The organism is Pseudomonas sp. PB105 (assembly GCF_009764655.1).
Taxonomy (GTDB): Bacteria; Pseudomonadota; Gammaproteobacteria; order Pseudomonadales; family Pseudomonadaceae; genus Aquipseudomonas; species Aquipseudomonas cyclaminis.
Genome location: NZ_RWIO01000092.1, coordinates 1 through 230,686 on the forward strand (window position 1 = coordinate 1; position 230,686 = coordinate 230,686).

The following is a 230,686-nucleotide window of genomic DNA, read 5'->3' on the forward strand; positions in this document are numbered from 1 at the left end:
CCTTCACCGCGACCGACGAAGAAACCCCACGTTCGGGCCTGACGATCACCTTCACCGGCACCAGCAACGCGGATGGCTACTACAGCATCTCCGGCAACAACGTTGTGCTGACCCAAAAGGGCGCTGACTTCGTTAACGCCGGCAACCAGTTGCCGAAGATCGATCTGACCGTTACCGATCCATCAGGCGCGAACTCCAGCAACAGCGGCCAACCGACCGTCAATCTACATAACGACGTGCCGGTCATCACGGTTGCTGCTAACACCCTGGAAGAGAACTCTGCGACTGCGGGCACCGTCGCCGGTACCTTCGTTGCTAAAGACGAAGAAACCCCACGTTCGGGCCTGACGGTCACCTTCACCGGCACCAGCAACGCGGATGGCTACTACAGCATCTCCGGCAACAACGTTGTGCTGACCCAGAAAGGTGCTGATTTCGTTAACGCGGGCAATCAACTGCCGAAGATCGACCTGACCGTCACCGATCCTGATGGCGCGCACTCCAACAACAGTGGCCAACCGACCGTCAACTTGCATAACGACGTGCCAGTGATTGCAATCACGCCTGCCACAATTGTTGAGGACACCGCCAAAGTCGGCACCGTGGCCGGTACCTTCACGGCAAGCGACGAAGAAACCCCGGCCGCCCAACTGAAGATCACCTTCACCACCGGCACCAATGCGGATGGCTACTACAGCTTGTCCGGCAATAGCGTTGTGCTGACGCAGAAGGGCGCGGACTACGTCAACTCCGGTCATCAATTGCCGAAGATTGACCTGACCGTCACCGACGCTGACGGCGCCTACTCACACAGCATTGGCCAGCCGACCGTGACGTTGGTCGACGACACCCCTATCGCCAACAATGGCTACATCCAAGGCAACGAAGACACTTCGATCGAATTGATCTGGGCGAACTTCGGCGTCAGCGATGAAGACTCCGCAAACCCTAAAGTGGTGTTCACCAACCTGCCGGCCGGTTCGATCGAGTACAACGTCAACGGCGTGTGGGTTGCGCTGACCGCGTCTGACCTGAAAACCGCCACCTCGGCCGGCAAGTCGTTCAGCCAGGCTGATTTCGACAGTCACAACGTGCGTTACACCCCGGCGGCCAACGAGTCGGGCGATAACAGCTTCAGCGGCACAGGCGTGGGCAACAAGCAGAGCGATTACACCCAGCTGAAATTCCAGGCTACCGACGGTAATTCCTACAGCGACACCAAGATCATCACCGTGGATATCCACCCGGTGGCGGACGTGCCTGTCGTGGCGGTTGGCGCGTTCGGCGCTGTGCCGACAGGCCTGGTGATCCAGACCTGGACCGGCGGCACCCTGCGCAATGATTTGGGGACCAACGGTAACGGTGTGGCCAATTCCAGCGATCTGATCCGTGTGATCGACGCCAAGACAGCCGCCAGTGCGGCTTCCACCGGTGTGACCAACAACGTCAGCAACAGCAATGTGGTCGATGGCACCGCGACCAAGGTCTCCGGCCTGATCTACCTGGAAGCCGGCAAGAGCTACACCTTCACCGGTACGGCCGACGACAGCCTGGCCATTACCGTGGGCGGCAAGTTGGTTGCCACTGAGACCTGGAGCAAGGGCAGCGCGATTAGCGGGTCGAGCTACACGCCGACCGAGTCGGGTTACTACACCCTCGACATCTACCACTACAACCAGGCCGGCGCGGGCAACTACGACGTCAATGTGTCGATCAACAACGGCGTGTCGATGTCCCTGGGCAACAGCGGCCTGCAGACCTACACCAGCGTGGAAGCGTTGAAAGCCGCAGGTGCAGTGCTCGGCGATAGCCACGTGGTCAATGGCGAAGGCTATTACACCGGCTACGTCTACAACCGTGGCCTGGAAGACACCGCGATCAAGGTCAGCCCGATTACCACCACGTTTGTCGACAACGATGGCTCGGAGTCGCACAAGGTGCAAATCAGCGGCTTGCCAGCCGGTACCGTGATCACCGATGGCACCACGAGCATCACTTCCAATGGCAGCGGCACGCTCTACGATGTCAGCACCTGGAACCTGAAGACCCTGACGGTTACGCCGGCCAAGGATTCGACCGCCAGCTTCGACATCATCGTGAAAGCCACGGCCACCGAGTTGAGCACCGGCGCTTCGGCGGTGACGACCGGCAAAGTGAGCATCGTGATCACGGCGGTCAACGACGCCCCAACCCTGGACCTGAGCACTGCCGACGGTTCGGTCGCTACTGGCTTCAGCACCTCGTACACCGAACGTAGCACCAGCGGTGTTGCGATTACCGGCAGCGTGGCCATCGCTGATGTCGACAGCACCCAGATGCAAAGCGCCACCATCACCCTGAAAAACGCCAGTTCGGGCGATGTACTGAGCTCCAACCTGGTAGCCGTCGGGGGTACGTACAAAGGCATCACCGTGACCAGCGTCGGGACTGACGTCAGCGGCAAGATCGTGCTGACCCTGTCGGGCACGGCGGACGCGGCGACTTACAAGACGCTGCTTGAGTCGTTCCAGTACTCCAGCACCAGCAAGTACCCGACGCTGGGCGATCGCACCATTGATGTCTCGGTGACTGACAATGAGGGTGGCAACAGCCTGAGTTCGTTGGCGGCAACGACCACCATCACGGTCAAGCCTCAGGTCTACAACCCCGTCACGGAAGGCGGCGCTGCGGTGGACACCATCGACCTGGGTAACACCTCGGCGAACAACGTCGTGGTGGGTGACAAAGGGGGGATCACCACGCCGGGCACCAACTACAACATCGCGTTCCTCGTCGACACCTCGGGCAGTATCGGTAGTACCGCCATGAAGTCGATCAAGGCTCAACTGGCAAGCGTGTTCGATACGTTGATCGCCAATGCTGGCAGTAAAGATGCGGGCGTAGTGAAAGTGTTGCTGGTCGATTTCGACACTCGGGTCGAGGCGCAGGTCTCGGTCAACCTGGCTGACAAAACTGCCGCCAAAGCAGCCTTGCAGGCGGTATTGACCCAGATGACGTCCAACTCCAGCGACATGACCAACTATCAGGATGGGTTCAAAGCGGCGACTGACTGGTTCAAGAGCAGCGAAGCCACGAGCAACAAGGGCGCAACCAACCTGACGTACTTCATTACTGACGGCGCGCCAAACGTGTACACCGATGTGCGGGGCAACCCTACCCTGGGGACGAAAGACTATTACGGATGGGGGGCGAACGTTAACTTTGACAGTGTCGTCACCAACGCTACCTACGTCTTGGGTCAGAGCAACCCGCTCTATACGAGGGTCAATGGCTCGACGCAACTCATTGTCGATGGCGATGGCAAAGTCTATTCCTACGATGGCTACGGGAACCGGATGTACGAAGGCAACGTGGTGGCCAACAGCAGCGGCGGCTTTGACGTTGCGTCGGTCTACAACAACTCCAACACCGCATTGGCAAACGGCAAAACGGCCTACAACGATCTGGTCAACGCGGTTCCAGGCAAGGTTGTCGTCGAGGCCATCGGTCTGGGCAGCGACATTGATAGCACCGTGCTCAAACAGTTTGATACCGACAAGACGGTCTCCACCATCGACACCGCGAAGCTGGCGGATACCATCACCGGCCACACTGCCGATACCGGTGCCGACAACGTTTCCGGCGGTTCGGGCAACGACATCATCTTCGGCGACCTGATCAGCTACAAAGGCCAGGAAGGCAGCGCGGCGCTCAAGGCATTCGCTGCCGAGAAGCTGGCGACCACCGTCGATCAGATCGACGACCGCACCTTGCATCAGTACATCACTGAGCATGTGCAGGACGTCGGTGCCCTGGCCAACGCGTCGAACATCTACGGCACCAGCGATGGTGGCGACAACCTGATCGGCAACGCCGGCGATGACATCCTGTTCGGCCAGGGCGGTAACGACACGCTCTCCGGCGGTGCAGGCAATGACATCCTGGTGGGTGGCAAGGGTAACGACATCCTCACCGGCGGCGCGGGTGCCGATACCTTTGTGTGGCTCAAAGGCGACACCAACACCAGCGGTGGCTTTGATCGCATCACTGACTTCAAGCACGGCGAAGGCGACAAGCTGGACCTGTCCGACTTGCTGCAAGGCAATAACGACACCAACCTGTCGAGCTACCTGAGGTTGACCACCGACTCGGCGGGCAACTCGACGCTGAGCGTGAGCAGCACCGGGTCGTTCACCGGCACCAACGGCGGCACGGCAGATGTGACGATCAAGGTGGACGGCGCGAGCTGGGGCAGTGGCGCCGCTGCGATCAATAGCCTGATCGCCGGTGGCGACTTGACCGTCAAGCACCACGACTGATCACCAGCGGGGCGTCAATCTTTCGGGATTGGCGCCCCTTTGGCATGCGCTTTGGGGAAATGTGTGTAATCTCTGTGGGAGCCGTGTGCGGCGCCTGCAGGGATTTTTTATTGGGAGAGGGCTGATGTTCTACGTGCAACGCGATCAATACAACGCTTTGGTGCGTGTCGAGGCGCAGGCCTTCGCAGAAGCCACTGAGACGCTACCGGCTGACCATCATGAGATCCAGGCGTGGTTTGCCGACGATGAGATTGAGAACAGCCTAAAGCAGCTCAAGAGCAGTGACCTTGAGATGATCCGCGTACTGGACGACTTGATCCAGGTGCTGATCACCAAGAACGTGATGAGCATCACCGACTTGCCCCCGGCGGCGCAGACCAAGTTCCTGGAGCGTACCCATGCCCGGGCGGCGCTGGGTGGCTTGAGCGAGCTGATCAATGACGAAGAAACCGGCCTGATCTGACGCGCACCTCCTTCACGGCGTGAGCGTCAAGGAGGCGTGATTATTCTGAGCTTCACTTCCAGGGCGCCGGTTCACCGACCAATTGGCCTTGCACCCCTTCAATCCCCATCTCGCGGATCACCCGCAACTCTCCCTCGGTTTCCACGCGCTCGGCAATCAACGGCAGGTCAATGCTGTGGGCTGCACGCTGGATGGCTTCGATAAAGAAGCGTTTGTGGCTTTCCTGATCAATATCGCGGATGTAACTGCCGTCGATCTTGAGGTAGGCCAGGCCCAGGTGCGCGAGGTTGCCGATCATGCTGAAGCGCCCGCCGAAGCGTTGCAGGCCAAGGCTGTAGCCGAGGCCGCGCATGCGCCGGATCAAACGCTCCAGCTGCGTCTGTTCGGGCACTTGTTCTTCACCGATTTCCAGGGTCAGGCGTTCGCCCAACAGCGGGTGTTGGGCCAGGCGTTCGAACATGTGCTCCAGGGCTTGCGGGTCGTTCAGGGTGGCTGCCGACAGGTTCAGCGCGACCGATTGGTTGTGCTGGCCCAAGTGGGCGATCACCAGATCGAGCATTACCTGGTCGAGGCGCGCGGTCCAGCCGAAGCGCTCCAGCCATGGCAGGAAATGCCCGGCGGCAATGGTCTGGTCCTGGCTGTCGAGCAGGCGCGACAGCACTTTGTAATGCAGGACCTGGCGGATATCGTTGCTGCTCACCACCGGCTGGAAGAACAGGCGGAAGCGACCCTGGCTCAGGGCGGTGTCGAGCAGGGTGTGCCAGCTGTGCGGGTCGTCACTGACGGTGTCGAGGGTTTGATGGGTCAGGCACACCCAGCTTTGCAGGCTGTTGGCTTCGGCCTGCGTGAGCGCCTGGTCAGCCAGCATCAGCAGGTCTGCCGAGGCGTCGCCGGGGTTGTAAGGGGCCAGGCCGATGTAGGCCACGGTGGGCATGTCGGTGGCGCCGGTTTCATGCAGGCTCTGCAAGGTGGCTTCCAGTTCCTGGGCCAACTGCACGGCCTCGTCACGCACCAGGCCCGGCGCGAGCACGGCAAACTCGCCACCTCGGCTGCGCGTGATCAGGTTGTGGGTTTCCGGGTATTTGGCGCAGGTGCGCACCAGTTGCTGGCTGACGGCTTGCAGCAACTGGTCGGTGCGCTGCCCGCCCAGACGCTGATTGAGGCCACCCAGGTCGTTGACCCGCAGCATCAGCAGGTAGCCTGAGCTGGACTCTTCCAGGTTGCTGACCCGCGATTGCAGCTGCATCTCGAAATAGCGACGGTTGGCCAGCCCGGTCAGGCTGTCCTGGTAGGACTCCACCCGTAGCTTCTCGCTGCGCTCGGTCTGCTCGTGGAATAGCGCCTTGAGCTTCTCCACCATCTGGTTCATGGCCTGCACCACGCGGCGCAGTTCCGGGGTGCGGGGCAGGTCGGGCAAGCTGAGGAACTCTCGACGCGCGATAGCGTGGGACTGCTCCACCATATAGTCCAAAGGCCTGAGCTGACGACGCAGCAACAGCGCGCCCAGTACCGCACTCACCGCGCCACAGACCAGCAGCCAAACCAGACTGCCCAGCGCGCTTTGCCAGAGTTTGGCCAGGGCAAACATCGGGTGACTGACCACTTCGACCCGCGCTGCCTGCTGCCAGCCACGGCTGACGATGGCATCGCCGCCGGCCGGCGCGAGGCCGATCATCTTGACGAACCAGGCCGGCACGCTGCTGGCATCCGGCTCGGCGGCACGCTCCACCAGCACCTGGTCATTGCTCAGGTCCACCACGCGAATGCTCGCGTAGTAGCCGCTGTCGAAGATCGAACTGACCATCAGTTCGGTCATTGCCGGGTCATCGATGTTCGGCGTCAACGACAGGGCCAGCGCTGTGGCCGCGTCCTGCGCGTGGGAGCGCAACTGGTTGACGTACTGGGTACGCGAACTTTCCAGGCTGACGAAGAAGCTACCGCTGAACGCGACCACCAGGAACACGCAGATAGCGATCAGCAATTGTTTGAACAGTGACATCGTAGCTCCTGTTAATTATCCGAACTGGCCGGAAACCCTTCAGCGGTCATTTTTTTCAAGACGTCCAACCAGCGTGAGAGACGCTTGGTGTCACCGACTTTTTTGTTCCCGCCTGCGCCGGTCAGCCACAGCCCTTCACCGTTGAACGCGTAGACCGGCAGCAGGTCTGCGCGCTGGCTGGCGGGCAAAATGGCGTCCATCAGGCTGTCCAGCACCAGGGGCATGGCTTCGGGGCTGGCATAGTACGTCAGCACCATGTGCGCGCGATTCTGGCGTAAGGCTTTAACGTAGGTAATCCGCAGTTTTTCGGCGGGCACCCCCAAGTGACGCAGGCTGAAGTACTTGGCGATGGCGTAGTCTTCGCAATCGCCAGCGCCTTTCCACAGGGATTGAATTGGGGTCGCCCAATAATCAATTTCGTGCCACAGGTCGATGTCTTCTTCGTAGCGCAACTGGCGGTTGAAGAACAGATTCACCACGTTGAGCTGCTCTGCCTCACTCACCTGCTTCTGCGTCGCCAGCAATTGTTGCCAGGCATCAATGCGCTGGCGCCCCGGCCCCAGCGGCCCATAAAGCGACTCGGCGCGGCGGCTGATCTGGCTGAAATCCCAATCGGCGAGCAAATCGCCCAGCAGGCCGCCACCCAGCAACAGCGTGATGGCGAGGCCGTACAGAATCCGAGGGAGTTTAAAGCGTATCGCCACTGCGATTACCCAAGCTTGCAGCATTGAAGGTGCGGCAATGGTGCGGTGATATAGGGTAAAAAACAATGGCACGATGAAATCACCGCCATTGAATTGTAGTAATAGTCCGTCAGTAAATTGGCTAATTTCCGCTCGTCTGAAAGGCTGGCTCGACTTTCATCAAAATAATGACACTTCCCTAGCGCTGTCACAGAATGAAGCAATGAAAACGCCTACAAAAAGACCTGCGGTGAAGCCGTACCTTGCTGATCTTTCCACGTCTTTATATGGCGCCGTGAAGGAGCTCCGGCCATGAGCCGCACTGATGATCTATTTGCCCTGTTCGGCAAGAGCGTTTCCCGCGACCCCACGGGAAAAAACGCCCGCCTGCATTTTTTTGGCAGCATTCCTTTCGACGATGGCACACGGGTGAATCAGAAAGAGGGTTCGCGCTTTGGGGCCCATGCCTCCCACGCCAATGAACATCACCACCATGAGTCATTGACCGCGCTGCGCCCGACGGTAGTCGCGCTGGTGTCCGTCAATGGCGGCGTTGGCCGCAGTACGCTGGCCACGGCGCTGAGCAGCGGTCTGCAGCGTCTGGGTGAGTCGGTCGTGGCGCTGGACCTGGATCCTCAGAACGCTTTGCGCCAGCACTTCGGTGTGGACCATGAGCTTCCCGGCCTGGCCCGCAGCAGCCTGCTCAACACACCATGGAACACCATCCTGCAATCGGGTTTTGCCGGTTGCCAGGTGATTCCCTTCGGCGACGCGGACACCCAGCAGCAGGAAAACCTGCAACGCTGGTTGACGCGGGAGCCGAAGTGGCTGGCCCAGCGCCTGGCGGCATTGGACCTGAGCGAACGGCACACCGTGATCGTCGATACTCCCGCCGGCAACAACGTCTACCTCCATCAAGCGTTGAGCGTGGCCGATATCGTGCTGGTCGTCGCCCAACCGAACGCCGCCTGTCTCGGCACGCTGGATCAACTGGATGCGCTGCTGGCACCCCACCTTGAGCGTGCACGTCCACCGCGTTGCCACTTGGTGATCAACCAACTGGATGAAAACTCGGCGTTCAACCTGGACATGCTTGATGCGTTCAAGCTGCGTCGCAGTGATTACCCTTTGGAAGTCATACACCGCGATCCGGCGATCAGCGAAGGCCTGGCCTTTTCTACCGACCCTCTGGACAACGCGGTTACAAGCCTGGCGGGTGATGACATCAACGACCTTTGCCGGTTACTGATCGCTCGCAAAAAACGCCTGTAAAGCACGGGTTTTACGCTTGACGCCAGATGCTTATGCACAATCGGTCGGATGCAGTTGTCATGAAATAGCCGTTTTGTGGAGCGGTTCTCAACACACTGCAACTGCCTGTTTTACGTGCGTTTTATGGTGTGAGTAAAAAATGAACATCGTGGCTTTTGGCCTGTAGCGTAGACGGCTACAGGCTCTGTAAAGAATTCATCAACAGAGTTATCCACAGGCTGGGGTGCGACAATTTCGCCCTTTAATCGCGCTCGGCAAGCACCAACAAGTTGCGCGGTGTCAACGCCGCGTCGCAGAAGCTGCCTACTTCAACCCTGTAGCCACGCTCGCTGAGAAACAGTGCCCGATCCAGCACCAGCCACACTTCCAGCGGGCGCCGAAACAGACCGCGCACCAATTCCAGATTCCTGACCTCAGCCAAACGCTGCCAACCGTGCGTCTCCAGTGCCGCCCAATCCTGTTTGCCTGTGGATAACCCTTTGAGGCGGGCCAGCTCGTGGCAGTAGTCGGCGAAGGGTTTGTCCAGCCAGTGGGCGGGCAGGGACGGCGTGGGCAGGTAGTCGTCGCAGCCGCGTAACTGGCGTTGCAACTGATCGAAACCGAGGCGCCGGGCCATGGACGTGTCCCGTTGCAGGCGCACGCGTTTGCCGGCGGTGACGGTTTCGCTGAGGGGCAGGCCGAGGTCGTCGACCGACAACTGCAAGGTGGAAGCGCGGGCGGCTACGGACAGTGGCTGGTAAGTGTGTGCATGGGTTCGGTTATAGCAGCACGGCGCCAATGCCAGTTGCTTGCAGCCGGCGGCGCTGGCCACTTGCAGCAGGCGTACGTGCAAATCGCCGCAGGCATGCAGGGCGACGGGGGTATGTTCGGCGCTGATGGCGACATCGGCCATCACGTCTTGCAAACGATGGGTGACGGGCAGGCCGTGGTGCTCGCTCAAGGCTTGGCCGGACGCGACCAGGGCCGGGTCGTATTCCAGGCAGGTCAGCTGTTGGTCTGTGTGCAGCAGGCGGCGACCAAGGTGGCCTTTGCCGGCGCACCAGTCCAGCCAATGCTGGGGTGTTTGCGCAAAGTGCAGCGCCGCGCCGAAGGCTTCGATCTGTTGCCATTTGCGGCCGGGGACATCGACATTCAGGCGATGCGCGGCGGGATGCAGGGGCTGCGTCGGTAACTTATCCACAGTGCCGAGTTGCAGCGCTTGCAAGGCAATCTGTGGAAACGGCGCGGGAGCGGGCAGCTCATGGGGCTGGTTGTGGCTGGCTTCAGCCTCGGCCAACGAGCGTTGGCGCAGCCACTGGGCCAGCTCGGGGTGTTCGCGTTCCCAGGGCAGTTGGCGATGCGTAAAGGGCCGTGGTCGCCACAGCCCTTGATGCTCGATCAGAAACGCATCCAGCGCCCGGAAGCGCGCTTCAACGTCCCTGGCAGGCATCGACGCGCAGCCAGCGTTCCAGCAGTTTGAAGCCGCGTACCAGCAGGAACGAGATCAACAGGTAGAACACGCCGGCGGTGAAGAACATTTCCACCGTCAGGTAGTTGCGCGCAATGATCGTGCGGGCCATACCGGTCAGTTCCAGCAGGGTCACGGTGCTCGCCAGTGAACTGGCCTTGAGCATCAGGATCACTTCGTTGCTATAGGCCGGCAAGCCGATGCGCGCCGCACGCGGCAAGATGATGTAGAACAGCGTTTTGGGCCTGGACATGCCCAGCGCACGGGCTGCTTCAATTTCTCCAGGCGGAATGGCCTGGATGGCGCCACGCAGGATCTCGGCGATATAGGCCGCGGTGTGCAGCGTCATGGTGGCGGTGGCACACCAGAACGGGTCGCGCAGGTATTTCCACATGAAGCTTGAGCGGATGCTGTCGAATTGAGCCAGGCCGTAATAGACCAGGAACAACTGCACCAGCAGCGGCGTGCCCCGGAAGAAGAAAATGTAGGCGTAGGGCAGCGAGCGCACATACCAGCGCTTGGAAGAACGTGCGATACCCAGCGGGATGGCGAGGATCAAACCCAGGATCACGGCGATGCTGACGAGTTCCAGGGTCAGGATGGCGCCCTGGATAAACTTCGGCAGCCACTTGATGATGACTTCCCATTCCATTACGTCGTCCTCACGAAGCCGCGGGCGGCGCGTTTTTCCAGGTAGTGCATGGCCACCATCGACAGTGAGGTCAGGCCCAGGTAGATGAGCGCGGCGACCATGTAGAAAGTGAACGGCTGTTTGGTGACGGTGACGGCGATCTGCGCGTGGCGCATGATTTCTTCGAGGCCGATGACCGTGACCAGCGCGGTGTCTTTCATCAGGATCAGGAACAGGTTACCCAGCCCCGGCAGGGCGATGCGCCACATCTGCGGCATGATCAAGCGGGTAAAGATGCGGAACTTCGACAGGCCCAGCGCCACACCGGCTTCGCGGTGGCCCTTGGGAATGGAGATAATTGCGCCGCGCAGCACTTCGGTGGCGTAGGCGCCGAAACACAGCCCCAGCGCAATGACGCCGGCGGCGAAGGCGCTCAGGGACAGGTCGGGGATGTTGAACAGCTCACCCAGTTCGCGCATGGCGTTGATGGTGCCGAAGTAAATCAGCAACACCCACAACAGTTCCGGCACGCCGCGAACGATGGTCGAGTAAGTCCCGCCCAGCCATTGCAGAGGCTTGTACGCAGAAGTCTTGGCCAAGGCCCCGGCCAGGCCGAGGACCAGCCCCAGGCATAAGGCCGTGAGCGCCAGTTTGACGGTCATCAGCGCGCCGGCAGCGAGCGCGGGGCCGAATCCGTAGAGATCGAAATTCATGGTGTTTTCATATCGCGGCAGGCATTGCTGGAAGCCGACGCGCTCAGGTGAGCGCGCCGGTCAGGCCGTTCAGGTCATTCGATGCTGAACGGGAAGTACTTGTCGTTGATCTTCTTGTAGGTGCCGTCTGCCTTGATCTCTGCCAGGGCTTTGTTCAGGCGATCGCGCAGTGGGTCGCCCTTGCGTACGGCGATACCGATCTTGTCGCTTTCTACAACTGGGTCACCCTTGAACTCGTAGGCCGAACCGTCTTTGCTCTTGAGCCATTCGTACTGCACGTACTTGTCGGCGAGAATCCCGTCCAGGCGACCAGAAGTCAGGTCGAGGTAGGCGTTTTCCTGGGTGTCGTAGAGCTTGGCTTCGGTATCCGGCAGCTTGTCTTCCAGGTAGGTACCGGCCAGCGTTGCGCGCTGGGCGCCGATGACCTTGCCCTTCAGGTAAGCGGCGTCGGTCTTGAAGTCTGCAGTGGCTTTAGGGGCGATGAACTGCAGTTTGTTGGAGTAGTACGGGTCGGTGAAGTCGACGGCTTGCTTGCGTTCATCGGTGATGGACAGCGAGGACACCAGGAAGTCGAACTTCTTGGCATTCAGGGCCGGGATGATGCCGTCCCAGTCGGACACGTACACTTCGCACTTTTCGACTTTCATCTTGGCGCACAGGGCGTCGCCGATGTCCTTGTCGAAGCCGACGACGTTGCCGCTGGCGTCTTTATTGTTGAAGGGCGGGTAGGCCGCTTCGATCCCCATTTTCAAGGTTTCTGCCATGGCCGTGGCGCTGAACGCCATCGAGACGGCCGCGGCCAGAAGGAATTTTTTATAGTTCTGCATGCATGTTGCTCCGTTAGCGGTTGCTGGACATGAATTGTTTGCAGCGCGCCGAAAGCGGGTTTTCAAACACCTGCTGTGGCGATCCTTGCTCTTCGATCAGGCCTTGGTGCAGAAACACCACTTCACTGGATACCTGACGGGCGAAGCCCATTTCATGGGTGACCAGCAGCATGGTGCGACCTTCCTCGGCCAGCGCGCGGATCACATTAAGTACTTCCTGGACCATTTCCGGGTCAAGGGCAGAAGTGGGCTCGTCAAACAGGATGACTTTAGGCTGCATCGCCAGGGTGCGCGCGATGGCGGCCCGTTGTTGCTGGCCGCCGGACAATTGCGCGGGGTAGGCGTGGCGCTTGTCGGCGATGCCGACCTTGTCCAGCAGGGCTTCGGCCACTTCTATGGCTTCGGCCTTGCTCTGGCCGAGCACACGGCGGGGCGCCTCGATGATGTTGTCGAGGATGCTCATGTGCGGCCACAGGTTAAAGTTTTGAAACACAAAACCGATTTCGCTGCGCAGGCGGTTGATCTGCTTGCCGTCGGCGGCCATCAACTCACCGTTTTTCGCGGCCTTTAGCTTGAGTTCTTCGCCGGCCACCAGGATCTGGCCCTGATGTGGGTTTTCCAGCAGGTTGATGCAACGCAGGAACGTGGACTTGCCGGAACCGGAGGAACCCAGGATCGAGATCACATCGCCGTCGCGAGCGGTCAGCGAGATACCTTTGAGTACCTCCAGCTCACCATAGCGTTTATGCAAGTTGCGGATTTCAAGCGCGGGCGTGGCCTCGGCCATGTGCGGTCCTCATTGTGTTCGTTGCGATCCTGCTGTTGGGACGCCTTCCTGGCGAGGCGCCAAGCTAGCATAGCGCCCGGACGACACCAACAGCCCCGCGGAGGGTAAACAGACGGTGTGCGGCAGGGTGTCGCATCGGCACAGCAGCGTGTCGCGCCATCAACAACCGAACAACCGTTTGATCCCGGTAAACCGCAGGCTTCGCGTAAAAAAGGGCGCGATGGTGCCAGCTTTGGCCGGGTGTTGGAAGGGTTAAACGGGCAAACGGTAGCTATCAGCCCCTTTATGGCGCGCCACGTACTTTTTGTGTGTGTTTTTGGTGCGCTGGTTCGTCTTGAATGTGAGTCGCGCGGTAACGCTATAGCGGAATGCCATTATTATCAATGAGTTGCAATGGCTGACGAATCGTCCTACAGCCCGCGTCAATCGCGACTTCGTAACATTTTGGCGCAGATCTTGCGTAAAAAATAAAGAACGCCCTGTTGGTTTCTTTTCACGAGGAAGATCCCAGGCCGGGCGAACCGTTTTCGCAATTCCTCGCAAAGGTGTGTCAATGAGTAGTACGCAAAGCTCCAATGACCTCGAACAGGGGCTCAAACCGCGTCACGTCACCATGCTGTCGATTGCCGGCGTTATTGGTGCCGGTCTGTTTGTTGGCTCCGGTCACGCGATTGCTGCCGCCGGCCCCGCTGTCCTGTTGGCGTATGCCGCTGCGGGTACGCTGGTGGTATTGGTGATGCGTATGTTGGCCGAGATGGCCGTGGCGTCGCCGGATACCGGTTCGTTTTCCACCTACGCCGACCGTGCGATCGGTCACTGGGCCGGTTTCACCATTGGCTGGCTGTATTGGTGGTTCTGGGTGCTGGTGATTCCGTTGGAAGCCAACGCCGCTGCGACCATCCTCCACGCTTGGTTCCCGGATGTGGCCATCTGGGCCTTTACCCTGATCATCACTTTGTTGCTCACGGCGACCAACCTCTTCAGCGTGAAGAACTACGGCGAGTTCGAGTTCTGGTTTGCGCTGATCAAGGTCGTGGCGATTGTGGGCTTTGTGATCCTCGGCCTGGCCGCGATTTTCGGCTTCCTGCCGACCAGCCAGGTCAGTGGCGTTTCACACCTGTTCGACACCCAAGGCTTTATGCCGAACGGCATGGGCGCCGTATTGGCTGCGATCCTGACCACCATGTTCTCGTTCATGGGCACCGAGATCGTCACCATTGCAGCGGCCGAATCGAAGAACCCAGGGCAGCAAATCACCAAGGCCACCAATTCGGTGATCTGGCGGATTGGCTTGTTCTACCTGTTGTCGATCTTCATCGTCGTGTCCCTGGTGCCGTGGAACGATCCGACCCTGGCGGCGGTAGGTTCCTACCAGACTGTGCTGGAACGCATGGGTATTCCGAATGCCAAGCTGATCGTCGACCTGGTGGTATTGGTTGCCGTGACCAGCTGCCTGAACTCGGCGCTGTACACCGCTTCGCGCATGCTGTTCTCCTTGGGCCGTCGCGGTGATGCACCGGCCGTGGCCAAGCGCACCAACAAGAGCGGCACGCCTTACTGGGCGGTGTTGCTGTCCACCGGTGCTGCGTTCCTGGCGGTGTTTGCCAACTATGTGGCGCCGGCGGCGGTGTTCGAATTCCTGCTGGCCAGCTCCGGCGCCATCGCATTGCTGGTGTACCTGGTGATCGCGGTGTCGCAACTGCGCATGCGTCAGAAGCGTACGGCGGCGGGCGAGAAAATCGTCTTCAAGATGTGGCTGTTCCCTGGCCTGACCTATGCGGTGATGGTGTTTATCGTGGGTACGCTGACCATCATGCTGTTCCAGGAAGCGCACCGGGTCGAGATTATCGCGACGGGGGTTTTGAGCTTGCTGGTCGTGGTCGCGGGGTTGGTTGTGGCGAGCCGTCGCAAGGCGCAGAGAGCCGGCGCTGCGGTGCTTAACTGACGAAATGCGGTAAAAAATGTGGGAGGGGCGGTGCGACGATTCGACTTGGCCCCTCCCACATTGGGTTCTGCGTCAGTCTTGCGAGTTGGTCAGCGCTTGGGACGCCGCCAGGTAATCCGCCTGGAACTCTGGCGACTCGATCCACGCCAGTGCCGCCGCTTCATCGTCACTGTCCGTGGCCCACTGCCGATACTCGATCAGCGCCGCCAGGATAAAGTCCGTGGCTTCTTCTTCGCCTTCCTGTTCCAGCACCAGCGCCAGCAGCGGGTGTGCCAGGAATGCTGCGCACAATGCCTGTTGGCTGGTCTCGCCAGCGGTGCGCATCTCCACAAACAGCTCGGTCAAGTCCACCGACTCAAGGTCAATGCGGCTGTCATCACCTGCAAACGCATCCGGCTTGGTCGCCACGGCGCGTTGAGTACGGTTTTGCTTGGCCTTGGTCTTTGCCCGCTGGGCACGTTTTTGCTGCTTGTTCGGCGAGGCCATGGGCTCAACGTCCTAAGGTTCTGGATCTGGGTGGGTATTGAAGCGCAGGTTGGGGCAAATCCCAAGGGTTGCGGGTGTGTTTCGTCACGCGCAGCCCTGTGCTCCAGTTTTATTTTTTAGTAACCGTTAACCGATTTGCCAGCACTTGTCTGAGCTTTTGCTGGGTCATTAACCTCCGACGCTCGCGCCACTCGTTGGACGGACCGTGGATCGTTTCGGCGTGCGGCTTTGGAAAAACCACACATCTGAGAGAGACGACAGCGAACCATGCGCAGATTAGACTGGCAGGCATCCATTACGGAGGTCTCTATGAGCATCCCACTTTCTCCTATCGTTTCGGAGTTTGAAACAGAAGAGCAGGCCGCGAGCTACGAACGTTGGTTTAGGGCCAAGGTGCAGGCTTCAATTGATGATCCTCGTCCGAGTATTCCGCATGATCAGGTTATGGCTGAGATGCGCGCGCTGATCGAGTCCAAGCGTAAAGAGCGTGATGCAAGTGGATTGGCGGCCCGAGGCGCGAGCTGAACTCAGGGAGATTCTTGAATACATCGTCGGTCGCAATCTTGTAGCGGCCAGCGATTTGAATGAAGCAGCTGAGGCCGCAACTACCGCGCTTCCCCAGCACCCTTATCTGTATCGGTTGGGTCGAATTCCGGGTATTCGTGAAATTGTTGTGCGCCGAGTTACCGACCGCATCGAGATACTGACTGTGCTTCATGCTCGCCAAGAATATCCTTCTGGCTCGATCGACTATTTCGCTCGACCTTAAGTCAGTAGGCACATAGCCTCGCACTTTTGCGATACGCCAGAGCCTATTCCATGACCCGCGACACCCTCGAACACCACCAGATCCCCCTCTATTTCCTCACCGTTCTCCTGGCTGCAGTCGTTGGCCTGCTCGCGCCTTTATCGGCTCACACTCTCAGCGTATGGATCACGCCCGTCATCGCGATACTGATGTACGCAATGTTCCTGCAAATCCCCTTTCTGGACCTGCGTACAGGCTTGGGCAACAAGCGCTTCCTATCGGCGTTGTTGCTGGCCAATTTCATTCTGGTGCCGGTGCTGGTGTGGGTATTGACCCGTGGCCTGGTGGAGCGCCCGGCGTTGCTGGTGGGAGCGTTGCTGGTGTTGCTGACACCGTGCATCGATTACGTGGTGGTGTTCACTCACATCGGTAAGGGCGACTCGCGATTAATGCTGGCGGCCACGCCGCTGCTGCTGTTACTGCAGTTGGCGCTGTTGCCGGTGTACCTGGGTTTGATGTTGGGCACGCAGTCGCAGTTAGTGGTGCAGGCGGGGCCGTTTATCGAGGCGTTCGTGTTGCTGATTGTGCTGCCGATGGTGCTTGCGGTGCTGACGACTGCGCTCGCGCGGCGCTCGACGGTTATCAGCGTTTGGAATGACGCATGGGCTTGGTTGCCCGTGCCTGCGATGGCGATGGTGCTGTTTGTGGTGATCGGCTCGCAAATCACCTCGGTGGTGCGTGATATAGGCCTGCTGATGCCGGTGATCCCGATTTATGTGGCCTTTGTGTTGCTGGCGCCGCTGATGGGGATGCTGGCGGCGCGGCTTTTCGCGCTACCTGCGGTCACGGCGCGGGCGGTGACGTTCAGCGCCTCCACGCGCAATTCGTTGGTGGTTTTGCCGCTGGCCCTGGCCCTGCCCGAAGACGTGCGTGGGTTGGCCGCCACGGCGGTGATCCTGCAGACCTTGGTCGAGTTGGTGGCCGAGTTGATCTATGTGCGCCTTATTCCTCGGTTGGTGTGGCCCGCAGGTCGGTAACCGGGTGAATGTTCAGGTCTGTTCAGGCGCTATTCAGGGGTGTGCTCGGCAACATAAGTCGGCGCTCCCCACCTGACAGGTCTACCGATGGATCACCGCAACCGTTTTCGCCTGGAATCCCTGGGCATTTTCCTGTTTGCCCTAGTGCTGTTCACCTTTGGAATCTGGGATCAGCAGCCCCAGGGATTTGACGGGCGCTGGGCGCTATTCCTGCAGGAAATGTTTCGCCATGGCGCGAGCCTTTTCCCTACCACCTACGGCCAGCCCTACGCGGACTACCCTGGCACCGCGACTTTCTTCAGCTTTGTGTTTGCCCGGTTATTCGGTGCGCCCAATCACTTGGCGAATGTACTGCCCACCGCAATGGCGTCCGCCGGGGTGGTTGCGCTGCTGTATCGCTTGCTGGTCCCTGCGAGTCGACAGTGGGCGCTGCTCGCCGTTTTGTTGACCTTGCTCACCACTCAACTGCTGGAGAAGTCCCGTTCAGTGTGCCTGGACCAGATGATCGCGCTGCTCTGCGTGGGCAGCTTCTACCTGCTGCACAGCGGCGAGCGCGTGGGTTCGCGACTGAGGCGGTTGGCGGTGTTTCCGTTGTTCGTCCTCGGCTTTGCCGTGCGTGGGCCATTGGGCTTGATTGAGGTCTGCGGCGTGGTCTGTGTGTATTGGGCGCTTGGCAATCCTGGGGCGCGGGTCAGGCAGGTACTGGTTCACGGCCTGGTTGGTCTGGTGTTGTTGGCGGCCTGTTGGTGGTTGCTGATAAAGCTGGCGCGCATCAGTGGGGGCGATGCATTTGCCGATGCGGTGTTCAAGATGCAAGTGGGCGGGCGCCTGGATGAAAGTGGCGAGCCGTTCTATTTCTATCTTCAATTGAGTTTGTATCGCTACTTCCCTGTGGTGCCGCTGGCGCTGGCCACGTTGGTTGCGTTGCGTCATCGCTGGCACGAACGGTTTGATGGGCACGTGCAATTGGTTGTGCGGCTCGGTGCCTGCGGGTTGATGATTCTGCTCGGGTTGTCGCTGCCGCACTTCAAGCGCGCCTATTACATCTTGCCGATGGTGCCGATGTTTGCCGCTGTCGCTGCCTATGGGCTCCTTCAGGCGCAAGGGTGGCTTGCGGGCGTGCGCCGATGCTACGAAGGGCTTGTCGCAGCGCTACCGGCGTTGTGTGTGGTTGTAGTCTTTGTCTGCCGGCATGGGTGGCAGAAGCACGGTTACTGGCCAGACGTTTCGCTGCCGTTACTGGTCGGCGTGCTGGTGGTGCTGCAAGTCGCTGCGTTGATTGCCTGGCGGCGTTTGGGGCGGCTGGTGTCGCTCAGCTTGATTGCACTGGCGGCGCAGTGGTTACTGCTGGTGGCTGTGGTGGAGCCGGCCAAGGACTTGCAGTTCGATACCCGGCAGTTTGTCAGCCAGGTTGAAGCGCTGCGTGCAACGCAGCCGGGCCCTCTGGTGTTTATCGACCTCGGCCGGGATACCTGGGCGGTGCGCTACATGATGAACCTGGATCACGACGAGCAGCCGGTGTTCATCGGCGGTCATGAGCTTGGGCAACTAGCCGATGTACCTCGGCCAGCCTGGGTGGTCGTGGCGCGCAAGGAAACCGCGTTGCTGGCGGGGACGCCGTTGGAGCACCAGGGCCCGGATTTTGAAGGTCGGTTAAACGACAATCCATTGATGGTGTTTTTGTTGAGGTGAGTCAGCCGGTCAGCAAAAAGCCTGCGTTCAGCAGGCTTTTTGTCGAATACGGTTTATGCGGTTTCCAGCTGAGGGATCTGCATGCCGATCTTGGCCGAGGCAAAGTTCATGTCGCCGCTGGCGATGGACTGAGCCTTGAAGCCTTGGCCGATCAGATCCTTGATGTAGAGCTTGTTGTAGATGAACGCAAAGACGATGTTGCTGACGCCCATGGTGATCATCGCAATGACGAACTGGATCAAGCCATATTTCACGTCGCCGCGAAACAGTGCCGGGAAGCAACCGAAAAAGAAGGTTGTCCACGAAAAGCCGACTGGAGCTTCCTTCATCGCGCCCGTATTCGGGTTTTTGAAAATGATCGATGTGTATGCCATTTATTTCTCCATGTGCCCGTATGAGTAAGCGATACGCCGGGCTGCGCGTCGCCGGATGATGTGTCCTTGTTCCGCTGCTCTTGCGCGCACGCTCTCACCGTTTGGGCATGACCCAAGGTGGTGTTGAAGCGGGGGTGTGGAGTTGCAGCGTTTTGGGCGAGGAGCGCGGGGATACTGGATCCGCCGTCGTTGCCTGTTCCGATGCTACGTGGCAATGGCTGACGGGTTACAGGAGGGATGCATCCGCATACTGTTAATCGCCTACCTTGGCACATTTTGAATCATATCATAGCGCTACTAGTGCGCGGGGTAACGGGACAGGGCATTGGGGGTTAAATCCCAGGCAACAAAAAACCCGCACTTGGCGGGTTTCTTGTGTGTTTCAGATGACGTTTGCACCACCTGAAACTAATTAGTGGTGCCCAGAGACGGAATCGAACCGCCGACACGGGGATTTTCAATCCCCTGCTCTACCGACTGAGCTATCTGGGCAACGGGGCGCATTAAACGGGTTTTTCAGGGGGTCGTCAAGCAAGTTTTCAAAAAATATTTAATTATTACCGTCGCTTACGAGTCGACCCCGGTTTTTGATCAATTATTGAGCAGGTGGAACGTAGCCGTCGGCCTTGGCGTATTCCTCGCCGGAAAAGAACTTGTCCATCTCGCCCGCCAGGTATTTGCGGTCTTCGGCGTTCATCATGTTCAGGCGTTTCTCGTTGATCAGCAGGGTCTGGTGTTTGAGCCAGTCGCCCCAGGCTTTGGCGGAGACGTGGTCGTAGATGTCCTGGCCCTTGACGCCTGGGTACGGAGGGCGTTCCAGGGCTGGCAGTTCTTCTTTGTACTTGCGGCACATTACGGTGCGGGTCATGACGACACTCCTGCGTTCAATACTTCAGCCGCGCGCTTCAGCAGTTTCTTCACCGGGGCGGCAAGGCCCAGGCGCGGCGGGGTGGCGAGGTTATACCAGAGCCAGTCGGCCTCGGCCACGTGATGGGCGGATTCCTCGACCTGGACCAGCCAGGGTTCGATGGCCAGCTGGAAGTGGCTGAAGGTATGGATCAGTCCTGGCAGCTCCTGATGCTTGCCCAGTTCGAGCGCATGCTGGATGGCCAAGTGATCGAGGTCTTCCAGGTTGTCCAGCTCCGGCAGGCTCCACAGGCCGCCCCACAAGCCGGTGGAGGGGCGACGGTAAAGCAGGATCGCGCCCTCGGCGTTGGCCAGCATCGGCATCAGCGTGCGCTTCTGCGGGATGGTCTTGCGCGGCTTGGGGATCGGGTAGCGTGTCTCCAGGCCGAGCATGTGGGCTTCGCAGCCTTTTTCCAGCGGGCACAGCAGGCAGCTGGGTTTACTGCGCGTGCACAGGGTGGCGCCCATGTCCATCATCGCCTGGGTGTAGGCATTGACGCGATCATGGGGCGTGAAGCGTTCTGCGGTGGCCCACAGCTGCTTGGCTACCTTGGGTTCGCCTGGGTAACCCTCTTGTGCGGTAAAGCGCGCCAGTACGCGCTTGACGTTGCCGTCGAGGATCGGCGCGCGCAGGCCCATGCTCAGGCTGGCGATGGCGCCGGCGGTGGACAGGCCGATGCCGGGCAGTTCGGTGAGCTTTTCGACATCCCTGGGAAACTCGCCACCGTATTCGGCCACGACGATCTTCGCGGTCTTTTGCAGGTTGCGCGCCCGGGTGTAGTAGCCAAGGCCGGTCCACAGGTGCAGCACTTCGTCCTCCGGCGCAGCGGCCAGGGCTTCGACCGTTGGCAAAGACGCCATGAACCGGTCGAAGTAATTGAGCACGGTGCTCACCTGAGTCTGTTGCAGCATGATCTCCGAGACCCACACCCGGTAAGGCGTGATGCCCTGCTGCCAGGGCAGGTCATGGCGACCGTGGCGGTCGTACCAGTCGAGCACCGCCTGTGAAAACTGCTCGTTTCTCATCGCTTGAACAGGCCCTTCAATGCATCTTTCAATTGCGGGTTTACCTTGTCGAGCTTCTCTTCCAGCTTCTCGCTGAGCTTGTTACCCGCCGCCTTGATCGCGACCTGGCTCAAGCCGTCCTTGTCCAGGCGGCAGGCCTTGGCGCCCAGTTCCAGCGGGCCACGGCAGCGCAGCGGCACTTCGATGTTGCGGAAGTTGGAGCCCACTTCGCAGGCCGGGTCCGGCACTTCGCGCTGGTCGCCTTCGACGATGATGCCGACGCGGTAGTCCATGCCCAGTACGCGCAGGTCGATATCACCGTTGCCGTTGACCGCCAGGCCGGGGATGCGCACTTTCAGGTCGGGGTTATTGGCCACGCCGTTACGGAAGCTCAGGTTGCCCTTCAACTCCTGGAAAGGCGTGTCTTTGCCGCGCTGTTCGCCGCTCAGGGTTTTGCGATTGAGCATGGCGATACCAGTGCACAGTTGCTGTTCAAGGTTGGCATTGAGCAGCACACCGTTGTTGATCACAAAGCTGGCGGTACCGTTGAGGCTGTCGATCAGCGCCTTTTGGCTATTGCCACGGCCGCTCAGGTTGCTGTCGAGAGTGACCTGGCCTTTCACGGGCGGCGTTTGCCCCTGGGCTTGCAGGATGCGTTCGACCGGGACCTGCTTGATCCGGCTTTGCAGTGCCAGCACTGGAATGTCCTGGCGCACATCGAGCGTGCCGTTGGCCTGGAAGCTGCCGTTGTAGAGGCCACCGCTCAGGGTGTCGAGCTTGAGTTGGCCGTCGATGCCGGACGCTTTGAGCACGGCATCCTGGATCGGCAATTTGCTCAGGATCAGTTGGCCGAACGCAAGGTCGGCATTCACGTCCAGCTTGCGCAGATGGGCCAGGGGCAGCAGTTTGTCAGTGCTCCAGGCGCCTTTTGTCGGTGCATCCGGCAGCGGTGTGGTCCCGCCGGCCGCCATGGCGCCGGCTTCGCTGTTCTGTACTTCAGCCTGGCGGGCGGCGGTCGCGCCCTTGGCGGATTCGGACTTGGCCGGCAGATAGTTGTCGGCGTTGAAGGTATCGCCCTTGAGTTGCACGCGCAGCGACTGCTTGGCGAAATCATCCACGGCGACGCGGCCGGTGAAGGTGCTGCCGTCGAGCTTCAGGTTCAGGTCTTCCAGGGCCAGGCTGGTCGGCGTGCCCTGGAGGCGGCTGACCAGTTCGACCTTGCTCAGGCTGCCTTCGGCCATGGGTGGCAGGGGGTTGCCGACGCTGTCGAGGAACTTGGCCAGGTCGAACTGGGCGATGGACAGGGCGCCACTGAGCTGCGGGGTTTTGTCCAGATCATTGACCTTCAGCTCACCCAGTGCGCGCAATTGGTTGGCCGAGAGTTTCAGGTTGGTCCATTCGGCGATGTTAGCCGCCTGGTCCACCAGCAACTGGCCCTGGGTGGAAAAGGTCACGGTCTTGCCTTGCAGCGGTTCGCCGGTGGCTTCGCCGCTGATGCGCATGTCTTCAAACTGGTAGCGCTTGAGGGCGCGCTGGATGCGCAGATTGCCGTTGAGCTCGGTCTTGACGCGCATCACCGGCTGGTTGCTGCCGAAGAATGCGGTGAGCTTCACCGGAATGCTGGCGCCTTCGTGCACGGCGCCGGCGCTCAACTGGATGCTTTCGGCACTGAATTGCTTGCCGGTCTGCTCATCGTTGTATTCAACGCGGGCGTTGTTGATTGTCAGGCTGTCGATGTCCAGGCGGATCGGCTGTGCAGGCTTCTCCGGCTTGGCTTCGGGTGCCGGCTCTGCTGGAGCTGGCGCAGTGCTGGCGGTGGCATCGGGCACATTCTTGCCGATGTCTTCCCAGTTGCCATGGCCCTGCTTGTCGCGGTTGAGGCGCAGGTTGAGGCCTTCGACACGTACATCGCTCATCTGCACTTCGCGGCGCAGCAGCGGCAGTACGCGCACCGACAGGCCGAGCATCTGCAGGTCGGCGAAGGGCTGGGTTGGCGCGGTCAGGGTCGCCACGCTGGCTTCGTGCAGTTCAAGGCCGAGCCAGGGGAACAGGCTCCAGCCGATATCGCCATTGAGCGTCAGCTCGATGTGGGCCTTGTCGCGGGCAATCTGGCGAATCTCTTCTTTGTAGTCGTTGGGATCGAAAAGATGGGTCAGGGCAAAGCCCAGAGCCACGATGATCAGCAACAGCCCGAGAAGTACCAGACCCAGGATTTTGCCGAACGCTTTCATGGGCGAGTCCTTGTATGTCGATTTCAAAATTTAGCCGAAGAGTATAACGCCCGATGGCCGGCGTCAGGTCACCGATCGTTACATTGTATCTACGGGCGCGGAGGGCGGGATTCTGGCGTCAATAAAAGAGAATTTCCTGAAAAAGTGATATCAGTTTGGTTTTTCTCGCGTCCGCAGGTGCTAATCTCTGCGCGTTCGTCCGCCTTCTGCGACGTATCGTCGCGCCAAAATGGAGCTTCACTCAACAAAAACGGCCACGCTCTGCGTGCTAGGCCGAGGGGGAGAGCGCCTGACGGACGCATACCAATAACTGGGGGAAACACCAATGAGCACTAGCACTGTGGCCGGTTCTGCCGCCGCACAGCCGGCGTTCCTGTCCAAGGAACGCATCATCGCCAAGCCCGGGTTCAACCGCTGGCTGGTTCCACCGGCCGCCCTGGCCATCCACCTCTGCATCGGCATGGCCTACGGTTTTTCGGTGTTCTGGCTGCCGCTGTCCAAGGCGCTGGGTATCACCAAGCCGGTTGCCTGCGCGCCGGACATGAGCTTTATCGCCCAAGTCTTCTCGTCCCAGTGTGACTGGCCTATCTCCATGCTGGGCTGGATCTACACTCTGTTCTTCATCTTCCTGGGCTGCTCGGCAGCGATCTGGGGCGGCTGGCTGGAACATGCCGGGCCACGCAAGGCCGGCGTTGTATCGGCGCTGTGCTGGTGCGGTGGCCTGTTGATCTCGGCGTTGGGCATCTATACCCACCAGATCTGGTTGATGTGGATCGGCTCCGGCGTGATTGGCGGTATCGGCCTGGGCCTGGGCTATATCTCGCCCGTGTCGACCCTGATCAAGTGGTTCCCGGACAAGCGTGGCATGGCCACCGGCATGGCGATCATGGGTTTCGGTGGCGGCGCGATGGTCGGTGCACCGTTGGCCGCAGCGCTGATGGGGCACTTCGCTTCGCCGACCAGCGTGGGCGTATGGCAGAGCTTCCTGGTGATGGCGGCGATCTACTTCGTGTTCATGATCGGCGGCGCACTGTCCTACCGCGTGCCACCAACCGGCTGGAAGCCTGAGGGCTGGACCGCGCCGGCGAAAAAAGCCAGCAATGCGATGATCACCCACCGTCACGTGCACGTGAACGTGGCCTGGAAAACCCCGCAATTCCGCCTGGTATGGCTGGTGTTGTGCCTGAACGTATCGGCCGGTATCGGCATCCTCGGCATGGCTTCGCCGCTGCTGCAGGAAGTGTTTGGCGGCAAGTTGCTGGGTGTGGACGTGCCCTTCGGTCAACTGGACGCCGGGCAGCTGGCGTCGATCGCGGCAATCGCGGCGGGTTTCACCGGTCTGCTGAGCCTGTTCAACATCGGTGGCCGGTTCTTCTGGGCGTCGTTCTCCGACTACCTGGGCCGTAAAAACACCTACTTCGTGTTCTTCGCCCTGGGCTTTGCCCTGTACGCGCTGATCCCGAACCTGGGTCACCTGGGCAACGTGGCGCTGTTCGTAGCGGCGTTCTGCGTCATCCTGTCGATGTACGGCGGCGGTTTTGCGACCGTCCCGGCTTACCTGGCCGATCTGTTCGGCACCCAGATGGTCGGCGCGATCCACGGTCGCCTTTTGACCGCCTGGGCTGCGGCGGGCGTATTGGGCCCGGTGTTGGTGAACTACTTGCGTGAGTATCAACTGAGCATCGGCGTTGAACGTGCTGCGGCCTATGACATCACCTTGTACATCCTCGCCGGCTTGCTGGTGCTGGGCTTTATCTGCAACCTGCTGGTGCGTCCAGTGGCCGACAAGTACTTCATGACCGACGCGGAACTTGCCGCCGAACAGGCGCTGGGCCATGACAAAGGTGCTGATGCCAGCACATCCCTGGAGTGGAAAGCAGCTCCCGGCACGGTGCCAATGGCGATAGCCGCCTGGCTGGTGGTGGGTATTCCGCTGGCGTGGGGTGTGTGGGTGACCCTGCAGAAGACGGCTGTACTGTTCCACTAACACTGCAAAACCCTTGTGGGAGGGGGCTTGCCCCCGATAGCGGTGGATCAGTCACTGCATCACTGACTGAGACTCCGTCATCGGGGGCAAGCCCCCTCCCACATGTATACACATGTCTATCCCCCGACATTCCTCGCTCAACTCGTCAGTCTTATCCCCTCCGATGTTTCTGTTTAGCGCCCGCGCCCCTATAATGGCTGCCTTTTTCGCCCAATGATTTTGCGGAGCTGGTGATGGCCGAACGTAAGGCGTCCGTCGAGCGCGACACTCTGGAAACCCAGATCAAAGCCTCGATCAACCTGGATGGCACCGGAAAGGCCCGATTTGATATCGGTGTACCTTTTCTTGAGCACATGCTGGACCAGATCGCCCGTCACGGGCTGATCGACCTGGATATCGTCAGCAAGGGCGACCTGCATATCGACGACCACCACACGGTGGAAGACGTAGGCATCACCCTCGGCCAGGCCTTTGCCAAGGCCATCGGCGACAAAAAAGGCATCCGTCGCTACGGCCATGCCTATGTCCCGCTGGACGAAGCGCTGTCGCGCGTAGTCATCGACTTCTCTGGCCGCCCAGGCCTGCAGATGCACGTGCCCTACACCCGCGCCACCGTGGGCGGCTTCGACGTCGACCTGTTCCAGGAATTCTTCCAGGGCTTCGTCAACCATGCACTGGTCAGCCTGCACATCGACAACCTGCGCGGCACCAACACCCACCACCAGATCGAAACCGTGTTCAAGGCCTTCGGCCGTGCGCTGCGCATGGCTGTAGAGCTGGACGACCGCATGGCCGGGCAAATGCCCTCGACCAAGGGCGTTCTGTAATGCAGACGGTCGCGGTTATCGATTACGGCATGGGTAACCTGCACTCGGTGGCCAAGGCCCTCGAACACGTGGGCGCCGGCAAGGTGCTGATCACCAGCGACGCCAACGTGATTCGCGAAGCCGACCGCGTGGTGTTCCCCGGCGTTGGTGCGATTCGCGATTGCATGGCCGAGATCCGTCGCCTGGGCTTTGACAGCCTGGTGCGCGAAGTCAGCCAGGATCGTCCGTTTCTCGGGATCTGCGTGGGCATGCAAGCCTTGCTCGACAGCAGTGAAGAGAACGACGGCGTTGACTGCATCGGCCTGTTTCCCGGCCAGGTGAAGTTCTTCGGCAAGGACCTGCATGAAGACGGCGAACACCTGAAAGTCCCGCACATGGGCTGGAACGAAGTCCGCCAGACGGTGGATCACCCGCTGTGGCACGAAGTGCCCGACATGGCGCGTTTCTACTTTGTGCACAGCTACTACATTGCCGCCGGTAAACCGGACCAGGTAGTGGGTGGCGGGCACTACGGCGTGGATTTTGCCGCAGCGCTGGCCGAAGGGTCGCGTTTTGCCGTGCAGTTCCACCCTGAGAAGAGCCATACCCATGGCCTGCAATTGCTGCAGAACTTCGCCGCCTGGGACGGGCGCTGGTAAATGGCCAGGAAGCCGAAGCCGCCGATCTTGAATCTCACGCCCGAGCAGGAGAGTGAGGCTACCCTCAAGATCAAGCGCTTCATGGAAGATCGCTTCGAGCTCAAGCTGGGTTCGTTCGAGGTCGCCGAGATTCTTGAGCTGTTTACCACCGAAGTGGCTCCGCACTATTACAACAGGGCGATTTTCGACACGCAGACGCTCCTTAAAGAAAGGTTCGAAAGCATCGAAAGCGACCTGTGGTCGCTTGAGAAACCCTGATTTCCCAAGCATTGCTGAATATCGAATAAGGTTTGCCAGATGCTGATTATCCCCGCTATCGATCTCAAGGACGGCGCTTGCGTCCGTCTGCGCCAAGGCCGCATGGAAGACTCCACAGTGTTCTCCGATGACCCGGTGAGCATGGCTGCCAAATGGGTGGAAGGGGGCTGCCGTCGTCTGCATCTGGTGGACTTGAACGGCGCCTTCGAAGGCCAGCCGGTCAATGGCGAAGTGGTTACCGCCATCGCCAAGCGCTACCCGAACCTGCCGATCCAGATCGGTGGCGGTATCCGCTCCCTGGAAACCATCGAGCACTACGTCAAGGCAGGCGTGAGCTACGTGATCATCGGCACCAAGGCTGTGAAAGATCCGGCCTTCGTTGCTGAAGCCTGCCGCGCGTTCCCAGGCAAAGTCATCGTGGGCCTGGACGCCAAGGATGGTTTCGTCGCCACCGACGGCTGGGCTGAAATCAGCACCATCCAAGTGATCGACCTGGCCAAGCAGTTCGAAGCCGACGGCGTGTCCGCCATCGTTTATACCGACATCGCCAAAGACGGCATGATGCAGGGCTGCAACGTACCGTTCACCGCCGCGCTGGCTGCGGCCACCAGGATTCCGGTGATCGCTTCCGGCGGTATTCACAACCTGGGCGACATCAAGTCGCTGCTCGACGCGAAGGCGCCGGGAATCATCGGTGCCATCACCGGCCGGGCGATCTACGAAGGTACCCTGGACGTCGCCGAAGCCCAGGCTTACTGCGATGCCTACAACGGCTGAGGACTGACCATGGCGCTGGCCAAACGCATCATCCCTTGCCTGGACGTCGACAATGGTCGCGTGGTCAAGGGCGTCAAGTTCGAGAACATCCGTGACGCCGGCGACCCGGTGGAAATCGCCCGTCGCTACGACGAGCAGGGTGCCGACGAAATTACCTTTCTCGACATCACCGCCAGCGTCGATGGCCGCGACACCACGCTGCATACCGTTGAGCGCATGGCCAGCCAGGTGTTCATCCCGCTGACCGTGGGCGGCGGCGTGCGCACCGTGCAAGACATCCGCAACCTGCTCAACGCCGGTGCGGACAAGGTCTCGATCAACACCGCCGCCGTGTTCAACCCCGAGTTTGTCGGCGAAGCCGCGCAGCACTTTGGCTCGCAGTGCATCGTCGTCGCCATCGACGCCAAGAAAGTTTCCGGGCCGGGCGAAACCCCGCGCTGGGAGATCTTCACCCACGGCGGTCGCAAGCCCACCGGGCTGGACGCGGTGGAGTGGGCGATGAAGATGGAAGGCCTGGGCGCAGGGGAAATCCTGCTGACCAGCATGGACCAGGACGGCATGAAAAACGGCTTCGACCTGGGCGTAACCCGTGCTATCAGCGATGCGCTGGGCATTCCGGTAATCGCTTCCGGCGGCGTCGGCAACCTGCAGCACCTGGCCGACGGCGTGATCGAAGGCCATGCCAGCGCAGTGCTGGCGGCGAGCATTTTTCACTTTGGCGAATACACCGTGCCTGAGGCCAAGGCCTACATGGCGGCGCGCGGTATCGTCGTTCGCTAAACGTTGCTGGACAGCATGGCAGGCGCGCGGCACTCTCTGCGCTTGCCATGGATTCCGGTAACTTTCATGTTCAAACACCTGCTGCTCGCCCTCGCCACTACCTGCGTGTTAATGGTCGGTAACGCCCAAGCCAACGAACCGTCTGACGCCTCCCTGGTGTTGCTGACGGAAAACTTCCCGCCGTACAACATGGCGAAAAATGGCAAGAACTTCGCCAAGGAAGAGAATATCGAAGGCATCGCCGTGGACATCGTGCGCGAAACCTTCAAGCGTGCCGGCATTTCCTACAACCTCACCCTGCGTTTTCCCTGGGAGCGAATCTACAAACTCGCCCTGGAGAAACCCGGCTATGGCGTCTTCGTGATGGCGCGCCTGCCGGATCGTGAGGCGCTGTTCAAGTGGGTCGGCCCCATCGGCCCGGATGATTGGGTGCTGCTGGCCAAGGCCGACAGCAAGATCCAGCTGGATGACCTGGAACACGCGCGCCGCTACAAGATCGGCGCCTACAAGGGCGATGCCATCGCTGAGACTCTGGAGAAACAGGGGCTCAACCCGGTGGTGGTGTTACGCGACCAGGACAACGCGCAAAAGCTGCTGGATGGGCAGATCGACCTGTGGGCCACGGGTGATCCTGCCGGGCGTTACCTGGCGCGTCAGGTCGGCGTGACCGGGCTCAAGACGGTGTTACGGTTCAACAGTGCCCAGCTCTATCTGGCATTGAACAAGGACGTACCGGACGAGCTGGTGACCAAGCTGCAGGCGGCGTTGGATCAGTTGCGTCAGGACGGTGTCGTCGATCAGATCATGGCGCGCTACCTCTAGTGCTTGCTGTTGGCTCAGGCAATGCGGTGCAGGTGACCTGGCATTCTCTGGTGGGCGGGTATTCACTCCAATAGACGCTGTCGCCGTCGGTGTAGCTGACATCGGTTGCTACCTGGGTGCCGTTTTCACGTAGCAGCCGGTAGTCACTCTGGATCAGGTAGACCGCCACTGCCTTGTTGGCCGGCACAGCCGCAGCAATTTCAAACGCAGTCGAGGTGACCCAGCCGCTGGATGAGGTTTCGGTGTGGGTAAGGCCTTTGCTTAACTTGGCTGAAAACTTGATCGACGTGCCCCAAAGATTGAACTGCCACTCACCGCCAACTTCGATGGATGTTGTTTCGGTAAGTGTCTTGGATTTTCCACCATTCTCTCCACGGGTAGCAGTCCATTTGAAGGTCTGGTTGATTGACGTCTTGTTGTGTCCGAAGCCGACCAGCACATAGCGATCCGTTCGTTCCAGGCGATAGGTGGGTGACGTGAACAACTGTTCGGCCGGGCGCAGGTTGGGGTCCTTCACCGTAAACCACGGGATCTCACAGGTATGGGTGATGTGCGCCGCTTCGAACGGCGAGGGCTGCCGGTAATCGGGTAGCGCCGGCGCTGGTGGAGCGGAGCTGACGGTCTGCCGGATTTGCATGCGCAGAGAGTAGGCGGCGACATGGGTTGACGGTTTGGTGTAGCTGTCGGCGCCGACAAAGGTACCTGCCGAAAAGTACGCCTCCCCGGAGGCGGCGCCAGGCGGTGAAATGCTCCAGGCGCTGAAATCCTTCTGGGCTCCGCTGCCCCTATCGTTCCAGATCAGGTCGCTGATGTAGGAGGCGATGACCAAGTCTGCTCGTACGCAACGAATGGCGTTGCGCGATGGTTTGTCGTGGCCGGTGCCGCACACCAGCCCCAGCGCCACATAGCCCTCGGGTGGAATCGGTCGCCAGATGGCACCATCGGTATGAGCGCGGGAGCCGGAATCATTCCAGACCAATTCATACTCCACGGGCGCGCTCAGAGCCTTTTCCAGGCGAGGCGCCCCGGGGATTAGCGGCGCTTCACTGGCCACTGCGACGATGCGTTTTCGGTTGATGTTGTCGTAGTTGCCAACCGCCAAGTCCCCGAGGGGGTAGAAACCATTCAAAAAGTCCGACGACGCTACGGGTCGCCAGAAGCTGACAGGCTTTGTGCTGCCGGCGCCTTTATCGTTCCAGAGTGGCGTGAATTCGCTGGTGAAGTTGATCAGCAGGTTTGAGTAGCAGATAGAGTCCATGGCGTGTCGCGTCCTGAAAGTGTAGGCCGTAAAGGTCTACTATTCAGGAGCGACTACGTCCTATGTGGTACTTACTTGCGCACCGGTTGGTAGGTACCGTTTTTTCCGTGTCCGCTCATGGCCTGATTACTGCGCACACTGATCATCAACTTGATATCAATCCACTCCACGCCTTGGGCCTTGAGCTTGGGCAATTCGCGCTCCAGCACCGCCAGGGTCTGTGGGTAAGGGTGCCCGATCATCACCGCCGAACCCTGCTTGTGCGCCAGCTTGATTGCGGTTTGCAGTTGCGCGGTGATCGCTGCCTCGGTGCGTTCGTCATCAAGGAACACATCCCGCGAAACATGCGCCAGCCCGATCTTCTGCGCCTCGGCGGCGGCCACGGTCTGCGCGCTGGTGCGGCTGTCGACGAAGAACTTGTTGCGCCGTTGCAGCTCCGCCATCAGCCAGGTCATGGCGGCCGGTTGCGCGGTCATGCGGCTGCCCATGTGGTTGTTGATGCCGGCGGTGTAGGGCACGGCGTTGAATGCGGCGTCCAGACGCTTGCCGAGTTCTTCGATGGGCAGCTCAGGGTGCCAGGCGAACGGGCCGGTGGCTGGGTCCATGGGCATGTGCAGGATTACGATTTTGCCGGCCTTGTGCGCTTCGCGGGCGAATTCGGCGGCGTGGGGTGTGTCGGGCATGATCGCCGTGGTGACCGGGCCCGGCAGGGCCAGCACGCGCCGATCCCGGGGCAGGTTTTGCCCGAGGTCGTCGATGATGAGGGTCAGGTAGGCTTTGTGGGATTCGCTGGCAGGGGCCGCTTGGGCGACCCCTGCCAGGCTGCACAGCACAGCGATGATCAGGGCAAAACGCATATCAACGGCTGCGCGTAATGCTCAGGCCTTTGAGCAGGCTCAGCGCCTGGGCCAGCTGGTAATCGTCGTCCTGCGGCATCGGCTTGGCTTTCTTGCTGCTGCCGGTCGGCTGGTCGGCGCCGCCGTTGCCATTGCCCAGGTGACCTTGCAGGTCGGCTTCCTTGTAGTACTCGCTGTCGATCTCGTTAGTGATCTTGGCCTTGCGCACTTCGATGTCCGGCACGATGCCCTGGGCCTGGATCGAACGGCCATTCGGCGTGTAGTACAGCGCGGTGGTGATCTTCAGTGCGCGGTCATTGTTCAACGGAAGCACAGTCTGCACCGAGCCTTTGCCGAAGCTGGTAGTGCCCATCAGCACGCCGCGTTTCTGGTCTTGCAGGGCGCCGGCGACGATTTCCGAAGCCGAGGCGCTGCCGCCGTTGATCAGGACGGCCAATGGCACGTTCTCGCTGAGGTCGTTGCCGGTGGCCGAGAAACGCAGCTCGGAATTGGCGATACGGCCCTTGGTGTAGACGATCAGGCCTTTGGTGATGAAGTGGTCGACCACTTCCACCGCCGACTGCAGCACGCCGCCTGGGTTGTTGCGCAGGTCGAGGACGATGCCGTTGAGTTTTTTGCCATTGTCCTTGCGCAGCTTGGCCAGGGCCTTGGCTACTTCGTCGCCGGTCTTGACCTGGAATTGGGTGATGCGGATGTAACCGTAGCCCGACTCCAGCAGCTGGCTCTTCACGCTCTTGACCACGATGGTCGCGCGGGTGAGTGTCACGTCGAACGGGTTGCCGCCATCGCGTACCAGGGTCAGGGTGATTTTCTGGCCGATCTTGCCGCGCATCTTGTCGACGGCTTCGGTCATGGTCTGGCCACGTGTCGGCTGGCCGTTGATCTTGACGATAAAGTCGCCAGCCTGGATGCCGGCCTTGGACGCCGGGGTGTCGTCGATGGGGGATACCACTTTGACGTTGCCGTCCTCGGCGCCGACTTCAATGCCCAGGCCGCCGAATTCACCGCTGGTGCTTTCCTGCAGCTCGGCGAAATCTTCAGGGCCCAGGTAGGCGGAGTGCGGGTCGAGGTTGCTGAGCATGCCCTTGATGGCATTCTCCAGCAGGGTCTTGTCGTCTACGGGTTCGACATAGGCTGCCTTGATCCGGTCCATGACCTCCGCGAAGGTACGCAGCTCGTCCAGCGGCAACGGTGCCTTGGTGGTCGCGGCAGAGCTGGCGGCCGTGGCGGCAGGTGCAGCCGGAGCGGCCTGGTCGGCGAAAGCCAGAGGCGCGCCGATCACCAGGGCGATCGTCAGGGCCAGCGAAGTGAGGCGGGACAAATGCAGCATGTCGAACGAACTCCTAATGTAGATGCGGCCCTATCCTTGGGAACGGCACCATTGTGCGGGATCGCTCGGGCGACCCTGCTGACGAATAGCGAAGTACAGCGCCGGGGTGTCCTGGCCACCACTGTTACCGACAGTGGAGATGGATTCACCGGCTTTTACAACATCACCTGCCGACTTGAGTAAAGTCTGATTGTGGCCGTAAAGGCTCAAATAGCCATTACCGTGGTCGAGAATCACCAACAAACCGGCGCCCCGCAGCCAATCGGCAAACACCACGCGCCCACCGTGGACAGCGTGGACCTGGCTGCCGGCGGAGGCGCTGATCATCACGCCATCCCACTTGGCGCGGGTGTCATCACCACGGGTTTCACCGAAGCGTGCCAGTAATCGACCATCAACTGGCCATGGAAGTTTGCCCCGCGCTGAAGCAAAAGGGCCGCCGAAGGATTCGCCGGCGCTGGAAACCAGCGGGCCAGGCGCTGCATGCGCCGGTTTACGGGGTGCCGGAGCGTCTGTGGTGGCTGCCAGTTCGGCCTCACGCTGGCGCTTTTTTTCGGCTTCCTGCTGGGCGATCAGCGCTTTTTGCCGCGCCTCTTCAGCCTCGCGTGCCTGGCGTGCCAGGGTTTCCTCGATGGTCTTGAGGACTTTGCCCAGGTCGGCCTGGTCCTGCTCGCGGGCCTGTAGCTTGGCGTCACGGGCTTTCACGTCGTCGTTGAGCTTGGCCAGTGCCAGCTGACGCTCCTTGCGGACCTTGTCGAGTTCGTCGCGCTGAGTGTCCAGGGCGAGTTTCTGATCTTGCAACTGCGACTGCTGGTTGGCAATTTCCTGTTCCACGTTGACCAACTGGCGCAGCGTCTCGTTGAAGCTTTTAAGTTGCTCCAGGCGGGCCTTGCTCAAGTAGTCGTAGTAGGTCAGGGTGCGCGCGAATTTCTCGGGGTTCTGCTGGTTGAGCAGCAGCTTGAGGTATTCCTGGCGGCCGCTCTGGTAGGCGGCGCGGGCCTGGATCGCGATCAGGCGTTGCTGTTCAACGCGTGCGCTCTGGAGTTTTTTTTTCTCAGCGTCGAGTCGCTCCAGTTCCGACTCGCTCTTCTTTAGTTCCTTTTGCAGCTCCTGGACCTGCTTCTCCAGCTTGCCCATTTCGGTTTCAGTACCGCGCAGGTCTTTCTGCACCCCGGATTTTTCTTCCTGGAGCTTGCCGAGCAGTTTTTTCAGCTCGGTAATGTCCTGACGCGTAGCGTCCAACTGTTGTTGGGTTTGTGCGCGCTCGTCGGCAAACGCCGGTTGGAGCAGGCAGACAAGAGCAAGGGTAATCAAGGCGCGAAGCATAGAGGCGGGCGACACCAGGGAAAGGGACGGCCTAGTATGCCCGCCAAGCGCGGCAAAAAAAACGCCCAATTCGGGCTGGCGGGCAAGATAGGTGCCGAGTGGCGGTGGTATGGCAAAAAGACATCTACCAAACCCACAGGATCAAAATGTGGGAGGGGGCTTGCCCCCGATGGCGGTGTACCAGTCGACATAGCTGCAAACTGATACTCCGCTCTCGGGGGCAAGCCCCCTCCCACACTGATTTTCAGTGAGGCTGACGTCAGACCAGGATCGAAGTGCCCGTCATCTCAACCGGCTTATCGAGCCCCATCAGCATCAACATGGTCGGCGCCACATCCGCCAGCACGCCGCCGTCACGCACTTTGAAATCGCGCTTGCCGACATAGATGAACGGCACCGGCTCGGTGGTGTGGGCCGTGTGTGCCTGGCCGGTGGATTCGTCGGACATCTGTTCACAGTTGCCGTGGTCGGCGGTGATCAGCGCTTCGCCGCCGACCTTGTCCAGCGCGTCGACGATGCGACCGACGCACAGGTCCAGGCATTCCACGGCCTTGGTGGCGGCTTCCAGGTTACCGCTGTGGCCGACCATGTCGCCGTTGGCGTAGTTGACCACTATTACGTCGTAGCGCTGGTGCTCAATGGCGTCGACGATCTTGTCGGTGACTTCCGGCGCGCTCATTTCCGGTTGCAGGTCGTAGGTGGCGACTTTTGGCGACGGGATCAGGATGCGCTCTTCGCCGGGGAACGGTTCTTCACGCCCGCCCGAGAAGAAGAAGGTCACGTGGGCGTATTTTTCGGTTTCGGCGATGCGCAGTTGGGTCTTGCCGTTTTTCGCCAGGTAATCACCCAGTACGTTGTCCAGGCTGCCCGGAGCAAACGCGGCGGGGGCCGGGATGCTGGCCGCGTATTGGGTCAGGCCGACGTAGTGCACTTTTGGCTGGCGGGCGCGTTCGAACTCGCTGAAGCCGTCTTCGACAAACACGCGGCTCAGCTCGCGGGCGCGGTCGGCGCGGAAGTTCATGAACACTACGGCGTCGCCGTCTTCAACTTTCACCGGCTCGCCGATGGTGGTGGCTTTGACGAATTCATCGCTCTCACCACGGGCGTAGGCGGCTTCCAGGCCTTCCTGGGCGGTGGCGGCGTTGAATTCGGCCTGGCCGTCGACGATCAGGTTGTACGCCTGGGACACGCGGTCCCAGCGGTTGTCGCGGTCCATGGCGAAGTAACGGCCGACGATGCTCGCGATACGGCCCTTGCCCAGGGCGGCGAAGGTGGTGTCCAGCAGTTCGATGGAGGATTGCGCGCTTTTTGGCGGCGTGTCGCGACCGTCTAGGAAGGCGTGCAGATAGATCTTGTCGGCGCCGCGCTTGAAGGCCAGCTCGGCCATGGCCACCAGGTGGTCCTGATGGCTGTGTACGCCGCCGTCCGACAGCAGGCCCATGAAATGCACGGCCTTGCCGGCGGCCACTGCTTTATCTACCGCGGCGCAGATGGTCGGGTTCTCGAAGAACTCGCCGTCGCGGATCGCTTTGGTCACACGGGTGAAGTCCTGATATACCACTCGTCCGGCGCCGAGGTTCATGTGGCCGACTTCCGAGTTGCCCATCTGGCCGTCCGGCAGGCCAACGTCCATGCCCGAGCCGGAGATCAGGCCGTTGGGGACGTTCGCGGTCAGGCGGTCCAGTACAGGCTTCTCGGCCGCGTACACCGCGTTGTCGTGGTGGCTTTCACTGTGTCCAAAGCCATCGAGAATTATCAGGACCAAAGGTTTAGGCGTGGTAGTCATAGATCCTCTCGCGGCGGTAATAAAGGAAGGCAATTGAAAAGTGAGTGGCAGTTTAAAGCGAAGTTCCGACCACGTCACCGCTTTACGGGGGTTGGCCCCCCCTGACGGCTGTGTATACTTACCGCCATTTTAACGCCCTGGAACCTCCTTGATGGTTGATCACCTGATTGCATTTGCCACTGCCCACTATCTGCTCGTGGGTGCCTTCGTCATCCTGCTGGCGCTGCTGATCGCTCACGAATTGAGCCGTGGTGGCCGCAGCCTGAGCACATCGGAGCTGACCGCACTGGTCAACAAGGATGAGGCCATCGTGGTGGATATCCGCCCCGCCAAGGAATTCGCTGCCGGCCATATCGTCGGTGCCCTGAACATTCCACAGGACAAGCTGATTGCGCGCCTGGCCGAGCTGGAAAAGCACAAGGCCAAGACCATCATCCTGGTCGACGCCCAGGGCCAGCACGCCGGCACCCACGCCCGCGAAATGCTCAAGACCGGTTTCACCGCCGCCAAGCTGTCCGGTGGCATCAGCAGCTGGCGCGCCGATAACCTGCCGCTGGTGAAGTGATATGAGCCAGGTTGTCGTGTATTCCAGCGATTGGTGCCCTTACTGCATGCGGGCCAAGGCCTTGCTGGAGAAGAAGGGCGTTGCCTTCGAAGAGATCAAGGTCGACGGCAAGCCCCAGGTGCGCGCCGAAATGGCCCAGAAGGCGGGGCGCACGTCCGTGCCGCAGATCTGGATCGGCGCCAGGCACATCGGTGGTTGCGACGACCTGTTTGCCCTGGAGCGCGCCGGTAAACTCGATGCGCTGCTGCTCGTCTGACTCCTAAACCCTAAAAGACCCCAAGATCAAGAAGGATCTGCGATGACTGACCAACAGAACACCGAAGCAGCAGAAGCTCAAGGCCCACAGTTCTCGCTGCAGCGTATCTACGTGCGTGACCTGTCCTTCGAAGCGCCGAAAAGCCCGGCCATCTTCCGCCAGGAATGGACCCCAAGCGTTGCGTTGGACCTGAACACCCGTCAAAAAGCATTGGAAGGCGACTTCCACGAAGTCGTGCTGACCCTGTCGGTCACGGTCAAGAACGGCGAAGAAGTGGCCTTCATCGCTGAAGTGCAACAGGCCGGTATCTTCCTGATCCAGGGCCTGGACGAAGCGTCCATGAGCCACACCCTGGGTGCGTTCTGCCCGAACATCCTGTTCCCGTATGCCCGTGAGACCCTGGACAGCCTGGTCACCCGTGGCTCGTTCCCGGCGCTGATGCTGGCACCGGTGAACTTTGATGCCTTGTACGCTCAAGAGCTGCAGCGCATGCAACAGGAAGGCGCGCCGACGGTTCAGTAATCTCGAACCCGACGCAGAACCCAATGTGGGAGGGGGTTTGCCCCCGATGACGGTGGATCAGTCACATAGATGTCGACTGACGCTCCGCCATCGGGGGCAAGCCCCCTCCCACATTTGTTATGTGTGTTACTTGAAGCCGAGCTGGCGCCAGCCTTCGTAAACAGCGACGGCCACGGTGTTGGACAGGTTCAGGCTGCGGCAGCCCTCGCGCATCGGCAGGCGCAGGCGATGGCCGTCGGGCAGGGCATCGAGTACCTCGGCGGGCAGGCCACGGCTTTCCGGGCCGAACAGGAAGGCATCGCCCTCGGCAAAACTGGCATCATGGAATGGCCGCGAACCTTTGGTGGTGAACGCGAACAACCGTGGATGCCCCAGGCTTTCCAGGCAGCTGGCCAAGTCGGCGTGACGCTGGAGCGTAGCGTACTCGTGGTAGTCCAGCCCGGCACGACGCAGGCGCTTGTCGTCCATGTCGAAGCCCAGGGGCTCGATCAAATGCAGGTGGCAGCCACTGTTGGCGCACAGCCTGATAACGTTGCCGGTATTCGGCGGAATTTCTGGTTGAAAAAGGATGACGTGAAACATGCACGGCTCCGAAGGCAAAGATGCGCTGCATTCTACCCCTGAAGAAGACCCAAGACCGAAGCTATTGCCAAGAGTCATGGGCTCGCTGGCGATTGTCGGCCTGATGGTGGGCCTGATGATCGGCCGCCTGACCACGGCGGACCCGGTCGAACTGCTGCAGGTGGAAACGACCGCGGACGGCGTCGTGGTGTGGTTCAACAGCGAGCCCAAGCTGCACGGCGAGCATATCGATGGCACCGTGGCGTTGCTGTTTGACGCCCAAGGCAAGGCCGGTACCGGGCAACTCAAGGTCAACGACAAAGACGTGAACTGGCGCGTGCGCAAGACCGATGGCGGCCTGCTGCTGAACCTGGTGGCGGCTCGGCCATTGCGCGGAGAGTGGAAGGGGGAGGAGGTCGATGACCGCTGGCGGTTGGAGATCCATCTCCAGGAGCAATAAAAGAGGGAGTTCCCGGCCTGCCTGTACCAGGGCTCCCAAAACGGTTGAAGCCAAAGGCTTCGGTGTTAAAGAGGGGATTCTCGGCCTGCCTGTACCAAGGTCCCCGAAACTGGGTTGTACTGGGGTTGTTGCAGGGCGCGTGCCAGACTCGTCAAGTTTTGCCAAATAATTTCACCACAAAGCGCAAAGCCCCGGAATACGGGGCTTTGGTGGTTTCGGCTGGCGAGAGTTTTTCAGCGATAGCGGTGTTTCAGGTATCTGACCCGTGCCCAATGCCGGTTCATGGTGCATTGAAGCGGTGCACAGCCCCCTCCCACATTGGATAGTGGTGAGGTCCAGAATCAGGCGTCGTCGCCCTCATCATCATCCCCGCCATCAACCTTCATCCCCAACTCCTTGATCTTGCGTGTCAGGGTATTACGGCCCCAACCGAGCAACACAGCAGCGTCGCGGCGGCGGCCGGCAGTGTGCTTCAACGCAGTCTCAATCATGATCCGCTCAAACGCCGGCACGGCGCTGTCCAGCAGGTTCGACTGGCCGCGCGCCAACGCCTGGTCGGCCCATTGGCGCAGCGCTTGTTCCCAGTTGGTCACGGGGGCAGAGTCTTGCGGCAGGCTCAACAGCTCCGGTGGCAGGTCGCTGATATGCACTTCGCGCCCGGACGCCATCACGGTGATCCAGCGGCAGGTGTTCTCCAACTGGCGCACGTTGCCTGGCCACGGCAGGTTTTTCAGGTATTCCTCGGTTTCGCTTTTGAGCAGCTTCGGCTCGACGGCCAGCTCCTGGGCGGCGCGGCTGAGGAAGTGGCGGGCGAGGGTCGGGATGTCCTCGCGGCGGTCCGACATGCGTGGAATGTGGATACGGATCACGTTGAGGCGGTGGAACAAGTCCTCACGGAACTTGCCCGCATGCACCAGGGTTTCGAGGTTCTGGTGGGTCGCCGCGATGATGCGTACATCAACCTTGACCGGCGTGTGGCCGCCGACGCGGTAGAACTCGCCGTCCGCCAGTACGCGCAGCAGCCGGGTCTGGGTATCGGCCGGCATGTCGCCGATCTCATCGAGGAACAAGGTGCCGCCGTCGGCCTGTTCGAAGCGGCCGCGACGCAGGTTGGCCGCGCCGGTGAACGCGCCTTTTTCGTGGCCGAACAGCTCGGATTCCATCAAGTCCTTGGGAATCGCCGCCATGTTCAATGCGATAAACGGCGACGCCGCCCGTGGGCTGTGACGGTGCAGGGCATGGGCCACCAGCTCTTTACCGGTACCCGACTCGCCGTTGATCAGCACGGTGATGTTGGAGTGGCTCAAGCGCCCGATGGCGCGAAACACCTCCTGCATCGCCGGTGCTTCACCGATGATTTCCGGGGTGCGGGTCAGGGCCGGTGGGGCTTCCTGGTTCTGCTGTTCCTGGGCGTGCTGGTTGGCGCGCTTGACCAGCGCGACGGCCTCGTCCACGTCAAACGGCTTGGGCAGGTATTCAAACGCACCGCCCTGGTAGGACGCGACAGCGCTGTCCAGGTCCGAGTGCGCGGTCATGATGATTACCGGCAGGCGCGGGTGCTGCTCGCGAATCCGCGCCAGCAGGTCCAGGCCGCTGGCGCCGGGCATACGGATGTCGGAGATGATCACGTCGGGTTGCTGGCGCGCCAGGCGGCTCATCACGCCATCGGCGCTATCGAAGCTCTGGGTGGTCATGCCTTCCTGTTGCAAGGCTTTCTCGAGGACCCAGCGGATGGAACGGTCGTCATCGACGATCCAGACGGTTTCACTACGGCTCATGTCGAAGGGGCTCCTTGTTCCAGTGGCAGAAAGATCGAGAACGTGGTGTGACCCGGATGGCTCTCACACTCGATCAAGCCCTGATGCTGGCTGATGATGTTCTGGGTAATGGCCAGGCCCAGCCCGGTACCGTCCGGGCGGCCGCTGACCATGGGAAAGAAAATGGTTTCCTGCAGTTCCACAGGAATGCCCGGGCCGTTGTCGATGATCTCGACCTTGGTCACCAGACGATGGCGCACGTGGCCGATGGTGAACTGGCGCAGGGCGCGGGTACGCAGGCTGATGCGGCCCAGGCGCAGTTCGTTCTGGCTGCTGATGGCCTGCATCGCGTTGCGCACGATATTGAGCACCGCCTGGATCATCTGCTCGCGGTCGATCAACACGTCAGGAATGCTTGGGTCGTAGTCGCGCACCAGGGTGATGCAGCCCTGGCTCTCGGCGTCGACCAGTTGGCAGACGCGCTCCAGCACCTCGTGCACGTTGGTCATCGCCAGGGACGGCAGCTTGTTGGAACCGAGCATGCGGTCCACCAGGTTACGCAGGCGGTCGGCTTCTTCGATGATGACGTTGGTGTAGTCCTTGAGGTGCTCCTCCGGCAGCTCGCGGGCCAGCAACTGCGCTGCGCCACGGATGCCGCCCAACGGGTTCTTGATCTCGTGGGCGAGGCCGCGCACCAGCATCTTGCTGGTTTCCTGCTTGGACAACTGTGCTTCCTCTTTGGTGATGCGCAGCAGGCGATCACGCGGATGCACTTCGAGCAGCAGCAAGGTAGTGCCGTTGCTCAGGATCGGGGTCACGGCGTAGTCGACAGTCAATGTCTGGCCGGTAAGGGCAGTGAGCATCGCTTCGCGCTTGGTGAACGGGTGTGCCTGCTCCACGGCCTGGCGCAACGAGCTCAAGGCTTCGGCTGACTCGGTGAACAGCTCGCTGATGAACTGCCCATGGCTGCGCTGGCCGCTGATGGCCAGGAGCATCTCCGCCGCCGGGTTCATGTACTCAAGACGCAAATCGTCATTGAGCAGGATGGTCGCGGTGGTCAGGTTGTCGAGTAGCAAACGGTGCAGTGCATCGCTGATGGTCATCAGGACCTCTTTTGGAGCAAGGCGCGGGCTTGAGGCACACGCTGATACAAGGAAAATGCAAAAACCAAACCAAGGCTCCGAAAAGAAGCGTTAAAGCCTTGAAATAGGGGTTTGAGGCGCGAAACTGTGGCGTTCTGCCAGCCTGCGCGGGAAGTTTCGAACCAAAATGGGCTGGACAGGTGGGAAGGGTGCAGCTCATCGCACCAATATAGTGCGATTTGCTGCAGTCTGTTCAGGTCGCCGAAAAAAGCTTTAGCCGGGGTAGATGCACAGCTCGGCCGTAGCGCGGATCATGGCCAGTTGGCGAAGCGGGTCATTCAGTGGTTCGTGTACGGCTGCCGCCAGCCATTGCGGGCATTGTGGGTCTTTGCGCTGGGGCGTGAAGTCCGCGAGTTGTTGCAGCAGGCGTTTTTGCAATTGGTCCAGTTGCGGACGAATCTGCTTTACCAGGTCCGGGCGCGGATCGTCGGGTGCCTTGTCCTGGAACTGCCAGTCGGACAGGTGGGTGTATTGCACCAGCTTGTTCGCCTCGATCTGCGCCGAGAAAAACTGTTCGGCGGCGGCTGGGTCGAGTTTGTAGCTCGGGGCCTGGGCGACGACGCTGGCGATCACCTCTTGTTCGCGTTTCTTATCTTCCACCGGTTTGTGGCTGTCCCATTTGCTCAGGGCCACTTGGTCGGCGATTTCCAGGCGCTCGGCGATGCTGTTGAGCAACGGCTCAAGCGTGGGCGGCGCGGCACTCGCACTGGCGCTGACAAATAACAGAGCGAATACAAATCGACGTTTCAATGGATATCTCCTTATGGGAGGGGGGGCGCTGATGGTTAGCCGTATGCTCGACCGCCAAGCGGCCATCTGACAATCCCCAGGCAAAAAAAGACCTCCCGAAGGAGGCCCTTTTCATCACGCTACGTCAAGCAGCGCTACCGGATCAGCAGCTGTAGTACAGCTCGTATTCCAGTGGGTGTACGAAGGTGCGAACCTTGATTTCTTCTTCGCTTTTCAGGCCGATGTAAGCGTCGATGAAGTCGTCGCTGAACACGCCGCCTTTGGTCAGGAACGCACGGCCCTTGTCCAGCTCTTCCAGGGCTTCTTTCAGGCTGCCGCACACTTGTGGGATCTCTTTGGCCTCTTCAGGCGGCAGGTCGTACAAGTTTTTGTCGGCGGCGTCGCCTGGGTGGATCTTGTTCTGGATACCGTCCAGGCCGGCCATTACCAGGGCAGCGAAGGCCAGGTACGGGTTGGCTGCTGGATCCGGGAAGCGGGCTTCGATACGGCGAGCGCGAGGGCTGGACACGTAAGGAATACGAATCGAAGCGGAACGGTTGCGCGCCGAGTAGGCCAGCATTACTGGCGCTTCGAAACCTGGGACCAGACGCTTGTAGGAGTTGGTCGACGGGTTGGTGAAGCCGTTCAGGGCCTTACCGTGCTTGATGATACCGCCGATGAAGTACAGGGCAGTGTCGGACAGGCCGGCATAACCTTCGCCAGCGAAGGTGTTCTTGCCATCTTTGGCAATGGACAGGTGAACGTGCATACCCGAACCGTTATCGCCGTACAGCGGCTTAGGCATGAAGGTAGCGGTACGGCCGTAGGCAACGGCAGTGTTGTGTACGCAGTACTTCAGGGTCTGAACTTCGTCAGCCTTGGCTACCAGGGTGTTGAACTTCACACCGATTTCGTTCTGGCCGGCAGTCGCCACTTCGTGGTGATGCACTTCGATGACCAGGCCCATGTCTTCCATGGCGTTGCACATGGAGGTACGGATTTCGTGGTCGTGGTCGAACGGTGGAACCGGGAAGTAACCGCCTTTGATACCTGGACGGTGGCCATGGTTGCCGCCTTCCACGTCCTGGTCGGACATCCAGGAGCCTTGTTCGGAGTAGATCTTGAACATGGAACCGGAGATGTCGGACTTGAACTTCACTTGGTCAAAGATGAAGAACTCTGGCTCCGGGCCTACGAATACAGTGTCACCGATACCGGTCGACTTCAGGTATTCCTCGGCGCGCTTGGCGATCGCACGAGGGTCGCGGTCGTAGCCTTGCATGGTCGAAGGCTCGATCACGTCGCACACCAGGATCAGGGTGGCTTCTTCGGTGAACGGGTCGAGCACGGCAGTGCTGTCGTCCGGCATCAGGATCATGTCGGAGGCTTCGATGCCTTTCCAGCCAGCGATGGAGGAACCGTCGAACATTTTGCCTTCTTCGAAGAAAGCATCATCCAGCGCATCGCGAGCCGGCATGGTCACGTGGTGCTGTGTGCCTTTGGTGTCCGTGAAGCGCAGATCAATCCATTTAACGTCATGATCTTTGATGAGTTGAACCGACTTCGACATAGTGTCCTCCGGGTGGCTTCGGGCTGGGGTAGTGGAGTTAGCCCTTAGAATGTGGGTGATGCCGGCGCGGATAGTCCGCCATGGCAACCTGCCTCACAAGAGAGCAAATTGCATGCCAGTGCGCCAACATGGGTTTTCTGCTCCAAAAACGCCCCTATAAAGGTGCATTGCGACAAAAGCCCGAAATTAGCGCACCGCAATGTTGCGCATGCGCTCGCAAATGCACCGCTTTAGTGCGAGTTGAGTGCTGTGCATATTAACTGGTTAAACCTTGAGCGATTTCCGCTATAATCCGCGCCCCCCTTTTTCAGCAGGCCCGGCGCGCGCTGTTTCCATGAAATTAATCGTTAAAGTCTTCCCCGAGATCACTATTAAAAGCCGACCGGTACGGACGCGTTTCATCCGTCAGTTGGCCAAGAACATCCGTGCCGTGCTCCGCGATCTGGACCCGGCTGTGGTGGTGAACGGTGTGTGGGACAACCTCGAACTGGAAACCCGTGTCACCGACGCCAAAGCCTTGAAGGACATGACCGAGCGCCTGAGCTGCATGCCGGGCATCGCGCATTTCCTGCAGGTGGACGAGTACCCGCTGGGCGACTTCGACGACATCACCGAGAAGTGCAAGCAGCACTTCGGCAATGAGATCGAGGGCAAGATTTTTTCGGTGCGCTGCAAGCGCGCCGGCAAGCACCCATTCAGCTCCATGGATGTAGAGAAATACGTCGGCAGCAAGCTGCGTCGTGAGTGTGGCGCCGCTGGAATTTCCTTGAAAGCGCCAGAAATTGAAGTGCGCATGGAAATTCGCGACCAACGGTTGTTTGTGATCCACAGCCAGCACAACAGCATCGGCGGCTACCCGCTGGGCGCCTTGGAACAGACCCTGGTATTGATGTCCGGCGGTTTCGATTCCACGGTGGCGGCTTACCAGATCATGCGCCGCGGCCTGATGAGCCACTTCTGCTTCTTTAACCTGGGCGGGCGTGCACACGAATTGGGCGTGATGGAAGTCGCGCACTTTATCTGGAAGAAGTACGGCAGCTCCCAGCGCGTGCTATTTGTGAGCGTACCGTTCGAGGAAGTGCTGGGCGAAATTCTCGGTAAAGTCGATAACAGTCATATGGGCGTAGTATTGAAGCGTATGATGTTGCGCGCTGCGTCCCGGATTGCCGATCAGTTGCAGATCGACGCCCTGGTGACCGGCGAAGCGATTTCCCAGGTTTCCAGCCAGACGCTGCCGAACCTGTCGCTGATCGACTGCGTCACCGAGAAGCTGGTATTGCGCCCGCTGATCGCCAGCCACAAGCAGGACATCATCGATTTGGCAGAAGAAATCGGCACCGCCGACTTCGCCAAGCATATGCCTGAATACTGCGGGGTCATCTCGGTGAACCCCAAGACCCACGCCAAGCGCAACCGCGTGGAGTATGAAGAACAACAGTTTGATATGGCCGTTCTGGAGCGTGCGCTCCAGAACGCCAAGCTGGTCCCGATCGATCGAGTGATCGACGAATTGGGCCAGGATGTGCAGATCGAAGAAGTCAGTGAAGCCCTGGCCGGTCAGATCGTTGTCGACATCCGTCACCCGGATGCCGCTGAAGATGAGCCGCTGGAGATTCCTGGCATCGACGTACAAACGCTGCCGTTCTATGCATTGAACGCGCGTTTCAAGGAACTGGATGACAGCCGTCAGTACCTGCTGTATTGCGACAAAGGCGTGATGAGTCGCCTGCATGCCCACCATTTGCTCAGTGAGGGGCATGCCAATGTGCGCGTTTATCGACCGAGCTAAGAGCCCGGGGCTGTTTGCCTGTGGCCTGCGTCACCGGCCCCCCGACTCTGCCGTCAAGCTGTAACGGCAAGGCCTGACTCTACTGTTAATCGCTGCCACGACCTGTCAGCACACCGAATCCTCTGATCGAGATACACAAGTGATCGAAAATCTACGTAACATCGCCATCATTGCTCACGTTGACCATGGTAAAACCACCCTGGTAGACAAACTCCTGCGTCAATCCGGCACCCTGGAGCGCAACGAGCTCAACGACGAGCGCGTGATGGACTCCAACGACCAGGAAAAAGAGCGCGGTATTACCATCCTGGCAAAAAACACCGCTATCAACTGGAACGGCTACCACATCAACATCGTGGATACCCCGGGCCACGCCGACTTCGGCGGCGAAGTAGAACGCGTAATGTCGATGGTTGACTCCGTTCTGCTGCTGGTTGATGCCCAGGACGGCCCTATGCCGCAAACCCGTTTCGTGACCAAGAAGGCTTTCGAAGCCGGCCTGCGTCCGATCGTGTGCATCAACAAGGTTGACCGTCCAGGCGCGCGTCCGGACTGGGTTCTGGACCAGATCTTCGACCTGTTCGACAACCTGGGTGCTACCGAAGAACAGCTGGACTTCAAAGTCGTCTACGCCTCGGCCCTGAACGGCATTGCCGGTCTGGAACACACCGACATGGCTGAAGACATGACCCCGCTGTACCAGTCGATCGTCGACAACGTACCGGCTCCAAAAGTTGACCGTGATGGCCCGTTCCAGATGCAAATCTCGGCGCTGGACTACAACAGCTTCCTGGGTGTTATCGGCGTTGGCCGTATCGCTCGTGGTAGCGTCAAGCCGAACACCCCGGTTGTTGCTATCGGCGCCGACGGCAAGAAGCGTAACGGTCGTATCCTGAAGCTGATGGGTCACCACGGTCTGCACCGTATCGACGTTGAAGAAGCTTTCGCCGGCGACATCGTCTGCGTCAGCGGCATGGACTCCCTGTTCATCTCCGACACCCTGTGCCAGCCGGACAACGTTGAGGCGATGAAGCCTCTGACCGTTGACGAGCCAACCGTTTCCATGACCTTCCAGGTAAACGACTCGCCTTTCTGCGGTAAAGAAGGCAAGTTCGTGACTTCCCGTAACATCAAGGAACGTCTGGACAAAGAGCTGCTGTACAACGTTGCACTGCGCGTTGAAGAAGGCGACTCGGCTGACAAGTTCAAGGTTTCCGGCCGTGGTGAGCTGCACCTCTCGGTACTGATCGAAACCATGCGTCGCGAAGGCTTCGAAATGGGCGTTGGTCGTCCAGAAGTGATCATCCGTCAGGTTGACGGCGTGAAGCAGGAACCGTTCGAAAACGTCACCATCGACACCCCGGAAGAATCCCAGGGCAAGGTGATGGAAGAGATGGGTCTGCGTAAAGGCGACCTGACCAACATGGTGCCGGATGGCAAAGGCCGTGTGCGTCTGGAATACAACATCCCTGCTCGTGGTCTGATCGGTTTCCGTAACCAGTTCCTGACCCTGACCAACGGTGCTGGCATCCTGACCTCGATCTTCGATCGCTACGACACCATGAAGTCCGGCGACATGTCCGGCCGTCAGAACGGTGTTCTGGTATCGGTAGAAACCGGCAAGGCACTGACCTACTCCCTGGAAACCCTCCAGGCGCGTGGCAAGCTGTTTGTTGAACACGGTCAAGAGATCTACAACGGTCAGATCGTTGGTCTGAACAGCCGTGACAACGACATGGGCGTCAACCCAACCAAAGGCAAGAAGCTCGACAACATGCGTGCTTCGGGCAAAGACGAAACCATCGCTCTGGTTCCACCTGTTCGCTTCACCCTGGAACAGGCCCTGGAATTCATCCAGGACGACGAGCTGTGCGAAGTTACGCCTAAGTCGATCCGCCTGCGTAAGAAGATCCTGGACGAAGGCGAGCGTACCCGCGCTGCCAAGAAAGCCAAGAACTGAGTTAACTCAGGCTGAATGAAAAACGCCCCCGGTCGAAAGGCCGGGGGCGTTTTTTTATGTCTGCAGTTTCTGTGGTGGCTGTACTGGCCCCATCGGGGGCAAGCCCCCTCCCACATTTTGATCTGTGAATACATTCAAAGGTGGGAGGGGGCTTGCCCCCCGATGAGGCCCTAGGAAGCTCCACAAATCTTGGATCAGAACTTGTCGAGGGTCTTGAACTTGGTCTCGCGCACCACTTCTTTCGGCTTATACGCGCAATACCCCGGACGCGGCCCGATCTTCGGGTGATTGCGGCAGGTATCCGGGCGCTTGTCATAAATAGTGCAGAAGCGCGTCTTACGATCCAGATACAGGCAGTCGTTGTTGCTCATGCGCTGCAGGGTAAAAATCTCGGATTTGTTGTTGTAGCGTTCGACGATGCCTTCCTTTTGCAACCGCTTGGCGATGTTCTTCGGCGGATCGCCGCGTTCGAACTCATCGACGATGCCAATGCGGATCAGGTCCTTGATCTTCACTTCGACCGGCAGCGTGCAGCAGCTGGACACGCAACCGCCGCACATGTGGGCGGAATATTTCTGCCAGGTCTCAAGACGGTCTAGTTCCGCGGCGGCGATCAGTTGAGGCTTCATCAAGGTTCCAAAAGGTGGGGCTGTATCCGGGCGCGGGATCATACCGGGATTGGTGGTTTTTTGAACAATATTTTGCGTATTTCATCCCCAACGGTGCGTTGGGCGAAAGCAGGCACGGCCAATGCATCAAAACCCTGCAAAGGTAAATGCGTTAAAAAAGTGCCGAACCAGAGCAGTCACCGTCTGTCAGACCGTCTAGGCTCTAGCAACTCCTTCTATCTCGCCCGAGGTCGCATTTGATGTCTCAGGAACCACTTGCACGAGAAGCAGAGGTAGCCGCATTTCGCGATGCCGTCTTGACCAAACTCACCTACGCGGTGGGCAAGGACCCGGATCACGCCTTCGATCACGATTGGTTCGAAGCCATTGCCCTGGCCGCACGCGACCAGATGGTCGACCACTGGATGGACCACACGCGGCGTATCTACCGCAAAGGTCAGAAACGGGTGTATTACCTGTCCCTTGAATTCCTCATCGGCCGTTTGCTCTACGACAGCCTGAGCAACCTCGGTGTGCTGGAGATTGCCCGCGAGGCGCTCAGCGAACTGGGTGTCGACCTTGAGCGCATCCGCCTGCTGGAGCCCGACGCGGCGCTTGGCAACGGTGGCCTGGGCCGCCTGGCCGCCTGCTTTATGGAAAGCATGTCGACCCTGGGCATTGCCGGCCACGGTTATGGCATTCGGTATGAACACGGCCTGTTCCGCCAGGCGATTGTCGATGGCTGGCAGCAGGAGCAGACCGAACGTTGGCTGGATTTCGGCAACCCGTGGGAGTTCGAGCGCGCCGAGGTGATCTACCCGATCGGCTTTGGCGGCAGCGTGGAAACCCTGCCGGACGCCGCCGGCAAGCTGATCCAGGTGTGGACGCCCAACGAAACCGTGCGCGCCGTGGCCTACGACACGCCGGTGGTCGGTTGGCGCGGTGCCAGCGTCAACACCCTGCGCCTGTGGCGTGCGCGGGCGGTGGAAGACCTGCACCTGGAGCGCTTCAACGCCGGTGACCACCTGGGCGCCGTCGCCGAAGTGGCCCGTGCCGAAAGCATCTCCCGGGTGCTTTACCCGGCTGACAGCACCGAAGCAGGGCAGGAACTGCGCCTGCGCCAGGAATACTTCTTCGTCTCCGCTTCCCTGCAAGACCTGCTGCGCCGCCACAAGAACATGCACGGCTCGGTGCTGAGCCTGGGCGAACACGCCGCCATCCAGCTCAACGACACCCACCCGTCCATTGCCGTGGCCGAGTTGATGCGTCAACTGGTGGACTTGCACGACATCGCCTGGGACGCCGCTTGGCAGGTCACGGTCGAAACCTTGTCCTACACCAACCACACCTTGTTGCCCGAGGCTTTGGAAACCTGGCCTGTAGGGCTGATGGAACGCATGCTGCCCCGGCACATGCAGATCATCTACCTGATCAACGCCCAGCACATCGACTCGCTGCGCGCCAAAGGCATCCACGACTTTGACGTGCTGCGCGCCGTGTCGCTGATCGAAGAAGACAACGGCCGTCGCGTGCGCATGGGTAACCTGGCGTTCCTCGGCTCCCACAGCGTCAATGGCGTGTCGGGTTTGCACACCCAACTGATGCGCAGCACGGTGTTCTCCGAACTGCACAAGCTCTACCCGGACCGTATCAACAACAAAACCAACGGCATTACCTTCCGCCGCTGGCTGTACCAGGCCAACCCCAAGCTCACCCAGATGCTGGTGGAAGCCCTGGGGCCGGACATTCTCGACACCATGGAAACCCGTCTGGGCGAGTTGGAAACCTTCGCCGAGAAACAGACCTTCCGCAAAGCCTTCGCCGACCAGCGCTTGCACAGTAAGCGTGCACTGGCCGAGATCATCCACGAGCGCCTGGGCATCTCGGTGAATCCGGCTGCGATGTTCGACGTGCAGGTCAAACGGATCCACGAATACAAACGCCAACTGCTCAACCTGCTGCACACCGTGGCGCTGTACCAGGCGATCCGTGCCGAGCCGGGCACCGACTGGGTGCCGCGCGTGAAGATCTTCTCGGGCAAGGCGGCGGCCAGTTATCACCAGGCCAAGTTGATCATCAAGTTGACCAACGACATCGCCCGCACCGTCAACAATGACCCGACTGTGCGCGGTTTGCTCAAAGTGGTGTTCCTGCCCAACTACAACGTCAGCTTGGCCGAAAGCATCATTCCGGCGGCGGACTTGTCGGAGCAGATCTCCACGGCCGGCTTTGAAGCGTCGGGCACCAGCAACATGAAGTTCGGCCTCAACGGCGCGCTGACCATCGGCACCATGGACGGCGCCAACGTGGAAATGCACGAGCGCGTGGGCGCCGACCACATGTTTATCTTCGGCCTCAGCGCGCAGCAGGTGGAAGCGCGCAAGCAGGCGGGTGAGTTCAACGCCGGGCTGGACATCGCCGCGTCCCATCGCCTCAACGATGTGCTGCAAGCGATCCGTGGCGGGGTGTTCTCGCCGGATGATCCGGGCCGCTATGTGGGCTTGATCGACGGGCTGATCGACTACGACCGCTTCCTGGTGTGTGCCGACTTCGATTCCTACTGGGACGCTCAGGCACGAGTCGAAGCGCATTGGCATGATTCCAAGGCGTGGTGGCGTTCGGCGGTGCTCAATACGGCGCGGATGGGTTGGTTCTCTTCGGACCGTACCATCAGGGAGTACGCGACCGAAATCTGGAAAGCACTCGACTAAGCCCCGTTGTTCTAAATGTGGGAGGGGCGGTGCGACGATTCGACTTGCCCCCGATGGCGCACCATCAGTTGCTAAATATGTCGACTGGCACACCGCTATCGGGGGCAAGCCCCCCTCCCACATTAGGTCCGCGTCGATATACTGAGCGCCGGTTTGCTTAGGGAATATCGACCATGCAATGGATTTTCATGCTGATTGGCCTGGTGCTCGGCTGGACGCTCGATGAGTCGTTCTATGACGCAGGCATCGGCGCACTGCTGGGGTTGGGCATTGGCCAGGCGATTCGTCTGTCGAAGCTTGCGACTCAAGCGGATCAGCAAGCGCGTCAGCTGGAAACCACGCAGAAGGCGTTGATCGCTCTGGGTGATCGCCTGCGGCAACTGGAAGTGCCCGCGCCGACCAGCCCTGTGATTGTCGAGCCCTCCATCTCTGAGCCGACACCCGTCGCCAAGGCGCCCGAACTTGTTTGGGAACTGCCGGCGGAATTGGCGCCTGTCGCCATCGTCGCCGAACCGAGCCAGCCTCTGCCGGCTGACGTGTGGGCGCCCGATCCAACCCCACAACCTAAAGAACCTGCTATCCCTCGCGGCCCCAACCTGATCGAGCGCGCGATCGCTGGCGCACGCAATTGGTTGTTTGGCGGCAACACCGTGCTGCGTGTCGGCGTGGTGCTGTTGTTCCTCGGCCTGGCCTTCCTGCTGCGCTACGCCACCGAAGGCATGGTGGTGCCGATCGAGCTGCGTTACGCCGGTGTGGCTGGCGCCGCTGTCGGCCTGCTGGGCCTGGGCTGGTGGCTGAGATTGCGCAACAGCAATTACGGGCTGATGCTGCAAGGCACCGGCATCGCGGTGCTGTACCTGACCGTGTTTGCCGCGATGCGCCTGCACCCGCTGATCGACCCGAGCGCGGCGTTGGGGCTGTTGGTGGCAGTCACGGTGTTCTCGGCAATCCTGGCGATTACCCAGGACGCCTTGGGCCTGGCCTGCGCGGCAGCCCTCGGCGGTTTTGCGGCACCGATCCTCACGTCCACCGGCGCTGGCAACCATGTCGCGCTGTTCAGCTATTTTGCCTTGCTCAACACCGGCATCCTCGCCATCGCCTGGTTCAAGGCCTGGCGCTTGCTCAACCTGATCGGTTTTGTCGGCACCTTCGGCATCGGCTTCGCCTGGGGCATGCGTTCCTACACGCCGGAACTGTTGTGGAGTACCGAACCGTTCCTGATCCTGTTCTTCCTGATGTACCTGGCCATCGGCCTGTTGTTCGCCCGCCGCAAATTGCTGGAGATGGGCGACGCGCCCGAGGGCCGGGATGCGTTGTTGCGCTGGTCGGCCGCCAAAGGTGATTACGTTGACGGCAGCATGCTGTTTGGCCCGCCGCTGGTGGGCTTTGGCTTGCAGTTCGCCTTGGTGCAGCACCTGGAATTCGCTGCGGCCTTCAGCGCGTTGGGCCTGGGTATCATTTACATGGGCCTGGCGCGGTTGCTCAGTGGCGGGCGCGCGTTGCTGCTGACGGAAACCTGCCTGGCCCTGGGCGTGATCTTTGCCAGCCTGGCGATTCCGCTGGGGCTTGATGCGCGTTGGACGGCTGCGGCGTGGGCCGTGGAAGGCGCCGGGATTTTCTGGCTCGGTTTGCGCCAGCAGCGGCCGCTGGCGCGGGCGTTTGGCTTGTTGCTGCAATTAGGCTCGGCGCTGGCCTTCCTCAGCGAGCTGCGCATTGGCGAACACAGCCTGCTTACCGGTGCGCCGCTGGGTGCGCTGTTGCTTGGCGCAGCGTTGCTGTTCAGCTTCGCTCAGTTGCGCAAGGCATCGGCAGAACAGGCGGCAGGCTGGGAGCGCAAAGGCCAGCCGGTGTTGGCGTGCCTGGGCCTGAGCTTTTTGTACCTGCTGGCGCCGTTGTTGTTGCTGACCCAGGGTACCGCGATCAGTTGGGCCATTGCCGGTCTGGCGACCCTGTTTATTGGCCTGCGCATCGGTTCGCGTACCTTCCTGTTCACTGCGTTCGCGGTGCAATTGCTGGGCGGCGCGTTGTTCCTGCTGCGCTTGCAGGGCGGGGAGGGCGCGGCGGTATTCAATGCGGGCTGGAGTGGTTTGCTCACGGCCTCACTGATCGGCCTGGCCTTGATTGGCGGCATGCTGCTCGCGGCACGCGACGAAATGGTGCGCAGCGATGCGCGGCTGTTACGTGGGTTATCGGTGGTGCTGCTCGCCGGTCTGGTGCTGATCAATCTGGCGGTGCTGTTTGTGCTGCCATGGGAAAGCGCCAGCGGCGTCTGGGCGGCCAGTGGGTTGTTGATCATCTGGCTGAGCCTGTACTTGCAACAGCGTGTCAGTTTTGTGTTCGGGTTGCTGCTGCAATTGGTCGGTGGTGGTTCGTTCCTGCTGGCAGTGCCGCAATTGCTCGGACCGTTGACCGGCGAAGGCTTGAGCCCGATGGCGCACAGTGGTTTCTGGACGCCGATGGTGTTGGGACTGGCCGCCTTGATCGGCGCGTGGCGCTTGCAACGTGAACCCCATGCGCCGGTGTTCGCGGTGCTGAAGCTGCAACGCTTGTCCGACCTGTTGCTGGTGTGGGGGGCGGCGTGGTGGACACTGGCGCTGGGCGGCGAAGTCTTGCGCTTTGTTGCGCAGGAGTTGCTGGGGGCTTTCCTGCTGGGTCTTGCGGCGTTGAGCGTGGCGATTTGGGCGCTGCTCGCGGCGCGACTGCGCTGGGCATCCCTGGGTGTGCTGTGCACCTTGCTGATGCCAGCGGCGGGCGTGGCGTTGCTGGTGTCTGCCCACGCTTACTATCACCCGGCGGCACAGTACGGCTGGCTGGCCTGGTTGGCGGTATTCGTGGTGCATTTCATCTCGCTACGCCGTTTGGCGCCTGTGGTTGCGGCCAGGATGCTGAGTATTGCCCACGTTCTCGGCTGCTGGATGTTGATCGGCGTGCTGGCGTTGGAGTTGCGCTATGGACTGTTGCGGCTGTCGGCCGAATACAACGCCTGGCGCTGGTTGGGCTGGGCGATCCTGCCAAGCCTGTACCTGGTGCTGGCTGCGGCGCCGCGCACCTGGCCGTGGCCGGTGTCGGCGTACCCGAGGGAGTACCGAGTCCTGGCCGCGTTGCCATTGGCCGTGCTGATGCTCGGCTGGTTCTGGCTGGCGAATACCTTCAGCGACGGCACCGCCAATCCGTTGCCTTATGTGCCACTGCTCAACCCGCTGGACCTGGGCCTGCTGTTCGCGCTGCTGGGTATTTACCTGTGGTCCCGAAGTGTGGCACCGCAACGCGGGCCGCGTGCCGAGTCGGTCGCCCAGGGTGTCGCGGGCCTCTCGCTGTTTGCGTTCTTCACGGCGCTGGTCATGCGCACCGCGCATCACTGGGGTGGCGTGCCGTTCCAGCTGGATGCCTTGCTGGAGTCGATGCTGGTGCAAGCCGGCTTGTCGATTGTGTGGACCTTGATCGCGCTCGGCCTGATGATCGGCGGCCATCTGCGCCATCGTCGCGAAGTGTGGTTGATCGGCGCGGCGTTGATTGCGGTGGTGGTGGCCAAACTGTTTTTTGTTGAACTGAGCAACCGTGGCGGGCTGGCGCGGATCGTGTCGTTTATCGGCGTGGGCGGGCTGTTGCTGGTGGTGGGTTATTTCGCGCCGCTGCCGCCCAAGCGGGCCGAACCTGTGATCGAAACTGAAGGAGCATCCTCTTGATCGGTAAGTTGAGCGTGGCCGTGGTGGGCATGTGTGCGGCGTTGGTGGCATCGGCTCAGGAAGGTCCGGCTGATTTCACCCACCGTGTGCCGCTGAGCGTCAGCGGCAACGGCCCCTGGTATCGCCTTGAATTGCCGCTGGCTGTGCAACTCAACGCACGCCAGGCCGACCTCAGTGACGTGCGCGTGTTTAATGCCGCCGGTGAGCCCCAGGCGTATGCGCTGTCGCGTCAATCTTCCCAGCGCACCGAAAGTCGCAACGTCGCCGATGTGAAGTGGTTCCCGCTGTACGCCGCCGACACTCAGGAAACCCTGCCCGGTGTGGTGATGAAAACCACCAGCGAAGGCACCCTGGTGGAAATCAAACCTTCATCCGCCGCCAAACCCGGCAAGCAGGTGTTGCGCGGCTGGGTGCTGGACGCCAGTGCGATCAAGGCGCCCTTGCAGCAACTGAGCCTGGACTGGAGCCGCGAGCAAGAGGGCTTCCAGCGTTTCAGCATTGAAGCCAGCGATGATTTGCAACGTTGGGAGCCTTGGGGCGAGGGGCAAGTGGCGCGCTTGTCGTTCGCCGACGAACGGGTGGAGCAGCATGACGTCAGCCTGCCAGGGCGCCCGGCGCGCTACCTGCGCCTGGTGTGGAAGGGGCAGGCGGCGCCGCTGCTGACTTCGGCCAAACTGGTGAGCGCTACGCGCAGCAGTCTGCCAATGCCGCTGGTGTGGTCGCAGCCAGTGGCGGGCACGCGACTCAAGGCCGGGGAGTACAGCTGGCAGTTGCCGACGGGGCTGAGTGTCGAGCGCCTGCGCATCGAGCTGAAGCAGCCCAACACGCTGGCACCGGTGACCTTGTCGGGACGGAGCGATGCCAAACAAACGTGGCAGCCGCTGAGCAATGGCTTGCTGTACCGCCTGACGCAAAACGGCCAGGACGTGGTGCAGGATGAATTGCAGCTGCCGGGCCAGGTCGTGACTGAACTCAAATTGCAGGTGGACGAGCGCGGTGGCGGGTTGGGGGTGGATGCCCCGGCGCTGGGCTTTGCGGTGCGCGCTACGCAGTTGGTGTTCCTGGCACGGGGTGAGCCGCCGTTCAGCCTGGCGTTGGGCAATGCGTCGGTTAAGTCCGCAAACCTGCCGCTGTCGACCCTGATCCCCGATTACAGCGCCGAGCGCCTCGACACGTTGGGGCAGGCCAAGGTCGCCGGGGAAATGACGGTCGCGTCGCCGGCGGTGGTAGCGGCTGTCGACGACGGGCCGAACTGGAAAAAACTCGGACTCTGGGCGGTCTTGCTGCTCGGCGTGGCGGCACTCGGTGCCATGGCCTACAGTTTGCTGCGCAAGCCACCGGCGGCACGTTAAATAAAGTCCATGAACTCTATTGGGTTTAAATCCTCTGATAGGAGGAAATACGCCCCGACTCGCGTTAAACTGCGCGGGTTTTCAAGCCCCCCATTCTCCGGAGCCTTACATGTCCCGCGTTACCTTGAGTCGCTATTTGATTGAGCAGACCCGCAGCAACAACACGCCTGCCGATCTGCGCTTCCTTATCGAAGTGGTTGCGCGTGCTTGCAAGGAAATCAGCCATGCCGTGTCCAAAGGCGCACTGGGTGGTGTCCTGGGCAGCATGGGCACTGAAAACGTGCAGGGCGAAGTGCAGAAGAAGCTCGACGTGATCTCCAACGAGATCCTGCTCGAAGCCAACGAGTGGGGCGGTCACCTGGCCGGCATGGCGTCCGAAGAAATGGACAATGCCTACCAGATCCCGGGTAAGTACCCGAAAGGCGCCTACCTGCTGGTGTTCGACCCACTGGACGGTTCGTCCAACATCGACATCAACGCACCCGTCGGCACCATCTTCTCCGTGCTGCGTTGCCCGAACGAATACCTGAGCCAGAACGAAGCCCTGAACGAAAAGGCCTTCCTGCAGCCAGGTACCGAGCAGGTCGCTGCCGGCTACGCGATCTACGGCCCGCAGACCATGCTGGTGCTGACCCTGGGCGACGGCGTCAAGGGTTTCACCCTGGACCGCGAAATGGGCAGCTTCGTACTGACCCACGAAGACATCACCATTCCTGCATCGACCCAGGAATTCGCGATCAATATGTCCAACCAGCGTCACTGGGAAGAGCCGGTGACCCGCTACGTGGGCGAGTTGATGGCCGGTGAAGAAGGCCCGTTGAAGAAAAACTTCAACATGCGCTGGGTTGCCGCGATGGTTGCCGACGTGCACCGTATCCTGACCCGTGGTGGCTTGTTCATGTACCCACGTGACAGCCGCGAGCCGTCCAAGCCGGGCAAACTGCGCTTGATGTACGAAGCCAACCCGATGTCGTTCCTGGTTGAACAAGCGGGCGGCGCGTCCACCGACGGCCACCAGCGTATCCTCGACATCCAGCCGGAAGGCCTGCACCAGCGTGTGGCGGTGTTCCTGGGTTCGAAGGAAGAAGTTGAGCGCGTCACGGCTTATCACAAGAAGTAAGCTGCGGCGATAAGTGATCGGCGTTGTTGTGAGCCGGTTCACCCTTAAAGAAGCCCCGAAACGTTTCAGCGTTTTCGGGGCTTTTTTGTTTTTGCTCGTCGGGAACCAGACACCTGTTTTCCCTTCTAAGCTTCTGGCAGATACCCACGCTGCCTTGTCCCTCCAGGAGTTATTCCATGTCGTTACGCCGTCTCGCTTTGCTGGCTTTTTGCGTGCTGTTGGCCGCTTGCAGCAAGGTCAACCAGGAAAATTACGCGAAGTTGTCGGCCGGCATGGCCAAGGCCGATGTGGAATCGTTGTTGGGCAAACCGACCGATTGTTCCGGCGCACTGGGCATGTCCAGCTGCACCTGGGGCGATAAAACCAGCTTTATCAGCGTTCAATATGCCGGTGACAAAGTTCTGATGTTTTCCGGGCAAGGCCTGAAGTAAACCGGGGCGAGAGCCTGCGGGAGAAGAAGAATGATGCGTTTTGTTTTGTGCCTTTGTGCCAGCCTGTTTTTGGCGGGCTGTGCCAGCCATTCTGGCGATGATCTGCAACCCAAGACCGCCGGCAGCGTCAACCTCAAGCGTTACCAGGGCACCTGGTATGAGTTGGCCCGATTGCCGATGTACTTTCAGCGCAACTGCGCGCAGTCCGAAGCCCGCTACAGCTTGCTGCCCGATGGCGACATGTCGGTGTTCAACCGCTGCCTGACCACTGATTGGAAGTGGGAAGAAGCCAAGGGCACAGCCACGCCGCAAGTAGCTGGCAAGACTGACAAGCTCTGGGTGGAATTCAACAACTGGTTCACGTCACTGCTTCCGGGCGTCGCCAAGGGCGATTACTGGGTGCTGTACGTCAGCGATGACTACAAGACCGCCATTGTCGGCAGCCCGAGCCGGCGCTACATGTGGATCCTGTCGCGCACGCCAACGGTCAGCGCTGACACCCGCGAAGACCTGCTGAGCAGGGCGCGACAGCAGGGGTATGACACCACGCGGTTGATCTACCGGACGTCGGACAAGCAGATGGCGAAGACTTCGCAGTAACCCAGGATCGCCACTGTTAGAAATGTGGGAGGGGGCTTGCCCCCCCTCCCACATTTTTTAACCGAGCAGATCCCTTAAGACCTGCGTAAACGCCCGGCTGCTTTCTTCCTCGCCAGCATGATGCCCATCCCGCACCACCCACTTACCGTTCACCAACACATCCCGCACCTGCCGATCACCGCCGGCAAACAGCCAGCGATTGAGAATGCCGTCCTCGCTGGCCGTGGCCAGGTATGGATCTGTGCCGTCGAGCACAATCCAATCCGCACGCTTACCCACTTCCAGCCGACCAATCGGCTGCCCAAGCGCCTGGGCGCCACCGTCCAGCGCCGCATCGAACAGCGTACGGCCAACCATCGGCTGGTCATTGCGATACAAGCGGTTACGCCGTTGATCGCGCAGGCGCTGCCCGTATTCCAGCCAGCGCAGTTCTTCCACCACGCTCAGTGACACATGGCTGTCGGAGCCAATGCCCATGCGCCCGCCTTGGGCGAGGAAATCCACCGCCGGGAAAATCCCGTCGCCCAGGTTGGCTTCGGTAGTCAGGCACAAGCCGGCAATTGCCCGGCTTTCCGCCATGCGCGTGACCTCCTGCGCATCCGCGTGAGTGGCGTGCACCAGGCACCAGCGCTCATCCACGTCGACATTGTCATACAGCCATTGCAGCGGACGCTTGCCGCTCCAGGCCAGGCAGTCGTCGACTTCCTTTTGCTGTTCGGCGATGTGGATATGGATCGGGCAGGCCTTGTCGCTGGCGGCCAATACTTGATTGATTTGTTGCGGCGTCACGGCGCGCAGTGAGTGGAAGCACAGGCCCAGTTGCTGCGCCGGCTGCGTCGCCAGAATGGGGCTGAGGCGCGCTTGCAGGTCCAGATAGTTTTCGGTGCTGTTGATAAAGCGCCGCTGGCCGTCATTCGGCGCCTGTCCGCCGAAACCGGAGTGGGTGTAAAGCACCGGCAACAGCGTCAGGCCGATCCCGCTGCTGGCCGCCGCAAGGCTGATCTGCCGCGACAACTCCGTGGGGTCGGCATAAGGCTGGCCGCTGACAGCGTGATGCACATAGTGAAATTCGGCCACCGAGGTGTAGCCGGCCTTGAGCATCTCGATATACAGCTGGCGTGCGATGACGCGCAGCTGCTCCGGGCTGATCTTGCCAACCATGCGGTACATCAGCTCACGCCAGGTCCAGAAGCTATCGTTCGGGTTGCCGGCCACTTCGGCCAAACCCGCCATGGCGCGTTGGAATGCATGGGAGTGCAGGTTGGGCATGCCCGCCAACACCGGGCCTTTCAGCCGTTCGGCGCCCTCTGCATTGGCATTGGCCACCACCTGTGTCAGCAGGCCATCGGCGCCGACTTCAAGACGTACATCGTTGGCCCATCCATTAGGCAGCAGTGCGCGTTCGGCAAAAAAAGCGGACATGTTCAGAGCACTCCGGTCGTGTGTTTATTTGTATATACATATACAGACGTTTGCCTGCTCGGTAAACTCCGGCAATCTATGCATCTTTTCCCCCTGCAAGGATTCCCTGTGCCGACTCCGCCCGCCAAGTCTTCGCTGGCTGCCCACATGGACGAAAGTCCGGCGCCCTTGTATGCCCGCGTCAAACAGATGATCAGCCAGCAGATCCTCAACGGCAACTGGCCACCCCATTACCGCGTGCCGTCGGAGAGCGAACTGGTCAGCCAACTGGGCTTCAGCCGCATGACCATCAACCGCGCCCTGCGCGAGCTGACTGCAGAAGGTTTGCTGGTGCGCATGCAGGGCGTCGGCACCTTCGTCGCCGAGCCCAAGAGCCAGTCGGCGCTGTTTGAAGTGCACAACATTGCCGATGAGATCGCCTCCCGCGGTCATCGACACACTTGCCAAGTCATCCACCTGGGCGAAGAGGCCGCCGGTTCCGAGCGCGCCGTCGCCCTGGAAATGCGTGAAGGCGGGCGCGTGTTCCACTCGTTGATCGTGCATTTCGAGAACGACATTCCCGTGCAAATCGAGGACCGTTTCGTCAACGCCCTGGTCGCGCCGGAATACCTGCAACAGGATTTCACCCAGCAAACGCCCTACGCCTACCTCAACCAGGTCGCACCGCTGACCGAGGGCGAGCACGTGGTTGAAGCGATCCTGGCTGACGCTGCCGAATGCCAGCTGTTGCAGATCGAACCCAATGAACCTTGCTTGTTGATTCGCCGCCGTACCTGGTCCGGTCGCCAGCCGGTGACTGCCGCACGGTTGATTCACCCCGGTTCCCGTCACAGCCTCGAAGGACGATTCAGCAAATGAGTGCAGTCACCGTCTGGCGCGCCGCCGATTACGTCCGCATGCCGTGGAAAAACGGCGGTGGCAGCACCGAAGAAATCACCCGTGATGCCGGCGACGGCCTGGATGGCTTCGGCTGGCGCCTGTCGATTGCCGATATCGCCGAGTCCGGTGGCTTCTCGACGTTCGCCGGCTACCAGCGCGTGATCACCGTGATCAAGGGCGCGGGCATGGTGTTGACGGTGGACGGTGAAGAGCAGCGCGGCCTGTTACCGCTGCAACCGTTCGCGTTCAAGGGTGACAGCCAGGTGTCGTGCCGATTGATCACCGGGCCGATTCGCGATTTCAACCTGATCTATTCGCCTGAGCGTTACCAAGCCCGTTTGCAGTGGGTGGATGGTGTGCAGCGGTTTTTCAGTTCGGCGCAGACGGTGTTGGTGTTCAGTGTTGCCGATGAGGTGAGGGTGCTGGGCGAGAAGCTCGGGCATCATGATTGTCTGCAGGTGGACGGTAACACTGGGCTTTTGGATATCTCGGTCAGTGGCCGCAGTTGCATCATTGAACTGACCGCACGCGGTTAAAAAGGGTGGGAGGGGCAAGCCCCCTCCCACATTTGTTTTTGTGTCGCTCATAAATCTGTTTCCAACCCTCGCACCAATTTGTTACCGAATGCCCCAGCGTGGCGCAAAACCATGCTCTCGTGACAAACCGCCCTCGCTGCCAAAGCCCCCTGCAAGAAATTTCAACACGCCCCGAAGCCTTAATTTCCAAGGCTTGCACGCGCTTTCTAAAAAAATCTCAACACCTCTCCCGTCAAGTTGGCCGCTCGATTGCATATGCTTGTACATACAAGTAAAGATGTGTGCGTAAGACTCTCCTTCGCACCATCACTGTCCGCGCACCATGCCGAGGAGTCCAGCAGTGACCGATTTTTCGAAAACTAGGCCTACAAAATACCGTGACGTCGAAATCCGCGCCGCCCGCGGTAACACGCTCACCGCCAAAAGCTGGCTGACCGAAGCGCCGCTGCGCATGCTGATGAACAACCTCGACCCGCAAGTGGCCGAGAACCCGAAAGAACTGGTGGTATACGGCGGTATTGGCCGTGCTGCGCGTAACTGGGAGTGCTACGACCAGATCGTCGAGAGCCTCACGAACCTGAACGACGACGAAACGCTGCTGGTGCAATCCGGCAAGCCGGTCGGCGTGTTCAAGACCCACAGCAACGCCCCGCGTGTGTTGATCGCCAACTCCAACCTGGTGCCGCACTGGGCCAGTTGGGAACACTTCAACGAACTGGATGCCAAGGGCCTGGCCATGTACGGCCAGATGACCGCCGGCAGCTGGATCTACATCGGCAGCCAGGGCATCGTCCAAGGTACCTACGAAACCTTCGTCGAAGCCGGTCGCCAACATTACGACAGTAACCTCAAGGGCCGTTGGGTCCTGACTGCCGGCCTCGGCGGCATGGGCGGCGCACAGCCGCTGGCCGCAACACTGGCCGGCGCGTGCTCGCTGAACATTGAGTGCCAGCAGGTCAGCATCGATTTCCGTCTGGCCAGCCGTTATGTCGACGAGCAAGCCACTGACCTCGACGACGCCCTGGCCCGTATCGCCAAGTACACCCAGGAAGGCAAAGCGATTTCCATCGCCCTGCTGGGTAACGCGGCAGAAATCCTGCCTGAATTGGTCAAGCGCGGCGTGCGCCCGGACATGGTCACCGACCAGACCAGCGCCCACGACCCGCTCAACGGCTACCTGCCCGCTGGCTGGACCTGGGACGAATACCGCGCCCGCGCCAAGACCGAGCCGGCTGCCGTGATCAAGGCCGCCAAGCAGTCGATGGCCGCCCACGTCAAAGCCATGCTGGAATTCCAGAAGCAAGGCATTCCGACCTTCGACTACGGCAACAACATCCGCCAGATGGCCCAGGAAGAAGGCGTGGAAAACGCGTTCGACTTCCCAGGTTTCGTACCGGCGTACATCCGCCCGCTGTTCTGCCGTGGCATCGGCCCGTTCCGCTGGGCTGCGCTGTCGGGCGACCCGCAAGACATCTACAAGACCGACGCCAAGGTCAAAGAGCTGATCCCGGACGACGCCCACCTGCACAACTGGCTGGACATGGCCCGCGAACGCATCAGCTTCCAGGGCCTGCCGGCGCGTATCTGCTGGGTCGGCCTGGGCCAGCGCGCCAAGCTCGGTCTGGCCTTCAACGAAATGGTGCGCAGCGGCGAGCTGTCGGCGCCGGTGGTAATCGGCCGTGACCACCTCGACTCCGGCTCGGTGGCAAGCCCCAACCGCGAAACCGAATCCATGCAGGACGGTTCCGACGCCGTGTCCGACTGGCCGCTGCTCAATGCCTTGCTCAACACCGCCAGCGGTGCGACCTGGGTCTCGCTGCACCACGGTGGTGGCGTCGGCATGGGCTTCTCCCAGCATTCCGGCATGGTGATCGTCTGCGACGGCACCGACGAAGCCGCCGAGCGGATTGCCCGCGTGCTGCACAACGACCCGGCCACCGGCGTGATGCGTCACGCAGACGCCGGTTACCAGATCGCCATCGACTGCGCCAAGGAGCAGGGCCTCAATCTCCCGATGATCAAATAACCCCATGTGGGAGGGGGCAAGCCCCTCCCACATTTGAACGGTATTGCACACCAAAACAATCCATCAGAGGTTGAATCGACATGGCTGCAAACGACACCACCCCGTTGATCGAGAAACGTTCGATCGACTACATCCCGGAAGCGGAAAGACACGGTCGTCTCTTGAGCCAGTTCACCCTGTGGCTGGGTGCCAACCTGCAAATCACGGCCATCGTTACCGGGGCCTTGGCCGTGGTGCTGGGCGGTGATGTGTTCTGGTCGTTGATCGGTCTGTTGATTGGTCAACTGATCGGCGGTGGCGTCATGGCGTTGCATGCGGCGCAAGGGCCCAAACTGGGCCTGCCGCAGATGATCTCCAGCCGCGTGCAGTTTGGTGTGTATGGCGCGGCCATTCCGATCGTGTTGGTGTGCCTGATGTACCTGGGTTTCACCGCAACCGGCACCGTTCTGTCAGGTCAGGCGCTGGGCCAGTTGTTCGGGGTCAGCGACAGCACCGGCATCCTGCTTTTCGCCAGTGTCATCGTGCTGGTCACGGTGCTGGGTTATCGGGTGATCCACTTCATCGGGCGCGTCGCCAGCGTCATTGGTGTGATTGCCTTCGTTTACCTGTTCAGTCGCCTGATGGGCCAGGCTGACATTGGTGCATTGCTGCAAATCCGCCATTTCAGCTGGAGCAGTTTCTTGCTCGCGGTGTCCCTCGCCGCCTCCTGGCAGATCGCGTTCGGGCCGTATGTGGCGGACTACTCGCGCTATTTGCCGAGCAGCACGTCTTCGGTGAAAACCTTCCTTGCCGCCGGCGCAGGTTCAGTGATTGGCGCACAGGTGGCGATGATTCTCGGCGTGTTTGCCGCGGCCATGGCCAACGGGCAATTCGCCGGTCACGAGGTGGCGTACATCGTCGGCCTGGGCGGCAGTGGCGCTACCGCTGCGTTGCTGTATTTCAGCATCGCGTTCGGCAAGGTCACCATCTCCACACTGAACTCCTACGGCAGCTTCATGTGCATCGCGACTATCATCAGCGGCTTTCGCGGTCGCCTGGAGGTTACGCGTCTGCAGCGTCTGGTGTTCGTGGTGGCCATCGTCGGTACGGCGACCCTGATCGCGTTGCTCGGCCAGCATTCGTTCCTCGGTGCGTTCAAGTCTTTCATTCTGTTCCTGCTGGCGTTCTTTACGCCCTGGAGCGCGATCAACCTGGTGGATTACTACTGCATCACGCGCGAGCGCTATGACGTGCCAGCACTGGCTGATCCAAAGGGTCGCTACGGGCGCTGGAACCCACTGGGTATCAGCGTCTATGTCTTCGGTGTGCTGGTGCAGATGCCATTTATCGCCACCAAGTTCTACACCGGCCCGCTGGTGAGCGCCCTTGGGGGTGTGGATATCTCCTGGATCATCGGCCTGGTACTGCCCGCCGCGCTGTATTACCTGTGTGCGAAAAAATGGCACGGCACGGTGCCCGATCAATTGATCCTGCCGGTAGAGCAGGGCGCTACACCAACAACAACCGGGCTGGCTGCACAGGCCTGATGGGACGTGGACAAGGCAGGACGCCTTTTGACTGCCGTAATCCATTTCATGATTGGGAGCGTCACACAATGAAAATGCATAAGACCCTGCTGACCACGTTGTTCTCTGCAGGCTTGCTGGCCAGCGCTGGCGCCCAGGCGGCCGGTTGGTGCGAGTCCGGTAAACCGGTGAAATTCGCAGGCCTGAACTGGGAAAGCGGCATGTTGCTCACCGACATCCTGCAAACCGTCCTGGAAAAAGGCTACGACTGCAAAACCGACAGCCTGCCAGGCAACTCCATCACCATGGAAAACGCCCTGAGCAGCAACGACATCCAAGTGTTTGCCGAAGAATGGGTCGGCCGCAGCGAAGTCTGGAACAAGGCCGAGAAGGCCGGCAAAGTCGTCGGCGTCGGTGCGCCTGTGGTGGGTGCCATCGAGGGTTGGTACGTGCCGCGCTATGTGATCGAAGGCGACGCCAAGCGCAAGCTGGAAGCCAAGGCGCCGGACCTCAAGCACATCGCCGACCTGGCCAAGTACGCCTCGGTGTTCAAGGACCAGGAAGAGCCGTCCAAAGGCCGCTTCTACAACTGCCCGGCCGGCTGGACCTGTGAGCTGGACAACAGCGAAATGCTCAAAAGCTACGGCCTGGAAAGCACCTACACCAACTTCCGCCCAGGCACCGGCCCGGCGCTGGATGCGGCGGTGCTGTCGAGCTACAAGCGCGGCGAGCCGATCCTGTTCTACTACTGGTCGCCGACGCCGCTGATGGGCCAGGTCGACCTGGTCAAGCTCGAAGAAAAACCCGGTGTGGATAAAAGCGTGAGCATCAAGGTCGGCCTGTCCAAGACCTTCCACGAACAAGCCCCGGAACTGGTGGCTGTGCTGGAAAAGGTCAACCTGCCCATCGACCTGCTGAACCAGAACCTGGGGCGCATGGCCAAGGAACGCATTGAGTCGCCGAAACTGGCGAAGATCTTCCTCAAGGAACATCCTGAAGTCTGGCACGCCTGGGTAAGCGAAGACGCAGCCAAGAAAATCGACGCGGCCTTGTAGGTCAAGTGTGCACGGCTACCCTCAGGGGTGGCCGGGCGACTGGCCACAACCCATTGGATCGAGAGCACGCTATGTTTCCTGAGAGTTTTACGTTTTCCATTGCCGACTGGGTCAACGGTTGGGTGGATTCACTGGTCACCAACTACGGTGATGTGTTCCGGCAGATTTCCGACACGCTGCTGTGGGCCATCGTCAACCTCGAAGGCCTGCTGCGCGCAGCGCCCTGGTGGCTGATGCTGGCGATCGTCGGCGCGGTCGCCTGGCACGCCACGCGCAAGGTAGTGACCACGGCGGTAATCGTCGGTTTGCTGTTCCTGGTGGGCGCGGTTGGCCTGTGGGACAAGCTGATGCAGACCCTGGCCTTGATGATGGTTGCCACGGTGATCTCGGTGCTGATCGGCATTCCGTTGGGCATCCTCTCGGCACGCAGCAATCGCCTGCGTTCGGTGTTGATGCCGCTGCTCGACATCATGCAAACCATGCCCAGCTTCGTGTACCTGATCCCGGTGCTGATGCTGTTCGGCCTGGGCAAGGTGCCGGCGATTTTCGCCACAGTGATCTACGCCGCGCCGCCGCTGATTCGCCTGACTGACTTGGGCATTCGCCAGGTTGACGGCGAAGTCATGGAAGCCATCAACGCCTTCGGCGCCAACCGCTGGCAGCAACTGTTTGGTGTGCAATTGCCGTTGGCGCTGCCGAGCATCATGGCTGGTATCAACCAGACCACCATGATGGCGTTGTCGATGGTGGTGATTGCCTCGATGATCGGCGCCCGTGGCTTGGGCGAAGACGTGCTGGTCGGCATCCAGACCCTCAACGTTGGCCGTGGCCTTGAAGCGGGGCTGGCGATCGTGATTCTTGCAGTGGTCATCGACCGCATTACCCAGGCCTATGGCCGTCCACGGCATGAGGCGAGCAAATGACGACTGTCAGCAAAATCGAAGTCAAAAACGTCTTCAAGATCTTCGGTGCCCGCTCCAAAGACGCGCTGGCGATGGTCGGGCAGGGCAAGACCAAGGACCAGGTGCTGGCCGAGACCGGTTGCGTGGTCGGCGTGAACGACCTGTCGCTGAGCATCGGCACCGGTGAGATCTTCGTGATCATGGGCCTGTCGGGCTCCGGCAAGTCGACCCTGGTGCGCCACTTCAACCGCCTGATCGACCCCACCAGCGGCGCGATCCTGGTGGACGGCGAAGACATCCTGCAACTGGACATGGACGCGCTGCGTCAATTCCGTCGGCACAAGATCAGCATGGTGTTCCAGAGCTTCGGCCTGCTGCCCCACAAAAGCGTGCTCGACAACGTCGCCTACGGCCTCAAGGTGCGTGGCGAAACCAAGCAGGTGTGCGCCGAACGTGCGCTGCACTGGATCGAAACCGTGGGCCTCAAGGGCTACGAAAACAAATACCCGCACCAGCTCTCCGGCGGCATGCGCCAACGCGTCGGCCTGGCCCGCGCCTTGGCGGCCGACACCGACATCATCCTGATGGACGAAGCCTTCAGCGCCCTCGACCCGCTGATCCGCGCCGAGATGCAGGACCAGTTGCTGGAGCTGCAAAAGACCCTGCACAAGACCATCGTGTTTATCACCCATGACCTCGACGAGGCCGTGCGCATTGGCAACCGCATCGCGATCCTCAAGGACGGCAAGCTGATCCAGGTCGGCACGCCTCGGGAAATCCTGCATTCGCCGGCGGATGAGTATGTGGACCGGTTTGTTCAGCGGCGCGCGGCGGTGGTCTGATCCGGGTTTGGTGGTGAGGCTGCTGGCCCTATCGGGGGCAAGCCCCCTCCCACAGGGGATCGCATTCCAAATGTGGGAGGGGGCTTGCCCCCGATAGGGCCGGTAAGGCTGCACAAGCATTAAAGAAGGTATGAAGATGTCCCAGGCAACAAAAATCACCATCGCCGACACCCTCCTGCACTGGCAGGACGTCGTCGCCGTCGCCCGCCACGGCGCCGTCCTCGAACTCTCCGGCCAGGCCTGGGCGCGGATCGACAATGCCCAGGCCATCGTGCAGCGCATCGTTACCAGCGGCGAACGCGCCTATGGCGTGAACACCGGCCTGGGCGCGCTGTGCAATGTGTCGCTTGCGGGCGAGCAACTCAGCCAACTGTCGCGCAATACCCTGCTGAGCCACGCCTGCGGTGTCGGCCCGGTGCTCAGCGATGAGCAGACCCGCGCAATCATCTGCGCGGCCATCATCAACTACAGCCACGGCAAGTCCGGCCTGCACCCGCAGGTAGTGCGGGCGCTGCTGGCGCTGCTCAATCACGGCATTACGCCGCAAGTGCCGTCCCAGGGTTCGGTGGGTTACCTGACCCATATGGCTCATGTCGGCGTGACGTTGTTGGGTGTCGGCACAGTGAGCTATCGCGGCCAGATCGTGACCGCACAAGCCGCCTTGCAGGCTGAAGGCTTGCAACCCGTAGTGCTCGGCGCCAAAGACGGCCTGTGCCTGGTCAACGGCACGCCGTGCATGACCGGCCTGAGCTGCCTGGCCCTGGCTGATGCCCATCACCTGCTGCAATGGGCCGATGTGATCGGTGCCATGAGTTTCGAAGCCCTGCGCGGTCAGATCGACGCCTTCGATGAAGAAATCATCGCCCTCAAGCCGCACCCCGGCATGCAGCGCGTTGGCCTCAACCTGCGTGCGTTGCTCGACGGCAGTGAAGTGATCGCCAGCAGCAAAGGCATTCGCACCCAGGACGCCCTGAGCATCCGCTCGATCCCGCAGATCCACGGCGCGGCGCGGGACCAAGTGGAGCACGCCACCCGCCAGATCGAGACCGAGCTCAACAGCGCCACTGACAACCCGTTGCTGCTCGGCACGCCGGACAGCTACCGCGTGGTATCCCAGGCCAACCCGCACGGCCAGTCCGTCGCCTTGGCCGCTGACCTGCTCGCCATCGCCATGGCCGAGATCGGCTCGGTGGCCGAGCGCCGCCTGGACCGTTTGATCAACCCCCACGTCAGTGGCTTGCCGGCCTTCCTGGTGAGCAACCCAGGCGTCAACTCCGGGATGATGATCGTGCAATACGTCGCCGCATCGCTGTGTGGGCAAAACCGTCAGCTGGCGCAGCCGGCGGTGCTCGACAACTTTGTCACCTCGGGCCTGCAGGAAGACCACTTGAGTATGGGCACCAACGCCGCGCTCAAGCTGCATCAACTATTGGCCAACGTTACCCAGATCCTCGCCATCGAATACTTGTTGGCGGCCCAGGCATTTGAATTCCTGAAGGACCAGCGTTTCGGCGCAGGCACCAACCGCGCCTGGCGATTGCTGCGTGAAGTGGTCCCGGCTTACGAGCAGGACCGCTGGCTGGCACCGGACATCGAAGCCGCCGCCAAGCTGCTCAAAGACACCGTGTTACCCAATTTGCACTGAACACCTATTTATTCGAAAAATAATTTACAAGGAGTACGAACGTGACTGCGCTAAATCTGATTCCAGGCCAACTGAGCCTTGCCCAACTGCGGGCCATCTACCAGCAGCCGGTGACGCTCAGTCTGGATGACAGTGCCTCGGCCCAGATCGAAGCCAGTGTGGCCTGCGTGGAGCAGATTCTCGCCGAGAACCGCACCGCCTATGGCATCAACACCGGTTTCGGCCTGCTGGCCTCGACCCGCATCGCCAGCGAAGACCTGGAAAACCTCCAGCGTTCGCTGGTGCTGTCACACGCCGCCGGCGTCGGTGAGCCGATCAGCGATGCGCTGGTGCGGCTGGTCATGGTGCTCAAGGTCAACAGCCTGAGCCGTGGGTTCTCCGGGATTCGTCGGCAAGTGATCGACGCGCTGATCGCGCTGATCAACGCCGAGGTTTATCCGCATATTCCGTTGAAAGGCTCGGTCGGTGCGTCCGGTGACTTGGCGCCGCTGGCCCATATGTCCCTGGTGCTGCTGGGCGAAGGCAAGGCGCGCTACAAAGGCGAATGGCTGGAAGCCACCGAAGCGCTGAAAGTTGCCGGCCTCACGCCGCTGACCCTCGCCGCCAAAGAAGGCCTGGCGTTGCTCAACGGCACCCAGGTGTCCACCGCTTATGCCCTGCGCGGCCTGTTCGAAGGTGAAGATCTGTTCGCCGGCGCCCTGGCCTGTGGCGGCCTGACTGTAGAGGCGGTGCTGGGCTCGCGCTCGCCGTTCGACGCCCGCATTCACGCCGCTCGCGGCCAACGCGGGCAGATTGATTCGGCTGCCGCTTACCGCGACCTGCTCGGCGACAGTAGCCAGGTGTCCCAGTCGCACCAGAACTGCGACAAGGTGCAAGACCCGTATTCCCTGCGCTGCCAGCCACAAGTGATGGGCGCGTGCCTGACCCAGTTCCGCCAGGCCGCCGACGTGTTGGTGGTCGAAGCCAACGCCGTGTCGGACAACCCGCTGGTGTTCGCGGCTGAAGGCGATGTGATTTCCGGCGGTAACTTCCATGCCGAACCGGTCGCCATGGCCGCCGACAACATGGCGTTGGCCATCGCCGAAATCGGCTCGCTCAGTGAGCGCCGTATCTCGTTGATGATGGATAAGCACATGTCGCAACTGCCGCCGTTTTTGGTGGGCAATGGCGGCGTGAACTCCGGCTTCATGATCGCCCAGGTGACGGCCGCTGCGCTCGCCAGCGAAAACAAGGCGCTGGCCCATCCCCATAGCGTCGACAGCATCCCGACGTCCGCCAACCAGGAAGACCACGTGTCCATGGCCCCCGCTGCGGGCAAGCGCCTCTGGGAAATGGCCGAGAACACCCGTGGCATCCTCGCCGTCGAGTGGCTGGCCGCGTGCCAGGGCCTGGACCTGCGCGAAGGCCTGAAGACCTCGCCAAAGCTGGAAAAAGCGCGGGGCATTCTGCGCGCCAAAGTGGCGTTCTACGACAAGGACCGTTTCTTCGCCCCGGACATCATCGCCGCCAGCGAACTGCTCGCCAGCCGCTGTCTGAATGAGCTGGTGCCGGCGAAGTTGTTGCCGAGCCTGTAAGCGACACTCGCTCTCTGTGGTGAGCGGGCCAGCCCGCTCACCACAAAAAAGCAGTTGCCCCGAGCGCGGATTCTAATTTTCTCAGGATAAAAATAATTAAGGACGAGAAATGCACCAGCAAGAAAAGGGTTTGAAACGCGGCCTCAGCGCCCGACATATTCGCTTCATGGCACTGGGGTCGGCCATCGGCACCGGGCTGTTCTACGGCTCCGCGTCAGCCATCCAGATGGCCGGCCCCGCCGTGCTGCTGGCCTACCTGATTGGCGGCGCCGCGGTCTTCATGGTGATGCGCGCCCTCGGTGAAATGGCCGTGCACAATCCGGTGTCCGGCTCTTTCGGCCAGTACGCCAGCACCTACCTGGGCCCAATGGCCGGGTTTATCCTCGGCTGGACCTACGCGTTTGAGATGATCATCGTCTGCCTCGCCGACGTCACCGCGTTCGGCATTTATATGGGCTTCTGGTTTCCCGAGGTGGCGCGCTGGGTCTGGGTGCTTGGCATCGTGTTTTTGATCGGCGGCCTGAACCTGTGCAACGTCAAAGTGTTTGGCGAGATGGAGTTCTGGCTGTCGCTGCTCAAGGTTGGCGCCATTGTGGCGATGATCCTCGGCGGTTTCGGCATCATGCTGTTCGGCATCCACTCGGCAGGCGAGACCCAGGCCAGCGGGCTTAGCAATCTTTGGGCCCACGGCGGCTTTATGCCCAACGGCGTCGGTGGCCTGATCGCCTCGTTCGCGGTGGTGATGTTCGCGTTCGGCGGTATCGAAATCATCGGCATCACCGCCGGTGAGGCCAAAGATCCGCAGCGCGTGATCCCCAAGGCGATCAACGCTGTGCCGCTGCGCATCCTGCTGTTCTACGTGCTGACCCTGTTTGTGCTGATGGCCATCTACCCATGGCCGCAGATCGGCAGCCAGGGCAGCCCGTTCGTGCAGATCTTCAGCAACCTGGGCATCGGCTCGGCGGCGACCATCCTTAACATTGTGGTGATCTCGGCGGCAGTTTCGGCGATCAACAGTGACATCTTCGGCGCCGGGCGCATGATGTACGGCCTGGCTCAACAAGGGCAGGCGCCAAAGGGGTTTGCCCAGCTGTCCAGGCAGGGCGTGCCGTGGATGACCGTGGTGGTGATGGGCGCAGCGCTGCTCGGCGGCGTGCTGCTCAACTACCTGATCCCGGAAAACGTGTTCCTGGTGATTGCCTCGATTGCCACCTTCGCTACGGTGTGGGTATGGCTGATGATTCTGTTCACCCAGGTCGCGATGCGTCGCTCGATGACCAAAGAACAGGTCGCCGAGCTGAAATTCCCGGTGCCGTTCTGGCCCTATGCGCCAGCGGCGGCCATCGTCTTCATGCTGTTTGTATTTGGTGTGCTGGGTTACTTCCCGGACACCCAGGCAGCCTTGCTGGTCGGCGCCGTGTGGATCGTGCTGCTGGTCGTTGCCTACCTGCTGTGGGTCAAGCCCGCCGCCGGGCAAGCGGCCAAGGTCCATTACGACCCGGCTGTGTCTCATCGATAACTTAGGGAGGCGTTGATGAAAACCCTTTGGCAACACTGCCACGTTGCAACCATGGCTGGTGGTCACTACTCGATCATCGAGGATGCTGCCTTGGTCACTGCCGGCTCACTCATCGAGTGGATCGGCCCGCGCAGCCAAGTGCCGACGGCGGACTACGCCCAGGTGCATGACCTGCAAGGCGCGTGGGTCACCCCCGGGCTGATCGACTGCCACACCCACACGGTGTTTGGTGGCAATCGCAGTGGCGAATTCGAGCAGCGCCTTGAGGGCGTGAGCTATGCCGAGATTGCGGCCAAGGGCGGTGGTATCGCCAGCACCGTGCGCGCCACCCGCGCTGCGACAGAAGATGAACTGTTTGCCAGTGCTGAAAAACGCCTGCGCAGCCTGCTGCGCGACGGCGTGACCACGGTGGAGATCAAGTCCGGTTACGGCCTGGACCTGGCCAACGAACGCAAGATGCTGCGCGTAGCCCGGCGCCTCGGCGACGAACTGCCGGTCAGCGTGCGCGCCACCTGCCTGGCGGCCCATGCCCTGCCGCCGGAGTACAAGGACCGCGCCGACGATTACATCGAGCATATCTGCACCGAAATGCTACCGACGCTGGCAGACGAGGGGCTGGTAGACGCCGTGGATGCTTTTTGCGAATACCTGGCGTTTTCCACCGAGCAGGTGGAGCGGGTGTTCAAGGTCGCCCAGCAACTCGGCCTTCCAGTAAAGCTGCATGCCGAGCAGCTGTCGTCGCTGCATGGCTCCAGCCTGGCGGCGCGTTATCACGCGTTGTCGGCGGACCATCTGGAGTTCATGACCGAAGCAGACGCCATCGCCATGGCTGCGTCGGGCACTGTCGCCGTGCTGCTGCCGGGAGCGTTCTACTTCCTGCGCGAAACCCAACTGCCGCCGATGGACGCCCTGCGCAAACACGGCGTGAAAATCGCCATCGCCAGCGACCTCAACCCCGGCACCTCGCCGGCACTCTCGGTGCGCCTGATGCTGAACATGGCCTGCACCCTGTTCCGCATGACCCCCGAAGAAGCCCTGGCCGGCGCCACCCAACATGCGGCCACTGCGCTGGGCATGGGCGAGACCCATGGCTCGCTGGAAGTGGGCAAGGTGGCGGATTTTGTGGCGTGGCAGATTGATCGACCCGCCGACCTGGCCTACTGGCTGGGCGGTGACCTGGATAAACGCGTCGTGCGCCATGGCGTCGATGTCACTGTGTAAGGAGTGCTGTTGTGGATAAGGTTCTGAACTTCAAACAAGGCCGCACGCCGCTGCTGATCAGCATGCCCCACGCCGGCCTGCGCCTGACGCCTGCGGTGGAAGCCGGGTTGATCGACGAGGCAAAAAGCTTGCCGGACACCGACTGGCATATCCCCGCGCTGTACGACTTTGCCGAGGAACTGGGCGCCAGCACGCTCTCGGCGCAGTACTCGCGCTTTGTCATCGACCTCAACCGGCCGTCCGACGACAAACCCCTGTACGCCGGCGCCACCACCGGCCTGTACCCTGCCACGCTGTTCGAGGGTGTGCCGTTGTTCCGTGAAGGCCTGGAGCCGAGCGAGGCAGAGCGCGCCAGTTACCTGCAGAAAATCTGGGGCCCGTATCACCGGGCGCTGCAAGAGGAACTGGCACGGCTCAAGGCCGAGTTCGGCTACGCGTTGCTGTTCGATGCACACTCGATCCGCTCGGTAATCCCGCACCTGTTCGACGGCAAACTGCCGGACTTCAACCTCGGCACCTTCAACGGCGCCGCCTGCGACCCGAAACTGGCCAGCCAACTGGAAGCCATCTGCGCGCAGCATCCGCAGTACAGCCATGTGCTGAACGGGCGTTTCAAGGGCGGGCATATCACCCGGCATTACGGCGACCCGGCGCAGGATATCCATGCGGTGCAGTTGGAGTTATGCCAGAGCACTTATATGGAAGAGGTCGAGCCGTTTAGGTATCGCGCGGATCTGGCTGAGCCGACGCGGGTGGTGTTGAAGCAGTTGCTGCAGGGTTTCCTCGCGTGGGGGCAGACGCGCTACGAGTGATCAGCCCTGCCGGACTTGTATCTTTTACTCAGTGAGAAGTCCCTGTAGCGAGCGGGGTTGTCCCGCGTCAGGCTGAGTCGCGAACCAAGCCAGTCATCGCTTCAGGGCTGATCAGGTTTTCTGGAGTTTTTACGGGAAAGACTTAGTCAGCAATGCTTCTAGCGAGTCATACAGAAGCTCAGCTTCATCCTCTTCGTGAAAATAGATATAGATTTCGCCCGTTGGGCCGACGAGGATAGGGTTTCCAGATCCATCGTCTGAAATCACTATGGCTCCCACTAACTCCTCTGGAAGTTTGTCAGCATAGACACTCCAGAATTTCTCCGTCATCTCGGTAACGGTGGCTTTGCCGATCAGTGATCCGTTCCGAAATGCGTGAATGTCGATACCGCCGAATGCACCACCAAAAAGCTTTATAAACTCAACATATTGCTCATTGAATTTAACATTGAGTTTTTTTTCCGCTGTGTTGATTTCAGCATCGGTTGCAGGTTGTCCACTAAGACCATTCTGTGTGCTGAACAGAGCTCTGATTTTTTTCAACAAGTCCTGTTTCATTTCATGCATCCGCCTTTTGAAGCTTTTTTGGCTTGGGACGTCCAGAACTCTTTTTTCCAAAGGTTGAACGCTGCCCGGTTTGTGATACCTGTTCCCTTCTTGCTGCCGTTCGGGTGTTGTGCGGCGTTGTGTTCGGGGCTGCCATGATGCTTGTCAGGCATCGCTCTGAGAGGTCCTTCAGTTTGTTGTTTGTCATGATGCAGCACAATTGTGTTGCCGTGCTTATCAACCGGTGACTTTCCAAATGAATGAGGTGCGTCAGGTCCGTTCATGAAAATTACAGTCTTCAATTCAGATGGGTTCAAATGACTTAAGTCTGTATAGCCGGTTACGGTAAGTGTCAGTCTACGGCTATCTGTAAACGTAACTGGTGTTAGCCCTAGTGGGTCAAACCAAGAGATTGGGTTGGGTGAATAGGTGTAGGCGTTTAAGCCCCCCGCCAACCCAATCGGATCCGGCGTCGTAAACCGCCCCACATCCGGATCATAAAACCGGAACGTGTTGTAGTGCAGCCCCGTCTCCCGATCCAGATATTGCCCCTGGAACCGCAGGTTCTGTTCTTCTACGTAGTAAGGCTCGCGCACCTCCTTCAGCGTGTTGCCCCACACCCGATAAGTTGCGTGCCAAACGTTGTGCCCGTCGGTTTCCGTCAACTGTTCCGGCAACCCGTTCAGGTCGTTGTGGTAGTAGCGCACGCGCTGGTGTTCGCCCTTTCCATCGACTCGGGCAAGCGGCGCGTAGCCGTCGTCTTCATAGAGGTAGAGGCTCGTCTGACTATGCCGATGCTCCTGCAACAGGCGCAGGCCTTCCCAGTCGAAGCGGGTTTCACTCAGCGGATAACCGTGGCTGTCGTATTCGGTTTTATTGATACGCCGACCGAGTGGGTCATAAGTCATTTTTACCCGCGTTTCTCGGCCGTTTTTCTGGCTACGCACTTCGATCAGGCGGTGTTCGGCGTCGTACGCGAAGCGTTGCAAGCCTCGCAGAGCACTGCGTTTTTCGATCAGCCGACCAAAGCCGTCGTAGCGGTAGCGCTTGTCCTGATAGGTCAGCAATTTGTTGTGCCGCACTAATCCGGCGCCAAGCGGGGGCCCATCCAGCAAGTTGGCGGCAGCATCGTAGGCGAAGGTTTCCTGCTGACCTTGCGTATTGACCTGGGTAGCGATAATCCGACCGGTCGCGTCGTAGTGCAGCAGTTGGCGTTGGCCCGCTTCCAGGCGGCCGATCAGGTTGTCGGCCGGGTCATATTCGAAGGTTTTTTGTTGGGTGGGCGGCAGTTGCCGGGGATCGCCTGTAGGGCTGCGTTTACGTGAGCGCAATCGGCCACAGCGGTCGTATTCGTTGCGGGTGGTGATCTGCCCTTGGGTGCGCAGCACTTCGCGGTGCAGGCGGTCGCGTTCGAAGTCGCTGATGACGTGGCCGTCGAGGTTGAGCTGGTGCAGGTGGCCGCTGCCGTAGTGCAGGCGGTTGAGCCAGCGGCCATCGGGTAGTTGCGTCTGGATCAGGTTGCCAAGTTCGTCATAGCGGTGGTTCAGGGTGCCGGCAGCGCTGTGTTCAGTGAGGAGGTGGCCAAGTGGATCGTAGGCGAAGTTCAGGGTCTGGGTGGTCGTATCGTCGCCAGCAAAAGTGATGGCAGTCAGTTGGTCGACTAAATCGTAGGCGTATTCGGTACGACCCTCATCGGTTACTTTCGCCCGCAAGCGCCCAGCTGCATCGCGCTCCAGGCGATGGACGATAGAGGGCGCATCATTCGACGGCACATATTCGACTGCAGCCAGGTTATCCAGTGCATCGTAGGTATAGCGTCGGCCACTACCATCGAGGTCTTGCTGCTGTGCAAGGCGGTTGCCCTGGTCCCAAGTAAAGCGGTAGCACTCGCCGTTTTCATTGGTCAGGGTTTGCAGACGGCCGTACGCGTCGTGGTGGAACTCGATCTGTCGGCCTTGGGCATCGACGCGCTGGCGAACCTGCCCACGGCGGTCGTACTCATAACGGGTGATATGGCCGGCAGCATCGGTGTAGGCGATCAACTGGCCGCTGGTGTCGCGCAGATAACGCTCGATATGCCCATATGGCCTTTCGGCTTGCAGCAGGCGGCCCTGGTTGTCGTGTTGATAGCGCTGCCGCTCACCCAGCGCATCGATCACGGCGTGCAAGTGGCCCCGACGGTCGTACTCGAACCTCGTGGGATACCCCGAGCAATCTACGTGCTCGGTCAACTGCCCGATTTCATTCCAGCGCAGGCGGTTGCTTTTTCCGATGACGTCGGTGATTTCAACGACTTGGCCAAATGCATCATGACGGTAGCGTGTAACCTGCCCCAGCGGATCGGTTTGGCTGACACAGTTGCCTCGCGGGTCGTATTGATACTGCCAGGCGTGGCCGGCGGCGTCGGTCTCCACCAACGGCAGTGACCAATGCTCCAGCCACACCGTGGATTCGACGCGCCCCGACGGATCTTGCGTCTCGCACAGGTTGCCGGAGGCGTCGTAACCGAACTTCCATTCACCGCCCTGGGGGTCGGTTGCACCGAGCAACTGGCGCTCGTCATTCCATTCAAACTGCCAGGTTTGGCCGAGGCTGTCGGTATACGCGGTGATCTGGTACTGCGGGTTCCATTGGCGCGTGCTGAGCCGTTGCAAGCCATCGGTAATCCGCGTTATCCCGGCGTGCAGGTCATATTCGAATTGGTAGTCGTCACCCTCGTCAGTCCAGTGCCGGACCACGCGCCATTCGCGGTCATCCACACAGGCCCATTGGTAGAAGCAACGCAATCCGGTGGGCCGTTGGTGCTCGGTCATGCGCTGGCCGCTGTCGTAGGCGAAACGACGTTGAACGTGCCCGACAGCATCGCGAACGTCGGCCAGGTTGCCTTGACCGTCATAGGTATAGCTGGCGACGGTTTCTCGGCTGTGATCGGGGAACAGACGTTCAATCTGAGCGACCCGGGCGGGCCATTGCTGGCTGTAGCCCAGTTCGATCTGCACATCATCTAAGGTATCGCGCAACCGGCTCAGGCGGCCCTGGGTGTCATAGTCAAGCCAGACTCGGTTGTGATTACGGTCCCCTAACTGGTTTAGACGCAGGCGCGAGGAGGTGCCCGGTGCGGGTTCAAACAGCCGATAGCGCCCATCGACGCTTTCAATAAGCAGGCGCCCGTCGGTATGGCGCCGTACGCTCAAGCCTTCGCCCGCGCTGAATACCGCGCCGCCCAAAGGGATCACACCCATGTCGATCTGGCGAGCCTGCTCATCGGTGTAGAGCAGTTGCTCGCCGCCTTCGGGGTGCACGCCGATGTCAATGCGGGCTTCATAAGCCACGCTCCAACTAGCGCCGAACAGACCGTCACGCCGTTCATCTCGACTGCAGTAATAGCGCTGCCACTCGATTGGCAGCAGTCCTGGCAAAGCGAAGTCCAGGTCGTCTTCACCGTCGAGGATCTTCGCGCCCGTGGCGCTGTGCACCGGGTTGGGCGAACCCGTGACCGCAGCGGTCATCGCATTACTTACCTGGCTGCTGCCCCACGACACCAGCCCGCCCACGGCCATGCACGGCAACGTGCTGAAGAACTTCGTGCCACCGCCGCGCAACGTCAGCAACGCCGTCACCGCCAACCCAGCGCCCGGCGTCTTGCCGCTGCGAATCTCGCGCGCAACCAAGGGCGCGCCACCGATGATCACATTCGGCGAAATTTGTACGTTTGCGACCTTGGCCTCGCAGGTGCTCCGATCCCCGTCGCGCACCGCTGGCTGACCATTGATAAAGACTCTGCTGGAGCCTTCCGCCAGGTATTGCTCCGGCATCGACGGGTGTCTGTTGCAGTCGACTTTATCGGCAGGGCAAGGCACCACGCCTGCCACCGGGGCCGCCACCGTAGGACGCCATAGTTGAGAGAAAAAGCCTTCAGCGATATCCAGGTAAGACGGCTCAGCACGTGGCGCCGCTATAACATCCGAGAATTTGCCGGCCGCCCGCGCAGCGGGTTTCCCGTTGATGAAGACGTTGGGCGAACCGCTGCTGATAAAGGCGTCGATGACCGGAGGGAAAAGCGCATTGGCAAAGTACTCACATAATCGTGAGAGGCATTTATCTGCACCGGTGTGGCTCATGCCAACCCCGACCACCACACCCACGACGGCACCCAGTACAACGCAGCCGAGGCCGCCAGTTGCCACGGTGACGCCCGCTGCGGCAACCACAGCCGCTGTCGCCAAGGCCGTCACGGCCACGCTGGCGGCAATCTCCAAGACGCCGCCTAACGCGTCGGCGAGCATTGAACTGTGCAGAAGCGCGTCGCCCTCGCGGGCGGCCCACGGCGTGTCGGTCATGCGTAACGATCCGTGTCTGAAAAGGCCGGATCAAATCACGCGATTGCGTCCTTGCTCAGGTGATGCCTTCCGAGGTGTTCGTAGGACGGCTCCCAAGGTTTATTTGCATCCGTGAGCGGGGGGCCGGGCAAAGGCTTGGTCCACGGCTGTTTGCGCTTGTGCGGCGAGGCTCATCTATACGCTTATCTGCTGAATTACCTCAGGAGCGAACGACTGACACAGGTCTAAGCGCTCAAGGACATGCTCATTGCACAATTCGGGTTTATAGTGCCAGACGGCACAATAAAAGACGTCCCCCCAGGGATGAACCCGACCCCCTACGGAGCGCGCAATGCAGACTTGGTACCCGCAGATCAAACCCTACGCCCGGCACGATCTGGCCGTCGATGACACCCACACCCTGTATGTCGATGAAAGTGGCTCCCCCGAAGGCCTGCCTGTCGTCTTCATTCACGGTGGCCCTGGTTCCGGTTGCGACGCCCAGAGTCGCTGCTATTTCGATCCCAATCTCTACCACATCGTCACCTTCGACCAGCGCGGTTGCGGGCGCTCCACGCCCCGCGCCAGCCTGGAAAACAATACGACCTGGGATCTGGTCGCCGACCTTGAGCGTATCCGCGTGCACTTGGGTATAGAAAAATGGGTGCTGTTTGGCGGCTCTTGGGGCTCCACGTTGGCCCTGGCCTACGCGCAAACCCACCCTGAGCGTGTGCATGGCCTGATCGTGCGCGGCATTTTCCTGGCGCGTCCGCAGGACATCGAATGGTTCTACCAGGCTGGCGCCAGCCGCTTGTTCCCGGACTACTGGCAGGACTACCTTGCGCCGATCCCCGCGGACGAGCGTCACGACATGATCACCGCCTACCACAAGCGCCTGACCGGCAACGACCAGATCGCCCAGATGCACGCGGCCAAAGCCTGGTCCGGCTGGGAAGGGCGCATGCTGGGCCTGTGCCCAAGCCCGCAGCATGTGGAGCGTTTTTCCGAACCGCAGCGCGCCTTGTCCATCGCCCGGATCGAGTGCCACTACTTCACCAACAATTCCTTCCTGGAACCCAACCAACTTATTCGCGACATGCACAAGATCGCCCATCTGCCTGGCGTAATCATCCATGGCCGCTACGATATGATCTGCACGTTGGATAACGCCTGGGAGTTGCATCAGGCTTGGCCCAACAGTGAATTGCAGGTGATTCGCGAAGCGGGTCATGCGGCGTCCGAGCCCGGCATTACCGATGCGTTGGTCCGCGCGACCGGCGAGATGGCACGGCGCCTGCTTGATCTGCCGCCAGAAGAAGCATGAAGGGCTTGTTGCAACGGGTGCGTGGCGCCCGTGTCGAGGTGGCGGGCGAGGTTGTCGGCGCCATCGACCAGGGCTTGCTGGTGCTGGTGGCCGTTGAGCCTTCAGATACGCCGGAGAGCGCCGATAAGTTGCTGCACAAATTGCTCAACTACCGGGTATTCAGCGACAACGAAGGCAAGATGAACCTGTCTCTCAAGGATATCGGCGGCGGTTTGCTGCTGGTGTCGCAGTTTACGTTGGCGGCGGATACCAAGAGCGGGCTGCGGCCAAGCTTCTCCACAGCGGCCCCGCCGGCCCTGGGAGCGGCGCTTTTTGATCACTTGCTGTTACAAGCGCAACAATTGCATGACAAGGTGGCGTCGGGGCGTTTTGGCGCCGATATGCAGGTGCATTTAGTCAATGATGGCCCTGTGACATTTTTGTTACAGGTGTGAATGTATTAAAAACGACGCTTAATGCCTAAAAACGCAGGATTTCGCTACAAATACTTCGCTGCCCCTGATGCGTTGTGTCGCGGGCTACTAGATAATCGCGCGCTACGGGGATCAGCGTTGTTTGGTCCATTTTTGACTTAGGTAGAGACTTGTCCGACATCCATTGGGGAATCATTTTGACCCGGGGGAGTCGGAACAATGCTCGCCAACCTGGCATATAGATAGCTGGCCGTTGGTTTTTTGATCTGTTTTCGGCGAGGGTTGCTCGTGATTGTTAGTCCCTGTAATGCACCAAAATTGTCTGCCAAACGGTTACGAAACGCACTGGTAACGGGCTCTGCCCTGTTTTGCCTGTTCGGCGCGGGTCAACTGTGGGCATTCAGTCTGGATGATGTGTCGGCCAAGGCAAAAGAGCTGGCCGGGCAGAAATACGAAGCTCCGCGCAGCAATCTGCCGAACGAATTCCGCGAGATGAAATTCGCGGACTACCAGAAGATTCGTTTCCGCAATGAAAAAGCCGAGTGGGCCGATCAGAACACCCCGTTCAAGCTGTCCTTCTATCACCAGGGTATGCACTTCGATACACCGGTGAAAATCAACGAAGTCACGGCTGACAGCGTCCAGGAAATCAAATACGACCCGTCGCGTTTCGATTTCGGCGATGTGAAATTTGATCCTAAAGCCACCGAACAACTGGGTTATGCCGGTTTCCGTGTCTTGTTCCCGATCAACAAGAGCGACAAGCAAGACGAAATCATGACCATGCTCGGCGCGAGCTATTTCCGTGTCGTCGGCAAGGACCAGGTGTATGGCCTGTCTGCCCGTGGCATGGCGATCGACACCGCGCTGCCGTCTGGTGAAGAGTTCCCGCGTTTCACCGAGTTCTGGATCGAGCGTCCAAAACCGGGTGACAAGCACCTGGTGATCTTCGCCCTGCTCGATTCCCCACGTGCGACCGGCGCCTATCGCCTGATCCTGCGTCCGGGCACCGACACTGTAGTCGACGTGAAATCCCAGATGTTCCTGCGTGACAAGGTCAGCAAGCTGGGCGTGGCCCCGTTGACCAGCATGTTCCTGTTCGGCGCGAACCAGCCGTCCAAGGTGCTCAACTACCGTCGCGAACTGCACGACTCCAGCGGTCTGTCGATCCATGCCGGCAACGGCGAGTGGATCTGGCGCCCACTGAACAACCCTAAACACCTGTCGGTCAGCAACTTCACCGTAGAGAACCCGCGTGGTTTCGGTCTGCTGCAACGCGGTCGCAACTTCAGCCATTACGAAGACCTGGACGACAACTACGACAAGCGCCCAAGCGCCTGGATCGAGCCTGAAGGTGACTGGGGCAAGGGTTCCGTCGATCTGGTTGAGATCCCGACCGCCGATGAAACCAACGACAACATTGTTGCCTTCTGGAGCCCGGCTGAATTGCCGAAAGTCGGCGAGCCGCTGGAAGTCGCCTACCGCCTGCACTGGACCCTGGACGACGCCGCGTTCCACTCGCCGGACAGCGCTTGGGTCAAGCAGACCCTGCGTTCCACGGGTGACGTGAAACAATCCAACCTGATCCGTCAGCCCGATGGCAGCGTTGCCTATCTGGTGGACTTCGAAGGTCCGTCCCTGAAGAAACTGCTGCCGGACGCCCCGGTGCGCAGCCAGGTGAGCGTGGGTGACAACGCTGAACTGGTAGAAAACAGCGTGCGTTACAACGAACACACCAAAGGCTGGCGCCTGACCCTGCGCATGAAGATCAAGGACGCGGGCAAACCGACCGAAATGCGTGCGGCCCTGGTCCAGGACATCCCGCAGGCTGAGCCCGAGAAGGTGTCGAGCCAAGTGCTCAAGGCTGACAAGGTCCTGGCCAAGCAACACGAGAAACAGGCCAAGAAAGACGCCAAGGACAAGGAAGCCAAGCAGCCAGAAGCTGCCCCAGCCACGCCGGAGCCGATCAAGACCGAGCAAGTCCTGACCGAAACCTGGAGCTATCAGTTGCCTGCCGATGAGTAATTCTCAAGTCACGCCAGAGACTCTGTCCGAGTATCTGGCGCATCTCCCGATGACCGCTGAGCAGCGCGCCGAACTGGCGGGCTGCACATCCTTCACCGAGTTGCACGAGCGTTTGTCGTCCGCAACCTTTGACGCGCCCGTCGATGCCGCCCAGGCGTCGGTTGGCCGCCGCTTGACCCTGAGCACCGCCGAAGAGCTGCAAGACGCCGAAATGCTGGCGCTCGACGCCAGCGGTCGCGTGTGCCTCAAGGCCACGCCGCCGATCCGCCGCACCCGCGTGGTGCCGGAGCCGTGGCGTACCAATATCCTGGTGCGCGGCTGGCGCCGTATTACTGGCCGCAGCAACCCGCCGGCGCCGCCGAAGGATGAACGCGTATTGCCGGCTGCACGCTGGCGTACCGTGGGTTCGATCCGTCGGTACATCCTGCTGGTGCTGATGCTCGGCCAGACCATCGTTGCCGGCTGGTACATGAAAGGCATCATGCCGTACCAAGGCTGGTCGCTGGTCGACTTCGACGAAATCCGCAACCAGACCCTGCTGCAAACCGCCACCCAAGTACTGCCTTACGCTCTGCAAACCAGCATCCTGATCATGTTCGGGATCTTGTTCTGCTGGGTGTCGGCCGGTTTCTGGACGGCGTTGATGGGCTTCCTGGAGCTGCTTACCGGTCACGATAAATACCGGATCTCCGGTAAAAGTGCCGGTGATGAGCCGATTCCGAAAGACGCCCGTACCGCGCTGGTAATGCCGATCTGTAACGAAGACGTGCCGCGTGTATTCGCCGGTTTACGTGCGACGTTCGAATCGGTGGCCGCTACCGGTGACCTGGACCGCTTCGACTTCTTCGTGCTCAGCGACAGTAATGACGCCGACATCTGCATCGCCGAACAGCAAGCCTGGCTCGACGTGTGCCGCGAAGCCAGTGGCTTCGGCAAGATCTTCTATCGCCGCCGTCGCCGCCGCGTAAAGCGCAAGAGCGGCAACCTCGACGACTTCTGCCGTCGCTGGGGCGGTGACTATAAGTACATGGTCGTGCTCGACGCGGACTCCGTGATGAGCGGCGAATGCCTGACCAGCCTGGTGCGCCTGATGGAAGCGACGCCGGATGCCGGGATTATCCAGACCGCGCCGCGTGCGTCGGGCATGGACACCCTGTATGCGCGCATGCAGCAGTTCGCAACCCGCGTGTACGGCCCGCTGTTCACCGCCGGCCTGCACTTCTGGCAGTTGGGTGAATCCCACTACTGGGGCCACAACGCGATCATCCGCATGAAGCCGTTCATCGAGCACTGCGCCCTGGCGCCGTTGCCGGGTAAAGGTGCGTTCGCCGGTTCGATCCTGTCCCACGACTTCGTTGAAGCCGCGTTGATGCGCCGTGCCGGCTGGGGCGTGTGGATTGCCTATGACCTGCCGGGCAGCTACGAAGAACTGCCGCCGAACCTGCTGGACGAACTCAAGCGTGACCGTCGCTGGTGCCACGGTAACCTGATGAACTTCCGCCTGTTCCTGGTCAAGGGCATGCACCCGGTGCACCGCGCGGTGTTCCTGACGGGGGTGATGTCGTACCTGTCTGCGCCGTTGTGGTTCCTGTTCCTGGTGCTGTCCACGGCCTTGCTGGCGGTGAATACACTGATGGAGCCGCAGTACTTCATGGCACCGCGCCAGTTGTACCCACTGTGGCCGCAATGGCATCCGGACAAGGCGGTGGCGCTGTTCTCCACCACCATCGTGCTGCTGTTCCTGCCCAAGTTGCTGAGCATCATCCTGATCTGGGCCAAGGGCGCGAAAGAGTTCGGCGGCAAGTTCAAGGTGACCCTGTCGATGCTGCTGGAGATGCTGTTCTCCATGCTGCTGGCGCCGGTGCGGATGATCTTCCACACCCGTTTCGTCCTTGCCGCGTTCCTTGGCTGGGCTGCGACCTGGAACTCGCCGCAGCGTGACGACGACTCCACGCCATGGAGCGAAGCGGTCAAGCGCCACGGTCCGCAAACTGTGCTGGGCTTCCTGTGGGCGCTACTGGTGGTGTGGTTGAACCCGAGCTTCCTGTGGTGGCTGGTGCCGATCGTGGGTTCGCTGATGCTGTCGATCCCGGTGTCGGTGATCTCCAGCCGGGTCAAGCTGGGCCTCAAGTCACGCGACGAGAGCCTGTTCCTGATCCCTGAGGAGTACAACCCGCCGCAAGCGCTGCTGTCGACGGAGAAGTACACCCACGAAAACCGCTGGCACGCCCTCAATGACGGGTTTGTGCGGTCGGTGGTCGACCCACAGCAGAACGCCCTGGCCTGTGCCTTGGCGACCTCGCGTCACCGTGAGGCCGAGCCGATCGAGTACCTGCGTACCGAACGTGTTCGTCATGCGTTGAAAGTCGGCCCTGCCGGCCTCAACAACGGCGAGCGCCTGGCGTTGCTCAGTGACCCGGTGGCCTTGGCCCGCCTGCACGAGCAGGTCTGGAGCGAAGGGCATGCCGAGTGGCTCGCCGCTTGGCGTGACTCGATCAAGGCCGACCCGCACGCGCCGTTGCTACCGCTGCAACCGCTGTCGTCCCAGGCCCAACCGGCCTGATTCAGACACCCCCGAGGGCACACCTCGGGGGTGTTTCAAACGCTGGTCCTACAGCGTTTTTCGTATCTTCTTTGTCTTTCTAACCCCTTGTTATTTCGAAACAAAAGACCCTCGTTCGAGGCGTTTTTGCGTGCCCGCGACTGGGTTAGGATCGCCCCCCAAATATGTCTCGGCCACGGGGGATTCATGCTCAAAAGGTATTGTTCGGCATTGCTGATAGGCGCTGCCGCATTGATTCACATCAGCCAGTTACACGCGGGCGCAATTGACGACGCAGTCCGGCGTGGCGTGCTGAAAGTCGGCACCACGCCCACCTACATTCCCTTTGAAATGACTGATAAACAGGGGCGCATCGTCGGTTTTGAAATCGACTTGCTCAAGGTCATGAGCCAGGCGCTGGGGGTGGAGCTTGAGTTGGTCTCAGTGCCCTATACCGCGCTGTTGCCGGGGTTGAAGGCGAAAAAATTCGACTTGATAGGCAGTGGCATGACGGTCACCCAACAGCGCAATCTGACGCTGAATTTCAGCGACTCCTTCATCGTGGTGGGCCAGACCGTGCTGCTGCACCCGAGCTTGGCAGGCAAGGTCACCAGCGTTGAGGACCTGGACGATGCCAGCTACAGGATCGCTACCACCGAAGGCACCACCGGCGAGGCTGCAGCGCGGAGGTTTCTGGGGGCCGCTCGGCTGAGCAGCTTTGCGACGCCGGAAGAAGGCGTACGCCAGGTGGTAGACGGCGTGGCCGATGCCTTTATCCATGATGCGCCCTACAACCTGATCGCATTGAGCCGGCCCGAGAACAGCGCGCTGCTGTCCCTGGAGCAGCCGTTTACCTTTGAACCCCTGGCGTTTGGTGTGAGAAAAGGCGACTTCGACAGCCTCAACTGGATCAACCATTTCCTCAATCAGGTTGCTCAGGACGGGACGTACGATCGTCTGCATGACCGGTGGTTCAAAGACACGGCCTGGGTGGAGGACATCGACTGAAGTCATACCTTCTTACACATCAATCCGTTGGTGAAACGGCCCACGCACCTGTCTATCCCAGCGCTTCACTGCTGCCTGTAGGGCTTATCCGACATACGCCGATAACAATTACTGGTGAAACCTTTGTGACAGGCAACGAGTGGGGTAGGATCGCACCCCGAAATGGTGCAGCCGTTTTGCGCGCCGACCTTATAAGAATCGTTTTGGGGACTTGATGATGAAAAAGTATCTATCGATGCTGCTGCTTGGCGTCACGGCGCTGGTCGCTGCCAATGCGGCCCAGGCCGGTGCCATTGATGATGCGGTCAAGCGTGGCACGCTGAAAGTCGGCATGGACCCGACTTACATGCCGTTCGAAATGACGGACAAACGCGGTGAAATCATCGGCTTCGAAGTCGACATCCTCAAGGCCATGGCCAAGTCCATGGGCGTCAAGCTGGAGCTGGTTTCCACTGGCTATGACGGCATTATCCCGGCCTTCCTCACCGGCAAGTTCGACATGATCGGCAGCGGGATGACCCTGACCCAGGAGCGCAACCTGCGCCTGAACTTCAGCGAACCCTTCATCGTGGTCGGCCAGACCCTGCTGATCCGCAAGGAATTGGAAGGCACCATCAAGTCCTACAAAGACCTGAACGACGAAAAATACCGCCTGACCTCCAAGCTGGGCACTACCGGTGAGATGGTCGCCAAGAAGCTGATTTCCAAAGCCAAGTACCACGGCTATGACAATGAGCAGGAAGGCGTGCTGGACGTGGTCAACGGCAAGGCCGATGCCTTTGTGTATGACGCACCGTACAACGTGGTTGCCGAGAAGAAAGTCGGCAACGGCAAGCTGGTGTTCCTGGACGAACCCTTCACCTTCGAACCCTTGGCGTTTGGCCTGAAGAAAGGCGATTACGACAGCATCAACTTCATCAACAACTTCCTGCACCAGATCAGGAACGACGGCACCTACGATCGCATCCATGACAAGTGGTTCAAGAGCTCCGAGTGGCTCAAGGACATGGAATAAGTTCGGCGAAGTACCGAGTCGCGCCCTTCGCGAGCAAGCCCGCTCCCACATGTGACCGAGTTCCAACATGAGAATGCGGTCAAAATGTGGGAGGGGGCTTGCCCCCGATGACGGCCTGCCAGGCGACACATAACCCGGAACCTGAAATGAAACAGAAAAAAGCCCAATGGCCGTGGCACCTGCTGACCGTGGTCGTGCTGGTCGGTCTGGCCGGCGCTTTGTACTACGCCACTTCGCTGATGTCCTACGAATGGCGCTGGAACCGCGTGCCGCAATACTTCGCGTACCAGGCCGAAGAAGCCCAGCGGGCAGCGGATATCTCCACCGTCATTGACCTGGTCCGCAAAGGTGACGCGGCCGAAGTGACCCTGCGCAACGACGCAGGCGCCGAGCAGAAAGTGACGGTCGCCGACAACAGTCTGCAAGTGTCACGCGGCGACGATGTCGCCGAAGGTGATGTTATTGGTGTGAATCGTCATTGGGCCCTGGGCCCGCTGATGTGGGGTTTGTGGACCACGCTGTGGCTGTCTGTTGTCTCCGGGATTCTCGGTTTGGCGATTGGCCTTGCTACCGGTTTGTGCCGACTTTCGAACAACCCGACCTTGCGCGATCTGTCGACGATCTACGTCGAACTGGTACGCGGCACCCCATTGTTGGTGCAGATCTTCATTTTCTATTTCTTTATCGGCACGGTGCTTAACCTGTCCCGTGAATTTGCCGGGATCGCCGCGCTCTCGTTGTTCACCGGCGCCTATGTGGCGGAAATCGTTCGTGCGGGTGTGCAGTCCATCACCCGTGGTCAGAACGAAGCCGCACGCTCGCTCGGCCTGAGTGCCGGCCAGTCGATGCGCCATGTGGTGCTGCCGCAAGCCTTCAAGCGCGTACTGCCGCCCCTGGCAGGGCAATTCATCAGCCTGGTGAAAGACACCTCGCTGGTCTCGGTGATCGCCATTACCGAACTGCTCAAGAGCGGTCGTGAGGTAATCACTACCTCGTTCTCGCCGTTTGAAATCCTGTTCTGCGTCGCAGGCCTGTACCTGCTGATCAACCTGCCGCTGTCGAAAATGGCCAGCCGGCTTGAGCGGAGGCTCGCCCAAAGTGATTGAAGTCCGCGATCTGGTAAAAGTCTTCGACACCCGTGGCCATGTGGTACGCGCGGTGGACCACGTGACCACCCAGGTGGCCAAGGGCGAAGTGCTGGTGGTGATCGGCCCGTCCGGCTCTGGCAAGTCCACCTTCCTGCGCTGCCTCAATGGCCTGGAGGAGTTCGACTCGGGTTCGGTGAGCATCGACGGCCTGCAGTTGGCCGATCCGAAAACCGACGTGAACGCCTATCGCCGTGAAGTCGGCATGGTGTTCCAGCACTTCAATCTGTTCCCCCACATGACGGTCTTGGAAAACCTGTGCCTGGCGCAAAAAGTCGTTCGCAGGCGCGGCAAGCAAGAGCGTGAAGCCAAGGCCCTGGCCCTGCTGGAAAAGGTCGGCATTGCGCAAAAGGCCAACGAATTCCCATCCCGGCTTTCCGGCGGCCAGCAACAGCGCGTGGCGATTGCCCGGGCGTTGGCGATGGAACCCAAGGTGATGTTGTTCGACGAACCCACCTCGGCCCTGGACCCGGAAATGGTCGGCGAAGTGCTGGACGTGATGAAGACCCTGGCCCTGGAAGGCATGACCATGGTCTGCGTCACCCACGAGATGGGCTTTGCCCGCGAGGTAGCGGACCGCGTGCTGTTCTTCGATCATGGCAAGTTGCTGGAAGATGCAGCACCGGCCGAATTCTTTGATGCACCAAAAGACCCACGTGCCCAGGCGTTCCTGCGTCAGGTGCTGTAGGCACACGCCGTTCAGACCTTGAACCTTCCTACACACTGTTGCAGATCCGTTCCCAGTCGCGCCTACTCGATACTCGCTGCCGCCGTTTGCTCACTGGCGGCAGCGGTTTGTTCCGAGACGTCGCGCACTTTCAATACGCTGCGATTGATCTCTTCGGCGACCAGGCTTTGCTCCTCGGCCGCTGCGGCAATCTGCGGGTTCATTTCCTGGATGAGCGCCACGGTTCTGGCGATCTCCGTCAGGGCGTCCCCGGCGTTGCGGGTCAGGCCGACGCTGTTGTCAGTGAGCGTTCGGCTGTAGTCCATGATGTCGGCAGCCTGTTGCGTGCCGCTGTGCAAGCCACCAATCAACTCTTCGATTTCCTCAGCCGACTGCTGGGTCCGCTGGGCGAGGCTGCGCACCTCATCGGCGACCACCGCGAAGCCTTGGCCGGCTTCACCGGCCCGTGCCGCTTCTATCGCGGCGTTGAGCGCCAACAGGTTGGTTTGCTGCGACACCGACTTGATCACATCCAGCACGCTGCCGATCTTCTGGCTTTCGCGTTGCAGGCCCAGCATGGCTTCGCTGGAACGGGCCATCTCGTGGGCCAGGTGTTCAATTTGCGCCACGACATCCATCACCACCTGATCGCCCAGTTCCGCCTGTTGAGTGGCCTGGCTGGCGGCGATCGACGCTTGCTCGGCGTGGCGCGCGACTTCCTGGGCGGTGGCCAGCATCTGGTTCATGGCCGTCGCCACCTGCTCGGTTTCATCGCGCTGGTTATTCACTCCGGCGCGGGTCTGTTCGGTGACGGTGGAGAGTTCCTCGGCGGCGCTGGCGATTTGCCGCGCGTTGTCGCTGATGTTGCCGATCAGCCCACGCAGGTTCAGCGTCATTTGGCTCATGCTGCGTTGTAGCTGGCCCAGCTCGTCGCGACGCTGTGTCTGCACATCGTGGCTCAGATCGCCCTCGGCAATGCGATTGGCCAGCGACAGCGCCTTGCGCAGCGGGTGCACGATTTGCCCGGCGATCACCCAGGCGGCCAGGGCGCCGAGGAGCAGGGCGGCCGCAGCGATGCCCAAGGTCTGAATGCGCGCTTGTTCGGCTTCGCGGTCGCGTCGTTGGGTCTGATCCTGGCTCAAAAGATCACTCTGTGTGAGCAACTGATCCAACTGCTGCTCCAACTGGTTATGTGCACGTTCGGTCGTGAGTTGGATGTCCTTGAGCCGGGTCAGGTGGGTGCGCACGCTCAGTACGGCATTTTTGAGCGCCACGCTGTCGACCGACAGCTTCGCCACGTCAGCTTGGGCGAGTTCAAGGCCTCGCTCAGCGTCAACCACGGCTTGGTCATACGCGTCCAGTGAGCTGGACGCCCAGGCTGGACTCTTGGCACGGTCTTCGGCCTGCTCCATGGCCTGGCGCAGGTTTTCGACGGCATCCAGGGCTTTTTCATCGTCCTGATCAGGCAAGTCGCTGGTCAGCTGTGCCAGGACATCGCCAGCACGAGTGGTGCTCTGCGTCAGTTGTCCGCGGGCATTTTCGCGTTTTTCCACCAGCGCAGGCACGCCCTTGAGGGTGGATTTGAAGGTGGCGGAAATCCGCGTCATCTCCTGCAAGTATTGAAGGGACTTTGGCACCTTGAGTCGGTTGGACAGCTCCGTCAGGGTCCCGTCGACTTTCTCCATGCTGGCGCTCAATCGACTGAGGCTGTTGCCCTCGTCCAGAGTGCGGTAGAGGATTCTGTCGGCGCGCAGTTCTTCGCCAGCCACCGCCAGTTGCGCCAGCACGGTCAAGGTTTGTGAGCGGTAAAGGGACGCTGCCAATGCTTGCCAGCCGGTCACGGCAATGACAAGGCTCAGGGCCAGTACCAGGGCGAAACCCAGGACCAGTTTGAGGGTGACACTGGCGTTACCCAGCAAGTGAGTCATTCGACCAAACATGATTGACCTCCGACAAGCGAGCTAACGGGTGTAGTTCGATGAACTCACTTGAACGCTAGTGACTTTGAAGGTCGGGTGGGCCTGAAAAACGTGTAGGAAATTTCACAGATTGCAGGCGGCGACCCAGGGCAGGTCGCCGCGCGGGGAGGTGGGTCAGACGCGGAAGCGACCGACCAGTGCTTGCAGGTGGGTGCCCAGGCGCGCCAGTTCGGTGCTCGACGCGGCGGTTTCTTCACTGGCTGCAGCCGTCTGCTCCGAGACGTCGCGCACGTTCAGCACACTGCGGTTGATTTCTTCCGCCACGGCGCTTTGCTGTTCGGCGGCGGTGGCAATCTGGGAATTCATCGCCTGGATGGTCGAGACGGTACGGGTGATGTTCTCCAGCGCGCTGCCGGCGCGGCGGGTCAGTTCGACGCTGCTGTCGGTGAGGTTGCGGCTGTTGTCCATGATGGTCGCGACCTGTTGCGTGCCGCTCTGCAGGCCGGCAATCAGCTCTTCGATCTCTTCGGTGGACTTCTGGGTGCGCTGGGCCAGGCTGCGCACTTCATCGGCCACCACGGCGAAGCCACGTCCGGCTTCACCGGCGCGGGCGGCTTCAATCGCCGCGTTGAGCGCCAGCAGGTTGGTTTGCTGGGCCACGGACTTGATCACGTCGAGCACGCTGCCGATCTTGTCGCTTTCGCGTTTCAGGTCGCCCATGGCGACCGTGGAGTTGCCAACCTCAGTGGCCAGGCGCTCGATCTGGGCGATGGCTTCACCGACCACCTTGTCGCCTTCGCGGGCCTGCTGGTCAGCTGCTGCGGCGGCTTCGGAGGCTTCTTCGGCATTGCGTGCGACTTCCTGCACGGTGGCGGCCATCTCGTTCATCGCGGTGGCCACCTGGTCGGTCTCGACTTTCTGGCTGTTGACCCCGGCGCTGGTCTGTTCGGTGACGGCCGACAGTTGCTCGGCAGCGCTGGCGATCTGAGTCACGCCTTCGCTGATGCCACCGATCAACTCGCGCAGGCCTACGGTCATGCTCTGCATGGCCCGTTGCAACTGGCCGAGTTCGTCCTGGCGCAACGAGGTCAGGTTATGGCTCAGGTCGCCGGAGGCAACGCGCTCGGCGACCTGGAGGGTCTGGTCCAACGGGATGATGATCTGACGGGTGATCGCCCAGGCAGCCACCAGGCCAAAGATCAACGCCAGCACGGTAGCCAGCAGCAGAAGGTACTTGGCTTGTGCGGCGTCGGTATCGCGCACCACCGTTTGGGAAATGGTCAGCTTGTCGCTGTGACCCAGCAGTAGATCGCCTTGTGCGGTCATGATCTTGAGGGCTGCTGCGTTGGCCACCTGCGAGTCACGGTACTGGCTGACAGCGGCGCGGTAGGCTTGCAGCGAGACGCTGGCCTGTTGCAGGTTGGTCGAATATTGCTCGGGCAGTTGGCCGTTGAGGCTGGCGATTTTTTTCAGGGCGTTGTCGATGGCATCCAGTGCCGGCTGCTCGGCTTCGACCTTGCCGCTGTAGGTGTAGCCGCGCACCTGGAAGCGCGCCTGCTGGATCAGCTTGCTCACGTCCACCACGCTGTTGAACAGGCTGACGCTGTCGCCTTGCAGCAACGACTTTTCGATCTCGTTGATTTTGACGACCGCATTGTCCGCGGTATCGCCCAGCTTGCTGCGGGCGTTTTCGCGGTTGGCCCCAGCCTGCACCATGTCGCTGAAAGCGCGCTTGTACTGGTCCACAGCGGCCAACTGTTCATCGACCAGGGCCGTGTCGGCGGGTTGTTCAATCAGCGTGCGGGCGGTCTTGAGGCCGATGTCGAGCTTGTTCAGTAACTCGCTGACCGCGCCCGGGCCTTGTTCGCCACGACGCATGTCATAGTCCAGGCGTGCGAGACGCAAGTCCTTGGTCAACCCATTGAGGCTGGAGATAAAGCCCAGCTTGTCACCGCGACTGATCACATCGCCCAAGCCTTTCCAGCCGGTGAGGGTGATCATCACTGTGAGCAGTAATACCAGGCCGAAGCCTACGCCCAGTTTGGTTTTGACGCTGACATTCCCCAGCTTTTCGGCTAACCAACGATACATGCTGCGAACTCCCGTGGAACAAGGCTTGGACTTATTCAGGAGTTATCGGCACGGTTCCGGGATTCTGTAGCGATGCAGACCAATGTGGGAGGGGGGCAAGCCCTCTCCCACATTGGATGTGTGGTGTGTTTAGAACAGGCGGGCGAGGAGGGCCGTCACGGCGGTTTCGACCCGCAGGATCCGGGCGCCGAGTTGCACCGGCTGCAAGCCGGCCTTGGCCAGCAGGTCGACTTCGTAGGGAATCCAACCGCCTTCGGGGCCGATGGCGAGGGTCACCGGCTCATCCAGCCCGCGGGGGCACGCTGGATAATCACCGGGATGGCCAATCAGGCCCAGGGTGCCTTCGGTTAGGGCCGGCAGTCGGTCTTCGACGAACGGCTTGAAGCGTTTTTCGATGATGATCTCGGGCAACACCGTGTCCCGCGCCTGTTCCAGGCCGAGGATCAGTTGCTCGCGAATCGCTTCGGGCTCCAGGAACGGGGTTTGCCAGAAGCTCTTTTCCACCCGGTAGCTGTTGACCAGCACCACCTTCGGCACACCCATGGCGGCCACGGTTTGCAGCACCCGGCGCAGCATTTTCGGGCGCGGCAGGGCCAGCAGCAGGGTCAGGGGCAGTTTGGTCGGCGGCGGTTGGTCGAAGCTCACTTGCAGTTCGGCTTCACTGGCTTCCAGGCGCAGCAATTGCGCGGCGCCCATCAACCCGCCGATGCGCCCCACGCGCAGGCTGTCGCCGACGGCGGCGCGGTGGACTTCCTGCATATGCACCAGGCGTCGATCACGCAGGATCACCCGGTCGGCCGCGATAAAGTCGGCCTCTTCAAGCAGCAGCAGGTTCACGGCTGGGTCGCTGGCGGCTGGTCGTCGTCGGCGGGTTGGTCATCCGGGTGTTCGCCACGCTTGCTGATCAAACCGCTGAACAGGATGCCGATCTCGAACAGCATCCACATCGGCACGGCCAGCAGGGTCTGGGAGAAGATGTCCGGCGGCGTCAGGATCATGCCGACCACGAAGCAGCCGATGATCACGTACGGGCGGATCTTCTTCAGATAGGCCACGTTGACCACGCCGATCCACACCAGCAGCACCACGGCCACCGGGATTTCGAAGGCCACGCCAAAGGCGAAGAACAGCGTCATCACGAAGTCGAGGTAGCTGGTGATGTCGGTCATCATCTCCACGCCGGCCGGAGTGGCAGCGGCGAAGAACTTGAAGATCAACGGGAACACCAGGAAGTAGGCGAACGCCATGCCGGTGTAGAACAACAGAATGCTCGACACCAGCAGCGGCACGGCGATGCGTTTTTCGTGCTTGTACAGGCCCGGCGCAATAAAGCCCCAGATCTGATGCAGAATCACCGGGATCGCCAGGAACAGCGAGACCATCATCGTCAGTTTCAGCGGCGTGAGGAACGGCGATGACACGTCGGTGGCGATCATCGTCGCGCCGGCCGGCAGGTACTGGCGCAAAGGCGTGGAGACGAAGGTGTAGATCTGCTGGGTAAAGGCGAACAGCCCGGCAAAGATGATGAAGATGGCCGCTACGCAACGCAGCAGGCGGGTACGCAGCTCGGTGAGGTGCGAGACCAGCGGCATGTGCTGGTCGTTTTCCGGTTTATCAGCGCTCATGGGGCTCGCGGCGGCAATGTAGGGTCATGGGGCGCGGGCGACGCGGCAGGCGTCGGCGCAGGCTCGGTTGGCGCGGTCGGAATCGGGGCAGCGGGCGCAGGCTCAACGGCGGGCGCGATGCTGTGCTCGGCCACGGGTTCCGCCGGTCTGGCGGGTTCCTGGACGGGGGACAGAATCTTCCGGGCTTCCTGCTCCAGCGACAGAATGTGCTCGTTGTGCAGTTGCCGGCGGATCTCGTCGGCGCCGATTTCCCGTTCAACTTCCTGTTTGATCGCGTTGAAACTGCGTTTCAGGCGCCCGATCCACAGGCCGGCCGTGCGCGCGGCGCCGGGCAGGCGTTCCGGCCCCAGTACCAACAGGGCCACGAGGCCGACGAGCAGCAGTTCAGAGAAGCTGATACCAAACATTAGTCAGTGCTCACGAGTCTTTGCGGGTCGGCTCTTCGACTTTCTCAGCCTGCACGTCGAAGGTGCGACGCTCGGTGATCGGCTGGGCGGCCTGCGGATGCACCGGCTGGGCCGGCGGCACCGGATTGGCGGCTGGGTCGGCAGGCTTTTCGTCATCGTTCATGGCTTTGCGAAAGCCCTTGATCGACTCGCCCACGTCGGTGCCCAGGTTCTTGAGTTTCTTGGTGCCGAACACCAGTACCACGACCACCAGAATGACGATCCAGTGTTTCCAGTCAAAAATGCCCATGCTGCAAATCCTCTAGTCTTAGTTATTCAAGCGGACGGGCGCGAGGCCTTTTCGGCATGCCCGGACAAGCCGAAGCGACGGTCCAGTTCATCCAGTACGGCCTGTGGATGCTGCCCCAGTTGGGCGAGCATGACCAGGCTATGGAACCACAAGTCAGCGGTCTCATAGATGACATCGCTGCAGTCGCCGCTGATTTGTGCGTCCTTGGCGGCGATGATCGTCTCGACGGACTCTTCGCCGAGCTTTTCCAGAATCTTGTTCAGGCCCTTGTGGTACAGGCTGGCGACGTAGGAGCTGTCGGCGTCCGCACCTTTGCGGTCTTCCAGCACCTGGGCCACGCGGTTCAGGGTATCGCTCATGATCAGTGTCCTGCGGAGTAAATGGCGTGCGGGTCTTTGAGCACCGGCTCTACAACCTTCCATTCGCCGTTCTCGAATACGCGGTAGAAGCAGCTGTGACGGCCGGTGTGGCAGGCGATATCGCCAATCTGCTCGACCTTGAGGATCACCACGTCGGCGTCGCAGTCGATGCGCATCTCGTGCAGGGTCTGCACGTGCCCGGACTCTTCGCCCTTGCGCCACAGTTTGCCACGCGAACGTGACCAGTAAATGGCGCGCTGCTCAGTGGCGGTGAGGCTCAGGGCCTCACGGTTCATCCAGGCCATCATCAGCACGCGCCCGGTCTTGTAGTCCTGGGCAATGGCCGGCACCAGGCCGTCACTGTCCCACTTGATCTCGTCCAGCCAGTCTTTCATGTTCGGCTCCGGCAATTTGCGACAGTGTATAACCGGATTGGCTATCGACGCACGATCAGATAAACACCCACGGCGACCATGATCCCCGCTGGCCAGTGGCCCAATTGATTCAACGGCCCGCCAATCGCCAGCATCACCCCGCCCACCAGGTGCGCCGCGCCGAGCAGGCGCAGGAACCAGTCGTCCTTGCGCTTGCGCCATGGTGGTTCCGGGTCCTTGGCGTGGGGCTGGGACATGCGTTCCAGCAGGTCGCGGGTCATGTTGGCCAGGTGCGGCAGTTGCTCCATCTGGCTGTGGAGGTTGCCCAGCACGGTTTTCGGGCTCATGCGCTCGCGCATCCAGCGTTCCAGGAACGGCTGGGCGGTGTTCCACAGGTCGAGGTCCGGGTACAACTGACGGCCCAGGCCTTCGATGTTGAGCAAGGTTTTTTGCAGCAGGACCAACTGCGGCTGCACTTCCATATTGAAGCGCCGCGCCGTCTGGAACAGGCGCATCAGCACCTGGCCAAAGGAGATGTCCTTCAACGGTTTTTCAAAGATCGGTTCGCATACGGTGCGGATAGCGGCTTCGAACTCGTTGAGTTTGGTTTCCGCCGGAACCCAACCCGAATCAATGTGCAACTGTGCCACTCGGCGGTAGTCACGCTTGAAGAAGGCGAACAGGTTGCGCGCCAGGTAGTCCTGGTCTTCCGGCGTCAGGCTGCCGACGATGCCGCAGTCGATCGCAATATACTGCGGGCTCCACGGGTTGACGGTGCTGACAAAGATGTTGCCGGGGTGCATGTCGGCGTGGAAGAAGCTGTCGCGGAACACCTGGGTGAAGAAGATCTCCACGCCGCGTTCGGCGAGCATCTTCATGTCGGTACGCTGGTCGGCCAGGGTCGCGAGGTCGGTGACCTGCACGCCGTAGATGCGCTCCATCACCAGCACCTTGGGGCGGCACCAGTCCCAATACACCTGCGGCACGTACAGCAGCGGCGAGGCTTCGAAGTTACGTTTGAGCTGGCTGGCGTTGGCGGCTTCGCGTAGCAGGTCGAGTTCGTCGTAGATGGTTTTTTCGTAGTCGGCGACCACGTCCACCGGGTGCAGCAGGCGCGCATCGGCAGAGAAACGTTCGGCGGCGCGGGCGAGGATGAACAGCCATGCCAGGTCCTGGCCGATGATCGGCTTGAGACCGGGGCGAATTACCTTCACGACCACTTCTTCGCCGGTCTTGAGCTGCGCGGCGTGGACTTGTGCCACGGAGGCTGAGGCCAGCGGCTCGACGTCGAAGCGGGTAAAGACGTCGCTGATCTTCTTGCCCAGCTGTTCTTCGATCAACGCCATCGATTGCTTGGAGTCGAACGGCGGCACGCGGTCCTGCAACAGCATCAGTTCGTCGGCGATGTCTTCGGGCAGCAGGTCGCGGCGCGTCGAGAGGATCTGCCCGAACTTGATAAAGATCGGCCCCAGGTCCTGTAGCGCCAGACGCAGACGCGCACCCCGGCTCAGCTCCAGTTGCTTGCGCGGGAACCAGCGCCACGGAAGCACATAGCGCACCGCCAGCAGGAACCACGGCAGTGGCAGGGCGAACAGCAGGTCATCAAGGCGGTAGCGGATTACGACGCGCTGGATACGAAACAAACGGCGGACGGCGAGCAGCTTCATGCGTTATCGCTTGGATCAAGGGAACGGCTCAGGCGCTCGAAGCGGGCCTCAAGGCGTTCCAGGTCGATTTTGGCCTTGTCGAGTTCGCGAAAGCGCGCTTGCGCTTCCCGTTCTCCGACCAGGGTGCGCGATTCTTCGCTCAGGTATTCGGCAAGGTTCTGGTTGAGGCTGGCGAACCCTTGCTGGTACCAGCGCGTGCGGCTGCGCAGGTGCCCGCTGATCAGTTGGGTGGCCACGGGGCCGATCCAGCGTGACAGCTCGTATTCCCAATCCAGCTCCAGGTCTTGCAGCACGGCGGCCAGGTCCATCAGCACCGCGCTGTCGCCTTCCAACGCCACTTCAGGGCTGTGCAGGATGGCGGTCTTGTTGCGGCTCAAGGCCAGGTGCAACAGGCTCGATGCCGGCGCACGCAGGGTGCAGTCGGCGTCGGCGGCCCATTGGCTGGCGAGCAGCAGGCCTTCATCGCTGGGCAGGATAAACAGCTGCAAGGCGGGGCTGGTGCAATCGACGGCAATCACCTTGCCATTCAAATGCGCGAGCCGCGCCAGGGCGGTACTGTCCAGGCGCAGCACACGGTTGAGGCCGTGTTCGACGCTGGCGAGCAGGCCTGCGAACAGCATCAGGGCTTGATGCCGCGGTGCAGGGCGACGATGCCCGAGGTCATGTTGTGGTAGGTCACGCGGTCGAAACCGGCCTCTACCATCATCGACTTCAGGGTTTCCTGGTCGGGGTGCATGCGGATCGACTCGGCCAGGTAGCGGTAGCTCTCGGCGTCATTGGTGATCAGCTTGCCCATCAATGGCATGAAGGCGAAGGAATAGGTGTCGTAGACCTTGGACATCAGCGCGTTGGTCGGCTTGGAGAACTCCAGCACCAACAGGCGGCCACCGGGCTTGAGGACGCGCAGCATCGAGCGGATCGCGTCTTCCTTGTGCGTCACGTTGCGCAGGCCGAAGGCGATGGTCACGCAGTCGAAATGGTTGTCGGGGAACGGCAGCTTTTCAGCGTCGGCCTGGACGAATTCAATATTGCCGGCCACGCCCTTGTCGAGCAGGCGGTCACGGCCAACCTTGAGCATCGAGCCGTTGATGTCCGCCAGTACCACCTGACCCGTCGGGCCGACGAGCTTGGAGAACTTGGCCGCCAGGTCGCCCGTACCGCCGGCGATGTCCAGCACGCGGTTGCCGGTGCGTACGCCCGACAACTCGATGGTGAAACGCTTCCACAGGCGGTGCATGCCGCCGGAGAGCACGTCGTTCATCAGGTCGTACTTGGCGGCGACGGAGTGAAACACCTCTGCGACTTTTTCCGCTTTCTGGCTTTCCGGGACGTTCTTGAAGCCGAAGTGAGTGGTGGGTTCGGCATCGCTGCCTTTGCGCTGATCAGTCATATCGCTGTCACCAAAAGAGAATGCGGGACATGATAATCCCCAAGGCCTGCTTTGTCTTGGCAAGGCTGCAGGTAAGATAGCTGCCCACCGAGACCTTTTGCCGCATTGAAGGCAGGCAAATCCCTATAAAGAGGAGTCATTGCAATGGCCCGTATCACCGTTGAGCGTGCACATTCCCTGGGTAAAGAAGGCGCACGGGCAAAGGCCGAGAAGTTGGCGCTCAAACTCAAGGAACAATATGGCCTGGAGCCTTCGTGGTCCGGCGACACCTTGAACCTCAAGCGTTCCGGGGTTAAAGGCACTGTATTAGTGGCGGATGATTCGCTGCGTATCGATGTGGAGTTGGGGCTGTTGATGTCGGCCATGAGCGGCACGATCAAGTCTGAAATCGAGAAAGCCCTGGATAAGGCGCTGGCCTGACCGATTGTTCTTAGGGTGCCGATTCTAATTTTCCAGCCTACTTTGTGCCCAGGCCCTCAACTCCTGTGGGCCGTTCCTCTCCCCCGATCTGCGTGAGGTGCACCATGGCCAAAGTTATCCTGAAGAAAAAAATCGACGTTCAGACCGGTGTCCTGACTGACGTTAAAACCTACGCCCGCAAGATCTGGCTGGCCGGTCTCGGTGCTTATGCGAAGGTCGGCAGTGAGGGTGGCGAGTACTTCAAAGAGCTCGTAAAGAGCGGTCAACATGTTGAAAGCAAAGGCAAAAAAGTTGCAGTTGAACAACTTGATGCCGCCAACAGTCAGATTGACCAAGTAAAGAGTAATGTCTCTGCCGTCAAAGGTCTGGTAGAAGTTCAGCTGGATAAAGTTGAAAAAGCTTTTGATACTCGTGTAGCCAGTGCCTTGAATCGAATCGGCATTGCGTCTAAACATGACGTGGAGACACTCTCTGCTAAGCTCGAAGAGCTGACGGCATTGCTCGAACGTGTCGCGCGTAAACACTAAGGAGACATCGGGATGGCTGTTAAAAAGACTACTCAGAAAGAAGGCAGCTCGTGGGTCGGGGAAGTTGAAAAATATTCCCGTAAGATCTGGCTTGCTGGTTTAGGCGTGTACTCGAAGGTTAGCAGTGACGGCGGCAAGTACTTCGAGACTTTGGTCAAGGACGGCGAGAAAGCCGAGAAGTTGACCAAAACCACGGTTGGTAAAAAAGTTGAAGCGGCCAAGGCAACTGCCGGTTCTGCCAAGTCGAGTATTTCTGACACTTGGGGCAAGTTGGAAGAGACTTTCGACAAGCGCCTGAACAGTGCCATTTCGCGACTGGGTGTGCCGAGCAAGGCCGAGCTCAAAACGCTGCATAGCAAGGTCGATACCCTGACCAAGCAAATCGAAAAACTCACCGGTGCCAAAGTCGCCCCGGCTAAAGCCGCTGCGGCTAAGCCGGCTGCCAAGCCAGTCGCTAAAACGGCTGCTGCCAAACCCGCCGCTAAAACTGCCGCCAAGCCTCTGGTAAAAGCCGCCGCCAAGCCAGTTGCAAAACCTGCGGCCAAGGCGCCGGCTAAGGCCGCTGCCAAGCCAGCCGCCAAAGCCAAACCAGTGGCTGCCAAAGCCGCTGCCAAGCCTGCGGCTAAACCTGCAGTGAAGGCCGTCGCCAAACCGGCAGCCAAGCCAGCTGCTAAAACCGCAGCCGCCAAGCCAGCCTCTAAACCAGCTGCTGCCAAACCGGCGGTGGCCAAGCCTGCTGCAAAACCAGCAGCTGCGAAGAAGCCAGCGGCCGCGAAGAAGCCAGCAGTCGCGAAAAAAACAGCAGCGCCAAAGCCGGCCGTAGCCGCCAAGCCTGCAACGCCAGCGCCAACCGCTTCGACAGCCAACTCGGTGTCCGCGCCAGCGCCTGCTGCCGCCCCGACTGCAACGCCGGCAATCCCGACGCCATCCAGTCAGTCCTGATCCTTTCGGGACAAAAATGCCCGGCCTGCAAAGGTCGGGCTTTTTTTTGCGCGTGATTCCAGCCTCTGTTCAGTTGTAGGTGATCGAAACGGTCACCGCGCTGGCCAGGGTGCCTTGGGTGATCGCCGCACCGGTTTTGTGGTACGCCGCCGTGAGGGGGATCACCGCTTTGTGGCTGCTCGTTGCCACCTTGCGGCTGCGCTGGGCGGGGGTGCCGTTGGCGGGAATGACAAAAGCTGGGGAGACGCGGTGCACCAGTTGAAGGGCGGTCCCCTCGGAGGTCCCTGTGTTGGAAAAAAGCTCGGCGTTGCCGGCGGAGGCTTTTCCTGCGAACAGAAACGTCACGTTACGTATATCCGACTCGCAGTCGGCAGAGACCTCGAAATCAAACGCGCCCGTACTGGGGGTTGCATCGAAGTCAGAGACCTTGACCGTCGGCAGCGTGATGCTGCGGTTCTCATCGCCGGCGGCCAGGTTGCATGTGCCGGCGTTGACTTGCCCGATAAAGGTCAAGGTGCCCGTGGTCTCGGCCTGTGCAGTATGGGTTATCAGGCTCGCCGTGATTGCCAGCAGCGGGGTGAGTGTTCGAATGCTCATCAAAGGAGTCTCAGGGTTTCAGTTATAGGTAATGTTGACGGTGGCGGTACTGACAAGAGTGCCCGGGGTGACTGTGCCGTTTTTGTGATAAGCAGCGCCCAGCGGCAAGACGGCGCGGTTGCCATCAACCACCACCGTGCGCGTGTTGTTATCGCCGTTGGCGCCGATGTTTTGGATCCCTCCACCTATGCGGGAGTAAAGCCACACATCTACTCCGCGAGCAGTGCCGGTATTGGCAAAAAGCGCTTCATGCCCTGGCGCGGGTGTGCCTGAAAAGCGAAAGGTGACATTGGATGCGTTGGTGCAGTGGGCGGTGAGCTCGAATTGGCGTTCGCCGATATAGGTGGCGTTTTGAAGGGCGCTGACTTTGATCGGATCGAGCGAGATCGTACGGTTGACGTCACCGGTCGCCAGGTCACAGGTGGCGCCAGGGGTGACAAAACGAACAGAGTTACCCAGGCGCAGGGTAAAGCCGTCTGGGCGTCCGTCCCTTTTGGCTGACCAGATTTCTCCGGCTGGTACCACCCCATCGGCGACAGGTGCGATTTTGTAGAGCTTCAATTCTGCGGCGGTGAGGCTGGGGGCTGTTCCACTTGAGGGCGCGCCTGGTTGAGTGTGCATTCCAAAGAAATTGGTGAATCCCCCGGCACTGGTGATGCGCAGACGTGCACCTACACCTGGCGCTTCGGTGCGATGGAACGGGGGGACCGGAGGCATGTTGAGGAATCGCCCGGTAATCCTCAGGTGCGCGTCCCTGCAGACCGCGAAAAAGGCAGGTGCGGTACCGCTGAATGCGCGACTGATGATTTCCCCGCCTATAGGTAGATCGGCCGGGACGGTGATCGTGTCAGGCAGATTGAGGGTGAGCGTGCTGTTCATATACCGGTCACAGTCTGCATGAGCGGCGATCGGCAGAACGAGGGCCAGGAGTGTGGAGATAAATTGCAGGGAGTGTTTCATCGTCAGTCTCGCAGTGAGGAATAGGCCTTGTCGGCCCGGCAAGTGCCAGAGTCCAATTGCCGCAATCGGTTGGCGCCCTCGGTGCTTGGTTGAACGTCGAGGTGGTAGCGCAGCCTGCAGGTGGCGCGGGCGCTGGATCCCCACCTGACCGTCAACTGCCCCTGCGTGCGAGGCACGCGGACAAAGGCCTTGCCGCCCTGGCCGACCACGCCGACGCTGGCGTCGTCTTCATCGAATACATCCGCGCCGAACGGTAACGGGCTGCCATCCTCGCGCCGCGCCGTAATCAAGAGGGCCTGGCCGCTGACGGTTTCAAACTGCACCTTCACCACCGACCCGGCGCGAGGCGCGACGTTTTGCGCGGCGGTCTTGAGTTCGACGTCGACGGACAGATCCCTGGGGTCCAGTTCAACGACGTTCTGGCGATAAGGCGTGAGGTGAGGTACCACGGCGAAGCCGCTTTTGCCGACCTGTGCACTGTGGTTGCCGTTGATCCGCGCGCCCAAGGCGTCGGGTGCCTGGACGATGCCGATGGTGTCGCCCAGTTCTGGGGCGAAGGTCACGCCGTCCGGGTGGGCGACAAGACCGCCGGTCATGCCAAACGAGGTTGTGCGATACGTGTTGCTCTGGCCGTAGCTGGCGGACAGCACCCCTGGGTTCGCCTGGTATTTCACGTCTGCGCTTGTGGCGTTACCGCTGCCGAGCGTTCGGCTGGCCCCCAGGCCGTAACTGAGTTCACTGCGCTCGCCGAGACTACCGCCCAGGCTGAGGCGTTCGCCGCTGCTTTGATCGCCGCGGTAGGCCGTGGTGGTCAAGGTTGGCGCGTGCGCGTCGCTGCCCAGCGGCAGGCTCAGGGTGAAGTCTACTTGCTGGTCGACCCGCTCACTCAGCAGGTCCCGGTTGCGCTGCGCACTCACGGTGTAGTGCAGTCGCCTCCAGGTGCCGCTGTACCCGGCGGTAAACGTCAGGTTGCCGCTTTTACGGTTCCAGTAGTTCTGTGATGAGCCCGTCAGGTAAACCGCGCCTTGCTTCAGGCTCTGGTTGAGGCTGATGTCCATTCGGTCGCGCAGTCGCGATACGTTGTCCAGGCGCACCCCGTCGAGGGCGAAGTCGCGGATGCGTGCCGCATCGCCCACGTTCAGGAAGCCCTCGGTGGAATAACGGTACGCGCCGAGGGCAAAGTGGGTGCCGGTATCGGCGAAATTCTTGCTGTAGCGCAGTTGCAGGCTTTGCCCCTTACGTGATCCATGCCCCGGCAAGTGGGCGTCGGAATAGGTCAGGTCAAGCGAGAGTGCGCCCAGCGGCGTATTGAAGGCGGTGCCCAGCAATTGTGAGCGGTAGTCATCGCCCATCACCCCGCCGGTGTACCCGGTCAGCAGGTTGCTCAGACCCTGCTGATAAGTGGCCTGCGCCAGCATTGGCGGGTGGCGCAGGCCGATCTCATCCAGCCGCCCGAGACTCAACGAGTAGCGGCTGAAACCTGGGCGCAGCAGGTGGGCATTGGCGGCGAACGGCACGATGAATTCACGCTGGCGCCCATCGGCCTCGGTGATCGTGACGTTCAGGTCGCCACCGTACCCGGTGGGGAACAAGTCGTTGAGCACGAAGGGGCCAGGCGCTACCGACACTTCGTCCAATAGCACGCCGCGCTGGCGCACCGTGACGCGCGCATTTGTCTCGGCAACGCCGCGTACCACGGGCGCAAATCCGGTCTGGGAGTCGGGCAGCATGCGGTCATCGCTGAACAGGCTGGCGCCGCGCAGGCGCACGCTGTCGAACAATTCGCCGGGGGTGTAGATCTCGCCCGCAATCAACTGTGAGTGCAACGTGCTCCATTCGCGCTGCACGTAAGTGGCGTTGCTTTGATAACCGGAACCGAGCGTGGAGCGGCTGTAGCTGCCGTTGTGGCGCCAGTGCCAGTCGCCCAGGTTGAGCCCGGTGTTGAGGCCCAGATACTGGGAGCTGATGGAGCGGCCATTCGTCTGGGTGGCGAAGGTGTTGGCGTTGTAGCGTACAAAGGCGGCATTGATCCCGTGGTCCCATTGCTGCGGATCGACATAGCCCCGTGCCTTGCGCGCCAGGTAAACCTGCGGAACCTGCAGGTCCAGGCGGTTTTCGCCGGAGTCGAACTCGCTGCTGGCGCCGGGCAGGTAAGTCGCAATATCCGCGCAGCGGGCAAACGGGGCGGCCGGTGTCTGACCGGCTTCGACAGGCTGCTGTGCGACCGTGTCCAGGTTGATGCCAAACCTGAGCAGTGCATCGCGCTCCAGGCACAGTTGTGCGGCTTTCTGACCGTTCACGGCGACGAAGTGCAGGGTTTCACGGCCTGTCCACTGGCCGTTGAGGTGCACGTCGGTGCGATAGTTGCCGGGCAGGGTGACATTGCCTTGGTTGAACTTTGATACGTCAACCCGCACCCCGGTCGCATCCGTTGCAAAGAAGGCGGGGTTGAATTCCACAGGCTCAGCCCCGTGGGCACCCATGGCGTGCGCGCCACTCACCAGCAGCAGGCAGTGCGCTGTAAGTTTAAAACTCATGTTTACGTTCTCAAAAACAGCCGCTGTCCAACCGGCGGCATGGGGCGTCCCTGCCCCATCAAATGGGCATCAGCAGAAGGTGTGTGATGAAGCGCGTGGCCTGGCCAGCCGGATGGCTGAACGTCGGGAAGCGACGGTGAAGGCCGCCTGTCTACATCGTCATGGCAAGACCTTGGCGTTGTGCTGGACCTTGACCCCAAAATCGTCGAGCGTTTCGAACGCTACGGTCGCAGCGCTGCTCGGCGGAGTCTTGAGGCTGGGCAGCTCAAAGCGACTGCGCCCGCCCGGAATCACCATGTTTGCGGCACTTGAAGCCGATGTTTCGCGGGGATGACGCTGCCCGGCTACCTGCACTTCAATCTGCTCGAAGGTCACGTGGTAGGGGCTTGGGTTATAGACTTCCAATGCCTGGTGTTGCCCCGTGGATACGACGCGCCACTGCAGTTTTCCAGGCGCGGCGTTGACGTCGTAAGGCAGGGTCGATGGGCGATAAAGCAGCTTGATCCGGGAGCGAAAAGCCAACTGCAACTGATTGCCTTGTTGGGCGTCTGGCGACTGCGAGGGCACTTCCAGCAGGTTGAACCAGAACAGGCTTTCCTGCGCCGCCGCAAGCGTTGCTCCGGTGTAGGCCAGGCGCACAACCTGTTGTTTTCCGGGCTCCATCCGAAAGATCGGCGGCGTGACCACAAAGGGGATGCCGGCCAGGTCCGGCGTCGAGTATTCGTTTCCATCGTCCAGCCAGGTCTGCACCAGTACCGGTGTCTGGTTCTTGCTGTCGAGCCTGACGATGACCTCCCTGGCGGCCTGCGGGTAGACAATTCGGGTGCTGTGGATCACGACGCTCGCATACGGGGCGTGGCTGGCGAACAGCACAACCACCGCTGTCAGCAGCTTGGCCAGCCGGTGTGAAAGGGAAGCGGTCTTCATGCGAAAGGTCATCCTGCGCAAGAGGTGCACAGATTCGCCGAGTGGCGTACCCGTGCACCAAAGTCGCTGACGGTGGTGAATTCGATGCTGCTTGCGCCACGGGGGCGATTGCGCAGCAGCGGCAGCACAAACAGTTTCACGTCACCGGCCGGGAGTAACAGGCCGTCGTTGGCGTCCTTGCTGGGCGCCTTGCTGAACCGTTTGCCGTCGCTCAGCAAGTCCAGTGAGGCCAGTGAAATATGGTAGGGCGTGGGGTTGGTAGCCTGCAGGGCAAAACCTTGTTCGTGGGCCACCAGTGCCCACTGCAATTTTTCCGGGGCGTTGCCAACGGTATAGGGCAGTGCCTGTGGCCTGAGGAACACGCGCAAGCGGGTGCGAAATGACAGTTCGATCTGGTTTTTTTGCGCCGCATCCAGCGCGCGCGGTGGTACTTCCAGGATGTTCAGCCAGAACAGGCTTTCGCGGTCGTTGGGCAGTGGTTCGCCGGTATAGCGCAGGCGCAGCGCCTGTTGCTGGTAGGGCTCGATCCGGAAGATCGATGGCGACAGCGTGAACGGCACCTGTGTTGTCGCCGGTGTCGAGTGCCGGTCGCCCCTGTCCAGCCAGGGTTGTACCAGTGCGGGGCGGCTTCCCTTGTTTTCCAGGCGCACCACGACCTCCGGTTGTCCGACAGGGTAGATCACTCGCGTGCCGTGAATAATTACGCTGGCATGGGAGGGCAGCGCCAGTGGCAACAACACGCCAAACGCAAAGGCAGCAAGCCAGGCTGTTTTTTTCATCGTCTGAAGTCTCATGGCATAAGGCGGCCTGCATACACAGGCTTGCCCGGCCTTACTCGGCGTATTCGATCGTAAAGCCAACGCGGGTGCTGACCTTGCCTTCGCTAGCGGGCCCGCTTGCGTATATTTGCGCGGCCAGCGGGATAACGGCCTGGTTGTCGGCGATCACCACGCCTGCCGATTTCTCGGTGTAGACATTAATGGGCGAGCCATCACGGTTAGTCACTTCGACCTGCACATTCTTGGCGTGGGTGGTGTCGGACGGGTCGTCGTAACCGTCGATGTTCAAGCGCCCGGTGGCCACGTCGATGGCCGGGCTGGTCGGGTCAAAGGCAACCATGGCGGTGCGGCCGTTGGTGCAGCTGCCCTCGCCGGGCGCGCCAATACGAAGGGTGAAGCCCGTCAGGTTGGCGCGATTCCCCGCCGTCGCCAGGCGTGCGGCAGACACGCCGCCCAGGTTGACGTCCTTGACCACCTTGCCCGCGCCCGGTTCAGCCCCTTCGACCGTGCAGGTCACATCAGTCACCAGGCCGCTGAAGTTGATAACGCCATCAGCGGCATGCGCAGAGTGTGAGACAGCGCCAGCCAAGGTCAGAGCTGCGGCAACGTGGGATAAAGCGATGAGTTTCATGGAGTGTCCAGTTGTGAATGACTTGGGTAATTGCCACAGGTAAAGCGCGGTGTTCTGAATGCTTGGCATGTGGTGGGTGACATAATTTGTATCGAAAAGTGAATTTCATCTATAGAGATGTATCGAGTTTTGGTTCGAGATAGTTCGAAAGTGTATTGTTTTATTTAAAAATTTTACGAGGGCATGGCGTGGCATAAAAGTTGTTATAAGAAAGTTCTGTAAGGGAACTTTGTAAGATGCAGCGCTATATATTGCTGTGCAGTATTGAAGCCTGTGTTTGGCTCAGGTAATAAACAGGCTGTGTGCGGCGCTGTATTTGCTTATGCGGGAGTCTGGAATGCCAACTTCAAAAGGCAATACGTGTACCGTGATGTTGCTGGATGACCATGAAATGGTTCGCCAGGGCATCGAGTTGAGTCTGAATATGGAGCCCGATCTTGAGGTGATCGGTTCCTTCGGGACCGGCAGGGATCTGCTGGACGCCTTGGGCCGGCGGCCGGCGGATGTCGTGGTGATGGACTTTATTCTGGCACCGTCGCAAAGCGATGGCCTCAGCCTGATCCAGGCGTTGAATAGACGCTTCCGCCAATGCAGGCCTTTGATTGTCTGTTCCCATTACACGCCTGCAACGGTATCGCTGTCTTTGAAGGCAGGTTGCTGGGGCGTTCTGGGTAAAACCCAGAATCTGACTGAGCTGATTACCGCTATCCGAACGGTCGCCCAAGGGCGCATTTACTTGCAGCCTTGCATGGTGCCGGTGTTGCAAGGCATGCAGTCCTTTGCCCATGTTGCGAATATGAAGTCGAAGCAGGATGTATCAACGCCGATGCAGTTGAATGTGTGTCTCACGCCCAAAGAACAGGAAGTACTGCGGTGTTTTCTGGATGGGATGTCGGTGAATTCCATTGCAGCAAAGTTTTCACGCAGTGCAAGTACCATCAGTACGCAAAAACAATCGGCCTATCGAAAGTTGGGCATCAAGAACGACAGTGAACTATTCAAGTTTACCCAGCAGTTCGGCGAACCTGGCTGACAGGTTTTCAAACCGTGTCTTCCAGATAACGCAATGCCAGCCGCTCTGTCGCCAGCCGGGGCGGTAACAGCAAATGCGGCGCTACCAGCATCATGATTTGATACACCACCACCCGTACCTCACCTTCGCGATCAAGTATCCGCTGGTAATCCAGCGAGAACAGCAACGTCATGGTGATCTGCTCCACCAACTGGCCCAGCGCCTGGGTGTCACTGACCACCTGCCCCGCGGCCTTCAATCGAGCCAGCAATGAGGCCAGTGTGCGTTTGAGTGCCGTGAGCAGGCTGCGAATGCCCTTGGCCAGTTTCGGCAGGCGTCCTGCCAGGTTGGACAAGTCCTGGAACAGAAACCGGTAGTGAGCCATGCGCTCGACGATCAGGTGCAGGAACAGCCAGTAATCCTCCGCCTTCAGTTGTGCGTCTGCGGGCGGGTCCAGCAACGGTGCCAGCTCACATTGAAAGCGTTCGAACAGGCCAATGACCAGCGGCTCCTTGCCATGGAAGTGGTAGTAGAGGTTGCCTGGGCTGATCCCCATTTCATTGGCCACCTCCATGGTCGATACATTCGGCTCGCCCTTGTGGTTGAACAATTGCAGGGCACATTCAAGGATTCGGTCGCGGGTCTTCATCCAGTCTTCTTAATGTGATCGTTGAGCTCAGCGCACCCGCACATAGGTGCCCGGTGCCGCTTCCATCGGTGGGTAATTCTGGTTGCCCAGGGCGGTGAGGGTTTCGCGCTGCACGCCCGAACGCTGCTGGATCCACTCCAGCCACTGGGGCCACCAACTGCCTTCGACATGACTGGCGTCGTAGTACCAGGCGCGTGGATCGCTGCTCAGCTTGAGGTTTTCGACGTAGTTGGCCTTGGGGTTGCCCGGCGGGTTGAGGATGCTCTGGATATGCCCGCTGTTGGACAGCACGAAACGCCGATCGCCGCCCAGCAATTGCGTGGAGCGGTACACCGCGTCCCACGGCGTGATGTGGTCGTTGATCCCGGCCACGCTGAAGCTGTCCACTGTCACCTTCTGCAAGTCGATGGGCGTGCCGCACACCTCCAGGCCGCCGGGATGGCTCAGGGGGTTGTGTTTGAAGAAGTCCAGCAAGTCGCCGTGCAGCGCGGCGGGCAGGCGCGTGTTGTCGTTGTTCCAGTAAAGGATGTCGAAGGCAGGTGGTTCCTTGCCCAGCAGGTAATTGTTGATCCAGTAATTCCAGATCAGGTCGTTGGGGCGCATCCAGGCAAAAACCCTGGCCATGTCGCGGCCGTCCAGCACACCTTGCTGGTAGGAACGACGCTTGGCGGCTTCAAGGGTTTGCTCGTCGGCGAACAGCATGGCGGGGCTGTCGATCTGGCTGTCCAGCAGGCTCACCAGGTAGCTGGCGCTGGAGATGCGGCGCAGTTGGCGCTTGGCCTGCAAGTGGCCTTGCAGGGCGGCGATGGTCAGGCCACCGGCGCAGGCGCCCATCAGGTTGACCTCGCGGGCGCCGGTGATCGCGCGGCAGACGTTGAGCGCTTCTTCCAGCGCCGCCACATAGGTGGACAGGCCCCATTCGCGGTGGCGCACATCCGGGTTGCGCCAGCTGACCATAAAGGTCTGCAGGCCATTTTTGAGGGCGTACTGCACAAAGCTGTTGGCCGGGCTCAGGTCGAAGATGTAGTACTTGTTGATCTGCGGCGGCACGATCAGCAGCGGCTTGGCGTACTGTTTTTCGCTCATGGGCTTGTACTGGATCAGCTCCAGCAGCTCATTGCGAAACACCACTGAGCCTGGGGTAGTGGCGACGGTCTTGCCCACTTCAAAGGCGTGTTTGCTGACCTGGCGCGGCAGGCCGTTGTTGTGCAGCAAATCTTCAAACAGGTTGCTCACGCCGCGCACCACGCTGTTGCCGCCGGAGTTGAGCAACTCCTTGATCGCCAGCGGGTTGAGCAGGGTGTTGGAGGGTGATACCGCATCGTTGAGCAAAGCGAAGGCGAAGTGCGCACGGGCGCGGTCATCGGCGTTCAGGGAGCTGTCGTCGATCCAGTGGCGGGTCTGTTTCTGCCAGCTCAGGTAGGCTTGCAGGCTGCGCCGATAGAACGGGTTGAGCGTCCAGGTCGGATCGACGAAGCGGCTGTCCCTTGGGTTGGGCTCGTGCACCGTCTCGCCCATCAGCACCCGCCCGAGTTGACCGCCCAGTGCCAGGGCATGCCGGGCGGTATGCACCGGGTTGCGCAAGCCATGGGCAGCGACGCTGCGCAGTGTGGAGAGCAAGTCCCGACCGCGCAGGCCGGTGATCGCACTTTGGGCGTTGATGAACGCGGCGGGTGTGGGCGCCGGGTTCGTCACGGGTCTTTCTCGCATGAGCCAACACTCCTTCGTCAAGCCATCAACAGGCACGCCAATTCAGAACCATAGTCGGTTCCTGGCAAGTTGCGCGGCGGTGCGGTCCTTACACTGCCGGTCGCGGATGAATCACAGCGCGCAGGCGCTCCTCCTCCAGAAACTTCATGATGATCGGCGCCACGGCTTCGGCCCGGGTGATCAGGAACAGGTGGCCGTCATCGATGATGTGCAACTGCGCGTTGGGAATGCGCCAGGCGAGCATGCGCATGTTGACCAGCGGGATCAGCGGGTCGTCGTCCCCGGCCAGCACCAGCGTGGGCTGGCGGATCTTGTGCAGCCAGTGAATGCTGGTCCATCCCAGCCCCGCAAACAGCTGCCAGTAGTAACCCAGCTTGCCGGCCGAGCGCACTTTGCTGGCGTGTTCGGCGGCCAGCTTGGAATCGCGGCGGAACGAGCCGCCGTAGATCATTGGCGCAATTCGCACCACGTGGGAGGGTTGAATGTATCGTCTCGGGCTCGCCATCAGCCACAACACCTTCGGCTTGCCGGGCACCATAAAGGCCCCGGCGGCGGTGGCGGCCAGGATCAGTTTCTTGCAGCGTTCCGGGTAGTCGTAGGCGAACTGCTGCGCCAACGCACCGCCCCAGGACACCCCCACGGCATTCACCTGGCCGTAGTCCAGGTAATCGAGCATGCGTGCGGTGAGCTTGGCCAGGCCGGGAAAGCGATAGGGCCGCTTGGGCGTCGACGAACCGCCCACGCCCGGTACATCGAAGGCGATCACTTCCAGGTCCGGGTCCAATGCCTGGACGAACGGAAACACCAACTCAAGGTTGGCGCCGATGCCGTTGAAAATCAGCAATGGCGTCAAATGAGGCTTGCCTGGGCGTACCGCCGTACGGATGGTCTGGCCATCCAGGTCGATGGTACGAAAGATGAACGGTTGCGGCATGCTCAAGCCCTGTGAGATGTGACGGTTGGAATGCAGGCCAAATGTGGGAGGGGGCTTGCCCCCTCTCACACTTGACCGCATTTCAATTTAGCGTTCGTGTACATAGGTGCCCGGTGCCGCTTCGGCTGCGGCGTAGGTTTTATTGCCTAATGTCGTCGGTGCCTTCTTCAGCTTGCCCGCCCGTTCCGCCTGCCACGCCTGCCAATGCAACCACCACGAATCAGTGTGCTTGGTCGCGTTCTCCTGCCATTCCAGTGGCTTGCCCGCGAGACTGTCGCTGGTCTGGTAGCGCGCCTTGGGGTTGCCCGGTGGGTTGAGAATGCTCTGGATATGCCCGCTGCTGGACAACACAAACTCCACCTTGCCGCCAAACAACTGCGCCGATTTGTAGCAGGACTGCCACGGGGTGATGTGGTCATTGGTGCCGGCCAGGGAGTAGATGTCGGCGGTAACCTGCTTGAGATCAATCGGCGTGCCGCACACTTCCAGTGCATTGGCCCGCACGAGTGGGTTGTTCTTGAACAACTCGATCAGGTCGCCGTGGAAGGCGGCCGGCAAGCGCGTGGTGTCGTTGTTCCAGAACAGGATGTCGAACACCGGCGGTTCGTTGCCCAGCAGGTAGTTATTGACCCAGTAGTTCCAGATCAGGTCGTTGGGCCGCATCCAGGCAAATACCTTGGCCATGTCGCGGCCTTCGAGCACGCCGGCCTGGTAGGAATGGCGCTTGGCCGCTTCCAGCGTCTGCTCGTCGACGAACAGCGCCACCTGGGTATCCAGTGTGGTGTCCAGCACACTGACCAGCAGGGTCAGGGCGTTGACCTTTTTCTCCCCCAGCGCGGCGTAGTGGCCGAGCAGGGCGGTGCAGGTAATGCCGCCGGAGCAGGCGCCGAGCATGTTGATGTCTTTGCTGCCGGTAATCGCCGTGACCACATCGACCGCTTCCTTGAGCGCCTCGATATAGGTCGACAGGCCCCATTCGCGCTGGGCCTTGGTCGGGTTGCGCCAACTGACAATAAACGTCTGCTGGCCGTTGCGCAGGCAGAAACGCGCCAGGCTCTTATCCGGGCTCAGGTCGAATACGTAGAATTTGTTGATCTGCGGCGGCACCACCAGCAACGGGCGTTCATGCACCTGTTCGGTGATCGGCTTGTACTGGATCAGCTCCAGCACATCGTTGCGAAACACCACCGCGCCTTCAGTGATGCCCAGGGACTTGCCCACTTCAAAGGCGCCCATGTTGACCTGGCTCGGCATGCCGCCGTTGTGCACCATGTCCTTGGCCAGGTGCGACAAGCCATCGAGCAGGCTCTTGCCGCCGGTTTCAAAAAAGCGTTTGACCGCCGCCGGGTTGGCCGCGCTGTTGGTGGGGGCCATGGCTTCGGTCATCAGGTTGATCACGAAGTGGCCACGGCTGATGTCCTGGTCCGACAGGCTGCTGTCGCCGATCCAGTCGTGCAGTTCCTTGCGCCACGCCAGGTAGGTTTGCAGGTAGCGCTTGTAGAGCGGGTTCTGGCTCCAGGCCGGGTCGTGGAAGCGACGGTCATCGCTCTCAGGTACCAGCTCGGATTTGCCGAACATCACATTTTTTAACTCAATGCCAAAATGCGCGACGTGCTTGACGCTGTGCAACGGTTGCTTGATGGCTTGAGTCAGCACCATCTTCGCTGAGGCCAATAAATCCTTTTTGCGTAACGCGATGATCGGGTTCAGCCCCAGGGTGTTTTCCGAGGCCTGGCGTTTCAAGTCATCGTTGTTCTTGTTACTCATCTACGACGCTCCATTGTCCGAAAGACGAGTACCGGGTACCGCTGTGCACCACCTTCGATACACAACACAAGCCTGGTACTGCGACTCGGGTGACCGTTGATACCGCATCGTCAAATGCAGGGAACTTGCCAGTTCCATTGGTTACCCGAGTTTAATTTTTTTCGCAAGCGGGCCAATCATTGACCACGCGACAGGGCATTCAAACAGATGAAATTAGAAAATGCCCTCTAAAGAGCGAGAGGCCTGGACTAGAGCATCAGCCGCACGACCGACTCACTCGGGTCGCGGGTTTTGCCGGCGGCTTTGAGCTCGGCGAGATAATCAGCCCACAGCGCGTCCTGACGCACGGCCAACTGATAGAGGTAGTCCCAGGTGAACAGTCCGCTGTCATGGCCGTCGTCGAAGGTCAATTTCAGTGCGTACTGACCGGCCGGTTCTACCTTGATCAACTTAACGTTGAGCTTGCCGAATTGCAGGATGGGTTTGCCGTGGCCCTGGACTTCAGCGGAAGGCGAGTGGGTGCGCAGCAACTCGGCGGGAAGTTGGTACACCTCATCGGGCCCATAGGTGAGGCCGAGAGTGTTGGAGGTTTTGTGCAGGTTTACAGCAGTAGGAAACTTAGCCATATGAGGTGATCCTGAATAAACCGGCTTAAAAATGTGGGAGGGGGCTTGCCCCCGATAGCCATGTGTCAGTCAGCATACATCTATCTGACAGACCGCCATCGGGGGCAAGCCCCCTCCCACATCGAAGCAAAGCAGTTGTGTGTAAGGCTTACAGAATATAGCGCGACAAGTCTTCGTTCTGTGCCAATTCACCCAGGTGGCTGTTGACGTAATCCGCGTCGATCTTGATCACCTCGCCGTTCTGCGCACCGGCCAAGTCACCGGCGCTGAAGGACACTTCTTCCAGCAGGCGCTCCAGCAGCGTGTGCAGGCGGCGAGCACCGATGTTCTCGGTCTTCTCGTTGACCTGCCAGGCGATCTCCGCCAGGCGCTTGATGCCGTCCGCCTGGAACTCGATGCCCAGCCCTTCGGTTTTCAACAGCTCACGGTACTGCTCGGTGAGTGAGGCGTGCGGTTCGCTGAGGATGCGTTCGAAGTCGCCAGGGGTCAGTGCCTTGAGTTCCACGCGAATCGGCAGTCGGCCTTGCAGCTCCGGCACCAGGTCGCTTGGCTTGCTCAGGTGGAACGCACCGGAGGCGATAAACAGGATGTGGTCGGTCTTGACCATGCCCAGCTTGGTGTTCACGGTGCAGCCTTCGATCAACGGCAGCAGGTCGCGCTGTACGCCTTCGCGGGACACATCGACGCCGCCGGAGTTGCCGCGCTTGGCCACCTTGTCGATTTCGTCGATAAACACGATGCCGTGCTGCTCGACCGCTTCCAGGGCCTTGGCCTTGAGTTCTTCCTCATTCACCAGGCGCCCGGCCTCTTCGTCGCGCACCAGTTTCAACGCGTCCTTCACCTTGAGCTTGCGGCTTTTCTTCTTGCCCTTGCCCATGTTGGCAAACAGGTTCTGCAACTGGCTGGTCATTTCTTCCATGCCAGGCGGTGCGGAGATATCGACGCCGGAGACTTCGGCGACTTCAATCTCGATTTCCTTGTCATCCAACTGACCTTCGCGCAGGCGCTTGCGGAACAGCTGACGGGTGTTGGAATCGGACGACGGCGCCGCGTCTTCATTGAAACCCATGCGCGCAGGAGGCAGCAGGGCATCGAGGATGCGTTCTTCGGCAGCGTCTTCGGCGCGGTGGCTGACCTTGGTCACTTCCTGCTCGCGCAGCATCTTCAGGGCAGCGTCGGCCAGATCACGGATGATCGATTCGACGTCACGGCCCACATAACCGACTTCGGTGAACTTGGTCGCTTCGACCTTGATGAACGGGGCATTGGCCAGCTTGGCCAGGCGCCGGGCGATTTCGGTTTTACCGACACCGGTCGGGCCGATCATCAGGATGTTCTTGGGCGTCACTTCAACGCGCAGTTCTTCGGGCAGTTGCATCCGGCGCCAGCGGTTACGCAGCGCGATGGCAACGGCGCGCTTGGCATCGTCCTGGCCGATGATATGGCGGTTGAGTTCGTGGACGATTTCGCGGGGAGTCATGGACATAGTGTTTGGCGGCCTCAAGCGGGAATAAGCCTACGGCTTACTCGGCGAGGTCCTGCTCCTCAATGGTGAAGTTGTGGTTGGTGAACACGCAGATGTCACCGGCGATACCCAAGGCAGTCTCGACGATTTCGCGGGCCGACAAATCGGTTTTCTTCAACAGTGCGCTGGCCGCGGCTTGAGCGTAGCCACCACCGGAACCCATGGCGATCAGCCCGTGTTCGGGTTCAACCACATCGCCGTTACCGGTGATGATCAGGGACGCGTCTTTGTTGGCTACAGCCAGCATGGCTTCCAGGCGGCTGAGGGAGCGGTCGGTGCGCCATTCTTTGGCGAGTTCGACAGCGGCGCGTACGAGGTGGCCCTGGTGTTTTTCCAGCTGGCCTTCGAAGCGTTCGAAGAGGGTGAAGGCGTCGGCGGTAGCGCCAGCAAAACCGGCAAGCACCTGGCCGTGGTACAGGCGACGGACTTTCTTCGCGTTGCCTTTCATCACGGTATTACCCAGGGAAACCTGGCCGTCGCCGCCCATGACGACTTTGCCGTGGCGACGTACTGAAACGATGGTGGTCAAGGGGAGAGTCTCCACGCAGCGGGGCGAAAATGCCCTGATGGAAACTGATATGGGGGTGGTGGGGGTGATTTCAACCTTGGGTGGTTAGGGCGGACGAATGGTGTCTATGGGTCTGACACACTTTCGCGAACACCGAGAAACCAATGTGGGAGGGGGCCCTCCCACATTTGACCCCTGTTGAGCCTGAATCAGCGGCTCTGGCGTTGTTGTAACAACAGGTTGCTAAAGCCGGCGCCAGCCAATTGCTTCTGCGCTACGGTCAATTGTTCGCGGTTGCTGAACGGCCCTACCAACACGCGATACCAGGTCGCGTCCTTCACCGTGCCGGATTCCACCGTCACCGTTTGCCCCAGCAGAATGATCTGCGCACGTACGCGATCCGCATCCGCCTGTTTCGGGAACGAGCCCGCTTGCAGGAAGAATTTGGTCACCGGCGCCGCTTTGGTCTCGGCAACTGGCGGCGCTGGCGGCGGGGTGATGCCGGCCAGTGCCGCTTGAGCGCGGGCGGTGTCGATCTTCGCGGCTTCAGCCGGCGTAACCGGGGTGGTCGGCACTTGTGGCGTCGGCAGGGTTTTCTCCGGCACGGCGTCGGGCGGTACGATCACTTCCGATTCGGGCAGCAGGGTATAGAAGTCATATTTCGGCTTCACGGGTGCGGTCGGGCTCGGCGCCGTCTTATTGGCTTCGGCCATTTTGGTGGCCTTCTGCTGCTCCTGTTTGACCCGTTTGACGTCATCGCCCTGGCCAGGATCCAGCTTCATCAGGAACACGATAAACGCACCGACCGAAAGGCCGATAGCCATCCACAACCAGCCCGGAATCGGCTTCTTTGCCGGGGCCTGGTAGCGGCTGGCGCCGCGCTTGGGTGCAGGTTTTTTCTTGGCGGCCAACTTACATACGCTCCAGAGTTTCCAGGCCCAACAGCTCCAGGCCTTGCTTGAGGGTCCGTCCGGCCAATGCGGCAAGGCGCAGGCGGCTTTGCTTCTGGGCTTCGTCGTCGGCGCTGAGGATCGGGCAGTTCTCATAGAAGCTGGAGAACAGGCCGGCGACTTCATACAGGTAGGTGCACAGGATATGCGGCGTGCCTTTTTCGCCGACGCTGTTCAGCACTTCGCCCAATTGCGCCAGTTTGGCGGCCAGTTCCTGTTCGTGGGGTGCGTCCAGCACGATCCGGCCTTCGACTTCGCTGAAGTCCTTGCCCAGCTTGCGGAATACGCCGGCCACGCGGGTGTAGGCGTACAGCAGGTACGGCGCGGTGTTGCCTTCGAAGTTGAGCATCAGCTCGAAGTTGAAGCTGTAGTCGCTGGTGCGGTGTTTGGACAGGTCGGCGTATTTCACTGCGCCAATGCCCACCACGCGGGCGATGTTGCGCAGGTCAGCTTCGGCCAGTTCCGGGTTCTTTTCCTTCACCAGGTTGTAGGCGCGGTCCTGGGCTTCGTTGAGCAGGTCGATCAGCTTTACGGTGCCGCCGTCGCGGGTCTTGAACGGACGGCCATCGGCGCCGTTCATGGTACCGAAGCCCATGTGTTCCATGAGCATCGGGTGAGTGACGAAGCCCGCACGGCGCGCCACTTCGAACACCTGCTGGAAGTGCAGCGCCTGGCGCTGGTCGACGAAATACAGCGCTCGATCGGCCTTGAGCACGCCACTGCGGTAGCGCACGGCGGCCAGGTCGGTGGTGGCATAGAGATAGCCGCCATCGGCCTTGACGATGATCACTGGCAGCGGCTCGCCGTCGGCGGTCTTGAATTCTTCGAGGAACACGCACTGCGCGCCGTTGCTCTCGACCAGCAGGCCCTTGGCCTTGAGGTCGTTGACCACATTGATCAGGTCGTCGTTGTAGGCGCTTTCGCCCATCACGTCCGCCATGGTGAGCTTGACGTTGAGCAGTTCGTAGATTTCCTGGCAGTGGGACAGCGAGATGTCCCGGAAGCGACCCCACAGCTCCAGGCATTCCTGGTCTCCGGCCTGCAGTTTCACCACCAGGCCACGGGCGCGGTCGGCGAATTCTTCGGACTCGTCGAAGCGCTTTTTGGCGGCGCGGTAGAAGTTTTCCAGGTCCGACAGCTCGTTGCTGGTGATCGGGTTTTCCTGCAGGTAGGCCATCAGCATGCCGAACTGGGTGCCCCAGTCGCCCACGTGGTTCTGACGGATCACGGTGTCGCCGAGGAATTCCAGGACCCGTGCCACGCCATCGCCAATGATGGTCGAACGCAAGTGGCCGACGTGCATCTCTTTGGCAAGGTTGGGTGCCGACAGGTCGATGGCCACGCGCTGAACGGGACCTGCCTTGCGCACGCCGATCCTGGCGTCGGCCAGGGCGGCATCGAGGCGCGAAGCCAATGCCTGGGTGTTCTGGAAGAAGTTGATGAACCCAGGGCCGGCGATTTCGGCCTTGGTCACGCTCTCGTCGACCGGCAGTGCGGCGATGATTTTCTCCGCCAGGTCGCGTGGCTTCATGCCGGCCGGCTTGGACAGCATCATCGCGATGTTGCTGGCGAAGTCGCCGTGGGTCTTGTCGCGGGTGTTTTCCACCTGGATCGCCGGCGTCAGGCCTTCAGGCAACACACCTTCGTTGACGAGTTGGGTGAGGGCTTGTTGGATCAGCTGGCGAATGGTGTCTTTCATGGTGTTCTCTTTCGACCGCAAGCGGCGGCGCGCGATGCGCAGGTGGAAAAACTGGGCATTATCCGTGGCGAGGGCGGGCTTGCCAACCTTCGCGGGACCTGTGGCGTGGGTTAATACAAATCTACCGGGTCTACATCCAACGACCATCGCACCTGTCGGCCGCTGGGCATTTGCTCCAGGGCAAGCAACCAGCTACTTAATAGTCGATGCAGCGGTGCGCGAGACGTTGCCTGCAAGAGTAGTTGAGCGCGATACCGTCCGGCACGGCGCTCCATGGGCGCGGGCACCGGGCCGAGCAGTTCGATGCCGGTGAGGCCCAGTTCGCCGAGCAAACCCTCGGCGATGCTGCAGGCTTCATCCAGAAAACCTTCAGCCTGGCCCGGTTTGTGGGCTTCGGCACGCAGCAGCGCCAAGTGTGCAAACGGCGGCAGGCCGGCGGAACGGCGTTCGCTCAGTGCCTGCTCGGCGAAGGCGAAATAGCCCTGCTCGGTCAGTTGGATCAGCAAAGGGTGGTCAGCCAGGTGCGTCTGGATAATCACCTTGCCCGGCTCCTCTGCGCGCCCGGCGCGACCCGCGACCTGCACGATCAACTGCGCCATGCGCTCGCTGGCGCGGAAGTCGCCGGAGAACAAACCGCCGTCGGCGTCGAGGATCGACACCAGGGTCACCCGTGGAAAGTGGTGGCCTTTGGCGAGCATCTGCGTACCCACCAGGATGCACGGCTGGCCTTTCTGAATGGTGGCGAACAGCTGATTCATCGCGTCCTTGCGCGACGTGCTGTCGCGGTCGACCCGCAGTACCGGGTAATCCGGGAACAGAATGCCCAGGCGTTCTTCGGCACGTTCGGTGCCTGCGCCCACTGGTCGCAGGTCGACTTTGCCGCACTGCGGACAGTGGCGGGGCACCCGTTCTACATGGCCGCAGTGGTGGCAGCGCAGTTCGCCGTGGCGTTGGTGCACGGTCATGCGTGCGTCGCAGCGCTCGCATTCAGACATCCAGCCGCAGTCATGGCACAGCAGCGTCGGTGCAAAGCCCCGGCGGTTGAGAAATACCAAAACCTGCTGGCCGGCGGCGAGGGTCTGGCCGATGGCTTGCTGCATCGGCCCGGAAATACCGCTGTCCAGCGGACGGCTTTTGACGTCCAGGCGCAGGAATCGTGGTTGCTTGGCGCCGCCGGCACGCTCATTCAGGCGTAGGAGGCCATACCGACCGGTGTAGGCGTTGTGCAGGCTTTCCAGGGACGGGGTGGCAGAACCGAGCACAATCGGAATGCCTTCCTGGCGTGCGCGAACCAGCGCCAGGTCGCGGGCGTGGTAGCGCAGGCCTTCCTGCTGTTTATAGGAGCCGTCGTGCTCTTCGTCGATGATGATCAGGCCCGGGTTCTTCATCGGCGTGAACAGCGCCGAGCGGGTGCCGATAATAATGTCGGCCTCGCCATCCCGCGCCGCCAGCCAGGACTCCAGGCGTTCACGGTCGTTGACCGCCGAGTGCACCAGGGCGATGCGCGCATTGAAGCGCTGCTCGAAACGCGCCAGGGTTTGCGGGCCGAGGTTGATCTCCGGGATCAATACCAGCGCCTGCTTGCCGGCTTGCAGGGTTTCGCGGATCAACTGCAAATAGACTTCGGTCTTGCCGCTGCCGGTGACGCCGGCCAGCAGGAACGCATGGAAACTGTCGAAACCTGCGCGAATCGCTTCATACGCTGCGCGTTGCTCGGGGTTGAGCGGCAATTCCGGCTGGGCCAGCCAGTGTTCGTGGCGCGGATCGGGGGCGTGCTTGCGGATTTCCACCTGCACAAGGCCTTTGGCGAGCAGCAGGTCGAGGCTGTCCTTGCTCAGCATCAGCTTGCTCAAGAGCTGATGCGCCACGCCGTGGGGATGCTGCGCCAGCGTGGCCAGGGCTTCACGTTGGCGCGGGGCGCGGGCGATGCGCGGGTCGTCGAGGCGTGCACCGGGCACTGTCGACCAGAATCGTTCCTGGCGTGCTTCGGCCAACTCGCCCTGGCGCAGCAGCACCGGCAGCGCCCAGCTCAGGGTGTCGCCCAGGCTGTGCTGGTAATACTGGGCGGTCCACAGGCACAGCTTGAACAGTGCGGGTGGCAATGGCGCGGTGGCGTCCAGGATCGCCAGGGCCGGTTTGAGCTTCTCGGCGGGGACTTCGCTGTGATCGGCGACTTCTATCAGGACGCCGATCATTTCCCGTCGGCCAAAGGGTACACGCACGCGCATGCCTGGCTGCAATTGCGCTCGCAGCACGCCGGCCGGGGCCCGGTAGTCGAACAGGCGGCGCAGGGGCGAGGGCAGGGCTAGGCGCAAAATGGCGTCGGGCACGCGGGGTTCCATAGTAAGGAGGGTGATGAGCAAGGGCGGGAGCCTAGCAGACGGGGGAAGGCTTGGGTATGCCACGGTTTTCTGATGAAAGGGGCTTTTATGTGGGGAATCGACCGTAAGGTCCGCTTGCGCGTTTAAAAAGGTCTGGTAGAATCCGCGGCCTAATTACGTGCGGTATTCGACAATAGTGTCGAGTGGCGGCACGCTAGCCCGAGGAAGTGCCATGAAAGCCGATATCCATCCAGCGTACGAAACCATCGAAGTAACCTGCAGCTGCGGCAACAAGTTCGAAACTCGCTCGAACCTGTGCAAGCCACTGGGTACTGACGTATGCAACGAGTGCCACCCGTTCTACACCGGTAAGCAGAAGACTCTGGACACCGGCGGCCGCGTACAGCGCTTCGCAGATCGCTTTGGTGCTTTCGGCAAGAAGCCTGCTACTCCAGCAGAGTAAGGCTCAAGAGCCTTATGGGCTTTTGCCAGCTGTTAAAAAAGGCGTCCCTTGCGGGCGCCTTTTTTATGCCTGGGATTTGGCTGTCGACCGCCCACGCGCAGGTGTTTTGCCCTGTACCGACGTCTGCGGCCCAGGTCGACGTGCAGCGTGTGGTGGATGGCGATACGGTGCGTCTCAAGGATGGCCGGAGCGTGCGGATGATCGGCCTCAATGCGCCGGAGACTGGTAAAAGGGGCCGCACCGACGAGCCGTATGCTGTGGCCGCACGCCAGCGTTTGCAGGCATTGGTGGCTGCCAGCGGCGGCCGCGTTGGCCTGGTACCGGGGCGTGAGCCCAAAGACCATTACGGTCGTACCCTGGCCCACCTTTATGGTGCCGACGGCGAGAACCTGGAGGCGCAATTGCTGGCTGAGGGCCTGGGATTCCAAGTGGGGGTCGCGCCCAATGTGGATCTCGTCGCCTGCCAGCAGGCTGCGGAAAACAGCGCCCGTCAGGCAGGTCTGGGCCTCTGGCGGCAATCGCCGGTGCAACCCGTGGCACAGCTCAAGCAATCCGGATTTGCCTTGGTCAGTGGTCGTGTGAGCAAGATCGAGCGCAATCGCGGCGGTGTCTGGATCGAATTGCAGGGTTCACTGGTATTACGCATTGCACCCGATCTGGCCCGACAATTCGACAGCAGCTTGCTCAATGGTCTGCAAGGCAAGACAGTCGAGGCGCGTGGCTGGGTGCAGGATCGCGCCAGGCGCGGCGGCCTGAAACGCGGTCAGGCGCGCTGGCTGTTGCCGCTGACCGATCCCGGCATGATTAAATCGACGTTTGAATAAATAATTGTAGACATTTTTTAAGTCGATTGTGAACAGTCTAGCCCTTGTATCCCGTGGCTTTAGACTAAAGTACGTCGCTGCGGGGCCTTGACACCCGTGACTGCCCAGTCTTGTAGGGGCTTTACGACACGAGTATCCTCGGCGGTCCGTCGACCAACAGTAAAAGCGGAATGCCGATATGTCTGATTTGAAAACTGCCGCTCTCGAATATCATGCCCATCCTCGTCCAGGAAAGCTGAGTGTAGAGCTCACCAAAGCCACTGCCACTGCCCGCGATCTGTCGTTGGCCTACAGCCCTGGCGTGGCTGAGCCCGTACGTGAAATCGCTCGTGACCCTGAGCTGGCTTACAAGTACACCGGCAAGGGCAACCTGGTTGCAGTGATTTCCGATGGCACCGCGATTCTCGGCCTGGGCAACCTCGGCCCATTGGCATCCAAGCCAGTGATGGAAGGTAAGGGCGTGCTGTTCAAGCGCTTCGCCGGCATTGACGTTTTCGACATCGAAGTCGACTCCGAAAGCCCGCAGGCCTTCATCGACACCGTCAAGCGCATCTCCATCACTTTCGGTGGCATCAACCTGGAAGACATCAAGGCACCTGAGTGCTTCGAGATCGAAAAGGCCCTGATCGAGCAGTGCGACATTCCGGTATTCCACGATGACCAGCACGGCACCGCGATCGTTACCGCGGCCGGCATGATCAACGCCCTGGAAATCGCTGGCAAAACCCTGTCCGACGCCAAAATCGTCTGCCTGGGCGCCGGTGCTGCGGCCATCTCCTGCATGAAGCTGATCGTGAGCATGGGCGCCAAGCTCGAAAACATCTACATGGTCGACAGCAAGGGCGTGATCCAGTCCGAGCGTACCGACCTGAACCAATACAAGGCGATGTTTGCCCACCCGTCCTCCAAGCGCACCCTGGCTGACGCCCTTGACGGTGCAGACGTGTTCGTTGGCCTGTCCGGCCCGAACCTGCTGAGCGCTGAAGGCCTGAAGTCCATGGCGGCCAACCCGATCGTGTTCGCCTGCTCCAACCCTGATCCGGAAATCGCTCCGGAACTGGCTCACGCCACCCGTAGCGACGTGATCATGGCCACCGGCCGTTCGGACTACCCGAACCAGGTCAACAACGTTCTGGGCTTCCCGTTCATCTTCCGTGGTGCCCTGGACGTTCGCGCCAAACGCATCAACGAAGAGATGAAAGTGGCTGCCGCCAATGCCCTGCGTGAACTGGCCAAACTGCCAGTGCCTCAGGACGTGTGCGACGCCTACGGCGGCGCCAAGCTGGAATTCGGTCGTGAATACATCATCCCGAAACCAATGGACAAGCGCCTGATCACCCTGATCTCCGATGCCGTGGCCAAAGCCGCCATCGAGACCGGTGTGGCCACCCTGCCGTATCCGAAGAACTACCCGCTGCAAAGCGTGGATGATGTGTTCAACGGCTAAGCCGTTGTAGCGCACCAACAAAAAGCCCCGGCTCGTGAGAGTCGGGGCTTTTTGCTGGGGTGTGTCCTGTGGAGATCAAATGTGGGAGGGGGCTTGCCCCCGATGGCGGTGTGTCAGTCACTCGATGAGTTGGCTGGTCCACGGCTATAGGGGGCAAGCCCCCTCCCACATTTGGTTCTGCGTAGGCTTGAGGTCCAGGTTAGAACAGGTCGATCGGCGCCGCCTCGTCCGCCGGCAGCGGGCTGCCCGGTGCAACGCCGTTACCCAGCTCATTGACCGAAGGCGGCGTGTCTTCGCTCTTGAACAGTTCGAAGTACGCGTTCGGCGTGCTTGGCGATGCCGCACGGCCACTCACCGGGTCAATCCGCAGGCTGAGGATGCCTTCCGGCTCCGGCTGGGTATGCAGCGGCTTGTCCTTCAGCGCCGCGCCCATGTAGCTCATCCAGATCGGCAGCGCGACCGTGCCGCCGAACTCGCGGCGGCCGAGGCTTTCCGGCTGGTCGTAACCGGTCCACACGGTGGTCACGTAGTCGGCGTTATAGCCGGAGAACCAGGCATCCTTGGATTCGTTGGTGGTACCGGTCTTGCCCGCAATGTCCGCACGGCCCAGCGCCAGGGCACGGCGGCCGGTGCCTTTTTTGATCACGTCTTCGAGGATGCTGTTAAGGATGTACGTGGTCCGGCCATCCACGATGCGCTCGGCCACGGCGGGTGCCTGCGGCTCCGGTGCAGCAGCATTTGCGGCTGGCGCAGCGCCTGGGGTTGGCTCAATGGTGATACCGCCATTGCTCGGCGCTGCCAGCCCGTCAGTGGCTGCCACACCGTTGACCACATCGCCCGGCACTCGCGGCGGGTTGGCGGTGAACAGGGTATCGCCATTGCGGCTTTCGATCTTGTCGATCAGGTACGGCGTGATCTTGTAGCCGCCGTTGGCAAACGTGCTCCAGCCGGTAGCGATTTCCATCGGTGTGAGCGTCGCGGTGCCGAGGGCCAGGGACAGGTTCGGCGGCAGGTCCGACTTGTTGAAGCCAAAGCGCGTGATGTAGTCGATGGTCTTGCCAACGCCCATCGCCTGCAGCAAGCGGATCGATACCAGGTTGCGTGACTTGTACAGCGCCTCGCGGATACGGATCGGGCCGAGGAAGGTGTTGGTGTCGTTCTTCGGGCGCCAGACCTTGTCCAGGTACTCGTCGACAAATACGATCGGCGCGTCGTTGACCAGGCTGGCAGCGGTGTAGCCGTTATCCAGTGCGGCGCTGTAGATGAACGGCTTGAAACTTGAGCCCGGCTGACGCTTGGCCTGTGTGGCGCGGTTGTAGTTGCTCTGCTCGAAGGCGAAGCCACCCACCAGGGCGCGGATTGCACCGTTCTGCGGGTCCAGCGAGACCAGCGCGCCTTGGGCCAGCGGTACCTGGCTGAATTTCAGGCTGTCGTCTTTTTGGCGTAACACGCGGATCAGGTCACCCACTTGGGCCACGTCCGACGGCTGCTTGGGCATCGGCCCCATGCTGTTGGTATTCAGGAATGGGCGCGCCCACTTCATGCTGTCCCAGGTGACATGGGCTTCGCCGGCACGGGTCAATACCTGCACGCCGTCTTTCTTCACCTGGGTCACGATGGCCGGCTCCAGGCCACTGATTGCGCGTTGCTTGCCCAGCTCGGTGGTCCAGGCGCTGAGGGTTTTGCCCGGCAGGCGCGATTCAGGGCCACGGTAGCCGTGGCGCTGGTCGTAGGTGATCAGGCCCGAATGCACTGCGTCATTGGCGATGTCCTGCAAGTCGCTCGGAACCGTCGTGGTCACGCGGAAACCTTCGGTGTAGGCCTCGCTGCCATAACGGCCGACCATCTCGGCACGCGCCATTTCAGCAATGTAGGGGGCGTTCACTTCCGGCGTCGGCACGTGATAGCTGGCGTTCAGCGGCTCGGCTATCGCGTTCTCATAAGCGGCTTGGTCGATCTTGCCCAGTTTGTACATGCGCCCCAGGATCCAGTCGCGGCGCTCTTTGCTGCGCGCCGGGTTGGCCAGGGGGTTGAAGCGCGAAGGCGCCTTGGGCAGGCCGGCAATCATCGCCATCTGCGCCAGGCTGGCGTCGCGAATGGACTTGCCGTAGTACACCTGGGACGCGGCTTCGATGCCGTAGGCACGGTTGCCCAGGTAGATCTTGTTGACGTACAGCTCAAGGATCTCGTCCTTGGTCAACTGACGTTCGATCTGCAATGCCAGCAGGATCTCGGTGGCTTTGCGCGAAAAGCTGCGTTCGCTGGTGAGGAAGAAATTCTTCGCCACCTGCATGGTGATCGTGCTGCCACCCGATTGAATGTGTCCGCTTTTTACCAATTGCGTGGCGGCGCGCACCAGGCTGCTGGGGTCGACGCCATAGTGATTGGCAAAATTATCGTCTTCGGCAGACAGCAGGGCGCTGATGAAATTGGGCGGAATGTCGGCAAAACGGATCGGTGTGCGGCGCATTTCGCCGAACTCCGCGATCAGTTTTTCATCGCTGCTGTAGACCCGCAAAGGAATCTGCAACTGGATACTTCTGAGTGCCTCTACGGAGGGCAAACCCGGACTAAGGTAGAGGTAGGCCCCGCTGAGTACGAGCAGCAGCCCGCAGACGATCGCGACAATGGAGTACCCGAAAAACTTCAGCAGACGAATCAAGGCTTTTGGATTTCCAGAGAAAAGAATGGGTTACGCGTCGGGGCATGCATGGCAAACGATGGATCAACCCGAGCTGCAGATAAAAAGCGGGGAAAAACGCTGGGCATTAAAGCATTTTTCGCCTTGGGGCGTCATTCGCGGCGCTTGAACAAGTCGACCGAATGCAGGGTGTACAACAGCAATCAGGCGGTATGACAGGCAAAGTTTTAGGGAGTTTTATGGGAAAGGGATTTTTCAGGCGAAAAGTCGACACCGTCCTGGGTGTCGACATCAATGAAACGGCGATCAAAGTGGTTGAATTGAGCCGTTCAGCCAGCGGTTACACCGTGAAAGGCTACGCCACACAAGGGCTGCCGGCTCATGCGGTGGTCGACGGCACCTTGCTGGACCTGGAAGGCATAGGGCAGGCGCTGCACCTGGCGGTGTCCAGGCTGCATACGTCTGCCAGGCAGGCGGCGGTTGCCGTGGCGGGCCCTTCGGTCATTACGCGGGTAATCGAAGTGCAGGTGGGGCTCGACGACGACGAAATGGCGCGCAGGATTCAAGCGGAGGCGGATCAATACATCCCTTACCCGCTGGAGGAGGTGGCGCTGGACTTTCAGGTGCAGGGAATGTCGGAGCAGGATCCGACTCGGGTCGAAGTATTGCTGGCGGCATGTCTGAAGGAGCATGTCGAGGCCCGTGAAGCAGTTTTGGCCCTGGCGGGGCTGGTTGCCGGTGTGGTCGATGTCGAAGGGTTTGCATTGGCGCGCGCTTGCAGTCAGGATTTCGCCAGCTTCACACCGGGCCATCGAGTCGATGGTAAACAGTGGGTCGTGGATGCCCCAGGGATGGGAGTCGCTTGCGGGTTGGCCCTGAGGAGTTTCGCTGGATGACACGAATCAATCTTTTGCCTTGGCGCCAGGCGCTGGCGGAACGGCGGCGTAAATATTTCCTGATGCTGCTGGCGGCGTTTGCCTGCGTGGCGCTCGCAGCGGTGTGGCTGGCGGATCAGGTGATCGACCAGGCCATCGACCGGCAGGTGACACGAAACAATCATGCGGCCAAGGACGTCGCCGTCCTGGACTCGCGCATCAAGACCATTGACGACCTGCAGATGCAAAGCCAGCAACTGGCAGAACGCATGAAGGTTGTGCAGGACCTGCACGATAATCGCTCTGCCGGCGCACAGTTGCTGGATCAACTGGCCCGTGCGGTGCCTGATGGCGTGCACTTGCATGAGGTTGTGGCCAAGGGCGATACCGTGAGTATCAGCGGCAGTGCCGAGTCCAGCCAGGACATTGCCCAGTTGATGCGTCGCCTTGAAGCCTCCGAAGGCGCCCATTCCACGCGCCTGCAACATGTGCGAACCGAGGGCACTCGCGGTAACAATGAATTCCAGTTGATGGTGCGCCAGGGAGAATACTCCGAGGCCCAGCCATGAGCCTGCCCAGGCTCGAATTTTCCGCGCTGACTCACCACGCTGCAAAATGGCCCTTACCTGGCAGGGTTCTGCTGGGCTGTGCGCTGGCCGCTGTGGTACTGGCGGTGGGCGACCTTGTATACCTGGGCTCGTCGCGGGAGCGGCTGCATCAGGTCGAGATGCAGGAAGCTGCCTTGCAGCAGCAACACGCGGAAAAAACCGTCTTGGCCAACAGCCTTGAAGAGCAGGCTCGCCAGTTCCAACTGATGCAGGAGCAGGTCAGCGGGCTTTTGCAGCAATTGCCTGGTGAGTCCGAAATGCCCGGTTTGCTGGAGGATGTTGCGCGGTTGGCATTGGCCAATGGGTTGGTGATAGAGAGCATTGCGCCGTTGGATGAGCAGCCTCGGCCGGTCTATAACGAGCAGCCCGTTCAACTCGGTGTCACCGGCGCCTATCACGACCTCGCGACGTTTGTGAGTGCCCTGAGTGGCCTGTCACGTTTCGCTACGGTGCATGATGTTGCGCTGCGACGAGATGGCAAGCTGCTGAGCCTTGATCTGGTGGTTAAGAGCTATTGGCACAGGCAGCAAGGCGTTAAACGACGTGCGCCTGCCATGCAAGGGCAATCCTTTGTCTATAACGCCTCCGGTCTTCGTGATCCGTTCCAGCCCCTTGCCTTGCATGTCGATCATGCACCTGGCCGGGCAGCTGTCGCCCCAGACCCCGCTCGACCGCGTGGTGTTCTGGAAAGCCTCGCAGTGGATCAGTTCAGCATGGTCGGCACATTGTCTCGTGGGCCGCAGCTCTTCGTCCTGCTGCGCCAGGCGTCGACGGTGCATCGCCTGGCGGTCGGGGATTTCCTGGGGCCGGATCACGGTCGGATCACGGCGATTCATGACGGCCACATAGAATTGGTGGAGTTGTTCCCCGATGAACAGGGTGCATGGCTGGAGCGCCCGCGAACCCTCGTACTAAACCTCAACACATAACGGAATCAAACAATGAAAAGGACTTTCTCGTCCTTCGGTGTGGCGCTATGGATAGCGTTCACGGCACCGATGGCTGCTGCTGTGCCCAATCGTGTGGATCTCATCCAGCTACCGCCCCCCGGCAATGCGCTGTCGGGTGCCTATACAGGTGACAAGCTGAGTCTCAACTTCCAGGACATCGGCCTGCGCGCTGTATTGCAGCAAATCGCAGACGTGGCAGGCCTCAATCTGGTGGCCAGCGACGACGTGCAAGGCTCCATCACCCTGCGCCTCAGGGACGTGCCTTGGGATCAGGCATTGGATCTGGTGCTGCAAACCAAAGGCTTGGACAAGCGCATAAAGGGCGGCGTCCTGCTGGTGGCGCCCGCTGAGGAACTGGCTGCTCGTGAACTGCTGACGCTGGAGTCGCGTAAGCAGATGGCCGACCTGGCGCCGCTGCGCCGTGAGTTGTTGCAGGTCAACTACGCCAAGGCGTCAGACCTGGCCAAGCTTTTCCAGTCGGTGAGCGGCTTTGAAGGCACGACGGATGAGCGCGGTTCAGTCGCCGTGGATGACCGCACCAATAACATCATTGCCTACCAGACCGGTGAGCGGCTGGAAGAGCTAAGGCGGATCGTCGCGCAATTGGACATCCCGGTGCGCCAGGTGATGATCGAGGCGCGGATTGTCGAGGCCAATGTCGATTACGACAAAAGCCTGGGTGCGCGCTGGGGCGGGCGACTCAATCGAGGCAATTGGGCTGCCGGAGGTATCCAGAAGCCTCTTCCGGACGGAGCCCAAGCCCCGGAAAATCCGCCCAGCTCGCCGTTTGTAGATCTGGGCTCGCTCACGGGTACCTCAGGTCTTGGTATCGCGTATATCACCGACAACCTGCTACTGGACCTGGAGCTGACCGCCATGGAGAAAACCGGTAATGGCGAAATCGTCTCGCAGCCCAAGGTGGTCACCTCCGACAAGGAAACCGCACGAATTTTGAAGGGCACCGAAATTCCCTACCAGGAATCCACCTCCCAGGGTGCTACGTCAGTGTCGTTCAAGGAGGCCTCCCTGTCATTGGAGGTCACCCCGCAAATCACCCCCGATGATCACGTGATCATGGTGGTCAAGGTCACCAAGGATGAGCCCGACTACCTCAACAAACTCAACGACGTACCGCCGATCAAGAAAAACGAGGTCAACGCCAAGGTGCTGGTCAAGGATGGCGAGACCATCGTCATTGGCGGGGTTTTCTCCAATACCCAAAGCAAAGTGGTAGATAAAGTGCCATTTTTGGGCGATGTGCCGTATCTTGGCCGCCTTTTCCGGCGCGATGTGGTGGCGGATAAAAAATCCGAGCTGCTGGTATTCCTGACTCCGCGTATTATGAATAACCAGGCGATTGCTGTGAGTCGTTGATTCTGTGCGAAATTTGATTCTTGTAGGACCGATGGGGGCTGGAAAAAGCACCATCGGCCGTTTGCTGGCCAAAGAGCTGCGCCTGCCATTCAAAGATTCCGACAAGGAAATTGAATTGCGCACGGGTGCCAATATCCCATGGATCTTCGATAAGGAAGGCGAGTTGGGCTTTCGTGATCGTGAGCAGGCGATGATCGCCGAGCTTTGCGGCTGCGATGGCGTGGTATTGGCCACCGGCGGTGGCGCGGTGATGCGCGATGAAAACCGTCGTGCGCTGCATGCCGGTGGTCGGGTGGTCTATCTGCATGCGTCGGTTGAGCAGCAGGTGGGCCGCACCGCCCGTGATCGCAATCGCCCGTTGCTGCGCACGGCCAACCCGGAAAAAACCTTGCGCGACCTGCTCACGCTCCGCGATCCGCTGTATCGGGAAATCGCCGATCTGGTGGTGGAAACCGATGAGCGGCCTCCGCGGATGGTGGTCCTCGACATTCTTGAGCGCCTGCAACGGCTGCCACCCCGTTAAAGACAAGCTCGAAATGCGCTATTCTCGGCGGCGCGCTATCACCCTGCAGGGTGTGGCGTAGAGCCATCAGGCGGTGTCGGATCTCGACGCTGCCGATCGTCAACACATCTTCAACGCGGGGACACATGCAGACACTTAAGGTCGATCTAGGCGAGCGCAGCTACCCGATCCATATTGGCGAAGGTCTGCTGGACCAGCCCGAGTTGCTCGCACCGCATATTGCCGGGCGGCAAGTGGCGATCATCTCCAACGAAACGGTCGCGCCGCTGTATCTTGAGCGTCTGAGCCGCAGCTTGGCGGCGTACTCAGTGATCTCCGTGATTCTGCCCGACGGCGAAGCCCATAAGAACTGGGAAACCCTGCAACTGATTTTTGATGGCCTGCTCACCGCACGCCATGATCGCCGCACCACCGTCATTGCCCTGGGCGGCGGTGTGATCGGCGACATGGCGGGCTTTGCAGCAGCCTGCTACCAGCGTGGTGTGGACTTCATCCAGGTGCCGACCACCCTGTTGTCCCAGGTCGATTCGTCGGTGGGCGGCAAGACCGGCATCAATCACCCGCTGGGCAAGAATATGGTCGGCGCGTTCTACCAGCCCCAGGCCGTACTGATCGACACCGCGACCCTCAACACCTTGCCGCCGCGCGAGCTGTCTGCGGGCCTGGCGGAAGTCATCAAGTACGGGCTGATCTGCGATGAGCCGTTCCTGACCTGGCTGGAAGAACACGTGGACGCCCTGCGCGACCTCGACCAGGTCGCACTGACCGAAGCGATTTCCCGCTCCTGCGCCGCCAAGGCGTTGGTGGTCAATGCTGACGAAAGGGAGTCCGGTGTACGGGCTACCCTGAACCTGGGCCATACCTTCGGCCATGCGATCGAAACGCACATGGGCTATGGTGTGTGGTTGCATGGTGAAGCCGTAGCGGCTGGCACGGTAATGGCACTTGAGATGTCGCAACGCCTGGGCTGGATCAGCGCCCAGGAGCGTGATCGCGGTATCCGCCTGTTCCAGCGCGCCGGCCTGCCGGTGATTCCGCCTGAGGAAATGACCGAGGCGGACTTCCTCGAACATATGGCGATAGACAAGAAAGTGATCGACGGTCGACTGCGACTGGTACTGCTGCGCCACATGGGTGAAGCGGTGGTGACCGACGATTATCCGAAAGAGATTTTACAGGCCACGCTGGGAGCGGATTACCGCGCCCTGGCCCAGCTTAAAGGTTAATAAGATCCCGATGACTAGTTTGCATGCCGACGAGGCGTTCCTCGGCCATTACCACTTAAGCCACGACCCTTTTGCTCCGCGGGTGCCTGGTTTCAAATTCTTTCCGGCCCAGCGCAAGCCGGTGCTCGGGCAACTGCACCACCTCGCACGCTACAGCCAGTTGCTGTTGGTTGTAACCGGCCCGTTGGGCAGCGGCAAAACCTTGCTGCGCCAAGCCCTGGTTGCCAGTACCAACAAGCAATCGGTGCAGAGTGTGGTGGTGTCGGCCCGTGGCAACGGCGATGCGGCCGGCGTGCTGCGCCAGGTTGCACAGTCCCTGGACGTGTCCACTGCCGAACCGAGCGCGATCCTCAAGCAGATCGTGCAACTGGGCCTCACCGGCCAGGAAGTCTACCTGCTGGTGGATGACGCCGAGCAGCTCGACGAATCCGCCCTGGAAGCGCTGTTGGCGCTGGCGGCTGGTACGCCGGAAGGTCGTCCCCATGTGTTCCTGTTCGGTGAGTCGTCGCTGATCGCCGATCTGGAGCAGATCAGCGGTGATCAGGAGCTGTTCCACGTCATCGAATTGCAGCCGTACGAAGAAGAGGAAACCCGCGAATACCTGGCTCAACGCCTCGAAGGCGCCGGGGCCGGTATCGAACTTTTCACGGCAAATCAGATCTCTGATATTCACGAAAGCTCCGACGGCTGGCCTGGCACCATCAACCAGGTTGCCCGCGATGCAATGATCGAAGCCATGATTGCCAGCCGCTCTGCGGTCAAGCGTCCAAAGATGGGGTTCACTATGCCTAAGAAGCACGTACTGGCGATTTCTGCCGTTGTCGTGGTCGCTGTTGCCGCCGCCTGGTTGATCCCGGGTCGCAACAAGGCGCCGACCACCGCCAGCGCGCCAACCGAACAGGCGCAGTTGCCACTGGGCAAGCCTACGCCGAATGTCGAGTTCGCCAACTCCGGCCAACCGACCAACCTGCCAATGGTGGGTCAGCCTGTGATGCGCGGCCCGCTCGCCGAAGAGGCCGGTGGGATCTCCGAAGGCGACGACGGCGTACCGGTAGAGGGCTCCAGCGCCACACCACCGACCGTCACGACCACCGCGCCACCTGCGGGCGTGCCAGCGGGTCAGCCTGCCACCAAGCCAGCCGCCGTGCCGACACCGGCGCCAACCATCGCAACTGCCAAGCCTGCACCTGTCACCAAGCCCGTAGCGCCCGCTCCGGCAGCCAAGCCTGCGCCCGTGACCAAGCCTGTGGAAAAACCTGCCACCGTCGCCAAGGCAGGCGCCGCCGGCAGCAGCTGGTACGCCAGCCAGCCAACCGGCAACTTCGTGGTGCAGATCCTCGGCACCAGCTCCGAAGCCAACGCCCAGGCGTTCGTGAAAGAGCAGGGCGGCGAGTACCGTTACTTCAAGAAAGTGCTCAACGGCAAGCCTCTCTACGTGATCACCTACGGCAACTTCGCAAGCCGTGCCGCAGCTGATTCTGCGATCAAAACCTTGCCAGCGAAGGTTCAGGCTGGTAAACCTTGGCCTCGCACTGTTGCCAGCGTTCAACAAGAACTCGCAACAACTCGCTGAAGATCCGGCGGCCTTACCAAGGTCGCCCTCCCGGCACCTCAAAATTAAAACCGCAAGTGCGTGCTGCCCTCAAGGCCGCGCGCTTTGTGGTGTCTGCGTCACAGTGGCTTTTGAGTCGTAGCGGTCAGAATTAAAAAAGTTTTGACTAGCACAGCATATCGCTTTAAACCTTTCATAAATGCGACATAGATTTGCGACATTTCGTCGCTAAATTTGTGAGCGTCTGTGTCGGTGTGTACAATGACCTCCCTTTTGCCCCCGCTAAGCCGGCGTACGTTCGGCGTGGAAGGTAACCGGTTGAATTGAAAAGAAATTTGCCTCGGTATAAGAGGCAGCCTGGTGAGAAAGTGTCTATGAAAGCAGGTCTGTACCAACCCGATGAATTCAAGGATAACTGCGGTTTCGGCCTGATAGCCCACATGCAGGGCGAGCCCAGCCATACCCTTTTGCAAACGGCCATCGAGGCCCTGACCTGCATGACCCACCGCGGTGGGATCAACGCCGACGGCAAGACCGGTGACGGTTGCGGCTTGCTGATTCAAAAGCCCGACCAATTCCTGCGCGCTGTCGCCAAACAGCATTTTGCGGTCGACCTGCCCAAGCAGTACGCCGTGGGCATGGTGTTTTTCAACCAGGACCCGGTCAAAGCCGAAGCTGCTCGCGAGAACATGAACCGCGAGATTGCCGCTGCCGGACTGCAGCTCGTCGGCTGGCGCAAAGTGCCCATCGACACCAGCGTGCTCGGCCGCCTGGCCCTGGAGCGCCTGCCGCAGATCGAACAAGTGTTCATCGCAGGTGACGGCCTGAGCGACCAGGACATGGCGATCAAGCTGTTCACGTCCCGTCGCCGCTCGTCGGTGCTTAACGCCGCCGATGCCGACCACTACATCTGCAGCTTTTCCCACAAAACCATCATTTATAAAGGCCTGATGATGCCGGCGGACTTGACCGCCTTCTATCCAGACCTGAGCGATGAGCGCCTGCAAACCGCGATCTGCGTGTTCCACCAGCGCTTCTCCACCAACACCCTGCCGAAATGGCCGCTGGCCCAGCCGTTCCGCTTCCTCGCCCACAACGGCGAGATCAACACCATCACCGGCAACCGCAACTGGGCCGTGGCCCGTCGCACCAAGTTCGCCAATGACCTGATGGACCTGGAAGAACTCGGCCCGCTGGTCAACCGCGTTGGTTCCGACTCCTCCAGCATGGACAACATGCTCGAACTGATGGTCACCGGCGGCATCGACCTGTTCCGTGGCGTGCGCATGATCATTCCGCCTGCGTGGCAGAACGTCGAAACCATGGACCCGGACCTGCGTGCATTCTACGAGTACAACTCGATGCACATGGAGCCGTGGGACGGCCCGGCCGGCGTGGTCATGACCGACGGCCGCTACGCGGTATGCCTGCTCGACCGTAACGGTCTGCGCCCGGCGCGTTGGGTCACCACCACCAACGGCTTCATCACCCTCGCGTCGGAAATTGGCGTGTGGAACTACAAGCCGCAAGACGTCATTGCCAAAGGCCGCGTCGGCCCTGGCCAGATCCTGGCCGTGGACACCGAAACCGGGCAGATCCTCGACACCGACGCCATCGACAACCGCTTGAAGTCCCGTCACCCGTACAAGCAATGGCTGCGCAAGAACGCCCTGCGCATCCAGGCGACCATGGAAGACAACGACCACGGTTCGGCTTTCTACGACGTCGACCAGCTCAAGCAGTACATGAAGATGTACCAGGTCACGTTCGAAGAGCGCGACCAGGTGCTGCGTCCACTCGGCGAGCAAGGCTACGAGGCGGTCGGTTCCATGGGCGATGACACGCCGATGGCCGTGCTGTCCCAGCGCGTGCGCACGCCGTACGACTATTTCCGCCAGCAGTTCGCCCAGGTGACCAACCCACCGATCGACCCGCTGCGCGAAGCCATCGTGATGTCCCTGGAAGTGTGCCTCGGTGCCGAGCGCAACATCTTCCAGGAATCGCCTGAGCATGCCTCCCGCGTGATCCTCAGCTCGCCTGTGATTTCGCCGGCCAAGTGGCGTTCGTTGATGACCCTGGATCGCCCGGGCTTCGACCGCCAGATCATCGACCTGAACTACGACGAAGCCCTCGGCCTTGAAGCCGCTGTGCGCAACGTCGCCGATCAGGCCGAAGAAGCCGTGCGCGCCGGTCGTACCCAGATCGTGCTGACCGACCGCCATATCGCGCCGGGCAAGCTGCCGATCCACGCTTCACTGGCCACCGGTGCAGTGCACCACCGGCTGACCGAAAAAGGCCTGCGCTGCGACTCCAACATCCTCGTCGAAACCGCCACCGCCCGCGACCCGCATCACTTCGCGGTGTTGATCGGTTTCGGCGCCTCGGCGGTGTACCCGTTCCTGGCTTACGAAGTGCTGGGCGACCTGATCCGTACCGGTGAAGTACTGGGCGACCTCTATGAGGTGTTCAAGAACTACCGTAAAGGCATCACCAAAGGCCTGCTGAAGATCCTGTCGAAGATGGGCATCTCCACTGTCACGTCTTATCGCGGCGCTCAATTGTTCGAAGCCATCGGCCTGTCCGAAGAAGTCTGCGACCTGAGCTTCCGTGGCGTGCCAAGCCGCATCAAGGGTGCGCGTTTCGTCGACATCGAAGCCGAACAGAAAGCCCTGGCAGCCGAAGCCTGGAGCGCGCGCAAGCCGATCCAGCAAGGCGGCCTGCTCAAGTTCGTGCACGGTGGCGAATACCACGCCTACAACCCGGATGTGGTCAGCACCCTGCAAGCCGCCGTGCAGCAGGGTGACTACGCCAAGTTCAAGGAATACACCTCGCTGGTGGATAACCGCCCGGTGTCGATGATTCGCGACCTGTTCAAGGTGAAGACCCTGGACACGCCGATGGACATCAGTGAAGTCGAGCCGCTGGAATCGATCCTCAAGCGCTTCGACTCCGCCGGTATCTCCCTGGGCGCCTTGTCGCCTGAGGCGCACGAAGCCCTGGCCGAAGCCATGAACCGCCTGGGTGCGCGTTCCAACTCCGGCGAAGGCGGCGAAGACCCGGCGCGCTACGGCACTATCAAGAGCTCGAAAATCAAGCAAGTGGCCACTGGTCGTTTCGGTGTGACCCCGGAATACCTGGTTAACGCAGAAGTGCTGCAGATCAAGGTTGCCCAGGGCGCCAAGCCCGGTGAAGGCGGGCAACTGCCAGGGGGCAAGGTCAACGGTCTGATCGCCAAGCTGCGTTATGCAGTGCCAGGCGTGACCCTGATTTCGCCACCGCCGCACCACGACATCTATTCGATTGAAGACTTGTCGCAGCTGATTTTCGACCTCAAGCAAGTCAACCCGAAGGCCCTGGTCTCGGTGAAACTGGTAGCGGAAGCCGGCGTGGGCACCATTGCCGCCGGTGTGGCCAAGGCCTATGCCGACCTGATCACCATCTCCGGCTACGACGGCGGTACCGGCGCATCGCCGCTGACCTCGATCAAGTACGCCGGCGCGCCGTGGGAACTCGGCCTGGCCGAAACCCACCAGACCCTGCGTGGCAACGACCTGCGCGGCAAGGTCCGTGTCCAGACCGACGGCGGCCTGAAAACCGGTCTCGATGTAATCAAGGCTGCAATCCTCGGCGCTGAAAGCTTCGGCTTCGGCACTGCACCGATGATTGCCCTGGGTTGCAAATACCTGCGCATCTGCCACCTGAACAACTGCGCCACCGGCGTCGCGACGCAGAACGAGAAACTGCGCAAGGATCACTACATCGGCACCGTCGACATGGTGGTGAATTTCTTCACCTACGTCGCCGAAGAGACCCGTGAGTGGCTGGCCAAGCTGGGCGTGCGTTCGCTGGAAGAGCTGATCGGGCGTACCGACCTGCTGGAAATCCTGCAGGGCCAGACCGCCAAGCAGCACCACTTGGACCTGACGCCCCTGTTGGGCAGCGATCACATTCCGGCCGATAAACCGCAGTTCTGCGGCGTAGAGCGCAACCCGCCGTTCGATAAAGGCCTGCTGGCCGAGAAGATGGTCGACATGGCCGGTTCCTCGATCAGCGACGCCAGCGGTGGCGAGTTCGTCCTGGATATCTGCAACTGCGACCGTTCCATCGGCGCACGCATCTCCGGCGAAATCGCACGCAAGCACGGCAACCAAGGGATGGCTAAAGCGCCGATCACCTTCCGCTTCAAGGGCACTGCGGGTCAGAGCTTTGGCGTGTGGAACGCCGGCGGCCTGCACATGTACCTGGAAGGCGACGCCAACGACTACGTAGGCAAGGGCATGACCGGCGGTAAGCTGGTGATCGTTCCTCCAAAAGGCAGCGTCTACAAGAGCCAGGACAGTGCCATCATCGGCAACACCTGCCTGTACGGCGCCACCGGTGGCAAGCTGTTCGCCGCCGGTACTGCCGGTGAGCGTTTCGCCGTGCGTAACTCCGGTGCCCACACCGTGGTGGAAGGCACAGGCGATCACTGCTGCGAGTACATGACCGGTGGCTTTGTCGCGGTATTGGGCAAGACCGGTTACAACTTCGGTTCGGGCATGACCGGCGGTTTCGCCTACGTGCTCGACCAGGACAACACCTTCGTCGACAAGGTCAACCACGAGTTGGTCGAGATCCAGCGGATCAGCGGCGAAGCCATGGAGTCCTACCGGAACCACTTGCAGCACGTGCTGGACGAGTACGTTGAGGAAACCGGCAGCGAATGGGGTCGTAACCTCGCCGAAAACCTCGATGATTACCTGCGTCGTTTCTGGCTGGTCAAGCCCAAGGCTGCCAACCTGAAATCGTTGCTTTCCAGCATCCGTGCCAATCCGCAGTGATATGCGCCTGAAGAGTTTGATGAGGTTTTAACATGGCTGAACGTCTGAATAACGACTTCCAGTTCATCGATGTCGGGCGCAAAGATCCGAAGAAGAAACTGTTGCGTCAACGCAAGAAAGAGTTCGTGGAAATCTACGAACCCTTCAAACCCCAGCACTCGGCCGACCAGGCCCACCGCTGCCTGGGGTGCGGTAACCCGTATTGCGAATGGAAGTGCCCGGTGCACAACTTCATTCCCAACTGGCTGAAATTGGTGGCCGAGGGCAACATCCTCGCCGCCGCCGAGCTGTCGCACCAGACCAACACCCTGCCGGAAGTGTGCGGCCGGGTGTGCCCGCAGGACCGTCTGTGCGAGGGCGCGTGTACCCTTAACGACGGTTTCGGCGCGGTGACCATCGGTTCGGTGGAGAAGTACATCACTGACACCGCCTTCGCCATGGGCTGGCGTCCGGACATGTCCAAGGTCAAGCCGACCGGCAAGCGCGTCGCCATCATCGGTGCGGGTCCGGCGGGCCTGGGCTGTGCCGACGTACTGGTGCGTGGCGGCGTGACCCCGGTGGTGTTCGACAAGAACCCGGAAATCGGTGGCCTGCTGACCTTCGGTATCCCGGAGTTCAAGCTGGAAAAAACCGTGCTGAGCCACCGTCGTGAAGTCTTCACCGGCATGGGTATCGAGTTCCGCCTCAATACCGAAATCGGCAAAGACATCACCATGGAGCAACTGCTCGAAGAATACGATGCCGTGTTCATGGGCATGGGCACCTACACCTACATGAAGGGCGGCTTTGCCGGCGAGGACCTGCCGGGCGTGTATGACGCGCTCGACTTCCTGATCGCCAACGTCAACCGCAACCTGGGCTTTGAAAAGTCGCCGGAAGATTTCGTCGACATGAAAGGCAAGAAGGTCGTGGTGCTGGGCGGTGGTGACACCGCGATGGACTGCAACCGTACCTCGATCCGCCAGGGCGCCAAGTCGGTGACTTGTGCCTATCGTCGTGACGAAGCCAACATGCCCGGCTCGCGCAAAGAGGTGAAGAACGCCAAGGAAGAAGGCGTGAAATTCCTCTACAACCGCCAGCCGATCGCCATCGTCGGTGAAGACCGCGTCGAAGGTGTGAAAGTGGTCGAGACCCGTCTCGGCGAGCCGGACGCCCGTGGCCGTCGCAGCCCCGAGCCGATCCCCGGTTCCGAAGAGATCATCCCGGCCGACGCCGTGGTCATCGCCTTCGGGTTCCGCCCAAGCCCGGCGCCGTGGTTCGAGCAGTTCCAGATCCAGACCGACAGCCAGGGCCGCGTTGTGGCCCCGGAACAAGGCCAGTACAAGCACCAGACCAGTAACCCGAAAATCTTCGCCGGTGGCGATATGGTGCGCGGTTCTGACCTGGTAGTTACCGCGATCTTCGAAGGCCGCAACGCCGCCGAAGGCATCCTGGATTACCTGCAAGTCTGACCCCGATCCCAGGTTGAAATGGGATCAAAGTGTGGGAGGGGGCTTGCCCCCGATAGTGGTGGTTCAGTTAAAGATACTGAGACTGACACACTGCAATCGGGGGCAAGCCCCCTCCCACATTTGTTTTTCCGGTGTGTTCAAGACACCGCGACAAATTGACCCGATAGACAAAAGGCACGGCGCATTCCGTGCCTTTTGCGTCTGGCTCTGAGAAAATGCCCGCACTTTTTTTGCGGATGCCGACATGACTGCCCTCAAGAACGACCGTTTCCTTCGTGCCCTGCTCAAGCAACCTGTAGACGTCACCCCTGTGTGGATGATGCGTCAAGCCGGTCGCTACCTGCCGGAATACCGCGCCAGTCGCGCTCAAGCCGGCGATTTCATGAGCCTGTGCATGAATCCGGAGTTCGCCTGCGAAGTCACGATGCAGCCGCTGGACCGCTACCCACAACTGGATGCGGCCATCCTCTTCTCCGATATCCTCACCATCCCCGACGCCATGGGCCAAGGCCTGTACTTCGAGACAGGCGAAGGCCCGCGCTTCAAGAAAGTCGTCAGCACCCTGGCCGACATCGAAGCGTTGCCGATCCCGGATCCACACAAAGACCTCGGCTACGTGATGGACGCCGTGAGCACCATCCGCCGTGAGCTGAACGGCCGCGTGCCGCTGATCGGCTTCTCCGGCAGCCCATGGACCCTGGCCACCTATATGGTCGAAGGCGGCTCGTCGAAAGACTTCCGCAAGACCAAGGCCATGCTCTACGACAATCCGCAAGCCATGCACCTGCTGCTGGACAAGCTGGCACAGTCCGTTACCTCGTACCTCAATGGCCAGATCATGGCCGGTGCGCAAGCGGTACAGATTTTCGATACCTGGGGGGGCAACCTGTCGGCGGCGGCGTACCAGGAGTTCTCCCTGGCCTATATGCGCAAAATCGTCAGCGGCCTGATCCGCGAACACGAAGGTCGCAAAGTGCCGGTGATCATGTTCACCAAAGGCGGCGGCCTATGGCTGGAAAGCATCGCCGACGCCGGTGCCGATGCTTTGGGCCTGGACTGGACCTGCGACCTGGGCGAAGCCCGCCAGCGCGTGGGTAACCGCGTCGCGCTGCAAGGCAACATGGACCCGACCGTGCTCTACGCCAAGCCGGAAGCGATCCGCGCCGAAGTCGGTCGCATCCTGGCCAGCTATGGCAAAGGTACCGGGCACGTGTTCAACCTCGGCCATGGCATTACGCCGGAAGTGAACCCGGAGCATGCCGGCGCGTTCCTGCGAGCGGTGCATGAACTGTCCGCGCAATACCACGAGTAAGCTTCCCTCCTGAAAAACGAGCCCCGTTTTGCCTGGCAAAGCGGGGCTCGTTGCGTTTCAGCGTTCGTTAAGCCCGGTCTTGGTAATTTGAGTTACTTGGGATTTTTCCTACAGCCTAGGTAACTCGTCTCGGTAAAAATCCTACCCGACGCTTCCACCCGCCAGCCACTGGCGATAATTGTCAGGTGATTCCAGATGACTACCGTTTCCTACTCAACACGCCAGAAGTTGCTGCACTGGATCTCGGCCGTCGTCATTTTGTGGGCGTTGTTGTCGGGTTTCTTCGTGGCCGTGTTTACGGTGCCCGCGCCGGTCAAGGCATGGGTCGGCTTTTTCAATGTGTCGTTGACTACCCTCTACATCCCTGTCTTCGCCTTGCGGGTCTATTGTTCGTTTTCCCATGGCCTGGATTTCTCCATCAAGCGCTCACCGCAGGAATACATCGCGTTGTTGGTCCACAAGGCCATGTACCTGGTGTTGGCAGTGGTGTTGGCCACAGGGGTGCTGATGATGGATCGGCCGATCAATATCTTTAACCTGGTCTCCATCATGCCGTTCGACAGCGACCCGGCACGCATTGCCTGGTACACCCGCGTGCATGTGTTGTCTTGCGTGGGGTTGTTGTTGATGTTGGTCATGCATATTGGTGCTGTAGTCATGCATGAGCGCCGGGGTAAACGGGTGATGGCGCGGATGTCGTTCAAGGCGCCGGTTCTTCAAGCGGCGGCCAACGGCGGCAACTTCGCCAGCCTCAACGCCACCAGCAACGCGCCAATCAACAGCGCCACGATAAACGCACCAATGCCGTTCCAACCGGCAAGGTGCCAGAAGAGTCCACCCGTAGTGCCCGCGACGCTGGAGCCAGCGTAATAGCAAAACAGGTACAACGACGACGCCTGCCCCTTGGCCTTGGTCGCACGGCGGCCGATCCAGCTGCTGGCCACCGAGTGGGCGCCGAAGAAGCCGAAGGTGAAGATCAGCATGCCCGGCACCACCAGCCACAGTGGGGAGAACAGGGTCAGCAGCATGCCGCAGAGCATCAGCACAATCGTGGCCCACAGCACGCGACGGCGGCCAAGGCGGTCGGCCAGGGAGCCGATTTTCGCCGAGCTGTAGATGCCCGACAGGTACACCAACGACAGCAGGCCGACCACGGCCTGGCTGAGGTCGTACGGGGCGGCCAGCAGGCGATAGCCGATGTAGTTGAACATCGTCACAAATGCGCCCATCAACAGGAAGGCTTCCAGGAACAGCCACGGCAGGCCCGCGTCCTTGAAGTGCATGACAAAGCCATCCACCAGGTTACGCGGCTTTAGGCTGCTGGCGCGGAAGTTGCGCGATTCGGGGAGGATTTTCCAGAACACCGTGGCCGCGATCAGCGCCAGGGCGCCGATAATCAGCATCGCGGTGTGCCAGCTGACGAAGTCGATCAACACGCCGATGATCAGGCGACCGCTCATGCCGCCGATGGCATTGCCACCGATGTACAGGCCCATGGCCAGGCCAATGTGTTGTGGGTGGATCTCTTCACTCAGGTAGGTCATCGCCACGGCGGCCAGGCCGCTGAGTGACAGCCCCACCAGCGCACGCATCAGCAGAATCCCTTCCCAGCTCGGCATCAGGCCGCTGGCAATTGTGGCCAGCGCCGCACAGAACAGCGCAGCGACCATCACCGGTTTACGCCCCAGGGTGTCGGAAATCGGCCCGGTGATCAGTAGGCCCAACGCCAGCATCGCAGTGGACACCGACAGAATCAGACTGCTTTGCGCAGCGTTGATGGAAAATTCGTGGGACAGCGCCGGCATCATCGGCTGCACGCAGTACAGCAGGGCAAACGTGGCAAAGCCGCCAGAGAACAGCGCCAGCACTGTGCGCATGAACATAGGCGTGCCTTTTTCGATGAACACGTCATTGAGCTGAGCCACCACCTCATCCAGTGCAGTAGGCGGGACGTCTTGAGCGAGTGGCGCGACAGCAGATTTCACGGGGACCTCGGGGGGCAAAAGCCTGTCAGGGCTGGCAATGCAAAAAAGAATATAGCTGGCTAATGATTCTTTCCAATATATTGTTCGACCTGTTTGATAGCTTTTACGACCTAATGGGGTTTGCATGGAATTGCGTCATCTGCGGTACTTCATCGCCGTCGCCGAAGAGTTGCACTTTGGCCGCGCAGCGCAGGTGCTGGGCATCTCGCAACCGCCACTGAGCCAGCAGATCCAGGCGCTGGAGCAGGAGGTGGGGGCACGGTTGTTCGAGCGTACCAATCGTCGGGTTGAACTGAGTGAGGCGGGGCGCCTGTTCCTGCACGAAGCACGGTTGGTGCTGGCCCAAGTGGATAAGGCGTCGGATGTAGCGCGGCGCGCACAGTTGGGTGAGTTGGGGGAGCTGAAGATCGGCTTCACCTCGTCCGCGCCGTTCAACGCCAGTATTCCCCAGGCAATCTTTGCGTTTCGCCAGGCGTTCCCGGCGGTGCACCTGAACCTTCAGGAAATGAGCAGCACCGAAGTGGCTGAGTCGCTGGTGGATGAGTCGATCCAGGTGGGGCTGATGCGGCCATTGCCGCTGCCGGATTCGTTGAGCGTGATCGAGCTGATGCGCGAACCGTTGGTCGCAGTCTTGAGCGCCGGTCACCCGCTGGTGGACGGCAGCGAGCGAGGCTTGCATCTGGCGCAATTGGCTGACGAGCCTTTTGTGTTTTTCCCACGTAGCTATGGGAGCGGTCTGTATGCCCAACTGCTGAACCTGTGCCGCGACGCGGGCTTCAGCCCGCACTTCGCCCAGGAAGCGGGAGAGGCGATGACCATCATCGGCCTGGTGGCGGCGGGGCTGGGCGTGTCGGTGCTGCCGGCGTCTTACCAGCGCATCCGCATTGACGGTGTGGTGTATCGCACTTTGCTGGATCCCGAGGCGGTGACCTCGGTATGGCTGGTACAGCGCAAGGGCGCGCAGACGCCGATGGCGAAGGCGTTTGTGGAGTTGTTGACGCGTAAGGCCGCCCAATAAAAACGCCGCGCTCTGTCAGCCAGAATGCGGCGCCTGATCTGAGGGCTGCTACGCAGCCCAGCGCGGGCAAGCACGCTCACCACAGAATCTCGGTTTTACTTGGTGGTGCCCGTCTGCTCAAACAACTGCGCCGCCGAGCCCTGCTCAGCACTCACGCCATTGCTGCGCAAGCCGGCCATGATGTCGCTGTCCAGGTTGTTCACCCAGCGGTTGTAGTTGCGATGGATCTTGCCGTCCTTGTAGCCCAGGTCGCGGCTGTCACGGTAGGTGATGGCGTAGCTGTTGCGGGTGTAGCGGATGTCGATGGCGGCGTAGTACTGGTTACGCACGGTGATTTCGGCCTGCACCAGTTGCGGGCTCAGGCGCTGCACCGTCCACTCGCGTTTTTGCAGGGCGTTGACGATCACCGCCTTCATTTTTTCTTCACTGACCTGGGCGTTGACCGGCAGGTCATGCTGGGTGTTGAGCACCGGTTTGTTGGTGCAGCCAGCCGTGGTCAACAGGGCCAGGGTGATCAGGGTGGCGCGTAGCAAGGAAGACATTCCGTATTCTCCAATCGATTTAAAATTCAGGACCAGCGGCGGAAGATCAGCGACGTATTCACGCCGCCAAAAGCAAAGTTGTTGTTCATCACGTAATCGTGGTGCATCTCGCGGAATTCACCTTGCAGGTAATCCAGTTCGCCGCATTGCGGGTCGACGGACTCCAGGTTGAAGGTGTGCACGTATTGGTTGCGGTTCATCATCTCGATGCTGAACCACGACTCCAGCGCCCCGCACGCCCCGAGGGTGTGGCCGAGGAAGCTTTTCTGCGAGCTGATAGGCATGCGGCTGCCGAACAGGCTGCTGGTGGCCAGGGTCTCGGCGATGTCGCCTTGATCGGTGGCGGTGCCGTGGCCGTTGACGTAGCCAATCGCGTCGGGTGTCAGCCCGGCATCTTCCAGGGCCAGCTCCATGGCGCGGCGCATGGTTTTCTGTTCGGGGCGGGTGGTGTGCTGGCCGTCGGCGTTGCTGCCAAAGCCGACCAGTTCGGCATGAATATGTGCACCCCGCGCCAGGGCGTGTTCCAACTCTTCCAGCACCAACATGCCGCCGCCTTCGCCGATCACCAGGCCATCGCGACCGCTGTCGTAGGGACGTGGGCTGGTTTGCGGGGCGTCGTTTTTCAGGCTGGTGGCGTAAAGTGCGTCGAACACCATGGCTTCGGTAGGGCACAGCTCCTCGGCGCCGCCGGCGAGCATCAACGGCAGGCGGCCGAACTTGATCGCCTCGTAGGCATAACCGATGCCCTGGCTGCCGCTGGTGCAGGCGCTGGACGTGGGGATCAGCCGCCCGGTCAGGCCAAAAAAGATGCTGATATTCGCCGCCGTGGTGTGCGGCATCATCCGCACATACGAGTTGGCATTCAGCCCCTCGGCCACCGAGTTCAGCAGCATATTGCCGAAGGCCTTGATCTCATCGGTGCTGCCGGTGGACGAACCACAGGCCACGCCCATGCGCCCGTCCTTGATCGACTCATCACCGAGCAACCCGGCGTCCTGCAATGCCTGCTCCGCCGCCCACACCGCCAGGCGCGAGACGCGGCCCATGCTGCGCAGTTGTTTGCGGGTCCAATGGGCTGGCACCACGAAATCATCGATGGGCCCGGCCAGGCGCGTGTTCAGTTCGGTAAAGCGGTCCCACTCGTCCATGCGCCGGATACCGCTGCGGTTGGCGCGAAAGTTGGCCGAGATGGTCGCCCAATCGCCGCCCAGGGAGGTCATGCCGGCCATGCCAGTGACGACTACACGTTTCATCAGCACAGGCCTCCATTCACGGCCAACACCTGGCGGGTGATATAGCCGGCTTCGGCCGACATCAGGAAATTCACCGCACCGGCGACTTCTTCCGGCGTGCCCATGCGCTGTGCCGGGATCATTTTCATCAGTTCTTCCACCGGTACGTTCTCGTCCAGCATCGCAGTGTCGATCAGCCCAGGCGCGACGCAGTTGACGGTGATCTTGCGCTTGCCCAGCTCGATCGCCAGGGCCTTGGCCGCGCCGATCAGGCCGGCTTTCGAGGCGCTGTAGTTGACCTGGCCGCGATTGCCGATCAGCCCCGACACCGAGGTAATGCACACGATACGCCCGGCGGCGCGACGGCGAATCATCGGCATCATCACCGGGTGCAGCACGTTGTAGAAACCATCCAGGTTGGTGCGCATCACCACGTCCCAGTCGTCTTCCGACAGGGCCGGAAACGCGCCGTCACGGGTCAGCCCGGCGTTGAGCACCACGCCGTAGTAGGCGCCATGTTGCTCGACGTCCGCCTCAAGGATCTGCTTGCAGGTCGCACGATCCGCCACGTCGAATTGCAGCACCCGTGCTGTGCGGCCAAGGGCCTGGATTTCGACCTGCACCGCGTCGGCTTCGGCACGGCCGCTGCGGCAATGCAGCACGATGTCATGCCCGGCCTGGGCCAGGCGCAGGGCAATGGCGCGGCCGATGCCACGGCTGGAGCCGGTGACCAGTACGGATTCAGTCATGGCGTTTCGTCCTTCGATTCATCTAAATAAGTGGCCGCCTGGGGCGGTCGAAATACGTTCAAGCGGGCGCTGGCCTGGATACCGTCACCGGTCAGGTGGCATTCGAACACACCCATGCCGTTGTCGTCTTCCAGAGAGCGCAGGCCGTGGATGGTCAGCTCGGCGCCTGCCGGGAAGTGTTCCACGTTGCACTCGAACTTACGTGTGCCGAGCAGGAAGCCCAGTTCCACCGCCTCGCCTTTCTGGCGCGCACGGCAACCGGCGTAGGCGGCGACGCTCTGCGCCATCAGCTCGATGCCGACCCAGGCTGGCAGGCTACCGTCAGCGCGGTTGAACAGGCCGCCAGGCTTGACGGTGGTGCGGGTGTGGATCTGCTCTTCATCGAACGACAGCACCTGGTCGATCAGGATCATGTCGCCCGCGTGGGGCAGCAGGTCGGCGAGTGGCCAAGCGGTCATGGAGCCTCTCCGATAATCAGGCTGACGTTGTTGCCGCCGAAGGCGAACGAGTTACTCATCAGGCAGGGTTTTTCCAGGGTTTCGCCGCTGCGCGCCCATTGCAGGGCAGGCAACGTGGGGTCGGCCTGGCCGTCCCACACGTGGGGTGGGACGCGGCCGTGGGTCAGGCTCAGCCAGCAAAACGCGGCTTCCAGTGCGCCGGCTGCGCCGAGGGTGTGGCCGCTCATGGGCTTGGTGGATGAGCAGGCCACGCCGTCGGGGAACAGGCTGGCGACGGCCAGGCTTTCCATCGCGTCGTTGTGCTGGGTGGCGGTGCCATGCAGGTTCAGGTAGCCGATCTGCTCGGGCGCCAGTTTTGCACTGGCCAGCGCTTTGCGCATCGCCTGCAATGCGCCTTTGCCGGTAGGCTCGGGCGCAGAAATATGGTGGGCGTCGCAACTGGCGCCACTGCCCAGCAGGGCGATGGGCGCAGGCGCTTTACTCATCACAAACAGCACCGCTGCTTCGCCGATATTGATGCCGTTGCGGTTCGCCGAAAACGGATTGCAGCGCTCGTTCGACACGGCTTCCAGCGCGCTGAACCCATTGAGGGTCAGCTTGCACAGGCTGTCCACACCGCCGCAGATCACCGCATCGCACATCCCCAGGTCGAGCAAGCGCTGGGCGCTCATCAGGGCGCGGGCGCTGGAGGTGCAGGCGGTGGAGATCACATAGGCCGGGCCGCTCAGTTGCAGCCAGTCGGCGAGGAAGTTCGCCGGGGCGCTGAGTTCCTGTTGCTGGTAGTCGTAGTCGCAGGGGAAGTGCTTGTCGCGCAGGTACAGGGCGATGCCGCGGCTGGCTTCGTCGATGCCCGAGGTGCTGGTGCCCAGCACAATGCCGACCCGCGAAGCGCCGTAGGTGTGGATCGCCTGGCGGATCTCGTCCTCGATCTGCAACGCCGCTTCCAGCAACAGCTGGTTATTGCGGCTGCTCTGCTGGCCGAGTTCCACTGGGATGGTCGCCAATTCGCCCCGCACACTGCCTACCGGCAGCACGCGCTCGGGCACCCAGCCGTTTTCGGCGCACATGCCTGAGCAGTCACCGGCAAACAGGTTGCGACTGACCTGCGCTTGACCTCGGCCTAGGGCGCAAATCACGCCAAGGGCGTTGAGGTAGGCGGTCATTGGGCGGCACCGAGCGGTGTGATGCGGTAGCTCATGGGTTGGCCGGTCATGTTCACGCTGAAGACTTCTGAAGACTGGTAGACGATCTGCCAATGCCCCGGCAGGGTCCGTGTGAGGTCCCTCGCCTGGGCGCTGGGATACAGCGCGCGCACGTCGTCCGCCGAGGTCAGGGCGAACAGCAGGGCGGCGAACAGCTCTCGCGCCTGGGGATTGGGCGGCAGCAAGCCATCGGCCTGCCAGGCGCCATCGATCAGTTTTTGCCGGGCCAGAGGAATGCCCAGCGGGTCCATCATCGACCAGCGGATGGCGCCGCCTTCGCGCTGGATCACCAGCAACCAGTCCTGGCTCTGGCCATCGGCCTGGCGCTGCACATGCAGTTGCATCGGCAACGCGAGCGCGGGCGTTTTTTCCGGCAACGGCGGCTGGCTGGCGCAGGCGCTCAGCAGCAACAGGCAGCCGATCAACAGGCTGCGCATCATGGTGCGGCACTCGCCAGGGGCTTGCGCGCCACGCAGTTGACCAGGGTTTCTTCGCGCTGGCCCACTGGCGGCGGATTCCGCAGGCCCCAGCGTTCCAGCAGGCCGAAGTCGCTGGAACGGCTCCACCACAAGTACGGGTAAGAAACGTTCTGCGGGCCGAACTCAAAGCCCTGCTCGCGGAGCATCTGCAGGTATTCTTCGGCGCTTTTCTGCACGTGCATGGGGTGACGGAACAGCCAGCGGATCACCCACGTATCGATATAGGCCTCGGTGGATTCGGCAAACAGCAGGTAGCCCCCCGGCTTGAGCACCCGGTAAAACTCTTTGAGTGCGCGATGTTGTTCGACCAGATGATGGAAGGTCTGGTGGCAGAACAGGATATCGACGCTTTCGTCCGGCACATCGAGGGTCGCGCAGTCGCTGCCGATCAGCTCGATGGCCAGGCCCTGGCGTGCGGCTTCAGCCTTGCTCAATGCCAGGCTGTGGGGGTCGGCATCCAGGCCGATCAGGCGTTCGGGGGCGAACACCTGCTGCAAGTACCGGAACGACTTGCCCTGGCCGCAACCGGCGTCCAGCAATACCGGCGCCTCGGGCAGCGGGTCGGTGAACAGGCTGCGCAGGTCGTTGATTGCCACGCGCAGCACATGGTGCTGCCAGGTGTGGCTGCGCAGGAACCAGAAGCCGAACTTCGTCTCTTCGACGTAGTTTTTACTCAGGTATTGAGTGCTCATACCGGCTCACTCGCGCAAATCTCCGACAACATCCGCAACCGGCGCTTGGGCTCGCTGACAAACGGGTTGCGCTCGTCCCACGCGTAGCCGGCGAGGATCGCGCTGATCATGCGGCGAATTTCCGGCGAACTTTCGGGGTGGAAAATCACATCCTGGAACGTCCCCGCGTACCAGCCTTCGACGTAGCAGCGGAAGGTGTCGACCCCGCGCTTGAGCGGCGCGGCAAACTCGGTTTGCCAGTCCACGGTTTCGCCCTTGAGCTGACGGTCCAATAGGCCGGCCGCCATGCTGGCCGAGCGCATGGCAATGGTCACGCCGGAGGAGAACACCGGGTCGAGGAATTCCGCCGCATTGCCCAGCAGCGCAAAGCCCGGGCCGTGCAGGGTTTTGACGTTGGCCGAGTAGCCGCCGATGGTGCGCGCTGGGGTGTCCCACACCGCGTTGTGCAACACGCCGGACAGGCTTGGGGTTTCGTCGATAAAGCCGCGCAGGCAGGCATCGAGGTCTCCGTCGCGGCCGTCGAAATGCTCCTTGGCCGCGACCACACCCACCGAGCACCGGCCGTTGCTGAACGGGATCGTCCAGAACCAGATATCGCGCTGGGTTGGATGAGTGGTTACCAGGATCTTGGTGCGGTCGAAACCTGGGTGTTCGATGCGGTCTTCAACGTGGGTGAACACCGCCTGGCGCACCGGGAAATTCGACGGCGCTTCCAGGTCCAGCAGGCGCGGCAGCACGCGGCCGTAGCCGCTGGCATCGAGCACGAACCTGGCTTTGAGGTGGTACTCGCTGCCGTTCTCGCGGCGTACATGCAGGTAGCGGCTATCGCCTGCGAAATCCACGCCGACGATGGTCTCGCCGTAGCGGATCTCCACCCCCTGCAACGCTGCCTGGTCCGCCAGCAGCTTGTCGAACTCGCCGCGCTGCACCTGGAAGGTGGTCGGTTTGCCGTTGCTGAAGGTGTCGCTGAAGTCAAAAGCGCTGTAGCGCTCGCCCCAGGCGAACGCGGCACCGGTTTTTACCTGGAAGCCGGCGGCCTGCACGGCGTCGAGCATGCCGGCTTCTTCGATAAAGTCGATGCAGTGGGACAGAAGGCTTTCGCCGATCGAGAACCGTGGGAAATACTGGCGCTCGATGATCAATACATCATGCCCTTTGCGCTTGAGCAGCGCGGCGGCGATGGCGCCGGACGGGCCGGCGCCAATCACTACAACCTGGCGACGTTCCATTTCAACTGTGGGCACGAGGGCTCCTTGCCGCTTTGGCGATAATCCGATTCATAAGGCGTGTTTCTGTTGTCCGGCCCAAGGCGCCAGCATAAAGCTGAATGCCAGGCCGAGGCTGACCGATAGGCCGAAATTACTCACTGCCGGCGTGCTGGACACGGCCAGCAGACCAAACGACAACCAGGTCGTGAGCGCCGCCAGCAGCGTACCCAGCAGGCTCACGGCGGGGCCGCCGATCTGCTCGCGCATCAGGATCGCGTAGTCGACGCTGATCGCCGTCACCAGCAACAAACCGAACAAGCTGAACAACGTCAGCGGCTGGCCCAGCCAACCGAGGCTGGCCAGGCTGCACAGTGCGGCCAGCAATGGCAGCGCGACGATGCGCAGGGCGCCGCCGAAACCAAACGGCAGGATCAGCAGCAGCACGATCAGCACGCACGACATCAATTTCAGTTGCGCGGCGCTGATCTGGGTGGCGGCGAACACGCGGTTCAGATCACCGAGGCGATCCACCAACTGCACGCCCGGCAAGTCCAGGGCCTGCACTCGCAACAGCACCGGGTTGTTCAAGCCTTGCAGGCTGACCATTGCAGCGACGCCGCCGTCCACCGGGCCGAGCCACAGCGTACGCCAGGGTTCGGCCATCGGGCCGATCAGTGCGGCGTCGATGTCTTCGGTGGGCAGCGCTTGCAACTGCGCGACCTCGGCTTGCAGCGCGCTGGCCGGTACGCCGAGGTCGAGCAGCGGCTGCCAGTGCTGTGGCAGTGCGTTCAGGGCATCGCGCAGCTGTTGCTGCTGGGCGGGCAGGTTGACCAGTTGATTGAGCGCCAGGTAACCCTTGAGCTTGTCCATATTTACCAGTTGATCCAGGCGCTGGCCCAGCGCGGCCTGGCGTTCCAGCAGCTGCTGTTGATTGTCGGCGCGCACCAGGAAGAACTGGCTGGTGGGCTGGAAACCGGTAATCCGCGCCACGGCCTGGGCCTCTTGCAGCAACTGCGGCGGTGCGCCGATCCACTGGCGGATATCGTTTTTGCTGTTGAGCTGCCACAACCCGCCGGCGCAAAACAGCAGTACCAGCGCCAGCAGCACCGGGCTCGGCACGCGAGTGAGCAACGCCGCACGAACCTGCCACAAGCCTTCAGCGATACGCAGAGGCCATTGCGCCGGGCGCAACTCAACGCCTTTGAGCAAGGCCGGCAACAGGCACACGGCTGACAGATACGCACCGACCAAACCCGCAGCGGAGAACACCGCGATCTGGGTCAGCGCCGGGAACGGCGTCCAGGCCAGCGCCAGGTAACCGATGCAACTGGTGGCCAGGCTCAGGCTCAGCCCCGGCAGAGTCAGGCGCAATGCCGGCCAACTGCGCCACGGCTTGAGGCTCCAGCTTTTCGACAGGTAATGCAGCGGGTAATCCACCGCGACGCCGATCAGGCTGGAGCCAAGCACCAATGTCATCACATGCATATGGCCGAACAGCGCCACACACGCCACGGCGCCAAACAACATGCCCACCAGCACCGGCACGAATGCCAGCAATACCCGCCAGCGGCGGAACGCCAGCAGCAACAACAGCAGGATGCCCACGGTCGCGCCGCCGCCGACCCAGGTGATTTCCCGCGTGGCCTGCTGCTGACCATTGGCGGCGTACAACAAACCGCTGGCCGCCAGCAGTTGCGCGCCTTGCTGACCGGCCTGTTCGCGGCTCGCCTGGAGCAAATCCGCCACCTGCAGCGGCAGTTTCATGTCAAAGGCATTGCCGGTGGTGCGCGCACGCAACAGCACCCAGCTTTTGCCGTCGGCATCGGCGATCAACGCGCCGCTGCCGATATCCAACTGCACCGAGCCACGTTGCGGCTGGCTGTTCTGGATACGTCCGGTCAGACCCAGCCAGTCATCCTGGCTCGGCACCAGGCTGAACCCGGTGAAGGGGTCGAACAGCGCCTGCACGCGCTGCTGGATAAAGGCGTCGGGGTGTTCGATCAGTTGCTCGCGGTCCTTGGTCGAGAGCATTGCCAGTCGACCACGCAGCAACTGTTCGCGCAGCGCAGGCAGGTCGGCCTGCAGGTTCCACTGCACCTTTTCGAACAGGCCGCTGGCCTGCCAGCGTTCGCCTAACTGTTGCGCCACGTTCACCGCTTGCTGGCGGTCGGCATGCCCCACCAATACCAGCATCTCGCGGTTCAGCGGTTCCTGCATGCGCTGTTCGGCCTGCAGCTCCAGGGCGTCCGGCGTACTGCCCGGCACCAGTTCCATCAGGTTGGCCGACAGCGGCGCGCCATGGCGCCACTGCCAGCCGGCCAGGGCCAGCACTGCCACCAGCAGGATCAGGAACAGGCGCGGCAGCAGGCGCTCACTGGGCAAAGTCGTGTTGCTCCGCGTCGCTCAACGGTTGTTCGGCGGTGCTGTCCTGCATGCGCAGGAGGGTGCTGTCGCCTTGGGTTTCCCGCAGCTCGATGGTTTGCACGAGGGCGCCACCGTCGATATTGATCTGGGTGAACACCTGCTTCAGCAGCAGCGAGCGCGGGATCAGCGTGAGTTTCCAGTGTGTGGCCTCGCCTTGCAGTTGCAGCTCGAAATCCCGCTGCAAGCCGCTGCTGTCGCCCTGGAGTACCGCGAGGAACAACCGATTCTGCTCGGCACCGGCGCTCTTGTTTGGCAGCGTTTGCCAGCCATTGGCGTCACGCCGGGCGATGCCCTGGGCGCTGATGCGGTAGTCCTGTTGCAACGGGGTCTTGAGCAGCCACAGCAGGCCGTGGTCTTTGGCGAGGACGAAGGTGCCCTTGCTGACCAACGGCTGCGGCAGGGCGCGCAGGTGTTTTTCCTGGATGAAGCTGCCGTGGATCACGGACGGTTTGGCCAATTGATCGCTGAGTTGTTGCAGGTCAAACGCGTGAGCCAGGCCTGGAATGCTTAACAACAGGACTAGCGCTGCCACAGGGGATCTCATTTCAAGGCTCTCTCTACGGCGTCAGTGAATATTTTGGGCGAGGCCAACTGCATCTCGCGGCTGGCCATCTCCACCGCCACCTGCACGGTGGTGGCGCGGGTCAGGCGCTCGCCGCTGGCCAGGTCCGTAATCAGGTAATTGACCTTCAAACGGTTCTCCCATTCCACCAGGCTGGCGCGCACGTTGATGGTCTGGCCAAACACCGCGCCGCGCACATAGCGCAGCTGCATGTCGATCACCGGCCAGGCGTAGCCGGCTTCGAGCATCGCCGTGTAGTTGTGGCCGATCTTGTCCAGCAGCGCGCAGCGCGCCACTTCCAGGTATTTCACGTAGTGCCCGTGCCACACCACGTTCATGGTGTCGACATCAAAAAACGGCACCAGAATTTGTGTGTCGCTGTGCAATACGCCGGGGCTACGCATGCAGCCTCCAGTGTTGTTCGGCGATGCGTTGCAGACACAGGCGCAGTTCGCCTTCCAGGGCGCGGTCTTCGATCACTGGCGGGAAGTCCTTGGCCAGTTCCTCGTGCATGGCAGCCAGCGCCGGTGGCAGCGGCCGCGCATCCTCGGCCTGGGCGCGCAGCCACACACCTTGGTTGGCGGCGAGCAAGGTGGCGGCGGCAACCTGTTCGGTCAGCTCCAGCACGCGGATTGCATCGCGGGCGGCGATGGTGCCCATGCTGACTTTGTCCTGGTTATGGCACTCGGTAGAGCGCGAGAACACGCTGGCCGGCATGGTGTTTTTCAGCGCTTCGGCGGTCCAGGCGCTGGTGCCGATCTGCACGGCCTTGAAGCCGTGGTTGATCATGGCGCGGTCGGCGGGCGCGCCCGACAGGTTGCTCGGCAGGCCGTGGTTGTAACGCACGTCCACCAGCAGCGCGAGTTGGCGGTCGAGCAGGTCGGCGACGTTGGCCACCAGGGTCTTGAGGCTGTCCATGGCAAAGGCGATATGCCCGCCGTAGAAGTGCCCACCGTGCAGCACGCGCTCTTCTTCGGCGTCGATGATCGGGTTGTCGTTGGCGCTGTTCAGCTCGATCTCGATAAACGAACGCAGCCAGTTCAGGCTGTCGGCCAACACGCCGAGCACATGGGGCGCGCAGCGCAGCGAATAGCGATCCTGCAGGCGGTGCAGCGGCGCGGTCGGCGCATCAATCGCCAGATCCTTGCGCAGCCAGGCCGCGACTTGCATCTGCCCAGGGTGCGGCTTGGCGGCGAACAGGCGCTCGTCGAAGTGTTCCGGGTTACCTTGCAGCGCCACCACGTTCAGCGCGGTGATGCGCGTGGCCAGTTGCAGCAGGTAGTCGGCGCGGGCGAAGGCCAGGCAGGCGAGGCCGGTCATGACGGCGGTGCCGTTCATCAGCGCCAGGGCTTCCTTGGGACGCAACACCAGCGGGTCCCAACCCAGCTCGCGGTGCACATCGGCAGCCTGGCGACGTTCGCCACGGAACATCACCTCACGTTCGCCCGACAGGGTCGCGGCCACGTAGGACAGCGGCGTCAGATCACCGCTGGCACCCACCGAGCCCTCTTCCGGGATCAGCGGCAGCACGTCGTGTTCCAGGAACGCATGCAGGCGCTCCAGCAGCTCGACACGCACGCCGGAAACGCCGTGGCACAGCGACTGCAAACGCGCGGCCAGCACGGCGCGGGTGGCCTGTGCATCGAGCAGTTTGCCCAGGCCGCAACCGTGGAAGGTGTACAGGTGACGGGGCAGGGCCTCGACGTGCTGCAACGGCACCGCTACCACGCACGAGTCGCCGTAGCCGGTGGTTACGCCGTAGATCACGCCTTCCTTGTCCAGCAGCGAGTCGAGAAACTGCGCGCCCTTGGCGATGCGCTGGCGATACGCGGCGTCGCCCTGCAACTGGGTGGGCGCCTGACGGTTGGCCAGGGCCAGCACGTCTTCGATGCGCAGGGGGCGTTCGCCAAAGGTTACCGGCTCAAGATGCGTCGTCATCGGTCTTCCAGAAAGGGTAAAAGTTGAACCATTGTTGGGGCGCTTGCAGGCAGAACTGGCCCAGGCGTGCGGCGTAGCGTGCGGTCCACTGAGCGATGACCTGCTCGCGGGTGCTGCGTTTCCATTCGATCAAGGGTGTGAACGGTTCGATCGTCAGGCGGTAACGGCCATTGTGCTTGAGGCACATCAGCAGGTTGACCGGGCATTTGAGCAGGCCGGCCAGCAGCCACGGACCTTGAGGGAACGCGGCGTCATGGCCGAGGAAGTCCACGCGCACCGTGCGCCCGCCGTGCAGGGGCACGCGGTCGCCGGCAATCGCCAGCCACTCACCTTCGTCCAGGCGCTGGCTGAGCAGCAACATGGTCGCCGGGTCCAGCTCGCTGACCTGGATCAGGCGCAAATGGGTAGCACCGGCTTCGCCCAACAGGCGGTTGAATTGTTCGGCGTGCTTGGTATGCACCAGCACGTTCATGGTGACTTGCTCACCGATCTCGGCCAGGGCACGGCACACTTCGAGGTTGCCCAGGTGTGCGCCCACCAGCATCTGCCCGCGCTCGCCACGCAGTTGCCCACGCAATTGCGCGGGGTCGTTGATTTCGATCTGTTCCAGGCGCAGCTTGCGGTTCCACACGTCGAGTTTGTCGAGCAGGGAATCGGCGAATGCCATGAACTGGCCGAACACTTTGCGATGGCTGGGGCGCAACTCATCGCGCCCGCTCCACTCGGCCAGGCGCTGTTGGTATTGCCAGGCGCTCTGGCGCGCGCTGCGGCCGAACAGGAAGAAGTACAGCACGATGCCATACAGCACCGGGCTCAGCAGGCGGCGGCCAAGGACTTTGGCCGCGAAGGCGGTGAATTTCATCAGCCAGTAGCTGCCGCGCTCTTCGCGGTCGGCCCAGTGTCGGGTGTTGTCGCTCATGCCTGCCACCGCCGCCACAGGATCATCGGCGCACGCACCAACATGCCGAAGAACAGCCGCGTGTGCATGGCGCTGATACGCACGTTGTCATGGAACAGACGAAAGTGCGACAGGCCGTCAGTGGGGTAATGCACTTGGGTCGGCAGCCAGCGCATCGGCTGGTTGCGCCAGGCCAGGCGCACCAGGATGTCGGAATCGAAGTCCATGCGCGTGCCGATATAGGCCGAGTCCATCAGCGCCAGCACCGGTGCCAGCGGGTACACGCGAAAGCCGCACATCGAGTCGCGGATCTGCAGCGACAGTGTGTTGATCCACACCCACACGTGGGTCAGGTAGCGTGCGTACAGGCGGCCTTTGGGCACGCTCTCGTCGTATTCGGGGTAGCCGCAGATAATCGCGTCGGGGTGCCTGCGGGAGGTGTCCACAAACGTCTCGACTTCGCGCAAATCATGCTGGCCGTCGGCGTCCACTTGCAGGGCGTGGGAGTAGCCCAGGCGTGCGGCTTCGCGGAAGCCGGCCATCACTGCGCCGCCCTTGCCTTGGTTGCTCGGCAGGGTCAGCAGGGTGACGTTATCCAGGGTCGCCAACTGCGCCAACACGGCGGCGCACGCCGGGCTGCTGCCGTCGTCTACCAGCAGGCACGGCAGGCCGCTGTTCAACAGGCTGCTCACCACGGCTGGCACTGCGGCTTCATGGTTATAGACCGGGATCAGGGCACAGGGCTTATGCATGCTCGGCCACCAGTTGGATCCGGCCACTGGAACACGCCGCGACGCCGTTGCGGTAGGCGAAGTACAGCTTGCCGCGCTCCCGGTCGAAGCGCAGGTGCAGTTCGATACGGTCGCCCGGTCGCACCAGTTGCTGGAACTTGAGCACTTCCATGCCGGCGAAGGTCGCGGGCAGGTCGAGCAATTGCTGGCCCAGGTTGAACGCCCATTCCACCTGCACCACGCCCGGCAGCACCGGCGTGACCGGGAAGTGCCCGCTGAAGTAGGCCAGGTCCGGCGGCACGCTCAGTTGCACGGTCCATTCGCCATTGGCTTCGCTCTGCTCCAGCACCTGCGGCGCCTTTGGCCGTGGCGCCAGCAGCAACGCGGTCACATCGGCCTGGGGCAACTTGCCTTGGGCGTTCAGCGGTAACTGGCGCAGCAGACGCCAGCGACGGGGCAGGGCCAGGGCTTCGCAATGCTGGCTCAGATGTTGGCGCAGGGTTTGAGTGAGGCTGCGGCGGCCTTGGTTGCGCAGGGCGTGCAAACCCTCGGCGCTCAGCACTACCAGGGCGCCGAGTGAGGCGCGGCTCTCTTGCACCACGCCCAGGCGCGTTTCCGCGACCCAGGGGTGAGTCATCAGCGCCTGCTCCAGCATGGGCAGGGAGATGCGTTTTTCTTCCAGTTTGACGATGCGGTCCAGGCGGCCGAGCAGCTCGAAGCGGCCATCGGCGTGGATGCGCGCAGCGTCAGCGGTTTGTTCGATATGCCCTGCGGGCAGGTAAGGCGAGGCGATGCGCAGCGCGCCGTCGGCGTCCTGGCTCAGCGCCACACCGGCAAACGGCTGCCAGGGTTGCGCACCTTGGCGCCAGGCGATGCCGCCGGTTTCCGAGCTGCCGAGGATTTCCGTCGGCCATTGCTGCAAACGCTCGTAAAGACTGGCGGCGGCTTCGACGGGTAAGGCGCCGCCGGAGGAAAACACCCGCGACACCTGGCTCAGCGCCGGCCAGTCGAGGTTGTCGCCCATGCGCTTGAGCAGTGCCGGGCTGGCCACCCAGGCGAACTGCGTGTGCTCGCGGCTGGCGCGCTGCAAGTCTTCGGGGAAGGCCAATTGCTTGCGCATAAAGGTGCGACCGGCGCACAGCGGCCACAGCACGCGGAACAGCAACCCATAGATGTGCTGGGTGGCGACGCTGCCGATGATGCAGGCGTCTTTAAGGTCCGCACCCCACAAGGTTTCCAGCGCTTGAACCTCGTTGGCCAGTTGGCGCAGGGTCTTGTCGATACGCTTGGGTTCGCCGCTTGAGCCGGAGGTGCACAGGCTCAGCTGGCAGCTGTCCAGGTCGAGCGCGGCGCCAGGCAACGGCGCCTGGTACAGCGCGTCGAGATCGGCAGCGTCGACCAGCCAGGCATCGACGGCATCGGCCCAGCGTTGGCGGGTCTGGGGCTGCAGATCGGCAGGCAGCAGCACGCTGACCCCGGCGCGCCAAGCGCCCAGCAGGGCGATCGCCAGCACACCGGCATCTTCCAGGTGCACCGCCAGGCGCCGAATGCCCCGCGCTTGCAGGCCCGCGGCCAGACTGAGGGATTGCTCCCACAGCTGGGCGTGATTCATGGCAGGTTCGGTCGTGACCCAACGCTGTTGCAGCGGCTCAAGCAGCAAGTGCTCAAGTTTCAACCCATTCATATGCGGCCTCGAACCCTTTGTCGTACCAGCCATTCCACGGCAAACAACAAACCCATCAGCCCGTAGGCGATCAGGCCGTTGTACAACGTCCACCAGCTCAACGGCGCCCACAGGGTGAGGGCGGCGGCGAGCAGGCCATTACACAGAAAAAACACGCTCCACACCACGGTGACCTGGCGTGTATACACAATCGCATGGGGCGGCAGTTGCGGGTCGGTCATGCGGGCCAGGCGTTCGACCATCGGTGGGCCGTATTTCAGGCTCAGCCCAAAGAGCGCCAACATGAACGCACTGACCAGGCTCGGGTACCAGCGCAGCAAGTGCGGGTTGTCGAACCAGGCCAGCAACAGGCAAAACACGATCACCGCCAACGCCATCCAGCGGCTGCCGGGGCGTGGTGCGCCGGTAAACGCGCGCAACAGCCAGAGGCTGCCCAGCAGCAGCCCGAATTGCCACGGTGCAAAGTGCTCAGTGCCGTAATACACCGCGAAGGGGTACAGCAGCCCCGCCAACAACAGGCCAAGGCCGATCAGCCGGCTCATGCGGCGGGTTGGACCAGACGGTACACCGCCTCTACCACGTCGTTCACGGTGCGCACGGCCTTGAACTCTTCGGCGGCAATCTTCTTGCCGGTCTGGCGCTTGATGTGGTCGATCAGGTCCACGGCATCGATGCTGTCGATTTCCAGGTCTTGATACAGATTGGCGTCCAGGGTGACGCGCTCCGGGGGGAGTTCAAACAGTTCCACCAAGGCATCGCGCAGGGTGTTGAAAATATCGTCACGAGTTTGCATGGTCCGGTCTCAAGCTGCCTGTCTGGCCGTGACGAACGCCGCAAGGCTCGCCACGTTGGTGAAGTGATTACGGGTGTCCTTGGCGTCGGCATCGATCTTGATACCGTACTTTTTCTGAATCGCCAGGCCCAATTCCAGGGCGTCTACCGAATCCAGGCCCAGGCCTTCGCCGAACAGGGTTTGGTCGCTACCAATGTCGTCGGCGCTGATGTCTTCCAGGCCCAGGGCCTCGATGATCAGCGTCTTTATGTCGTGCTCAAGGCGGTGTTGGTCGCTCATCTTCGGCGAGCTCCTTAATAAAATAGTCATGCAGGTAATCGTTGAGCTTGCGTGAGGCCTGGGGCGCGGGCCCCAGTGTTGCGAACGCCTGTGGTTCTATATCGGCACCCACGCGCAAACTGAAGTGAAAACGGCGTTTGGGGATGCGATACCAGGGTTCGGCCTTGGTCAAGGTGGTGGGGCTGACCTTGATCACCACGGGGGTGATGATTGTCGCACCCCGCAGCGCAATGGCGGCGCCGCCGCGATGAAAGGCGGGCGCTGCGCCGGGCGTGGTGCGGGTGCCTTCAGGGAAGATGATCAGCGTCTGGCCTTCGCGCAGGGCGTCGGCGGCGGCATCCAGCATCTCTGCGCTGCCGTCATTGCTGATATAGCCGGCATCGCGTATCGGCCCACGGGTGAACGGGTTCTGCCACAGGCTCTGCTTGACCACGCAGTTGGTCTGACGCATCAGGCCGATCAGGAACACCACATCGATCAGCGACGGGTGGTTGGCGACGATCATCTGGCCAGGGCGACCGAGTTTCTCGGCGCCTTCGACGCTGTAGGTCAGCACGCCCGCGCGTTGCATCAGGCGAATAAAGAACCAGAACAGCTTGCTGATGGTATGACGGGCGCGACGCTGATGCTTGTCGGCGCTGCCCGGCAGGCAACTGAGCACCGGAAACACCAGCAAACGCAGGCACAGCCCACCGACACCAAACAGGAAGAAGCTGGCGGCGGTGGCGAACAGGCGCCAGTAGTAGGCGTCCCGTGGCTTGTCGGTCAGGGCTTGCGTTGCCAGTTCCATACACGGTTCTTCCAGGCATGTTGGCAGGCACCCTGTTCGGTGAGCAGGGTGCGCAGCAGGTTCAGGGCGTGGGGCCACTGAGTTTGAGTGGCTTGGACAGTGCCGGGCGTGAGTTCCAGTTGCCACTCGTCGCCTGGGGTCAGCAGCAGGCCGAGGGCGTAGGGGAAGGGCACGTCAACGATCCAACTGGCGTAGGCCTCGGGCGGCTGTTCTTCGGTGATCACCAGCAATACCGCCGGGGCGCCTTCGTTGAGCAGCGCGGCGGCTTCGAGCATGCCGTGCTCCAGGCCGTCGCCGGCTGCGGCGAGGGCAGTCATTTCACTGGTTTCATTACGCAGGATCGACCACAGGCCAATCACGGCGTTATGCACCGACAGGCTGAATTGGGTTGGGGACAGCGGCTGGTCGTTGGCCAGGTCGCTGAGGATGTCGAGGGTGCGCGGGGTTTCGCCATGCCGGGAAATAAACACCAGCGGCAGGTCTTGCAGGCCTTCGGCCAGCGGCCAGCCCACGCTGAACGCCATGCGTGCCAGCCGGCTCAGGCGGCGGCGCTGCATAGCAGGCAGGAACGACACGTCGGGCGAGGCATCGCTGGCGGGCAGCAGCGCAGGGGCCTGGCACCAGGCGTGCCAGTCGTGCGCACTCTCCAGCCCTGGGGCCCAGGCGCGCCATTGGGCGATATTGAAGTTGATCACTGAGAAGTTATCCCGCCCCTGCGGGCTTCCATGTGCGGCTTTTGGCCCCGAATACCGGGACAGGGAGCAATCGCCGAATGGCGCGCATTATCCCGGTGCCGTGGGGTTCTAGCAAACTTTGGTAAAGGTTTGTTCACGGCGGAATACAAATTGTTGGTAAAGATTTACAGATTGTCCGTTATGGACGGCTGGGTTGGCTTGTCGGCCCGTTCCTAATCACTCGTACGTGACTTGCCTTTGATGCAGCGATGCATTGTTGAACGAGGTAGCTAACAGGCGCTTTTGCCCTCTACACTCGGACATTCATTGATACACGGAGGTTTTTCCATGCGGCGTGTGGTGTTCAATCAGAAAGGCGGCGTTGGCAAGTCCAGCATCGCCTGCAACCTGGCGGCGGTCAGCGCCAGCGAAGGCTATCGAACCCTGTTGGTGGACCTCGATGCACAAGCCAACTCTACCCAGTACCTCACCGGGCTGACCGGCAACGACATCCCCATGGGGATCGCGGACTTTTTCAAGCAAACCCTGTCTTCCGGACCGTTTTCGAAGAAGAACAAGGTCGATATCTACGAAACGCCGTTCGACAACCTGCACGTGATCACCGCCACCGCAGAGCTGGCGGACCTGCAGCCTAAGCTTGAAGCCAAGCACAAGATCAACAAACTGCGAAAGTTGCTGGATGAACTGGCCGAAGATTACGACCGGATCTATCTCGATACGCCACCGGCACTGAATTTTTATGCGGTTTCGGCATTGATTGCCGCTGATCGTGTGCTGATCCCCTTCGATTGCGACAGCTTCTCGCGTCAGGCCTTGTATGGCCTGCTGGCTGAAATCGAAGAATTGAAGGAAGACCACAACGAAGGCCTTGAAGTGGAAGGCATCGTGGTCAACCAGTTCCAAGCCCGAGCGAGCCTGCCGCAGCAGATGCTGGAGGAGTTGATCGCCGAAGGCTTGCCGGTGCTGCCGGTATATCTGGCCAGTTCGGTGCGCATGCGCGAGTCGCACCAGGAGAGCAAGCCGCTGATCCACCTGGACCCTCGGCATAAGCTGACGCAGCAGTTTGTGGAGTTGCATAACCTGCTGGAAAGCGCCTAGATCGAGTGTGGGAGGGGGCTTATCGCCCCCGATAGCAGTGTGTCAGCCAGCCCGCTTGGTACTGATCCACTGCCATCGGGGGCAAGCCCCCTCCCACATTTGTATTGTATTTCTGCTGGTGGATTTGGATTTGCCCCACTGGGGCTGTAGGAACGGTCTTGCAATAGGGCGTGTGCCTTGTCTCATTGCCTACAGCTAAGCCAGAATCGCCCGGCTTGTGCGTCTGGATGGTCGTCTCTCAGGTTTGCCGGTCACTGAATGTTCAGTGATCGGGTTTAGTAGCCTGTGGTGAGACGTACAGCAAATCATTGATCAGGACTGTCCTGTATTTGATGGTGGCTGTACGGAGGGCGCTTTCGAGCGCGCCGGTGAGTCTCCCCGGTCTACTAACCTGCGTACAGCTGCCACCCTCCGTTTAGTAGCGGCTGGTTGCGGCGCTTACTCGGAGACGTTCCATGGTTAACCTTTACGCCGTTGCACCCGACCTCCCCACCGAAACCCTCGTGCTCAACAGCTACGAAACCTTGTCCTCTGTGCGCACGCTATTGCTCAACCTATCCAACGACCTCACTGGCGAACACCGCGACGTAGCCTTGGCTATTCATCAATTGAGTGAGCTGGGCGTGCTGCTGGTGGGCCAGATGATGGACCGCGAAGTGCCGCTGGCCTCAAGGTAGGCGCGGTCAAAAAAGTGTGGGAGGGGGCTTGCCCCCGATAGCAGTGTGTCAGCCAGCCCACCTGGTACTGATCCACTGCCATCGGGGGCAAGCCCCCTCCCACATTTGATCCCGTTGATTGGGGGCTGGTTTACACCCCTTGGCTGCGCAACCAGCTCATCAACTGCGGCAACGGAAACGCGCCGCTCTGGCGCGCCACTTCGCGGCCGTTCTTGAACAGAATCAAACTGGGAATCGAGCGAATCCCCAACTGCGCTGACAACTGCTGATTGGCCTCGCTGTCGAGCTTGGCCAGCCGACACTTGGCCTCCAACTGCCCGGCCGCCTGTTCAAACACCGGCGCGAACGACTTGCACGGCCCGCACCAGTCGGCCCACACATCGACCAGAAGCGGCAGGTCGCCCTTGATCTGGCTGGCGTAGTCGCCTTGTTTCAGCTCAAAAGGCTTATTCAACAACACCTGTTGCTTACAACGCCCGCATTTGGGCGCATCTCCCAGGCGTTCGCCGGGGATGCGGTTGAGGCCGTTGCAATGAGGGCACGGGATGACGAGAGGTTCGGACATTGAGGGCTCCTTGGAAGTGGCCAATGGCACTGTATTTGGAGTCGGGGGCTAGGTTTATCAAGTCAGGCAGATGCGACTCATCCGCTCACAGTTCTGCCCATGTCGAAGCGAGATTGTCTATCTAGGCTACTAGAGCCGGTTTTGTCTTGAACCATTGGTCTGCTTGTGGCTATAGCAAATTGCGATAGTCGCAATTCGGGTTTAGCCTCCATAGCACGATGCGATAAGGATGTTGCATGCGAGTCATCAGTGAAAAAAGGATTTGGGAAGCAAAGGAAAAATGGCCCCGTTCCGCAGCGGCTTTGGATCAGTGGTATCGCATCATCAAGCGAAATTCCCCCAAAGACTTTGCGGCGATGAAAACCATGTTCCCCGCCACCGATAAGGTCGGAGCGTTTCATGTATTTGATATTGGAGGCAACAAGCTTAGGTTGATTGCTAGCGTGGAGTATCAGGTGCAGCACGTTTACATCAAGCACCTGCTTGATCACCGCGATTATGAGAAAGACAAATGGAAGGAAAAAATCAGATGAGCGCGCTTATGCGAGTCGCGGTCGAACACTGGCAATTCGTTTCGCCAGTACTACGAAAGCCGGAAAACGAGGCAGACTACGACGCGATGGTAGGCTGCCTGGACGAGTTATTGAGCCTAATCGGTGAAGATGAGGACAGCCCGCTCATGAGTTTGGTGGACATCCTCAGCGATTGGATCGAAGCCTATGATCATGCGCATCGGCCAATGCCCGTCGCCAGTGGTGTAGATGTGCTGCGCTATATGATGCGCGAGCACAACCTCACCCAGAGCGACTTGCCGGGCGTTGGTGCTCAATCGGTTGTGTCCGAAGTACTGAGCGGCAAGCGCCAGCTCAACGTGCGGCAGATTCGTTGGCTGGCGGAGCGTTTCGGTGTTTCAGTGGAAACCTTTATCTAAAGGTTTCACGACGAACAACTGATCTCCAAATGCTTGCCCCAATCCGGCGGCCGCTGCGCGTATAGTTCCATTCCCGCCTGTTCCTCAAACGGCTTGGAAAGCACCTCATGCAGCCGCCGCACTTCGCTGTAATCGCCTGATTCTGCGGCGGTGATAGCGTTCTGTGCCAGATAGTTGCGCAGGATGTACAACGGGTTCACTGCGTGCATCCGCTCACGGCGCTGCTCTTCGCTGCAGTTCCCATCCCGTGCGACACGTTCCTTGTACTGCTCGGCCCAGGCGTCAAACCCGGCCATGTCGACAAAATCATCGCGCAACCGCGTCACGGCCAGCGCCGCGGATTCATCCCCCAAACGGCGGAAGAACAGGGTGTAGTCCACGCCACTGTTCTGCATCAGCTTGAGCAGGCGCTCCACCAATTTCTGGTCGTCGTCTTCAGCGGTGGTCAGCCCCAGGCGGCGGCGCATCAGGTCGAGGTAGTGGGCCTGGTAGAACGGCAGGTATAGGCCCAGGGCTTCCTTCAAGGCTTCAACGCTGATAAACGGCGTCAGCGCCTGGGCCAGCGCGCTGAGGTTCCACTGGCCAATCGGAACTTGGTTGCTAAACGAGTAGCGTCCTTCATGGTCGGAATGGTTGCAGATGAAGTGCGCGTCAAAATCATCCAGAAACGCAAACGGCCCGAAGTCGAAGGTGATGCCCAGGATCGACATGTTGTCGGTGTTCATCACGCCATGGCAGAAGCCATAGGCCTGCCATTTGGCGATCATCTCGGCATTGCGTTCGACGATTTCGCGGAACATCGCGAGGTAAGGTTCAGGCTGTTCCTTGCACTCGGGGTAGTGCAGTGAAAGCACGTGCTCGGCCAGTTCCGCCTGCTGCTCTGGTTTCTTGGTGTAGTAGAAATATTCGAAATGCCCGAAGCGGATATGGCTCGGCGCCAGGCGCAGCACCATCGCCCCGCGCTCCTGTTTTTCGCGCCATACCGGCGTGCTGGAGCCGATCACGCACAGCGCACGGCTACTGGGGATGCCCAGCGCGTGGAGTGCTTCAGAGGCAAGAAACTCCCGAATCGACGAGCGCAAAACCGCACGGCCATCGCCCATCCGCGAGTAAGGCGTCATTCCGGCACCCTTGAGGTGCAGGTCCCAGTGTTCGCCGGCCTGGTTGTACACCTCGCCGAGCAACAACCCACGGCCATCGCCCAGTTGCGGGGAATAGCCGCCAAATTGATGCCCGGAATAGACCATCGCACGCGGCTCAGCTTCGGCCCATAGCTTGTGGCCGCCGAACAGCTCGGCGAATACCGGCGTGTCGGCCACCGTCGGGTCGAGGTCGAGCAGGGCCATGGCGGCATCGCTCGCCACGACAAGGCGCGGCTCGTCGAGGGGCTCGGGCAAAACGTGGGTTGAGAACGCGTCGCCCAGGCGTGCGAAGCGGTTGTCGAAGGTCAGTTCGTCGAGGGCTTTCACCGGCCATCTCCAGCAGAATGTCCGAACATTCTGCTGGGGATAGGGCGTTTAGTCGAGTTTGCTCGGTGGCGGTTCCGGTGCGTCTTCGACTTTACCGGGCGGCGGCTCGGGGGCGTCCTGCTCTGCGGCAGGCGCGGCGATGGTCTTGCGATCATCCTCGACCGGCACCAGTTTGTACTCCTGGCCGTGCATGTTCTTGAGGTACACCTCCATCTGCCGGAACGAGATGTTGATGTGCTGCTTCTTGAACTCGCGGTTGATATAGCGGTTGACCTCGTCCAGCACCGGGTTGCGGTCACCGAGGTCGCGCACGTGCATGCGCAGCTCGTGGTCGAGGGTGCTTTCGCCGAAGTTGAGGAAGTACACGTGAGGTTCCGGCTCCTTCAGAACCCGTGGGTTTTCCCTGGCAGCCTTGAGCAGCAATTCCCTCACAAGGTCCAGATCAGAGCCGTAGTCCACGCCCAGCTTCAGGGTGACGCGGGTGATGGTGTCGGTCAGCGACCAGTTGATCAGTTGCCCGGTAATGAACGTCTTGTTCGGGACAATGATGTCCTTGCGGTCGAAGTCGGTGATGGTGGTGGCGCGGATGCGGATCTTGCTCACCGTGCCCGACAGGTTGCCGATGGTGATGGTGTCGCCGATACGCACCGGGCGTTCGAACAGGATCATGATGCCGGAGATGAAGTTGGCGAAGATCTCCTGCATGCCGAAGCCCAGGCCCACTGACAGTGCGGCCACCAGCCATTGCAACTTGTCCCAGCTCACGCCGAGGGTAGACAGGGTAGACACGAAGCCCACGCCGGCAATCACATAGGACAGCAAGGTGGTGGTGGCGTAGGCGCTGCCCTGGGCCAGGTCCAGCTTGGACAGTACCAGCACCTCCAGCAGACCGGGCAGGTTGCGCGCCAGGGCGAAGGTGATGCCGATGATGATCAGCGCGCCGAGCAAGTCGCCGATGCTGATAGGCACCATGCTGATATTCGCACCCGTGCCGCTGGTGTATTCGTACAGCGTGACGTTATCCAGGTAGGAAAACACCGAGATCAGGTCCGACCACACCCAGTACAGCGCGGCGATAAAGCCGCCAAGCAGGGCCAGGCGAATCAGGCGCATGGACTGTTCGTTGACCTGTTCGATGTCCAGGGTCGGTTCTTCGATCACGGCTTCGCCATCACCGGCTTCCTTGGCGGCCTGGCGTTTGGCCAGGGCTCGGGCATAGGCCAGGCGGCGGGCGGCAACGCCCAGGCCACGCACGAAGGTGGCTTCGATCACCAGCCAGAACATCAGCAGGTACAGGGTGTTGATCAACCGGTCGCTGAGTTTCAGGGCGGTGTAGTAGTAGCCGAAGCACACGGCAATAAACAGCGCGATGGGCAGTGCGGTGAACAGCAGGCCCACGGCTTTGCGGAACAGCGAGGCTTTTTCGTGGGTCGGGCTGTGCAACAGCAGGCGCCCGAGCAGCCAGGCCATCAGCGCATAGCACGTCAGGACCACGGCGATGCCTAGCACGTCGTCGGCCAGTGCCGCCGGTTGATGTTCGGCAATCGCCACCACGGCCACCAGGGCCAGTACGACCAGGCCGAGTTTACGCACCCAGCCTTGCAGGAATTCGACCTGGGGTTTTTCCCAGCGAAAATGCAGTTCGGCCACGCCGCCCGGCGCCAGGATGCGGTAGGCGGTGTAGAACACCAGCCACGCCTGGGCGATCTGCAGCAATGCCGCGCCCAGGTTGGCGTTTTGCCCACGGGCGTCGATTTGCAGCGCATAACCGCACAGCGCCAGGCCCAGGGCTACCGGCATCGCCAGCAGAATATTCACCAGGATCGCCTGCGGCGTGTGCCACTGGCTGTCGCGTTTGAAGTGGCCGATGTCCAGGTGGACCCTTTTCAGGCGGGCGTACAGCGCGGTGCGCCGCCACAGCAGGAAGCCGATCAACAGCAACAGCGGCAGGAACAGCAATGGGCGCTGGGTCAGGCCGTCATACAGCTCACTGACGCTGGAGGCCCAGGGCAGGGTGGTGACTTGCTTGCTCAGGTGCGCCGGCACGGTCTCCAGCCACTCGGTGTCCAGCGGCTTGTTGCTCGGGATCCAGAACATCTGCTCGTCGAGCGTGGCGCGCAGGGTGGTGGCGGTGCTGAGCAGTTGTTTCTGGTTGAGTTGCAGGGTGATGGATTCGTTGAGCAGTGCACTCAGCTCGCGGCTCAGGCGCTCCAACAGGTCGCTGCGGGTGACCGCCAGTTCCAGCAGGGTGCGGCGCAGTTGCGGGGTGACGTCGTCCGGTGGCTGGTTGGCCAGCAGGTTGTCGACATAAGTGCTGGGGGAACTGATCAGTTCGCGTTGCTGGTTGACCTCGAACTGGTACAGGCGAATGTTGGCAATGTCGTCGGCCAGGTCACGGTCCACGGTCAGGCGCGGCAGTGCCTGTTTTTGCTTATACAGAATCTTCGACAGCAGCAGGCTGCCCTTGAGCACACTGATCTGCTCATCCAGGGCTGAGTCGCTCTGGGTCACGGTGTCCAGTTGCTGCTTGGTCTGCAGGTTCTTCTGGGTCAGGTCGTTGAGGCGGTCGGTGCTTTTGAGCAGGTAGTCGGAAAGCTTCAGGTTGGCCGCACTTTCCGTGGCCAACAGGCTGCTGCCTCCGGCCTTTTGCGCTTCGATGGACTGCTGGGTCACGGTCTGTTGGGACTGGGCCAGGCGCTTCTGGTTGATCAGGGTTTGCAGGTCCTGAATCTCTTGTTCCAGGCGCGCGATTTTTTCCACCACCAGGTCATGCTGGCTGTTGCCCAGGTCTTGCAACTGGCTGTTGCCGGCCAGTTCCTGGCGGCGCAGGGGGATCAGGGCATTGAGTGCGGCGAGCTCGGCGTTCAGTTGGTTGCGTTGGTCGCTGTTAAGCGCTTTGCCATTGTCCTTGCCGGCCTTTAGCGTCGAATTGATCTGCAGGATGCGCGTCTGGCTGCTGCTGATTTCGGTCTGGGCGCGTTCGGGGCGGGTCTGGGCGGCGATGGTCAGGCTGTTGGCTTCGGCCAGGTCTTTTTGCAGGTCGCCTTGCTGGGTGGTGCGCTGCACCAGCAATTGCTCAAGCTGCGGCACCGGCAGCGTGGCATAGCGCTGGGCCACCGGGATGATTTTGGTAGCCTTGAGGCGGGTCAGCTCGCGCTGGTTTTCGCTGGTCTGGCGCGGCGCGTCTTCCAGCTGGCGCTTGAGCTCGACCAGGCGCTGCTCGTAATCCTGCTGGTTGCCCAGATACGTCAGGGTCTGCTGCAGGATGGTTTGCAGCGCCTTCATGTCGGCGTCGGGCAGCTTGCGGTCGGGCAGCTTGTCCAGGGTTTGCTGGATGGCATCGGCGCTGGGCGGGTCGGCGGCGTAGACGCTGCCAAAACAAAGGGTCAGGCCCAGCAGGGCAGTGGCGAGAAACGTGCGCAGGGTTGGCATAGACACCGGTCTTGCAAGGTGAAGAATCGGGAGCGTGCTGTCGCTCCGCAGTTTAGAGGAAGAGTCCGGGGCCCGGGCGACTTCCTTCGGGGAATCTGACGCCCACTTTGCCGATCTTGTTCCCGTCCATGACCGCGACGGTCCAGATGGTGTTGTTCCACTCCACCTGGTCGCCGACGATGGGGGCGCCGCCGACTTTTTGGGTGATGAAGCTGCTCAGTGGCATGTCCGGATCGATGCCCTCCAACTTCAGGCCGTACAGGGCCGAAACCGCGCCCAGCTGGGCGTCGCCTTCCAGCACGAAGTCGCCGAAGAAGCGCAGGTCGAGGCCGCGTTGCGGTGCCTGGCTGAACAGTTTGCCGAGGGCTGGCAGGTTGTGTTCATGGCCGATCACACAGAGCAGATCGTCGACTTCCAGCACCGTACTACCCGACGGATGGAGCAGTTGCTGGCCACGGAACAGTGCCGCAATCCGCGTGCCTTCGGGCATTCTCAGCTCGCGCAGGGCTGCGCCGATGCACCATTTTTCGGCGCCCAGGCGGTACACGAACAGCTCCCACTCGCTGGTAACGTGTACTTCCAGGGCTGCGCGGGAGATCGGCGCCGGGTCCGGTGGTACGGTCACTTTCAGCAACTTGGCCACCCACGGCAGGCTCGTGCCTTGTACCAGCAGTGACACCAGCACGATAAAGAACGCCAGGTTGAAGTACAGCTGCGCATGGGGCAGGCCGGCCATCAGCGGGAACACCGCGAGAATGATCGGCACCGCGCCGCGCAGGCCGACCCACGCGATAAAGCCTTTTTCGCGACCGTGGAATGCCTTGAACGGCAGCAGGCCGACCATCACCGACAACGGCCGCGCAAACAGGATCATCCACAGCGCCAAGCCCAGGGCCGGCAGGGCGATTGGCAGCAAATCATGGGGCGTGACCAACAGGCCCAGCACCAGGAACATGCCGATCTGTGCGAGCCAGGCCATGCCGTCGAGCATATGCAAGATGCCATGACGGCTGCGCACCGGGCGGTTGCCGATCACCAGGCCGCACAGGTAAACGGCGAGGAAACCGCTGCCGTGCAAGGCGTTGGTCAGGGCGAAGACGAACAGGCCACCGGCGATCACCAGGATCGGATACAGGCCGGTGGCCAGGTTGATGCGGTTGACCATCTGCAGCATCAGCCAGCCGCCGCCCAGGCCAACCATGCCGCCGATGCCGAATTCGCGCACCAGATGCGTCAGCAGGCTCCAGTGCAGGCCGGTCTGGCCGCTGGCGAGCATGTCGATCAGGGTGACGGTGAGGAACACCGCCATTGGGTCGTTGCTGCCGGATTCGATTTCCAGCGTGGCGGTAACCCGTTCGTTCAGGCCCTTGCCGCCGAGCAGCGAGAATACCGCCGCGGCGTCGGTGGAACCGACAATCGCGCCAATCAACAAGCCTTGGATAATATTGAGGTCAAACAGCCAGGCTGCCGCCATGCCGGTGAGGCCGGTGGTGATCAACACCCCCACCGTGGCCAGGGACAACGCCGGCCAGAGTGCCACGCGGAAACTCGCCACCCGCGTGCGCAAGCCACCGTCGAGCAGGATCACGGCCAGTGCGAGGTTGCCCACCAGGTAGGCGGTCGGGTAGTTGTCGAAAATGATGCCGCCGCCATCGACGCCGGCGACCATGCCCACGGCCAGGATGATCACCAGGATCGGAATCCCCAGGCGCGACGAAAGAGAACTCACCAGAATGCTCGCACTCACCAGCAACGCGCCGATCAAGAACAGGCTGTTGATGGTCGTCGCATTCAAAGGCAGTACTCCATAAGCAAACAAGACGGGACGCAAACTGACCATGCAGTCTGCGTGCCAGGGATTCTAACCTGTTGAATTGCGGTGCTGTCAAAAAGCTTTTAACGCCGGGCGCAGATCTGAATGTAGGAGGGGGCAGCCCCCTCTACATTTTTAACTGAGTGCATTCAGTTAGAGGCGGAACCGCCCCACCATCCCATTCAAATCCACCGCCAACCGCGACAACTCACTGCTCGCCGCACTGGTCTGGCTGGCGCCGGTCGCCGACTGCACCGACAGGTCACGAATGTTCACCAGGTTGCGGTCCACTTCCCGTGCCACCTGCGCCTGCTCTTCCGCTGCGCTGGCGATCACCAGGTTACGTTCATTGATCTGCACAATCGCCGTGTTGATGGTGTCCAGCGACATCCCTGCGCCTTTGGCGATGTTCAGTGTTGATTCAGCACGTTCGGTGCTGTTACGCATCGAGTCCACCGCGTGCTCGGTGCCGGCCTGGATACTGCCGATCATCCGCTCGATCTCGCTGGTGGACTGCTGGGTGCGATGGGCGAGGGCGCGTACTTCATCGGCCACCACCGCAAACCCACGCCCGGCTTCACCGGCGCGCGCTGCTTCGATGGCGGCATTCAGGGCCAGCAGGTTGGTCTGGTCGGCCAGACCGCGAATCACGTCCAGCACCTTGCCGATATCCCGCGACTCATTGGCCAGGTCGCCAATCAGCGTGGCGGTGGCTTGTACGTCGCCGCTCATGCGTTCGATGGCGCTGACGGTTTCCTGTACCAGGTCACGGCCATCGCCGGCCGAAGAGGTGGCATTGCGCGAGGCTTCGGAAGTGCTCACCGCATTGCGCGCAACTTCCTCGACGGCGCTGGTCATCTCGTTGACGGCGGTGGCGGCTTGCTCGATTTCGTTGTTCTGCTGGGTCAGGCCACGGGCGCTTTCGTCGGTGACGGCGTTCAGCTCTTCGGCGGCGGAAGCCAACTGGGTGGCAGAGCCGGCGATGCGTTGCAGGGTGTCGCGCAGCTTGTCCTGCATCTTGGCCATGGCGGCGAGCAGGCGTCCGGCTTCGTCGTTGCCATCAACCTTGATCGGCCGCGTCAGGTTACCTTCGGCCACTTCTTCGGCGGCTTCCAGCGCCTGGGCGATCGGGACGGTGATGCTGCGGGTCAACAGCCAGGCAAACAGCACGGTCAGCGCCGTGGCGATCACCAGCAGGCCCACGACCAGGTCGAAGGCCGCGTTGTATTGGTCTTCCGCCTCCTGGTTAGTCGCCAGGGCCATCTTGTTGTTGATGTCCAGCAAACGGGTGAGCACTGCGTTGACTTGCTCGGAGTTGCTCAGCAGCTCGGTATTGAGCAGCGTACGCAACTCTTCCACCTGATTGGCGCGGGACAGGCTCTTCATGCGCTCTTCGATCTGATGGTACTGGCCGAGCAAGCGCACGTATTCGTTGTAGGTGGAGCGCTCTTCGCTGCTTTCGATCAGTTTTTCGTAGACGTCCTGGGCGGTGCGGATCTGCTGGTTGCGCAGCTCGAAGGACTCCAGGGTCTTTTGCTGTACGTCCGGCTCGCGGTTGGTCAGCAAGCGGTACGACAGCACCCGCAGGCGCAGGGTCAGTTGGGTGAACTCATCAAGCGCACGGATGCTTGGCACGCTGGACAGGGTGATGTCTTCGGTCGCGCCACGGATCTTGCTCATCTGGTTCAGGGCGAACACACCGAGAAACAGCATCAGTGCACCAATAAACGCAAAGCCGAGGAAGGCCCTCGGAGCGATATTCATATTACGAAGCGACATGCGGGAATCCTGGGGAGAAGCGCGATCCGTGCGGGGGGTGAGACGGGGTGTGCTTCTCTATCGGTCCTACGACTAAAGTCTAAAGGGGCGTGTGCGTTTTTGTCGCATCTGACGAGGGGTTTGGCCGATTCAGGAACCAGATCGGGTAAATGCAGTCACTAAGGCTCGAAAGTGCGGCCCGGCCCTTAAAAATCGGGCTGCGCGCCGGGGATAACCCTGGCATACGAGGTGAATTTTCTTTATCGTCACCGCCCTTTGAAAAAGCCCGAGAAATCAAAATGTTAGAAGCATCCCTCAGCCAATTGGAACAACTGGTCAGCGACCTGGTACAGCAGAATCAGGACCTGCTGGGCCGCAACGAATCCCTCAAGGCCGAACTGGCTAACGCCAAGGATGAGAACGACAGCCTGCAACTGAGCCTGATGGAACAGGAAGAAAAACACGGCGCTACCGCTGCCCGTATCCAGGCGTTGGTTGAGCGTGTGAGCGCAGGGCCTGTCAGCGCATGAATGAAGGGATAAAGGTCGTTTCGATTCTCGGAGAGGATTACTCGATCAAGGCGCCAGCGGGGGAAGACAAGACCCTGATGCACGCCGTGACCATGCTCAAGGCCTCCCTGGCCACCACCAAGAAAAAGTACCCGACCCTGATCGGTGACAAATTACTGGTGCTGGCGGCGCTGAACCTGTGCGCCGAGCAGATCGAATTGCAGCAGGCTCATCAACAGGAACTCGACCGTTACCAAGAGCAAGTCAGCGCCACGGTCGACGTAATCTCCAAGGTGATTGGGCAGCCATAATAAAAGCATGCTGGCGCGCAACGTTTTTCAGCGCGCGCCAGGCTTTTTCCGATGTTTACTCGTACACGATTTCGATGCTGTATTCGTCGAAGGCTTTAAATTTGAAAACTTTGTTAATTACTGTTGTCTTATTTCCCAAAACGTCCAGGACATCGCCTGCGTTGGCATGGATCAAGTATTCATCAAGCGTTATATCTCTTGCGATCGAAGGATCGCCGCTCTTATGGACGAGAATAATTTTCGGGGCGGTTTTCATGTTGATTCCTCAAAATGGGCAGCAGTAGGTCATTGGTATGGAAGCCAGTGTGAACACGCTCTCAACACCTGAAAGCCTACCCCTTGAAAAGTCTCCTCGGTAACTGTCAGAAATCACAGTTTTTTAGAACTCTTGTTCATTAGCTCGCACGCCCGGACTATTTCGCCGCTATTAGAACCACGCATCCCGCATCCCCAGGCACGTATCATCGCGTGCCTCCAGAATCGCCAGTTCATGATGGCAGCCCGGTACTTCCCAGGTCAGGAAGTAACGGGCGGCTTGGAGCTTGCCTTTATAGAAGGCAACATCCGCCGCATTGCCCCTGGCCAGCCCTTCTTCGGCGCGAATCGCCTGCTCCAGCCAGCGCCAGCCAATCACCGTATGCCCGAACACTTTCAGGTACAGCGCCGAGTTCGCCAGGCTGCTGTTGACCTTGCCGTGGGCGAGATCCGTCAGCAGGCCCAGGGTGACTTGTTGCAGGCGCGCTACCAGGTGTTCCAGCGGTTCTCTGATGGCGGTAAGTGATGGGTACTCCTGGGCGCGGGCGCCGGTTTCGGCGATCAGGCGGATCAGTTGCTTTAGCCCCGCGCCGCCATTCTGCGCCAGCTTGCGCCCGAGCAAATCCAGGGACTGGATGCCGTGGGTGCCTTCGTGGATCGGGTTCAGGCGGTTGTCGCGGTAGTACTGTTCCACCGGGTATTCGCGGGTGTAGCCGTGGCCGCCGAGGATCTGGATCGCCAGTTCGTTAGCCTTGAGGCAGAACTCCGAGGGCCAGGATTTGACGATGGGCGTGAGCAGGTCCAGCAGTTCGTGGGCCTGTTTGCGCTCGGTCTCGGTTGCCAGTGTGGTGGTGTCATCGAATAGGCGCGCGGCGTACAGGCCCAGGTCGAAGGCGCCTTCGACATAGGCTTTCTGGGTCAGCAGCATGCGCTTGATGTCGGCGTGCTGGATGATCGACACCGGCGCCGTTGTAGGATCTTTGCTATCAGGCAGACGGCCTTGTGGGCGTTCGCGGGCGTATTCCAGGGAATACAGGTAGCCGGCGTAACCGAGCATGACCGCGCCCATGCCGACGCCGATGCGCGCTTCGTTCATCATCTGGAACATGCAGCTCAGCCCCTGGTGTGGCTTGCCCACCAGATAGCCGACACAGTTGCCGTTATCGCCGAAATTCAGCGCGGTCGACGTGGTGCCGCGCCAGCCCATCTTGTGAAACAGCCCGGCCAACAACACGTCGTTGCGTGCACCGAGGCTGCCGTCATCGTTGACCAGGAATTTGGGCACGATAAACAGCGAAATGCCCTTCACCCCGGCCGGCGCGTCCGGCAGCTTGGCCAGCACCATGTGCACGATGTTTTCCGACAGCGGATGGTCGCCCCCGGAGATAAAGATCTTGTTGCCCTTGAGGCGATAGCTGCCGTCAGCCGCAGGTTCGGCACGTGTACGAATATCCGACAGCGATGAGCCCGCGTGGGGTTCGGTCAGGGCCATGGTGCCGAAGAAGCGTCCGTCGATCATCGGTTGCAGGAAGCGTTGCTTCTGCTCCTCGGTGCCGAAGCTTTCGATCAGGTTGGCCGCGCCCATGGTCAGGAACGGGTAGGAAGTAGACGCTGCGTTGGCCGACTGGAAGTGCGCAAAGCAGGCCTGGGACAGCAAGGTCGGCAGTTGCATGCCACCGGCTTCGAAACTGCGGGCGGCATTGAGGAAGCCGGCCTCCAGGAAGGCATCCACGGCCGGTTTGACTTCCGGGATCAGGATCGCCTGACCGTCTTCGTAGCGCGGTTCGTTTTCGTCGTTTTTGCGGTTATGCGGCGCGAAATATTTTTCGGCGATGGAGCGGGCCGTGCTGATGGCCGCATCGAAGGTTTCGCGGTTGTGCTCGGCAAACCGCTCGCGCTGGGTCAGGCCCTCGGCATCGAGGACTTCGTACAGCTCGAAAGCCAGATTGCGGGAACTGAGCAGCGTCTCGGACATGGCGGCTTACCTTTGGAGGAATTGGCCTGAGTCTAAGTGTGCGAATGGAGGGTGGATAGCAAGATTGATCTGGGTGATGGAGGACCAGAATGTGGGAGGGGGCTTGCCCCCGATTGCGGTGTGTCAGCCAGAGATAGGTTGGCTGATCCACTGCAATCGGGGGCAAGCCCCCCTCCCACATTAGTTAGCCGATGGTCATCAGGCTGGCGTTGCCGCCCGCCGCAGCGGTGTTGACGCTCAACGCCCGCTCGATCACCAGGCGCTCCAGCGCGATCGCCGTTTCGCCTTGCGACAAACCGTGTACGCCGACAATCGCCCCACCACGCTGTGCCACTTGCTGGCACACCGCACGCAGTTGGTCGGAATCACCGTGATGCAGGACCGCGTCGAACACCACCTCGTCCTTGGTCCAATCCGCCACGGGCTTGATCTTCGCCTGAATGTCCTTAGGCAGGCGTGGGAACAAGGCCTTGGTCAGGTCAGTTTCCGGCCATACCGCAGAACCACCCACCGCCAGCACTGCCGCCAGTTGCGTCAACAGATCGCCTTCCACGTCCGCCAGGCACAACACGTGCTCGCGGGGCAGGATGGCGTAGCTGTTGCGCTCGCCGGTCGGGCCGGCCAGTTGACGGGTGATACCGCTCTGGGACTGCGCGGCGAACTGGCTGCACAGGGCACTCAGCTCGCTGAACGACTGGCTGTCAGCCCAGGCTTTCAGGGCGGTCAGCGGTTGGCTCATGGCGTCGCGCAGACGTACATCCGGTGCAGCCAACTTGTCGCCACGTACGAAGGATTGCTCGATCGCATCGGTAGGACGAGTCGACAGCAGGCGGTACAGGTACAGCGGGCCACCGGCTTTCGGGCCGGTACCCGACAAGCCTTCGCCGCCGAACGGTTGCACGCCGACCACGGCACCCACGATGTTACGGTTCACGTAGACGTTACCGGCATTGACGTTGTCGATCACCTTGGCGATGGTCTCGTCGATACGGGTATGCACGCCCAGGGTCAGGCCGTAACCGGATGCGTTGATCTGGCCGATCAGTTGATCGATCTCTTTACGCTTGTAGCGCACCACGTGCAGCACCGGGCCGAAGATCTCGCGTTGCAGCTCGTCGAAGCTTTCCAGCTCGATCAGGGTTGGCATCACGAAGGTGCCGCGCTTGACCTCTTCACCATCGGCAATCGCCACTTGGTACACATTGCGGCCTTTGTCGCGCATGGCCTGGATGTGTTTCTCGATGCCGGCTTTGGCTTCGGCGTCGATCACCGGGCCAATGTCTACCGACAGGCGTTCCGGGTTGCCGAGGCGGCATTCAGCCATGGCGCCCTTGAGCATTTCGATGACGCGGTCTGCCGAATCTTCCTGCAGGCACAGTACACGCAGGGCCGAGCAACGCTGGCCGGCACTGTCGAAGGCCGAAGAGACTACGTCGATAACCACCTGCTCGGTCAGCGCCGAGGAGTCAACGATCATCGCGTTCTGGCCACCGGTTTCGGCGATCAGCGGGATCGGACGACCCTGGGCATCCAGACGACCGGCGACATTGCGTTGCAGCAGGCGCGCCACTTCGGTGGAGCCGGTGAACATCACGCCTTTGACGCGATCATCACCCACCAGGCGGGCACCCACGCTTTCGCCCTGGCCCGGCAGCAGTTGCAGCACGCCTTCCGGAATACCGGCTTCCAGCAGGATGCGCACGGCTTGTGCAGCGACCAGCGGGGTTTGCTCGGCAGGCTTGGCCAGTACCGGGTTGCCGGCGGCCAATGCGGCGGCAACTTGGCCACTGAAAATTGCCAGCGGGAAGTTCCATGGGCTGATGCAGACCACCGGGCCCAGTGGGCGGTGGGCATCATTGGTGAAGTCGTTACGGGCCTGTACGGCGTAGTAACGCAGGAAGTCCACGGCTTCACGCACTTCGGCAATGGCGTTGGCGAAGGTCTTGCCAGCTTCGCGAGCCAGCAGGCCCATCAGCGGCTGGATCTCGCCCTCCATCAGGTCAGCGGCGCGTTCCAGGATCGCAGCGCGTTCGGCGGGCGGAGTAGCCTGCCAGATCGGGCCCGCGTTGATGGCGCATTGAATCGCGTTGTCGACGTCTTCGACCGTGGCTTCTTGAACCTGGCCGACCACATCTCGCAGGTCAGACGGGTTCAATACCGGCGCAGACGGCTGGTCGCTGGAGGCGCAACCCAGCATCGGCGCGGCTTTCCAGTTGTTGTGTGCGGTCGCCAGCAAGGCGCAGGACAGCGACGCCAGGCGGTGTTCGTTGGCCAGGTCGATACCCGCCGAGTTGGCGCGGTCGCTGCCGTAAAGGTCACGCGGCAAGGGGATACGCGGGTGCGGCAAGCCGAAGCCGCCTTCCTGCGTAGCCATTTGCTCGATGCTGGCCACTGGGTCGGCCACCAGCTCCTGAATGGAGATGGACTGGTCGGCGATGCGATTGACGAACGAGGTGTTGGCGCCGTTTTCCAGCAGGCGTCGAACCAGATAAGCCAGGAGTGTTTCGTGGGTGCCGACCGGTGCGTACACGCGGCACGGACGGTTCAACTTGCCCTCGGATACCTTGCCTACAACCTGTTCGTACAACGGCTCACCCATGCCGTGCAGGCATTGGAACTCGTACTGGCCGGGGTAATAGTTCTGGCCGGCGATATGGTAGATGGCCGACAGGGTATGGGCGTTGTGCGTGGCGAACTGCGGGTAGATGACTTCCGGCACCGACAGCAGTTTGCGTGCGCAGGCAATGTAGGAAACGTCGGTGTACACCTTGCGGGTGTAGACCGGGTAGCCTTCCAGGCCTTCGACCTGGGCGCGCTTGATTTCGCTGTCCCAGTACGCACCTTTTACCAGGCGGATCATCAGGCGATGGCGGCTGCGGCGCGCCAGGTCGATGACGTAGTCGATCACATACGGGCAACGTTTCTGGTAGGCCTGGATCACGAAACCGATGCCGTTCCAGCCGGTCAGTTGCGGCTCGAAGCACAGGCGCTCCAGCAGGTCCAGGGACAGCTCCAGGCGGTCGGCTTCTTCGGCGTCGATGTTCAGGCCGATGTCGTATTGCTTGGCCAGCAGGGTCAGGGACAGCAGGCGCGGGTACAACTCGTCCATTACACGCTCGTACTGCGCCCGGCTGTAACGCGGGTGCAGTGCCGACAGCTTGATGGAAATGCCCGGGCCTTCATAAATCCCACGACCGTGAGAGGCTTTGCCGATGGAGTGAATGGCTTGTTCGTACGACGCCAGGTATTTCTGGGCATCGTGTTCGGTGAGTGCGGCTTCACCGAGCATGTCGTAGGAATAGCGGAAACCTTTGGCTTCGAACTTGCTCGCGTTGGCCAGGGCTTCGGCGATGGTCTCGCCGGTGACGAACTGCTCGCCCATCAGGCGCATGGCCATGTCGACGCCCTTGCGGATCATCGGCTCGCCGCTCTTGCCGATGATGCGGCTCAGGGACGAGGTCAAGCCCGCTTCGTTATGGGTGGCGACCAGTTTACCGGTCAGCAGCAGGCCCCAGGTGGCGGCGTTGACGAACAGCGACGGGCTGTTGCCCAGGTGCGGGTGCCAGTTGCCGGTGCTGATCTTGTCGCGGATCAGCGCGTCACGGGTGCCTTTGTCCGGGATGCGCAGCAGCGCTTCGGCCAGGCACATCAGCGCCACGCCTTCCTGGGACGACAGCGAGAATTCTTGCAGCAGGCCCTGAACAATACCGGCACGGCCGCCGGCACTCTTTTGATTGCGCAGTTTCTCTGCAATGGAGGCGGCCAGCTTATTGGTAGCTTCGGCCATCGGGGCCGGCAGACGGGCCTGTTCGATCAGCATCGGTACCACTTCCGGCTCAGGGCGACGGTAAGCGGCGGTGATCGAGGCGCGCAGTACGGACTGCGGCAGGATGCTTTCGGCGAACTCAAGGAAGCATTGGTGCGCGTGGTCCGCCTGGACCTCGCCTGCATCATCGGCGTCCTTGCTGCTCAAGCCGTTGAGTTCGGTCAGGGTTGCACCACCCTCCAGTTTCTCCAGGTAATTGAAAATCGCCTGCTTGATCAGCCAGTGCGGCGTGCGATCAATGGAGGTCGCGGCAGCCTTCAGGCGTTCGCGGGTCGGGTCGTCAAGTTTGACCCCAAGGGTGGTCGTCGCCATTTTCTTATCCTCATGGGTGCCACTACCGAGTGGCATCAGCTGGCGGCAAGATTAGCTTTGCGCATCAAGAGGTGCAACCGGGTGCAACCTTTTTTATCCATGAAATTCTCAACGTTCATCCGAAATAAATTTGGCGACAACTGAATCCGCTTTGTCTTGGTGCATTTGCTTCTGACTTCGGCTGTTCTTGCTCCGAAAAGGAGCAAAAACAGGGCGTTTTGTCGATTTCATATCTGGGTGCAACTTATTCGAAAGAAACTGGTTGCACCTTATTTGCTTTGTTGAATAGCATTCGCGACCAAGGTGCAACCGTCGGTAAAACGAGGTTCATCGGCTGACGGCTTTCCTGGGGAAACGTCAGTCATAAATGCACGGCACACAGGTTCGTTTACCCAGCTATACAGTGGGTAGCGTCTGTAAGACCGCTGCTACATAAAAACAAAGCCAGGGCGTCACTCATATGAGCGTTAGTAATCCAACCTTGATCACGTTCGTGATCTACATCGCAGCAATGGTGCTGATCGGCCTGATGGCCTATCGCTCCACCAACAACCTTTCCGATTACATCCTGGGCGGTCGCAGCCTCGGTAGCGTGGTGACAGCCTTGTCCGCCGGTGCTTCCGACATGAGCGGCTGGTTGTTGATGGGCCTGCCGGGCGCGATCTACATGTCCGGTCTGTCGGAAAGCTGGATCGCCATCGGCCTGATCGTCGGTGCTTACCTCAACTGGTTGTTCGTGGCCGGTCGCCTGCGGGTACAGACCGAGCACAACGGTGACGCCCTGACGCTGCCGGATTACTTCTCCAGCCGTTTCGAAGATAAAAGCGGCCTGCTGCGCATCATCTCTGCGGTGGTGATCCTGGTGTTCTTCACCATCTACTGCGCATCCGGCATCGTGGCCGGTGCCCGTCTGTTCGAAAGCACCTTCGGCATGTCCTACGAGACGGCGCTGTGGGCCGGTGCTGCGGCGACAATTGCCTACACCTTCATCGGTGGTTTCCTGGCAGTGAGCTGGACCGATACCGTGCAAGCCACGCTGATGATCTTCGCGTTGATCCTGACGCCCATCATCGTGCTGCTGGCCACCGGCGGTGTTGACACCACGTTCCTGGCGATTGAAGCCAAGGACCCAACCAGTTTCGACATGCTGAAAAACACCACCTTCATCGGCGTGATCTCGCTGATGGGCTGGGGCCTGGGCTACTTCGGCCAGCCGCACATCCTTGCGCGCTTCATGGCGGCGGATTCGGTCAAGTCGATCGCCAAGGCGCGTCGTATCTCCATGACCTGGATGATCCTGTGCCTGGCCGGTACTGTGGCCGTGGGCTTCTTCGGTATTGCCTACTTCTCGGCGCACCCGGAAGTGGCAGGTCCCGTGACCGAAAACCCTGAGCGTGTGTTTATCGAGCTGGCCAAAATCCTGTTCAACCCGTGGGTTGCCGGTGTCTTGCTGTCGGCGATCCTGGCGGCTGTAATGAGTACCTTGAGCTGCCAGTTGCTGGTGTGCTCCAGCGCCCTGACCGAAGACTTCTACAAAGCGTTCCTGCGCAAGAACGCCTCCCAGCTCGAACTGGTATGGATCGGTCGCCTGATGGTGCTGGTGGTTGCCCTGATCGCCATCGCCATGGCCGCCAACCCGGAAAACCGTGTACTGGGTCTGGTGAGCTACGCCTGGGCTGGTTTCGGTGCCGCATTCGGTCCTGTGGTCCTGATCTCGGTGATCTGGAAAGACATGACACGCAACGGCGCACTGGCCGGTATCCTGGTCGGCGCGATCACCGTGATCGTGTGGAAGCACTTCGAACTGTTGGGCCTGTACGAAATCATCCCAGGCTTCATCTTCGCCAGCCTCGCGATCTACTTCGTGAGCAAAATGGGCGCACCGACTGCCGGTATGGTTGAGCGTTTTGATGCAGCGGAAAAAGATTACAACCTCAACAAGTAATTCGTCTGGCGCTGAGCGTCCGATGAGTTGAAAAAAGGCCCGCGTCCTACGGATGGCGGGCCTTTTTTTGTGCGTGTTTTTTCACGGGTTGAGGGCGATTCATACGCCCATGTGTAGGGCTTTACTGATTTATCGGACGCGCGCTCTGCAGGGCAAGGCAGTGGTGCAGAATCCACCGCCTACCCCTCGCAGAGAAACACCGGATGTTCGCTCCTGCCAATCAATGTGCCTTTACCCTGACCCTTGACGGGGAACCGAGTGAACTCAAGGTATTTGAGTTTCACGGCGCCGAAGCCGTCAGCCAGCCCTATTGTTTTGACCTGGAGCTGGTCAGTGAGCAGCCCGACCTCGATTTGGAGAGCCTGCTGCATCGCCAGGTCTATCTCGGTTTCGACGACCAGGGGCATGGCATTCATGGCCTGGTCTATCGGGTGGCGCAGGGCGATTCCGGGCGGCGCCTGACGCGTTATCAGATCCAGCTCGTGCCGCAGCTTGCGTATCTGCAGCACAGCAGTCACCAGCGCATATTCCAGCACAAGACAGTGCCGCAGATCGTTGCGCTGGTGCTGGCGGAGCAGGGGGGCCATGCCGACCAATTCGAGTTTCACCTGAGTGGCGATTACCCCGAGCGCGAGTATTGCGTGCAATTCGGTGAAAGCGACCTGGCCTTCATTCAGCGGCTATGTGCCGAGCAGGGTATTCACTATCACTTCCGGCACTCGCCCGAACGGCATCTGCTGGTGTTTGGCGATGACCAGACCGTGTTCGCCCAGCCAGACCAGCCGACGCCCTATCAGCCAGGTTCCGGGATGGTGGCGGATACGCCTGCGATCAAGCGCTTTGTGGTGCAACTGGCAACCCGCACCACGGCGGTCAACCTGCGCGACTACGATTTCCGTAAGCCGAACCTGGTGTTGGAGAGTGGCGTTGCCGGCGCACACTCGCCACGGCTTGAAGAGCAGGGGTACCCCGGTCACTTTTCTGATCGGCCCCACGGTAAATACCTCGCGCAACGGGTGTTGGAGCGGCACCGTAGCGACTATCGAATTGCCCGTGGCAGCGGTGATGATCCCGCATTGGTCTGCGGCCATTTCCTCACGTTGGCCGGTCACCCGCGTGACGCATGGAATGACTTGTGGCTAGTGACGCACGTTACCCACGAAGGCAAACAACCCCAGGTGCTGGAGGAGGCTGTGACCGAGGTTGCCGGTGGCGATTTTCGTCAGGGTTATCGCAATGAGTTTGTTGCCTCACCGTGGGACGTGATCTTTCGCCCGCCCTTGCCCGAGCAACCGCGGCCGACATTGGCGGGTTATCAAAACGCTGTGGTGACTGGCCCCGTCGACAGTGAAATTCATTGTGACGAATACGGGCGGGTCAAGGTGCAACTGGCCTGGGATCGACTCGGGGAGCACAACGACCATTCCAGCTGCTGGCTGCGGGTGGCCAGCGGTTGGGCCCATGACCGCTATGGTGCGGTACTTATTCCGCGAGTGGGTATGGAAGTGCTGGTGGGGTTCGTCAATGGTGATATGGACATGCCGCTGGTGATGGGTTGCCTGCCCAATGCGGCGACGGCGGTGCCCCTCGACCTGCCCGCAGACAAGACCCGCAGTGTCTTCCGTAGCCAGAGCAGCCCCGGCGGCGGCGGTTACAGCGAGCTGCGCATCGAAGACCGCAAGGGCGCCGAGGAAATCTACCTGCGCGCCCAGCGGGATTTTACCCAGCATGTGCTGCATGACCAGCGGGTGGAGGTCGACAATCAGCGTCGCATCAGGGTGGGCGGCGAGTCGCACCATGAACTGCAAGGTGAAGAGCAGCGCATTACCCACGGCAACCGCCTGATCGAACTCAAGCAGGATGATCACTTGGTCGTTGGTGGTTCGCAGCAGATGCGCGCCGGGCAGACCATTCAGATCGGCGCAGGGCAAAGCGTTGTGATTGACGCCGGGGCGAGCGTGACGATTCAGGCGGGCGGGCAATCGATCACCCTTTCGGCGGGCGGTATTTTCAGCAGCGTGCCGATCCAGCTTGGCGGCGGGCCTGCTCCGGCGGCGGCACCGTTGATGCCGGGGATTCAGGAAAAACTGCTGGCGATAATCCCCGCGCCGCTCAGCCTGGTGCAGGTGGCCAGCTTGAAACGTAGTGCGCCCTTTTGTGAGGAATGTGAGCGTTGCAGGAACGGGCGGTGCGCTGTCACCCATTCAACTCAGCCTTAAAAGGAATTTATCCCCATGTCTGAACGGTTGGCCCCCAGCGCCTGGCTGGCACAGGCTCCTTTGCTTGCGAATGAGCAGCTCTTCGTGGTGTTGGGCGCTGCCAGCGACGCCAAGCCGCTTGCCGCCTGGCGAGCCACCGCAGCTGGAATGCTGCCCCAACCCATCTGGGCTGGCACGGCTTACGCAGAATGGGAGGAGGTCATGCCTTACGTAGGCATTGTCTCGCCTGACAGTGCATTCCTCGAATGGGTGGCAACCACTGAAGCCCTGGATTGGGGTTGGCTGGCGGTGTCGTCCAGTTCGCTGGAACCCGTGCTCACGCACCTGCAAAGCTTGACCAAGGTCTACCTGCCGGACGGCCAAGAGGTGTTTTTGCGATTCTGGGATGGCACCCAGTTTCTGCCGATGTTGCAGGGCTTGGGTGATGAGGCGGCAAGCGTGTTGCCGGTTTTTCAGCGGTACCTGATCAATGGCCAACCGCTCACGGTTGCAACGGGGCCAGCGACCGAGGCCAAGGCCAGCCCTTGGTGGCGAGTCCCAGCAGCGCTGCAGGCGCACTTGGCAGGGCAATCACTGCAAACCCTGATCGACAACCTGCTGCAATGGCTGCAAGAGCAGCGCCCCGACCTGTACACCGCGTTCACACCGGCGACCTTGCAGCACAAGGTCACCTACTGTGCCCGTCGGCCGGATATCAGCCATGAGGCGCTCACCGATTACCTGGCCTTAGAGTTGAGTTGAGCCCAGCGCCTGTTGCAGGTCGTCGATCAAGTCTTCAATCGCTTCGATGCCCACTGACAGGCGAATCATCTCCGGCTTCACACCCGCCTTGGCCTGTTCCTGTTCGTTCATCTGTCGATGGGTGGTGGACGCGGGGTGGCAGGCCAGGGACTTGGCGTCACCGATATTCACCAGGCGCTTGAAAATTTGCAGCGCATCGTAGAAGCGTACACCTGCTGCGTACCCGCCCTTCAGGCCGAAGGACAGGATCGCCGAGGGTTTGCCTTGCAGGTATTTGTGCGCCAATGCGTGATGGGGGTGGTCCGGCAGCCCCGCATAGCTGACCCATTCCACATCGGCATGGCCTTGCAGGAACTGCGCGACCTTGAGGGCGTTTTCCGTATGACGCTCCATGCGCAGGGCCAGAGTTTCCAAGCCTTGCAGCAGCAGAAAGGCGTTCATGGGCGCCAGGGCTGCGCCGGTGTTACGCAACGGCACCGTGCGGGCGCGGGCGATGAAGGCGGCTGGGCCGAATTTTTCGGTGTAGACCACGCCGTGGTAAGCCGGCTCGGGCTGGTTGAGGCCGGGGAATTTTTCCGGGTATTGGGTCCAGGGGAAGGTGCCGCTGTCAACGATCGCACCGCCCAGGGAGTTGCCGTGGCCGCCGATGTATTTGGTCAGCGAGTGCACAACGATGTCGGCGCCGAACTGGATCGGCTTGCACAGGATGGGCGTGGCCACGGTGTTATCCACCATCAGCGGCACACCTCGGGCATGGGCGACGTCCGCCAGGGCCTCGATGTCGATGATATTGCCCGCCGGGTTGCCGATGCTTTCGCAATACACCAGCTTGGTGTTGTCATCGATCAATTCGGCGATGGCAGCGGCACTGTCGTCGCGGGCGAAACGTACGTCGACGCCAAAGCTCGGCAGCAAATGGGCGAACAGCGTGTAGGTGCCGCCGTAGAGCTGCGGAGTGGTGACGATGTTGTCGCCGGCGCGGGTGAGGGTCTGGATCGCGTAGTGAATGGCCGCGCTGCCGGCCGACACGACCAGGGCCGCGATACCCCCTTCGAGGGCGGCGATGCGTTGCTCCAGCACATCATTGGTGGGGTTCATGATGCGTGTGTAGATATTGCCGGGCACGTCCAGATTGAACAGGTCGGCACCGTGCTGGGCGTTATCGAATTCGAATGCGACGTTCTGGTAGATCGGCACGGCGACGGCCTTGGTGGTCGGATCCGACTTGAAGGCGTGGTGCAGTGCGATGGTGGCGTCTTTCATGATTGTTATTGACCTCCCTGGATAGTGGATCGCCACAATAAATCCGCCCTGGGCCAGCCATTAGATTTTTTTCAGCCCGCGTCCTGGCTTTAGGGCATAAGCACCGCCCGGCACGCCGCCCTGCACCTTTGCCCTCGTAGAAGGTAAACTTCGCCCCCTGCGCAGGAGCAACCATGAATTATCGTCACGCCTTTCACGCCGGCAACCACGCCGATGTCTTCAAACACCTGACCTTGACCCGCCTCATCGCCCTGATGTCGCGCAAGGAGCAGCCGTTCGCCTACCTCGACACCCACGCCGGGATTGGTCTGTACGATTTGCAAGGCGATCAGGCCAACCGCACCGGTGAGTACCTGGAAGGCATCGCGCGCCTGTGGGGCGAAAGCGATCTGCCGCCGCTGACAGCCGATTACATGCGCGTGCTGCACGAGATGAACCCGGACGGTCAGTTGCGCTACTACCCAGGCTCGCCGGAACTGGCACGGCGCCTGACGCGCCCACAGGACCGCGTGCTGCTCAATGAAAAGCACCCGGAAGACGGCGTGCTGCTCAAGGACAACATGAAAGGTGATCGCCGGGTCAAAGTGCACTTGGGCGAAGGCTGGCATGTACCGCGCGCCTTGCTGCCCGTGCCGGAAAAACGCGCGCTGATGCTGATCGACCCGCCGTTTGAAAAACTCGACGAGATGCAACGCTGCGCCGCTTCCCTCAAGGAAGCCGTCAGCCGCATGCGCCAGACCGTCGCGGCGATCTGGTACCCGGTGAAAGATCAGCGCATGTTGCGCCGCTTCTACCAGGACCTGGCCGGCACCGGCGCGCCGAAGCTGCTGCGTGTGGAGTTGCTGGTGCATCCGCTGGACACGCCCAACACCCTGACGGGTTCGGGCCTGGCGATTGCCAACCCGCCGTGGGGCTTGGAAGAAGAGTTGCGCGAACTACTGCCATGGCTGTCCAAGAAACTTGGCCAGACCCAGGGTGGGTGGCAGATGGATTGGCTTATTGCCGAGTAACCAAGTCTGGCGCTAAACCAATGTGGGAGGGGGCTTGCCCCCGATAGCGGTGGGTCAGCTACAGATGTACTGACTGATACTCCGCCATCGGGGGGCAAGCCCCCTCCCACATTTTGATTCATGTTGATCTTAGATCGGGCAGGTCACGCCTGTGCCGCCAATCCCGCAATAGCCCTGCGGATTCTTGGCCAGGTACTGCTGGTGATACGCCTCGGCGAAGAACACGGTCGGCGCCTCCTCGATTTCCGTGGTGATATCACCCAGGCCGGCCTTGGTCAGCTCTTGCTGATAAGCCTCGGCGCTGGCCTTTGCCGCCGCCAATTGCTCCGGCGTGGTCGCATAGATCACCGACCGATACTGGCTGCCGATGTCGTTACCCTGGCGCATGCCCTGGGTCGGGTTGTGCAATTCCCAGAACATCTTCAACAGGTCTTCGTATTTCACTTTGGCCTGGTCATACACCACCAGCACCACTTCGCTATGGCCGGTCAGCCCCGAGCAGACTTCTTCGTAGGTCGGGTTCGGCGTAAAGCCGCCCGCGTAACCGACCACCGTGCTGACCACGCCATCGCGCTGCCAGAACTTGCGCTCCGCGCCCCAGAAGCAGCCCAGGCCGAAGATCGCAAAGCCGACGTCGTCCATGAATGGGCCCAGCAGCGGGTTGCCGTTGACGAAGTGCGTCTCCGGCAAGTTCATCGGGGTTTCACGACCAGGCAACGCTTGTTCTTGAGTAGGCAGCACGTTTTTGTTCACCAGGATTTCCGAGCGCAAGACCATGATCAGTCCTCTCAGTCAGATTGAGTAAGGTAAGAATTCAGACAGCCAGTGTGCCCGAGTGTTACCGCGCTGTCAGGCGATTGGCCCGCGCGGGTAGCGTTTGAGCATCTCAAGCAGCTCTGCGCCGGGGATGGGCCGGTCGAACAGGTAGCCCTGGCCCACGTCGCAGCGATGGCGGCGCAGGAACGCCAGTTGCTCGGCGGTCTCGATGCCTTCGGCCACGACCTTGAGCTTGAGGTTGTGAGCCATGGCGATCACGGCGGAGGTGATTTCCATGTCGTCCTGGTTGTCCGGGATTTCGTGGATAAAGCTGCGATCAATCTTGATGATGTCGATGGGGAATTTTTTCAAGTAGCTCAGCGATGAGTAACCGGTGCCGAAATCGTCCATGGCCAGGGTCAGGCCGAAACTCTTCAACTGGTCCAGTTGCAGGCGCGTGTCTTCGGTGGCTTCCAGCAGCAGGCCTTCGGTCAGCTCCAGCTCCAGCAGATTGGCCGGCAGCTCTTCTTCCTTGAGGATGGTGGCAATCGACGCCACCAGGTCCGGGTCGGAGAACTGCTTGGGTGACAGGTTGATCGCCACCTGCAGGTTGCCCATGCCGGCGGCGCTCAGTTGCTTGCTCATGCGGCAGGCCTGGCGCGCGATCCATTTGCCGATGGGGATGATCAGCCCGGTCTCTTCCGCCACGCTGATGAACTGATCGGGGCGGATCATGCCCTTTTCCGGGTGGTTCCAGCGCAGCAGCGCTTCCATGCCCAGCAAGCGGCCGCTGCGCAGGCACAGCTTGGGTTGGTAGAACACATCCAATTCATTCTGGGTCAGGGCGCGGCGCAGGTTGTTTTCCACGAACAGCTTGTAGCTGGCCTCGGCGTTCAGCGCTTCGGTAAACACCTGAACCTGGTGTTTGCCGTTGGCCTTGGCCTTGTGCAGGGCCAGGCCGGCGTTACGCATCAGGGTCTGCGGGTCGCGGCCATGCAGCGGCGCGCAGGCCAGGCCTACGGAGCCGGTGACGCTGATCAATTGGTTGTCGACGAACATGGGTTTATCGAGGGTCGCCAACAGTTGGCTGGCAACCTGCTGGCCGCTCTCCAGGTCGGTGTCGTCGAGCAGCACCGCGAACTCGTTACTGGCAAAGCGCGCCAGGCTGCCGCCGGCACTCAGGCTGTTGCGCAGGCGTCGGGCCAAGCTGATCAGCAGCTTGTCGCCGGTCTGGTGGCCGAGGCTGTCGTTGATGCGCTTGAAGTTGTCGATGTCTACCAGCAGCAGGCTGATCGGGCTGTCGCTGTCGCGGGCAAAGCGTTCGTCGAGGTTGCGGATAAACGCCGGGCGGTTGCCCAGGTTGGTCAGGTTGTCGGTGTACGCCAGGCGCTCGATGCGCTGCTGGGCCAGCTTGGTCTGGGTGATGTCTTCGTAGATGCCGATGTAGTGCGTCAGCTCACGGTTATCGCCATACACCTTGGAAATCGATAACTGGCCCCAGTAGGGTTCGAGGTTCTTGCGCCGGCTCTTGAATTCGCCCTGCCAGCTGTTGCTCTTGGCCAGGCTCGACGGCGCGTCGAACAGCAATTCGCTGAGGTTTTCCAGCGCGGGCAGTTGCGCCAGGCGGTGGCCGTGGACTTCTTCGGCGCTGTACTGGGTGATCGCGGTAAAGCTCGGGTTGACGTACTCCACCACGCCGTCGCAGTTGACCAGCAGAAAGGCGTTGGCACTTTGCTCCACGGCCCGCTGGAACAGGTGCAGGGCGCTGGTGGCGGTGCGGCGGTTGTGGTTGTTGATCACTTGCGCAAACTGGTCCGCGAGCTCGCCGGCGAAGGCGATTTCGTCAGCCTGCCAGTCACGCGGGCTGCCGCACTGCTCCAGGCACAATACGCCGACCACCTGGCCGTCGACGCGGATGCTCGCATCGAGCATGGCGTGGATGTCTCTATGGCGCAGGTTCTCGGCCATCTCGCGGGTGCGCGGGTCGCGCATGGCGTTGGCGGCGTCGATGGCGCGGCTGCTGTGCAAGGCTTCCAGATAATCCGGGAAGCAACTGGCATCGATGGGCTCGGGCAGATGGTGCTGTTGGTCGTCGCGGTGGTAAGCCGAGATGGGCACCAGGCGCTGGCCTTCGAGGTTCCAGATGCTGGCGCAGTCGATCTGGTAGATATCGCAGGCGCTGCGCGTGATCAGCTCGGCGGCTTCCTGCAAAGAATTGTTGACGGTGTAGCGCTGGCGCGCCAGTAGCAGGATCAGCTCCTGTTGGGCGCGCACGCGTTCCAGATGCTGCAGTTGCTCCTGCTGGGCGCGTTGGTTGAGCTCCAGGGCGATTTGCAGGCGGCTGTTCTGGCTTTCCAGGTCTTCGGTCGGAAGGAGCAAGGGCAGTTCGCTGAACAGGCCATCGACCACCATCAGGTAGCCGCGCAGCAGGTGACGATTGTGTTGTTTGTAGGCCTCGCCCATTTCCAGCAGGCTCAGGGGGCCGTCGTTGGTGTGCAGGGTGTAGCGCACCAGGTAGTGAGGGCTCTGGGTCAGTTGCTGCTGGATGGTGTCGTGCAGTTGATAGCGGGCCTGGGGTTCCATCAGGCTGGCATAGGGCGTGCCGAGCAGGGCGCACAACTCAACCGCCGGCAGGCCGAATTGGCGCTCGCAATTGGGGTCGAGGTACAGGAGGGTCCAGCTAGCCTCATTAAGCCGCTCGAAACGCAGCATACCGAGGCGCGAAGGCACCGGTAACTGCGTCACTACCTCGGCCGCCATACGGGCGACATCGGGTTGGCTTTTCATGGGGGGAACTCACTTCAAATAACGCGCACGGCGCCGGGCTCACGCCCTCTTTTCTATTGCCTGTGGCAAGGTTGCATCATGCAGCACAGACTGACAAGAGAGGATGAAGGCTAAGTGCTATAAGTGGGTTATCGGCCGGACGGCTGATTTCTGTAGGCGCGCTGACAGAAGGTGTACAACCCTGTTCTGTCTGTACAAAAAAGCAAAAAAAGCCCCGCCAAATTGACGGGGTTGAGGTACGAGCGTGGCGCTCGGAAATCGGTGCAACCAGGCCTCCCCGGTAAAGGGGAGGCCCGTAGAGACTTACAGCAAGATAGTACGGATGTCATTCAACAGCTGGCTCAGACGCTGGGTAAAGCGTGCAGCGGCCGCGCCGTTGATCACACGGTGATCGTAGGACAGCGACAGTGGCAGCATCAGCTTCGGCTGGAACGCTTTACCGTCCCAGACTGGCTGGATGGTGGCCTTGGAAACACCCAGGATCGCCACTTCCGGCGCGTTGACGATTGGCGTGAAGCCAGTGCCGCCAATGTGACCGAGGCTGGAGATGGTGAAGCAGGCGCCTTGCATGTCGTCTGCGGTCAGCTTCTTGTCGCGGGCCTTGGCAGCCAGCGCAGCCGCTTCAGCAGCGAGTTGCAGCAGGCTCTTCTGGTCGACGTTCTTGATGACCGGTACCAGCAGGCCGTCAGGAGTGTCTACCGCGAAGCCGACGTTCACGTATTTCTTGCGAATGATCGCCTTGCCGCTTGGCGCCAGCGAGCTGTTGAAGTCCGGCAGTTCCTTGAGCAGGTGTGCACAGGCCTTGAGCAGCAGCGGCAGCACGGTCAGTTTCACGCCAGCCTTCTCGGCCACGGCTTTCTGCGCAACGCGGAAAGCTTCCAGGTCGGTGATGTCGGCCTGGTCGAACTGAGTCACGTGCGGGATGTTCAGCCAGCTGCGGTGCAGGCTCGACGCGCCGATTTGCATCAGGCGGGTCATCGGCACTTCTTCGGTCTCGCCGAAGCGGCTGAAGTCCACGACCGGAATCGGTGGAATGCCTGCGCCGCCGGTAGCAGCGCCGGCAGCCGGAGCTTCCTTGGCTTTCTGCATCATGGCCTTGACGTAAACCTGCACGTCTTCCTTCAGCACACGGCCGTGTGGGCCAGTGGCCGATACGGCGTTCAGCTCGACGCCGAATTCACGGGCCAGTTGGCGTACCGCCGGGCCGGCGTGAACCTTGGCGCCGCTTGGCGCAGGTGCGGCAACAGCAGGGGCCGGTGCGGCCTCGGCTTTTGCAGCAGGTGCAGGGGCGGCGGCCGGTGCAGCTTCAGCTTTTGCAGCAGCCGGAGCAGCGGCAGGTGCTGGAGCGGCAGCCGGTGCGGCGCCTTGTACTTTCAGCTTGAGGATGAAGTCACCGGTACCGACTTCGTCTTCCAGCTTGACTGCGATGCTTTCCACCACGCCGGCAGCCGGCGAAGGGATTTCCATGGAGGCCTTGTCGGACTCCAGGGTGATCAGCGACTGGTCGGCTTCGACGGTGTCGCCGACCTTGACCAGCAACTCGATGATCTTTGCCTTGCCCGACGAGCCGATGTCCGGAACATGAATGTCCTGAACAGAGGCAGCGGCCGGTGCAGCAGCCGGTGCCGCTGGGGCCTCGGCAGCAGCGGCAGGCTTTTCAGCGGCAGGTGCGGGTGCAGCAGCGGCAGCCGGGGCAGCCGCAGGGGCCGCATCAGCGGCACCTTCGATTTCCAGTTCCAGCAGTTCGTCGCCTTCTTTCAGGCGGTCGCCCAGCTTCACTTTCAGGCTCTTGACCACGCCGGCCTTGGGAGCAGGGATTTCCATGCTCGCCTTGTCCGATTCCAGGGTCAGGATGCTCTGGTCGGCTTCGACTTTGTCGCCGACCTTCACAAACAGCTCGATTACTTCACCTTCACCGCTGCCGATGTCAGGTACGCGAATGAGTTCGCTCACAAAAAATCTCCTCAGCAGTCCAGTGGGTTGCGTTTTTCCGGGTTGATCCCGAACTTGACGATAGCGTCAGCCACTACCTTTGGTTCGATCTCACCACGGTCAGCCAAGGCTTCCAGGGCTGCCAACACCACGAAGTGACGGTCGACTTCGAAGAAGTGACGCAGCTTCTTGCGGCTGTCACTGCGGCCGAAACCGTCGGTGCCCAGGACTTTGAATTCCTTGGACGGGACCCACTGGCGAATTTGTTCAGCAAACAGTTTCATGTAGTCGGTAGAGGCAATGACTGGACCTTTACGGCCAGCCAGGCACTCTTCGACGTAGCTCTTCGCTGGCTTCTGGCCAGGGTGCAGGCGGTTGCTGCGCTCTACGGCCAGGCCGTCGCGACGCAGTTCGTTGAAGCTGGTAACGCTCCATACGTCGGCGCCGACGTTGAACTCGTCACGCAGGATCTTCGCCGCTTCACGCACTTCGCGCAGGATGGTGCCGGAGCCCATCAGTTGCACGTGGTGCGCTGCTTCCTTGGTGTCTTCTTCGAGCAGGTACATGCCCTTGATGATGCCTTCCTCGACACCGGCCGGCATGGCTGGCTGCTGGTAGGACTCGTTCATCACGGTGATGTAGTAGAAAACGTCCTGCTGCTCTTCGGTCATCTTCTTCATGCCGTCCTGGATGATCACCGCCAGCTCATAGCCGTAGGTTGGATCAAAGGTGCGGCAGTTCGGGATGGTGGCAGCCAGGATGTGGCTGTGACCGTCTTCGTGTTGCAGGCCTTCGCCGTTCAGCGTGGTGCGGCCGGCGGTGCCGCCGATCAGGAAGCCACGGGTACGGCTGTCGCCTGCTGCCCAAGCCAGGTCGCCAATGCGCTGGAAGCCGAACATCGAGTAGAAGATGTAGAACGGCAGCATCGGCTGGTTGTGGCTGGAGTACGAAGTACCGGCAGCGATGAAGGAGCTCATGGCGCCCGCTTCGTTGATGCCTTCTTCGAGGATCTGGCCCTTCTTGTCTTCCTTGTAGAACATCACCTGGTCTTTATCGACTGGCTCGTAGAGCTGGCCGACGGAGGAGTAGATGCCCAACTGACGGAACATGCCTTCCATACCGAAGGTACGGGCTTCGTCCGGGATGATCGGGACGATGCGCGGGCCGATGTCCTTGTCCTTGACCAGCTGCGCGAGGATCCGCACGAAGGCCATGGTGGTGGAGATTTCACGGTCGCCCGAGCCGTCCAGGATGGCCTTGAGGGTGCTCAGGTCCGGAGTCGGTACGGCGAAGCTGTTGGCGCGGCGCTGGGGTACGAAACCGCCCAGGGCAGTGCGGCGCTCGCTCAGGTAGCGGGCTTCGGCGCTGTTTGGCTCTGGCTTGAAGAACGGCAGGTCTTCCAGCTCTTCGTCCTTGACCGGGATGTCGAAGCGGTCGCGGAACAGCTTCAGGCTTTCAACATCAACCTTCTTGGTGTTGTGCGCAGTGTTCTTCGCTTCGCCAGCACCGGTGCCATAACCCTTGATGGTCTTGGCCAGGATGACGGTCGGTTGTTCTTTGTGGTTCACCGCTTCGTGGTATGCCGCGTAGACCTTGTACGGGTCGTGGCCGCCACGGTTGAGTTTCCAGATCTCGTCGTCGGACAGGTCTGCAACCATCGCCTTGAGTTCAGGCGTGTTGAAGAAGTGTTCACGTACGAACGCGCCGTCTTTGGCTTTGTAGTTCTGGTACTCGCCGTCGATGACTTCGTCCATGCGACGTTGCAGGATGCCGTCAACGTCCTTGGCCAGCAGTGGGTCCCAGAAACGGCCCCAGATGACTTTGGTCACGTTCCACTGAGCACCGCGGAACACGCCTTCGAGTTCCTGGATGATCTTGCCGTTGCCGCGAACCGGGCCGTCGAGGCGCTGCAGGTTGCAGTTGATGACGAAGATCAGGTTGTCCAGCTTCTCGCGGCCGGCCAGGGAGATGGCGCCCAGGGATTCCGGCTCGTCGCACTCGCCGTCGCCCAGGAAGCACCAGACTTTCTGCTTGCCTTCCGGAATGAAGCCACGGGCTTCCAGGTACTTCATGAAGCGAGCCTGGTAGATCGCCTGGATTGGACCCAGACCCATGGAAACGGTCGGGAACTGCCAGAAATCAGGCATCAGCCAAGGGTGTGGGTAGGACGACAAGCCGCCACCGTCCACTTCCTGGCGGAAGTTGTTCATCTGGTCTTCGGTGATGCGACCTTCCATGAACGCACGGGCGTAGACGCCTGGCGAGGTGTGGCCCTGGAAGTAGATCAGGTCGCCGCCGTGTTCGTCGGTCGGGGCCTGGAAGAAGTAGTTGAAGCCGATGTCATACAGGGTTGCGCTGGAAGCGAAGCTGGAGATGTGACCGCCCAGGTCCGAATCTTTCAAGTTCGTGCGCATTACCATCGCCATGGCGTTCCAACGTACCAGCGAGCGAATGCGGCGTTCCATGAACAGGTCGCCAGGCATGCGTGCTTCGTGGGTAACGGGGATGGTGTTGCGGTATGGCGTGGTGATGGCGTAAGGCAACTGCGAGCCGCTGCGGGTCGCGAGTTCGCCCATACGGGTCATCAGGTAGTGAGCACGGTCTTCGCCTTCTTTGTCGAGAACCGATTCCAGGGCGTCCAGCCATTCCTGGGTTTCGACGGGATCGAGGTCTTGCATGGCTTGCTCCAGGGCGGAAAGGCTACCAGAATCGGTTGCCTGAAGTTTGCGACTGGCCTTGTGGGCAGACGACATAAATTCTTGGATGGCCGAAGGTTGCTTCGGCGTCCTGTAGTTTTACTACAAATCGTCGGCCATTTCAGCCTTTCGAATGTATATACGAGTAGTAAAACTACACAAGACTGAGCGTATGGCTCGGTCTGGCTGGTGAGCATAATCGTTATTGTTGATCTTTTGCGAACAAGAAAAGGTATGAGCTTAATGTTACCTGCCAAAAATTATCAATTTTCAGCTATTTATAACCTTTGTTCGACAGTCCTTCATCGAGCGCCGTGCTTGCGTTCACAACTACAAGCCATTTGCGCGCCGATCAAGGATAGACCATGAGCCTTCCAACGCTGGCCGAATTGCCGGCCATTCTCCTTTCAATTGCCCAGCGGGCCGAGCAGTCATTTCGTGACGCAGTGGCCGCGCTGGACGACGATCATGGCCTTTCTGAGTGGACGCCGCAACGCTGGGCCGACTTCACCCGCGTGTGCGCCGCCAGTGATTTCGTGATTGAACAGAGTGTTCGTGACCCTTTGATGTTGCTGGAGCTGGCGGCCTGGGGCGAGCTGGACCGCGGCTTTGCGCCGGGCGAGCTGTGCGGGCAGATTGCAGGCGCTGTGCAACAGGCTGAAACAGAAGACGAACTGGGCCGCGTCTTGCGTCGCCAGCGCACGCGCCAGCAAGTACGGATTATCTGGCGCGACCTGACCCGCCAGGCAGATCTGGTGCAGACCTGCCGCGATCTTTCCGACATGGCCGACGCCAGCATCGACCAGGCCTATCAATGGTTGTACCAGCGCCACTGCGTGCAGTTCGGTACTCCCACTGGCCGGCGCAGCGGCGAGCCGCAGCACATGGTCATCCTGGGCATGGGCAAGCTCGGCGCGGTGGAGTTGAACCTCTCGTCGGATATCGACCTGATCTTTGCTTACCCCGAAGGCGGCGAGACGGTGGGCGTGAAGCGTTCACTGGATAACCAGGAATTCTTCATTCGGCTTGGTCAAAAACTGATCAAGGCCCTCGACCCAATGACCGTCGACGGTTTTGTGTTCCGCGTCGATATGCGCTTGCGTCCCTACGGTTCGGCGGGTGCGCTGGTGCTCAGCTTCAATGCGCTGGAGCAGTACTACCAGGATCAGGGCCGCGACTGGGAACGCTACGCCATGATCAAGGCGCGTGTAGTCGCCGGCGACCAGGTGGCCGGTGCGCAGTTGCTCGATATGCTGCGACCGTTCGTGTACCGCCGCTACCTGGACTTCTCCGCCATCGAAGCGCTGCGCACCATGAAGCAGTTGATCCAGCAGGAAGTGCGGCGCAAAGGCATGGCCGACAACATCAAGCTGGGCTCTGGCGGCATCCGTGAGGTGGAGTTTATCGCCCAGGCGTTCCAGTTGATTCACGGCGGTCGCGACTTGAGCCTGCAGCAGCGCCCGCTGCTCAAAGTGCTTGGCACGCTGGAAGGCCAGGGTTACCTGCCGCCGGCGGTGATCGCCGAGTTGCGCAATGGCTACGAATTCCTGCGCTACACCGAACACGCGATCCAGGCGATTGCCGACCGCCAGACCCAGATGCTGCCCAACACCCCGGAAGACCAGGCGCGCATCGCTTTCATGCTGGGCTTTGCCGACTGGGCCGCATTCCATGAGCGCCTGATGTACTGGCGTGGCCGGGTGGACTGGCACTTCCGCCAGGTGATTGCCGACCCGGATGAAGAAGAGGGCGAAGAAAGCGAGTTGGTCGTAGGCGGTGAGTGGTTGCCACTGTGGGAAGAATCCCAAGATGAAGACGCCGCCTGCCGCCAGTTGACCGAAGGCGGTTTCACCGACGCGCCCAAGGCGCTCAAGGCCCTGGCGGGTTTGCGCGGCAGCCCGCAGTTACGTGCGATGCAGCGCCTCGGCCGTGAGCGTCTGGATGCGTTTATCCCACGTCTGCTGGCCCAGGCCGTCGAACATGCCAATCCGGACTTGGTGCTGGAGCGCGTGTTGCCACTGGTGGAGGCCGTCGCCCGCCGCTCCGCCTATCTGGTCCTGCTCACGGAGAACCCCGATGCCCTGCGCCGCCTGCTGACCCTCTGCGCGGCCAGCCCGTGGATTGCCGAGCAGATCACCCGTTTCCCGCTGTTGCTGGACGAGCTGCTCAACGAAGGTCGTCTGTTCAAGCCGCCCTTGGCGCCGGAACTCGCCGCTGAGTTGCGCGAGCGCCTCACGCGCATCCCCGAAGACGACCTTGAGCAGCAGATGGAAGCCCTGCGTCACTTCAAGCTCGCCCACCGCCTGCGCGTGGCCGCCTCGGAAATCGCCGGCAGCCTGCCGTTGATGAAAGTCAGTGACTACCTGACCTGGCTCGCCGAAGCCATCCTCGAACAAGTGCTGGCCCTGGCCTGGCGCCAGACCGTGGCGCGCCATGGCTCGCCGCAGCGGCTGGACGGCACCCTGTGCGATCCTGGGTTCATCATTGTCGGTTATGGGAAAGTCGGCGGCATCGAGTTGGGGCATGGTTCGGACCTGGACCTGGTGTTTATCCACGATGGCGACCCGCAGGCCGAGACCGATGGCGCCAAACCGATTGACGGCGCGCAGTTCTTCACGCGCCTGGGCCAACGCATCATTCACCTGCTGACCACCCAGACCAACTCCGGCCAACTGTACGAAGTGGACATGCGCCTGCGGCCTTCCGGTGCGTCAGGCTTGCTGGTGAGTTCTCTCGGCGCATTTGACCGCTATCAACAAAATGAAGCATGGACCTGGGAACATCAGGCCCTGATCCGCGCGCGGGTGCTGGTGGGCAGCCAGGATGTGGGGCGTGCGTTCGAGCAGGTACGGGCTAAAGTGTTGGGACGTGAACGAGACCTGGCGAAGTTGCGCCAGGAGGTCAGCGAGATGCGCGCCAAAATGCGTGACAACCTGGGCACCAAGGCCACTACGGCCGGTACCGGCGCCAATGCGTTCGACGCTGCGGCGGTGTTCGACCTCAAGCAGGACGCCGGAGGTATCGTCGATATTGAATTTATGGTGCAATACGCGGCTTTGGCGTGGTTTGCCCAGCACCCGTCGTTGCTGCGCTACACCGACAATATCCGCATTCTGGAAGGCCTGGAGCAGGTGGGGTTGATGCCCGCCGCCGATGCCCATCTACTGCGCGAGGTGTATAAGGCCTACCGTTCCGCTGCACATCGCCAGGCCTTGCAGAACGAGGCCGGTACGGTGGCGGGGGATCAGTTCGCCGATGAACGGCGACAGGTGATGCGCATCTGGCAGGCGCTGGGGTTGAGCTGAAACACTATTAGGGCGGGGAGGCATAAGCCTCCCCGCATCGTTTGTGGAAACTACATGAATATTCTGATCGTTGGGCCCAGTTGGGTTGGTGACATGGTGATGGCACAGACACTGTTCCAGTGCCTGCGCCAGCGCCATCCAGACTGCCAGATCGACGTGCTCGCCCCTGAGTGGAGCCGGCCGATCCTTGAGCGCATGCCCGAAGTACGCAAGGCCTTGAGCTTCCCGCTCGGCCACGGCGCCCTGGAGCTGGCCACCCGTCGTCGCATCGGCAAATCCCTGGCCGGCCAGTACGACCAGGCGATCCTGTTGCCCAACTCGCTGAAATCGGCGCTGGTGCCGTTTTTTGCCGGCATCCCCAAACGCACCGGCTGGCGCGGCGAGTTTCGCTACGTGCTGCTTAACGATGTGCGCACATTGGATAAAGCGCGCTACCCGCTGATGATCGAACGCTTCATGGCGTTGGCGTATGAGCCTGGCGCGGAGCTGCCCAAGCCGTACCCGCGCCCGAGCCTGCAGATCGACCCGGTAACCCGCGACGCGGCCCTGGCCAAGTTCGGCCTGACCCTGGACCGCCCGGTGTTGGCGCTGTGCCCAGGCGCGGAGTTTGGCGAGTCCAAGCGCTGGCCGGCGGAGCACTACGCCAAAGTCGCCGAGATGAAGATTCGCGAAGGCTGGCAGGTGTGGTTGTTCGGTTCGAAAAAAGATCACCCGGTGGGTGAAGAGATTCGCCAGCGCCTGATTCCCGGCCTGCGCGAAGAGTCGGTCAACCTCAGTGGCGACACGTCGCTGGCCGAGGCGATTGACCTGCTGTCCTGCGCAGATTCGGTGGTGTCCAACGACTCCGGCCTGATGCACGTGGCGGCGGCGCTGAACCGCCCGTTGGTGGCGGTGTACGGCTCGACTTCCCCAGGGTTTACTCCACCGTTGGCGGACAAGGTCGAAGTGGTGCGCCTGGGCCTGGAATGCAGCCCGTGCTTTGACCGAACCTGCCGCTTCGGCCATTACAACTGCATGCGCCAGTTGCTGCCACAGCCGGTGAACGAAGCTTTGCAGCGGTTGCAGGGCACTGCGGTCGAGGTTCACTGAGTTGCGGGTACTGGTAATCAAGACCTCATCCCTGGGCGACGTGATTCATGCGCTGCCGGCACTCACCGACGCGGCGCGGGCGATCCCCGGCATTCGATTCGACTGGGTAGTGGAAGAAGGCTTTGCCGAGATCCCCACCTGGCACCCGGCGGTGGACAAAGTGATCCCGGTGGCCATCCGCCGCTGGCGCAAGAACCTCTGGCAGACCCTCAAGAGCGGTGAGTGGCGGCGTTTCAAGCAGCAGATCCAGTCGACCAAATACGACCTGGTGATCGACGCCCAAGGCCTGCTCAAAAGTGCCTGGCTGACCCGCTATGTGCGTGCGCCGGTAGCGGGCTTCGACAAGCACTCTGCCCGTGAACCCATCGCGGCGCGCTTCTATTCGCGGCGTCTGGCCGTGGCCCGCGGGCAACACGCGGTTGAGCGCCTGCGGCAGCTGTTCGCCGTGGCGCTGGGCTATGACCTGCCCAAAGGCCTGGGCGATTACGGCTTGAGCACCGAAAAACTGCTCGGCCTGCCGCCGAAAAAACCCTTCGTGCTGCTGCTGCACGGCACCACCTGGGACACCAAGCACTGGCCCGAAGCCTATTGGCGCGAGCTGGCCGAGCGCATGGGCCGCCTGGGCGTGGACGTGAAGCTGCCATGGGGCAACGCCGCCGAAAAAGCCCGCGCCGAGCGTTTGGCCCAAGGCCTGAACAACGCCGAAGTGCTGCCCAAGCTCAATCTGGCTGGCGTCGCCCGTGTCTTGGCCGGCGCCCGTGCCTGCGTGGCGGTGGACACGGGGCTCGGCCACCTGGCTGCCGCGTTGGACGTGCCGACCATTTCCCTGTTCGGCCCCACCAACCCCGGCCTGACTGGCGCCTACGGCAAGGGCCAGATTCACCTCGGCAGCGACTGGTCGTGCGCGCCGTGCCTGCAAAAGCAATGTACTTATCAACCCACGGCCGACGACCTGCGTCGGTTCGACATCAAGCGCGAGTCGCCCCTGTGCTTCACGCGCCTGAACCCTGAGCGTGTGGCAAGCCGGCTGAGCACGTTGTTATTGGCTGAGGAGCTGCACTGATGCAACTGGCTTTTGTTCTGTACAAATACTTCCCCTTCGGTGGCCTGCAGCGCGACTTCATGCGCATCGCCCTGGAGTGCCAGCAGCGCGGCCATCAGATTCGGGTCTACACGCTGATCTGGGAAGGCGACATCCCGCCCGGCTTCGAAGTGCTGGTGGCGCCGGTCAAGGCGTTCTTCAACCATAAGCGCAACGAGAAGCTCAGTGCGTGGATGGAGGCCGATCTGGCCAAGCGCCCCGTGGACCGCCTGATCGGTTTCAACAAGATGCCCGGCCTGGACGTTTACTACGCCGCCGACGGCTGCTTCGAAGACAAGGCGCAAAACCTGCGTCATTCGCTGTACCGCAGCTTTGGCCGTTACAAGCACTTCGCCGAGTACGAGCGTGCGGTGTTTGCCAAGGATGCCAAGACGCAAGTCCTGATGATCTCCGAAGTGCAGCAGCCGCTGTTCATCAAGCATTACGACACCCCGCTGGAGCGCTTCCATCTGCTGCCGCCGGGGATTGCCCAGGACCGTCGCGCGCCGCCGAATGCGGCCGAAATCCGCGCAGGGTTTCGCCAGGAATTCAACCTTGGCGATGACGACCTGTTGCTGGTGCAGATCGGCTCCGGCTTCAAGACCAAGGGCGTCGACCGCAGCCTCAAGGCCTTGGCCGCGTTGCCGCCTGAGCTGAAGAAACGCACGCGCCTGTTTGTCATCGGTCAGGACGACCCCAAAGTCTTCCAGCTGCAAAGCGCTACCTTGGGGCTGGGCGACAATGTGCAGTTCCTCAAGGGCCGCAGCGATATTCCGCGCTTCCTGCTGGGCGCCGACCTGCTGATCCATCCGGCGTACAACGAAAACACCGGCACCGTGTTGCTCGAAGCCGTGGTGGCCGGGTTGCCGGTGCTGGTTTCTGCCGTGTGTGGCTATGCCCACTACATCGCCGAAGCCGACAGTGGCCTGGTGCTGGATGAGCCGTTCGAGCAGGCTCAGCTCAACCAGTACCTGGCGCGGATGTTGACCGATTCTGCACAGCGCGCGGCCTGGGGCCGCAATGGGTTGGCCTTCGCCGAGACGGCCGACCTCTATAGCATGCCGCAGCACGCTGCGGATGTGATTCTGGCGGAGCCAAAACGATGAAGTTGATTCTTGCCGAACCGTTCAAGACGTTATGGGCCGGGCGTGATGCCTTCGCCGAAGTCGAGAAGCTCGAAGGCCAGGTATTCCGTGAACTGGCTGCGCGTCGCACGTTGCGCACGGTGGTGGATGGCCGGCCGTATTTCGTGAAAATCCACCGGGGCATCGGTTGGGCGGAAATCTTCAAGAACCTGATCACCGCCAAGCTGCCGGTACTGGGCGCGGGCCTGGAATGGGATGCCATCCACCGCTTGCAGGAGATCGGCGTACCGACCATGACCGGCGTGGCCTTCGGCGAAAAAGGCAGTAACCCGGCGGACCAGCACTCGTTCATCATCACCGAAGAACTGGCGCCGACCCTCAGCCTCGAAGACGTGACCCTCGACTGGATCGCCGAGCCGCCAACACCGGCCTTGCGCCATGCGCTCACCGCCGAGCTGGCGCGCATGGTCGGCGACATGCACCGGGGCGGCGTGAACCATCGCGACTGCTACCTGTGCCACTTCCTGCTGGACACGTCCAAGCCGATCGACCCACGTGACATCAAGCTCTCGGTGATCGACCTGCACCGCGCCCAGATGCGTGCCCATCTGCCGCTGCGCTGGCGCGACAAGGACCTGTCCGCGTTGTACTACTCGGCGTTGGACATCGGCCTGACCCGGCGCGACAAGTTGCGCTTCCTCAAGGGCTATTTCCGCCAGCCGCTGCGCCAGATCCTGACCGAGCAATCGGCGTCCCTGAGCCTGATGCAGCGCAAGGCCGACAAGCTTTACGCACGCAAGCAACGCTACGGGGATGCGATCTGATGGCGGGTTGGAACCTGGAACCTGCCTATGCCGCCCTGGCGGATGATTTTGGAAGCCTCGAAGCGGTGTTCGCCCTGCAAGGTGAGCGGCTGACCCGCGACCCGTTGTCGGAAGTGATCCGGGTGCAGCGCGGTGGCGTCAATTACTACGTCAAGCGCTACACCGGTGCCGGCAAGGGCCTGCGGCGCTATCTGGGCAAGCCGCGGGTCAAGTCCGAATGGCAGAACCTCAAGCGCTTCGCCAAGTGGGGGATTCCCACCGCCGATGTGGTCGCGTGGGGCCTGGAGCGCAATGGCCTGGCCTACGACCGTGGCGCGATGATCACGCGTGAGCTGCCCAATACCGAAGACCTTTCGGTGCTGGCCGAGCGCCAAGATGCGCGCCTGCGCGACCCCAAATGGGTCGATGTCGTCAGCCGCCAGCTCGCCGAATACACGCGCACGATGCACGACCAGCGCTTTACCCATAACGATTTGAAATGGCGCAACCTGCTGATCGACGACCAGCAGACCCTGTACCTGATCGACTGCCCCAACGGCGATTTCTGGCGCGGTTTCTGGCTCAAGTACCGCATCACCAAAGACCTGGCCTGCCTGGACAAGGTGGCCAAGTATCACCTGTCGGCCACCCAGCGCCTGCGTTTCTACATGCAGTACCGTGGGTGTCGGCACCTGAGCGATTCGGACAAGCGGCGGATCCGCCACGTAGTGAAGTTTTTCGAGGGACGCGAATGAGTGATTTCCTGGCGGCTGAAGACCGTGCCTTGCTGGAGCGCCACGGCCTCGCGACATTCGACGCGCTGTGGGCCAAGCAACTGGACGCGGTGGATGAGCCCAACACCAACCGTGGCGGCTGGAGCAGCGTGTTTCGCCTGGAGCTCGATGGCCACGGGTATTACCTCAAGCGCCAGAGCAACTACCTTACGCGCAGCTTGCACCGACCGTTGGGCGAGCCGAGTTTCTCCCGCGAATTTCGCAATATCAGCCGTTACCGCGCGCTGGGTATCCCGGCGTTGCAGGCGGCGTTTTACGGCGAGCGCAAAGTCGCCGGTGAACACCGTGCAATGCTGCTGACCCGTGCCCTCGACGGCTGGAATGACCTGGATTCATTGCTGGAGCAGTGGCTGCAACTGAGCGACGCCCAGCACCACGCGATCCTGCTGGCGTGCGGCCAACTGGCGCGCCGGTTGCACAGCGTCGGCCAGGTGCATGGCTGCTTTTACCCCAAGCATATTTTCCTGCAGGCGACCGGCGACGGTTACGCCGCGCAGTTGATCGACCTGGAGAAAACCCGCCCGCTGCTGTTCGGCTGGCGTGATCGGGTCAAGGACCTGGAGCCATTGCTGCGCCGTGCACCGCAGTGGTCGGACGCGCAGGTGCGCCAACTGTTGGCGGCGTATCTCGATCAGCCTGAAGACAGCGCACTGGTCGCCACCTGGCTGCAACGCCTGACGGCCCGGCGTAGCCACAAGGAGAACCGCTGATGCGCCTGTCCGAACTGAAAAGCGCCGGCCGCACACCGAGCTTGCCCCTGACCCTTGACCTCGCGGATGCGGCAGGCCCCGGCCAACTGCAACTGCTGAGCCTGTTGCGCGTGTTGCCTGGCGAGCGTTACGTGGGCGCAGCCGTGTGGCGCGGGCGCCCGGTGCTGGCCAAGTTATTGGTGGGCGGCAAGGCCGCTCGGCACTTTCAGCGTGAACTGGCTGGCGTACGCCTGCTGGCCCAACAGGGCCTGACTACACCGTTGTTGCTCGCCGATGGCCTGCAGGAAGGCGAGGGCGGCTGGCTGTTATTCGAATTTATCGAAGGCGCCGAAAGCCTGGCCGATGCCTGGCATGCCGTTGAAGGCCTGCCACCGTTGGCCGACGAACAAACCGCCGTGCTTGCCGAAGCGCTGGGCGCGATTGCGCAAATGCATGCCAAAGGGTTGTGGCAGGAAGATCTGCACTTGGACAACCTGCTGCGTCAAAGCGGCAAGTTGTACCTGATCGACGGCGCCGGTATCCGCGTCGAAGAGGCCGGCAAGCCGTTGTCGCGGAACCGCGTGCTGGAGAACCTGGGCGTGTTTTTCGCCCAGTTGCCGAAAAGCCTTGAGCCGTTTACCGAAGAGCTGCTGGTGTATTACCTGCTGAGCAACGGCGAACACGCCTTGCCGCTGCAAGCCCTGGAAAAACAGGTGCGCAAGGTCAGCGCCTGGCGCTTGAAAGACTTTTTGAGCAAGGTGGGCCGCGAATGCACGTTATTCAGCGTGGAGCGAGGCGCCTTTGGCCTGCGCGCGATGCGTCGCGAAGAAGAGTCCGCGATGCTGCCGGTGCTGGAACAGGCCGATGCGCTGCTCGACCAGGGCCACCTGTACAAGACCGGTGGTGCTGCGAGCGTGGCCAAGGTAGAAGTGGCCGGTCGCCCGCTGGTGATCAAGCGCTACAACATCAAGGGGTTCGCCCACTGGCTCAAGCGCTTCTGGCGCCCGAGCCGCGCCTGGCATTCCTGGCGCGAAGGCAACCGCCTGGCGTTCCTCGGGATCGCTACGCCCAAGCCACTGGCGGTGTTGGAAAAGCGCTTTTTATGGCTGCGCAGCCGTGCCTACCTGATCACCGAATACTTGCCCGGCCCGGACATCATCGAGCGCTTCGCGCCTTACATCGAGCAAGGTGACGCACCGGAAAATGAGCTGGTGGCGCTGGATAAACTGTTTGCCGAACTGATCCGCGAACGCATCAGCCATGGCGATTTCAAGGGCCATAACCTGTTCTGGCACGAAGACCGCTGGGCCCTCATCGACCTCGATGCCATGCGCCAACACAACTCCGCTGCCAGCTTCGCCCCGGCCTTCGCCAGGGATCGCGCGCGGTTTATGCGTAACTGGCCGCAGGAAAGCGCGCTGTACAAACTGATTGATCAGCGACTGCCCAAAGAGATTCTGACTGGTGGCCCTCTGTAGCTGAGCGGGAGGGCACTATGCGCGTAGATGGACGCCTCCAAAAACGCGCATATATCCAGGATTTAACATCCCATGGCTGATGGAAAACCAACCTCCCCACAGTTTTTGCTCTTTGAAAGTGAAAGTGAAGCTGAGTGCGCTGCAGAAGTGGCGGCAGCGACACCACCCAACGGGCCGTTCAGTGATTTCATAGTGTATGTGGATGAAAGCGGCGATCACGGGATGCAGACACTCGATGTCAACTACCCCATGTTTGTTTTGGCTTTCTGTGTTTTCCATAAGCGGCACTACTGTGAAAAGGTCATCCCGGCGCTTCAGAAGTTCAAGTTCAATCATATGGGGCATGATCTTGTAGGCTTGCATGAACTGGAAATTCGCAAGGAAAAAGGCGCGTTCTCCAGCATGTTCGCCTCTCGCCAGCACAAACATCTTTTTCTTGAAGAGCTGACCAGCATCATCGAGTCGAGCAATTTCGTCTTGATCAGTTGTGTGATTGATAAAGCCACTCTTCGCGAGCAGCAAGGTCCAATACACAACCCTTACCATCTGGCATTGGGCTTCTGTCTCGAAACACTCTACGAGTTTTTACAAGAGAAAAATCAGCAGAGTGCGTTGACGCATGTGATTTTCGAGCGTCGGGGTCGTAAAGAAGATAACGAGCTTGAATTGGAGTTTCGTCGGATGTGTGACGGAGCCAATCGTCTGGGCATCCGCTTGCCGTTTGATGTGGTGTTTGCGACCAAGCAGGTCAATTCGACAGGATTGCAGCTTGCGGACCTTGTTGCCCGACCCGTCGGCATGAACGTTTTACGGCCGGGCCAGGAAAATCGAGCCTTTGACGTGCTTAAGCGCAAGTTTTACTGCAGCGGGGGGCGGAGCAGGGTGGGCGAGGGGTTTGAAAACTGGGGGCTTAAAATTTTCCCTGCCGCAGAAAGCGAAAAGCCCCGGTGAAACTCACCGAGGCTATAACGCCGACCGGGATCCCCCAGTCCATTTGCGGCAGATTCTATGCTTGCGATTTTTGAGTGTCAACGCGGGGTAGCTGAGTAGTCGCCAGGCCATGATCCTGTTCAGTCAACTGACACGCTCACTGTAGATAGCTGTTGCCTGAGCAACAGCTATCGGACATTTCCTAGCTGAGAGCGACAGTCTGCTTTCACTCAAATTTTTCAGCCTATTGGTTTTAAAGGATAAAAACCCTGGCACGGCCTCTGCAATGCCTCCTGGTGAACCCTTTCACCAGCCGCACGCGGAGCCTTGTATGCCTTTGAGTCTTTCCTCGCTTTCCCGTCTGATCTGCCTCGGCGCCGTTGTGCTGCTGGGTCACGCCGCCGTCGTCCAGGCTGGCGAAGGCGATGACGCCGTGCCGTCCCTGGCCGGTAAGCGCATTGCGGTGAGCATGACTGGCACCAGTCACTATTTCGATATCAAGGCGTTCCAGGCCCAGGTGGATGAAATCAAGCGCCTGGGCGGTACGCCGATCACTCTCGACGCTGGGCGCAATGACAAGAATCTGGTGACCCAGCTGCAAACCGTGGTTACCCAGAAGCCCGACGCGGTGATCCAGACCCTCGGCACCCTCAGCGTGATCGACCCGTGGCTCAAGCGCATCAGCAAGGCCGGGATTCCGCTGTTCACCATCGATGCGCCGTCGCAGTACAGCCTCAACAACACCACGTCCGACAACGTCGCCACCGGCAAGGCCCTGGCTGATCAACTGATCAAGGACGCCGGCGGCAAGGGCAAGATCCTGGTGTTCAATGGTTTCTATGGTGTGCCGGTGTGTGCGATTCGTTATGACCAGTTGAAGCTGGCGCTCAAGGACTACCCGCAGCTGGAAATCATCCAGCCTGAGCTGCGTGATGTGATCCCCAATACCGTGCAGGACGCCTACTCCCAGGTGTCGGCGTTGCTCAACAAATACCCGCAGGGCAGTGTTTCGGCGATCTGGTCGGCCTGGGATATTCCGCAACTGGGCGCGAGCAAGGCGTTGATCGATGCCAGGCGCACCGAGATCAAGACCTATGGCGTCGACGGCACCCCCGAGGTCCTGGCGCTGCTCGGCCAGGCGAACTCGCCGGTGGGTGCGGTAGTCGCGCAGCAACCGGCGTTGATCGGCAAGACGGCCGTGCAGAATGTGGCGCGCTACCTGGCCGGGCAACGTGATCTGCCCAAGGAAACCCTTGTCGTCACCTTGCTGACCACCGCCGGCAACCTGGCGCAGGTTCAACAGCTGCGGGGTGACTGATGGCCGCCTTGCACCTGCAACACCTGCGCAAGCGCTTTGGCGCTACCCAGGCGCTGGATGATGCGAGCCTCAAGGTCGAGCGCGGCAGCATCCATGGGCTGGTGGGCGAGAACGGCGCGGGCAAGTCGACCTTGATCAAGATCCTGGCCGGTATCCATACGGCCGACGCGGGGCAGGTGAGCATCGACGGCCAGGCCTATGCAACGCTGTCGCCGCGCAAGGTGGACGCATTGGGCGTGCAGTTCATCCATCAGGAGCGCCTGCTGCCCGCCAGTTTTACCGTGGGCGAAGCGCTGTATTTCGGGCATGAGTTGCGCCGGGGGCCGTTTGTGGATCGGCGGCGGCAGCAGCATGAGGCGCAGCGTCTGTTGGCGGAATACTTTGACCTGCAACTGCCTCCCGGCGCCTTGGTGGGCGAATTGAACAGCGCCGAGCGCCAGGTGCTGCAAATCACCCGGGCGCTGATTCGCCAACCGAAGATCCTGGTGTTCGACGAGCCCAGCGTGGCGCTGGTCAAGCGCGAGGTCGACCAGCTGCTGCGCATCGTCAAGCGCCTGCGCGACCAAGGGCTTTCGATCCTCTACATCTCTCATTACCTGCAGGAAATCGACAGCCTGTGCGACGACGTCACGGTGCTGCGCAACGGTCGGGATGTGGCGGTGGTGCAGCCACGGCACACGTCCAGCGCAGAGATTGCGCGGCTGATGGTCAACCGCGACGTGCAGGAGATGTACCCCAAGGCCAGGGTCGAGTTGGGCGCGCCGCTGTTGCAGGTGCGCGGGCTGAGTCTGGCGCGGCGTTATCGGCAGATTGACCTGCAGGTGCGGCGCGGTGAAATCGTTGGCCTCACCGGGCTGGTCGGCTCCGGCGCCAAGGAATTGTTCAAGACACTGTTCGGCGTCGAGCGGGCCGACAGCGGCAGTGTGCATCTGGACGGGCGCTTGCTGCGCCTGCGGTCACCCGGCCAGGCGATTGCCGACGGCATTGCGCTGGTGCCGGAGGAGCGGCGTAGCCAAGGCATCTCGCCGCTGCTGTCGGTGCTGGAAAACCTCACGCTGGCGGGGCTCGCGCGCTTCAGCCGCTGGGGCTTGCTGAACCGGGGCAACGAGCAGGCGGAAACTGCGCGCTTGATTGAGGAACTGGCGATCAAGACGCCGGGGCCTGACGCCGCCGTCAGCCAGTTGAGCGGCGGTAACCAGCAGAAGGTTGCCTTGGGTAAATGGCTCAGCCGTCGCTCGGCGGTGTACTTGCTGGACGAGCCCTGTGTGGGCGTGGATGTGGGCGCCAAGGTGGAAATCTATCGGCTGATTGGGCGCCTGGTGGAAGAGGGCGCAGCGGTGTTGGTGCTGTCATCGGACTTGCCGGAATTGCTGGGGATCAGTGATCGGATCCTGGTGCTGCATCGCGGCGAGATTGCCGGTGAGTTCCGTGCGGGGGAGGTCGACAGCGATCAGTTGCTCGCCTGTGCAACGGGCGCCGTGCCCACGGCAGCTGTGCGGGCGAGGGAGGTCGAGCATGCTTGAGGTCATACTGCGCCGGGGTTCGGCGGGCGTATTCCTGGTGATTCTGCTGGGGTTTGCCCTGGCGGCGCCGGGGTTTGTGTCGCCGGGCAACCTGGCCAATGTGTTCAGTCAATCGGCGATTCTCGGCGTGTTGGCCTTCGGGCTGACCTGCGTGATTATCGGCGGCGGCTCGAATGTGCTGGCCGGTGGGCTCGACCTGTCGCTGGCGGCCAATCTGGGGCTGTGCGCAGCGGTGTTCAGCCGCCTTAACAATGCCGGGCTGGAGCTGGGGCTCACCCTGCTGTTGACCTTGGGCTGTGGCCTGGCAGTCGGCCTGTTCAATGGCTTGGCCGTGGTGCTGCTGCGCCTGCCGCCGCTGCTGGCCACCCTGGCGAGCATGAATGTGCTGGCGGGGCTGGAGTTGGTGCTGACGGAAAATACCGTGGTTTCCACTGACTCACCGCTGCTGGACGTGCTCAGCGGCGGCAGTTGGCTGGCGGTGCCCGCCCTGGCCTGGGTGTTGCTGCTGACGGCGGGGTTGCTGACCTTGTTAATCCAGCATTCGGCCTACGGCCTGCGCCTGCACGCGGTGGGTGAATATCCCCAGGCGGCGCAGGCGGCGGGCATTCGCGTGCGCGCTTATGGGGTGTCGAGTTATGCGCTGTCGGGCCTGTGCACCGGGGTGGCTGCGTTGTGTTCGGCGGCGTTTTTCAGCGGCAGCACTACGGGCTCCGGCGACATGCTGCTGTCGGTGGTGGCGATTGCCTTTCTCGGCGTGGTGTTTTCCCGCCGGCTGGTGGCAAGTATTCCTGGGACGTTGTTGGCGGCGTTGCTGATCGGTTTTCTGATCAACGGCTTTCAGTTGCTCAACCTGTCGAACTTCTGGGTCAACGGTGTGCAAGGTGTGCTGATCCTGCTGGTGGTAGCCGCGTCCAGCGCATTGAATCGCGGAGCCGGCTCATGAACCCGCGCGCCTTGCTGCCGCTGACATTGCCGCTGGTATTTGCGGTGATCGTGCTGGTGTTTGCTGTTCAGGCACCGGGCTTCCTGAGCGGTGGCAACCTGAAAAGCCTGGTGCTGAATAACTTTGTACTGCTGGCCATTGTTGCCATCGGCATGACGTACGCGGTGGCGGCGGGTGGCATCGACCTGTCGGTGGGCACTGCGCTGGATTTCGCCAGTTTCAGTTTTGTGGTGCTGCTCAATGGCGGGCATGGCTGGGCCGTTGCCGCGACCGGTGCGTTGATCGCGGCGCTGTTGGTCGGCGTGCTGAATGCCGGGTTGATCGCCGGGCTGCGGATCAGTCCATTTCTTGCCACCTTGGGCACACTGTTTATCGGCACCAGCGCCCAGCAATTGCTCTCGGACGGCGGCCAGCCTATCTACATCAGCCAGGGGTTGAAGCCGGAACTGAGCGGCCTTGCGCCCTTGCTGATCGTGCTGGGGCTGGCGTTGTTCTACGGCTTGGCGTTGGCACGCGGACGCCTGGGTCGTGAACTCCTGGCCCAAGGCACCCAGCCGCTGCTGGCGTATTACTCAGGGTTGTCGGTGCAGCGGATTGTCAGCGTCGTGGCCCTGGCGACTGCCCTGGCCTGCGGGGTGGCGGGGGTGTTGCTCAGTTCGACGGTCAGCGCCTACGTGCCGTTGTCGGGCAATGCCTTTTTGCTCAATGCCATCGGCGCGGTCTTTATCGGCACCACCTTGAGCCGGCAGGGTCGGGCGAACATTCCAGGAACGCTGCTGGGCGTGCTGTTTATCAACGTCATCGCCAACGGCCTGCTGTTGATCGGCTGGAACTTCTACTGGCAGCAAGTGGCGACCGGCGTGCTGATCTTTATCGTGCTGAGCTTCAGTTTTGCCAGTCGGCGAATGTTGGAGCGCAACTAACCGGCGCTCAGCAGGGTGGTCGAGCTCCGCTAACCGCTCGTCGCTAACAGCTTCCTGCTGCTTTTACGCTATAATCCCGCCCTTTAGCTGTTTCCTGCCCAGGCAGGAAGCACACTTTTTTCAGGCGCCACCCGCCTGCATGCAGACTAAAAGAGGCTAGACCCCTGTGGCATTGACGATTCTTGGCCTGTCCGGCGCCCTTAGCCATGATCCTTCCGCAGCCTTGTATATCGACGGCAAGCTGATCGCGGCCGCCGAAGAAGAGCGTTTCGTACGCGACAAACATGCAAAGAACCGCATGCCCTACGAATCGGCGAAGTTCTGCCTGGAACAGGCCGGTATCAAGCCTTCCGATGTTGACGTGGTAGCGATTCCGTTCGCCCCGATCAGCCTGTTCGGCGAGGCGCGCTGGCACTATGCCAAGCGGTACTGGTACGCCCCGGACCGCGCACTTGACGCGATCCTGATGGGCAACCGTCGCTACAAGCGCTATCGCAACAAGATCGTCTGGTGCCTGGAGCAACTGGGCTTCGATCCGAAGAAAATCAAGATCGAACCGGTTGAACACCACCTGGCCCACGCTTCCAGCGCTTACCACTGCTCTGGTTTTCAAGAAAAAACCGCGATCCTGGGGATCGACGGCAAGGGTGAATACGCCACCACGTTCTTCGGCTACGGTGAAAACGGCAAGATCCACAAGATCAAGGAATTCTACGATCCGGATTCCCTCGGCGGCCTGTATGGCGCGATCACCGAGTTCCTCGGCTTCGAGATGCTCGACGGTGAGTTCAAGGTCATGGGCATGGCACCGTACGGCGATGCCAGCAAATACGACTTCTCGCGCCTGGCCTCCTTTGAGAACGGCGAGTTGGTGATCAATACCGACTACGCCAACGTCATCGGCCTGCGCCGGTATAAAGAGAAGGGCAAGGGCTTCTACTTCTCGCCAAAACTGATCGAGTGGCTGGGTCCCAAGCGCGAAGGCGACATCGCTGACGAACCTTACATCCACTACGCCGCGAGCATGCAAGCGCTGTTCGAAAAACTGGCCTTGCAGATGATTGACCATTACCTGGGCGACATTCTCAAGGACACCGGCAAGCTGGCCTTCGCCGGCGGCTGTGCGCTGAACGTCAAGCTGAACCAGAAGATCATTGCCCGCGACGACGTGAAAGAGTTGTTTGTGCAGCCGGCGTCCGGCGATGCCGGTACGGCAGTTGGCGCCGCCGCCTACGTGTCCCACGCCCGCGGTGTGCCGGTGGAGAAGATGGAACACGTCTACCTCGGCCCGTCCTACAGCAACGAAGACGTAATTGCGGCGTGTGCCAAGCACGAGAGCAAGCCGGTGTGGCGCAAGATCGACAACATGCCCCAGCGCATTGCCAAGATCATGGTCGACGGCAACCCGGTAGCCTGGTTCCAGGGCCGCATGGAGTTTGGCCCGCGTGCGTTGGGCGGTCGTTCGATCATCGGTTGCCCAAGTGCTACCGGCGTGGCTGACCGTATCAACCACCAGATCAAGTTCCGCGAGCGCTGGAGGCCTTTCTGCCCGTCGATGCTCGACACCGTGGCCCCGCAGATGATCAAGGTCGATCACCCGGCGCCGTTCATGACCTTCACCTTTGAAGTCTCGGAAGAGTGGAAAACCCGCGTGCCGGAAGTAGTCCATGAAGATGGCACCTCCCGCGCCCAGGTGCTCAAGCGCGAGTACAACCCGCGCTACTACGACATGATGAAAGAGCTCGAAGTGCTGACCGGCAACGGCGTGTCCCTGAACACCTCGCTCAACCGTCGTGGCGAAGCGATGATCTGCTCGCCGAAGGACGCGCTGGACATGTTCTTCGGCTCCGACCTGCAATACCTGATCATGGAAGACATCCTGGTCGTCAAAGACGGCGTGGACCCTTATGACGCGCTCGGCTGATCGCCACGTCCTGCAGTTCTGCCACGGCTACTACGGGCCGTTCCTGGATTGCGCGCGGCAGTACGCGAGCCTGTTCGCTGGCTCCGGCTACAAGGTGACCACGGTGTTTCTCACCGGGGTCGCCGATCCGCAGGTGGCTGCCGAGTGTGCGTCGGACGAAGTGTTGTTCATGGAATTCAGCTCCAGGGCCGTTCGCGGCCTGAAGCTGGGTGCGATCCGTGAACTGCGCAAGATCGCCGCGTCGCGCAACTTCAGCTTTTGTATCGCGCACCGCTTCAAGCCGACCTACATCGCCTTGCTCGGTACGCGGCTGCCGGTGATCGGCGTGCATCACGCCTTTGGTGATTATCAGCGTCAAAGCCGCTCACTGTTCGCCGGGTTCTTCCGCAAGCGCCTGAGTTTGCTGGGGGTTTCCGACGCCGTGCGTGACGACCTGCGCCGCAGTCTGCCGGGCTGGCCCGCAGCGCGTATCCAGACCTTGTACAACCGTATCGACGTCGACGCGTTGCAGGCCATTCAGGTGCCGGCCGATGAGGCACGCGATGCCCTGGGCTTGTCGCCGGATGAATGGGTGGTCGGCAATGTCGGCCGCCTGCACGCGGACAAAGACCAGGCCACGCTGCTCAAGGGCTTTGCCCTGGCGTTGCCGCACTTGCCGGCCCAGAGCCGTTTGGCGATTCTCGGCAGCGGCCGCCTGGAGCAAAGCCTCAAGGACCTGGCGCACGAGCTGGGGGTTGCCCAGCAGGTGCTGTTTCTCGGCCAGGTGCCGGATGCACGCCGGTATTTCCGTGCGTTCGACGTGTTTGCCCTGAGCTCCGATCACGAACCGTTCGGCATGGTGCTGCTGGAAGCCATGGCGGCCGGTGTACCGTTGCTGGCCACGGCCTGTGGCGGTGCGAAGGAAGTGGTCGAAGGCGTTGGTATTCTGTTCCCCTTCGGCGACGCTGAACACCTCGCCCAGGGGTTGCGCCATTTGGCCGCGATGGATCACCACCAGCAACGGCAGTGCGCCGAGATGATGCTGGAACGCCTGCGCACGCATTTCTCGGATCAGGCGGTACGCGATACCTTCTGGCAATTGCCGCACGTTATTGAACTGACCGCGGGGGCCTGATGCTCAATCGATTCCAAGGCTGGCGCGAGCGAGGCTGGTCCGTCGTCGACGCGCCTGCCTATAGCGAAGCCTGGCAACGTTTTGGCGGCAGCGTCGCGACGCATCCCCAAGTGATCGAGCGCCTGGCCGGGCTGGCCGATATTCCGGTGCGCTACCTGGCCTGGGAGCAGGGCGGTGAAACGCAGGCGTGCATCGCCACCTGGGGCCGCGACCTGGCGTTGTCCAAGGACGTACTCAAGCAAAAAGGCAAGAAAGGCCTGTTTGACTTGGGCAACGCCGAATTGATCCTGCCCGCCGCCGCGAATGCCCAGGCGCCGTTGCGCCACCGCGCGCGCTACCTGTCGGCCCTGAACGAAGGCCGTTTCAGCGGCCTCAAGCCTCAGGCCGAACAGTTGGCTATGGCCCGCACCCCGGAAGAACTGTCGAAGAAATTCCGCTACAACCAGCGCCGCGAACTGCGTTTGCTCGAAGAGGCGGGTGGTGTCGTGCGCCCGGTCAGTGAGTTTTCCAGCCAGGAACTGGCCGCGATCTACTGCGATCTGTTCCTGCGCCGCTGGGGGTTTGTCGCCACCGGTGCCGAGCGCATGGCTGAAGTGATCGAGCTGCTGCGCGAGTGGCTGATTGGCTCGGTGATTTTCCTCAACGATGCGCCCATCGCGGTCCAGTTGGTGTACCGCGTCGAGTCGCCCGAGTGGATCAGCGTGGAGTACGTCAACGGCGGTGTCGACCCTGAGACCCGTGCGTTCAGCCCGGGCAGCGTCCTGAGTTTCCTCAACACCCAGAGCGCCTGGGAGCAGGCCCGAGAAGTCGGCAAGCCGCTGCGCTTTTCCTTCGGGCGTGCCGACCGCGAGTACAAAGACCGTTGGTGTAACCCTGTGCCGGTGCTGACCGTATGACCCGCAAACAGCAATTGCTCAAGCGTCATCGGCGCAACAAGCGGGTTGCCCTGCTGATCGGCCTGTTGCTGCTGGTGCTGATCGGCGTCTGGGTCGCCTGGTGGTTGCCGTTGTTACTCGGCGTGCTGGCCTGGGTCGCCCATGAGGCCTGGTTTGCCGACCATCTGTTTTATGCTCCCGGCGAAGACTATCAATACCGGTTCTCGGCGGATGCCGAGGTGGCGGGAGTGCGCCTCGAAGGCGCGCAACTGCGGGTTGATTCGCCCCTGCAAGCCGATGCGACCCTGGTGTTGGCCATCAAGGTCAAGAGCAGTTGGCTGGGGCGTTTTCTGGATCCGGGTATTGAGATTTCGGGCGCTGACGGCGCTGATCGACAGGTTTTCGAGCGTGGTGTGAACGGGGTTCGTTATCTCAACCTCAGTGGCCTGGCGCCTGCCCTGGCGGCAGGTGAGCTGCGTCTGCGCGGGCATTTTTGCACCTTGCACGGCGCGCCCCGGTTGTGGGCCTGGGTCGATCCGGATTATTCAGAGCAGCGGGTGATGGTCATCGCGCCCCATGCCGATGACGCCGAGCTGGCTGCTTTTGGCTTGTATAGCCAGGCTGAAAAACCATGGATCGTAACCCTCACGGCCGGTGAAATCGAAGCCGAGCATTATCAGCAAATGGGCCTGGACCCGGTCGACGCCTCGCGCATCAAAGGCCGCCTGCGCGCCTGGGATAGCATCGCCGTGCCGCTTTGGGCGGGTGTGCCGCAGGCCCATTGCGTGCAGTTGGGCTACTTCTGCCTGCAATTGCCGGCGATGCGCGCGACGCCTGATCAGCCAGTGGCTTCGCGCGAAGCGCAGCTGTCGGATATCCGCCTGTTTCGCCAGTTCAATCCGTTCCCGTTACCGGCGGATGTCGACGGCCTGCCGACCTGGAACAACCTGTTGGCCGATCTGCGCCAGTTGCTGCTGACGGCGCGTCCCGAAGTGATCGTGTTGCCGCATCCGGTGCTCGACCCGCACCCAGACCATATTTGCGCGCAGCAGGCGGTGGTCGAGGCGTTGCAAGGCTTGGAATGGCAACCGACCATTATCCTGGGCTACGCCAACCATCTGCATGACAACGACCGCTGGCCCATGGGTGACGCGGGCGCCGGGATTGCCTTGCCGCCGCTGTTCGACGACACGCTTGAGCTGCGCCCATGTAGCTTGCCGCTGTCGTTGGCGCAGCAGCGCGACAAAGCCATGGCGCTTGGCATGATGCATGACCTGCAACCCGCACCGCCGTTCAAGCGTCGGGTGCGCCGCTGGCTCCAGCGGGTGCTGGCGGGCCGTGCGCGGTCGCCTTATGGCGAGAACGAGTTTTTCCGCAAGGCCGTACGACGGCATGAGTTGTTCTGGCGTTTGTGAAAGGAAAGGTCATGAAAGTTTTGTTTCTGGTACAGAAAGAACAGCGCGCGATTCTGGATCGCTTGTACGAAGGCATTGCCGAGCACTGCGAGTGTGATACCCGCTGGCTGAGCAGCGATGAGCAGCGCAACCTGCGCGGTTACTTCAAGCGCGAAGTCGACGTGACCCGCTATGACCGCATCGTCTTCTTCCTGCGCTTCAAGCAGGAAATCCGCCAGGCCGGGTTTATCCGTACGATCCCGAACCTGGTGATCCTCGAACACGACGCCTACCAGAACTACATCCCCTGCAAATACACCGGCAAGTTCAGTGCGCACTACCGCCGCTTGCCGTGGGCGCGCGTGATCAGCTCCGGCTACAGCGTGGCCGAGCGCTTGCGTGCCGAAGGCTTTGATGCGGTGTTCGTGCCCAAAGGCTACGACCAGGCCTTGTTGCAGCACCAGGGGCTGGAGCGCGACATCGAGCTGGCATTTGTCGGCAGCACCAACAGCGTGGCCTATAGCGGCCGTAAGGCGCTGCTTGATGAGTTGGCCCGCGTTGAGCCGCTGGTGGTCACCCGCACCAAATCGGGTGAGGAATACTGCGCGACGCTTAACCGAATTCGCTTTTTCGTCAGTGCCGATGTGGGCATGGGCGAGTACATGATCAAGAACTTCGAGGCCATGGCCTGTGGCTGTGTGCTGCTGGCGTTTGACCAAGGGGCTGCGGAAAACGAAGCCCTTGGGTTCAAGGACATGGTCAATGTGGTGTTCTACAAGGACATTCCACAGTTGCAGGAAAAGCTCTCGCAGCTGCGCGCCGACCCGCAACTGGCGGCAGAAATCGCGCGCAACGGGCAAGAGCTTGCCGTCAGCCAGTTCAGCTTTGCGCGCATCGGCCAGCGTATTGTCGAAGAACTCCAGCCGCCCTTGCGGCCTCGTGCGCCGTTGAACTGGCTGGAGCGGTTGCGCCTGAAACTCGGTGTTTGATCCGCGAAGCACAAAGAGCCACACCCACACCGCATAAGGTTTTTTCGATGAGCATTCTCAACATCATGTGGGCCGGTGGTTCTGCATTTGCCTCGGTGCAGAAGGTGCATCAGCAGATACTGTCCCATACCGACAGCGGCGCTCCCGTTCACCACTGGCTGCTTCAAGGCAGTGCGGCCGGCAGCGATGGCCTGGCCGAGCGTGCTGTGGAGTGGAATCTGTCTTCTGCAAAGCTCAAGGGCCGGCACCTGTGGAAGTGGTTGATGCCGTGGATGCATGCACGCTTTCGCAAGGCCTTGCCCGACGATCTGCAGGTGGTGCTCCTTGACGGGATCGGCGTCGCCCGTGTGTTCTTGCCCGTGCTCAAGCACTTGCCGCATGTGCGCGCCGTGGTGATTTTCCATGGTGTGACGCGTTTGCGCGGTGCGGATCAACAGTTGTTCGACTCGTTTCCTGCATCGCAACTCACGGTGACGGCAGTGTCGCAGACCCTCGCCGGTTCGCTGGAGCGTGACCTCAAGCGACCTGTGGTTGTGCTGCGCAGTGCTTTCGACCCTGTGGTTTTTCGTGCTGCGGTGCTTTCCCGTGAACAGGCTCGCTCCCGCCTGGGCCTGTCGTTAGAGGCCGCGCCGGCGATAGGTGCGGTCGGTCGACTGGTCGATGGCAAGGGGTTTGCCTGCTTGGTGGACGCCTTTGCTACTGCGACGGCTGATCAGCCGGATGCGCGCCTGGTGATTATCGGCGAAGGGCCAGCGAGACCTGGGCTTGAGGCGCGTATCGAGGCGCTTGGCGTGCGCGAAAAAGTGTCCTTGCCGGGGCATCTGCCCGAGGCGGCGAGCCTTTATCGGGCGTTTGACTGGGTGGCCATTCCTTCGAAGGAAGAGGGCTTGGGGCTGATCGTGCAAGAGGCGGTGATGGCCGGCGTGCCCGTGTTGACCAGCGAGTTGGCGGTGTTCCGCGAGCAGTTGGGGGATTGCGGTTGGTACGCGCCTGCAGACGATGCCGCGTCCTGGAGTGACCTCCTGACGCGTGCGCTCGCGAGTTCCGCTGAGGAGGTCGTCGAGGCTCAGTCGCGGGCACTGGCGCCGGAGCAAGCCTGGAGTGATTTCACTGAAACCACCCGGCGGCTGTTTTCATGCCGCTAGCAGGGCGTGCTCCAGTGCTTGCATTGGAAAGCGTTCGTTCAGGTTCTCACGCGCAATATAACGTGCGAAGTGTTGCAGGTTGCGCCGAGCCAGTTCCGGGTTCAACGGCGCGCGCAGGAAGCGCATATCGGCCACGTCGATCAGGCCCATTTCATTGTCGGGTGTGACGACAATATTGCCCAAATGTAACGAACGGAAGTAAATGCCCGCGTCATGCAGGCGACGAATAAGGGCCACCAGCGGGTCGAGGTTCGCTTGCCAATCAAAGCCTTCGCGGTTGGAGATCTGGCGCAGCGTCTCGCCCGGCAACGGACGGTACAGCACGGCAGTCATGCCGGGCGCCGTCAGTTGAAAGAACGCGAGTACGCTCAAGGTGGGGATACCACGCTGCTGCAGTTGCGCCACATTGTCGATAAACCGCTTGGAGTACGGGCGAAACAACGCAGAGGAGAACAGGCGTTTGCGGCGAAACAGTTTGAGGATATTCCCGTCGGTCAGCAGGTAGACTTTGGGGCCGTAGCTGTCCTCCTCCAGGATTTTGGCACCTTCAATCATCGCGGTTAAATCGGCCTGGGGGAGCCTTGAACATTGCATCGTCGGAAAGCCTTGTGGGAGTCGCGGGCACAGTGGTCGGTAATAATGCCGAAAGTTTTGGGTTTTAACCATGCCGGGTTGGCGGGTTGAACGTATTCAGGAGCGGGTGATGCAAGCAAGTCGTTGGGCGCAGGTATGGATGATTTTGGGGTTACTTTGGTTTTTGCTGGCAGTTGCCTTCGCGCCGACCAATAAGATTTATCAACAAGGCTTGACGCTGTTCCTGTGGTTGCCGGCAATGGTGTTTGCCTGGGCGGCGCGTGAGCGTCTCAAGGAGGTCTGGCACGAACAGCGCTGGATCTGCCTGATGATTGCCGCGCTTGCTGTCTGGGGCGCGATCAGCCTGTTGTGGACCAACGCCGAAGACCCGTCCCGCGAGGCCAAGCGCCTGCTGTATATCGGCGTATTCCTGCTGTTTTTCCCGGTGTTTGCGTGTGGTCAACCCGAGCGCGTCATTCGCGTGATGCAATGGGGTGGCTTCGGGCTGGCATTGTCGTCGCTGCTTGCAATCATCAAGTTCTATGGCATTGAGCATAATAGCTGGACGGCGCGTCTGGCCGGCTTGGGCCAATTGTCCCACCCCATCCTGGGCGCCTACGTGATCGGCTTGGCGGCCGTCTGGCTGTTGCACTGGGTTCCCCGTGGGCGCTGGATGCAAGTGGGTTGGGTGCTGGCGGTTGGGTTCCTCGGGCTGTTCGTGGTGTTGAGCCAAAGCCGTGGCGCCGCGCTGGCGTTGCTGCTGACAGTGGTGGCGATGCCTGCCTGGTGCCGTGACCGGCGTACCGCCGTGATTGCCATTGGCGCAGTGGTGGCGGCCCTGGCGGTGTTCTTCGCCATGCAATCGCTGATGCTGGCCCGTGGTGTGTCCTACCGTCCGCAGATCTTCATGGCGGCCGTGCAAATGATCAGCGAGCGCCCTTGGACCGGCCTCGGGCTGGGCGGCGACTACAAGATATTTGCCGATAACCTCTTTTTTGACCACTCCCATAACCTGTTCACCCATGTGAGCATCGAGTTGGGCCTGCCGGGCCTGCTGCTGTGGTGCGGCCTGTGGTTCGGTGTGCTGTGGCAAGCCTGGAAGGCCCGCGACACCCTCTACGGCAAGGGCGTCATCGGCATGTGGGTGTTTTCGTTCCTGGCCATGCAGTTCGACGCCGCCAGCCTGACGGGCACGCCGCGTGCCGAGTGGTTCATTTCCTGGCTGCCGATTGCGCTGGCCAGTGTTTTGGTCTGGGCTCGGGCCAAACCCGACGCGTGTGATAAAGTTCGCGTCCTACCCAATCAGTGAGCTCGACACATGAGTGACGCACCGCCCAAAGCGGACCAGGAATCCAGCCTGAAAATCTATTTCCGGCTGCTGGGCTATGTGAAACCGTACCTCGGCATGTTCCTGCTGAGTATCGTGGGCTTCGTGATTTTTGCTTCGACCCAGCCAATGCTCGCCGGGATTCTCAAGTACTTCGTGGATGGCTTGAGCAATCCCGATGTGGTGTTTTTGCCCAAGGTTCCGTTTTTCAAGGACCTGAAGTTGCTGATGGCCGTGCCGCTGCTGATCATCCTGATCGCCGCGTGGCAAGGCCTCGGCTCTTTCCTGGGTAACTACTACCTGGCCAAGGTTTCCCTGGGGCTGGTGCATGACCTGCGGGTCCAGCTGTTCAACAAGCTGTTGGTGCTGCCTAATCGCTATTTCGATACCCATAACTCGGGGCACCTGATTTCCCGCATCACCTTCAACGTGACCATGGTCACCGGCGCGGCCACGGATGCGATCAAGGTCGTGATCCGCGAAGGCCTGACGGTGGTGTTCCTGTTCGGCTACCTGCTGTGGATGAACTGGAAACTGACCCTGGTAATGTTGGCAATCCTGCCGTTGATCGCAATCATGGTCGGCAGCACCAGCAAGAAATTCCGCAAGCAGAGCAAGAAGATCCAGGTGGCGATGGGCGACGTGACCCACGTCGCCTCCGAGACCATCCAGGGTTACCGCGTGGTGCGCAGCTTCGGCGGCGAAGACTACGAGCAGCGCCGCTTTGCCGCCGCCAGCCAGGGCAACACCGACAAGCAACTGAGCATGAACAAGACCGGCGCGGTCTACACGCCGATGCTGCAACTGGTGATCTACACGGCCATGGCCGCGTTGATGTTCCTGGTGCTGCTGTTGCGCGGTGAGGCGACGGCAGGTGATCTCGTGGCCTACATCACGGCGGCGGGCCTGCTGCCCAAGCCGATCCGCCAGCTGTCGGAAGTCAGCTCGACGATCCAGAAAGGTGTGGCCGGCGCAGAAAGCATCTTTGAACAACTGGATGAAGTGCCTGAAGTCGACGGCGGTACCGTGGAGCGTGATCGCGTCAGCGGTCGCCTGGACGTGCGCAACCTGAGCTTCACTTATCCAGGCACCGAGCGTGAAGTGCTCAAGAACATCAGCTTCAGCGCAGCCCCTGGGCAGATGATCGCCCTGGTCGGACGCTCAGGCAGCGGCAAGTCGACACTGGCCGCCCTTATTCCGCGTTTCTACCATCATGAAACCGGGGAAATCCTGCTGGACGAAGTCGAGATCGAAGACTATCGCCTGCGCAACCTGCGCCGCCATGTGGCCCAGGTTACCCAGCATGTGACCCTGTTCAACGATACCGTGGCCAATAACATCGCCTACGGCGACCTGGCCGACGCGCCGCGTGCCGACATCGAAAAAGCAGCGGCCGATGCCTACGCCATGGACTTCATCGCGGAGCTGCCCAAAGGCCTGGACACCGAAGTCGGTGAAAACGGCGTGCTGCTTTCCGGTGGCCAGCGCCAGCGCCTGGCGATCGCCCGGGCCCTGCTGAAAAATGCCCCGCTGCTGATCCTGGATGAAGCGACCTCGGCGCTGGATACCGAGTCCGAGCGGCATATCCAAGCCGCACTGGATAAGGTCATGAAAGGCCGCACCACCCTGGTGATCGCACACCGTTTGTCGACCATCGAAAAGGCCGACCTGATTCTGGTAATGGACCACGGCGAAATTGTCGAGCGCGGTACGCATGTCGAACTGCTGGCCAAGGGCGGCTATTACTCGCGCCTGCACGCCATGGGGCTGGACGAGCCGGTCGCGAACAACATCACCTGAACCAACGGGGCGCGCAATGCGCCCCGCTGTTTGTATCAAGACCCTTACAGGGCTTGACCAAAGCCAAATAATTCACTGCCTGTCGTTTGTTATGTTGGCCTTCTCGATTCGAATGACGAACGAGAGGGCTAACCTTCTTGCGTGGGTAATGGAATGTTGCAACGTCTGTTGTGGAAACTGCTTCCCAAACCCCAGAGGGTGTTCTTGCTGGGGCGGTTGTCGGTGGTGGATCGCCAGGCCGTCAATAAATCCCTGTCGGGGGTGACCACCCTTAATCCGGCTTTCGAACAGCACAATTGTGTGTTTATCCATGTGCCCAAGTGCGCCGGCAGCAGCGTGTGCTCGGCACTTCTCGATGGGCGCTGGCCGGGGCACCTGCCGTATTACTGGTATGAGCAACAGTTTCCCGAACACTGCGAGCGTAGTTTCAAATTCGCCTTCGTGCGTGACCCGCTGGAGCGTGCCTACTCGGCCTACAACTACCTGCGCAGTAACCACATGGGCGCCCGCGATCTGCAAGCCCAGGCACTGGTCAGCCACTACCGCGACTTCGACCATTTTGTGGCCGGCTGGCTGCACCCGGACAACCTGCGCCGCCAACTGCATTTCGCACCCCAGACCGACTTTCTGGTCGATCACCTGGGCCAAATGGCCATGGATTTTCTCGGGCGCCAGGAATCCCTGGAGCAAGATTTCCAGCACCTGTGCGAGCGCCTTGGCGTGACCTCATCCCTGCCACATCTGAATGTTTCACTGGGGCGGCGAAGCGAGCCGGTGAGAGCGTTTTGCTCCGTGCGCACGCGCCGTTTGGTCAAGCGCGCCTATCAGCGTGATTACGAGGTGTTGGGTTATGAATAAGCAGTCGCTGGCCAGAGATGCCGCTGCCATCCGTCCCTTTGCCTTGTCGTTGTCGGCGACCGCACGGGCGGCGCTCAAGCATCAACAACCGTGCTGCCTGTGGTTGACGGGGTTGTCCGGGTCCGGCAAATCGACCCTGGCCAATGCCCTGGAGGTGCAACTCAATGAGCAGGGGCGGCACACTTTTGTGCTTGATGGCGACAATTTGCGCTCGGGCCTGTGCAATGACCTGGGCATGAGCGATGCGGCGCGCAAGGAAAATATCCGGCGCATCGGCGAAGTGGCGCGCTTGATGGTAGACGCGGGATTGATTGTGATTGTGTCAGCAATCTCGCCGTTCAGCGTCGACCGCGCGACCGCCAGGGCACTGTTCGGGCCGGGGCAGTTCTTTGAGGTTTACGTCAGCACGCCGTTCGACGTATGTGCACGGCGTGACCCCAAAGGGTTGTACCGTGCGGCGCTGGATGGGCGTATCAAAGCGTTCACCGGTCTGGACAGCCCCTACGAGGCGCCTCGGCAGGCCGACTGCGAAATCAACACCGATGAGGTCGAATTGGGCGAAGCCGTGGAGCGTATCCTCGCGATTTTGTTTAAAAAATAACCAGTTTTGGCGCGTGATGCCGTGCGGATAAAGCTCTCGAACTAGGCGGCGCTCACCCTGTGCTAATATCGCGCCCCTGTTCATTTTGTATGTGGGTTGCTCCATGAAGTTGTCCATGCCGCGATTCGATCAAGCCCCTGTCTTGGTGGTCGGCGATGTCATGCTCGACCGTTACTGGCATGGTGGTACCTCACGGATTTCCCCTGAGGCGCCGGTACCGGTAGTCAAGGTCGAGCAAATCGAAGACCGTCCAGGTGGCGCTGCCAACGTTGCCCTCAATATTGCCGCTCTCGGCGCCCCGGCCTCCCTGGTGGGTGTGACCGGCGACGACGAAGCCGCCGACAGCCTGGCCAACAGCCTGCGCGGTGCCGGCGTGCGTGCGCTGTTCCAGCGCATTGCCCATCAGCCGACCATCGTCAAGCTGCGGGTCATGAGCCGTCACCAGCAATTGCTGCGTATCGATTTTGAAGAACCCTTCGCCACCGACGCTTTGGCCCTCAGCGGCCAGGTCGACGAATTGCTCGAAGGCGTCAAAGTGCTGGTCTTGTCCGACTACGGCAAAGGCGCACTGAAGAACCATCAGGTACTGATCCAGGCCGCCAAGGCCAAGGGTATTCCGGTCCTGGCCGATCCCAAGGGCAAGGACTTCTCGATTTATCGGGGCGCCAGCCTGATCACGCCGAACCTCAGCGAGTTCGAAGCCATCGTCGGCGGTTGCGCCGACGAGCACGAACTGGTCACCAAAGGCGCGGCGCTCATGGCCGATCTCGACCTCGGCGCCTTGCTGGTGACCCGTGGCGAGCACGGCATGACCCTGCTGCGTCCCGGCCACCCGGCGATGCACCTGCCGGCGCGGGCCCGTGAAGTGTTCGACGTCACCGGCGCCGGCGACACGGTGATTTCCACCCTGGCCGCCTCCATCGCGGCCGGCGAAGAACTGCCCCACGCCGTGGCCCTGGCCAACCTGGCGGCGGGCATCGTGGTCGGCAAGTTGGGTACCGCTGCGATCAGCGCACCTGAACTGCGCCGTGCCATCCAGCGCTCCGAGGGCTCGGAGCGCGGTGTGCTGACCATCGAGCAATTGCTGCTGGCAATTGACGATGCGCGTGCGCACAACGAAAGCATTGTGTTCACCAACGGCTGCTTCGACATCCTGCACGCCGGCCACGTGACTTACCTGGAGCAGGCCCGCGCCCAAGGCGACCGCCTGATCGTGGCGGTCAACGACGACGCCTCGGTCAGCCGCCTGAAAGGCCCTGGCCGTCCGATCAACAGCGTCGACCGGCGCATGGCCGTACTGGCCGGGTTGGGCGCAGTTGACTGGGTGATCAGCTTCCCTGAAGCGACCCCGGAAAACCTGCTAGCCCAGGTCAAGCCGGACGTGCTGGTCAAGGGCGGCGATTATTCCGTCGACCAGGTGGTCGGTGCCGATATCGTCAGCGCTTACGGTGGCACGGTCAAAGTACTGGGCCTGGTCGAGAACAGCTCGACCACGGCGATTGTCGAGAAGATTCGCAACAATGAGTAAGGCTGATCCGATGGTCCTGATCACGGGGGGCGCGGGCTTTATTGGCTCGCATCTCGTCGATGCCTTGCTTGCCAAAGGCTACGCAGTGCGTGTGCTGGACAACCTGTCCACAGGCAAACGCAGCAACCTGCCGCTGGGCAACCCGCGTGTCGAGTTGCTCGAAGGGGATGTCGCCGATGCCGCGCTGGTGGCGCGTGCCGCGGTTGGCGCGACGGCGGTGGTGCACCTGGCGGCGGTGGCGTCCGTGCAGGCCTCGGTGGATGATCCGGTGAGTACGCACCAGAGCAATTTCGTCGGCACCCTGAATGTCTGCGAAGCCATGCGCCAGGCCGGGGTCAAGCGTGTGGTGTTTGCGTCCAGCGCGGCGGTGTATGGCAACAACGGCGAGGGTGCTTCGATTGACGAAGAGACCACCAAGGCGCCGTTGACGCCCTACGCGTCCGACAAGCTGGCTGGCGAGCAGTACTTTGATTTCTATCGCCGCCAGCATGGTCTGGAGCCGGTGATCTTCCGCTTCTTCAATATCTTCGGTCCGCGTCAGGACCCATCGTCGCCTTACTCCGGCGTGATCAGTATCTTCAGCGAGCGTGCCCAGCAGGGTTTGCCGATTGCCGTGTTTGGCGATGGCGAGCAGACCCGCGACTTCATGTACGTGGAAGACCTGGTGGATGTTTTGGTGCAGGCCATCGAAGCGCCGGACGCACCTTTGGGGGCCATTAACGTGGGTTGGAACCGTACCACCACCCTCAAGCAAGTGCTGCAGGCGCTGGAAGAGGCGGTGGGCAGTTTGCCGGCTGTGACCTACGGGCCTGCGCGGTCAGGGGATATCCGGCATTCGCGGGCGAATAACCAGCGGTTGTTGGCGAGTTTCAAATTGCCCGAGCCGACCCCGTTGAAAGTCGGCCTCCAGCGACTAATCAACGGCTAAATGCTATCAGCTGTGGGAGGGGACTTGCCCCCTCCCACAGTTGGATTGCAGCTCACTCAGCCCTTGGCTTTCTTCTTCGGCACGATCTTGCGCAGCACTCGCCGCGCCAATCCCTTCAGCTTCGATTCTTTCTCCGGCTCCGCCAGGCCTTGCTGCCTGAGCCAATCCTTCCAGCGAATGCGCTCTTCACGCACCAGCCAGCCTTCCTGCTGGGCGAAGCTTTCTGCCAGGTACAAGCCCCGTGTGCTCGCCGGGTACAGCTGGTCTTTTTTTACGGTGTACAGCTCGGGAAGGGGCTGGCCGTCTTTGAGGGGCATCAGGTACAGGTCCGGACGCTTGCGGTCCAGGCGTGCTACCAACTGGTCGCCTTCCAGGCGCTCATCCACGTGGAACAGGCTCAGGGACTTGGCTTCCTTTGGCACTTCCAGGCGCAGGTCGTAGATCAATTGCAGCGACGCCGTGGGCAAATGCACATAGGCCCGTGGGCGTTCGATCAACTGGGTGGTGGCGCAACGCACCGGGCGCGCCGCGCCGGACAGCGGGCTGAGGCGAAACGGCAGCGCTTCGCGGTAATGCAGGGCGGCGGAGTAGGGGGCGGGTAGCCAAGTATCGTTGAAGCGCCCGCCGAGCCAGCCTTCGGGCGTTTCCAGCAGGCATTCTTCGGCAATTTCCTGGATGGCCGTATGCAGCGGCAGGTTCAGTTCATGGGCCGGGACATAGCCGGAGATCAGCTTGAGCACCACGTCGCCACGGTCCTGGCGACGCTGGCGCACCAGCACCCAGTAATCGCGGTTTTGCCAGTGCAGGGTCAGGCGTACCGAGACGCCGAGGTTGGCCAGTTCCAGTGCGAAACGTTCCGGGTCTGCCACCTCCACCGGCTTGCGCCGTTGCAGGGTCTGGGCGAAGTTGAGCGGCATGCCCACGCTCTGGTAGCTCAGGCCTTCGGGGGTGGCTTCGACGTGCAGCGGCAGTGTTTTAAAGTTGCTGGGGTTTTTTCTTATGAGCGTTCGCGGCATGTCGGCTCCTTTTTGCGACGGGGTCGGCCGCGTGGGCGGCATCAGAGTTGACGAATGACCTTGGCAGCGGTCGCCACGTTATGGGCCAGGTGCAGCGGATTAATGGTCCCGACAATAGCACTGGCGACGCCGGTTTGCGCAAACAACAGCATGAAGCTCGCATGTATTGGATCCATTCCAGGCTCAAGGCAAACGTGGCCGCTGGCCAGCGCCTTTTTGACCAGAATGCCTTTGCCATGGGCCGCCGCATATTCAATGACGGCTTTCTCTGTCTGTTCGTTCAGATTGTAAGTGACCATCGCGCAATCACCTTGTTCCAAAGCCTTCACGCCGCCTTCGACGGTTTTGCCGGAGAAGCCGAAGCCGCGAATCTTGCCCTCTTTTTTCAGCTCCGCCAGGGTTTGGTAGACCTCGCAGTCGTTGAGGATGTGCAGGTCGTTGCCATCGGAGTGCACCAGCACCAGGTCGATAAAATCCGTTTCAAGTCGTTTCAAGCTGCGCTCAATGGACAGCCGGGTGTGGGCAGCACTGAAGTCGTGCTGCGAGACGCCGTTTTCGAACTCTTCGCCGACCTTGCTGACGATCACCCAATCCTTGCGCTGGCCGCGTAACAGCGGCCCCAAGCGTTCTTCGCTGCGCCCATAGGCCGGTGCGGTGTCGATCAGGTTGATGCCCAGCTGGCGGGCCTGGCGCAGGAGCATCCGCGCTTGATCGTCATCCGGAATCTGGAAGCCGTTGGGGTATTTCACACCCTGGTCGCGGCCCAGCTTGACGGTGCCCAGGCCCAGCGGCGAGACTAGAATGCCGGTGCTGCCCAAAGGGCGATGCAGGTCGTGCAAGGTGGGTAGGCTCATGGCAGCAGTTGCTCCCAGGCCGGTACGCCGAGGGCGGGTTTAGGCAGCTCCGGCAGTGGCTCGCAGGTGTTCGGGCGGATACCGTCACGTTCCAGGCTGTTGATCACCCGATCGGCGAAGTCTGGCGCCAACGCCAGTTTGGTTGGCCATCCCACCAGCAGGCGACCTTCTTCTGCGACAAAGGCGTTGTCGGGACGGCTCAGGCCTGATTGCAGCGGCTCGGCACGGTCCACGCGCAGAGTGGCCCAGCGGGTCTGGCTCATGTCGATCCAGGGCAGCAATTGTGCGAGTTCTTTCTGGGCGGTGGCGATTTGCTCTTCGGGCGTGCGCGCCACGCCATCGGCCTCGGCAATATCACCGCCCATGTACCACACCCAGTTGCCATCGGCAGCCGGATGGGTGGTCACGGTGATACGCGGCTTGGTGCCGCCGCCCAGGCAATGGGCGTACAGCGGCTTCAGGCCGGGGCCTTTGGCAATGATCATGTGCAACGGGCGCTTTTGCATGGCCGGGTTGCTCAGGCCCAGTGTTGCCAGGAGTTCAGCGGTGCCGCCGCCGGCACTCAGGACGATGCGCTGGGCGCGGATCTCGCGGCCATCGACCTTCAAACCCACCAGTTTGTTGCCTTCATAAAGCGGTTCGATCTGTTGCCCTGCAAGCAAGCCGTCACCGGCCAAGTGCGCGAGGCGGTCGATCAGGCTTGGCACATCCACCACCAACTCGGCCAGGCGATACACCTTGCCTTTGAAACGGCGGTCTTGCAGTGCCGCTGGCAGGTCGTCGCCCTTGACCTGATCGACACGGCCACGCACGGCCTTGCTGGCAAAAAAGCTGGTGAGGTTGCCGGCGATCGTGCCGGGGGACCACAGGTAATGGGCTTCGGACAGCAAGCGCACGCCGGACAGGTCCAGCTCGCCGTTGCCCGCGAGGGCTTCACGCCAGCGGCGCGGCATATCGGCTATCGCTTCGGAGGCGCCGGTAAGGGCGCCGTGCAGGGCGTATTTCGCACCGCCGTGAATGATCCCCTGGGACTTCAGACTTTGCCCGCCACCCAACGTGGCACTTTCCACCACCACCGTGGAAAACCCCTGGCGGCGCAGGCGCGCATTCAGCCAGAGGCCGGCAACTCCGGCGCCGACAATCAGAACGTCGGTGGACATAACGGATGGCATGGGCGACCTCATTTCTAAACAAGGCCGCAAGTATACATTCTCAAACCGTGCACACCGTAGGCGCTGTCGAGCTTTAGCGAGGCTGCGAATGTTGCGCGCTTAATGCCCGGCGGTTTTCGAGAACAACTGGATAACCACCACGCCCAGCACAATCAGGCCCATCCCCAGCATCGCCGGGACATCCAGCTTCTGCCCGTAGATAAACAGCGCCGCGATACTGACCATCACGATGCCCATCCCGGCCCACACGGCGTAGGCCACACCCACCGGCACCGTGCGCACCACCAGCGTCAGCATCCAGAAGGCCACGCCGTAGCCGACGATCACCAGCAGTAACGGGATTGGCGTGCTCCAACCCTTGATGGCTTTCATCGAGACAGTAGCAATCACTTCCGAGCAAATGGCGATAGCCAGGTAATAGTAGGCAGGGTTCATGGCGTCAATCCTCGGTGTGCAGCGCATTGGATAAGGTCGGTATTCTAGAGCTTTGCCAGATGGGGTAAAGTCATTACCTATCCGATTGGGAGATGGGTTGACCATGCAGTGGAATCTGGAACAGATGCGCCTGTTTGTCGACGTCGCCGAGCAGCGTTCGTTTTCGGCCGTGGCGCGTGGGCAGCGCAAGGCGCAATCGGCGGTGAGCAATGCAGTTGCGCTGCTGGAGGCAGACCTGGGCGTGAGCCTGTTTGAGCGTAGCAGTGGCCGCCAGCCGCGCCTGACGGAAGCCGGCAGCGTATTGCTGGAAGAGGCGCGCGAAGTGCTGCGTCAATGTGAGCGGCTCAACGGCCGGGCGTTGTCGCTGACCCGTGGTGAAGAAGCCTGCCTGCGC

Annotated in this window: 193 protein-coding genes, 1 tRNA gene and 5 pseudogenes (1 of these 199 cut by a window edge); 104 read left to right on the forward strand and 95 right to left on the reverse strand. The window is 61.1% G+C overall.

Annotation, left to right across the window (positions count from 1 at the left end; translation table 11 throughout):
* Nucleotides 1–4,298, forward strand: a 4,298-nt coding sequence (locus EJD88_RS21810; protein ID WP_158879017.1) for a type I secretion C-terminal target domain-containing protein, incomplete at its 5' end; no start/stop codon positions are given.
* Between the two features lie 124 nt (nucleotides 4,299–4,422).
* Nucleotides 4,423–4,761 (forward strand): tryptophan synthase subunit beta, encoded by a 339-nt coding sequence (locus tag EJD88_RS21815; protein ID WP_158879018.1) that lies wholly within the window; start codon nucleotides 4,423–4,425, stop codon nucleotides 4,759–4,761.
* Between the two features lie 52 nt (nucleotides 4,762–4,813).
* On the opposite strand, the gene lapD is transcribed toward EJD88_RS21815, so the two are convergent.
* Entirely contained in the window at nucleotides 4,814–6,760 is a 1,947-nt protein-coding gene (gene lapD / locus EJD88_RS21820; protein ID WP_112193008.1) for a cyclic di-GMP receptor LapD, read from the reverse strand.
* Nucleotides 6,761–6,771: 11 nt separating this feature from the next.
* Nucleotides 6,772–7,488 carry a cysteine protease LapG gene (lapG, locus tag EJD88_RS21825; RefSeq protein WP_099583885.1) on the reverse strand — a complete coding sequence of 239 codons (717 nt, stop codon included), beginning with the start codon at nucleotides 7,486–7,488 and terminating at the stop codon, nucleotides 6,772–6,774.
* A gap of 267 nt (nucleotides 7,489–7,755) precedes the next feature.
* Between lapG and bcsQ the strand changes: the two genes are divergently transcribed.
* Nucleotides 7,756–8,715, forward strand: a complete 960-nt coding sequence (gene bcsQ, locus EJD88_RS21830) for a cellulose biosynthesis protein BcsQ (RefSeq protein WP_158879019.1) — start codon at nucleotides 7,756–7,758, stop codon at nucleotides 8,713–8,715.
* Between the two features lie 241 nt (nucleotides 8,716–8,956).
* Here bcsQ and EJD88_RS21835 read toward each other — a convergent pair whose 3' ends face one another.
* The 5 genes from EJD88_RS21835 to EJD88_RS21855 form a co-directional block, all read right to left on the reverse strand.
* Nucleotides 8,957–10,144, reverse strand: a complete 1,188-nt coding sequence (locus EJD88_RS21835; protein WP_158879020.1) for a methyltransferase — start codon at nucleotides 10,142–10,144, stop codon at nucleotides 8,957–8,959.
* Nucleotides 10,125–10,814, reverse strand: a complete 690-nt coding sequence (locus EJD88_RS21840) for an ABC transporter permease (RefSeq protein WP_099583882.1) — start codon at nucleotides 10,812–10,814, stop codon at nucleotides 10,125–10,127. The genes EJD88_RS21835 and EJD88_RS21840 overlap by 20 nt, the downstream gene beginning before the upstream one ends.
* The gene (locus tag EJD88_RS21845; RefSeq protein ID WP_099583881.1) at nucleotides 10,814–11,506 is read right to left on the reverse strand and encodes an ABC transporter permease; all 693 of its coding nucleotides are present in this window, start codon (nucleotides 11,504–11,506) and stop codon (nucleotides 10,814–10,816) included. Before EJD88_RS21845 ends, EJD88_RS21840 begins: the two co-directional genes overlap by 1 nt.
* Nucleotides 11,507–11,580: 74 nt before the next feature.
* A complete protein-coding gene (locus tag EJD88_RS21850) occupies nucleotides 11,581–12,333 on the reverse strand; it encodes an ABC transporter substrate-binding protein (RefSeq protein WP_158879021.1) in 753 nt (250 codons plus the stop codon).
* Between the two features lie 13 nt (nucleotides 12,334–12,346).
* A complete protein-coding gene (locus EJD88_RS21855) occupies nucleotides 12,347–13,120 on the reverse strand; it encodes an ABC transporter ATP-binding protein (protein ID WP_065925764.1) in 774 nt (257 codons plus the stop codon).
* Between the two features lie 553 nt (nucleotides 13,121–13,673).
* Between EJD88_RS21855 and gabP the strand changes: the two genes are divergently transcribed.
* On the forward strand, nucleotides 13,674–15,065 hold the full coding sequence (gene gabP / locus EJD88_RS21860; protein WP_112193011.1) for a GABA permease: 1,392 nt from the start codon (nucleotides 13,674–13,676) through the stop codon (nucleotides 15,063–15,065).
* 72 nt (nucleotides 15,066–15,137) lie between these two features.
* Here the strand turns inward: gabP and EJD88_RS21865 are convergent, their stop codons facing one another.
* Nucleotides 15,138–15,551, reverse strand: coding sequence for a hypothetical protein (locus EJD88_RS21865; RefSeq protein WP_099583879.1), 414 nt, complete (start codon nucleotides 15,549–15,551; stop codon nucleotides 15,138–15,140).
* Nucleotides 15,552–15,860: 309 nt separating this feature from the next.
* On the opposite strand from EJD88_RS21865, the gene EJD88_RS21870 reads away from it, so the two are divergent.
* From EJD88_RS21870 to EJD88_RS21885, 4 genes are all read left to right on the forward strand, one after another.
* Entirely contained in the window at nucleotides 15,861–16,076 is a 216-nt protein-coding gene (locus EJD88_RS21870) for an antitoxin (RefSeq protein ID WP_099583878.1), read from the forward strand.
* Complete coding sequence (locus EJD88_RS21875) at nucleotides 16,042–16,320, forward strand: type II toxin-antitoxin system RelE/ParE family toxin (RefSeq protein WP_158879022.1); 279 nt, start codon at nucleotides 16,042–16,044, stop codon at nucleotides 16,318–16,320. Before EJD88_RS21870 ends, EJD88_RS21875 begins: the two co-directional genes overlap by 35 nt.
* Before the next feature lie 50 nt (nucleotides 16,321–16,370).
* The gene (locus EJD88_RS21880; protein ID WP_158879023.1) at nucleotides 16,371–17,336 is read left to right on the forward strand and encodes an arsenic resistance protein; all 966 of its coding nucleotides are present in this window, start codon (nucleotides 16,371–16,373) and stop codon (nucleotides 17,334–17,336) included.
* Nucleotides 17,337–17,423: 87 nt separating this feature from the next.
* On the forward strand, nucleotides 17,424–19,028 hold the full coding sequence (locus EJD88_RS21885) for a glycosyltransferase family 39 protein (RefSeq protein ID WP_158879024.1): 1,605 nt from the start codon (nucleotides 17,424–17,426) through the stop codon (nucleotides 19,026–19,028).
* A 53-nt stretch (nucleotides 19,029–19,081) separates the two neighbouring features.
* On the opposite strand, the gene EJD88_RS21890 is transcribed toward EJD88_RS21885, so the two are convergent.
* From EJD88_RS21890 to EJD88_RS21910, 5 genes are all read right to left on the reverse strand, one after another.
* The gene (locus EJD88_RS21890) at nucleotides 19,082–19,402 is read right to left on the reverse strand and encodes a hypothetical protein (RefSeq protein ID WP_099583874.1); all 321 of its coding nucleotides are present in this window, start codon (nucleotides 19,400–19,402) and stop codon (nucleotides 19,082–19,084) included.
* Nucleotides 19,403–19,818: 416 nt separating this feature from the next.
* Nucleotides 19,819–19,894, reverse strand: a tRNA-Phe gene (locus tag EJD88_RS21895).
* 103 nt (nucleotides 19,895–19,997) lie between these two features.
* A complete protein-coding gene (locus EJD88_RS21900; RefSeq protein WP_099583873.1) occupies nucleotides 19,998–20,270 on the reverse strand; it encodes an oxidative damage protection protein in 273 nt (90 codons plus the stop codon).
* Entirely contained in the window at nucleotides 20,267–21,334 is a 1,068-nt protein-coding gene (gene mutY, locus EJD88_RS21905) for an A/G-specific adenine glycosylase (protein ID WP_099583872.1), read from the reverse strand. The genes EJD88_RS21900 and mutY overlap by 4 nt, the downstream gene beginning before the upstream one ends.
* A complete protein-coding gene (locus EJD88_RS21910; RefSeq protein ID WP_099583871.1) occupies nucleotides 21,331–23,544 on the reverse strand; it encodes an AsmA family protein in 2,214 nt (737 codons plus the stop codon). Before EJD88_RS21910 ends, mutY begins: the two co-directional genes overlap by 4 nt.
* Nucleotides 23,545–23,869: 325 nt before the next feature.
* Between EJD88_RS21910 and EJD88_RS21915 the strand changes: the two genes are divergently transcribed.
* From EJD88_RS21915 to EJD88_RS21945, 7 genes are all read left to right on the forward strand, one after another.
* Nucleotides 23,870–25,531: an OFA family MFS transporter gene (locus EJD88_RS21915; protein ID WP_158879025.1), complete on the forward strand. Its 1,662-nt coding sequence runs from the start codon at nucleotides 23,870–23,872 to the stop codon at nucleotides 25,529–25,531.
* Between the two features lie 233 nt (nucleotides 25,532–25,764).
* A complete protein-coding gene (hisB, locus tag EJD88_RS21920; RefSeq protein ID WP_003218037.1) occupies nucleotides 25,765–26,358 on the forward strand; it encodes an imidazoleglycerol-phosphate dehydratase HisB in 594 nt (197 codons plus the stop codon).
* Nucleotides 26,358–26,996, forward strand: coding sequence for an imidazole glycerol phosphate synthase subunit HisH (hisH, locus tag EJD88_RS21925; RefSeq protein WP_112193017.1), 639 nt, complete (start codon nucleotides 26,358–26,360; stop codon nucleotides 26,994–26,996). The genes hisB and hisH overlap by 1 nt, the downstream gene beginning before the upstream one ends.
* Complete coding sequence (locus EJD88_RS21930) at nucleotides 26,997–27,254, forward strand: DUF2164 domain-containing protein (RefSeq protein ID WP_028615366.1); 258 nt, start codon at nucleotides 26,997–26,999, stop codon at nucleotides 27,252–27,254. It abuts the gene before it with no gap.
* Nucleotides 27,255–27,293: 39 nt separating this feature from the next.
* A complete protein-coding gene (hisA, locus tag EJD88_RS21935) occupies nucleotides 27,294–28,031 on the forward strand; it encodes a 1-(5-phosphoribosyl)-5-[(5-phosphoribosylamino)methylideneamino]imidazole-4-carboxamide isomerase (RefSeq protein ID WP_048723388.1) in 738 nt (245 codons plus the stop codon).
* Between the two features lie 9 nt (nucleotides 28,032–28,040).
* The gene (hisF, locus tag EJD88_RS21940) at nucleotides 28,041–28,811 is read left to right on the forward strand and encodes an imidazole glycerol phosphate synthase subunit HisF (protein ID WP_003171107.1); all 771 of its coding nucleotides are present in this window, start codon (nucleotides 28,041–28,043) and stop codon (nucleotides 28,809–28,811) included.
* Between the two features lie 66 nt (nucleotides 28,812–28,877).
* Entirely contained in the window at nucleotides 28,878–29,633 is a 756-nt protein-coding gene (locus tag EJD88_RS21945) for an ABC transporter substrate-binding protein (protein WP_099583868.1), read from the forward strand.
* On the opposite strand, the gene EJD88_RS21950 is transcribed toward EJD88_RS21945, so the two are convergent.
* The 5 genes from EJD88_RS21950 to gpmI form a co-directional block, all read right to left on the reverse strand.
* Nucleotides 29,614–30,891, reverse strand: a complete 1,278-nt coding sequence (locus tag EJD88_RS21950) for a Vps62-related protein (RefSeq protein WP_244643602.1) — start codon at nucleotides 30,889–30,891, stop codon at nucleotides 29,614–29,616. The genes EJD88_RS21945 and EJD88_RS21950 overlap by 20 nt on opposite strands.
* Before the next feature lie 71 nt (nucleotides 30,892–30,962).
* Entirely contained in the window at nucleotides 30,963–31,748 is a 786-nt protein-coding gene (locus tag EJD88_RS21955; protein WP_158879026.1) for a divergent polysaccharide deacetylase family protein, read from the reverse strand.
* Between the two features lies 1 nt (nucleotide 31,749).
* Entirely contained in the window at nucleotides 31,750–33,078 is a 1,329-nt protein-coding gene (locus tag EJD88_RS21960) for a S41 family peptidase (RefSeq protein ID WP_099583866.1), read from the reverse strand.
* Between the two features lie 30 nt (nucleotides 33,079–33,108).
* Nucleotides 33,109–34,404 (reverse strand): murein hydrolase activator EnvC, encoded by a 1,296-nt coding sequence (locus tag EJD88_RS21965; protein WP_099583865.1) that lies wholly within the window; start codon nucleotides 34,402–34,404, stop codon nucleotides 33,109–33,111.
* 259 nt (nucleotides 34,405–34,663) lie between these two features.
* Nucleotides 34,664–36,190 (reverse strand): 2,3-bisphosphoglycerate-independent phosphoglycerate mutase, encoded by a 1,527-nt coding sequence (gpmI, locus tag EJD88_RS21970; protein WP_158879027.1) that lies wholly within the window; start codon nucleotides 36,188–36,190, stop codon nucleotides 34,664–34,666.
* Nucleotides 36,191–36,341: 151 nt separating this feature from the next.
* Here gpmI and EJD88_RS21975 point away from each other — a divergent pair, with 151 nt between their 5' ends.
* Genes EJD88_RS21975 through secB form a run of 3 tightly spaced genes read left to right on the forward strand, consistent with a single transcriptional unit; the run spans nucleotide 36,342 to nucleotide 37,533 of the window.
* A complete protein-coding gene (locus EJD88_RS21975; RefSeq protein ID WP_032890134.1) occupies nucleotides 36,342–36,755 on the forward strand; it encodes a rhodanese-like domain-containing protein in 414 nt (137 codons plus the stop codon).
* Between the two features lies 1 nt (nucleotide 36,756).
* A complete protein-coding gene (gene grxC / locus EJD88_RS21980) occupies nucleotides 36,757–37,011 on the forward strand; it encodes a glutaredoxin 3 (protein ID WP_033896917.1) in 255 nt (84 codons plus the stop codon).
* Nucleotides 37,012–37,053: 42 nt separating this feature from the next.
* Nucleotides 37,054–37,533 carry a protein-export chaperone SecB gene (secB, locus tag EJD88_RS21985; RefSeq protein WP_014716520.1) on the forward strand — a complete coding sequence of 160 codons (480 nt, stop codon included), beginning with the start codon at nucleotides 37,054–37,056 and terminating at the stop codon, nucleotides 37,531–37,533.
* Nucleotides 37,534–37,659: 126 nt separating this feature from the next.
* Here secB and EJD88_RS21990 read toward each other — a convergent pair whose 3' ends face one another.
* Nucleotides 37,660–38,115, reverse strand: a complete 456-nt coding sequence (locus EJD88_RS21990; protein ID WP_010563141.1) for a tRNA (cytidine(34)-2'-O)-methyltransferase — start codon at nucleotides 38,113–38,115, stop codon at nucleotides 37,660–37,662.
* Here EJD88_RS21990 and EJD88_RS21995 point away from each other — a divergent pair.
* Complete coding sequence (locus EJD88_RS21995; protein WP_158879028.1) at nucleotides 38,114–38,554, forward strand: hypothetical protein; 441 nt, start codon at nucleotides 38,114–38,116, stop codon at nucleotides 38,552–38,554. The two genes, EJD88_RS21990 and EJD88_RS21995, sit on opposite strands and share 2 nt — an antisense overlap.
* Before the next feature lie 341 nt (nucleotides 38,555–38,895).
* On the opposite strand, the gene ntrC is transcribed toward EJD88_RS21995, so the two are convergent.
* From ntrC to glnA, 4 genes are all read right to left on the reverse strand, one after another.
* Nucleotides 38,896–40,332 (reverse strand): nitrogen regulation protein NR(I), encoded by a 1,437-nt coding sequence (gene ntrC, locus EJD88_RS22000; RefSeq protein ID WP_048723367.1) that lies wholly within the window; start codon nucleotides 40,330–40,332, stop codon nucleotides 38,896–38,898.
* Nucleotides 40,329–41,414 (reverse strand): nitrogen regulation protein NR(II), encoded by a 1,086-nt coding sequence (gene glnL / locus EJD88_RS22005; protein WP_099583861.1) that lies wholly within the window; start codon nucleotides 41,412–41,414, stop codon nucleotides 40,329–40,331. The genes ntrC and glnL overlap by 4 nt, the downstream gene beginning before the upstream one ends.
* A gap of 252 nt (nucleotides 41,415–41,666) precedes the next feature.
* Nucleotides 41,667–42,203, reverse strand: a complete 537-nt coding sequence (locus EJD88_RS22010) for a chorismate mutase (protein ID WP_158879029.1) — start codon at nucleotides 42,201–42,203, stop codon at nucleotides 41,667–41,669.
* A 142-nt stretch (nucleotides 42,204–42,345) separates the two neighbouring features.
* On the reverse strand, nucleotides 42,346–43,752 hold the full coding sequence (gene glnA / locus EJD88_RS22015; protein WP_032890148.1) for a type I glutamate--ammonia ligase: 1,407 nt from the start codon (nucleotides 43,750–43,752) through the stop codon (nucleotides 42,346–42,348).
* 334 nt (nucleotides 43,753–44,086) lie between these two features.
* Between glnA and thiI the strand changes: the two genes are divergently transcribed.
* Together thiI and typA are read left to right on the forward strand one after the other, a co-directional pair.
* Nucleotides 44,087–45,541 carry a tRNA uracil 4-sulfurtransferase ThiI gene (gene thiI, locus EJD88_RS22020; RefSeq protein WP_112193026.1) on the forward strand — a complete coding sequence of 485 codons (1,455 nt, stop codon included), beginning with the start codon at nucleotides 44,087–44,089 and terminating at the stop codon, nucleotides 45,539–45,541.
* Nucleotides 45,542–45,680: 139 nt separating this feature from the next.
* Nucleotides 45,681–47,501: a translational GTPase TypA gene (gene typA, locus EJD88_RS22025; protein ID WP_032890153.1), complete on the forward strand. Its 1,821-nt coding sequence runs from the start codon at nucleotides 45,681–45,683 to the stop codon at nucleotides 47,499–47,501.
* Nucleotides 47,502–47,695: 194 nt separating this feature from the next.
* On the opposite strand, the gene EJD88_RS22030 is transcribed toward typA, so the two are convergent.
* Entirely contained in the window at nucleotides 47,696–48,130 is a 435-nt protein-coding gene (locus EJD88_RS22030; RefSeq protein WP_024072902.1) for a YkgJ family cysteine cluster protein, read from the reverse strand.
* 239 nt (nucleotides 48,131–48,369) lie between these two features.
* Between EJD88_RS22030 and EJD88_RS22035 the strand changes: the two genes are divergently transcribed.
* The 6 genes from EJD88_RS22035 to EJD88_RS22060 all read left to right on the forward strand — a co-directional run bounded on the left by EJD88_RS22035 (nucleotide 48,370) and on the right by EJD88_RS22060 (nucleotide 58,009).
* On the forward strand, nucleotides 48,370–50,820 hold the full coding sequence (locus EJD88_RS22035; RefSeq protein ID WP_099583858.1) for a glycogen/starch/alpha-glucan phosphorylase: 2,451 nt from the start codon (nucleotides 48,370–48,372) through the stop codon (nucleotides 50,818–50,820).
* A 173-nt stretch (nucleotides 50,821–50,993) separates the two neighbouring features.
* Nucleotides 50,994–54,506: a DUF2339 domain-containing protein gene (locus EJD88_RS22040; RefSeq protein WP_158879030.1), complete on the forward strand. Its 3,513-nt coding sequence runs from the start codon at nucleotides 50,994–50,996 to the stop codon at nucleotides 54,504–54,506.
* A complete protein-coding gene (locus EJD88_RS22045) occupies nucleotides 54,506–55,858 on the forward strand; it encodes a DUF3999 domain-containing protein (protein WP_158879122.1) in 1,353 nt (450 codons plus the stop codon). The genes EJD88_RS22040 and EJD88_RS22045 overlap by 1 nt, the downstream gene beginning before the upstream one ends.
* Nucleotides 55,859–55,967: 109 nt before the next feature.
* Nucleotides 55,968–56,978 carry a class 1 fructose-bisphosphatase gene (locus tag EJD88_RS22050; RefSeq protein ID WP_003237460.1) on the forward strand — a complete coding sequence of 337 codons (1,011 nt, stop codon included), beginning with the start codon at nucleotides 55,968–55,970 and terminating at the stop codon, nucleotides 56,976–56,978.
* Between the two features lie 176 nt (nucleotides 56,979–57,154).
* The gene (locus EJD88_RS22055) at nucleotides 57,155–57,409 is read left to right on the forward strand and encodes a hypothetical protein (protein ID WP_099583856.1); all 255 of its coding nucleotides are present in this window, start codon (nucleotides 57,155–57,157) and stop codon (nucleotides 57,407–57,409) included.
* A gap of 30 nt (nucleotides 57,410–57,439) precedes the next feature.
* The gene (locus EJD88_RS22060; protein ID WP_099583855.1) at nucleotides 57,440–58,009 is read left to right on the forward strand and encodes a lipocalin family protein; all 570 of its coding nucleotides are present in this window, start codon (nucleotides 57,440–57,442) and stop codon (nucleotides 58,007–58,009) included.
* 57 nt (nucleotides 58,010–58,066) lie between these two features.
* Here EJD88_RS22060 and EJD88_RS22065 read toward each other — a convergent pair whose 3' ends face one another.
* Nucleotides 58,067–59,431, reverse strand: a complete 1,365-nt coding sequence (locus tag EJD88_RS22065; RefSeq protein ID WP_158879031.1) for a formimidoylglutamate deiminase — start codon at nucleotides 59,429–59,431, stop codon at nucleotides 58,067–58,069.
* Between the two features lie 147 nt (nucleotides 59,432–59,578).
* On the opposite strand from EJD88_RS22065, the gene hutC reads away from it, so the two are divergent.
* From hutC to hutG, 12 genes are all read left to right on the forward strand, one after another.
* On the forward strand, nucleotides 59,579–60,289 hold the full coding sequence (gene hutC / locus EJD88_RS22070) for a histidine utilization repressor (RefSeq protein ID WP_244653868.1): 711 nt from the start codon (nucleotides 59,579–59,581) through the stop codon (nucleotides 60,287–60,289).
* A complete protein-coding gene (locus EJD88_RS22075; RefSeq protein WP_158879032.1) occupies nucleotides 60,286–60,846 on the forward strand; it encodes a HutD family protein in 561 nt (186 codons plus the stop codon). Before hutC ends, EJD88_RS22075 begins: the two co-directional genes overlap by 4 nt.
* Nucleotides 60,847–61,168: 322 nt before the next feature.
* Entirely contained in the window at nucleotides 61,169–62,872 is a 1,704-nt protein-coding gene (gene hutU, locus EJD88_RS22080) for a urocanate hydratase (protein ID WP_112193030.1), read from the forward strand.
* Nucleotides 62,873–62,952: 80 nt separating this feature from the next.
* Nucleotides 62,953–64,398, forward strand: coding sequence for a cytosine permease (locus EJD88_RS22085; RefSeq protein ID WP_158879033.1), 1,446 nt, complete (start codon nucleotides 62,953–62,955; stop codon nucleotides 64,396–64,398).
* 68 nt (nucleotides 64,399–64,466) lie between these two features.
* Entirely contained in the window at nucleotides 64,467–65,432 is a 966-nt protein-coding gene (locus tag EJD88_RS22090) for an ABC transporter substrate-binding protein (protein WP_112193031.1), read from the forward strand.
* A 71-nt stretch (nucleotides 65,433–65,503) separates the two neighbouring features.
* Nucleotides 65,504–66,355 carry a proline/glycine betaine ABC transporter permease gene (locus EJD88_RS22095; protein WP_053140441.1) on the forward strand — a complete coding sequence of 284 codons (852 nt, stop codon included), beginning with the start codon at nucleotides 65,504–65,506 and terminating at the stop codon, nucleotides 66,353–66,355.
* Complete coding sequence (locus EJD88_RS22100; RefSeq protein WP_016972280.1) at nucleotides 66,352–67,176, forward strand: glycine betaine/L-proline ABC transporter ATP-binding protein; 825 nt, start codon at nucleotides 66,352–66,354, stop codon at nucleotides 67,174–67,176. Before EJD88_RS22095 ends, EJD88_RS22100 begins: the two co-directional genes overlap by 4 nt.
* A 136-nt stretch (nucleotides 67,177–67,312) precedes the next feature.
* The gene (gene hutH, locus EJD88_RS22105; protein ID WP_158879034.1) at nucleotides 67,313–68,821 is read left to right on the forward strand and encodes a histidine ammonia-lyase; all 1,509 of its coding nucleotides are present in this window, start codon (nucleotides 67,313–67,315) and stop codon (nucleotides 68,819–68,821) included.
* Nucleotides 68,822–68,862: 41 nt separating this feature from the next.
* Entirely contained in the window at nucleotides 68,863–70,395 is a 1,533-nt protein-coding gene (gene hutH, locus EJD88_RS22110) for a histidine ammonia-lyase (RefSeq protein WP_112193033.1), read from the forward strand.
* Between the two features lie 109 nt (nucleotides 70,396–70,504).
* Nucleotides 70,505–71,914, forward strand: a complete 1,410-nt coding sequence (locus EJD88_RS22115; protein ID WP_099583843.1) for an amino acid permease — start codon at nucleotides 70,505–70,507, stop codon at nucleotides 71,912–71,914.
* Between the two features lie 15 nt (nucleotides 71,915–71,929).
* Nucleotides 71,930–73,135, forward strand: a complete 1,206-nt coding sequence (hutI, locus tag EJD88_RS22120) for an imidazolonepropionase (RefSeq protein WP_158879035.1) — start codon at nucleotides 71,930–71,932, stop codon at nucleotides 73,133–73,135.
* An 11-nt stretch (nucleotides 73,136–73,146) separates the two neighbouring features.
* Nucleotides 73,147–73,947 (forward strand): N-formylglutamate deformylase, encoded by an 801-nt coding sequence (gene hutG, locus EJD88_RS22125; protein ID WP_158879036.1) that lies wholly within the window; start codon nucleotides 73,147–73,149, stop codon nucleotides 73,945–73,947.
* A gap of 129 nt (nucleotides 73,948–74,076) precedes the next feature.
* On the opposite strand, the gene EJD88_RS22130 is transcribed toward hutG, so the two are convergent.
* Entirely contained in the window at nucleotides 74,077–74,505 is a 429-nt protein-coding gene (locus EJD88_RS22130) for an SMI1/KNR4 family protein (RefSeq protein ID WP_158879037.1), read from the reverse strand.
* Nucleotides 74,502–78,833 (reverse strand): RHS repeat-associated core domain-containing protein, encoded by a 4,332-nt coding sequence (locus EJD88_RS22135; protein ID WP_158879038.1) that lies wholly within the window; start codon nucleotides 78,831–78,833, stop codon nucleotides 74,502–74,504. Before EJD88_RS22135 ends, EJD88_RS22130 begins: the two co-directional genes overlap by 4 nt.
* Before the next feature lie 123 nt (nucleotides 78,834–78,956).
* On the opposite strand from EJD88_RS22135, the pseudogene EJD88_RS27315 reads away from it, so the two are divergent.
* The 9 genes and pseudogenes from EJD88_RS27315 to EJD88_RS22175 all read left to right on the forward strand — a co-directional run.
* Nucleotides 78,957–79,061 (forward strand): annotated as a pseudogene (locus tag EJD88_RS27315) (alpha/beta hydrolase); the annotation flags it as partial.
* Between the two features lie 103 nt (nucleotides 79,062–79,164).
* On the forward strand, nucleotides 79,165–80,136 hold the full coding sequence (gene pip / locus EJD88_RS22140; RefSeq protein ID WP_158879039.1) for a prolyl aminopeptidase: 972 nt from the start codon (nucleotides 79,165–79,167) through the stop codon (nucleotides 80,134–80,136).
* Nucleotides 80,133–80,570, forward strand: coding sequence for a D-aminoacyl-tRNA deacylase (gene dtd, locus EJD88_RS22145; RefSeq protein ID WP_158879040.1), 438 nt, complete (start codon nucleotides 80,133–80,135; stop codon nucleotides 80,568–80,570). Before pip ends, dtd begins: the two co-directional genes overlap by 4 nt.
* Nucleotides 80,571–80,894: 324 nt before the next feature.
* Nucleotides 80,895–82,574, forward strand: coding sequence for a glucan biosynthesis protein G (locus EJD88_RS22150; protein WP_177411593.1), 1,680 nt, complete (start codon nucleotides 80,895–80,897; stop codon nucleotides 82,572–82,574).
* Nucleotides 82,567–85,139: pseudogene (gene mdoH, locus EJD88_RS22155) on the forward strand (glucans biosynthesis glucosyltransferase MdoH); the annotation flags it as partial. The gene EJD88_RS22150 and the pseudogene mdoH, both read left to right, overlap by 8 nt.
* Before the next feature lie 184 nt (nucleotides 85,140–85,323).
* Complete coding sequence (locus tag EJD88_RS22160) at nucleotides 85,324–86,124, forward strand: transporter substrate-binding domain-containing protein (protein ID WP_158879041.1); 801 nt, start codon at nucleotides 85,324–85,326, stop codon at nucleotides 86,122–86,124.
* A gap of 217 nt (nucleotides 86,125–86,341) precedes the next feature.
* Nucleotides 86,342–87,139, forward strand: coding sequence for a transporter substrate-binding domain-containing protein (locus EJD88_RS22165; protein WP_034109369.1), 798 nt, complete (start codon nucleotides 86,342–86,344; stop codon nucleotides 87,137–87,139).
* A gap of 146 nt (nucleotides 87,140–87,285) precedes the next feature.
* Nucleotides 87,286–88,245, forward strand: coding sequence for an amino acid ABC transporter permease (locus EJD88_RS22170; protein WP_158879042.1), 960 nt, complete (start codon nucleotides 87,286–87,288; stop codon nucleotides 88,243–88,245).
* Complete coding sequence (locus EJD88_RS22175) at nucleotides 88,238–88,972, forward strand: amino acid ABC transporter ATP-binding protein (protein ID WP_158879043.1); 735 nt, start codon at nucleotides 88,238–88,240, stop codon at nucleotides 88,970–88,972. The genes EJD88_RS22170 and EJD88_RS22175 overlap by 8 nt, the downstream gene beginning before the upstream one ends.
* A 62-nt stretch (nucleotides 88,973–89,034) precedes the next feature.
* On the opposite strand, the gene EJD88_RS22180 is transcribed toward EJD88_RS22175, so the two are convergent.
* The 11 genes from EJD88_RS22180 to ubiE form a co-directional block, all read right to left on the reverse strand.
* Nucleotides 89,035–90,891 carry a methyl-accepting chemotaxis protein gene (locus EJD88_RS22180; protein ID WP_158879044.1) on the reverse strand — a complete coding sequence of 619 codons (1,857 nt, stop codon included), beginning with the start codon at nucleotides 90,889–90,891 and terminating at the stop codon, nucleotides 89,035–89,037.
* Between the two features lie 153 nt (nucleotides 90,892–91,044).
* Entirely contained in the window at nucleotides 91,045–92,961 is a 1,917-nt protein-coding gene (locus EJD88_RS22185) for a methyl-accepting chemotaxis protein (RefSeq protein WP_158879045.1), read from the reverse strand.
* Between the two features lie 129 nt (nucleotides 92,962–93,090).
* Nucleotides 93,091–93,798: a 16S rRNA (uracil(1498)-N(3))-methyltransferase gene (locus EJD88_RS22190; RefSeq protein ID WP_099583827.1), complete on the reverse strand. Its 708-nt coding sequence runs from the start codon at nucleotides 93,796–93,798 to the stop codon at nucleotides 93,091–93,093.
* Nucleotides 93,795–94,586: a twin-arginine translocase subunit TatC gene (gene tatC, locus EJD88_RS22195; RefSeq protein WP_049710428.1), complete on the reverse strand. Its 792-nt coding sequence runs from the start codon at nucleotides 94,584–94,586 to the stop codon at nucleotides 93,795–93,797. Before tatC ends, EJD88_RS22190 begins: the two co-directional genes overlap by 4 nt.
* Nucleotides 94,583–94,993: a Sec-independent protein translocase protein TatB gene (gene tatB / locus EJD88_RS22200; RefSeq protein WP_158879046.1), complete on the reverse strand. Its 411-nt coding sequence runs from the start codon at nucleotides 94,991–94,993 to the stop codon at nucleotides 94,583–94,585. Before tatB ends, tatC begins: the two co-directional genes overlap by 4 nt.
* Before the next feature lie 10 nt (nucleotides 94,994–95,003).
* Nucleotides 95,004–95,282, reverse strand: coding sequence for a twin-arginine translocase TatA/TatE family subunit (locus tag EJD88_RS22205; protein WP_017738835.1), 279 nt, complete (start codon nucleotides 95,280–95,282; stop codon nucleotides 95,004–95,006).
* 26 nt (nucleotides 95,283–95,308) lie between these two features.
* A complete protein-coding gene (locus EJD88_RS22210; protein ID WP_003209299.1) occupies nucleotides 95,309–95,641 on the reverse strand; it encodes a phosphoribosyl-ATP diphosphatase in 333 nt (110 codons plus the stop codon).
* A gap of 2 nt (nucleotides 95,642–95,643) precedes the next feature.
* On the reverse strand, nucleotides 95,644–96,036 hold the full coding sequence (gene hisI / locus EJD88_RS22215; RefSeq protein ID WP_012721796.1) for a phosphoribosyl-AMP cyclohydrolase: 393 nt from the start codon (nucleotides 96,034–96,036) through the stop codon (nucleotides 95,644–95,646).
* A gap of 41 nt (nucleotides 96,037–96,077) precedes the next feature.
* On the reverse strand, nucleotides 96,078–97,682 hold the full coding sequence (gene ubiB, locus EJD88_RS22220) for a ubiquinone biosynthesis regulatory protein kinase UbiB (RefSeq protein WP_158879047.1): 1,605 nt from the start codon (nucleotides 97,680–97,682) through the stop codon (nucleotides 96,078–96,080).
* Nucleotides 97,679–98,302 carry an SCP2 domain-containing protein gene (locus EJD88_RS22225; protein ID WP_099583823.1) on the reverse strand — a complete coding sequence of 208 codons (624 nt, stop codon included), beginning with the start codon at nucleotides 98,300–98,302 and terminating at the stop codon, nucleotides 97,679–97,681. Before EJD88_RS22225 ends, ubiB begins: the two co-directional genes overlap by 4 nt.
* A complete protein-coding gene (gene ubiE / locus EJD88_RS22230; RefSeq protein ID WP_003171186.1) occupies nucleotides 98,302–99,072 on the reverse strand; it encodes a bifunctional demethylmenaquinone methyltransferase/2-methoxy-6-polyprenyl-1,4-benzoquinol methylase UbiE in 771 nt (256 codons plus the stop codon). Before ubiE ends, EJD88_RS22225 begins: the two co-directional genes overlap by 1 nt.
* Before the next feature lie 144 nt (nucleotides 99,073–99,216).
* On the opposite strand from ubiE, the gene EJD88_RS22235 reads away from it, so the two are divergent.
* The 3 genes from EJD88_RS22235 to EJD88_RS22245 all read left to right on the forward strand — a co-directional run bounded on the left by EJD88_RS22235 (nucleotide 99,217) and on the right by EJD88_RS22245 (nucleotide 100,961).
* The gene (locus EJD88_RS22235) at nucleotides 99,217–99,492 is read left to right on the forward strand and encodes a polyhydroxyalkanoic acid system family protein (RefSeq protein WP_099583821.1); all 276 of its coding nucleotides are present in this window, start codon (nucleotides 99,217–99,219) and stop codon (nucleotides 99,490–99,492) included.
* A 104-nt stretch (nucleotides 99,493–99,596) separates the two neighbouring features.
* Nucleotides 99,597–100,019 (forward strand): phasin family protein, encoded by a 423-nt coding sequence (locus tag EJD88_RS22240; protein WP_099583819.1) that lies wholly within the window; start codon nucleotides 99,597–99,599, stop codon nucleotides 100,017–100,019.
* A gap of 12 nt (nucleotides 100,020–100,031) precedes the next feature.
* The gene (locus tag EJD88_RS22245) at nucleotides 100,032–100,961 is read left to right on the forward strand and encodes a phasin family protein (RefSeq protein ID WP_158879048.1); all 930 of its coding nucleotides are present in this window, start codon (nucleotides 100,032–100,034) and stop codon (nucleotides 100,959–100,961) included.
* A 69-nt stretch (nucleotides 100,962–101,030) separates the two neighbouring features.
* Here EJD88_RS22245 and EJD88_RS22250 read toward each other — a convergent pair whose 3' ends face one another.
* From EJD88_RS22250 to EJD88_RS22275, 6 genes are all read right to left on the reverse strand, one after another.
* Nucleotides 101,031–101,558, reverse strand: a complete 528-nt coding sequence (locus EJD88_RS22250; protein WP_158879049.1) for a fimbrial protein — start codon at nucleotides 101,556–101,558, stop codon at nucleotides 101,031–101,033.
* Between the two features lie 18 nt (nucleotides 101,559–101,576).
* Nucleotides 101,577–102,518: a fimbrial protein gene (locus EJD88_RS22255; protein ID WP_158879050.1), complete on the reverse strand. Its 942-nt coding sequence runs from the start codon at nucleotides 102,516–102,518 to the stop codon at nucleotides 101,577–101,579.
* 2 nt (nucleotides 102,519–102,520) lie between these two features.
* The gene (locus EJD88_RS22260; protein ID WP_158879051.1) at nucleotides 102,521–105,055 is read right to left on the reverse strand and encodes a fimbria/pilus outer membrane usher protein; all 2,535 of its coding nucleotides are present in this window, start codon (nucleotides 105,053–105,055) and stop codon (nucleotides 102,521–102,523) included.
* A 159-nt stretch (nucleotides 105,056–105,214) separates the two neighbouring features.
* On the reverse strand, nucleotides 105,215–105,982 hold the full coding sequence (locus EJD88_RS22265) for a molecular chaperone (RefSeq protein WP_158879052.1): 768 nt from the start codon (nucleotides 105,980–105,982) through the stop codon (nucleotides 105,215–105,217).
* 8 nt (nucleotides 105,983–105,990) lie between these two features.
* Nucleotides 105,991–106,761 (reverse strand): molecular chaperone, encoded by a 771-nt coding sequence (locus EJD88_RS22270; protein ID WP_112193046.1) that lies wholly within the window; start codon nucleotides 106,759–106,761, stop codon nucleotides 105,991–105,993.
* Nucleotides 106,762–106,813: 52 nt separating this feature from the next.
* Nucleotides 106,814–107,392, reverse strand: a complete 579-nt coding sequence (locus EJD88_RS22275) for a fimbrial protein (RefSeq protein WP_158879053.1) — start codon at nucleotides 107,390–107,392, stop codon at nucleotides 106,814–106,816.
* A gap of 370 nt (nucleotides 107,393–107,762) precedes the next feature.
* On the opposite strand from EJD88_RS22275, the gene EJD88_RS22280 reads away from it, so the two are divergent.
* Nucleotides 107,763–108,425: a response regulator transcription factor gene (locus tag EJD88_RS22280; protein ID WP_158879123.1), complete on the forward strand. Its 663-nt coding sequence runs from the start codon at nucleotides 107,763–107,765 to the stop codon at nucleotides 108,423–108,425.
* A 7-nt stretch (nucleotides 108,426–108,432) separates the two neighbouring features.
* Here the strand turns inward: EJD88_RS22280 and EJD88_RS22285 are convergent, their stop codons facing one another.
* The 10 genes from EJD88_RS22285 to EJD88_RS22330 all read right to left on the reverse strand — a co-directional run bounded on the left by EJD88_RS22285 (nucleotide 108,433) and on the right by EJD88_RS22330 (nucleotide 121,102).
* Nucleotides 108,433–109,053, reverse strand: a complete 621-nt coding sequence (locus EJD88_RS22285) for a TetR/AcrR family transcriptional regulator (RefSeq protein WP_158879054.1) — start codon at nucleotides 109,051–109,053, stop codon at nucleotides 108,433–108,435.
* A 27-nt stretch (nucleotides 109,054–109,080) separates the two neighbouring features.
* Complete coding sequence (gene phaC, locus EJD88_RS22290) at nucleotides 109,081–110,763, reverse strand: class II poly(R)-hydroxyalkanoic acid synthase (protein ID WP_099583806.1); 1,683 nt, start codon at nucleotides 110,761–110,763, stop codon at nucleotides 109,081–109,083.
* Between the two features lie 88 nt (nucleotides 110,764–110,851).
* Nucleotides 110,852–111,697, reverse strand: coding sequence for a poly(3-hydroxyalkanoate) depolymerase (gene phaZ / locus EJD88_RS22295; protein ID WP_017526534.1), 846 nt, complete (start codon nucleotides 111,695–111,697; stop codon nucleotides 110,852–110,854).
* An 87-nt stretch (nucleotides 111,698–111,784) separates the two neighbouring features.
* Nucleotides 111,785–113,464 carry a class II poly(R)-hydroxyalkanoic acid synthase gene (gene phaC, locus EJD88_RS22300; protein WP_158879055.1) on the reverse strand — a complete coding sequence of 560 codons (1,680 nt, stop codon included), beginning with the start codon at nucleotides 113,462–113,464 and terminating at the stop codon, nucleotides 111,785–111,787.
* A gap of 248 nt (nucleotides 113,465–113,712) precedes the next feature.
* On the reverse strand, nucleotides 113,713–114,090 hold the full coding sequence (locus EJD88_RS22305; RefSeq protein WP_099583804.1) for a gamma-butyrobetaine hydroxylase-like domain-containing protein: 378 nt from the start codon (nucleotides 114,088–114,090) through the stop codon (nucleotides 113,713–113,715).
* A gap of 148 nt (nucleotides 114,091–114,238) precedes the next feature.
* Nucleotides 114,239–115,576: an ATP-dependent protease ATPase subunit HslU gene (hslU, locus tag EJD88_RS22310; RefSeq protein WP_158879056.1), complete on the reverse strand. Its 1,338-nt coding sequence runs from the start codon at nucleotides 115,574–115,576 to the stop codon at nucleotides 114,239–114,241.
* A gap of 37 nt (nucleotides 115,577–115,613) precedes the next feature.
* Nucleotides 115,614–116,144: an ATP-dependent protease subunit HslV gene (hslV, locus tag EJD88_RS22315; RefSeq protein WP_010563201.1), complete on the reverse strand. Its 531-nt coding sequence runs from the start codon at nucleotides 116,142–116,144 to the stop codon at nucleotides 115,614–115,616.
* A 188-nt stretch (nucleotides 116,145–116,332) separates the two neighbouring features.
* Complete coding sequence (locus EJD88_RS22320) at nucleotides 116,333–117,034, reverse strand: SPOR domain-containing protein (protein ID WP_112193053.1); 702 nt, start codon at nucleotides 117,032–117,034, stop codon at nucleotides 116,333–116,335.
* 1 nt (nucleotide 117,035) lies between these two features.
* Nucleotides 117,036–118,772 carry an arginine--tRNA ligase gene (gene argS / locus EJD88_RS22325; protein ID WP_158879057.1) on the reverse strand — a complete coding sequence of 579 codons (1,737 nt, stop codon included), beginning with the start codon at nucleotides 118,770–118,772 and terminating at the stop codon, nucleotides 117,036–117,038.
* A 110-nt stretch (nucleotides 118,773–118,882) separates the two neighbouring features.
* Nucleotides 118,883–121,102, reverse strand: a complete 2,220-nt coding sequence (locus tag EJD88_RS22330; protein ID WP_099583798.1) for a primosomal protein N' — start codon at nucleotides 121,100–121,102, stop codon at nucleotides 118,883–118,885.
* Nucleotides 121,103–121,325: 223 nt separating this feature from the next.
* Here EJD88_RS22330 and rpmE point away from each other — a divergent pair, with 223 nt between their 5' ends.
* The 3 genes from rpmE to EJD88_RS22345 all read left to right on the forward strand — a co-directional run bounded on the left by rpmE (nucleotide 121,326) and on the right by EJD88_RS22345 (nucleotide 123,827).
* Nucleotides 121,326–121,556: a 50S ribosomal protein L31 gene (rpmE, locus tag EJD88_RS22335; RefSeq protein ID WP_049710411.1), complete on the forward strand. Its 231-nt coding sequence runs from the start codon at nucleotides 121,326–121,328 to the stop codon at nucleotides 121,554–121,556.
* 14 nt (nucleotides 121,557–121,570) lie between these two features.
* Nucleotides 121,571–122,380 carry a thermonuclease family protein gene (locus EJD88_RS22340; protein ID WP_158879058.1) on the forward strand — a complete coding sequence of 270 codons (810 nt, stop codon included), beginning with the start codon at nucleotides 121,571–121,573 and terminating at the stop codon, nucleotides 122,378–122,380.
* 178 nt (nucleotides 122,381–122,558) lie between these two features.
* Complete coding sequence (locus tag EJD88_RS22345; protein WP_099583795.1) at nucleotides 122,559–123,827, forward strand: malic enzyme-like NAD(P)-binding protein; 1,269 nt, start codon at nucleotides 122,559–122,561, stop codon at nucleotides 123,825–123,827.
* Nucleotides 123,828–124,026: 199 nt separating this feature from the next.
* On the opposite strand, the gene EJD88_RS22350 is transcribed toward EJD88_RS22345, so the two are convergent.
* Entirely contained in the window at nucleotides 124,027–126,486 is a 2,460-nt protein-coding gene (locus EJD88_RS22350) for a penicillin-binding protein 1A (protein WP_371926580.1), read from the reverse strand.
* Here EJD88_RS22350 and EJD88_RS27045 point away from each other — a divergent pair.
* From EJD88_RS27045 to EJD88_RS22405, 12 genes and pseudogenes are all read left to right on the forward strand, one after another.
* On the forward strand, nucleotides 126,455–126,637 hold the full coding sequence (locus EJD88_RS27045) for a hypothetical protein (RefSeq protein ID WP_162633353.1): 183 nt from the start codon (nucleotides 126,455–126,457) through the stop codon (nucleotides 126,635–126,637). The two genes, EJD88_RS22350 and EJD88_RS27045, sit on opposite strands and share 32 nt — an antisense overlap.
* A 70-nt stretch (nucleotides 126,638–126,707) precedes the next feature.
* Entirely contained in the window at nucleotides 126,708–127,364 is a 657-nt protein-coding gene (gene pilM, locus EJD88_RS22355; RefSeq protein ID WP_158879060.1) for a type IV pilus biogenesis protein PilM, read from the forward strand.
* Nucleotides 127,361–127,912 (forward strand): PilN domain-containing protein, encoded by a 552-nt coding sequence (locus tag EJD88_RS22360; RefSeq protein WP_158879061.1) that lies wholly within the window; start codon nucleotides 127,361–127,363, stop codon nucleotides 127,910–127,912. Before pilM ends, EJD88_RS22360 begins: the two co-directional genes overlap by 4 nt.
* Nucleotides 127,909–128,880 carry a pilus assembly protein PilP gene (locus EJD88_RS22365; RefSeq protein WP_158879062.1) on the forward strand — a complete coding sequence of 324 codons (972 nt, stop codon included), beginning with the start codon at nucleotides 127,909–127,911 and terminating at the stop codon, nucleotides 128,878–128,880. Before EJD88_RS22360 ends, EJD88_RS22365 begins: the two co-directional genes overlap by 4 nt.
* Before the next feature lie 138 nt (nucleotides 128,881–129,018).
* A pseudogene (locus tag EJD88_RS22370) lies at nucleotides 129,019–130,275 on the forward strand (type IV pilus secretin PilQ); the annotation flags it as partial.
* Nucleotides 130,276–130,279: 4 nt separating this feature from the next.
* Nucleotides 130,280–130,798, forward strand: coding sequence for a shikimate kinase AroK (aroK, locus tag EJD88_RS22375; RefSeq protein ID WP_010213757.1), 519 nt, complete (start codon nucleotides 130,280–130,282; stop codon nucleotides 130,796–130,798).
* Nucleotides 130,799–130,923: 125 nt separating this feature from the next.
* The gene (aroB, locus tag EJD88_RS22380) at nucleotides 130,924–132,024 is read left to right on the forward strand and encodes a 3-dehydroquinate synthase (protein ID WP_099583787.1); all 1,101 of its coding nucleotides are present in this window, start codon (nucleotides 130,924–130,926) and stop codon (nucleotides 132,022–132,024) included.
* A 10-nt stretch (nucleotides 132,025–132,034) separates the two neighbouring features.
* The gene (locus EJD88_RS22385; protein WP_099583785.1) at nucleotides 132,035–133,597 is read left to right on the forward strand and encodes an SPOR domain-containing protein; all 1,563 of its coding nucleotides are present in this window, start codon (nucleotides 132,035–132,037) and stop codon (nucleotides 133,595–133,597) included.
* Between the two features lie 353 nt (nucleotides 133,598–133,950).
* Nucleotides 133,951–138,396, forward strand: coding sequence for a glutamate synthase large subunit (gltB, locus tag EJD88_RS22390; RefSeq protein ID WP_158879063.1), 4,446 nt, complete (start codon nucleotides 133,951–133,953; stop codon nucleotides 138,394–138,396).
* Between the two features lie 32 nt (nucleotides 138,397–138,428).
* The gene (locus tag EJD88_RS22395) at nucleotides 138,429–139,847 is read left to right on the forward strand and encodes an FAD-dependent oxidoreductase (protein ID WP_016979195.1); all 1,419 of its coding nucleotides are present in this window, start codon (nucleotides 138,429–138,431) and stop codon (nucleotides 139,845–139,847) included.
* 244 nt (nucleotides 139,848–140,091) lie between these two features.
* The gene (hemE, locus tag EJD88_RS22400) at nucleotides 140,092–141,159 is read left to right on the forward strand and encodes a uroporphyrinogen decarboxylase (protein WP_112193061.1); all 1,068 of its coding nucleotides are present in this window, start codon (nucleotides 140,092–140,094) and stop codon (nucleotides 141,157–141,159) included.
* Nucleotides 141,160–141,354: 195 nt separating this feature from the next.
* Nucleotides 141,355–141,843: pseudogene (locus EJD88_RS22405) on the forward strand (cytochrome b/b6 domain-containing protein); the annotation flags it as partial.
* Between the two features lie 32 nt (nucleotides 141,844–141,875).
* Here the strand turns inward: EJD88_RS22405 and EJD88_RS22410 are convergent.
* Complete coding sequence (locus tag EJD88_RS22410; protein ID WP_256673625.1) at nucleotides 141,876–143,096, reverse strand: MFS transporter; 1,221 nt, start codon at nucleotides 143,094–143,096, stop codon at nucleotides 141,876–141,878.
* Between the two features lie 172 nt (nucleotides 143,097–143,268).
* Here EJD88_RS22410 and EJD88_RS22415 point away from each other — a divergent pair, with 172 nt between their 5' ends.
* Nucleotides 143,269–144,162 (forward strand): LysR family transcriptional regulator, encoded by an 894-nt coding sequence (locus EJD88_RS22415; protein ID WP_099583775.1) that lies wholly within the window; start codon nucleotides 143,269–143,271, stop codon nucleotides 144,160–144,162.
* 95 nt (nucleotides 144,163–144,257) lie between these two features.
* Here the strand turns inward: EJD88_RS22415 and EJD88_RS22420 are convergent, their stop codons facing one another.
* The 20 genes from EJD88_RS22420 to EJD88_RS22515 are packed head-to-tail and all read right to left on the reverse strand — an operon-like array spanning nucleotide 144,258 to nucleotide 161,518.
* The gene (locus EJD88_RS22420) at nucleotides 144,258–144,704 is read right to left on the reverse strand and encodes a hypothetical protein (protein WP_099583774.1); all 447 of its coding nucleotides are present in this window, start codon (nucleotides 144,702–144,704) and stop codon (nucleotides 144,258–144,260) included.
* A gap of 26 nt (nucleotides 144,705–144,730) precedes the next feature.
* Nucleotides 144,731–145,957, reverse strand: coding sequence for a beta-ketoacyl-ACP synthase (locus EJD88_RS22425; RefSeq protein ID WP_112193065.1), 1,227 nt, complete (start codon nucleotides 145,955–145,957; stop codon nucleotides 144,731–144,733).
* Entirely contained in the window at nucleotides 145,957–146,685 is a 729-nt protein-coding gene (fabG, locus tag EJD88_RS22430; RefSeq protein ID WP_099583771.1) for a 3-oxoacyl-ACP reductase FabG, read from the reverse strand. The genes EJD88_RS22425 and fabG overlap by 1 nt, the downstream gene beginning before the upstream one ends.
* Nucleotides 146,682–147,143, reverse strand: coding sequence for a hotdog family protein (locus EJD88_RS22435; RefSeq protein ID WP_099583770.1), 462 nt, complete (start codon nucleotides 147,141–147,143; stop codon nucleotides 146,682–146,684). The genes fabG and EJD88_RS22435 overlap by 4 nt, the downstream gene beginning before the upstream one ends.
* The gene (locus EJD88_RS22440) at nucleotides 147,140–148,306 is read right to left on the reverse strand and encodes a beta-ketoacyl-[acyl-carrier-protein] synthase family protein (protein ID WP_158879065.1); all 1,167 of its coding nucleotides are present in this window, start codon (nucleotides 148,304–148,306) and stop codon (nucleotides 147,140–147,142) included. Before EJD88_RS22440 ends, EJD88_RS22435 begins: the two co-directional genes overlap by 4 nt.
* On the reverse strand, nucleotides 148,303–148,785 hold the full coding sequence (locus tag EJD88_RS22445; protein WP_112193067.1) for a hypothetical protein: 483 nt from the start codon (nucleotides 148,783–148,785) through the stop codon (nucleotides 148,303–148,305). The genes EJD88_RS22440 and EJD88_RS22445 overlap by 4 nt, the downstream gene beginning before the upstream one ends.
* Entirely contained in the window at nucleotides 148,782–149,516 is a 735-nt protein-coding gene (locus EJD88_RS22450) for a class I SAM-dependent methyltransferase (protein WP_112193068.1), read from the reverse strand. Before EJD88_RS22450 ends, EJD88_RS22445 begins: the two co-directional genes overlap by 4 nt.
* The gene (locus EJD88_RS22455) at nucleotides 149,513–150,760 is read right to left on the reverse strand and encodes an NAD(P)/FAD-dependent oxidoreductase (protein ID WP_158879066.1); all 1,248 of its coding nucleotides are present in this window, start codon (nucleotides 150,758–150,760) and stop codon (nucleotides 149,513–149,515) included. The genes EJD88_RS22450 and EJD88_RS22455 overlap by 4 nt, the downstream gene beginning before the upstream one ends.
* Before the next feature lie 33 nt (nucleotides 150,761–150,793).
* Complete coding sequence (locus EJD88_RS22460; RefSeq protein WP_158879067.1) at nucleotides 150,794–153,106, reverse strand: MMPL family transporter; 2,313 nt, start codon at nucleotides 153,104–153,106, stop codon at nucleotides 150,794–150,796.
* Nucleotides 153,096–153,680, reverse strand: coding sequence for an outer membrane lipoprotein carrier protein LolA (locus EJD88_RS22465; RefSeq protein WP_371926578.1), 585 nt, complete (start codon nucleotides 153,678–153,680; stop codon nucleotides 153,096–153,098). The genes EJD88_RS22460 and EJD88_RS22465 overlap by 11 nt, the downstream gene beginning before the upstream one ends.
* Before the next feature lie 8 nt (nucleotides 153,681–153,688).
* Entirely contained in the window at nucleotides 153,689–154,114 is a 426-nt protein-coding gene (locus EJD88_RS22470; RefSeq protein WP_158879069.1) for a thioesterase family protein, read from the reverse strand.
* Nucleotides 154,107–155,648, reverse strand: coding sequence for a histidine ammonia-lyase (gene hutH / locus EJD88_RS22475; RefSeq protein WP_112193071.1), 1,542 nt, complete (start codon nucleotides 155,646–155,648; stop codon nucleotides 154,107–154,109). Before hutH (EJD88_RS22475) ends, EJD88_RS22470 begins: the two co-directional genes overlap by 8 nt.
* Nucleotides 155,632–156,567: a glycosyl transferase gene (locus tag EJD88_RS22480; RefSeq protein ID WP_099583756.1), complete on the reverse strand. Its 936-nt coding sequence runs from the start codon at nucleotides 156,565–156,567 to the stop codon at nucleotides 155,632–155,634. The genes hutH (EJD88_RS22475) and EJD88_RS22480 overlap by 17 nt, the downstream gene beginning before the upstream one ends.
* Complete coding sequence (locus EJD88_RS22485; RefSeq protein ID WP_099583755.1) at nucleotides 156,564–157,298, reverse strand: glycosyltransferase family 2 protein; 735 nt, start codon at nucleotides 157,296–157,298, stop codon at nucleotides 156,564–156,566. Before EJD88_RS22485 ends, EJD88_RS22480 begins: the two co-directional genes overlap by 4 nt.
* Nucleotides 157,291–158,961, reverse strand: coding sequence for an acyl-CoA synthetase family protein (locus tag EJD88_RS22490; protein ID WP_158879070.1), 1,671 nt, complete (start codon nucleotides 158,959–158,961; stop codon nucleotides 157,291–157,293). The genes EJD88_RS22485 and EJD88_RS22490 overlap by 8 nt, the downstream gene beginning before the upstream one ends.
* On the reverse strand, nucleotides 158,958–159,503 hold the full coding sequence (locus tag EJD88_RS22495) for a hypothetical protein (protein ID WP_099583753.1): 546 nt from the start codon (nucleotides 159,501–159,503) through the stop codon (nucleotides 158,958–158,960). The genes EJD88_RS22490 and EJD88_RS22495 overlap by 4 nt, the downstream gene beginning before the upstream one ends.
* A complete protein-coding gene (locus tag EJD88_RS22500; RefSeq protein ID WP_003187949.1) occupies nucleotides 159,500–159,754 on the reverse strand; it encodes an acyl carrier protein in 255 nt (84 codons plus the stop codon). The genes EJD88_RS22495 and EJD88_RS22500 overlap by 4 nt, the downstream gene beginning before the upstream one ends.
* A gap of 9 nt (nucleotides 159,755–159,763) precedes the next feature.
* Nucleotides 159,764–160,033, reverse strand: coding sequence for a phosphopantetheine-binding protein (locus tag EJD88_RS22505; protein ID WP_010563239.1), 270 nt, complete (start codon nucleotides 160,031–160,033; stop codon nucleotides 159,764–159,766).
* Nucleotides 160,011–160,823 (reverse strand): 1-acyl-sn-glycerol-3-phosphate acyltransferase, encoded by an 813-nt coding sequence (locus EJD88_RS22510; protein ID WP_158879071.1) that lies wholly within the window; start codon nucleotides 160,821–160,823, stop codon nucleotides 160,011–160,013. Before EJD88_RS22510 ends, EJD88_RS22505 begins: the two co-directional genes overlap by 23 nt.
* Complete coding sequence (locus EJD88_RS22515; RefSeq protein ID WP_112193075.1) at nucleotides 160,799–161,518, reverse strand: beta-ketoacyl synthase chain length factor; 720 nt, start codon at nucleotides 161,516–161,518, stop codon at nucleotides 160,799–160,801. The genes EJD88_RS22510 and EJD88_RS22515 overlap by 25 nt, the downstream gene beginning before the upstream one ends.
* A gap of 327 nt (nucleotides 161,519–161,845) precedes the next feature.
* Here EJD88_RS22515 and EJD88_RS22520 point away from each other — a divergent pair, with 327 nt between their 5' ends.
* Together EJD88_RS22520 and EJD88_RS22525 are read left to right on the forward strand one after the other, a co-directional pair.
* A complete protein-coding gene (locus EJD88_RS22520) occupies nucleotides 161,846–162,616 on the forward strand; it encodes a ParA family protein (protein ID WP_099583750.1) in 771 nt (256 codons plus the stop codon).
* A gap of 455 nt (nucleotides 162,617–163,071) precedes the next feature.
* On the forward strand, nucleotides 163,072–163,293 hold the full coding sequence (locus tag EJD88_RS22525) for a DUF6124 family protein (RefSeq protein WP_112193076.1): 222 nt from the start codon (nucleotides 163,072–163,074) through the stop codon (nucleotides 163,291–163,293).
* Nucleotides 163,294–163,423: 130 nt separating this feature from the next.
* Here the strand turns inward: EJD88_RS22525 and trxC are convergent, their stop codons facing one another.
* Entirely contained in the window at nucleotides 163,424–163,858 is a 435-nt protein-coding gene (gene trxC / locus EJD88_RS22530; RefSeq protein ID WP_099583749.1) for a thioredoxin TrxC, read from the reverse strand.
* Between the two features lie 236 nt (nucleotides 163,859–164,094).
* Here trxC and EJD88_RS22535 point away from each other — a divergent pair, with 236 nt between their 5' ends.
* Both EJD88_RS22535 and EJD88_RS22540 read left to right on the forward strand, forming a co-directional pair.
* Nucleotides 164,095–164,391, forward strand: coding sequence for a type II toxin-antitoxin system HigB family toxin (locus EJD88_RS22535; RefSeq protein ID WP_099583748.1), 297 nt, complete (start codon nucleotides 164,095–164,097; stop codon nucleotides 164,389–164,391).
* Nucleotides 164,388–164,789 carry a type II toxin-antitoxin system HigA family antitoxin gene (locus EJD88_RS22540; protein WP_099583747.1) on the forward strand — a complete coding sequence of 134 codons (402 nt, stop codon included), beginning with the start codon at nucleotides 164,388–164,390 and terminating at the stop codon, nucleotides 164,787–164,789. The genes EJD88_RS22535 and EJD88_RS22540 overlap by 4 nt, the downstream gene beginning before the upstream one ends.
* Nucleotides 164,790–164,794: 5 nt before the next feature.
* Here the strand turns inward: EJD88_RS22540 and selO are convergent, their stop codons facing one another.
* The 5 genes and pseudogenes from selO to EJD88_RS27630 all read right to left on the reverse strand — a co-directional run.
* Nucleotides 164,795–166,258 carry a protein adenylyltransferase SelO gene (selO, locus tag EJD88_RS22545; protein WP_158879072.1) on the reverse strand — a complete coding sequence of 488 codons (1,464 nt, stop codon included), beginning with the start codon at nucleotides 166,256–166,258 and terminating at the stop codon, nucleotides 164,795–164,797.
* Between the two features lie 48 nt (nucleotides 166,259–166,306).
* Nucleotides 166,307–169,690: a mechanosensitive channel MscK gene (gene mscK / locus EJD88_RS22550; RefSeq protein ID WP_099583745.1), complete on the reverse strand. Its 3,384-nt coding sequence runs from the start codon at nucleotides 169,688–169,690 to the stop codon at nucleotides 166,307–166,309.
* Nucleotides 169,691–169,742: 52 nt separating this feature from the next.
* A complete protein-coding gene (locus tag EJD88_RS22555; protein WP_158879073.1) occupies nucleotides 169,743–171,485 on the reverse strand; it encodes a potassium/proton antiporter in 1,743 nt (580 codons plus the stop codon).
* A gap of 171 nt (nucleotides 171,486–171,656) precedes the next feature.
* A complete protein-coding gene (locus EJD88_RS27625) occupies nucleotides 171,657–172,529 on the reverse strand; it encodes a methyl-accepting chemotaxis protein (RefSeq protein WP_371926581.1) in 873 nt (290 codons plus the stop codon).
* 30 nt (nucleotides 172,530–172,559) lie between these two features.
* Nucleotides 172,560–173,282 (reverse strand): annotated as a pseudogene (locus tag EJD88_RS27630) (MCP four helix bundle domain-containing protein); the annotation flags it as partial.
* 278 nt (nucleotides 173,283–173,560) lie between these two features.
* Here EJD88_RS27630 and EJD88_RS22565 point away from each other — a divergent pair.
* Nucleotides 173,561–173,791 carry a hypothetical protein gene (locus tag EJD88_RS22565; protein WP_099583742.1) on the forward strand — a complete coding sequence of 77 codons (231 nt, stop codon included), beginning with the start codon at nucleotides 173,561–173,563 and terminating at the stop codon, nucleotides 173,789–173,791.
* Nucleotides 173,788–174,081, forward strand: a complete 294-nt coding sequence (locus tag EJD88_RS22570) for a cell division protein ZapA (RefSeq protein ID WP_112193081.1) — start codon at nucleotides 173,788–173,790, stop codon at nucleotides 174,079–174,081. The genes EJD88_RS22565 and EJD88_RS22570 overlap by 4 nt, the downstream gene beginning before the upstream one ends.
* A 55-nt stretch (nucleotides 174,082–174,136) precedes the next feature.
* Here EJD88_RS22570 and EJD88_RS22575 read toward each other — a convergent pair whose 3' ends face one another.
* From EJD88_RS22575 to putA, 3 genes are all read right to left on the reverse strand, one after another.
* A complete protein-coding gene (locus EJD88_RS22575) occupies nucleotides 174,137–174,337 on the reverse strand; it encodes a hypothetical protein (protein WP_158879074.1) in 201 nt (66 codons plus the stop codon).
* 171 nt (nucleotides 174,338–174,508) lie between these two features.
* The gene (locus tag EJD88_RS22580) at nucleotides 174,509–176,311 is read right to left on the reverse strand and encodes an acyl-CoA dehydrogenase (RefSeq protein ID WP_158879075.1); all 1,803 of its coding nucleotides are present in this window, start codon (nucleotides 176,309–176,311) and stop codon (nucleotides 174,509–174,511) included.
* 184 nt (nucleotides 176,312–176,495) lie between these two features.
* Nucleotides 176,496–180,449 carry a trifunctional transcriptional regulator/proline dehydrogenase/L-glutamate gamma-semialdehyde dehydrogenase gene (gene putA / locus EJD88_RS22585; protein WP_158879076.1) on the reverse strand — a complete coding sequence of 1,318 codons (3,954 nt, stop codon included), beginning with the start codon at nucleotides 180,447–180,449 and terminating at the stop codon, nucleotides 176,496–176,498.
* Between the two features lie 460 nt (nucleotides 180,450–180,909).
* Here putA and putP point away from each other — a divergent pair, with 460 nt between their 5' ends.
* The 3 genes from putP (at nucleotide 180,910) to EJD88_RS22600 (ending at nucleotide 185,354) form a co-directional block, all read left to right on the forward strand.
* Nucleotides 180,910–182,394, forward strand: coding sequence for a sodium/proline symporter PutP (gene putP, locus EJD88_RS22590; protein WP_099583739.1), 1,485 nt, complete (start codon nucleotides 180,910–180,912; stop codon nucleotides 182,392–182,394).
* A gap of 203 nt (nucleotides 182,395–182,597) precedes the next feature.
* Complete coding sequence (locus tag EJD88_RS22595; RefSeq protein ID WP_158879077.1) at nucleotides 182,598–184,613, forward strand: type VI secretion system tip protein VgrG; 2,016 nt, start codon at nucleotides 182,598–182,600, stop codon at nucleotides 184,611–184,613.
* 15 nt (nucleotides 184,614–184,628) lie between these two features.
* A complete protein-coding gene (locus EJD88_RS22600) occupies nucleotides 184,629–185,354 on the forward strand; it encodes a DUF4123 domain-containing protein (RefSeq protein ID WP_158879078.1) in 726 nt (241 codons plus the stop codon).
* Here the strand turns inward: EJD88_RS22600 and EJD88_RS22605 are convergent.
* Nucleotides 185,340–186,617 (reverse strand): O-acetylhomoserine aminocarboxypropyltransferase/cysteine synthase family protein, encoded by a 1,278-nt coding sequence (locus tag EJD88_RS22605; protein WP_150677445.1) that lies wholly within the window; start codon nucleotides 186,615–186,617, stop codon nucleotides 185,340–185,342. The two genes, EJD88_RS22600 and EJD88_RS22605, sit on opposite strands and share 15 nt — an antisense overlap.
* Before the next feature lie 173 nt (nucleotides 186,618–186,790).
* On the opposite strand from EJD88_RS22605, the gene EJD88_RS22610 reads away from it, so the two are divergent.
* Nucleotides 186,791–187,627, forward strand: coding sequence for a 23S rRNA (adenine(2030)-N(6))-methyltransferase RlmJ (locus EJD88_RS22610; protein WP_016975658.1), 837 nt, complete (start codon nucleotides 186,791–186,793; stop codon nucleotides 187,625–187,627).
* A gap of 129 nt (nucleotides 187,628–187,756) precedes the next feature.
* On the opposite strand, the gene msrA is transcribed toward EJD88_RS22610, so the two are convergent.
* The 4 genes from msrA to aceE all read right to left on the reverse strand — a co-directional run bounded on the left by msrA (nucleotide 187,757) and on the right by aceE (nucleotide 195,780).
* Nucleotides 187,757–188,404 carry a peptide-methionine (S)-S-oxide reductase MsrA gene (gene msrA / locus EJD88_RS22615; RefSeq protein WP_112193089.1) on the reverse strand — a complete coding sequence of 216 codons (648 nt, stop codon included), beginning with the start codon at nucleotides 188,402–188,404 and terminating at the stop codon, nucleotides 187,757–187,759.
* A gap of 72 nt (nucleotides 188,405–188,476) precedes the next feature.
* Nucleotides 188,477–191,170 carry a bifunctional diguanylate cyclase/phosphodiesterase gene (locus EJD88_RS22620; RefSeq protein WP_158879079.1) on the reverse strand — a complete coding sequence of 898 codons (2,694 nt, stop codon included), beginning with the start codon at nucleotides 191,168–191,170 and terminating at the stop codon, nucleotides 188,477–188,479.
* A gap of 303 nt (nucleotides 191,171–191,473) precedes the next feature.
* A complete protein-coding gene (gene aceF, locus EJD88_RS22625; protein ID WP_099583733.1) occupies nucleotides 191,474–193,123 on the reverse strand; it encodes a dihydrolipoyllysine-residue acetyltransferase in 1,650 nt (549 codons plus the stop codon).
* 11 nt (nucleotides 193,124–193,134) lie between these two features.
* Nucleotides 193,135–195,780 carry a pyruvate dehydrogenase (acetyl-transferring), homodimeric type gene (aceE, locus tag EJD88_RS22630; RefSeq protein WP_099583732.1) on the reverse strand — a complete coding sequence of 882 codons (2,646 nt, stop codon included), beginning with the start codon at nucleotides 195,778–195,780 and terminating at the stop codon, nucleotides 193,135–193,137.
* A gap of 383 nt (nucleotides 195,781–196,163) precedes the next feature.
* On the opposite strand from aceE, the gene glnE reads away from it, so the two are divergent.
* The 19 genes from glnE to EJD88_RS22725 all read left to right on the forward strand — a co-directional run bounded on the left by glnE (nucleotide 196,164) and on the right by EJD88_RS22725 (nucleotide 219,200).
* A complete protein-coding gene (gene glnE, locus EJD88_RS22635) occupies nucleotides 196,164–199,103 on the forward strand; it encodes a bifunctional [glutamate--ammonia ligase]-adenylyl-L-tyrosine phosphorylase/[glutamate--ammonia-ligase] adenylyltransferase (RefSeq protein WP_158879080.1) in 2,940 nt (979 codons plus the stop codon).
* 54 nt (nucleotides 199,104–199,157) lie between these two features.
* Nucleotides 199,158–200,192 carry a lipopolysaccharide heptosyltransferase II gene (gene waaF / locus EJD88_RS22640; protein ID WP_158879081.1) on the forward strand — a complete coding sequence of 345 codons (1,035 nt, stop codon included), beginning with the start codon at nucleotides 199,158–199,160 and terminating at the stop codon, nucleotides 200,190–200,192.
* 1 nt (nucleotide 200,193) lies between these two features.
* Nucleotides 200,194–201,255, forward strand: a complete 1,062-nt coding sequence (gene waaC / locus EJD88_RS22645; protein WP_099583729.1) for a lipopolysaccharide heptosyltransferase I — start codon at nucleotides 200,194–200,196, stop codon at nucleotides 201,253–201,255.
* Nucleotides 201,255–202,379 (forward strand): glycosyltransferase family 4 protein, encoded by a 1,125-nt coding sequence (locus EJD88_RS22650; RefSeq protein WP_158879082.1) that lies wholly within the window; start codon nucleotides 201,255–201,257, stop codon nucleotides 202,377–202,379. Before waaC ends, EJD88_RS22650 begins: the two co-directional genes overlap by 1 nt.
* Nucleotides 202,376–203,182, forward strand: coding sequence for a lipopolysaccharide core heptose(I) kinase RfaP (gene rfaP, locus EJD88_RS22655; RefSeq protein WP_158879083.1), 807 nt, complete (start codon nucleotides 202,376–202,378; stop codon nucleotides 203,180–203,182). The genes EJD88_RS22650 and rfaP overlap by 4 nt, the downstream gene beginning before the upstream one ends.
* Entirely contained in the window at nucleotides 203,182–203,916 is a 735-nt protein-coding gene (locus EJD88_RS22660) for a lipopolysaccharide kinase InaA family protein (protein ID WP_158879084.1), read from the forward strand. The genes rfaP and EJD88_RS22660 overlap by 1 nt, the downstream gene beginning before the upstream one ends.
* A complete protein-coding gene (locus EJD88_RS22665) occupies nucleotides 203,913–204,665 on the forward strand; it encodes a lipopolysaccharide kinase InaA family protein (protein WP_158879085.1) in 753 nt (250 codons plus the stop codon). The genes EJD88_RS22660 and EJD88_RS22665 overlap by 4 nt, the downstream gene beginning before the upstream one ends.
* Nucleotides 204,665–206,122, forward strand: a complete 1,458-nt coding sequence (locus tag EJD88_RS22670) for a lipopolysaccharide kinase InaA family protein (protein WP_158879086.1) — start codon at nucleotides 204,665–204,667, stop codon at nucleotides 206,120–206,122. The genes EJD88_RS22665 and EJD88_RS22670 overlap by 1 nt, the downstream gene beginning before the upstream one ends.
* A gap of 72 nt (nucleotides 206,123–206,194) precedes the next feature.
* The gene (locus tag EJD88_RS22675; protein WP_158879087.1) at nucleotides 206,195–207,073 is read left to right on the forward strand and encodes a DUF3800 domain-containing protein; all 879 of its coding nucleotides are present in this window, start codon (nucleotides 206,195–206,197) and stop codon (nucleotides 207,071–207,073) included.
* Nucleotides 207,074–207,383: 310 nt separating this feature from the next.
* Nucleotides 207,384–208,370 (forward strand): sugar ABC transporter substrate-binding protein, encoded by a 987-nt coding sequence (locus EJD88_RS22680; RefSeq protein ID WP_158879088.1) that lies wholly within the window; start codon nucleotides 207,384–207,386, stop codon nucleotides 208,368–208,370.
* Nucleotides 208,370–209,893, forward strand: a complete 1,524-nt coding sequence (locus EJD88_RS22685) for a sugar ABC transporter ATP-binding protein (protein ID WP_158879089.1) — start codon at nucleotides 208,370–208,372, stop codon at nucleotides 209,891–209,893. The genes EJD88_RS22680 and EJD88_RS22685 overlap by 1 nt, the downstream gene beginning before the upstream one ends.
* The gene (locus EJD88_RS22690; protein WP_158879090.1) at nucleotides 209,886–210,836 is read left to right on the forward strand and encodes an ABC transporter permease; all 951 of its coding nucleotides are present in this window, start codon (nucleotides 209,886–209,888) and stop codon (nucleotides 210,834–210,836) included. Before EJD88_RS22685 ends, EJD88_RS22690 begins: the two co-directional genes overlap by 8 nt.
* Nucleotides 210,833–211,759, forward strand: a complete 927-nt coding sequence (locus tag EJD88_RS22695) for an ABC transporter permease (RefSeq protein ID WP_158879091.1) — start codon at nucleotides 210,833–210,835, stop codon at nucleotides 211,757–211,759. The genes EJD88_RS22690 and EJD88_RS22695 overlap by 4 nt, the downstream gene beginning before the upstream one ends.
* Before the next feature lie 166 nt (nucleotides 211,760–211,925).
* Nucleotides 211,926–213,683, forward strand: a complete 1,758-nt coding sequence (locus EJD88_RS22700) for a carbamoyltransferase (RefSeq protein ID WP_099583718.1) — start codon at nucleotides 211,926–211,928, stop codon at nucleotides 213,681–213,683.
* Nucleotides 213,667–214,797, forward strand: a complete 1,131-nt coding sequence (locus tag EJD88_RS22705) for a glycosyltransferase (protein ID WP_158879092.1) — start codon at nucleotides 213,667–213,669, stop codon at nucleotides 214,795–214,797. Before EJD88_RS22700 ends, EJD88_RS22705 begins: the two co-directional genes overlap by 17 nt.
* Nucleotides 214,797–215,693, forward strand: coding sequence for an antimicrobial resistance protein Mig-14 (locus EJD88_RS22710; protein ID WP_158879093.1), 897 nt, complete (start codon nucleotides 214,797–214,799; stop codon nucleotides 215,691–215,693). Before EJD88_RS22705 ends, EJD88_RS22710 begins: the two co-directional genes overlap by 1 nt.
* The gene (locus EJD88_RS22715) at nucleotides 215,690–217,087 is read left to right on the forward strand and encodes a PIG-L deacetylase family protein (RefSeq protein ID WP_158879094.1); all 1,398 of its coding nucleotides are present in this window, start codon (nucleotides 215,690–215,692) and stop codon (nucleotides 217,085–217,087) included. The genes EJD88_RS22710 and EJD88_RS22715 overlap by 4 nt, the downstream gene beginning before the upstream one ends.
* An 11-nt stretch (nucleotides 217,088–217,098) precedes the next feature.
* Nucleotides 217,099–218,055, forward strand: a complete 957-nt coding sequence (locus tag EJD88_RS22720; RefSeq protein ID WP_158879095.1) for a glycosyltransferase — start codon at nucleotides 217,099–217,101, stop codon at nucleotides 218,053–218,055.
* Nucleotides 218,056–218,102: 47 nt separating this feature from the next.
* The gene (locus tag EJD88_RS22725; RefSeq protein WP_158879096.1) at nucleotides 218,103–219,200 is read left to right on the forward strand and encodes a glycosyltransferase; all 1,098 of its coding nucleotides are present in this window, start codon (nucleotides 218,103–218,105) and stop codon (nucleotides 219,198–219,200) included.
* On the opposite strand, the gene EJD88_RS22730 is transcribed toward EJD88_RS22725, so the two are convergent.
* Nucleotides 219,189–219,755, reverse strand: coding sequence for a toluene tolerance protein (locus EJD88_RS22730; RefSeq protein WP_178116973.1), 567 nt, complete (start codon nucleotides 219,753–219,755; stop codon nucleotides 219,189–219,191). The genes EJD88_RS22725 and EJD88_RS22730 overlap by 12 nt on opposite strands.
* Before the next feature lie 148 nt (nucleotides 219,756–219,903).
* Between EJD88_RS22730 and EJD88_RS22735 the strand changes: the two genes are divergently transcribed.
* The 6 genes from EJD88_RS22735 to EJD88_RS22760 all read left to right on the forward strand — a co-directional run bounded on the left by EJD88_RS22735 (nucleotide 219,904) and on the right by EJD88_RS22760 (nucleotide 226,815).
* On the forward strand, nucleotides 219,904–221,082 hold the full coding sequence (locus tag EJD88_RS22735) for an O-antigen ligase (protein ID WP_099583711.1): 1,179 nt from the start codon (nucleotides 219,904–219,906) through the stop codon (nucleotides 221,080–221,082).
* Between the two features lie 9 nt (nucleotides 221,083–221,091).
* Nucleotides 221,092–222,900 (forward strand): lipid A export permease/ATP-binding protein MsbA, encoded by a 1,809-nt coding sequence (gene msbA / locus EJD88_RS22740; protein WP_099583710.1) that lies wholly within the window; start codon nucleotides 221,092–221,094, stop codon nucleotides 222,898–222,900.
* Nucleotides 222,901–223,053: 153 nt separating this feature from the next.
* Complete coding sequence (locus tag EJD88_RS22745; protein ID WP_158879098.1) at nucleotides 223,054–223,758, forward strand: sulfotransferase family 2 domain-containing protein; 705 nt, start codon at nucleotides 223,054–223,056, stop codon at nucleotides 223,756–223,758.
* The gene (gene cysC, locus EJD88_RS22750; RefSeq protein ID WP_158879099.1) at nucleotides 223,751–224,359 is read left to right on the forward strand and encodes an adenylyl-sulfate kinase; all 609 of its coding nucleotides are present in this window, start codon (nucleotides 223,751–223,753) and stop codon (nucleotides 224,357–224,359) included. The genes EJD88_RS22745 and cysC overlap by 8 nt, the downstream gene beginning before the upstream one ends.
* A gap of 103 nt (nucleotides 224,360–224,462) precedes the next feature.
* The gene (gene hldE, locus EJD88_RS22755) at nucleotides 224,463–225,887 is read left to right on the forward strand and encodes a bifunctional D-glycero-beta-D-manno-heptose-7-phosphate kinase/D-glycero-beta-D-manno-heptose 1-phosphate adenylyltransferase HldE (RefSeq protein ID WP_112193101.1); all 1,425 of its coding nucleotides are present in this window, start codon (nucleotides 224,463–224,465) and stop codon (nucleotides 225,885–225,887) included.
* Nucleotides 225,880–226,815, forward strand: coding sequence for an NAD-dependent epimerase/dehydratase family protein (locus tag EJD88_RS22760; protein WP_099583706.1), 936 nt, complete (start codon nucleotides 225,880–225,882; stop codon nucleotides 226,813–226,815). The genes hldE and EJD88_RS22760 overlap by 8 nt, the downstream gene beginning before the upstream one ends.
* A gap of 56 nt (nucleotides 226,816–226,871) precedes the next feature.
* Here EJD88_RS22760 and EJD88_RS22765 read toward each other — a convergent pair whose 3' ends face one another.
* The 4 genes from EJD88_RS22765 to EJD88_RS22780 all read right to left on the reverse strand — a co-directional run bounded on the left by EJD88_RS22765 (nucleotide 226,872) and on the right by EJD88_RS22780 (nucleotide 230,292).
* Nucleotides 226,872–227,831: a metal ABC transporter ATPase gene (locus tag EJD88_RS22765; RefSeq protein WP_099583705.1), complete on the reverse strand. Its 960-nt coding sequence runs from the start codon at nucleotides 227,829–227,831 to the stop codon at nucleotides 226,872–226,874.
* Nucleotides 227,832–227,872: 41 nt separating this feature from the next.
* Nucleotides 227,873–228,685, reverse strand: coding sequence for an aldo/keto reductase (locus EJD88_RS22770; RefSeq protein WP_099583704.1), 813 nt, complete (start codon nucleotides 228,683–228,685; stop codon nucleotides 227,873–227,875).
* Nucleotides 228,682–229,857, reverse strand: a complete 1,176-nt coding sequence (locus EJD88_RS22775; RefSeq protein ID WP_158879100.1) for an FAD-binding oxidoreductase — start codon at nucleotides 229,855–229,857, stop codon at nucleotides 228,682–228,684. Before EJD88_RS22775 ends, EJD88_RS22770 begins: the two co-directional genes overlap by 4 nt.
* Nucleotides 229,858–229,956: 99 nt before the next feature.
* Nucleotides 229,957–230,292: a multidrug efflux SMR transporter gene (locus EJD88_RS22780; RefSeq protein ID WP_003236297.1), complete on the reverse strand. Its 336-nt coding sequence runs from the start codon at nucleotides 230,290–230,292 to the stop codon at nucleotides 229,957–229,959.
* Nucleotides 230,293–230,389: 97 nt separating this feature from the next.
* On the opposite strand from EJD88_RS22780, the gene EJD88_RS22785 reads away from it, so the two are divergent.
* Nucleotides 230,390–230,686, forward strand: the start of a protein-coding gene (locus EJD88_RS22785; protein ID WP_158879101.1) for a LysR family transcriptional regulator. The gene runs 594 nt beyond the window's last position; the window shows 297 of its 891 coding nt (coding positions 1–297); it begins with the start codon at nucleotides 230,390–230,392; the stop codon falls past the right edge of the window.

Coding starts and splice junctions, on each gene's coding strand:
- EJD88_RS21815 (WP_158879018.1), top strand. CDS start 4,423: ATGTTCTACGTGCAACGCGATCAATACAACGCTTTGGTGCGTGTCGAG.
- lapD (WP_112193008.1), bottom strand. CDS start 6,760: ATGTCACTGTTCAAACAATTGCTGATCGCTATCTGCGTGTTCCTGGTG.
- lapG (WP_099583885.1), bottom strand. CDS start 7,488: ATGCTGCAAGCTTGGGTAATCGCAGTGGCGATACGCTTTAAACTCCCT.
- bcsQ (WP_158879019.1), top strand. CDS start 7,756: ATGAGCCGCACTGATGATCTATTTGCCCTGTTCGGCAAGAGCGTTTCC.
- EJD88_RS21835 (WP_158879020.1), bottom strand. CDS start 10,144: ATGCCTGCCAGGGACGTTGAAGCGCGCTTCCGGGCGCTGGATGCGTTT.
- EJD88_RS21840 (WP_099583882.1), bottom strand. CDS start 10,814: ATGGAATGGGAAGTCATCATCAAGTGGCTGCCGAAGTTTATCCAGGGC.
- EJD88_RS21845 (WP_099583881.1), bottom strand. CDS start 11,506: ATGAATTTCGATCTCTACGGATTCGGCCCCGCGCTCGCTGCCGGCGCG.
- EJD88_RS21850 (WP_158879021.1), bottom strand. CDS start 12,333: ATGCAGAACTATAAAAAATTCCTTCTGGCCGCGGCCGTCTCGATGGCG.
- EJD88_RS21855 (WP_065925764.1), bottom strand. CDS start 13,120: ATGGCCGAGGCCACGCCCGCGCTTGAAATCCGCAACTTGCATAAACGC.
- gabP (WP_112193011.1), top strand. CDS start 13,674: ATGAGTAGTACGCAAAGCTCCAATGACCTCGAACAGGGGCTCAAACCG.
- EJD88_RS21865 (WP_099583879.1), bottom strand. CDS start 15,551: ATGGCCTCGCCGAACAAGCAGCAAAAACGTGCCCAGCGGGCAAAGACC.
- EJD88_RS21870 (WP_099583878.1), top strand. CDS start 15,861: ATGAGCATCCCACTTTCTCCTATCGTTTCGGAGTTTGAAACAGAAGAG.
- EJD88_RS21875 (WP_158879022.1), top strand. CDS start 16,042: ATGCAAGTGGATTGGCGGCCCGAGGCGCGAGCTGAACTCAGGGAGATT.
- EJD88_RS21880 (WP_158879023.1), top strand. CDS start 16,371: ATGACCCGCGACACCCTCGAACACCACCAGATCCCCCTCTATTTCCTC.
- EJD88_RS21885 (WP_158879024.1), top strand. CDS start 17,424: ATGGATCACCGCAACCGTTTTCGCCTGGAATCCCTGGGCATTTTCCTG.
- EJD88_RS21890 (WP_099583874.1), bottom strand. CDS start 19,402: ATGGCATACACATCGATCATTTTCAAAAACCCGAATACGGGCGCGATG.
- EJD88_RS21900 (WP_099583873.1), bottom strand. CDS start 20,270: ATGACCCGCACCGTAATGTGCCGCAAGTACAAAGAAGAACTGCCAGCC.
- mutY (WP_099583872.1), bottom strand. CDS start 21,334: ATGAGAAACGAGCAGTTTTCACAGGCGGTGCTCGACTGGTACGACCGC.
- EJD88_RS21910 (WP_099583871.1), bottom strand. CDS start 23,544: ATGAAAGCGTTCGGCAAAATCCTGGGTCTGGTACTTCTCGGGCTGTTG.
- EJD88_RS21915 (WP_158879025.1), top strand. CDS start 23,870: ATGAGCACTAGCACTGTGGCCGGTTCTGCCGCCGCACAGCCGGCGTTC.
- hisB (WP_003218037.1), top strand. CDS start 25,765: ATGGCCGAACGTAAGGCGTCCGTCGAGCGCGACACTCTGGAAACCCAG.
- hisH (WP_112193017.1), top strand. CDS start 26,358: ATGCAGACGGTCGCGGTTATCGATTACGGCATGGGTAACCTGCACTCG.
- EJD88_RS21930 (WP_028615366.1), top strand. CDS start 26,997: ATGGCCAGGAAGCCGAAGCCGCCGATCTTGAATCTCACGCCCGAGCAG.
- hisA (WP_048723388.1), top strand. CDS start 27,294: ATGCTGATTATCCCCGCTATCGATCTCAAGGACGGCGCTTGCGTCCGT.
- hisF (WP_003171107.1), top strand. CDS start 28,041: ATGGCGCTGGCCAAACGCATCATCCCTTGCCTGGACGTCGACAATGGT.
- EJD88_RS21945 (WP_099583868.1), top strand. CDS start 28,878: ATGTTCAAACACCTGCTGCTCGCCCTCGCCACTACCTGCGTGTTAATG.
- EJD88_RS21950 (WP_244643602.1), bottom strand. CDS start 30,891: ATGGACTCTATCTGCTACTCAAACCTGCTGATCAACTTCACCAGCGAA.
- EJD88_RS21955 (WP_158879026.1), bottom strand. CDS start 31,748: ATGCGTTTTGCCCTGATCATCGCTGTGCTGTGCAGCCTGGCAGGGGTC.
- EJD88_RS21960 (WP_099583866.1), bottom strand. CDS start 33,078: ATGCTGCATTTGTCCCGCCTCACTTCGCTGGCCCTGACGATCGCCCTG.
- EJD88_RS21965 (WP_099583865.1), bottom strand. CDS start 34,404: ATGCTTCGCGCCTTGATTACCCTTGCTCTTGTCTGCCTGCTCCAACCG.
- gpmI (WP_158879027.1), bottom strand. CDS start 36,190: ATGACTACCACGCCTAAACCTTTGGTCCTGATAATTCTCGATGGCTTT.
- EJD88_RS21975 (WP_032890134.1), top strand. CDS start 36,342: ATGGTTGATCACCTGATTGCATTTGCCACTGCCCACTATCTGCTCGTG.
- grxC (WP_033896917.1), top strand. CDS start 36,757: ATGAGCCAGGTTGTCGTGTATTCCAGCGATTGGTGCCCTTACTGCATG.
- secB (WP_014716520.1), top strand. CDS start 37,054: ATGACTGACCAACAGAACACCGAAGCAGCAGAAGCTCAAGGCCCACAG.
- EJD88_RS21995 (WP_158879028.1), top strand. CDS start 38,114: ATGCACGGCTCCGAAGGCAAAGATGCGCTGCATTCTACCCCTGAAGAA.
- EJD88_RS21990 (WP_010563141.1), bottom strand. CDS start 38,115: ATGTTTCACGTCATCCTTTTTCAACCAGAAATTCCGCCGAATACCGGC.
- ntrC (WP_048723367.1), bottom strand. CDS start 40,332: ATGAGCCGTAGTGAAACCGTCTGGATCGTCGATGACGACCGTTCCATC.
- glnL (WP_099583861.1), bottom strand. CDS start 41,414: ATGACCATCAGCGATGCACTGCACCGTTTGCTACTCGACAACCTGACC.
- glnA (WP_032890148.1), bottom strand. CDS start 43,752: ATGTCGAAGTCGGTTCAACTCATCAAAGATCATGACGTTAAATGGATT.
- thiI (WP_112193026.1), top strand. CDS start 44,087: ATGAAATTAATCGTTAAAGTCTTCCCCGAGATCACTATTAAAAGCCGA.
- EJD88_RS22030 (WP_024072902.1), bottom strand. CDS start 48,130: ATGAAGCCTCAACTGATCGCCGCCGCGGAACTAGACCGTCTTGAGACC.
- EJD88_RS22035 (WP_099583858.1), top strand. CDS start 48,370: ATGTCTCAGGAACCACTTGCACGAGAAGCAGAGGTAGCCGCATTTCGC.
- EJD88_RS22040 (WP_158879030.1), top strand. CDS start 50,994: ATGCAATGGATTTTCATGCTGATTGGCCTGGTGCTCGGCTGGACGCTC.
- EJD88_RS22050 (WP_003237460.1), top strand. CDS start 55,968: ATGTCCCGCGTTACCTTGAGTCGCTATTTGATTGAGCAGACCCGCAGC.
- EJD88_RS22055 (WP_099583856.1), top strand. CDS start 57,155: ATGTCGTTACGCCGTCTCGCTTTGCTGGCTTTTTGCGTGCTGTTGGCC.
- EJD88_RS22060 (WP_099583855.1), top strand. CDS start 57,440: ATGATGCGTTTTGTTTTGTGCCTTTGTGCCAGCCTGTTTTTGGCGGGC.
- EJD88_RS22065 (WP_158879031.1), bottom strand. CDS start 59,431: ATGTCCGCTTTTTTTGCCGAACGCGCACTGCTGCCTAATGGATGGGCC.
- hutC (WP_244653868.1), top strand. CDS start 59,579: ATGGACGAAAGTCCGGCGCCCTTGTATGCCCGCGTCAAACAGATGATC.
- EJD88_RS22075 (WP_158879032.1), top strand. CDS start 60,286: ATGAGTGCAGTCACCGTCTGGCGCGCCGCCGATTACGTCCGCATGCCG.
- hutU (WP_112193030.1), top strand. CDS start 61,169: ATGCCGAGGAGTCCAGCAGTGACCGATTTTTCGAAAACTAGGCCTACA.
- EJD88_RS22085 (WP_158879033.1), top strand. CDS start 62,953: ATGGCTGCAAACGACACCACCCCGTTGATCGAGAAACGTTCGATCGAC.
- EJD88_RS22090 (WP_112193031.1), top strand. CDS start 64,467: ATGAAAATGCATAAGACCCTGCTGACCACGTTGTTCTCTGCAGGCTTG.
- EJD88_RS22095 (WP_053140441.1), top strand. CDS start 65,504: ATGTTTCCTGAGAGTTTTACGTTTTCCATTGCCGACTGGGTCAACGGT.
- EJD88_RS22100 (WP_016972280.1), top strand. CDS start 66,352: ATGACGACTGTCAGCAAAATCGAAGTCAAAAACGTCTTCAAGATCTTC.
- hutH (WP_158879034.1), top strand. CDS start 67,313: ATGTCCCAGGCAACAAAAATCACCATCGCCGACACCCTCCTGCACTGG.
- EJD88_RS22115 (WP_099583843.1), top strand. CDS start 70,505: ATGCACCAGCAAGAAAAGGGTTTGAAACGCGGCCTCAGCGCCCGACAT.
- hutI (WP_158879035.1), top strand. CDS start 71,930: ATGAAAACCCTTTGGCAACACTGCCACGTTGCAACCATGGCTGGTGGT.
- EJD88_RS22130 (WP_158879037.1), bottom strand. CDS start 74,505: ATGAAACAGGACTTGTTGAAAAAAATCAGAGCTCTGTTCAGCACACAG.
- EJD88_RS22135 (WP_158879038.1), bottom strand. CDS start 78,833: ATGACCGACACGCCGTGGGCCGCCCGCGAGGGCGACGCGCTTCTGCAC.
- pip (WP_158879039.1), top strand. CDS start 79,165: ATGCAGACTTGGTACCCGCAGATCAAACCCTACGCCCGGCACGATCTG.
- dtd (WP_158879040.1), top strand. CDS start 80,133: ATGAAGGGCTTGTTGCAACGGGTGCGTGGCGCCCGTGTCGAGGTGGCG.
- EJD88_RS22160 (WP_158879041.1), top strand. CDS start 85,324: ATGCTCAAAAGGTATTGTTCGGCATTGCTGATAGGCGCTGCCGCATTG.
- EJD88_RS22165 (WP_034109369.1), top strand. CDS start 86,342: ATGAAAAAGTATCTATCGATGCTGCTGCTTGGCGTCACGGCGCTGGTC.
- EJD88_RS22170 (WP_158879042.1), top strand. CDS start 87,286: ATGAAACAGAAAAAAGCCCAATGGCCGTGGCACCTGCTGACCGTGGTC.
- EJD88_RS22180 (WP_158879044.1), bottom strand. CDS start 90,891: ATGTTTGGTCGAATGACTCACTTGCTGGGTAACGCCAGTGTCACCCTC.
- EJD88_RS22185 (WP_158879045.1), bottom strand. CDS start 92,961: ATGTATCGTTGGTTAGCCGAAAAGCTGGGGAATGTCAGCGTCAAAACC.
- tatC (WP_049710428.1), bottom strand. CDS start 94,586: ATGAGCGCTGATAAACCGGAAAACGACCAGCACATGCCGCTGGTCTCG.
- tatB (WP_158879046.1), bottom strand. CDS start 94,993: ATGTTTGGTATCAGCTTCTCTGAACTGCTGCTCGTCGGCCTCGTGGCC.
- EJD88_RS22205 (WP_017738835.1), bottom strand. CDS start 95,282: ATGGGCATTTTTGACTGGAAACACTGGATCGTCATTCTGGTGGTCGTG.
- EJD88_RS22210 (WP_003209299.1), bottom strand. CDS start 95,641: ATGAGCGATACCCTGAACCGCGTGGCCCAGGTGCTGGAAGACCGCAAA.
- hisI (WP_012721796.1), bottom strand. CDS start 96,036: ATGAAAGACTGGCTGGACGAGATCAAGTGGGACAGTGACGGCCTGGTG.
- ubiB (WP_158879047.1), bottom strand. CDS start 97,682: ATGAAGCTGCTCGCCGTCCGCCGTTTGTTTCGTATCCAGCGCGTCGTA.
- EJD88_RS22225 (WP_099583823.1), bottom strand. CDS start 98,302: ATGCTGTTCGCAGGCCTGCTCGCCAGCGTCGAACACGGCCTCAACCGT.
- ubiE (WP_003171186.1), bottom strand. CDS start 99,072: ATGACTGATCAGCGCAAAGGCAGCGATGCCGAACCCACCACTCACTTC.
- EJD88_RS22235 (WP_099583821.1), top strand. CDS start 99,217: ATGGCCCGTATCACCGTTGAGCGTGCACATTCCCTGGGTAAAGAAGGC.
- EJD88_RS22240 (WP_099583819.1), top strand. CDS start 99,597: ATGGCCAAAGTTATCCTGAAGAAAAAAATCGACGTTCAGACCGGTGTC.
- EJD88_RS22245 (WP_158879048.1), top strand. CDS start 100,032: ATGGCTGTTAAAAAGACTACTCAGAAAGAAGGCAGCTCGTGGGTCGGG.
- EJD88_RS22250 (WP_158879049.1), bottom strand. CDS start 101,558: ATGAGCATTCGAACACTCACCCCGCTGCTGGCAATCACGGCGAGCCTG.
- EJD88_RS22255 (WP_158879050.1), bottom strand. CDS start 102,518: ATGAAACACTCCCTGCAATTTATCTCCACACTCCTGGCCCTCGTTCTG.
- EJD88_RS22260 (WP_158879051.1), bottom strand. CDS start 105,055: ATGAGTTTTAAACTTACAGCGCACTGCCTGCTGCTGGTGAGTGGCGCG.
- EJD88_RS22265 (WP_158879052.1), bottom strand. CDS start 105,982: ATGAAGACCGCTTCCCTTTCACACCGGCTGGCCAAGCTGCTGACAGCG.
- EJD88_RS22270 (WP_112193046.1), bottom strand. CDS start 106,761: ATGAAAAAAACAGCCTGGCTTGCTGCCTTTGCGTTTGGCGTGTTGTTG.
- EJD88_RS22275 (WP_158879053.1), bottom strand. CDS start 107,392: ATGAAACTCATCGCTTTATCCCACGTTGCCGCAGCTCTGACCTTGGCT.
- EJD88_RS22280 (WP_158879123.1), top strand. CDS start 107,763: ATGTTGCTGGATGACCATGAAATGGTTCGCCAGGGCATCGAGTTGAGT.
- EJD88_RS22285 (WP_158879054.1), bottom strand. CDS start 109,053: ATGAAGACCCGCGACCGAATCCTTGAATGTGCCCTGCAATTGTTCAAC.
- phaC (WP_099583806.1), bottom strand. CDS start 110,763: ATGCGAGAAAGACCCGTGACGAACCCGGCGCCCACACCCGCCGCGTTC.
- phaZ (WP_017526534.1), bottom strand. CDS start 111,697: ATGCCGCAACCGTTCATCTTTCGTACCATCGACCTGGATGGCCAGACC.
- phaC (WP_158879055.1), bottom strand. CDS start 113,464: ATGAGTAACAAGAACAACGATGACTTGAAACGCCAGGCCTCGGAAAAC.
- EJD88_RS22305 (WP_099583804.1), bottom strand. CDS start 114,090: ATGGCTAAGTTTCCTACTGCTGTAAACCTGCACAAAACCTCCAACACT.
- hslU (WP_158879056.1), bottom strand. CDS start 115,576: ATGTCCATGACTCCCCGCGAAATCGTCCACGAACTCAACCGCCATATC.
- argS (WP_158879057.1), bottom strand. CDS start 118,772: ATGAAAGACACCATTCGCCAGCTGATCCAACAAGCCCTCACCCAACTC.
- rpmE (WP_049710411.1), top strand. CDS start 121,326: ATGAAAGCCGATATCCATCCAGCGTACGAAACCATCGAAGTAACCTGC.
- EJD88_RS22340 (WP_158879058.1), top strand. CDS start 121,571: ATGGGCTTTTGCCAGCTGTTAAAAAAGGCGTCCCTTGCGGGCGCCTTT.
- EJD88_RS22345 (WP_099583795.1), top strand. CDS start 122,559: ATGTCTGATTTGAAAACTGCCGCTCTCGAATATCATGCCCATCCTCGT.
- EJD88_RS27045 (WP_162633353.1), top strand. CDS start 126,455: ATGGAGTACCCGAAAAACTTCAGCAGACGAATCAAGGCTTTTGGATTT.
- pilM (WP_158879060.1), top strand. CDS start 126,708: ATGGGAAAGGGATTTTTCAGGCGAAAAGTCGACACCGTCCTGGGTGTC.
- EJD88_RS22360 (WP_158879061.1), top strand. CDS start 127,361: ATGACACGAATCAATCTTTTGCCTTGGCGCCAGGCGCTGGCGGAACGG.
- EJD88_RS22365 (WP_158879062.1), top strand. CDS start 127,909: ATGAGCCTGCCCAGGCTCGAATTTTCCGCGCTGACTCACCACGCTGCA.
- aroB (WP_099583787.1), top strand. CDS start 130,924: ATGCAGACACTTAAGGTCGATCTAGGCGAGCGCAGCTACCCGATCCAT.
- EJD88_RS22385 (WP_099583785.1), top strand. CDS start 132,035: ATGACTAGTTTGCATGCCGACGAGGCGTTCCTCGGCCATTACCACTTA.
- gltB (WP_158879063.1), top strand. CDS start 133,951: ATGAAAGCAGGTCTGTACCAACCCGATGAATTCAAGGATAACTGCGGT.
- EJD88_RS22395 (WP_016979195.1), top strand. CDS start 138,429: ATGGCTGAACGTCTGAATAACGACTTCCAGTTCATCGATGTCGGGCGC.
- hemE (WP_112193061.1), top strand. CDS start 140,092: ATGACTGCCCTCAAGAACGACCGTTTCCTTCGTGCCCTGCTCAAGCAA.
- EJD88_RS22415 (WP_099583775.1), top strand. CDS start 143,269: ATGGAATTGCGTCATCTGCGGTACTTCATCGCCGTCGCCGAAGAGTTG.
- EJD88_RS22420 (WP_099583774.1), bottom strand. CDS start 144,704: ATGTCTTCCTTGCTACGCGCCACCCTGATCACCCTGGCCCTGTTGACC.
- EJD88_RS22425 (WP_112193065.1), bottom strand. CDS start 145,957: ATGAAACGTGTAGTCGTCACTGGCATGGCCGGCATGACCTCCCTGGGC.
- fabG (WP_099583771.1), bottom strand. CDS start 146,685: ATGACTGAATCCGTACTGGTCACCGGCTCCAGCCGTGGCATCGGCCGC.
- EJD88_RS22435 (WP_099583770.1), bottom strand. CDS start 147,143: ATGACCGCTTGGCCACTCGCCGACCTGCTGCCCCACGCGGGCGACATG.
- EJD88_RS22440 (WP_158879065.1), bottom strand. CDS start 148,306: ATGACCGCCTACCTCAACGCCCTTGGCGTGATTTGCGCCCTAGGCCGA.
- EJD88_RS22445 (WP_112193067.1), bottom strand. CDS start 148,785: ATGATGCGCAGCCTGTTGATCGGCTGCCTGTTGCTGCTGAGCGCCTGC.
- EJD88_RS22450 (WP_112193068.1), bottom strand. CDS start 149,516: ATGAGCACTCAATACCTGAGTAAAAACTACGTCGAAGAGACGAAGTTC.
- EJD88_RS22470 (WP_158879069.1), bottom strand. CDS start 154,114: ATGCGTAGCCCCGGCGTATTGCACAGCGACACACAAATTCTGGTGCCG.
- hutH (WP_112193071.1), bottom strand. CDS start 155,648: ATGACGACGCATCTTGAGCCGGTAACCTTTGGCGAACGCCCCCTGCGC.
- EJD88_RS22480 (WP_099583756.1), bottom strand. CDS start 156,567: ATGAGCGACAACACCCGACACTGGGCCGACCGCGAAGAGCGCGGCAGC.
- EJD88_RS22485 (WP_099583755.1), bottom strand. CDS start 157,298: ATGCATAAGCCCTGTGCCCTGATCCCGGTCTATAACCATGAAGCCGCA.
- EJD88_RS22490 (WP_158879070.1), bottom strand. CDS start 158,961: ATGAATGGGTTGAAACTTGAGCACTTGCTGCTTGAGCCGCTGCAACAG.
- EJD88_RS22495 (WP_099583753.1), bottom strand. CDS start 159,503: ATGAGCCGGCTGATCGGCCTTGGCCTGTTGTTGGCGGGGCTGCTGTAC.
- EJD88_RS22500 (WP_003187949.1), bottom strand. CDS start 159,754: ATGCAAACTCGTGACGATATTTTCAACACCCTGCGCGATGCCTTGGTG.
- EJD88_RS22505 (WP_010563239.1), bottom strand. CDS start 160,033: ATGAGCGACCAACACCGCCTTGAGCACGACATAAAGACGCTGATCATC.
- EJD88_RS22510 (WP_158879071.1), bottom strand. CDS start 160,823: ATGGAACTGGCAACGCAAGCCCTGACCGACAAGCCACGGGACGCCTAC.
- EJD88_RS22520 (WP_099583750.1), top strand. CDS start 161,846: ATGCGGCGTGTGGTGTTCAATCAGAAAGGCGGCGTTGGCAAGTCCAGC.
- EJD88_RS22525 (WP_112193076.1), top strand. CDS start 163,072: ATGGTTAACCTTTACGCCGTTGCACCCGACCTCCCCACCGAAACCCTC.
- trxC (WP_099583749.1), bottom strand. CDS start 163,858: ATGTCCGAACCTCTCGTCATCCCGTGCCCTCATTGCAACGGCCTCAAC.
- EJD88_RS22535 (WP_099583748.1), top strand. CDS start 164,095: ATGCGAGTCATCAGTGAAAAAAGGATTTGGGAAGCAAAGGAAAAATGG.
- EJD88_RS22540 (WP_099583747.1), top strand. CDS start 164,388: ATGAGCGCGCTTATGCGAGTCGCGGTCGAACACTGGCAATTCGTTTCG.
- mscK (WP_099583745.1), bottom strand. CDS start 169,690: ATGCCAACCCTGCGCACGTTTCTCGCCACTGCCCTGCTGGGCCTGACC.
- EJD88_RS27625 (WP_371926581.1), bottom strand. CDS start 172,529: ATGGCCAAGATGCAGGACAAGCTGCGCGACACCCTGCAACGCATCGCC.
- EJD88_RS22565 (WP_099583742.1), top strand. CDS start 173,561: ATGTTAGAAGCATCCCTCAGCCAATTGGAACAACTGGTCAGCGACCTG.
- EJD88_RS22570 (WP_112193081.1), top strand. CDS start 173,788: ATGAATGAAGGGATAAAGGTCGTTTCGATTCTCGGAGAGGATTACTCG.
- EJD88_RS22575 (WP_158879074.1), bottom strand. CDS start 174,337: ATGAAAACCGCCCCGAAAATTATTCTCGTCCATAAGAGCGGCGATCCT.
- EJD88_RS22580 (WP_158879075.1), bottom strand. CDS start 176,311: ATGTCCGAGACGCTGCTCAGTTCCCGCAATCTGGCTTTCGAGCTGTAC.
- putA (WP_158879076.1), bottom strand. CDS start 180,449: ATGGCGACGACCACCCTTGGGGTCAAACTTGACGACCCGACCCGCGAA.
- putP (WP_099583739.1), top strand. CDS start 180,910: ATGAGCGTTAGTAATCCAACCTTGATCACGTTCGTGATCTACATCGCA.
- EJD88_RS22595 (WP_158879077.1), top strand. CDS start 182,598: ATGTTCGCTCCTGCCAATCAATGTGCCTTTACCCTGACCCTTGACGGG.
- EJD88_RS22600 (WP_158879078.1), top strand. CDS start 184,629: ATGTCTGAACGGTTGGCCCCCAGCGCCTGGCTGGCACAGGCTCCTTTG.
- EJD88_RS22605 (WP_150677445.1), bottom strand. CDS start 186,617: ATGAAAGACGCCACCATCGCACTGCACCACGCCTTCAAGTCGGATCCG.
- EJD88_RS22610 (WP_016975658.1), top strand. CDS start 186,791: ATGAATTATCGTCACGCCTTTCACGCCGGCAACCACGCCGATGTCTTC.
- msrA (WP_112193089.1), bottom strand. CDS start 188,404: ATGGTCTTGCGCTCGGAAATCCTGGTGAACAAAAACGTGCTGCCTACT.
- EJD88_RS22620 (WP_158879079.1), bottom strand. CDS start 191,170: ATGAAAAGCCAACCCGATGTCGCCCGTATGGCGGCCGAGGTAGTGACG.
- aceE (WP_099583732.1), bottom strand. CDS start 195,780: ATGCAAGACCTCGATCCCGTCGAAACCCAGGAATGGCTGGACGCCCTG.
- glnE (WP_158879080.1), top strand. CDS start 196,164: ATGAGCCTTCCAACGCTGGCCGAATTGCCGGCCATTCTCCTTTCAATT.
- waaF (WP_158879081.1), top strand. CDS start 199,158: ATGAATATTCTGATCGTTGGGCCCAGTTGGGTTGGTGACATGGTGATG.
- EJD88_RS22650 (WP_158879082.1), top strand. CDS start 201,255: ATGCAACTGGCTTTTGTTCTGTACAAATACTTCCCCTTCGGTGGCCTG.
- rfaP (WP_158879083.1), top strand. CDS start 202,376: ATGAAGTTGATTCTTGCCGAACCGTTCAAGACGTTATGGGCCGGGCGT.
- EJD88_RS22660 (WP_158879084.1), top strand. CDS start 203,182: ATGGCGGGTTGGAACCTGGAACCTGCCTATGCCGCCCTGGCGGATGAT.
- EJD88_RS22665 (WP_158879085.1), top strand. CDS start 203,913: ATGAGTGATTTCCTGGCGGCTGAAGACCGTGCCTTGCTGGAGCGCCAC.
- EJD88_RS22670 (WP_158879086.1), top strand. CDS start 204,665: ATGCGCCTGTCCGAACTGAAAAGCGCCGGCCGCACACCGAGCTTGCCC.
- EJD88_RS22675 (WP_158879087.1), top strand. CDS start 206,195: ATGGCTGATGGAAAACCAACCTCCCCACAGTTTTTGCTCTTTGAAAGT.
- EJD88_RS22680 (WP_158879088.1), top strand. CDS start 207,384: ATGCCTTTGAGTCTTTCCTCGCTTTCCCGTCTGATCTGCCTCGGCGCC.
- EJD88_RS22685 (WP_158879089.1), top strand. CDS start 208,370: ATGGCCGCCTTGCACCTGCAACACCTGCGCAAGCGCTTTGGCGCTACC.
- EJD88_RS22690 (WP_158879090.1), top strand. CDS start 209,886: ATGCTTGAGGTCATACTGCGCCGGGGTTCGGCGGGCGTATTCCTGGTG.
- EJD88_RS22695 (WP_158879091.1), top strand. CDS start 210,833: ATGAACCCGCGCGCCTTGCTGCCGCTGACATTGCCGCTGGTATTTGCG.
- EJD88_RS22705 (WP_158879092.1), top strand. CDS start 213,667: ATGACGCGCTCGGCTGATCGCCACGTCCTGCAGTTCTGCCACGGCTAC.
- EJD88_RS22710 (WP_158879093.1), top strand. CDS start 214,797: ATGCTCAATCGATTCCAAGGCTGGCGCGAGCGAGGCTGGTCCGTCGTC.
- EJD88_RS22715 (WP_158879094.1), top strand. CDS start 215,690: ATGACCCGCAAACAGCAATTGCTCAAGCGTCATCGGCGCAACAAGCGG.
- EJD88_RS22720 (WP_158879095.1), top strand. CDS start 217,099: ATGAAAGTTTTGTTTCTGGTACAGAAAGAACAGCGCGCGATTCTGGAT.
- EJD88_RS22725 (WP_158879096.1), top strand. CDS start 218,103: ATGAGCATTCTCAACATCATGTGGGCCGGTGGTTCTGCATTTGCCTCG.
- EJD88_RS22730 (WP_178116973.1), bottom strand. CDS start 219,755: ATGATTGAAGGTGCCAAAATCCTGGAGGAGGACAGCTACGGCCCCAAA.
- EJD88_RS22735 (WP_099583711.1), top strand. CDS start 219,904: ATGCAAGCAAGTCGTTGGGCGCAGGTATGGATGATTTTGGGGTTACTT.
- msbA (WP_099583710.1), top strand. CDS start 221,092: ATGAGTGACGCACCGCCCAAAGCGGACCAGGAATCCAGCCTGAAAATC.
- EJD88_RS22745 (WP_158879098.1), top strand. CDS start 223,054: ATGTTGCAACGTCTGTTGTGGAAACTGCTTCCCAAACCCCAGAGGGTG.
- cysC (WP_158879099.1), top strand. CDS start 223,751: ATGAATAAGCAGTCGCTGGCCAGAGATGCCGCTGCCATCCGTCCCTTT.
- hldE (WP_112193101.1), top strand. CDS start 224,463: ATGAAGTTGTCCATGCCGCGATTCGATCAAGCCCCTGTCTTGGTGGTC.
- EJD88_RS22760 (WP_099583706.1), top strand. CDS start 225,880: ATGAGTAAGGCTGATCCGATGGTCCTGATCACGGGGGGCGCGGGCTTT.
- EJD88_RS22765 (WP_099583705.1), bottom strand. CDS start 227,831: ATGCCGCGAACGCTCATAAGAAAAAACCCCAGCAACTTTAAAACACTG.
- EJD88_RS22770 (WP_099583704.1), bottom strand. CDS start 228,685: ATGAGCCTACCCACCTTGCACGACCTGCATCGCCCTTTGGGCAGCACC.
- EJD88_RS22775 (WP_158879100.1), bottom strand. CDS start 229,857: ATGCCATCCGTTATGTCCACCGACGTTCTGATTGTCGGCGCCGGAGTT.
- EJD88_RS22780 (WP_003236297.1), bottom strand. CDS start 230,292: ATGAACCCTGCCTACTATTACCTGGCTATCGCCATTTGCTCGGAAGTG.